The organism is Burkholderia lata (assembly GCF_000012945.1).
GTDB classification, from domain to species: Bacteria; Pseudomonadota; Gammaproteobacteria; order Burkholderiales; family Burkholderiaceae; genus Burkholderia; species Burkholderia lata.
On sequence record NC_007510.1, the window covers coordinates 1,131,685 to 1,361,157 of the forward strand.

Sequence of the window (229,473 nt, forward strand, 5' to 3'; positions counted from 1 at the left end):
GACCGTGCGAGACGTACGGCGCGTCGTACAGCATGGCGTCGCAACTGCCGGGCTGCTCGATTTTTCGCCGGGCTTCAAGCCCTCGGACCTGCGCGAACTCGAAACCTGTCTGAGCATTCAGCACATCGGCTGGATCGCGGCGACGCGCCGCGGCCAGTTGCAGGACGCTACGCTGCGCCATCTCATTCGCGACTACTGTTTCGACTACGTGACGATGCCGTACGAGACGTCGCGGATCGTCGAGACCGTCGGTCATGCACACGGGATGGTCGCGCTGACCGAACCCGTTGCACCGCCTGTCGGCGCCGGACGCAGCGAAGGCGAAATGGTCGGAACCTGCGATGCGATGCTCGGGCTCTTCAGGACGATTCGTCGCGTCGCGGCAACCGACGCGCCGGTGTTCATCTCCGGCGAATCGGGTACGGGCAAGGAACTGACGGCGGTTGCGATTCACGAGCGTTCGTCGCGTGCGCAAGCGCCGTTCATCGCGATCAATTGCGGCGCGATCCCGTCGACGCTGCTGCAGGCCGAACTGTTCGGCTATGAGCGCGGCGCATTCACCGGCGCGAACCAGCGCAAGATCGGCCGCGTCGAGGCCGCCAACGGCGGCACGCTGTTTCTCGATGAAATCGGCGATTTGCCGCTCGAAAGCCAGGCAAGCCTGCTGCGCTTCCTGCAGGAAGGCAAGATCGAGCGGCTGGGTGCCCATGTGTCGGTGCCGGTCGATGTGCGCGTGATCTGCGCGACCCACGTGGACATGGAAGCGGCGCTGCGCGAAGGGCGGTTCCGCGAGGACCTGTTCCACCGCCTGTGCGTGCTGAAGATCGAGGAGCCGCCGCTGCGCGCGCGCGGCAAGGACATCGAGGTGCTCGCGCGCCACATGCTCGAGCGTTTCAAGGGCGATGCGCATCGTCGCTTGCGCGGCTTTTCCCCTGACGCGGTCGCGTCGCTGTACGGCTATTCGTGGCCGGGCAACGTGCGCGAGCTGATCAATCGCGTGCGTCGCGCGATCGTCATGTCGGAGGGCCGGATGATCACCGCGGCCGATCTCGAGCTGAACGACTTTGCGACGCTCGCGCCCGTGTCGTTGCTGGAGGCGCGCGAGGCGGCCGAACGGCAGGCAATCGAGCAGGCGCTGTTGCGACATCGCGGCCGTTTCGCGGATGCCGCGCGCGAACTCGGCGTGTCGCGCGTCACGCTCTACCGGCTGATGTGCGCACACGGGATGCGCGACCGCGGCGACACGCTGGCAGGGTTTTCGGCGCCGTTACCGGAGCTTCCGCATCACGCTTGCTAAAATTGGCGGGTACGGCCGCCCTCGCGGCCGAAGGAACCCGCATGAAACAGTATCTCGACCTCGTTCGTACCATTCTCGATACCGGCACCTGGCAGGAGAACCGCACGGGAATCCGCACCATCAGCATGCCGGGCGCGATGCTGCGCTTCGACCTGCAGCAAGGCTTCCCGGCCGTGACGACCAAGAAGCTCGCGTTCAAGTCCGCGATCGGTGAACTGGTCGGCTTCCTGCGCGCGTCGCGCAGCGCGGCCGATTTCCGCGCTCTCGGCTGCAAGGTGTGGGACGCGAACGCGAACGAGAACGCGCAATGGCTCGCGAACCCGTATCGCCAGGGCGTCGACGATCTCGGTGACGTGTACGGCGTGCAATGGCGCCAGTGGCCGGGCTACAAGGTGCTCGACGCGGGTGCCGATGCGCAGATCGACGATGCGACGCGCCGCGGCTTCCGGATCGTCACGCGTTTCGACGAAGACGGCGCGCCGAAGGTGCTGCTTTACAAGGCGATCGACCAGTTGCGCCAGTGCCTGGATACGATCATGGAGAACCCGGCCGACCGTCGCATCCTGTTTCACGCGTGGAATCCGGCCGTGCTCGACCAGATCGCGCTGCCCGCATGCCATCTGCTGTACCAGTTCCTGCCGAATGCGACGAAGCGCGAAATCTCGCTGTGCCTGTACATCCGCAGCAACGACGTCGGCCTCGGCACGCCGTTCAACCTGACGGAAGGGGCCGCGCTGCTGGAACTCGTCGGCCGGCTGACGGGCTATACGCCGCGCTGGTTCACGTACTTCATCGGCGACGCCCATATCTACGAGAACCAGCTCGACATGCTGCAGCGCCAGCTCACGCGCGAGCCTTACGACAGCCCGCGGCTCGAGATTGCCGAGCGCGTGCCGGAATACGCGAAGACGGGCGTCTACGCGCCCGAGTGGCTGGAGCAGATCGAGCCGTCCGATTTCTCGCTCGTCGGCTACCGCCACCATGAGCCGCTGACCGCGCCGATGGCGGTCTGATCGCGCGACTCGGGCCGCGCGGATGCATCGATCCGCGCCCCGCAGGAACAAGGCCCGACCGGCTGATACCGGTCGGGCCTTTTTGTTTCACGTTTGCGGCACTTACTGGCGATGCCGCTCTTCGTGACCGCCTTGCGGCGGCGGGTTGCTCGGGTGTGGCGCCTCGACGTGCGGCGCCGGTTGCGGCCGCGGTTCCATGTGCGGTGCTGGCATCGACGGGCGTGGTTCCATGCGTGGCGCCGGTTGCGGTCGTGGCTCCATACGCGGCGCGGGTTGTGGCCGCGGCTCCATGCGCGGCGCCTGCGGTTGCGGGCGCGGCATGTCATGCACGGCGGGGGCCGGCGGACGGTACTCGTTCACACGTGGCGGCGCGACTTCGCGATGCGGCGCCGGTTGCGCGAATTCGGGGTGAGGTTGCGGCGCAGGGGCCGCCCGTTCCGATTGCGGTTGCCCATGCTGGGTCGGCGTCTGGAAATCGGGGCGCGGACGCGGCTGAGGAATCTGTGCCGTGTTGTCCAGCCGCGGTTGCGGCAGGGCGCGCGGCGCTTCGTTCCGGCTGCCGGGCTGCGCGCCCTGCGGTGTCGGCACGCCTTCCGGATGCGGCACCGCTGCGCTGCGCACCGGCGGCAGCGCATTCTGTCCCGCCGCGTGGAGCGCGGTCGGCGGAGCAGGGCGTTGACGTTCCATCGGTGTGTGCGGCTGCATCCACGCGGGCGATGGAGCCTCGGCTGCGTGCGCATTGCCGATGCCCGCCGCACCGATGGTCGTGACCGGCGGATGCGGGACGCCGTTGCCGGGCCCGGCTGCCGGGTGCGGCGTCGGGTTGCCGGGGGCCTGCGGCATGCCGCCGTTGGCGAAACGCGCTGCGTTGGGGTTTTCGCCGTTCGCCGGCCGCGCGACATTCGGCATGCCCGGCATCGGTGCGCCCGGCCGCCCGGCCTGTACGGCAGCCGGCTGGCCTTCGCGAGGAGCATGACCCGGCTGCACGACGGGGCCGTGCGGATTCACGAGCTGAACGTTGTGCATCGCCCATGCACCGCCGCCCGGCTCGCCCGGAACGCGGACCGGGCGAGCCGTATAGTCGCCCGGCACGTTCGTCTTCACGACAGGGACGCCGGCACCCGGTACACGCCCGCCTTGCTGCGCGAGGTGGGCCGCGGCCTGGTCGCGATACGCGGCCGGCACGGCAGGATTGCGCGTCGCGACGTACGGGTGCTGGGCGATCGCTGCAGGCGGACGGTAGCTCGCATTGCGCAGCCCGCCCGTGAAGCTCTGGCGCACCGGCGCAATGCCCGGTGTCCCCGGCGTGACGTGTGCGTTGCGCCATTGCTGCGGATCGACGTGCTGCGAGAAGTGCGCGACCGGCTGGCCGTGCACGAACGCAGATGCCGGTACGGCCGTGATCGCATGCGGCGCGCGGAAGTTCACGTACGTCTTGTTGATGTTGGTGATATTGGTGATGTTCGTCACGTTCACGGTCTTGTTCACGTTGACGTTGTTCACCACGAAGTTGCGGTTCACGCGGTCGTAGTAGTGCGGGCTCCAGCCGCCCCAGCCCGGATGCCACGGTTCGCCCGGGCCGAGCGCGAACCACGCGCAACCGGCCGCGGCGACGCCGCCCACCGTGAGCGCGACGCTCCAGTCGGGGCCGCCGCCACCGCCCACGAACGCGACGAGTGCCGGTGCATAGACCGGCGGCTGGCTGACGACCAGCGGGCCCGGTACCCAGGCCCAGCTATCGTCCACGTATGCCCAGCGGCCGTAGTGATACGGTGCGAAACCCCACGGCGCGTCGTCGACCCACGTCCAGCCCCACGGTGCCTGCCAGATCCAGTGGCCGTCGTGATACGGCGCCCAGTCGGCCGGCGTGTCGTTCGGTACCCATACCTGGCCGTAATTCGGGGTTTCGCGCCACGTGCCGTTCGCGTCGAGATCCTGGTAGCCGGGAATGTCGCGGGACACATAACGGGCCGACACCGAGCGCTCCTCGGCCGCGTCGCGGCTGGCGGCCCACTGGTCGAGCGGATCGGGGCCCGGGGCGGCCGATTGCTGCGCGACCTGCAGGTCAGTGCCCGTGAACACGACCTGCTGTCCGGGCGAAAGCGGGTACTGGCCGTTGCTGCCGTAGACGGTCGCACTGCCGCTACGCACCGTGACCGTCGTGCTCGCACCGTTCGGTGCGACGTCGACGCGATAGTCGCCGGGGCCCGTGATGCCGAGCGCGAGATTGGGCGTGTCGATTTCGTATGATCCGCCGGCCGGCAGATCGCGCACGTGCGTCGATACGGTGCCGAGCCCCACTTTCAGCTGGGTCGTCGTGTCGTCGAGATTCAGCACCGACAGGCTCGTCGACTCGCCGAGCCGCACCGCGCTCGAGCCAATGTGCAGTTCTGAGCGTGCACCGGCATCGTTCCAGAGCTGGTCGCCGGTCGTCAGCGGCCGGTTCACGGCGGCATACGACCACGTATCGGTGCCGGCCGGCTCTGTCGTCACGGCGCCCGACAGGTAATTGAGTCGCGCGACACGGCTGGGCGGATCGCCGCCCGCTTGCCGTGCCGCGGCCGCATAGGGCGGGGCGCCGGCCGATTGCGCGAATGCGGGGGGCAGTGCCGCAAGCGCGACGAACGCGAGCAGCGTGCAGCGAGCGGTTCGCTTGAGCGTGAACAGGGTGGCCATGGTGAGCGTCTTCGTCTTTATCGCGGCGCGTCGATTCGTGCCGTTGAGTTCACAATATCCGCTCGGCCTGTTTCAATGCTCGGTGTTTTGTAAGTCGAATGGCACGCGATGTAACAAAACCTGTCGATCGCGCGCCGTTGTCGTGCAGACGCAATCCGGGCGTCAAGCGGACGTAAGCCACCCGTCGAAAACCTGCTGTCCGGGCACGGTGACGCGCAGCACGCGCGGCCGTGCGGAGCGCTCGATCCAGCCGTGCGCGCAGAAGCTCTCGAGCAGCGCTGCGCCGAGTGCGCCGCCGAGATGCGAGCGCCGTTCGCTCCAGTCGAGGCAGCCGCACGCGAAGCGGCGCCGGCGCGTGCGCTGCTGCGCGACGTCGATGCCCCATTGCGCGAGCGCCTGGGTGCCGAGTTCGGTGGTCTCGATCGCATCGCCGTCGGCCAGCAGCCAGCCGCGCGCGGTGAGCCCGTCGAAGATGCGCACCGCGAGTTCGCCGGCCATGTGGTCGTAGCAGGTGCGCGCATAGCGCAATTCGGCCGGGACCGTGCGGGACGGCGCCGGAACCGGGCGATGCGGCGCGGCCGCGCGGGCGACGTTCGCGAGCGCCTCGAGCGAGGCCGCGATGTCGGCCGATGCGATCCGGTAGTAGCGGTGCCGGCCGCGCACGTCGAGCGCGAGCAGGCCGCCTTCGGTCAAGCGCGCGAGGTGGGCGCTTGCGGCGGACGGCGACAGCCCCGCGATCATTGTCAGTTCGCCTGCGGGTCGCGCGCTGCCGTCCATCAGCACCCACAGCATCGCGGCGCGCCCGGGGTCGGCGATCAGCGAGCCGATGCGGCTCAGGCCCGGGAAGTGGTGGTCGTCTTGGTCGGTCATCGTCGTGTCTCGTCAGGCGGGATGAGCTTCAGTGTAGTGGGCGCGCGCATTCGATGTTTCGCTTTTGGTTGAAATGTCGAATGCAGTGGCGCCGGCGTCGTCGATGCGGCGGAACCGGGCTGCGGCGGCTTGCCGGGCGCGCGTAGAATGGCCGAAAGCGGCCGCAGCGGGCGGCCGCACGTGACACGATGCAACGATGAAGACGATTTTCTGTTTGCTGGCGGCCGCGCTTGTTTGTGCGGCCTGCGCGCAGGGCGGTGCGGGTACGGCCGGCGAGCGCGGCGGCAGCATCGAGATGTACGGAACGATCGATCAGGGCATCACGGTGCGCCGCTGACCGGTGCCGGCCGTGCGCGCGCCGGCCGCAGCCCCGGCAGCCGCGCCACACGGGGCGCTCCGCGGCGCGTTGCCGCAGTGCAACGTATAATGGCCCGATTACAGCGCCCCTGCCGCCTGGAGCCAACAAGATGTCCCAACCGTCCCCCGTACCGGCCGCCCTCGACCGCACCGAAACCGTATTCCGCTTCCTCGCCGAGCCGTCCTCCGTGAACTTCGGCGGCAAGGTGCATGGCGGCGCGCTGATGAAGTGGATCGACGAGGTCGCGTATGCGTGCGCGGCCGTCTGGTCGAGCCGCTATTGCGTGACGGTCAGCGTCGGCAACATCCGTTTCCAGCGTCCGATCATGGTCGGCAACCTGGTCGAGCTGAAGGCGCGCGTCGTTGCGACGGGCCGTACCAGCATGCACATCCATGTGTCCGTGCATGCCGGCGATCCGAAGGGCGGCATGCTGCGCCAGACGACCGATTGCCTCGTCGTGTTCGTCGCGGTCGACGAGAACGGCAACCCGGTGCCGGTGCCGCCGTTCGTGCCCGAGACCGACGAGCAGAGGGTGCTCGCGAAATATGCGGCCGACGTGCGGGCCGCGCTCGACAAGATCGTCGAGATGAAACCGGAAGAGGTCGCGAAGGGCGCGGTCTGACCGCTGCGGGCGCCGCGCATCGCGCCGCGCCCGTCGTCCTGCCGTTACTGCGACCCGATCATCTGTTCGGGTCGTACCCACGCATCGAATTCCGCCTCGGTCAGGTAGCCGAGCGCGAGCGCGGCCGCCTTCAGCGTCGTGCCTTCCTTGTGCGCCTTCTTCGCGATCTGCGCCGACTTGTCGTAGCCGATGTGCGGATTGAGCGCCGTCACGAGCATCAGCGATTCGTTCAGCAGCAGGTCGATCCGCGAGCGGTTCGGCTCGATGCCCACCGCGCAGTGATCGTTGAAGCTCTGTGCGCCATCGGCGAGCAGCCGCACCGATTGCAGCACGTTGTGCGCGATCATCGGCCGGAACACGTTCAGCTCGAAATTGCCGCTCGCGCCGCCGACGTTGACCGCGACGTCGTTGCCGAACACCTGGCAGCACAGCATCGTCACGGCTTCGGACTGCGTCGGGTTCACCTTGCCCGGCATGATCGAGCTGCCCGGCTCGTTCTCGGGAATCGACAGCTCGCCGAGCCCGCAGCGCGGCCCGCTCGCGAGCCAGCGAACGTCGTTCGCGATCTTCATCAGGCCGGCTGCGACCGTCTTCAGCGCGCCGTGCGCGAACACCAGCGCGTCGGCGGCCGCCATCACCTCGAACTTGCTCGGCGCCGTCACGAACGGCAGCTTCGCGAGCCGGCCGATTTCATCGGCGACGCGCACCGCGAACTCCGGATGCGCGTTCAGCCCCGTGCCGACCGCCGTGCCGCCGAGCGCGAGTTCGTACAGGTGCGGCAGCGCAGATTCGACGTGACGGATGCTCTGGTCGAGCTGCGCGACGTAGCCGGAAAACTCCTGGCCGAGCGTGAGCGGCGTCGCGTCCTGCAGGTGCGTGCGGCCGATCTTCACGATGTCCGCGAACGCCTTCGACTTCGCGTCGAGTGTCGTGCGCAGCGTACGCAGCGCCGGCAGCAGGTGGTTGACGATCGCGTACGCGGCCGCGACGTGCATCGCGGTCGGGAACACGTCGTTCGACGACTGGCCGCGGTTGACGTCGTCGTTCGGATGAACCTTGCGCGCTTCGCCGCGCTCGCCGCCCATCAGTTCGCTCGCGCGATTCGCGATCACCTCGTTGAGGTTCATGTTGGTCTGCGTGCCGGAGCCCGTCTGCCACACGGCGAGCGGGAATTCACGCGGATGCTTGCCGGCGATGATCTCGTCGGCCGCGTCGATGATCGCGCGCGCCTTGTCGTCGGCCAGCACGCCGAGCGACTGGTTCACGGCCGCTGCGGCGCGCTTGACGATCGCGAGCGCGTGGATCAGCTCGGGCGACTGCTTCTCGGTCGAGATCCGGAAATTCTGCAGCGAGCGCTCGGTCTGCGCGCCCCAGAGCCGGTCGGCCGGCACGGCGATCTCGCCAAACGTATCGCGTTCCATCCGAACTGCTTCGTTCATGATCCACTCCTCCAGGAAAGGGGAAAGGCCGCGCGTGGTCGCGCGACATCAGACGTAATCAGACGTATCGTGAGGCAGTCGCGCCGCTCGCGCGGCGTCTTGATGTCTTCAGCCGACTAGCATAGCGCCGGCCCGGATTTCGCGTCTTGTCGCGCTCAGTGCGGCGACGTCACGAACGACGCGCTCTTCAGATGGAAGCGCCATGCCATCAGCACGGCCACGCTGGCGAGGCCGGCCGCGAGGCCCCACCAGAGGCCGCGGGCACCGAGGCCCACGTGGAACGCGAACCAGTAGCCGGTCGGAAAACCGATGCCCCAGTAGCCGAGGGTCGCCGCGAGCATCGGGATGCGCGTGTCCTTCAGGCCGCGCAGCGCACCCGACGCAACGGTCTGCGCGCCGTCGACGATCTGGAACACCGCGGCGATGCCGAGCAGCGACGCGGCGAGCGACACGGTGGCCGCGTTGGCCGGATCGTCGAGGTTCAGGTACAGGCCGACGATCGCATGCGGTGCGACGATCAGCACGATGCCCGACAGCGTCATGAACGCGACCCCGAGGCCGAGTGCGACGAAGCCCGCATGCCGCGCGGCGACCGGCGCCCCTGCGCCGACCCAGTAACCGACCCGCACGTTGGCGGCCTGGCCGATCGCGAGCGGCACCATGAACGCCACCGACGCGACGTTCAGCGCGATCTGGTGGGCGGCCAGCGACGTCGCGCCGAGCACGCCGATCGTCAGGCCGGTCGCGAGGAACAGCGTCGATTCGACGCCGTACGTGATCGCAACGGGCCAGCCGATGCCGATCAGTTCGCCCATCATCGGCAGCTTCGGGCGCGCGGCCGTGACGAAATGACGGAAGCGTTGCCGGCCGTGCAGCAGCCAGATCAGTGCGAGTGCGGTAAGCCAGATCGTGATCGTCGTTGCGACCGCCGAACCGAGGAAGCCGAGGCGCGGCAGCCCGAACGCGCCGTGGATCAGCCCGTAGTTCAGCACGCCGTTGACGCCGACGCCGCCGATCGACACCCACAGCAGCCGGCGCGCCGCGCCGATCGCCGGCAGGAATGCGCGCATCAGCCCGACGCCGATCAGGCTGCCGAGCGCGGCGAAGCGCAGGATGCCGGTGTATTCGCCGACGTGATGCGCGAGCAATGGCGGCTCGTGGAACATCAGCAGGATCGGTTCGGACAGCGACAGCGCGATGATGGCCGGAATCGCGAGCAGTACGGACAGCGCGAAACCGGTCCAGTAGATGTGGGGCACGCGCTCGTCGGCCTTGGCGCCGCGCGCGTGCGCGACGCTGACGCTGACGGACGACAGCACGCCTTGCAGCACGGTCACGATGACGAAGAAGAAGTTCGCGCCGAGCCCGCCCGCCGCGAGCGAATCGGGGCCGAGCGAGCCGAGCAGCACGGTATCGGTGACGCTCATCGCCATCTGCGAGAGCTGCGCGATCGCGAGCGGCGCGGCGAGGCGCGCGGTATCGGCGGCGTGACTGGACAGGGACGGCGGCGCGGCGGCCGTCCGCGTAAGACCGGAATGCGACATGGAATGGGCGCTCGCGCGGGTGCGGGCCCGCGCTATATGTATTTATTTTGAGAGACGGCTAGCTTACGGCTTTATTCGAACCGTGTCGAACGCGCGCGCCGATGGCCATGTCGCAGGCAGGGGGAACCGTCGGCCCTAGGCTTCGCGCACGGCAATGCGCGTGTCGCCGAGCAGGACGACCTGGCCCGCGCGGATCTTGCAGGTCTTGCGCAGCTCGACCGCGCCGTCGACTTTCACCGCGCCGGACGCGACGATCAGCTTCGCGGTGCCGCCGCTGTCCGCGAGGCCGGTGATCTTGAGAAGGTTGTGCAGCTCGACGTATTCGCCGGTCAGCGTGAAATCCAGGTTGGGCATGACGAAGAGGGTGCGCAATGCGCGGGAGGAATCGCCTCGCATCATACGGCACCGCGGGCCGGCGCGCGAGCGCGGCCGGCCGCCGGAGGCAGATGTTAGGGAGTGTGAGCCATTCGTCAGCAAATGAAACGGTGGGTAACAGTCTGAGAGATTCGCGAACCGGCCGTGCCGGCCGCGGGTCTTTTGTCGTACCTGCTGCGTGTTGCGGCGGGAACGCAACGGACCGCATCGCTGCGGTTCGGGCTCACAACTTCCTGAGGAGAATTGCCATGTCCAAGATTCGTACGATGCTGATCGGTGCCGCGCTGACGGCGTTCGCCACTTCGGCCGCATTTGCCCAGACGGGCACGGCGGTACAGGGCGCTGCCGGTGCCGGCGTACAGGCGCAGACGCCGGCTGCGGGCGCTGGTGCCGGCATGCAGGGCAGTGCGGGCGCGAATGCGTCGGGTAACGCGGCTGGCGGTGCAACCGATGCGGTCGGCGCGGCAGCCGACGGCGCGAAGGATACCGCGTCGTCGGCCGTCCATTCGGCCAAGAAGCACACGAAGCATGCCGCGAAGTCGGCCAAGAGCCATGTCGGCTCGGCCAAGGCGAAGGCCGGTGAAGCGACCGAAGGCGGCGCGTCGGTCGGCGCGGAAGGCGGTGCATCGGCCCAGGGCGCCACGCAGTAAGCGGTGCCCGACGCCGCGCGACGCTCGTCCCGGAGGGGGCGTCGCGACGGTGGCCATCCCACGGCCCGGTTCGCATTGCGCGAATCGGGCCGCTTTCATGTGTCGATGCGATCGGGCGTGCCGTTACGGTCGCCGTTGGCTTTGCCCTTGTCCCTGGCCCTGCGCCGGCCGCGCGGCAGCCGGGGTGAATACGCTGCGCAGCCACGCGGCGAGGCGGGCGAAGACGTCGTACGGTTCCTCGACGAAGATCTCCGGCTTCAGCAGCCGCAGGTACTCCATGATCTGCTGCGCTTCCTGCTTCTGGAACGAGCCGTGCGAGAGCCCGAGCCGCAGCAGTCCGCGCAGTTCGCCGAGCTTGTCGCGCGCGGTGCTGCCGACGCTCATCTCGCACGCGAGCTTGGCCTCGTAGACTCGTTGTCGCAGCGATTCCGCGAGCCGCCACGCAGGCGTCTGCATCAGTTCCTCGAGCGTCTGGATGTCTTGCGCCGCCCCCTTGATCTGCGAAGCGAGCGGATCGATCAGCGATGGGTCGCCCTGGGCTTCGGCGACGATCGCTTTTGCCCAATCGCGGCAAGCCTTCGCGAGTTCGTCGGGGGTCCATTCGGAGCGCGACGCGAAGCCGAAGCCGAATTCGCCGGCCTGTCGCATCAGGATCGCGACGACGTCCGGAAATTCCTTGTCGAGCGTGCGTTTTGCCCACGCGTACTGACCGCCCTGCAGCATCCGCTGCACTGCGTGCTCGGTCAGCGGCACCATGTTGTCGAGCAGTTTGGCGCGCAGGAAATCCTCGAACGACGGCGTCGCGAACTGCGGGTCGAGTTTCAGCGACACGCGGACGAACGCGTCGTAGTCCTTGCGCAGGGACTCGAGCGTGTCGTCCTTGAGGGAAAGGGTGATCTGGCCCATGAATCGTCTCGATGGCGGCCCGCGCAAGCCGATGGCCGGCACGGCGCACCGGGACGGGCGCAGCGTCGACTGACCGGTGCGCGCCGAGGCCGGTGGCGGGTCTTCATTCCCTATATCGGCGTACCGGGCGGAAACTTGAGCGCGCGCAACCGAGCGTGTACTCAGGCGGGCAGCCAGTGGGGCAGCACGACCCCTTGCCAGAAAAAGAACACCGCGAGCCCCGCCGCGATCGTCACGAGCGGGCGGCGGGTGGCGGCCGACACGAGCACGGCAGCGAGCGCGCCGACGAGCTGCGGATTGCGCCAGGTCAGCTCGGCCGTGCCGCCGTGCGGCGAGACGGCCATCGGCACGATGATCGCGGTCAGCACGGTGACGGGCACGAAGCCGAGCGCGGTCCGCACGAGGGGCGGGAAGGTCAGCCGTTCGCCGAACAGGAACAGCGTCGAGCGGATCGCGTAGGTGATGACGGCCATCCCGAGAATCAGCAGCGCGTAGCTCACGATGCAGCCTCCGTGCGTGAGCCGGCGCGCGTGCGTTCGTGCAGCAGCGTGAGCGCGACGCCGATCGCGACGCCGGCGGCGACTGCGCCGAGCAGCCCGAGCTTGTACGGCCAGCCCTGCCAGAAGTACGCGAGCGTGCCGGCCGTCACGGCCGCCGCGAAATAGCGCAGCGTGCCGAGTTGCGGGACGACGATCGCAATGAAGGTCGCCGCCATCGCGAAATCGAGACCGAGCGACTGCAGGCCCGGGAAGGCCGCGCCGAAGCCGATCCCCGCGAGCGTCCAGACCTGCCAGTTCAGGTACATCGCGAGCCCCGAGCCGAAGAAGTAGTGGGGGCCGATCGCGCCCGGCGGGAAATGCCGGTAGTGCGCATAGGCGACCGCGAACACCTCGTCGGTCATCAGTGCGCCGAGCGTCGCACGCCAGCGCAGCGGCAGGTGGGCGACATAGGGTGCGAGCGTTGCGCTGTACAGCAGGTGACGCAGGTTCACGATCAGCGTGGTCGCGAGCACGACGACGAAGCTCGCACTGCCCGCGATCAGGCCGAGCGCGATGAACTGCGCGGAGCCCGCGAACACGGCGAGCGACATCAGCGCACCATGCCACGCGGCGAGCGGGCCGCCGCCAACGAGCGTGCCGAAAATCACGCCGAACGGGGCGGCGCCGATCATCATCGGGATCGTGTCGCGTGCGCCGTCGAGCCATTCGTTCAATGGGCGGCGGGCAGGCGATGCGGGTGTCGGGTTCAAAGGGTGCTCCTCCATGAACTGGAGGATAGCGGGCAGGGGGTGTGCCGGCTTGTATGTTCTTGCGCTTGCGGGAGGCAGCGGTGCCGGCGGTATCGCGGCGATGGGCCGGACGCTGCGCGTCAGCTCGCCTGCCAGCGCCCGGGCGGCACGCCGAACATGCGTTTGAAATGCCGGGTGAAGTGGCTTTGGTCGACGAAACCGCTGGCCGCCGCGACGTCGGCGACGGGCACGCCCGCGCGCAGCGGCGCCAGCGCACGCTGCAAGCGCAACTGGTTGCGCCACGCGTGCGGCGGCATGCCGGTCGTGCGGGTGAACAGGCGCGCTGCATGGAACGGCGACAGGCCGGCCGCCTGTGCGACTTCGTCCAGCGTGACCGTGCACATGAGATCGGCGGCGAGGCACTCGCGCATCGCGTCGACGCGCGGTTCGTCCGCTGCGAGCGGCGCGGGTCGCGGCAGTGCGTCGGCATGGCGCACGATCAGCGTCGACAACGCATCCAGCATCGCCGTTTCGGCGGCGAGCGGATCGTAGATGCGCGGTACGCCCGTCATCGGATAGTCAGCCGGCTGCCCGTGCGGCTGCGACGGCAGGGAGTGCTCGCTGCCGGCCTCCATCATCCGGTGCGCCAGCGCGAGCCTGGCTGCGAGATCGGCATCGCGAATCACGTCGGGCGCAAACCACGGCGCGTCCTGCGGGCGGCCGGCGATCGCGCTGGTGAGTTCGCGGATGAATTCGACCGGCATGTAGCTGACGCGATAGCACCAGCCCTCGTCGGCCGCGCGCGAACCCGTATGCACCTCACCGGGATTGATGACGGGCACGGAGCCGGTTTCGGCGACATAGCCGCTGCCGCGATAGGTGAAGCGTTCCGCGCCTTCGAGAATCACGGGGATCGTGTACGCATCGTGCCAGTGGGGCGCGAACGTGTGGTCGCGATAGGTGGCCGTGACGAGATCCGCATCCGGCAGCAGCGGCGTGCGCCAGTAGCGTGCGGAGTCTGGAAGGCGGGTGGCGGACATGATCGGGCGCGGAAGCGGTCGAACCGACAGTGTATCGCTCGCGCGCCCGGCAGGCGCAGGCTTTACTTGACCGGAATCGTCGTGCCAGCCGGCATCGGTACGGCGGTGACGGCGTTCTTCGGGCTGCCGCTGACGATGCGGTCGCTGTAGGTCAGGTAGACGATCGTGTTGCGCTTCGCGTCGACCACGCGCACGACGTGCAGGGTCTTGAAGATGAACGACATGCGCTCGCTGAACACGTCGGTCTGCTGCTTGAGCGGCTCCTTGAAGCTGATCGGGCCGACCTGCCGGCATGCGATCGACGCTTCGCTCGGATCCTCGGCGACGCCGAGCGTGCCCTTGATCCCGCCGGTGCGGGCGCGCGACACGTAGCAGGTCACGCCGTTCACGACCGGATCGTCATACGCCTCGACGACCACGCGATCGGAGCCGGTGACGCGGAAATGGGTGTTGACGCTGCCGACTTCCTCCGCGTGCGCGAGCGGTGCCGCGGCGAATGCGGAAAGCAGGAGGGCGAAGGGGGCTGAGCGGAGGAGACGGTGCTTCATCGACGGAACCGGATGCGAATGCGGGACAGAGACTCTAGCATGCGCGCGACCGGACGATGAAAGCGTCAAGGCGGGCCGGAAAAACAAAAGGCCCGTCGATTGACGGGCCTTTCGCTATTTGGCTCCCCGACCTGGGCTCGAACCAGGGACCTACGGATTAACAGTCCGGCGCTCTACCGACTGAGCTATCGGGGAATAAATCGGTACATCTGCATGCTTGTTTGTCTACCAGCAAAAAGCCCGTCCACTTTCAACGGGCCTTTGCGTTTTTGGCTCCCCGACCTGGGCTCGAACCAGGGACCTACGGATTAACAGTCCGGCGCTCTACCGACTGAGCTATCGGGGAACAAACAACAACAGCAGAGAAACGAGATTATATGGGGCGTTGATCAGGTCGTCAACACTTTTGAGCCGCGGCGCACAAAAAATTTCTGCGGCCGCCGCGCGATCAGCGCTCGAGCAGGTGCAGCTTGTCCTGCACGTCCTTCCACTCGTCCGCGTCGGCCGGTGCCGGCTTGGTCTTCGTGATCGACGGCCAGTCCTTCGCCAGCTCGGCGTTCAGCGCGGTGAACTGCTGCTGGTCGCCCGGAACGTCTTCTTCGGCATAGATCGCATTGGTCGGGCACTCGGCGACGCACACGGCGCAGTCGATGCACTCGTCCGGATCGATGGCGAGAAAGTTGGGACCTTCACGGAAGCAATCCACCGGGCACACATCCACGCAGTCCGTGTATTTGCACTTGATGCAGCCTTCGGTCACAACGTGAGTCATTAAAACGCTCCTGCTTGGCGGTATATATGGGGTGGCGTTTGCGCCAAAACCGGCATTGTAACTGAAGCGCAAAACCCGCATGGCGTGGTCGGCTATCCGGCTTATATCGTTTCGTGATTAGTTTATGGGGCCCGCGCAGGGGGCCGCCGAGGGGATGCACCAACGGGCGCGCGTACCGAACGCCGGCAGGGCGGCGGGGCGGCCGGCGCCGGGCGGCCGGCGGTTTCACGATGGTCGGGCCCGCATTCGGGTAACATGGCCGACAGACCGGGCGGCGCGCGGTGCGCCGGGGCCCTGTCACGATATTGGCGGTGCCGTAAATCATGATCATCACTTCGCTGCTCGACACGGATCTCTACAAGTTCACGATGATGCAGGTCGTCCTGCATCACTTCCCCGCTGCAAGCGTCGAATACCGTTTCCGCTGCCGCACGCCCGGCGTCGATCTCGTGCCGTACATCGACGAGATCCGCGACGAGGTGCGCGGCCTGTGCGCGCTGCGTTTTTCCGACGTCGAACTCGACTACCTGCGGCGGATGCGCTTCATCAAAAGCGATTTCGTCGATTTCCTCGCGCTGTTCCACCTGAACGAGAAGTACATCTCGATCACGCCGTCGCCGAAGGGCAACGGCGAAATCGACATCGAGATCATCGGGCCGTGGCTGCACACGATCCTGTTCGAGATCCCGGTGCTCGCGATCGTCAACGAAGTGTATTTCCGCAACACGCAGCGCGAGCCCGACTATCGCGAAGGCCGCGAACGGCTGTGCGAGAAAATCAAGCTGCTCGGTGCGAAGCCCGAGTTCGCCGACTGCAAGATCGCCGACTACGGCACGCGCCGGCGCTTCTCGAAGGTCTGGCACGAGGAAGTCGCGCTCACCCTGCGCGACGGCCTCGGCCCGCAGTTCGCGGGCACGAGCAACGTGCTTTATGCGATGAAGCACGGCATCACGCCGCTCGGCACGATGGCGCACGAGTACCTGCAGGCGTGCCAGGCGCTCGGCCCGCGGCTGCGCGATTCGCAGATCTACGGCTTCGAGATGTGGGCGAAGGAATACCGCGGCGACCTCGGGATCGCGCTATCGGACGTCTACGGGATGGATGCATTCCTGAACGACTTCGACATGTACTTCTGCAAGCTGTTCGACGGCGCGCGCCACGATTCGGGCGATCCGTTCGAATGGGGCGAGCGGATGCTGCGCCATTACGAGTCGAACCGTTGCGACCCGCGGACCAAGGTGCTCGTGTTCTCGGACGCGCTCGACATCCCGAAGGTCATGCAGTTGTACGAACGGTTCCGCGGCCGCTGCAAGCTCGCGTTCGGTGTCGGCACGAACCTCACCAACGATCTCGGCTACGTGCCGCTGCAGATCGTGATCAAGATGGTCCGCTGCAACGGCCAGCCGGTCGCGAAACTGTCGGATTCGCCGGGCAAGAGCATGTGCGACGACAAGGCGTATCTCGCATACCTGCGCCAGGTGTTCGGCATCGCGCAGCCGGTCGAGGAAGACGCGTCGAAGTAAGCGTCGGCCGAACGGCCAAAACTGCGTGGCGGCGAGGTCGGCCGGTATAATCCGACGTATCGCCCGCCAACGTCACGAGGACCGTTCATGGACACTTCCGCTGCCCGTCGCCAGATCCTCGCGCGCATCCGCGCGGCGCAGGGGCGTGCGGCCGAACCCGATGCGGCTGAGCGCGAAGGCGTTGCCGACTATCTTGCCCGTCATCCGGAAGGCCCGCGCCCGCCGGCGCCGGCCGATCTCGTCGCGGCATTCGTCGACGAAGCGGCGCGCCTGTCGACAACCGTCGACGAAGTCGCGACACTTGCCGAGGTACCGGCCGCCGCGGCGCGCTACCTTTCCGCTCAGGGCCTGCCGACGCAGGCCGTTGCGTGGCGCACGCTCGCCGATTTCGACTGGGCGGGCGCAGGCCTGTCGGTCGAATGCCGCAAGCCGCGCGACGGCGATCTGGTCGGCCTCACCGGCTGTTTTTGCGCGACCGCCGAAACGGGCTCGCTGGTGCTGCTGTCCGGCCCCGACACCTATGCATCGGCCGGCCTGCTGCCGGAAACCCACATCGCAATCGTTCCCGCGTCGCGGATCGTCGCCGGTCATGAAGACGCATTTGCGCTGATCCGCTCGGAGCGCGGCGAATTGCCGCGCGCGGTCAATTTCGTGTCGGGCCCGTCGCGCACGGGCGATATCGAGCAGACCATCGTACTGGGCGCGCACGGCCCGTACCGCGTACACGTGATCGTCGTACGGGGCGCATGACGCGCCCGCTGCATCCACTACCACTCGAACAAGGAAGTTCTGCATGAAACGACATGCCGCCTGGGCGGGCATGGCGTCGGGGATCGCGCTTGGCGCCGTTCCCGCGCTTGCATCGGCCGCAACGCTCGACGGTGCCACGCTGTCTGCACTCTGGGGTATCCCGTTCGCCGGGATCCTGCTGTCCATCGCACTGTTCCCGCTCGTCGCCCCCGTGTTCTGGCATCACCACTTCGGCAAGATTGCGGCCGGGTGGGCGGCCCTGTTCCTGATCCCGTTCGCGTTCGCGTTCGGCGCGGGCACCGCGTTCGGCACGCTCGTGCATGCACTGCTCGAGGAATACATCCCCTTCATCGTGCTGCTCACCGCGCTCTATACGGTCGCGGGCGGCATCTGCGTGAACGGCAACCTGCACGGCACGCCGAAGCTGAACACCGCGATCCTCGCGCTCGGCACGCTGCTCGCGAGCGTGATGGGCACGACGGGCGCTGCGATGCTGCTGATCCGGCCGCTGCTGCGCGCCAACGACAACCGCAAGCATGTCGTGCACGTCGTGATCTTCTTCATCTTCCTCGTCGCGAACGCGGGCGGCTCGCTGTCGCCGCTCGGCGATCCGCCGCTGTTCCTCGGTTTCCTGAATGGCGTGAGCTTCTTCTGGACGACCACGCATCTTGCACTGCCGATGCTGTTCATCTGCGTCGTGCTGCTGACGCTGTTCTTCATGCTCGATACGTACTTCTACCGGAAGGGCGGCGAGGAGCGGCCGGCCGTGCTCGACCCGACGCCCGACAACGACAGGCTGTCGATCGACGGCAAGATCAATTTCGTGCTGCTCGTAGCCGTGATCGGCCTGGTGCTGATGAGCGGCGTATGGAAGCCGGGCATCACGTTCGACGTGTGGGGCACGCACGTCGCGCTGCAGAACCTCGTACGCGACGTCGCGCTCGTGGGCGTCACGCTCGCGTCGCTCGCGCTGACGCCGCGCTCCGCGCGCGAGGGCAACGCGTTCAACTGGGCGCCGATCGAGGAAGTCGCGAAGCTGTTCGCGGGGATCTTCGTGACGATCGCACCGGTGATCGTGATCCTGCGCGCCGGTGCCGACGGCGCATTCGCGCAGATCGTCCATCTCGTCACGGGGCCGGACGGCAAGCCGATCGACGCGATGTACTTCTGGGCGACGGGCATCCTGTCGTCGTTCCTCGACAACGCGCCGACCTATCTCGTGTTCTTCAACCTCGCGGGTGGCGATGCGCAGTCGCTGATGACGACCGGCGCGTCGACGCTCGCCGCGATTTCCGCGGGCGCGGTGTTCATGGGCGCGAACAGCTATATCGGCAACGCGCCGAACTTCATGGTGAAGGCGATCGCCGAATCGCGCGGCGTGAAGATGCCGAGCTTCTTCGCGTATCTCGGCTGGGCGCTGGTCGTGCTGATACCGGTATTCCTGCTGACGTCGTGGATCTTCTTCACGGCGTAAGCTGACGATTTTCAACCTAGAGCGGGCGGTCCCGGCGGCGCATGGCGTGCTGCGATCCGTCCGCGGCATGCGGAGATGGCGATGCAGAAGATCCTGGTCGCGCGTCCGATCTTTCCGGACGTGATCGAGCGGCTCAAGCAGTATTTCGATGTCGACTGGCACAACGGCGACGCACTCGCTCCCGACGCGCTCGCCGCGCGTCTGGCCGACAAGGACGGCGCGCTGACGGCAGGGGACCTGGTCGGCGCGGCCGAGCTCGCGGCGGCGCCGCGCCTGCGCGTCGTGGCGAACATGGCGGTCGGCTACAACAATTTCGACATGGCCGCGTTCAACGCGGCGAACGTGCTCGGCACCAACACGCCCGACGTACTGAACGAGTCGACTGCCGATTTCGGCTGGGCGCTGATGATGGCCGCAGCACGCCGGATCGCCGAATCCGAGCACTGGCTGCGGGCCGGCCACTGGCAAAAGTGGGCGTACGACGGTTTCCTCGGCAGCGACATTTACGGCTCGACGCTCGGCGTCATCGGGATGGGGCGCATCGGCCAGGCGCTCGCGCGTCGCGCGCGCGGCTTCGGGATGCAGGTGATCTATCACAACCGGTCGCGCGTCGCGCCCGAGATCGAGGCCGAGCTGAATGCCGAATACGTGTCGAAGGATGCGCTGCTTGCGCGTGCCGATCACGTCGTGCTCGTGCTGCCGTACACGAAGGAGAACCATCACACGATCGGCGCGGCCGAGCTCGCGAAGATGAAGCCCACCGCGACGCTCACCAACATCGCACGTGGCGGGATCGTCGACGACGCGGCGCTGGCCGTCGCGCTGCGCGACGGGACGATCGCCGCGGCCGGCCTCGACGTGTACGAAGGCGAGCCGACCGTCCATCCGGCGCTGCTCGAAGTGCCGAACGTCGTGCTGACGCCGCATATCGCGAGCGCGACCGAGAAAACGCGCCGCGCGATGGCGAACCTCGCCGCCGACAATCTGATTGCCGCGCTGGGCGAAGGGCCGCGCGCCGGGCAGCCGCCGAATCCGATCAACCCTGACGTGATCGGGAAGCCGCGCGCATGACAATGACGTTGTTGCTTGCGGCGGTCGTCGTGCTGGCCGTCGCGCTTGCGGTGGCGATCGTCGCGCTCGTGCGTGGCGGTGGCCGCCACGACGATGCGGCAGTACTGGGTGACCAGATCGAGGACGCCGCGCATGCGCAGGCGCGCGCGGTCGAGCGGCTCGAACGCGAATTGCGCGGCGAGATCGTCGAGAACGCGCGCGGCTCGCGCACCGAGCTGGCCGGCAGTTTCGCGCAGCTTCAACAGACGCTCGCCGCGCAGCTGACGAGCGTGGCGACCGTACAGAACAACCAGATCGAAGGTTTTGCGCAGCAGCTCGGCAAGCTCGTCGCCGGCAATGCGCAGCAGTTCGACGCGATGCGCGAGAGCGTGCAGCGCCAGGCGCAGCAGGCGCGCGAGGAGCAGACGGGCGCGCTCAGGCTGTTCGGCGACACGTTGAACCGCCAGCTCACGCAACTGACCGAGGCGAACGACCGCCGGATCGGCGAGGTGCGCGCGACGCTCGAACAGCGGCTGAAGGAAATCGAGACGAACAACGCGGCGAAGCTCGAGGAGATGCGCCGCACCGTCGACGAGAAACTGCACGCGACGCTCGAGCACCGGCTCGGCGAATCGTTCAAGCTCGTGTCGGACCGGCTCGAGCAGGTGCATCGCGGGCTCGGCGAGATGCAGACGCTCGCGGCGGGTGTCGGCGACTTGAAGAAAGTGCTGACCAACGTGAAGACGCGCGGCACCTGGGGTGAAGTGCAGCTCGAGGCGCTGCTCGAGCAGATGCTGACGCCCGAGCAGTACGCGAAGAACGTTGCGACCGTGCCGAAGAGCAGCGAGCGCGTCGAGTTCGCGATCCGGCTGCCGGGGCGCGAGGCCGGCACGCGCGACGCGCCGCCCGTGTGGCTGCCGATCGACGCAAAATTTCCGCGCGAAGACTACGAGCGGCTGATCGACGCGCAGGAGCGTGCCGATGCGGTGGCGGTCGAGGAAGCGGCCCGCGCGCTCGAAGCACGCGTGCGGCTGGAGGCGCGCACGATCGCCGAGAAGTACGTCGCGCCGCCGCACACGACCGATTTCGCGCTGCTGTTCCTGCCGACCGAAGGGCTCTATGCGGAGATCCTGCGTCGCCCGGGGCTGACCGACCTGCTGCAGCGCGACTATCGCGTGACGGTTGCCGGCCCGACGACGCTTACCGCACTGTTGAACAGCCTGCAGATGGGCTTCCGTACGCTCGCGATCGAGCAACGGTCGAGCGAGGTGTGGCAGGTGCTCGGCGCGGTGAAGACGGAGTTCGGCAAGTTCGGCGACGTGCTTGCGCGCACGAAGTCGCAGCTCGAAACGGTCACGCGTTCGATCGAGGCCGCCGAGCAGCGCACGCGCGTGATGAACCGCAAGCTGAAGCAGGTCGAGGCACTGCCGGGCGATACGGCGGCAGGGCTGCTCGGCGCGGAAGGGTCAGACGGTGCCGATGCGGACGACGCATGACGCACATGGCCGACATCGGCCGGAAAGCAAAAACGGGCGCTGCGGCGCCCGTTTTCTTTTGAAGCGCTTGCCGGCGTGGTCGGCCCGCGGTCAATGGCCGGCGAGCGTATCCAGTGCGTCGCCCGTGACGCGTACGATGCGCCAGTCGGGCAGCACGGTTGCGCCCATCTTTTCGTAGAAATCGATCGCCGGCTGGTTCCAGTCGAGGACCGACCATTCGAAGCGCCCGCAACGGCGCTCGACGGCCAGCGCCGCGAGGTGGCGCAGCATCGCGGTGCCGAGGCCCGTGCCGCGCTGCGACGGCTGCACGTACAGATCCTCGAGATAGAGGCCGCGACGGCCGAGGAACGTCGAATAATTGTGGAAGAACAGCGCATACGCGACGATCGCGCCGTCGTGCTCGGCCACTCGCGCCTCGGCGGCAGGCTGCTCGCCGAACAGCGCGTCGGCGAGATCGGCCTCGGTCGCGACGAACAGGTGCGTGAGCTTCTCGAACTCGGCCAGCTCGCGCATCAGCGCGAGGATCACGCCGACGTCGTGTGCTTGGGCCGCGCGGATCAGCGGTGCGCCGCTCACGCTTCCTCCGGCGGATCGGACAGCACGATCTCGATGCCGCCGAAGCGCGATGCGACCCAGTTGTACGCGTGGCATGCGATCCACAGCAGCACGAAGCCGAGGATCGCGTTCAGCAGCAGTGCGCTCAGGATCGTGCTCAGTTCGACCATGCCGTAACGAATGTACGCGACGAGAATGCCGAGCAGCACGATCGGCACGCTGAACGTCAGGTAGACCAGGATCAGCGCCTTTGCGGTCTGCCCCGCGGCGATCGACGAAATTTGCTTCTTCATGTGTGGATTGCCCCCGTAGAGATATACCGATAGTGGAATTCAGATCAGGCCGTCGAGCGGCAGGATGTCGACCGGGGTGCCCGCGTCGACTGCCGCGGTATCGTGGCCCAGGACGATGAAACAGTTGGCGGCCGACAGGCCGCTCAGCGATGCGGAACTCTGCGAGCCGGCCGGCGCGACGTGCCAGCGGCCGTCGGCGGCGCGTGTCGCGATGCCGCGCAGGTAGTCGGTGCGGCCCGGGCGCGTCTTCAGCGCATGCGTGCTGAGTGCTGTATGCATCGACGGCGGCTGGGCCTGTGCGCCGGCCAGCGTCAGCAGCGCGGGGCGCACGATCGCGTAGAACGTCACGGCAGACGCGACCGGGTTGCCGGGCAGCCCGAAAAACAGTGTGTGACCGGCGCCATCGGCCGCGCGTGCGAGCGTGCCGCACGCGAGCGGCCGGCCGGGACGCAGCGCGAGGCTCGCGAACGTCACGTCGCCGAGCCGGGCCATGACGTCGCGCGTGAAGTCGGCTTCGCCGACCGATACGCCGCCCGACGTGATCACCGCATCGGCCTGCGCGGCGACGGCACCGCGCAATGCGGCTTCGAGCGCGGCGGGATCGTCGCGGACGATCCCGAGATCGACCGCGTCGACATGCAGCCTTTCGAGCATCGCGATCAGCATCCCGCGATTGCTGTCGTACAGTGCGCCGGGGCCGAGCGGCTCGCCGGGCTCGCGCAGTTCGTCGCCGGTGGAGAACACGGCGACGCGCACGCGCCGGCGCACCGAAACCTCGGTGACACCGAACGACGCAAGCAGGCCGAGATCGGACGGCCGCAGGATGCGGCCCGCGGCAAGCGCGCACGCGCCGCGCGCGAGATCCTCGCCGGCCTTGCGGCAGTTCGCGCCGCGCGCGATGTCGTGCGAGGAGAAGTGGATCGTGTCGCCGTCGGCGCGCACGCGTTCCTGCGGAATCACCGTATCGCAGCCGGCCGGCATCGGCGCGCCCGTCATGATGCGCACGCATGATCCGGACGCCACGGCGCCGTCGAACGGATGGCCGGCGAGCGCGGTGCCGGCGACCGTCAGCGCGACCTCCGCTGGCTGCGATGCATGCGTGCCGGCGCTGCCGTCGAACGCATAGCCGTCCATCGCCGAGTTGTCGTATGCGGGAATGTCGAACGGTGCGTTCACGTTGGCCGCGAGCACGCGGTCGAGTGCATCGCGCAGCGTCACCGTGTCACACGCGTCGACCGGCACCGCGAAGCGGCACGCGAGCGCCTGCGCGTCGGCGAGCGACAGCGGGGCATCGGAATCGGGTGCGGTTCGGGGGGCGGGCGAGGATTGCGTGATCATCAGTCGGACTGCGCCGCAAGGCGTATCGGGTTCGTGGCCGGTGGCGCGAGGAGGGTGCCTGGGCGCGGGTTTCGCGTGCGGCGGGCGGGAACCGTACGGGTGCCGTCAGCGGCGGGCCAGCGCGGCGAGTTCCTGCCAGGAGTTGGCATTGTAAAACGCACGCTCGTCGTGAAACTCGACTTCGACCGTCTTGTGGCGTGCGTACCACGCACGCACCTTGCGGTCGCCGGCGGCGAGCCGGGCGGCGAGATCGTCGGCCAGCGACGTGCGCAGCAGCGCGAACGTCGGCTGTGGCGAGCGCACGTGTTGCGCGTCGACGGTCACCGCCATGGCGATGTCGGCCTGCTGCGCGTCGAGCGCCGCCTGCAAGCGTGCGACGAGGTCGGCGGGCAGATAGGGCGTGTCGCACGGCGAGCACGCGACGAGCGGCGCGCGTGCCGCTCGCATGCCGGCGAGCAGGCCCGCGAGCGGGCCGGGGAAGTCGGGCGTTTCGTCCGCGACGATGCGCGCATCGAACGGCGCACCGAGTTCGGCATAGCGATCGGCGTGGCGATTCGCGCTGATCAGCGTCTCGTCGACCTGCGGCGAGAGCCGGCTCAGCACGTGCAGCGCGAGCGGCGTGCCGTCGAGCAACTGCAGGCCCTTGTCGACACCATCCATGCGTGTGGCACGCCCGCCTGCGAGCAGCAGGCCGGCAATCGAGGGAGAGGCGGAAGCGGGCATGGTCGGCGGGCAGGAAGGGCGGCGTGCGTCAGCCGCCGATATATGACATTTCGACCCGCTTGCCGGCGCCGTCGGGCACGGCGTCGGCAGACGCGCTGCCGCGCAGCTGCGAATAACGGTCGGTGCGGGCCTGCCAGATGCGGGCGATCGCGGTCGCGATCTCGGCGTCGCTCGCGCCGCCGCGTACGAGCGCGCGCAGGTCGTGGCCCGTCGACGCGAACAGGCACAGGTACAGCTTGCCTTCGGTCGACAGCCGCGCGCGCGTGCAGTCGCCGCAGAACGCCTGCGTGACGCTCGAAATCACGCCGATCTCGCCGCTGCCGTCCGCATAGCCCCAGCGCTGCGCGGTTTCGGCCGCCGTGTGGGGATCGAGCGGCACGAGCGGGAAGTGTTCGGCGAGCCGGGCGATGACGTCCGCCGACGGCAGCACCTCGGTCATGTTCCAGCCGTTCGACGTGCCGACGTCCATGTATTCGATGAAGCGCAGGATCACGCCGGTCCCGCGGAAACGCTCGGCCATCGGCAGGATCTCGCTGTCGTTGGTGCCGCGCTTCACGACCATGTTGACCTTGACCGGCGCGAGGCCCACGGCCTGGGCCGCGAAGATGCCGTCGAGCACGTCGGCGCTCGCGAATTCGGCATCGTTCATGCGCTTGAACAACGTATCGTCGAGCGCGTCGAGGCTGACCGTCACGCGCGTGAGCCCGGCGTCCTTCAGCGCGCGCGCCTTGCGAGCGAGCAGCGAACCGTTGGTCGTGAGCGTCAGGTCGATCGGGCGGCCGTCATGCGTGGTCAGGCGTGCGAGGCGCTCGATCAGGAATTCGAGATTCTTGCGCAGCAGCGGCTCGCCACCGGTGATGCGGATCTTCTCGACGCCATGTGCGACAAAGAGTCGCGCCACGCGTTCGATTTCCTCGTGCGTGAGCAGGGCGCTGTGCGGCAGGAACGGGTAGTCCTTGTCGAAGACGGCGCGCGGCATGCAGTACACGCAGCGGAAGTTGCAGCGATCCGTCACCGAAATGCGCAGGTCGCGCAGCGGCCTGGCGAACGTGTCGGCCAGCGTGCCGTCCGGGGCGTGCGCGACGCCGGAGACGTCCGGCATCCCGCTGACGTCGGCGAGAGGAATGATGCGTCGGGACATGTTGAAAGAAGTGCGAACCAGACCTCTATTTTAGCCGCAAGCGGCGGGTCGGGCCGGTGGGCGGAAACCCGCAGCGCGGACGTGAAAAAGCCCGCCGGAGGCGGGCTTTTCCTGGTCGGACGATGCGTCGATCAGTGATGCGTCGTTTCGACCTGCTGCATCGGGGCCGTATCGACCGGCGGCAGCGCCTTGCGTTCGCGCTGCACGCGAGCCGGACGCGGGAGGCGCGACGCGGCTTCCTGCGCAGCGGCGAACTTGCCGGCGTCGGTGTTCACCCAGACGAGACCAGCCTGCTCCAGCACGGTATCCAGGCTCGCCGAAGCGGGCGCGGCTGCCGGTTGGGCCGGAGCGGGGGCCGGTGCCGGTGCGGGTGCCGGTGCCGGTGCTGCCACGGCTTCGACCGGTGCTGCTTCGACATGGACCGGCTCGACAGCCACCGGAGCGGCTTCGGTCGTCACGGCCGGTGCAGCTTGCTCGACGGGTGCCGGTTGCGGCGCCTCGACAGCGACAGGTGCTGCCGGCACTTCGAACGCGTCGGTCGGCGAAACCGCGACCGGCGCCGGGCCGGCTTCAGTCGCGACGGCCGGTGCGACCGGTGCCGGTTCTGCTGCCTGGGCGACAACGGCTGCTTCGACCGCCACTGCTTCGACGTGTACCGGCGCCGGCTGCGGCTCGACAGTGGCCGGTGCTGCCGGTTCGGCATGGTGCTCGACCACTGCTTCGACGACGACGGCACTTGCCGCGGCGGCTGCCACGGCGACTGCCGGTGCGGCCGTGTGGGCCGGTTCGGCAGCAGCCGGTGCTTCCGGCGTCACAGCGTGCACCGCAACTTCACCCTCTGCGCCTTGCTCGGCGTGGTCGACGACTGCGCCGTCTTCCTCGCGCTCACGACGACCGCCGCGGCGGCCGCGACGGCGACGGCGACGTTCCTCGCCATCACGCGCGCCGGCTTCCGCGTCGGCTGCCAGCTCGGCGTCGGGCAGGGCTTCTGCGAGGGCCTTGTCGGCTTCCGGTTCCGGATGCGCTTCGCCACGGTTGACGGTTTCCAGCGTTGCTGCATGCTGGGTCGGCTTGCGGCGCTCACCGCGCTCGCGACGTTCGCCGCGTTCCTGGCGCTCGCCACGACCGGCTGCTTCGACGCCTTCCGGCTGCTCGATACGCTCGCGCGGTTCGCGGTTCTCACGCGGTTCGCGCGGCTCACGGCCTTCACGCGGCTCGCGACCTTCACGCGGGCCACGGCCCTCGCGACCTTCGCGGTTCTCGCGCGGTTCGCGCGGCTCACGGCTTTCACGCGGTTCGCGGCCTTCACGCGGCTCACGAGCCTCACGCGGTTCGCGCACTTCCTTGCCTTCGCGTTCCTGGCGTTGCGGCTGGCCACGGCCTGCCACAGCCTGGTCGCGACCGCCCTGTGCCTGCTGGGCGCCGCCACGACGATTGCGGTTGCGATCGCCGCCGCGTTCGCCACGCTGCTCGGACTTCTCGGTGCGTTCGCCGCGCGCCGGACGGGCTGCCTGCTCCTTCGCCGGTGCCGGAGCAACCGGTGCGGGGGCGGGCGCCGGGGACACGCCGAACAGGCCCTTCAGCCAGCCGATGAAGCCGCCGCTGGCCGGCGCCACAGGCGTGGGCGCTGCAACGGGTTCGACCGGGCGCTGCGGTGCCGGGCTCGGGGCCGGACGCTCGGGCGTGATGCCCTTGACCGCGGCTTCCTGCTTCGGCTTCACTTCCGCCGCGCGCTTGCTGTAGCCGGTTTCCGACTCGAGTTCGCGGGCTGCTTCCTCGGCCATCTTCCAGGACGCGCGCGGGTCGTCGAGACGTGCGTCGTCGTGGCGCAGGCGCTCGAGCTTGTAGTGCGGCGTATCGAGGTGCTTGTTCGGGATCAGCACGATGCCGACCTTGAAGCGCGACTCGATCTTGTTGATTTCCTGACGCTTTTCGTTGAGCAGGAAGGCGGTCACCTCGACCGGCACCTGGCAGTGGATCGCCGCGGTGTTTTCCTTCATCGCTTCTTCCTGAATGATCCGCAGGACCTGCAGCGCGGACGATTCGGTATCGCGGATGTGGCCGGTGCCGTTACAACGCGGGCAGGTCACGTGGCTGCCTTCCGACAGGGCCGGACGCAGGCGCTGGCGCGACAGTTCCATCAGGCCGAAGCGGGAGATCTTGCCCATCTGGACGCGCGCGCGGTCATGCTTGAGCGCATCTTTCAGGCGCTGCTCGACTTCGCGCTGGCTCTTCGCCGATTCCATGTCGATGAAATCGATCACGATCAGTCCGCCGAGGTCGCGAAGGCGGAGCTGGCGGGCGACTTCGTCGGCTGCTTCGAGGTTCGTGCGGGTCGCCGTTTCCTCGATGTCCGCGCCCTTGGTGGCACGCGCCGAGTTCACGTCGATCGCGACGAGCGCTTCGGTATGGTCGATCACGATCGCGCCGCCCGACGGCAGCGGCACCGTGCGCGAGTACGCGGTCTCGATCTGGTGTTCGATCTGGAAGCGGGAGAACAGCGGCACGTCGTCGTGGTAGCGCTTCACCTTCGCGACGTTGTCCGGCATCACGATATCCATGAATGCGCGGGCCTGATCGTGGATTTCGTTCGTATCGATCAGGATTTCGCCGATATCGGGCTGGAAATAGTCCCGGATCGCGCGGATCACGAGGCTCGATTCCAGGTAGATCAGCATCGGCTGGCCGGCATTGCCGCTTTGCGACGCCGCTTCGATCGCGCGCCACAGTTGCAGCAGGTAGTTCAGGTCCCACTGCAGTTCCTCGGCGCTGCGGCCGATGCCCGCGGTACGGGCGATCATGCTCATGCCGTCCGGGATCTGCAGTTGCGCCATCGTCTCGCGCAGTTCCTGACGCTCGTCGCCTTCGATCCGGCGCGACACGCCGCCGCCGCGCGGATTGTTCGGCATCAGCACCAGATAGCGGCCGGCGAGCGAGATGAACGTGGTGAGGGCAGCGCCCTTGTTGCCGCGTTCTTCCTTCTCGACCTGGACGATCAGCTCCTGGCCTTCGCGCAGGGCATCCTGGATGCGCGCGGAGCGCATGTCGATGCCTTCCTTGAAGTACTGGCGGGCAACTTCCTTGAACGGCAGGAAGCCGTGGCGGTCTTCGCCGTAGTTGACGAAGCACGCTTCGAGCGACGGCTCGATACGGGTGATGACACCTTTGTAGATATTGCCTTTGCGCTGTTCGCGCCCGGCTGTCTCGATGTCGATGTCGATGAGCTTCTGCCCGTCGACGATGGCGACGCGCAGCTCCTCCTGCTGCGTCGCATTGAACAGCATGCGTTTCATGAACGACTCCAGGCGGCTCTGCTGGCGGCGCCTCGCGGTTGTCAGTCGCGAGGGCGGGAACGACGGCAGGCCGCGCCTTGTTGTGTTGTCACAAGCACGCTGGAGCGGGAACGATGGCGGGGAGAATTGCCTGAAGAGGCGCTTGGGCCCGAAAGACGGGGCCGGCGGCCATAGGGCACCTGCGAACACGGCTTCAAAGCACGGCGTCCACACACCGCACGCTGTCAAAGCGCGCTAAGCCTGAGGCCGGGCACTGCCGCGGGGCGCGTCGTCATGCGACGCGCGTGCCAACGGGCGGCAGATGCTGCGGCTTGGGCCGCAGCGGGGAGTATCGAATCCAGCCCGACTTTCCCGCCTGGGGTGTACTTCCCTGGTTTGACGTCGCCAGGCTCCGCACGCTTCGCGGAGCCAAATCGGGCGCAACGCCGTAATTTTCGCAACCGGCAGCCTGCGCGGACGCACTTCGCGCCGTCGGGCTGCCGATCAAATTCTTTTCAACCAACTTTCCGTTACCGCGGCGCCTTGCCGACCGAATCCGCCTGTGGGCGCGATCCTTGCCGACGGGCGGCGCCGTGCGTGCAACTTGCTGCATCTCTTTGATTAGGGGTGAGCAGCAGACCCCCGGCGCAAGTAAAATAACGGTTTGCGCTTGCGCCTTGCCCGGATGGTCCGGGCCGGCCGGTGAGGCCGCCCGCAACGTCAGGCTGGGCAAAATTATATTCAGTATGAACGAGTTAGGCAAAATATCCCAGAATTCGGTCGCAAGCGGCCAGGTATCGATGCTCGAGATCGACGAAAGCTCGGTCGGTCAGCGTATCGACAATTTCCTTTTGCGCGTCTGTAAAGGCGTGCCGAAAAGCCATATTTACCGGATCCTTCGCAGCGGCGAAGTGCGCGTGAATAAGGGTCGGGTCGACGCGCAGTACCGACTCGCGTTCGGCGACATCGTCCGCGTGCCACCCGTCCGCGTGGCCGCAGCCGACCTCGCGCGCGCCGAAGCCACCATCGTGCCGCCCGCGCACTTCGACGTGCTGTTCGAGGACGACGCGATGCTCGTCATCAACAAGCCGGCCGGGGTCGCGGTCCACGGCGGCAGCGGTGTCGCGTTCGGCGTGATCGAGCAGATGCGCCAGGCGCGCCCGCGCGCGAAATTCCTCGAACTCGTGCACCGGCTCGACCGCGAGACGTCCGGGGTCCTGATGCTCGCGAAGAAGCGCACGGCGCTGGTGGGCCTGCACGAACAGATCCGCGAGAACAAGATGGACAAGCGCTACTTCGCGTGCGTCCACGGTGAATGGCAGTCCGACTGGGGGCGTCGCCGCGCGGTGAAGGCGCCGCTGTTCAAGTATTCGACCCCGGAAGGGGAGCGCCGCGTGCGTGTGCAGGACGACGGGCTGCCGTCGCACACGGTGTTCAACCTCGTCGACCTTTGGCCCGAGTACGCGCTTCTCGAAGCGGAACTCAAAACGGGTCGGACCCATCAGATCCGTGTGCACCTCGCGCATCTCGGCCTGCCGATCGCCGGCGACGCCAAGTATGGCGATTTCGCACTGAACAAGGCGCTGGCGCGCGCGAATGCGCAGCCGTCGTTGAAACGGATGTTCCTGCATGCGTACCGGCTGCGGCTCGCTCACCCGTTGACCGGTGAGGCACTGCAGTTCGATGCGCCGCTGCCGGACGAATGCCGGCGCTTCCTCGACCAACTCAGCGCACTGCGCGATACCGCCTGAACCGCATGGCTCGACAGCAATTTGACCTGATCGTCTTCGACTGGGACGGCACGCTGATGGATTCGACTGCGCACATCGCGCACAGCATCCAGGCCGCATGCCGCGATCTCGGCCTGCCCACGCCGTCCGACGAGGCGTCGCGCTACGTGATCGGCCTCGGCCTGCGCGATGCGCTGCAGATTACGGCTCCGACCCTGGATCCGTCCGACTATTCGCGGCTCGCCGAGCGCTACCGCTATCACTATCTGCTCGACGACCAGCGCATCGAGCTGTTCGCCGGCGTGCGCGAACTGCTCGCCGAGCTGCGCGACACGGGCTATCTGCTCGCCGTTGCAACCGGCAAGGGGCGGGTCGGGCTGAATCGCGTGCTGGACCAGTCGAAGCTGACGAGCCAGTTCGATGCGACGCGCTGCGCCGACGAAACCTTCTCGAAACCGCATCCGGCGATGCTGCATGAGCTGTCCCGGGAATTGGGGCAGGACCTGTCGCGCACCGTGATGATCGGTGACACGACGCACGACCTGCAGATGGCCGCGAGTGCCGGGGCGGCCGGCGTCGGCGTCGCGTACGGCGCGCACACGGCCGATGCACTGGCTGCGCTCGCGCCGCGCTTCGTCGCGCCGGACGTCGGCGCGCTGGCCGCGTGGCTGCGGGAGCACGCATGAGCGCGGCGCCGGACGCCGTGCGTGTGTGCCCGTCGGATGCGCTGGCCGATGGCGGCGCCGGCGTGCGCGTCGACGCGACGTTGCGCGGCGAGCAGGCCGTCGTGTTCTTCGTGCGCTACGAGGGCCAGGCATACGGTTACCTGAATCGCTGCGCGCATGTGCCGATGGAGCTCGACTGGGCCGAAGGGCAGTTCTTCGAATCGTCGGGCCTCTACCTGATGTGCGCGACGCATGGCGCGATCTACGAGCCGAACACCGGCAAGTGCGTCGGCGGCCCGTGCCGTGGCGGCCGCCTGCGGCCGGTCGAGGTCGACGAGCGCGACACGTCCGACGGGCGTGCGGTATTCTGGGTGCCCGACGCCGACCTGCGTCCCGCCGTTCCCGCCACGACCGACTAACGACAACACTGCATGGCCGACCAACCGAATTCCCCGGATTCCTCCTCCCGTCCCGACAGCCGTGAACCGAGCTGGGAGCGTGCGGCGCTCGAGCGGATCGCGCTCGCGGCCGTGAAGGAGCAGCGCGCGGCGCGGCGCTGGAAGATCTTCTTCCGTTTCGCGTTCCTCGCCGTGTTCGTGCTGTTCGCGTTCGCGCTGATCGATTTCTCGAGCGATTCGAAGTTCTCGTCGAGCGGGCGGCATACGGCGCTCGTGACGATCGACGGCGAGATCGCGGCCGGCGTCAACGCAAACGCCGACGACATCAACACGGCGCTAGATGCCGCGTTCGACGACGACGGCACGGCCGGGGTCGTGCTGCGGATCAACAGCCCGGGCGGCAGCCCGGTGCAGGCCGGGATGGTGTACGACGAGATTCGCCGGCTGCGCGCGAAGTATCCGGACAAGCCGCTGTACGTCGTCGTGACCGACATGTGCGCATCGGGCGGCTATTACATCGCGTCCGCGGCCGACAAGATCTTCGTCGACAAGGCGAGCATCGTCGGCTCGATCGGCGTGCTGATGGACGGGTTTGGCTTTACTGGCCTGATGGGCAAGCTCGGTGTCGAGCGGCGCCTGCATACGTCGGGTGAAAACAAGGGCTTCTACGACCCGTTCTCGCCGGAAACGCCGAAGATGGACGCACATGCGCAGGCGTTGCTCGATCAGGTGCACGCGCAGTTCATCAAGGCCGTGAAGGATGGCCGCGGCAAGCGGCTGCACGAGACGCCCGACATGTTCTCGGGCCTGTTCTGGACTGGCGAGAAGAGCGTCGAGCTCGGGCTGGCAGACGGCTACGGCACGACTGACACGGTCGCGCGCGACGTGCTGAAGGCGCCTGATCTTGTCGACTATACGGTGAAGGAAAGCCTGACGAACCGCGTCGCGCGCAAGTTTGGCGCGGCCGTCGGCGGCGCCGCGATGAAGGCGCTGACGGCCGGCGGCGCGTCGGTCAGCTTGCGCTGATCAGCGCGGAGGCGGGCGGGCCGCGATGGCCCGCCGTTCACGTGGCGGATCGCCTGCTGCGTTCAGTTCGCCAGCAGCAGGAAGATCGCAGGGCGCTTGTGCAGGTTCGGTGCAGGCGCCTTTTTCCAGTCCGTGACGGTACGGCTCGCGATCGTCTCGGTCGGGAGGGTCAGGTCGGCCGCGACGCAGATCTGCGTCGACGGCGCGCAGGTCGCGACGAGCGTGTCGAGCATCGCGTGATTCCGGTACGGCGTTTCAATGAAGATCTGCGTCTGGCGCGCCTTGCGTGACAGTTGCTCGAGTTCGCGCAGGCGTTTCGCGCGCGCGGCCGCGTCGACCGGCAGATAGCCATTGAACGCGAAACTCTGGCCGTTCAGGCCCGATGCCATCAACGCGAGCAGGATTGAACTCGGCCCGACGAGCGGCACGACCTTCACGCCGCGCTCGTGCGCGCGGCGCACCAGCAATGCACCGGGATCGGCGACGGCCGGGCAGCCGGCCTCCGACACGAGGCCGGCGTCCGCACCGGCCAGGATGGGTGCGAGCAACCGGTCGATGGCGCCGGCCGGCGTATTGACGTTCAGTTCGCTGATCTCGATTTCCTGGATCGGGCGCGTCGTGCCGATCTTCTTCAGGAAAGCGCGGGTCGTTTTCGCGTTCTCGCCGATGTAATAGCCGAGCGTGCCGGCGCGGGCCTGAACGGCCGCGGGCAGGACGGCCGCGAGCATCGATTCGTCGCCTTCGCCGAGCGTGTTCGGGACGAGGTAAAGCGTGCCGGCGGTCATGCGCGGTCTCCACGGGTGGTTGCAAACAACGGATAGTCGGCGGCGCGCAGCATGCGCGTGAGTGCGATCAGCGGCAGGCCGACGAGGGCGGTCGGGTCGTTCGAGTCGATCGCGTCGAGCAGTGCGATGCCGAGCCCTTCGGACTTCGCGCTGCCGGCGACGTCGTACGGCGTTTCCGCGCGCAGGTACGCGTCGAGTTCGGCCTCGGGCAGCGAGCGGAAGCGCACGTGCGTGACGATGTCCTCGACCTGCGCTTCGCCCGTCCGGCTGTCGTACAGGCAGAGTGCGCTGTGGAATTCGACTTCGCGGCCCTGCATCGACACGAGTTGCGCGAGCGCACGCTCATGGGTGCCGGGCTTGCCGATCTGGAGGCCGTCGAAGGTCGCGACCTGGTCCGACCCGATCACGAGCACGCCGTCCGGCGCGTCGATCGTGGCTGCGACGGCGCGCGCTTTCGCGGCGGCGAGGCGCAGGGCGGTCGCGGCCGGCGTTTCGCCGTCGTGCGGGGTTTCGTCGAGGTCGGGCGACACGACGTCGAAGGGGATGCCGAGGCGCTCGAGGAGCGCGCGGCGGTAGCGTGAACTGGAGGCAAGAATCAGCCGCGGCGGGCGGCAAACGGTATCCGGCATGGTCGGTTGGATCGGTGAGTCGTCGGGTAATGCGCGGCGTTGCGCGGACGCAAGCTTAAGTGATTGACCGCAAAAGGTAAAACAGGTATGCTTTCCCGCTTTTCGTCGGCAGGCTTTCGTGTGGTGGCGCCTGCCGGGTCTTCGGAAGTAAAGTACGTCATCTGCGGATGAGCCGTACGCGAGCGGTACCAAGCCGGATTCGCAAGTCAGCCTGTAGGCAGGAGCGCACATGAACACTTCTTCTGGCAAACCGGCTGCGGCGCTTGATCCGCATGCGATCGACCTGTTCGAGTTCGCCCGCAGCGGGCGGCAGGCAGCAGGTGCGGTGCACCTCTCGCAACTGCCGCGCATGTTAAACGAAGTGCCTGCGGACGCGCCAGATCGCGACACGGTCTTCACATGGCAGGCGGAAGGGTTCACCCAGAAGGAGTTGCAGGACGACGGCGCCGATGGGCAGCAGCCGTATCTGCGGCTTGCGGTGCACGGCCATGCGTGGCTCACGTGCCAGCGCTGCATGACCCCGTACGACCAGACGTTCGGCGTCGACATGACGTACCGGGTGGTCGCGACCGAAGAAGAAGCTGAAGAATTTCCGCTCGACGACGATGAAGCCGATGTGATCGTGGGCTCACGCCAGTTCGATCTCGTCGACTTGATCGAAGAGGAATTGCTGCTTTCGTTGCCGCTCGTGCCCAAGCACGAGGTTTGCCCGGCAGTTCACGAAAGCCTCGTGTCGGGTGCGAGCGGTCCCGCGGAAGAGACGGACGAGGAGTCCGACGAAGCCGGGGACGAAGGCAAACGGCCGAATCCGTTCGCAGCGCTGGAAGCGCTGAAGAAGGACGGTGACGGCACCAAGAAACACTAAGCAGTTGTGGCGCGGGAAGGCGTAAAGGCTTTGGGCCAGGGTAGTTAAGCGCCGGATCGGGCTGTGTTAGAATCCGGAAAATCAATTAGGAGTTAGTCATGGCAGTCCAGCAAAACAAGAAGTCGCCGTCGAAGCGCGGCATGCATCGTTCGCACGATTTCCTGACGGCAGCGCCGCTGGCAGTCGAGCCGAGCACGGGTGAAGTGCATCTGCGTCACCACGTCAGCCCGAACGGCTACTATCGCGGCAAGAAAGTCGTCAAGACGAAGAACGACTAAGCGTCAAGTCACGCGTTGCGCGCTACGCTTGCCGTTCGCGTGACAACTGGTTCGCTTGACACTTTCCTGGCTCGACAAAAAGGCGGCATTCATCTGCCGCTTTTTTGTGCCTGAAATTCGTCGCATTCCATGACCGTAAAGCTCACAATCGATTGCATGGGAGGCGACCACGGCCCGTCCGTGACCGTTCCCGCGGCAGTCAAGTTCGTCCGCGCGCATCCCGATGCGCACCTGATGCTCGTCGGCATCGAAAGCGCGATCCGCGCTCAGCTGAAAAAGCTGAAAGCCCTCGACGATCCCGCGCTGACCATCGTTCCCGCCACCGAAGTCGTGGCGATGGACGACCCTGTCGAAGTGGCGCTGCGCAAGAAGAAGGATTCTTCGATGCGCGTCGCACTCAACCACGTCAAGGAAGGCGCGGCGCAGGCCTGCATCTCCGCCGGCAATACCGGCGCGCTGATGGCCGTTTCCCGTTACGTACTCAAGACGCTGCCCGGCATCGAGCGGCCCGCGATCGCGTTCGCATTGCCGAACCCGACCGGCTACACGATGATGCTGGACCTCGGCGCGAACGTCGACTGCGAACCGCAGCACCTGCTGCAGTTCGCGGAAATGGGGCATGCACTCGTGGCCGCGCTCGAAGGCAAGGAGCGTCCGACGATCGGCCTGCTGAACATCGGCGAAGAGGTGATCAAGGGTAACGAGACGATCAAGCGCGCAGGCGAACTGCTGCGCGCCAGCACGCTCAATTTCCGCGGCAACGTCGAAGGCAACGACATCTACAAGGGCACGGTCGACGTGATCGTGTGCGACGGCTTCGTCGGCAACGTCGCGCTGAAGACGTCCGAGGGGCTTGCGCAGATGCTGTCGGACATCATCCGCGAGGAGTTCGGCCGTTCGCTGATGTCGAAGCTGATGGCGCTGCTCGCACTGCCTGTCCTGATGCGTTTCAAGAAGCGCGTCGACCACCGCCAGTACAACGGCGCGGCGCTGCTGGGGCTGAAAAGCCTCGTGATCAAGAGCCACGGTTCGGCCGATGCCTACGCGTTTGAGTGGGCGATCAAACGCGGGTATGATGCCGTCAAAAACGGCGTGCTGGAGCGCCTCGCGCGCGCGATGGCGGATAATTCAGTGTCGCTCGGCGAAGGCGAACACAACGCGGGCGGCGCGGGCCATGCAAGCCCCGCCGCAGGCCATCACGCCGAACCTTCCGCTGCGCAATCCTCTAAAGCATAAATGGCCCAATCGACTCTCTATTCCCGCGTGCTCGGCACGGGCAGCTACCTGCCGCCTGACCGCGTCACGAACCAGCAGTTGACCGATCGCCTTGCGAAGGAAGGCATCGAGACGAGCGATGAATGGATCGTTGCGCGCACGGGTATCCATGCGCGCCATTTCGCCGCACCGGACGTCACGACCAGCGACCTCGCGCTCGAGGCGTCGCGCCGCGCGATTGAAGCCGCCGGCATCGATCCGCAGTCGATCGACCTGATCATCGTCGCGACTTCGACCCCCGATTTCGTGTTCCCGAGCACCGCGTGCCTGCTGCAGAACAAGCTCGGCATCAAGAACGGCGGCGCGGCATTCGACGTGCAGGCCGTGTGTTCGGGCTTCGCGTACGCGATGGCGACGGCCGACAGCTTCATCCGCAGCGGCCAGCACCGCACGGCGCTTGTCATCGGTGCGGAGACGTTCTCGCGCATTCTCGACTTCAAGGACCGCACGACCTGCGTGCTGTTCGGCGACGGTGCGGGCGCGGTGATCCTGTCCGCGTCGGAAGAGCCGGGCGTGCTCGGCAGCGCACTGCACGCGGACGGCAGCTATTCGCACATCCTCTGCACGCCGGGCAACGTCAACCGCGGCGTGATCGAAGGCAGCGCGTTCCTGTACATGGACGGGCAGGCCGTGTTCAAGCTCGCGGTCAACGTGCTCGAAAAGGTCGCGATCGAGGCGCTCGCGAAGGCGAATCTCGCGCCCGAGCAGATCGACTGGCTGATTCCGCACCAGGCCAACATCCGCATCATGACCAGCACCTGCCGCAAGCTCGGCCTGCCGCAGGAGCGCATGGTCGTGACGGTCGACCAGCACGGCAACACGTCGGCTGCGTCGATCCCGCTGGCATTCGACACCGCGGTGCGCGACGGTCGCATCCAGCGCGGCCAGCACGTGCTGATCGAAGGCGTCGGCGGCGGCTTCACCTGGGGCGCGTCGGTCTTCCGCTACTGATCTGATCCGCAGCGCGCGATTGCTGCGCGCGGATCCCATCGGCGCGCCGTTCGTGCGCGCCGTCCGAATCGATTCAATTGGGGACGATATGAAATTTGCATTCGTATTTCCGGGGCAGGGCTCGCAGGCGGTCGGCATGCTCAACGCATTCGCCGATCTGGCCATCGTGCGCGAGACGGTCCAGGAAGCGTCCGATGCACTCAATCAGGATCTCGGCAAGCTGATCGCCGAAGGCCCGGTCGAGGACCTGAACCTCACCACCAACACGCAGCCCGTGATGCTCACCGCAGCCTATGCGTGCTATCGCGCGTGGCAGCAGGCAGGCGGCCCGGCGCCGTCGATCGTCGCCGGCCACAGCCTCGGTGAATACACGGCGCTCGTCGCTGCCGGCGCGCTCGCGTTCAAGGACGCGGTGCCGCTCGTGCGCTTCCGCGCGCAGGCGATGCAGACGGCCGTGCCGGTCGGCCAGGGCGGCATGGCCGCGATCCTGGGCCTCGATGACGACACGGTGCGCGCGGTCTGCGCCGAAGCGGCGGAAGCGGGCGTTGTCGAAGCGGTGAACTTCAATGCCCCCGCGCAGGTCGTTATCGCAGGCAACAAGGCCGCGGTCGAAAAGGCCTGCGAGATCGCGAAGGCGAAGGGCGCGAAGCGCGCACTGCCGCTGCCGGTGTCGGCGCCGTTCCATTCGTCGCTGCTCAAGCCGGCGTCGGACCAGCTGCGCGACTATCTCGCGAACGTCGACGTCAAGGCGCCGCAGATTCCGGTCGTCAACAACATCGACGTCGCCGTGGTCGGCGATCCGGCTGCGATCAAGGATGCGCTGGTGCGCCAGGCCGCGGGCCCGGTGCGCTGGGTCGAATGCGTGCAGCACATCGCCGGCACGGGCGTCACGCACGTGATCGAATGCGGTCCGGGCAAGGTGCTCGCCGGCCTGACGAAGCGTATCGACAGCAACCTGACGGGCGCGTCGGTATTCGATCCGGCTTCGCTCGACGAAGCGCTCAAGCTGGTGACCGCCTGACGCGGCGCCTTTTCTCAAGAGACGGATATTCGATTCATGGACAAGACTCTCGATAAACAGGTTGCGATCGTCACCGGCGCATCGCGCGGCATCGGCCGTTCGATCGCGCTCGAGCTCGCGCGCCTGGGCGCGACGGTGATCGGCACGGCGACGAGCGAATCGGGCGCTGCTGCGATTACCGCGGCGTTCGCGGAAGCGGGCGTCACGGGCCGCGGTGCGGTGCTGAACGTCAACGATGCAGCCGCCGCCGAGGCGCTGATCGACGCGACCGTGAAGGAATTCGGCGCACTGAACGTGCTCGTGAACAACGCGGGCATCACGCAGGACCAGCTCGCGATGCGCATGAAGGACGAAGACTGGGACGCGGTGATCGACACCAACCTGAAGTCGGTGTTCCGCCTGTCGCGTGCGGTGCTGCGCCCGATGATGAAGGCGCGTGGCGGCCGCATCATCAACATCACGTCGGTGGTCGGCTCGGCCGGCAACCCGGGTCAGGTCAACTACGCGGCTGCAAAGGCCGGCGTGGCGGGCATGACGCGTGCGCTCGCGCGCGAAATCGGCAGCCGCGGCATCACCGTGAACTGCGTGGCGCCGGGCTTCATCGACACCGACATGACGAAGACGCTGCCGGAAGAGCAGCAGACCGCGCTCAAGACCCAGATTCCGCTCGGCCGCCTCGGCAGCCCGGAAGACATCGCCCATGCCGTCGCGTTCCTCGCATCGCCGCAAGCCGGTTACATCACCGGTACGACGCTGCACGTGAACGGCGGCATGTACATGTCGTAACGATTTTCGTTTACCATCCGCGCCGTATCCCGATTTTCAGGCGGATCGGCGCTTGATCGACCATCAAGCCAACGTGCGTTTTGGCGTCAGCAAACCTGATAAAATGCGCGCACTTGTAAATCTGAACTTTCCCTCGGAGGGGTAATGGACAACATCGAACAACGTGTCAAGAAGATCGTCGCTGAACAACTGGGCGTCGCAGAAGCCGAGATCAAGAACGAAGCTTCGTTCGTGAACGACCTGGGCGCCGACTCGCTCGACACGGTCGAACTGGTGATGGCTCTGGAAGACGAGTTCGGCATGGAAATCCCGGACGAAGAAGCAGAGAAGATCACGACCGTTCAGCAAGCGATCGACTACGCTCGCGCAAACGTCAAGGCGTAACGAGCGCCTTTCGCGCTTGTCCGCCACGTCGCCGCGATCTTCGCGATTGACGCGCCATCCTGCCGGCTTCGCGCCGGACGGACTAACAGCCACAGGGCTCGCAGGGCTGGTTCCTGTGGCCACTGTGGCTTTTGTTTTTGTCATCCAATAATGGAAAAGAGGTTACCGTGAGCCGCCGTCGTGTTGTTGTTACAGGCCTGGGGCTGATTTCGCCTGTTGGCAATAATGTTGCCGACGGCTGGGCCAATCTCGTCGCCGGCAAGTCCGGTATTGCCACCGTCACGAAGTTCGATCCGTCGAACCTCGCCGTCCACTTCGCAGGCGAAGTGAAGGGTTTCGTTCCCGAGGAGTACATCCCGGCGAAGGAAGCCCGGAACATGGATACGTTCATCCATTACGGCATCGCCGCCGGCGTCCAGGCTATCAAGGACAGCGGGCTGGAAGTGAACGAAGCCAATGCGGAACGCATCGGCGTGCTGGTCGGTTCCGGCATCGGCGGCCTGCCGATGATCGAAGATACGCACCAGACCTACGTCGATCGCGGCGCGCGCCGGATTTCGCCGTTCTTCGTGCCGGGTTCGATCATCAACATGATCTCGGGTCACCTGAGCATCATGTTCGGCCTGAAGGGCCCGAACCTCGCGGCCGTGACGGCCTGCACGACCGGCCTGCACAGCATCGGCCTCGCAGCGCGCCTGATCCAGGCCGGCGATGCCGACGTGATGGTCGCGGGCGGCGCCGAATCGACGGTGTCGCCGCTCGGCATCGGCGGCTTCGCGGCAGCGCGTGCGCTGTCGACCCGCAACGACGATCCGGCCAGCGCATCCCGTCCGTGGGACAAGGACCGCGACGGCTTCGTGCTGGGCGAGGGTGCCGGCGTGATGGTGCTCGAAGAGTACGAAGCGGCGAAGGCGCGCGGTGCGAAGATCTACGCGGAAGTCTCGGGCTTCGGCATGACGGGCGACGCGTACCACATGACCGCGCCGAACATGGACGGCCCGCGCCGTTGCATGGTCGCGGCACTGCGCGACGCCGGCGTGAACGCGGACGAGGTCCAGTACCTGAACGCGCACGGCACGTCGACGCCGCTGGGCGACAAGAACGAGTCGGACGCGGTGAAGGCGGCCTTCGGCGAACACGCGTACAAGATCGTCGTGAACTCGACGAAGTCGATGACGGGCCACCTGCTGGGCGGCGCGGGCGGCCTCGAATCGGTGTTCACGGTGCTGGCGCTGCACAACAACGTGTCGCCGCCGACCATCAACATCTTCAACCAGGACCCGGAGTGCGATCTCGATTACTGCGCGAATACCGCGCGTGACATGAAGATCGACGTTGCCGTGAAGAACAACTTCGGCTTCGGCGGTACCAACGGCACGCTGGTGTTCAAGCGCGTCTGACGCCGCAATCGCTTGACGAGTCCATTCGATGCTCCGGCCGGGCGTCCGCAGCGTTTTGCGTTGCGGACCTCGGTCGTGTCGTATTTCGTGCTGGCCGTGTTCGTCGCGTCGGCTACCGCGTCGGCGTACCTGTTCTGGGCGCCGCGCGCGGGCGCTGCCGCCGGCGCAGGCGTGTCGGCCGTGACCGCCGCGCTGCTGGCCGTGTGCGCTGCCCGGGCCTGTGCCCGCCGGCTGCCGGCCGAGTTGCAGATCGACGCATTCGGGGAAGTCGCGGCGTTTGGTCGCACCGGGCGCCTGCTGGCCCGCGGCCGCGTGACGGGGCATGCGCACTGGAGCAGCCTGCTGCTGGTGCTGTCGGTCGGGCAGGGCGCCCGGCGGGCCCGGCCGCTGCTGATTCCGGCCGATGCGCTCGATGCCGCGTCGTTCAGCGCACTTTCCGTGCTGGCGAGAACGGCGGGGGCGGCGGGGCGGGCATGACGGCGGCGCGGTTACCGACCGTAACCAGCGTCCGGCGCGGGAACGCTACAATGTTGCTCCGCGTTGCATCCCTAGTTAATGGATTTGTCAGGTGAGTGAAAAAGAAATCGATCAGGCTCTGGTCGAGCGCGTACAGAAGGGCGACAAGGCAGCGTTCGAACTCCTGGTCTCCAAATACCACCGCAAGATCATTCGGCTGATCTCGCGCCTCGTGCGGGATCCCGCCGAGGTCGAGGATGTGGCCCAGGACGCGTTCATCAAGGCGTATCGTGCGCTGCCGCAATTCCGCGGCGAATCGGCGTTCTATACGTGGTTGTACCGAATTGCCGTCAACACGGCGAAGAACTACCTTGCGACGCAAGGCCGCCGGGCGCCGACCTCCACCGAGGCCGATGCAGAGGAAGCGGAAACTTTCTCCGACGCAGACCAACTAAGGGATATCAACACGCCTGAGTCGATGTTGATGAGCAAGCAGATTGCCGAGACGGTCAACGCTGCAATGGCTCTGCTGCCCGAAGAACTGCGCCAGGCAATTACGCTGCGCGAGATCGAGGGCCTGAGCTACGAAGAGATCGCGGAAATGATGGGCTGTCCGATCGGGACGGTCCGGTCGCGGATCTTCCGCGCACGCGAGGCAATCGCTGCCAAATTGCGTCCGCTGCTCGATACGCCCGAAGGCAAGCGCTGGTAAGCGCGACAGGCGAAGCGACGCGGGTCGGGGTCTAGTTACGGATAGAGTCGTGAAGTCACGACGGGGTGTGCAAGATGGGGAGCATCATGGGGTCGGTCAATACGCAGTCGCAAGCGTGCTCGCGCGGCGAGCGCCTTTCCGCGCTGGTCGATGGCGAAATGTTCGATGGCCCGGACAACGGGCAGTTTCTGGCTGAGCTCAACCGCGCGGATCGCGCTGCGTGGGCCCATTACCACCTGATCGGCGATGCGCTGCGCTCGGACGAGCTCGCGCTGTCGCCCGCGCTGAGCGTCGCGTTCACCGCGCGCATGTCGGCTGCGCTCGAGAGCGAGCCGCACCTGCTCGCGCCGGCGGCCGCCCCCGTTGCGCGCAAGCTGCTGTCGCTGCGCCGGCGCGTCGTGCCCGCGTTCGCGGTCGCTGCCGCGGCGGCCACGCTGACGTGGATCGTCGTCCCGCAAATGCAGACGGCCGGTGCCCCGGGCGCCGTCCAGGTCGCGTCGGCCGGTGCGCCGCAAGGCGGCAACCTGCAGCGCGTGACGGTTGCGCAGGCATCGGCCCAGCCGGGCCTGCAGGACGTCAACATCATCCGCGACGCCAGCCTCGACCAATACCTTGAAGCGCACCAGCAATTCGCACAGCAGCCCGTCGTCACGGGTTCGATGCCGCTGATCCGCGCTGCCGTGACCACCACGCCAGGCCAATAAACCCGATGCGGACATTGCAGTTGAATCACGCCATCTCCGGATGGAAGCGGCTGCCGGCCCTCCTGCTTTGCGCAGCCGCCCTGTTGTCCGTTCAATCCCTTCCTGCCCGCGCCCAGCAACCGGACGATCCCGTCGCGACCCGCAAGGGTGCCGCCGACTGGCTCGACCGTGTCCAGCAAGCGGCGCAGCAGCAGAGCTACGAAGGCACGTTCGTCTACCAGCGCGGCGGGTATGTGCAGTCGTCGCGCATCGCGCACGTCGCGTCCCGCGACGGCGAGTTCGAGCGCATCGAGACGCTCGACGGCAAGCCGCGCAAGCTGCTGCGCCATAACGACGAGCTGTACACGTTTGTGCCCGAGCGCAAGCTGTGCGTGGTCGAGCGCCGTCAGACGCGCGACTCGTTCCCCGCGCTGCTCGGCGCGAGCGGCGAGCACGTGATGTCCGTCTACGACGCGAAGTCGCTCGGCAAGGACCGCGTGGCGGGGATCGACGCGCAGGTCGTCGAGCTCGTGCCGAAGGATGCGTACCGCTTCACGTACAAGCTGTGGGCTGACGCGCGCACGGGGCTGCTGCTGCGCTCGCAGACGCTCGATGCGAACGATCACGTGCTCGAGCAGATTGCGTTCTCGCAATTGCAGACGGGCGGCGCAAGCGGCGACAAGGCCGCGATCGCGGCCGGCATGCGCAACCTGAGCGGCTGGACGGTCGTGCGCCCGCCGGTCGCGACGGTCGACATGGAAGCGCAGGGCTGGCAGCTCGCCCCGAGCGTGGCCGGTTTCCAGAAGATTCGTGAAGTGCGCCGGCCGATGGCCGCGCGCGACGCGGGCGAGCCGCCGATCCCGGTCGATCAGGCCGTCTTCACCGACGGTCTCGCGACGATCTCGGTTTTCATCGAGCCGGCTGAAAAGAATACGCGCAAGGAAGGCGCGGGCAGCACCGGTGCAACGAACGTTCTCGTGAAGCGCCGCGGCGACTACTGGATCACCGTGCTCGGCGAAGTGCCGCCGGCTACGTTGCAGCAGTTCGCGTCTGCCATAGAATACAAGGCTTCCAAGTAACGCTACGGCTTCCGACATGATGAAACTCACGCTGCGCAAATGGCTCGCGGCGGCGGCGCTGTCTGCCTGCCTGCCGCTCGTGCCGCATACCGCGTTCGCGGTGACGGCTCCCGCTGCCAGCCTGCCCGACTTCGCCGACCTGGTCGAAAAGGTCGGGCCGGCCGTCGTGAACATCCGGACCACCGCCAACGTGCCGACGAGCAGCGGCCCGCGCGGGATGCTCCCGCCGGGCTTCGACAACGGCGACATGTCGGAATTCTTCCGGCGCTTCTTCGGCATTCCGCTGCCGCAGGCGCCCGGTAACGGTAGCGGCAACGGCGGCAACAACCCGAAGAACGCGCCCGCGCCGGACAACCCGCCCGATACCGAACAGAATCGCGGCGTCGGCTCGGGCTTCATCGTGTCGGCCGACGGTTACGTGATGACCAATGCGCACGTCGTCGACGACGCGGACACCATCTACGTGACGCTGACCGACAAGCGCGAATTCAAGGCGAAGCTGATCGGCGTCGACGATCGCACGGACGTCGCGGTCGTCAAGATCCAGGCGTCGAACCTGCCGGTCGTCGCGATCGGCGATTCGAACAAGGTGCGCGTCGGCGAGTGGGTTGTCGCGATCGGTTCGCCGTTCGGCCTCGACAACACGGTGACGGCCGGCATCGTCAGCTCGAAGAGCCGCAATACGGGCGACTACCTGCCGTTCATCCAGACCGACGTCGCCGTGAACCCCGGCAACTCGGGCGGCCCGCTGATCAACATGCAGGGCGAGGTGATCGGCATCAACTCGCAGATCTACAGCCGTACCGGCGGTTTCATGGGCATCTCGTTCGCGATTCCGATCGACGAGGCGATGCGCGTGGCCGACCAGCTGAAGGCGACGGGCAAGGTCACGCGCGGCCGGATCGCGGTCGCGATCGGCGAGGTGACGAAGGACGTGGCCGATTCGATCGGGTTGCCGAAGGCCGAGGGTGCGCTCGTCAGCAGCGTCGAGCCGGGCGGTCCGGCCGACAAGGCGGGCATCCAGCCGGGCGACATCATCCTGAAGTTCAATGGCCGTTCGGTCGATACGGCGTCGGACCTGCCGCGCATGGTCGGCGACACGAAGCCCGGCGCGAAGGCGACGGTCAGCGTATGGCGCAAGGGTCAGGCACGCGATCTGCCGATCACGATCGCGGAGACGCCGGCCGAAACGACGGCGAAGGCCGAGCAGCGCAAGAATGCGCCGCAGAAGCCGCGCCAGACCAATTCGCTCGGCCTGACGGTCAGTGATCTGACGGCGGAGCAGATGAAGACGCTGAAGCTGAAGAACGGCGTGCAGATCGACGGCGTAGACGGCCCGGCCGCCCGTGCGGGCCTGCAGCGCGGTGACATCGTGCTGCGCGTCGGCGACACCGACATCACGAACGCGAAGCAGTTTGCCGACGTGACCGCGCAGCTCGATCCGCAGAAGGCGGTCGCGGTGCTCGTGCGGCGTGGCGACAACACGCAGTTCGTGCCCGTGCGGCCGCGCCAGAAGTAACGCGCCGATGTTCACGCTCTACGGCCGCGGCTGGTGCCACCTGTGCGACGACATGCGCGACGCACTGGCGCCGGTGGCGGCCGAATTCGGTGTCGCGGTCGATTACATCGACATCGACACCGATGCGGCACTCGTTGCCCGCTACGACGAGGACGTGCCGGTGCTGCTGCTGGACGGGGCGGAGGTATGCCGCCACCGGTTCGACGACGCGCGGGTGCGCGACGCGCTGGCGGCCTGGCGACGAGCCTGACCTGCCGCTGGCGGGTGTCGTTTCGCACGGAGCTTGGCCCGGCGGCGGCTCCCAGCGGGCCACTGCGCGGCCCGGCGTTGGAAATACCGCCCGGCAAAGGCCTTTTCGGCTAAAATAAGCTGTTTTTTCACCGACTTACCAAGGCGTGCTCTGCAGTCGTCGAGCGCGCCTTTTTCGCTTGATCGGCACTGAATGGATCATATTCGCAATTTCTCGATCATCGCGCACATCGACCATGGCAAGTCGACGCTCGCGGATCGCATCATCCAGGTATGCGGCGGCCTCGCCGACCGTGAAATGGAAGCGCAGGTGCTCGACTCGATGGATATCGAGCGCGAGCGCGGCATCACGATCAAGGCGCAGACTGCCGCGCTGTCCTATCGCGCGCGCGACGGCAAGGTCTACAACCTGAACCTGATCGACACGCCGGGGCACGTCGACTTCTCGTACGAAGTCAGCCGTTCGCTGTCCGCATGCGAAGGCGCGCTGCTGGTCGTCGATGCGAGCCAGGGCGTCGAGGCGCAGACGGTCGCGAACTGCTACACGGCGATCGAGCTCGGCGTCGAGGTCGTGCCCGTGCTGAACAAGATCGACCTGCCCGCCGCGAACCCCGAAAACGCGATCGAGGAGATCGAGGACGTGATCGGCATCGACGCGACCGACGCGACGCGTTGCAGCGCGAAGACGGGTCTGGGCGTCGAGGACGTGCTCGAGTCGCTGATCGCGAAGGTGCCGCCGCCGAAGGGCGATCCGGCCGCGCCGCTGCAGGCGCTCATCATCGATTCGTGGTTCGACAACTACGTCGGCGTCGTGATGCTCGTACGCATCGTTAACGGCACGCTGCGCCCGAAGGACAAGATCAAGCTGATGGCGACCGGCGCGCAGTATCCGGTCGAGCACATCGGCGTGTTCACGCCGAAGTCGCGCAATCTCGAAACGCTGTCGGCCGGGCAGGTGGGTTTCATCATCGCTGGCATCAAGGAACTGACGGCAGCGAAGGTCGGCGACACCGTCACGCACGCGACCAAGGCGGCTGTCGAGCCGCTGCCGGGCTTCAAGGAAGTGAAGCCGCAGGTGTTCGCGGGGCTGTATCCGGTCGAGGCTAACCAGTACGACGCACTGCGCGAATCGCTCGAGAAGCTGAAGTTGAACGATGCGTCGCTGCAGTACGAGCCGGAAGTGTCGCAGGCGCTCGGCTTCGGTTTCCGCTGCGGCTTCCTTGGCCTGCTGCACATGGAAATCGTGCAGGAGCGGCTCGAGCGCGAGTTCGACATGGACCTCATCACGACCGCGCCGACGGTTGTCTACGAGGTCATGATGAGCGACGGCGCGATCATCAAGGTCGAGAATCCGGCGAAGATGCCGGAGCCGCCGAGGATCGAGGAGATCCGCGAGCCGATCGTCACGGTGAACCTGTACATGCCGCAGGACTACGTCGGCTCCGTGATCACGCTGTGCGAGCAGAAGCGCGGATCGCAGATCAACATGCAATATCACGGCCGTCAGGTGCAACTGACCTACGAGATCCCGATGGCCGAGATCGTGCTCGATTTCTTCGATCGCCTGAAGTCGGTGTCGCGCGGCTACGCGTCGATGGACTACGAGTTCAAGGAATACCGCGCGGCCGATGTCGTGAAGGTCGACATGCTGATCAACGGTGACAAGGTCGATGCGTTGTCGGTTATCGTCCACCGTTCGCAGTCGCAGTACCGCGGCCGCGAAGTGGCCGCGAAGATGCGCGAGATCATTCCACGCCAGATGTACGACGTGGCGATCCAGGCTACGATCGGCGCGCACATCATTGCCCGCGAGAACATCAAGGCGCTGCGCAAGAACGTGTTGGCGAAGTGCTATGGCGGCGACATCTCGCGAAAGAAGAAACTGCTCGAAAAGCAGAAAGCGGGTAAGAAACGAATGAAGCAGGTGGGCTCGGTCGAGATCCCGCAGGAAGCGTTCCTTGCCATCTTGCGCGTCGAAGACAAATAACAGGACTGATCCTTTTATGAATTTTGCGCTGATTCTTTTTGTGCTCGTCGTCTTGACGGGCGTAGCGTGGGTGTTGGACAAGCTGGTGTTCCTGCCGCAGCGACGCAAGGCGGCCGACTCGGCGATCGAGGAGTTCGATCGCCAGCAGTCGCGCATCGACAAGCGTTTCGCGGATGAAAACGCGGTGCAGACGCGTTCGAAGCTGCGCGACGAGAAGCTGCGCCAGCCGTGGTGGCTCGAGTACACGGCGAGCTTCTTCCCGGTGATCCTGGCGGTGTTCGTCGTGCGTTCGTTCGTCGTCGAGCCGTTCAAGATTCCGTCGGGCTCGATGGTGCCGACGTTGCTCGTCGGCGATTTCATCCTCGTCAACAAGTTCGAATACGGGCTGCGCCTGCCGGTCACGAACACGAAGATCACGCAGGGCAGCCCGCTGTCGCGCGGCGACGTCGTCGTGTTCCGCTATCCGAAGGACGAGTCGGTCGACTACATCAAGCGTGTGATCGGCCTGCCGGGCGATACGGTCGCGTACCAGGACAAGCAACTCACGATCAACGGCCAGCCGGTGCCCGAAACGCCGCTGCCCGATTTCTTCGACGACGAGCGCCAGAACTACGCGAAGCAGTTCGAGGAAACGATCGGCAACAAGAAGAACGCGATCCTCAACAACCCGGCCGTGCCGCCGTTCGTGATGGGCGCATACGACTATCCGTTTCGCGACAACTGCACGTACAACAGCCGCGGCGTGATCTGCAAGGTGCCGCCCGGTCACTACTTCATGATGGGCGACAACCGCGACAACAGCGCGGACAGCCGCTACTGGGGTTTCGTGCCGGACCAGAACATCGTTGGCCGCGCGTTCTTCATCTGGATGAACTTCAGCGACCTGAAGCGCATCGGTTCCTTCAACTGATCGCATTCGACCCAATCGCACTACGCGACGCACGGGCCGCGTCGCGTAGTGCCGAACTACTTTAAGAACCGGCGGTAACACCGCCTCGTCACGCCTTTTCGCGTCCGGCCGTGCCGTTTCGGCCCGACCGGCGCCCGCGTTATACTCCTGCACATGCCCCTATCCCAGTTGGAAAGCCGGCTGCGCTACGAATTTCGCAATGCGGAATTGTTGCGCCAGGCTTTGACCCATCGTAGTCACAGTGCCACGCACAACGAACGGCTCGAGTTTCTCGGCGACTCCGTTCTGAATTGCGCGGTGGCTGCCCTTTTGTTCCAGCGTTTCAGCAAGCTGGACGAAGGTGATCTGTCGCGCGTACGCGCCAACCTCGTCAAGCAGCAGTCGCTGTACGAAATTGCTCAGGCCCTGAATATCTCGGACGGCCTGCGACTCGGCGAGGGCGAGCTGCGCAGCGGTGGGTTCCGCCGCCCGTCGATCCTCGCGGACGCGTTCGAAGCCATCATCGGGGCAGTATTCCTCGATGGCGGCTTCGAAGCCGCCCAAGGGGTCATCAAGCGCCTCTATATCCCGATTCTCGACCACATCGATCCGCGCACGCTCGGCAAGGACGCGAAGACGCTGCTGCAGGAATACCTGCAGGGGCACAAGATCGCGCTGCCGACTTATACGGTGGTCGCGACGCATGGTGCGGCGCACAATCAGCAATTCGAAGTCGAATGCACGGTGCCGAAGCTCGACGTGAAGGTGTCGGGCTCCGGTGCGAGCCGGCGCGCGGCCGAGCAGGCCGCGGCGAAGAAGGCACTCGACGAGGTGATGGCGGCTGCGCCGATGCTGACCACGAAGCCGAAGCGCTCGAAAAACGCGCGTGGGTCGAAGCATGTCGAACCCGAAATCGTGCCGGGCGTGAAGGGTGTGCAGGAAGCGCTCGACCTGCGCTCGCCGGAGCGGAAGGAACGCGCGGCGGCCCGCGAGGCGAGGGCAGCCGGTGCGGCGCCCGCGGCAATCGCTGCAACCGGTACCGAGCCGGCCGCGGCGCCGATGGCCGCGATTCGTGCGGCGCATGTCGACGCGGCTGCGGAAAAGGGTGAGCGGGCGGTGAAGCCGGCGGCCGAGAAGGCTGCCGACAAGCCGGCCGAGCGAACCGACAAGGCCGCGGAGAAGCCCGCGGAAGCCGTGCCTGCTGCACGCGCAGCCGACAAGCCGACTGGCCAGGCAGCCGATCCGGCATCGTCGTCCGCCGACAAGTCTTCCGTCGGTACCGACCCCGCTTCGCGTGCGGCTGCGCGCACACGTGACGCCGCGGCACCGGATGCCGAGACGCCGCCGGGCGGCGCGAGCCTCGCTGCCGCGCAGGCGCGCGTGGCCGATGCCGACCACTGAATTGCCCATCGATCGTGCCGCGCGTCGCGCGGCCGTTTCCGAACCTGTCTCCCAAACGATATGAACACTCCCGCTCCTACCGGTTTCCGTTGCGGCATGATCGCGATCGTGGGCCGCCCGAACGTCGGCAAGTCGACGTTGATGAACGCACTCGTCGGCCAGAAGATCAGCATCACGTCGCGCAAGGCGCAGACGACCCGCCACCGCATCACCGGCATCAATACGTTCGACGACGCGCAATTTGTGTTCGTCGACACGCCGGGTTTCCAGACCCGTCACAGCACCGCGCTGAACCGTTCGCTGAACCGCGCGGTCACGTCGACGCTCACGTCGGTCGACGTGATCCTGTTCGTGATCGAGGCCGGCCGCTTCGGGCCCGACGACCAGAAGGTGCTCGACCTGATCCCGCCCGGCATGCCGACGCTGCTGATCGCGAACAAGATCGACCGTGTGAACGACAAGGCGTCGCTGTTCCCGTTCATGCAGCAGATGAGCACGCTGCGCGAATTCACCGAGTTGGTGCCGCTGTCGGCGCAGCGCCCGGAAGACATCAAGCGCCTGCTGGACACGATCAAGCCGTACCTGCCGGAAGGCGAGCCGATCTACGGCGAGGATGAGCTGACCGACCGCAGCTCGCGCTTCCTCGCAGCCGAAATCCTGCGCGAAAAGGTGTTCCGCTGGACCGGCGACGAACTGCCGTACACGAGCACCGTGCTGATCGACAAGTTCGAAGAGGAAGGGCGCCTGAAGCGCATCTTCGCGACGATCCTGGTCGAGCGCGATTCGCACAAGGCGATGGTGATCGGCAAGAAGGGCGAGAAGCTCAAGCAGATCAGCACCGAGGCGCGGATGGACATGGAGAAGCTGTTCGACGGCCCCGTGTACCTCGAGACCTTCGTGAAGGTGAAGAGCGGCTGGGCCGACAACGAGGCGGGGCTGCGCGCCTATGGGTACGAATGACGCGCTGACGTCGACTGAAGACGCGGTGACGGCCGGCGCGAACGACGCGCCGCTGCCGGCACCGCCTGAACCGCCGCGCAAGGCGCGGCGCGCGACGTCTCGCACGTCCGATTTCCGTGTCGCCGAGCAGCCGGCGTACGTGCTGCACAGTTATCCCTATCGGGAAACGAGCCTGATCATCGACGTGCTGACGCGTGATCATGGTCGACTCGCGCTCGTCGCGAAGGGCGCGAAGCGCCCGCACTCCGCGCTGCGTGGCGTACTGCAGACCTTCCAGCCGCTGCTGCTGTCCTGGTCGGGCAAATCCGAGGTGCGCACGCTGACGGGTGCCGAGTGGGTCGGCGGGATGCTGCCGCTCGGTGGCGACGGGCTGCTGTGCGGCTTCTACGCGAACGAGCTGCTCGTGAAATTCTGCGCGCGCGAAGATCCCCAGCCGCCGCTCTTCAATCATTACGTGCTGACCCTCACGCGCCTCGCGCACGGTGAGCCCGCGGTGCAGGTGCTGCGCTCGTTTGAGCGCGTGCTGCTGCGCGAGACCGGCTACGCGATGGCGCTGAACCGCACGGTCGCGCGCCGCGCGGTCGAGCCTGATCGTCGCTACGTGTTCGATCCCGAGCGCGGCGTGCGCAATGCGGACGATGAAGTCCCGTCGCACTGGCCGGTCATTTCCGGACAGACGTTGCTCGATATGGAGCAGGACGATTACCATCGAGCCCAGACGGTTGCGCAAAGCAAGACGCTGATGCGCTTCCTGCTGAACACCTATCTCGGCGGTACGCCGCTTGCCACGCGTCAGATCCTGATCGACCTGCAAAATCTATGAGCTTCTTCCTGACAACGCCCACCGCCATCGACCTCGGCGTGAACATCGACCACGTCGCGACGCTGCGCAATGTGCGCGGCACGACCTATCCCGATCCGATCCGCGCGGCGCTCGCTGCGGAAGAAGCCGGTGCGGATGCGATCACGCTGCACCTGCGCGAGGATCGCCGCCACATCGTCGACGCGGATGTGCGCAAGCTGCGTCCGCTGCTGAAGACGCGCATGAACCTCGAATGCGCGGTGACGACCGAGATGCTCGATATCGCATGCGAAGTGCGCCCGCACGACGCGTGCCTCGTGCCTGAGAAGCGCGAGGAACTGACGACCGAAGGCGGTCTCGATGTCGCCGGCCACTTCGAGGCCGTGCGTGCGGCATGCAAGCAGCTTGCCGACGTGGGCGTGCGCGTGTCGCTGTTCATCGACCCGGACGAGACGCAGATCCGTGCCGCGCACGAAGCAGGCGCGCCGGTGATCGAGCTGCATACGGGCCGTTACGCGGAAGCGCACGACGAAGCCGAGCAGCAGCGCGAATACGAGCGCATCGTCGCGGGCGTTCAGGCCGGCGCGCAGCTCGGCCTGAAGGTCAATGCCGGTCACGGCCTGCACTACACGAACGTGCAGCAGATCGCCGCGATCGACGGCATCGTCGAACTGAACATCGGCCACGCGATCGTCGCGCACGCGATTTTCGCGGGCTGGGACAACGCGGTGCGCGAAATGAAGGCGATCATGGTTGCCGCACGCGTAGCCGCGCTGCACGGCGGCGCGCGCTGAAGATGAAGTGCCGCCGCGCGTCGCGCGTCATGCCTGACCCGGCCCGGCCGGGTCGCACCGGCGCGTACTGACATGGCGATCTATGGCATCGGTACCGACATCGCCCAGGTGAGCCGCATCGCGGCCGTGCTCGAACGCACGGGCGGCCGGTTTGCCGAGAAAGTGCTGGGCCCCGACGAGCTGCGTGTGTTCCATGCGCGGCGCGCCCGCTCCGAGGCGCGCGGCATCGCGTTCCTCGCGACGCGCTTTTCCGCGAAGGAAGCGTTCTCGAAAGCGATCGGGCTCGGCATGCACTGGCCGATGACGTGGCGTGCGCTGCAGACCCTCAACCACCCGAGCGGCGAGCCGTACGTGGTCGCGTCGGGCGAGCTGGCCGACTGGCTTGCCGCCCGTGGCATCACGGCGCGCGTGACGGTCAGCGACGAACGCGACTACGCGGTGTCGTTCGTGGTCGCCGAGACGGACGCCGCGCCTGCACCTGTTTCCCGAACCTCCTCCTGACGGAATTCCCGATTCAATGAAAACGACTCCCGGCCCGGTCATGCTCGACGTCGTCGGCACGGCCCTGTCGCGCGACGATGCGCGGCGTCTCGCGCATCCGAATACCGGCGGCGTGATCCTGTTCGCGCGGCATTTCCAGAATCGTGCGCAACTGACCGCACTGACCGACTCGATCCGCGCGGTGCGCGAAGACATCCTGATCGCCGTCGATCACGAAGGCGGGCGCGTGCAGCGTTTCCGCACCGACGGCTTCACGGTGCTGCCCGCGATGCGCCGCCTCGGCGAGCTGTGGGATCGCGACGTGCTGCTCGCGACGAAGGTCGCCACGGCCGTCGGCTACATCCTGGCCGCCGAGCTGCGTGCATGCGGAATCGACATGAGCTTCACGCCCGTGCTCGATCTCGACTACGGGCACTCGAAAGTGATCGGCGATCGCGCGTTCCATCGCGATCCGCGCGTCGTCACGCTGCTCGCGAAGAGTCTGAACCACGGGCTGTCGCTCGCCGGGATGGCGAACTGCGGCAAGCATTTCCCGGGGCACGGCTTCGCGGAGGCCGACTCTCACGTCGCGCTGCCGACCGACGACCGCACGCTCGACTCGATTCTCAAGCAGGACGTCGCGCCGTACGACTGGCTCGGCTTGTCGTTGTCTGCAGTGATTCCCGCACACGTGATCTACACACAGGTCGACAAGCGGCCGGCCGGCTTCTCGCGCGTGTGGCTGCAGGACATCCTGCGCGGGCGGCTCGGCTTCACGGGTGCGATCTTCAGCGACGACCTGTCGATGGAGGCTGCGCGCGAAGGCGGCACGCTCACGCAGGCGGCCGACGCCGCACTCGCGGCCGGTTGCGACATGGTGCTCGTCTGCAACCAGCCGGATGCGGCCGAGGTCGTGCTGAACGGGCTGAAAGCGCGGGCAACGGACGAGTCGGTGCGACGCATCAAGCGGATGCGCGCGCGCGGCAAGGCGCTCAAGTGGGACAAGCTGATCGCGCAGCCCGAGTATCTGCAGGCGCAGGCGCTGTTGGGCAGCGCACTGGCCTGAGCGGGAGGGGGATGGTGCGGTCTGCGCCATTCCGGCCGCCGAAACAAAAAGCCGCGCAATTGCGCGGCTTTTTTATGGACTGCTGCCGGGGTGAACCGGACAGCTTCAGGAATCAGACAGGTCGACGAAGCGGATTTTGATGCAACTAACGGTCAAGCCCTGCCAGTGCCTGCGAACATCGCCGGGCGCTCAGTTCACCTTCATCCGCTGCAGCTTGTTGTACAGCGTCTTCGGGCTGATGCCGAGCAGCGTTGCCGCGCGGTGGCGCGTGCCGCCGACTGCGTCGAGCGTCGCGCGGATCAGCAGATCCTCGACGTCGGAAAGCGGTGTGCCGACCTTGATCTGTACGCTGCTGCCGTTCAGCGCGGTGCCGGCCGAGAAGCTCGGCTCGCCCGCGCGCAGCGTCTCGATGAAATCGCCCGATGCGTCGTACGCGAAGCGCACGCGCTCCTGCAGCTCGCGCACGTTGCCCGGCCATTCGTAGGACAGGCACTCGCGCACGAAGCCCGGTGCCGCGCGCTTGTCGGTCGTGCTGCGGCCGGTTGCGCGCGCGTCGCGGTTCAGTTCGTCGATCAGCGCGTCCGCGATCGCGAGCGCATCGCCGTCACGCTCGCGCAGCGGCGGCATCGTGATCGACGCCGCATCGAGGCGCAGCCACAGATCTTCGCGCAGCGTGCCGTTCGCGACCGCTTCGCGCGCCGGGCGGCGCGTGGTCGCGATCAGCCGGAAATCGCTCGTGATCGAACTCGTACCGCCGATCCGCATGAAGTTCTGCGAATCAAGCGCATGCAGCAGGGCTTCCTGCAGCACGAGCGGCAGTGTGGTGATTTCGTCGAGGAACAGTGTACCGCCGCCGGCCTGTTCGAACAGGCCCGATTCGCGGCGCTCGGCGCCGTCGAACGCGCCGCGCTCGTGGCCGAACAGCACGCTGTCGAGCGATGCGCCGTGCCGGCCGGCATGCGCGATCGTCCGGCAGTCGAACGACACGAACGGCCCCTTGCGGCGCCGGCTCAGGTCGTGCAGCGTGCGCGCGGCCAGCTTCTTGCCGGTACCGGCTTCGCCCGCGAACAGGACGGCCGTTTCGGTGCGCGCGTTGTGCTCGATCATGTCGTACACGTGCTGCATCGCGTCGCTGCGGCCGACCAGCGCGCCGAAGCGGCCCAGATGGCGCAGCGACGCGCGCAACGACTGCACTTCGTCGATCAGTTCGTAGGGGCGCGGGATCCGCGCGAGCAGGCTGCGCAGGCGTGGAATGTTGATCGGCTTCAGCAGGTAGTCCCAGATGCCGTGACGCAGGCCCTCGATGGCGCTCTCGACCGTCGCATTGCCCGTCAGCACGATGACGGGCAGCGAGCCGTTCGGCTGTTGCTGCGGCAGGTGCTGGAGCAGGTCGAACCCGCTGCCGTCCGGCAGGTTCAGGTCGACGAGGACGACGTCGGGAATCGAGCGGCCGAGCGCCGTGCGCGCTTCGGCGAGCGACGTGGCCGTGTCGACCGAGAAGCCGTCCGCGGCGAGCAGCGCGGTGAGGCCGGACAGACTGTTGGGATCGTCTTCGACAATCAGGGCGTGTGGCATGGTGGACGCGAGTCGAGTCAAGAGAGGCGGGCTGTCGGCCAACGGGGCCGCAGCCGCATGTCAGATTAAAAACTGATTTTATGCCCCGCTGAACGCGTAACGAGCATTATTTCTCCGGCGCTATAAAACAGTTACCGATGATACAAATTGAATATCTTTACCGGTGGATTTTGTGCTTTACATGAGCCTGACTCCCGCCCGGTTGTTGGCGCGGGACAAACAAAAAGCGCCCCGAAGGGCGCTTTGTTCGATGCGGGTATCGCTTGCGATTACGCGCGGCTGCGGTATTCGTTCGTACGCGTATCGATTTCGATCTTGTCGCCGGTGTTGCAGAACAGCGGCACTTGCAGTTCGAAGCCCGTTGCGAGCTTGGCGTTCTTCAGCACCTTGCCCGACGACGTGTCGCCCTTGACTGCCGGTTCCGTGTAGGTGATCTCGCGAACGAGGACCGTCGGCAGTTCGACCGAGATCGCCTTCTCGTTGTAGAACACGACTTCGCAAGCCATGCCGTCTTCGAGGTAGTTCAGCGCTTCGCCCATCATTTCCGCTTCGACTTCGAACTGGTTGTAGTCGGCGTCCATGAACACGTACATCGGATCGGCGAAGTACGAGTACGTCACTTCCTTGCGGTCGAGCACGACGACGTCGAACTTGTCGTCAGCCTTGTAGACCGCTTCCTGGCCTGCGTTCGTCAGCAGGTTCTTCATCTTCATCTTGACGACGGCGGAGTTACGGCCCGACTTGTTGTATTCAGCCTTGGCGATGACCCATGCGTCGCTGCCGATCTGCACGACGTTGCCTACGCGGAGTTCCTGTGCGGTTTTCATAAAAAACTGTCCTGATCAAATCAAATAAATAGGTGCCTGAGCGTTGCGCAACGGCTGACGGCGCAAGCGGTGCGTTCCGGTGGACGCCAAAAGCGAGCGCTTGCCTGGTCAGCCGTCGGATAACCGCTTATTTTAACTGAGATTTTGCGTATTCCGCCAGCTTTCCGGCGAGATCGCCGACGGACGCGAGCGCGTCGGCCCAGCGGGCCGCGTTGGCGTCCAGTGCGACGCGGTGCTGCCAGAAATCGGCCCAGTCGGGCGTGCCGACGCCGTTCCATGCGTGCCAGAACCGCTCGAGTGCCGCGCGCGGGGCATCGGCGAGGCCGGCCGACAGGTGCGCGAGCGCGGCGTCGAGCTTCGGCAGGTGCACGTCGTCGGCCTGCGGGTAGATGTGCCACACGAACGGCTTGCGGGCCCACTGCGCTCGCACGAACGAATCTTCGCCGCGCACGAAATTGAGGTCGGCCACCCACAGCAAGGGATCGTAGTCGGCCTGGGGAACGAACGCGAGCCCGTGGGCAGTCAGGTTGCCGCTGCGCGCATGCGTGCCCGCGCCGAACGACTCGACCCCGAAAAAGCGCGCGACGGCAGGCGACACGCGACCGGCCGGCACGAGTGCGACGACCGGCGACGGGCCGTCGCGCCATTGCGCGAGCAGCGCGTCGACGGCCGGATTCTCGTACGCGAACAGGCTGACGACCGTCGTGCCGGCGGCCGGCGGCGCGCCGCCGGTCGCGCGCTGCCACCAGGTGTCGCGCGCCGCCGCGTCGGCTGCGAAGGCCGTGCGGCGCGCATCGAGGTCGCGTTCTTTCAGGACGCCGCCGGTGCCGGCCGACAGGCCGGGGAAGAAAAACGTCTTCAGCAGCGGGTAGCGCGGATGCGGCGATGGCCGCAGATGGAAGTCGGCGACCCAGTCTTCGGCGCTCAGGTATTCGAGGTTGATCCACACGGGGCGACGCGCGCGGCGCGCCATCGCCGCGAGATACGCGCCGGGCAGCTCGCATGCGAACGCTTCGATCACGACATCGGCGATCTCCAGCGCGTCGCCGGCTTCCGCGTGCCAGTGCTCGATCACGATCGCGTCGACCGTTTGCCGCCCCGCGTCGGGATCGACCCCGGGCAGCAGGCGCGCGAACGTGCGCAGGTCGTCGACGAACAGGCGAACCTGCCAGCCGTGCTCGTGCGCGAGCTGGCGCGCGACGCGCCAGCAGACGCCGATGTCGCCGAAATTGTCGACGACGGTGCAGAAGAGGTCGCAGGCGATCGGTTCGCCCGGCGCGAGCGGCGCGGCGGGCGGGGGGGCAGCGGTGGTGCGGGGCATCGAAGCGGGCCGGTGAATGCTCTAAACTGGCGATTCTAATAGACCCGTTCCGCGTTACAAGGCGCCCGGATCACGCATGACATCCCCTGAAGCTTCCGATACCCCGTTCGAACCGAAGAAGATCCTTGCGCAGTTGCCGCACATGCCGGGCGTCTATCGCTATTACGACACGGCGGGTGCCGTGCTCTATGTCGGCAAGGCACGCGACCTGAAGAAGCGCGTATCGAGCTATTTCACGAAGACGCAGCTGTCGCCGCGCATCGCGATGATGGTCACGCGCATCGCGCGCATCGAGACGACCGTCACGCGCTCGGAGGCCGAGGCGCTGCTGCTCGAGAACAACCTGATCAAGGCGCTCGCGCCGCGCTACAACATCCTGTTTCGCGACGACAAGTCGTATCCGTACCTGAAGCTCACCGCACACCGTTTTCCGCGGATGGCCTACTACCGCGGCTCGGTCGACAAGCAGAACCAGTATTTCGGGCCGTTCCCGAGCGCCTGGGCCGTGCGCGAGAGCATCCAGATCCTGCAGCGCGTGTTCCAGTTGCGCACCTGCGAGGACTCGGTCTTCAACAACCGCACGCGGCCGTGCCTGCTGCACCAGATCGGGCGCTGCACGGCGCCGTGCGTCGGCGCGATCTCCGACGAGGATTACGCGATCGACGTATCGAACGCCGCGCGCTTCCTGCTCGGCCGGCAGTCCGAAGTGATGAAGGAGCTCGAGCAGAAGATGCACGCGTTCGCGGCCGAGCTGAAATTCGAGCAGGCGGCGGCCGTGCGCAACCAGATGAGCTCGCTCGCGACGGTGCTGCACCAGCAGGCGATCGAGGTCGGCAGCGACAGCGACGTCGATATCCTGGCCGTCGTTGCACAGGGCGGGCGCGTGTGCGTGAATCTCGCGATGGTGCGCGGCGGCCGGCATCTCGGCGACAAGGCGTATTTCCCGACGCACGTCGAAAGCGCGCTGACGCTCGCCGAGGGCGGTATCGGCGACGAGTCCGAACTGGCGGAGGCGGTGGATGCGCCCGCCGATGCCATGCCCGACCTGCCCGCGGAAGAACCCGGCCGTGCGCGCAGCGACGCGGCGGCGTCGGTCGAGGCGGAAGTGCTCGACGCGTTCATCGCGCAGCACTATCTCGGCAATCGCGTACCGCCCGTGCTGGTCGTGAGCCATGCACCCGCGAGCCGCGACCTGCTCGAGCTGCTGTCCGAGCAGGCCGGCCACAAGGTGTCGCTGGTGCGGCAGCCGCAGGGGCAGCGGCGAGCGTGGCTGTCGATGGCCGAACAGAATGCGCAGATCGCGCTCATGCGGCTGCTGTCCGAGCAGGGCTCGCAGCAGGCGCGCACGCGGGCGCTCGCAGAGACGCTCAGCTACGAATGCGACGATCTCACGACGCTGCGGATCGAATGCTTCGACATCAGCCATACGATGGGCGAGGCGACGCAGGCGTCGTGCGTGGTCTACCACCATCACAAGATGCAGTCGGGCGAATACCGCCGCTACAACATCACCGGGATCACGCCGGGCGACGACTACGCGGCGATGCGGCAGGTGCTCACGCGCCGCTACGAGAAGATGGTCGAGCAGGCCGCGCAGGCGGCTGCCGCCGACGATGCGGCCGGGATCGACGGCGAGTCGACGCGCCAGGCCGAGGCGTCGAGCCTGCTGCCGAACATCGTGCTGATCGACGGCGGCAAGGGTCAGGTCGAAATCGCGCGCCAGGTGTTCACCGAGCTCGGTCTCGACACGTCGATGCTGGTGGGCGTCGCGAAAGGCGAGGGGCGCAAGGTTGGCCTCGAGACGCTGGTGTTCGCGGACGGACGCACGCCGCTCGAACTCGGCAAGGAGAGCGCCGCGCTGATGGTCGTCGCGCAGATCCGCGACGAGGCGCACCGTTTCGCGATCACCGGCATGCGCGCCAAGCGGGCGAAGGCGCGCCAGACGTCGCGGCTCGAGGAGCTGGAGGGTGTCGGCGCGAAGCGCCGGCAGCGGCTGCTCGCGCGGTTCGGCGGGTTGCGCGGCGTCGTTGCCGCGAGTGTCGAGGAACTCGCGAGCGTCGAGGGCATCTCGCACGCGCTCGCCGAGCAGATCTACAAGCAGCTTCACTGACGCGGCCGTGCGGCCGGCTGCCTTGCCAGCGTTCTTGTGGCAGGCCGGTCGACACGGCACAATTGCGAATCCTTTACTGTCCCGCATGCCATGCCGTTCAATTTCCCGATTTTCCTGACGTGGGTACGGATCGTGCTGATTCCGCTCGTCGTCGGCGTGTTCTATCTGCCGGACACGGTGATGGGCGGCGCGCACCGCAATCTCGCGGCGGCGGCGATCTTCATACTCGCGGCGCTGACCGACTGGTTCGACGGCTATCTGGCACGCAAGTGGAACCAGACGTCGTCATTCGGCGCATTTCTCGACCCGGTGGCGGACAAGCTGATGGTGACGGCCGCGCTGCTGATCCTCGTGCAGATTTCGCGGGTCGATGCGGCGATCGCGCTCGTGATCGTCGGCCGCGAGATCGCGATTTCGGCGCTGCGTGAGTGGATGGCGCAGATCGGCGCGTCGAAGAGCGTCGCGGTGAACCAGCTCGGCAAGTTCAAGACCGCATGCCAGATGGTTGCGATTCCGATGCTGCTGTTCTACGGGCCGCTGCCGCTCGGTGTCGCGACGATCGACACGCGCGTGTGGGGCGAATGGCTGATGTATCTCGCGGCGGTGCTGACGATCTGGTCGATGCTGTACTACATGAAGCTCGCATGGCCGCAGATTCGCGAGCGCGGCGGCGCGTGACAGGTCCGGTCGAGCGGGTTTTTGGAAAAAGGGCTGGAAAAGCCCTTGACACATGAATGTGGCTTCGACATAATCTCGCTTCTCCGCTGCACGACGAAGTAAGTGTGTGACGGGGAAGCAGTAGCGCAGCAATACGCGGGAGTAGCTCAGTTGGTAGAGCGCAACCTTGCCAAGGTTGAGGTCGCGAGTTCGAGACTCGTCTCCCGCTCCAGATTTTTTCTGGCAGCGTGTTGTACGGCAAAGCGCTGCAGATGCAGGACACATGCGGGAGTAGCTCAGTTGGTAGAGCGCAACCTTGCCAAGGTTGAGGTCGCGAGTTCGAGACTCGTCTCCCGCTCCAGATTTTTCTGGCAGCGTGTTGTACGGCGAAGCGCTGCAGGTGCAGGACAATGCGGGAGTAGCTCAGTTGGTAGAGCGCAACCTTGCCAAGGTTGAGGTCGCGAGTTCGAGACTCGTCTCCCGCTCCAAGTAATGGGGAAGCCAAGCTTCCCTTTTTATTTGATGGACTTTCGGTCCTCGAATAAAGAATCTGTCGCTTGCCTCACGGCATTCGCACAGTCCGCTTTTGGCGCGATAGCAAAGCGGTTATGCAGCGGCCTGCAAAGCCGTTTAGGCCGGTTCGACTCCGGCTCGCGCCTCCAGGTAGAAAGAGAAAAAGCCCCGCTTCGGCGGGGCTTTTCTTTTTTCTGCGTCCGGTTCGGAGGCGGACCGTGAGGCGGGCGGGGCGGGGTGCGGTAGCATGGCGCGATCAGCGGGCATTCGAGTCCTGCGCGAGACGCCGAGGCGATCGATGGCGACACCAGGTGAAGCGAATTGACCACCCCCGGGCTCGACACGCGGGAGGCGCGGCTCTCCGATTGCGCCGCAATCGCGAGGCTGCTGTGCCAGCTTGGATACGAGGCGACGCCCGCGCTGATTCATGAAAAATTGCAGTCGTTCGCCGACAAGCCGGGTGATCTGGTATGCGTGACAACGTTGGATGGCGAGGTGGTCGGCAGTATCAGCCTGCACATCCTGCCGCTCTTTCATGCAGCCGGAAATCTCGGGCGCATCACGAGCATGGTCGTTGACGAGCGTCACCGGGGATGCGGGATTGGCGGTGCACTGATGGCGACTGCAGAACGTTGGTTCGAGAGCGGCCGATGCGTGAAGCTGGAGGTGACGAGCGGCGATCAACGCCCGGACGCTCACCGCTTTTATGCGCATCATGGTTTCGCGCGCGACGGGCAGCGGCTCTCCAGGAAAATGCATCCGTAGCGCATGTCCGAAAACAAAAGCCCGCTGCGTGCGGGCTTTTGTTTTCAGCGATTGAAGCGCGATTCGCGAACGGGCGCACCGGCTATGCGATGTCGCTCGTTCGTCGCGGCATCCGCTCAACCATCCACCGGCTGCGCCGGCGTGTCGAGCGTCAACTGATAGAACGCCGCGTCGAGCCACCGGCCGAACTTGAATCCCGCCTGCGTGATCGTGCCCGAGTGCACGAATCCGAGCTTCGTATGCAGTGCGATGCTTCCCGCATTGGTCGCATCGATGCAGCCGACCACCACGTGCACCTGCGCTTCGTGCGCGCGCCGGACCACTTCGCGCAGCAGCACCTCGCCAAGCCCGCGGCCGCGCTGGTCGCGATGCACGTACACGCTGTGTTCGACCGTGTACTTGTAGGCGGGAAACGCGCGGAACGTGCCCCAGCTCGCAAAGCCGAGCAGCGTGCCCGATGCGTCGACGGCGCCGATGACCGGGAACCCGCCCGCGCGCTTCGCCGCGAACCACGCGACCATCGCTTCCGGCGGACGCGGCTTGTAGTCGTACAGCGCGGTCGACGTCGCGATCGCGTCGTTCAGGATCTCGAGAATGGCCGGCGCATGCTCGGCCTCGCTGCAATCGATCAGGCGCACGTCGTCGCGCTGTTTCGGGGAATTCATACGGGCTCCTGTGGGCAGTAAGTAGGGCGCGCGCACGGCTGCTGCGACGACGCGTTCATCAGAGATTCCGCACGCCGGCGGCGGACGCATCGCAGATCGCGACGACATAGCGCGCGGCATGCGACGACGGATTGCTGAAAATCAGCGGCTGGTCGAGCCGCATGGCCAGGCAGTCGCCTTCGTGAAGTTCGTGAAGCGCGTCGCCGAACGTGACGTCGACGCGGCCGCTGATGACCCACACCTGCTGATGCAGCGCGCTTTCGCGTCCGCCACTGTCGTACGCGACGCGGGCACCGGGCGGGAAATCCACCTCGACGAGCTGGATCGGCGACGGCCAGCCGGCCGGGGAGAGATTGCGGCGTACATAGCCGGACGCAGGGTCTCGCCATTCGGCCTGCTGCGCGTGGCGCGCCAGCGGCTGCGTGGGCGTGTCGTCCTGGTCGCCGCCGAACAGCCCGGCCAGCGACACGCCGAGCCCGGCCGCGAGCTTGTCGAGCACGACGGCCGTCGGGCTGGCCGATGCGCGTTCGATGAGCGAGATCATCGAACGGCTGACGCCGGAGCGCGCGGCCAGCGCATCGAGCGTGTAGCCTCGCACGGTGCGCAGGTCGCGTACGCGCCGGGCGATGCGTTCGTTGATGCCGGTGTCGTCGGCAACGGCGGTAGCTGATTCTTTCATGATGGATTTATTTTCCAGCAAACTGGAATTCGATGTCAACGGGATTGACGTCCGATGGCTCGATGGAATCCGAACGGCTTGCCCGGCAGTCGCGCGCGGCGTAATATACGAATCGACTACGTTTCGTTTAATTGGGGATATATGGGCATCATCAAGATTTCCGAGCACATGCACGAGCGGCTGCGCTCGACCAGCACGGCGCTGAGCCGCTCGATCAACGCGCAGGCCGAACACTGGCTGCGCGTCGGGATGCTGGCGGAACTCAATCCGGCGCTGTCCTACGGGGACATCTGCCGGATGCTGATCGAGGCCGAAGCGCGGGGCGGTGAAGCGGGGCCGGCGGAATCGGTCGAGCACGGCATCGAGCAGGTGGCGTAATGGCGAAGCGAGAAATCCCGATCCGCGGCGCCGCGGAAATCGCCAAGTCGCGCGAAGCCGCGAAGCTCGCGTCGCAGGTGCTGACGATGATCACCGAGCACGTGAAGCCGGGTGTCACCACCGACGAGCTGGACGTGCTCTGCCGCAACTACATCGTCGACGTGCTCGGTGCGATCCCGGCGAACATCGGCTACCACGGTTATCCGAAGACGCTCTGCACGTCGGTCAATCACGTGGTGTGTCACGGCATTCCGACGTCGCGGCCGCTGCGCGACGGCGACATCGTGAACCTCGACATTGCGGTGATCAAGGACGGCTGGTTCGGCGATACGAGCCGCATGTATTTCGTCGGCGAACCGAACGAGCTCGCGCGTCGGCTTGTCGCGACGACCTATGAGGCGATGCACGCGGGCATTCGCGCGGTGCGTCCGGGCGCAACGCTCGGCGACGTCGGCTACGCGATCCAGCAGGTCGCGCATCGCGAAGGATTCAGCGTGGTTCGCGAGTACTGCGGGCACGGCATCGGCGATGTCTATCACGACGAGCCGCAGGTGCTTCACTACGGCCGCCCGGGCACCGGCGTGCCGCTCCGGCCGGGGATGATCTTCACGATCGAGCCGATGCTCAACGCAGGCAAGCGCGACACGCGCATGCTGGCGGACGGCTGGACGGTCGTCACGAAGGACCATTCGCTGTCGGCGCAATGGGAGCACATGGTCGTGGTGACCGAGACGGGCTTCGAGGTGCTGTCCGAGGACGTGAAGCCGCAGGCGTTTCCGGTGCTGTCCGGCACGCACGCCGCCTGATATCTGCAGTGCGCCGCGAACGGCGGTGCGGCGTCACAGTGAAACGGGCCCCTTTGCGGGGCCCGTTTCGTTTTCGTTCCAGGTTGCGCGGCGCGATTTACGCGCGAACGCGCCGACCGGCTGCTCGGTGGGGGAGCGCGGCTTGGCCGCCGCTCAACCGCGCGCCTTCTGCCATGCGGATTCGACGAACACGCGGCACAGCGCTTCCATCCCCTTGCGGTCTTCGTCGTCGAAGCGTGCGGCGACCGGGCTGTCGACGTCCCACACGCCGATCAGCGTGCCGTCGGCGGCCACCAGCGGCACGACGATTTCCGATTCCGATGCGGCGTCGCACGCGATATGGCCGGGGAAGTCATGCACGTCGCGCACGACCTGCGTCTCGCGCGTCTGCGCGGCCGTGCCGCACACGCCCTTGCCGAGCGCGATCCGCACGCAGGCGGGCTTGCCCTGGAACGGTCCGACCACGAGTTCCGTCCCGTCGAAGAAGTAGAAACCGGCCCAGTTGAGACGGTCGAGCGAGTGGTAGACCAGCGCGGAAAAATTGGCCGCGTTCGCGGTCAGGTCGCGTTCGGATTCGACGAGCGCGCGTGCCTGCTCGACGAGCGTCGCGTATTGATCGGCCTTGGAGGCGTTGGGGTCGTTGGACAGCGTGAACATGGCGGGAAAACGATCAGGGTTGTGGAATGCGCGATGCGCGTACCGCAGTCTACGGCACGCGTGCGTGGTTTGCAGCGCCCGGTTACGCGTGAAGCGGCGCGCTCAATCGGGTTCGAGTTCGGCAAACCGCTCCGCCAGGAAATCGAGCAGCGCGCGTACTGAGGGCAGCAGCCCCCGGCGCGACGCGAACACCGCATGCACGATCTCGCGGCGCGGCGCCCAGTCGGGCAGTACGGTCACCAGCTCGCCGCGCGCGACCTCATCGCGCACCATCATCGTCGGCAATTGCACGATGCCGACGCCCGCGACGGCCGCCGCGCGCAGCGCGAGCATGCCGCCCGTCACGAAGCGCGGCTGGTGATGAATTTCCGCGTGAGCGCCATCGGGCCCGCGCAGTCGCCACACGTGCGCGGACTGCGGGGCGCCGTGATCGAGACTCGGCAGGCGTGCGAGATCGGCGGGAACGGCCGGTGCGCCGTGCTCGCGCAGCAGCGAGGGGCTCGCGACGAGGCATTGGCCGCGCTCGGCCAGCATGCGCAGCGCGAGATCGCTGTCTTCGAGTGGCGGCGGGCGCACGCGGATCGCGACGTCGATCCCTTCGCCAACCACGTCGACGCGCCGGTTGGTCGCTTCCAGATGGATCTCGACGCGTGGGCACGCAACCATGAACGCGGCGATCATCGTGCCGACCAGCGAATCGAGCAGTACGATCGGGCAACTGACGCGCACGATGCCGCGCGGTTCCTCGTGCAGCAGCGCGATCGCCTCGTCGGCCGCATCGGCTTCGACGAGCATCGCGCGGCAATGCGCGTAATAGGTCTGGCCGACGTCGGTAACCGTGAAGCGCCGCGTCGAGCGCTGGATCAGCCGCATCCCGAGCCGCGCCTCGAGCAGCGCGATGCGGCGACTCAGCTTCGATTTCGGCATGTCCAGCGCACGCCCGGCCGGTGCGAAGCCGCCGTGTTCGACGACCTGCACGAAGTAATAGAGATCGTTCAGATCCCGCGCTTTATCGTTCATGAAATGGAACGCTGAGTGCGATTTTGGCAGTCTACCGGATCGATCGTTCCACCACTATATTTCTACCCAGGATGCGAAACACGTGTTTCGCCGCAATTCGGAGAAGGCAATGAAGAAGATCCAGGGTGTCTACAGTGCGCCGCGCGGCCATTGGGTCGGCGACGGTTTCCCGGTGCGTTCGATGTTCAGCTACCAGTCTCACGGCGCGCACCTGAGCCCGTTCCTGCTGCTCGATTACGCCGGCCCGGCCACGTTCGAGCCGGGTTCGGTCTCGGCACCGCGCGGTGTCGGCCAGCATCCGCATCGCGGGTTCGAAACGGTGACGATCGTCTATGACGGCGAGGTCGCGCACCGCGACTCGACCGGCGCGGGCGGCGTGATCGGCCCGGGCGACGTGCAGTGGATGACGGCCGCGAGCGGGATCCTCCATGAGGAATTCCACTCGGAAGGGTTCACGCAGCGGGGCGGCCCGCTCGAGATGGTGCAGCTGTGGGTGAACCTGCCCGCCGCGGACAAGATGGGTGCGCCCGGCTACCAGACGCTGCTGAACGCCGACATCCCCGTGGTCGAGCTGCCGGACGGCGCGGGGCATGCGCGGATCATCGCGGGTGAATTCGACGGGCGGCGCGGCCCGGCCCGCACGCATACGCCGATCGATGTGTGGGACGTGCGGCTCGTGGCCGGCGGCCATGTGCGGTTCCCGGTCGCCGACGGGCGCACGCTCGCGGTGGTCGTGCTGAGCGGTACCGTGCAGGTGAACGGTGAGACGGTCGCTCGCGAAGCGCAGTTCGTGCAACTCGGCCGCGACGGCAGCGACGTCGAGATCGAAGCGAACGGCGACGCGAAGCTGCTGATCCTGAGCGGCGAGCCGATCGACGAACCTGTCGTCGGTTACGGGCCGTTCGTGATGAACTCGCAAGAGGAGATCCGTACCGCGATCGAGGACTTCAACAGCGGCCGCTTCGGCCAGATGCCGGCATGACGGACAGGCCCCGCGCAATGCGGGGCCTTTTTTTGCGCGCGGACAGTCGATCGCGCGGCGAGTGCGCTTCGAGGCATAATCGTCGATTGCCGCGCGCCGGCCGGCGCGCCCGAATCAGGACCGACCATGAACGCATCCGCTGCATCCCCGAGCGCCGCCGATCTCGACTGGCGCTGGAAATCCTTCGACGCGCTGACGGCGCGCGAAGTCTATTCGATCCTCGAAGCACGCAGCGCGGTGTTCGTCGTCGAGCAGAACTGCGTGTATCGCGATATCGACGACGCGGACCAGACCGCATGGCACCTGGCCGCCTTCGATCCGGCAGGCCGCGTGGCCGGCTATCTTCGCGTGCTGCTGCCCGATGCGCAGAACACCGACGTACGCATCGGCCGCGTGCTGACGACCGCCGCGTTCCGCGGCGCGGGCCTAGGCAACGGGCTGCTGTCGCGCGCGCTCGAGCATATCCGCGCGCAGTGGCCGGATACGCCGGTGAGCCTGCATGCGCAGGCCCACTTGCAGCGTTTTTACGGGGCATTCGGCTTCACGCCGAGTTCGGACGTGCACGACGAGGACGGCATCCCGCACGTGTGGATGAGCAGCGCGCGCGCGTAATGCGCGACGCGCCGCGCAGCGGTCAGTGCGCGGCGTTTGCTACCGGCGGCCGGTCCGCGCGCTGCGCGGCCCGTTCATCGATCAGGCGGCCGCGCGCGGACAGCCGCAACCAGTGCCGCAGCGCGATCAGCGCGCCGATCACGCTCATCATCGAGCCGGGAATCCACAGCAGCAGGCCACCGATCTGCTGGTCGCGCAGCGGGCTCAGCCACGTGAACGCACGGCCGCAGATCGAATAGATCGGATACAGCTCGTGCGGCGTGAAGAAGATCAGCGCGCCGAGCGCGATCTGCGGCGGGATCGCCGCGACGACGATCAGGATCCGGCGGCCCGGCGACAACCGCGCGGGCGGCGCGGGACGCGGATCGACGACGAGCCACCAGAACAGCAGCCCGTCGATCACCATGCTCCAGTTCATCACGCGATAGAGACGCCAGTCGAGCATCGCGATGAAGTGGATCGGCGACAGCAGCCAGAAATAGATCAGCCCGACGAACAGCACGACCGCGACGACGGGATGGAACACCACGTCGAGCGTCGCGCGCACGGGCGCCCATGCGAGTGCAGGGCGCACGAAACGCTGCCGCCAGCGGAACGGGATGCCCGCGCGAATCGCCGCGCCCGGATAGGACAGCGCGATAAAGAACGGCCCGAGGTGGTGCAGCACCAGGTGCTGCGCGCGATGCAGGAAGAACTCGTGCTCGAAGAAATAGTCGAGCCGCGTATGCAGTGCGATGTAGAGCGCCGTCAGCCCGAACCAGAACGAGAACTGCCGCAGCGGCGACACCTTCGCCTTCTTCACGCCGCGCGCGAACAGCACGGCAGCGGTCAGCACCGCGATCACCACGGTGGGCGACGGTTCCCACGGATCGAGCCAGTACAGGAGGTTCATCGTGCGCGCATTACTTCGCCTGGGCCGGCGACTTCACGGCGAACGGCGCATCGACCGTTTCGCCGTCGGAGAACTTCAGGCGCAGGTGCACGGTGTCGCCCGGCTTGATCGCGTGCTTCGGCTCTTCGAGCATGAAGTGGTAGCCGCCCGGCGCGATGTCGACCTTGCCGCGCGCGGGGATCGTCAGCTTGTCGACCATTTCCATCTTCTGCGTCGAGCCGTTCGAGACGGTCTGGTGCAGCATGGCCATCCCGTAGTCGGGGCTGTCGACGTCGACGAGATCGACCGGCTTGTCGCTCGTGTTCACGAGCGTCACGTAGCCGCCGGCCGGCAGCTTGTTCGGCAGCCAGCGCACCCACGCGTTCTGCGCAGTGATCGCGCCGGCGGCATACGCGTGGGCGCCTGCGCACAGCGCGGCGAGGAGGGCGAGCGTCTTGAGGGTCGTTTTCGTTTTCATGTCGGGATGAATTCAGGTAGTGGAGGCGGTGTCGATGATCCGGCGCACATCGGCGGCGATGGCGTCGGGCGAGTCGCGGTCGGTCGCAAGCAGGCGGGCGCGGCCGCTCGCGTCGAAGATGTAGACGGCCGAGCTGTGCGTGACTTCGTAGCCGCCCGACGGATCGCGCTTTTCCATCTGGTACGCGACGCGATAGCGCTTCGCGAGCGATTCGATCTGGCGGTCGGTGCCGGTCAGGCCGCGCGCATGCGCGGCATCGAACGCGGCGACATACGATTGCATGGCCTGCGGCGTGTCGCGCGCAGGGTCGACCGACACGAACAGGATGCGCACGTTGTTTGCCTGCGGGCCGAGCTTCGTGAGCACTTCCATCAGCCGTGCCATCGTTTCGGGGCAGACATCGGGGCAGTGCGTGTAGCCGAAGTAGACGAGCGCAACCTGGCCGTGGAATGCATCGGCGTCAACGGGGTGGCCGTCGCCGCCCGTCAGCGTGAACGACAGGTCGGGCAGGTGGCCGGTCACGTTGGTGAGGTTCCAGCGTGGCTCGTCGTGCGTGCACGCGGCGAGTGCCACGGCGGCGGCGAGGGCCGCGGCCGTGCGGATGAGGCGGGAGAAGCGCCGGTGCGGCGCGGGACGGGCAGACGACATCCTGGGGCTCGATCGGACGAAATGGTAGCCGGGGCGCGGCGCCATGCGTCGCGCGGCAGGCGGTTGCGACTGTAGCGCAATTCGCGCACCGGCGTCCTTTCGAAACCCGTACGCGACGGGCGAGCGGGGCAATATGTCGCAGTTGACGCAGTGGGCGGCGCGATGCCGGCGCTGCGCCGGTTTCGCCCATCTCGATGCGCAGGCGCGGTAAGATGCGCACAATTCCATTCGCGCAGCGGCCGCCCGGCGTTTGCCGGCCGGCCCTCACACTATCGAATCGATGCAATCCGTTCCGGCTTCCCTGTCCCTGACCGATACCGCGTTCTTCTTCGACTTCGACGGCACGCTCGTCGAGTTGGCGCCGACGCCCGACAGCATTCATGTTCCGCCGTCGCTGCTGACGCTGCTCGACGAGCTGCAGCGCCGCTCGCACGGCGCGGTCGCGATCGTGTCCGGGCGCGGGATCGACAACATCGACACGTTCCTGAAGATGCCCGACATGCCGATCGCCGGCCTGCACGGCGCGGAGCGTCGCGATGCGAACGGCGACACGCAACGTATCGGCTTCAACGACGAACGCCTGCTGCGCATCGAGCGCGAGCTGGCGGCCGTCGTCGACCGTCATCCGGGCATGCTGCTCGAAATCAAGGGCGCGGCCGTCGCGCTGCACTACCGCAACGCGCCCGAGCGCGAGGCGGCGGCGCGCGCGGCCACCGAGCGCCTCGTCGCCGACTATGCCGATGCGTATGTGCTGCAGCCCGGCAAGATGGTGTTCGAGATCAAGCCGAAAGGCGTCGACAAGGGGCGCGCGCTCGCCGCGTTCCTCGACGAGCCGCCGTTTGCCGGCCGCGTGCCGGTGTTCGCGGGCGACGACCTGACCGACGAGAAGGGCTTCGCGGTGGTCAACGCGCGCGGCGGCCTGTCGATCAAGGTCGGCGCGGGCGAGACGTCCGCCCGCATGCGGCTCGATTCGGTCGACGCGCTGCATGAGCAGATCGCGTGCTGGCTTGGTGCGGGGCAGTCGGACGCATGAGTCGCCTCATCATTGTTTCAAACCGCGTTGCGCCGATTTCGGAAGGCGAACCGGCGGCGGGTGGTCTCGCGATCGGCGTCTACGATGCGCTGAAGGAGACGGGCGGCATGTGGTTCGGCTGGAGCGGCGAGGTCGTCGCGTCCGGCGCACCGCAAATTCGCGTCGAGGAGCACGGGCCGGTCACGTTCGCGACCATCGGCCTGTCGCGGCGCGACTACGACCAGTATTACCGCGGCTTCTCGAACGCGACGCTGTGGCCCGCGTTTCATTACCGCACCGACCTGATCCAGTACGACCGTCACGAGTTCGAAGGCTACAGCCGCGTGAACGTGTGGCTTGCCCAGCAGCTCGTGCCGCTGCTGCAGGACGACGACGTGATCTGGGTGCACGACTATCACCTGATCCCGTTCGCGCGCGCACTGCGCGCGGCCGGCGTGAAGAACCGCATCGGCTTCTTCCTGCATATCCCGTTTCCGGCTGCACAGGTGCTCGTCAACGTGCCGCCGCATCGCGATCTCGTCGAGTCACTGTGCGCGTTCGACCTGATCGGTTTCCAGACCGAACCCGACCTGCGCGCGTTCTGCGACTACGTCGAATCCGAAGCGGACGGCGTGATCGAGCGCGACGGCCACCTGGCGACGGTGCGCGCATTCGGCCGGACGCTGCGCGCGGCCGCCTATCCGATCGGCGTGCATCCGGACGAGATCGCGTCGCTCGCGCAGGCCGGCGAGCACGGCAAGGCGGTGCGCACGCTCGCGATCTCGCTGCGCGGCCGCAAGCTGATCATGAGCGTCGACCGGCTCGATTATTCGAAGGGGCTCGTCGAGCGCTTCCGTGCGTTCGAGAAGCTGCTCGAGCACGAGCCGTCGCATCGCAATCGCGTGTCGTTCCTGCAGATCGCGCCGTCGACCCGCGCGGAGCTGCGCGCGTACCAGGACATCCGGCTACAGCTCGAAGGGGAGTCGGGGCGCATCAACGGACGCTTCGCCGAGCTCGACTGGGCGCCGATCCTCTATATCCATCGTCAGTACGACCGCCAGCTGCTCGCTGCGCTGTACCGGCTCGCGCGGGTCGGCTACGTGACGCCGCTGCGCGACGGGATGAATCTCGTCGCGAAGGAATACGTGTCCGCGCAGAATCCGGAGGATCCGGGCGTGCTCGTACTGTCGCGCTTCGCGGGCGCCGCACGCGAGTTGACGGGGGCGCTGATCGTCAATCCGATCGATATCGACGGAATGGCCGACGCGTTGTCGCAGGCGCTGACGATGCCGCTCGCCGAGCGGCGCGCGCGTTATACGGACATGATTGCGCAGCTTCGCGAGAACAACGTGTCGGTGTGGCGCGACAACTTCCTGCGCGATCTTCAGCACGCGTAACCGGCGTCATCGAGCAATAAAAAAAGCCGCAGTGCGACGCGCACTGCGGCTTTTTTGTTGGGTGCGGGCCGGCGTGTCAGGCCGCGCGTTCGCCGGTCGGCGTGCTGCCGTCGGGGGCCGGGTGATGGCGGCCATGCTGTTTCGCGAGCAGGTCGCGGTACAGGCCCGGGCGGTTGCGCAGCACGTCGGGCGCGCCGTCGTCGATGACCTTGCCGTTGTTCATCACGATGATCCGGTCGAAGTTGCGCAGCGTCGACAGGCGGTGGGCGATCGCGATCACCGTGCGGCCGACCATCAGGCGGTCGAGCGCGCTCTGGATCGCTTCCTCGGATGCGCTGTCGAGCGCGGACGTCGCTTCGTCGAGCAGCAGGATCGGCGCATCCTTCAGGATCGCGCGCGCGATCGCGATGCGCTGGCGCTGGCCGCCCGACAGCTTGACGCCGCGGTCGCCGACGATCGTGTCATAGCCTTCCGGCATCGCTTCGATGAACTCCGCGCAGCGCGCGTCGCGCGCGGCGGCGAGCACTTCCTCGCGGGTCGCTTCGGGGCGGCCGTACGCGATGTTGTCGTAGATCGTCCGGTGCAGCAGCGAGATGTCCTGCGGCACGAGTGCGATCGCGTGGCGCAGGCTGTCCTGCGTGATCGTCTTCACGTCCTGGCCGTCGACCTGCACGGCGCCGTCCTGCGTATCGTAGAAGCGCTGCAGCAGCGCGAGCACGGTCGACTTGCCGGCGCCCGACTTGCCGATCAGGCCGACGCGCTGGCCCGGCTCGATATGGAGGTCGAAGTGGTCGAGGATCGCGCGGCGGTGCGGATACGCGAACGTCACGCGCTCGAAGTTGACGCGGCCGCCCTTGGCCGACAGCGGCTGCGCGTCGGAGCGGTCCGGCATCCCGTGCGGCTCGAGCAGCGTCTTGACCGCTTCGGACAGGCGCGCGATGTGCTGCGTGACGTCGACGAGCGCGACCGCGAGATCGCGCGTGCCGTGCAGGATCGTGAAGCCGAGCGAGCTGACGAGCACGATGTCGCCCGACGTCGCGCGGCCCTGGTCCCACAGCCACAGCGCCCAGCCGAGCAGGCCGGCGGACAGCATCGCGGTGATCACCGCGTGCAGCAGGCGCAGCTTCTCGAGATAGAGCAGGCTTTGCTGGCGCGCGTCCATCTCGGCCTTGACCGTCGCGCCGAAGCGTTTCTGTTCGCGCAGCGTCATCCCGAACGCACGCACGAGGCCCATGTTACCGATCACGTCGACGAGTTCGCCGTCGACCGCGGCGGCCTTCGCCGCGAATGCGTGGTGGCGTGCCGAGCCGCGACCGGCCAGCTTGAACAGCACGATGGAGAGCACCGCGGAGCAGCCGAGCAGGCCCGCCGCCATCATCGGATTGACGACGATGATCATCAGGATCGCGCCCATCACCGCGATGCACGGCGGCAGTACGTTCCACGCCATCGTGTTTTCAGACGTGTAGACCGCGTTCGACGTGGCCGTGATGCGGCTCGCGAGCGTGCCGGGCTGCTTCTCGGCGTAGTAGGTGGGCGAATGGCCGATCAGGTACTGGAACAGGTCGCGCCGCAGGTCGCCGGTGACGGCGACGAACGTGTGCGCGGCGAACCAGCCGCCGACGCGCCACAGCAGGTTGTCGGCGGCGATCAGCCCGACGAGCAGCGCGAATGCGCTCCACAGCGGGCCGGGGTGATGCCGCCCGGTCGCCAGCACGTCGATCAGGTGCTTGATCGCGTATTGCGAGCCGAGCGCGCAGCCGACGGCGGCCAGCACGCTGCAGAGCACGATCAGGTGGGCGACAGGATGCAGGCGAATGTAGCGGAACAGGAACGCGATCGGTCGATGCGCGTAGCTCGACAGCTTCGCGTTGTGGGCGTTGCGCTGGGCAGGGGTGAGAGATTCCAAAATATGCGTGCGGTGATTCGGTGATTGAGCGTGGCGGCTGGATCGCAGGCCGGCGTTCGCCCGGACTGAATAATCCGGCATTGTAAACAAGGCCGCGTGTCGCGCTGCGCGAATCTTGCCTTGGCCAGGGGCTCGCGATCGATTTTGAGATAAAATCCGGCATCCCGTCCTGCCTCATGTGCCAGAATCACGCTGCCGGCGGTCACGGGGTCAAGGAATGCCAAAAGGGCCTTCCACTCTAGAACGGACACCCAAGTCCGCGGGTTGCAAAGTGTTGCACCTTTGTAACAAAGTAAAGTGTTTGAAATGTTGTGCGCCGTATCAGGATTAACCCTAGATAATCGGCTCCGGGTTCGATTCCAGGTTTTTTACGAACCCCTGTCAACGGGTCTTCGTTTCAAACGTTCTATGCCTGTCGCGTCGCCGACGCTCCTTGAGCAGCGCGGGTTTGACGCCCCCGGCAGGCTGATTCGTCCGATTTTCGGACGAAATGCATCCAGCCCGGACCGCCGGCAGGTTGCCGACCCATACCTGGTTTTTAGCCGATTTTTTAGGAGTTACGCATGCGAATCGCCCAAATCGCTCCGTTGCACGAAGCGGTGCCCCCGAAACTGTACGGTGGTACCGAGCGAGTGGTGTCCTACCTCACCGAAGCACTTGTCGAGATGGGGCATGACGTCACGCTCTTCGCGAGCGGCGATTCGCAAACCTCCGCGAAGCTCGAAGCGTGCTGGCCGCAGGCGCTGCGCCTCGACCCGACGATCCGCGACGTGATGGCCCCGCACATGCTGCTCCTCGAGCAGGTGCGCCGCCGCGCGGAAGAGTTCGATGTCCTGCACTGCCACATCGACTACTACCCGTTCTCGCTGTTCTCGCGCCAGCCGGTCCCGCATCTGACGACGATGCACGGCCGTCTCGACCTGCCGGAACTGCAGCCGATCTTCAACGCATTCAACGACGTGCCGGTCGTGTCGATCTCCGACAACCAGCGCATCCCGCTGCCGCAAGCGAACTGGCTGTCGACCGTCTACCACGGCCTGCCAGAAAACCTGCTGACGCCGATCCCGAACGTGAAGCCGAGCTACCTCGCGTTCCTGGGCCGCATCTCGCCGGAAAAGCGCGTCGATACGGCGATCCGCATCGCCGAGCAGGCCGGCCTGCCGATCAAGATCGCCGCGAAGCTCGACAAGGCTGACCGCGCGTACTACGAAGAGAAGATCAAGCCGCTGTTCGCGCTGCCGCACGTCGAGTACATCGGCGAAATCAGCGAGTCCGAAAAGACCGAATTCCTCGGCAACGCGCACGCGCTGCTGTTCCCGATCGACTGGCCGGAGCCCTTCGGCCTGGTGATGATCGAGGCGATGGCTTGCGGCACGCCGGTGATCGCGTTCAAGCGCGGCTCGGTGCCGGAAGTGATCGACAACGGCGTGTCGGGCTTCGTCGTCGAAGACGAGCTGTCGGCTGTTGCCGCGCTCAAGCGCCTCGATACGCTGCCGCGCGAGAAGGTCCGCGCCGCGTTCGAAGCCCGCTTCTCGTCGAAGGTGATGGCAGAGAACTACGTGAAGGGCTACGAGGAACTGCTGCGCCAGAAGCGTCGCACGGTGCTCCGCGAAGTCAACGCAAGCTGATTGCGGGCCGCCGCCGCGCTGCGGCGTGCGGCTTGCCATCGACGCCCCGTCCGGGTTCCCGGCGGGGCGTTGTCACATCCGCGGCGCGGATCTGTTGTATTCTCGCCGCGCCCGACGCTGCGAACGGCCTCCGAAGCGGCCCGGCAGGGCATCCGTCCGTCTGTCCAGACGGTAATGTCCCTATAATGGCCGTGCCGTGAAATCCGGCCCCGCACGAATATCCAGAGGAGAGCAGTCTTGGCGAGAACGAAATCCACGCGCGCAGCGCCGGCCCCCGGCGCCGGTGTGATCTTCGCGTTGCGTGCGATCGGTCTCGTGCTGCTCGCGCGCTGGCTGTTCTCGATGTCCCAGATGGGTTATCGCTCGTCGCTGTCGGCGATGGTGTCGTCGCCCTGGGCGTTCGTCTACCTTCTCCTGATCTTCCTGCTGCTCGCACTGCCGGGCGCCGTCGCGCGTGCCGAACGGCCGTTTCATCCGCTGCCGCAGTGGCTGCGCCAGGCGCTGCGCGTCTTCGCGCTGATCGGTTTGCTGTTCGCGGTCTGGTCGATCGGCATGTTCGTCTGGGTGGACGGCTGGCGCCTCGCGCTGCAGGCGGTGACGGCGACCAACGGCTGGCTCGTCGCCGCACCGGCGCTTTATGCGGCGATCGTCTGGATCTGCCGCCCGCGGCCGCTGTGGCGGACCAACGTGGCCGCCCGCCGCTTTGCGGTCGGTCGTTATGCGATTTCGCTCGACGTGCTGACGCGCACCACGATCGTCTGGATGGAAAGCCGCAAGGTCGGCCAGTACGACGCGCGCGAACTGTCGGTGCGCTGGCCCGGCCGGGCGGTACCTGCCGCAGGCGAGGGCGCATCGGACGCGCAGCCGGCCGTCGTGCCGCCGCGCCGCGGCAGCCTCTTCAATCGGCCGAAGGTCGAACTGCTGTGGGATTCGCCGGCGGCCGTCGGGCATAACCGGCAGATCGTCATGCGTGCGCCGCTCGCGACCGAAGGCGACCGCGTCGCGGTGCTCGCGCTCGACGCCGCGCTCAAACAGATCGTCTGACAAGTCCCGCGCACGGCGTGCGGGCGACAGGGAGGCGTGATGATCGTCCGCTGGTTACTGGCTGCCATTCACCTGAGTGCGTTCGGCGTCGCGTTTGCCGCGATCGCGGGGCGTAACCGCGCGTTGCGCCGGCTTATTGCGTCGGCGCAGGCGGTCGACTTGCCCGGCGTATTCAAGGCGGATGCCGCGTGGGGGCTGTCGGCGCTCGTGCTGATCGTGACGGGCCTGATGCGCGCGTTCGGCGGTTTCGAGAAAGGCTCGGCGTACTACCTGCACGAGCCGCTCTTTCACCTGAAGATGACCGCGCTCGTGTTGATCCTGCTGCTCGAAATCGTGCCGATGCTCGGCCTGATCCGGTGGCGCGTCGCCGCGCGGCAGCAGCAGATGCCCGATCTCGGCCGTGCTCGCACCTATGTGAGGATCGGCCATTGGCAGGCGGTGCTGGTGATCGTCATCGTGTTCGCCGCGTCGGGGATGGCGCGGGGGATTGGGCTGGCCGGGTAGGTGCGGCCGGCTAGGTCTGGTCGGGTAGAGGTTTGGCCGGGTAGGTGCGGCCTGCTCTAGCTCTGGCCGCGTAGGCGCGGCCTGATAGGTATGGCCTGGGCGAGGCAGGGCAGGCGAGGCCAAGGCAGGCTAGGCGAGGCCGGCCAGGCCAGCCATCGCTGCCACCACCATCATCGCGATCCCGTTCGACCTACGCAGCGTTTCCGCCCGATACCCACCAGCCCGGCCGCAGGCCGCATCGCTTCTTTCGATTCCGGCTCGACCGGGCGATCCTGCCGCCCGGTCCGTCCCGTGCTCAGCGCACGAGGCAAGGGCGCTTGTTGTTGAAGGTCCAACCCGGAATCAGGTACTGCATCGCCGCCGCGTCGTCGCGGGCACCGAGCCCGTGCTGCTTGTACAGTTCGTGCGCGACCGCGACGGCATCCATGTCGATATCGATGCCGAGCCCCGGCCGCTTCGGCACCTCTACCAGCCCGTTCTCGATCTTCAGCGGTTCGCGCGTCAGCCGCTCGCCGTCCTGCCAGATCCAGTGCGTGTCGATCGCGGTGACCTGGCCCGGCGCGGCGGCCGCGACGTGCGTGAACATCGCGAGCGACACGTCGAAGTGGTTGTTCGAGTGCGAGCCCCACGTGAGGCCCCAGTCGCGGCACATCTGCGCGACGCGCACCGAACCCTGCATCGTCCAGAAGTGCGGATCGGCGAGCGGGATGTCGACGGCCTGCAGCTGCACCGCGTGACCCATTTGCCGCCAGTCTGTCGCAATCATGTTGGTGGCCGTCGGCAGCCCCGTCGCGCGGCGGAATTCGGCCATCACCTCGCGGCCCGAGTAGCCGTTCTCCGCGCCGCACGGATCTTCCGCGTAGGCGAGCACGTGATGCTGATCACGGCACAGCCGCACGGCCTCGTCGAGCGACCACGCGCCGTTCGGGTCGAGCGTCACGCGCGCGTCGGGGAAGCGCTCGGCGAGTGCCGTCACGGCCTCGATCTCGCTCGCGCCTTCGAACACGCCGCCCTTCAGCTTGAAGTCGTTGAAGCCGTAGCGCGCATGCGCGGCCTCGGCGAGCCGTACGACGGCCTCGGGTGTCAGTGCGGCTTCGTCGCGCACGCGCGTCCAGTCGTCGGTCGCGCCGCTGCCGTCGCGGTAGGCGAGCGCGGTCCTGGTGCGGTCGCCGATGTAGAACAGGTAGCCGAGCATTTCGACGCGCTCGCGCTGCTGGCCCTCGCCGAGCAACGCGGCGACCGGCACGCCGAGATGCTGGCCGAGCAGGTCGAGCAGCGCGGCTTCGAGTGCGGTGACCGCGTGGATCGTCGTGCGCAGGTCGAAGGTCTGCAGCCCGCGGCCGCTCGCGTCGCGGTCGGCGAAGGTGCGCCGCACGTCGTTGAGCACCGCGTGGTAATTGCCGACCGGCTGGCCGACGACGAGCGCGCGCGCATCGTCGAGCGTGCGGCGGATGCTTTCGCCGCCCGGTACTTCACCGACGCCGGTCCGGCCCGCGCTGTCCTTCAGGATCACGAGGTTGCGGGTGAAGAACGGGCCGTGTGCGCCGCTCAGGTTGAGCAGCATGCTGTCGTGGCCGGCGACCGGAATCGCTTGCAGGTCGACGATACGCGGCGTGTCGTGGGAGGGCGAGGCAGTGACGGCGTTCATGGGCGGCGATGGCGAAAGGGTGGGCAATGCCGTGCGGCAAAAGCTTTGCCGCGCGCGGCGGGAGGTGCGATCATTCGACAACCGACGTGCGCGGCGCGCAAGCCCCGCAAGTCGACGCAACCCGGAACGGGGTGGGAGCGGCAACCGATCCAGCGGAGCGCGGAACGCGAACGCTGGCTGATCGTAAAGCATGGGACCAGGCGGCGCTGGAATGCTCGCTTGAGTCGACAGGAGATCCATGTTTCGATCATCAGTCGTCGGATGACTTGTGACGCAGTATAATGAATCATCGGCTTTCGCTCAAACCCCGCGTAAACCCTCGGCTCACATTACGATCATTCAAAAAGGAACCGGCCTCATGTCCGTGCCTACGCTTCCCGCAGCGCCGCGCCGTCGCGCACGCAGCCTCGCACAAGATGTCGTCGACGCGCTGACCGCGCAGATCGAAAACGGCACGCTGCGTCCCGGCGACAAGCTGCCGACCGAAACCGAAGTCATGGCGGCGCAGGGCGTAAGCCGGACGGTCGTGCGCGAAGCGATCTCGCGGATGCAGGCGAGCGGCCTCGTCGAGACGCGCCACGGCATCGGCAGCTTCGTGCTGGAGCTGTCGCGCCGCCAGACGCTCGGCATCGACCCGGCGACGATCACGACGCTGCGCGACGTGCTCGCGGTGCTGGAACTGCGCATCAGCCTCGAAAGCGAATGTGCGAGCCTTGCCGCGCAGCGCGCGAACGATACTGACCTGGCCGCGCTGCGGCGCGCGCTCGATGCGATCGCATCGGGGGCGGGCGGCGGCCGCGACACCGCGCAGCTCGACTTCCAGTTCCACCTGCAGATCGCGCAGTCCACCGGCAACCGCTATTTCGTCGACATCATGACGCAGCTCGGCACGTCGATCATCCCGCGCACGCGCGTGAATTCGGCCCGCTTTGCCGGCGACGATCTGGAGCGCTACGTCGGCCGCCTGAACCACGAGCACGAGGACATCTACGAGGCGATCGCACGCCACGACCCGGAGGCCGCCCGTGCCGCGATGCGCACGCACCTCACCAACAGCCGTGAACGGCTGCGCCGCGCGCACGAAGCGGCTGAGGCCGAGCGCGACACGCAGGCCGGCTGACGCACCGGGCGACGTGGCCGGCGTTGTCGCCGGCCCGGTCGAATCGCTTCAACATCAGTCGTCATACGAGATCGATATCCCTTCATCGATCACCGGGGCCGGGCGGCTTTTCCGCCGCCGGCCGCCGGCACCGCCGATCAGCCTCCCTTCGTCGTGATCGTCTTCCACGCGCCGCTCTTCACCTGGTACAGCGTCGACATCCCGCTCTTCAGCGAGCCGTCGTTCGCGAACGAGATGCGGCCGGTGACCCCTTCGAAGTCGATCTTCTTCAGCGCCGGGCGATAGACCTTCGGGTCGGTCGAGCCGGCCGCCTGCATCGCCTTGATCGCCGCCCACGCCGCGTCGTAGCCGAATTGCGCGTACGACAGCACATCGACGCCGAAGCGCTTCTTGAAGCGCTGCTCGAAATCCTTCCCTTGCGGCAGCTCGTCGAGCGGCCGGCCGTATTCCCACGCCATCGCGCCTTCGGCGGCCGGGCCCGCGATCTTGATGAACTCGTTGTCCTTCACGCCGCCGCCGCCGACGAATTGCGCGTTCAGCCCGAGCTGGCGCATCTGCTTGATGAAGTTCGCGGCGAGCGAGTCGAGGCCGCCGAAGAAGATCAGGTCGGGGTTCTTCGCCTTCAGGCTCGTGATCTGCGCGCGGAAGTCGACCGCCTGGTTGCTGGTGAATTCGCGGCCGACGAGGTTCCCGCCCGCGGCCTTCACGGCCTTCTCGAACTCGTCGGCCTCGCCCTGGCCGAACGCGGTGCGGTCGTCGATGATCGCGATGCGCTTCGCCTTCGTCACGTCGACCGCGTACTTGCCCGCGTTGCCGGCGTTCTGGCCGTCGGTCGCGATCACCATGAACATGTTCGCGAGCCCGCGCGCGGTGAGCGTCGGGTTGGTCGCGGCCGGATCGATCACCGGGATGCCGGCCTTGTCGTAGACGACGGAAGCCGGAATCGTCGTCCCCGAGTTGAAGTGGCCGACCACGACCGACACGTTCTGGTCGACGAGCGCCTGCGCGGCCTGCACGCCGATGCGCGGGTCGGCCTGGTCGTCCTGCACGATGAGGTTGAAGTGCGCGGGCTTGCCGGCGATCTGCACCTTCTGCGCGGCGGCATCGTCGAGCGCGAGCTGCACGCCGTTCTGCAGGTCCTTGCCGTAACCGGCGTTCACGCCCGTGAGCGGCGCGGCGAAGCCGACCTTCACGTCGGTCGAATCGGCGGCCTGGGCGGCCTGTTGCGAGAGGAGGGCAAGCGCGGATGCAATCGACACCGACAGCAGGGAATGACGGAATTTCATGTTGTTCCTCTTGTTCGACACCTGCGAGTAAGTACCGCATGCGCTCGGGTGGGCCGAACGCGTGCGACGGGCGGGCGGTTCGACCGCTTCTCTGAATCGGGCGGGGAGGTCGGCATCGTTATCCTCGGAAGAATCTCCCGTCAGGCTCCGCGAAGAAGAGCCCCGATCGCCTCGATATATAGGTCGCCGATATGCCCGGGTCTTGGCAATTCGCCGCGCATTCGGTGCGGATTTGCGCATAGCTTCCGCGCGTGCGGCGGCAGCCGGTATCGGGAGTTTCCCGTCGCGAACGGAACGGGGGGAGAGGGAGGAGGTGCAGGGAGGCGGCGCGGCCCGCCGGGGCCGCGCCGCGCACGGGACGCCGTCAGTCGGACAGGGCGTCCGATGCGGCTTCGGCATCGTCGTGCGATGCGTGCGTGCGGATCAGCGGATCGCTGATGCTCGGGCGGCCCGTCTCGACGTGGCCCGCGAAGCGGCGCAGGAAGCCGAGCAGCCGGCCGTCACTGACGGTCAGGTCATACCAGCCGTGGCTGCCGCGCAGATCCCAGTAGTCGTCGATCTGCTGGCCCGGTGCGAGGTCGAACGTGCGCGCGCGGCCGTGGCCGTACGCGTTCGTGACCTTGAGCCGCACGGCCTTGTGGCCGCGGTTCATCAGGCGCAGCGTGATGTTGCCGTTCGCGACGTCGTAGCCGTAGATCACCTCGGGGTTCACGTTCGCGCTGCCGACACCGGTCGCGAACGGGCCGCGGAAATGGCAGTAGAAGCCGTTCGGGCCGTACACGTCGAGGTCGTACAGGCCGAGCGATGCCGCGGCGCTCCACGTGTCATCGATCCGCTTGCCGGCTTCGACCGTGTAAGCCCACGGGCCGTCGAGACGGTTGCGTGACTGCACCTGGAACGACGCGCCCGCGCGGCCCGTGTTCGCGAAGGTCAGCCGGAACAGGCCGTTCACCGATTCGACGCGGCCGTGCGCGAACAGCTCGTACGGCAGCGCACGCGCCGGACGCAGCCCGGCCTCCTGCTTCGGCAGCTTCTGAAACACCGGCGGCACGGGGATGTAGTCGGGATGGCGCAGGCGGTCGGGCGGCGCGTAGCCGCTCGTGTCCGGCAGCTTCGGCCAGCCGGCGTCGGCCGTCGCGAAATCGAACGCGGCGGTCAGGTCGCCGCACACCGTGCGACGCCACGGCGAGATGTTGCCGGCCTTGACCGGGTATTGCGCGCCGAAACGTGCCTCGATGAATTGCAGCAGCGACGTGTGATCGTAGGTCTGCGAGCAGACCCAGCCGCCCTTCGTCCACGGCGACACGACGAGCATCGGCACGCGCGGCCCGAGCCCGTACGGGCCTGCCATGTGCGATGCGTCGCCGGGGAACACCTCGTTGGTCGTCGCGACCGTCGACAGCCCGTTGTCGCGCGACTGCGGCGCGAACGGCGGCTGCACGTGGTCGAAGAAGCCGTCGTTTTCGTCGTACGTGATGAAGAGCGCGGTCTTGCTCCATACCTCCGGATTCGACACGAGCGCCTGCAGCACCTGCTCGATGTACCACGCGCCGTAGTTCGCCGGCCAGTTCGGATGCTCCGAATACGCTTCCGGCGCGCAGATCCACGACACCTGCGGCAGCGTGCCGTTCTTCACGTCCTGCTGCAGCACGTCGAACAGCGTGCCGCCCGCGCTGATGTTGGTGCCGGTGCGCGCCTTGTCGTACAGCGGCGTGCCGGGCAGCGCGTTGCGGTACTGGTTGAAGTAGAGCAGCGAGTTGTCGCCGTAGTTGCCGATGTACGGGTTCTGCGTCCAGCCCCACGACCCGGCGGCGTTCAGGCCGGTGCCGACGTCCTGGTAGATCTTCCACGACACGCCGGCGTTCTCCAGCACTTCCGGATAGGTCGTCCAGCCGTAGCCCGCTTCCTCGTTGCCGAGCACCGGGCCGCCGCCCGTGCCGTCGTTGCCGACGTAGCCCGTCCACATGTAGTAGCGGTTCGGATCGGTCGAGCTCGGGATCGCGCAGTGGTACGCGTCGCAGATCGTGAACGCATCGGCGAGCTGGTAGTGGAACGGGATGTCGTCGCGCTTCAGGTACGCCATCGTCGTGGTGCCCTTGTTCGGCACCCACTGGTCGTAGCGGCCCTTGTTCCAGGCGGCGTGCATGTCCTGCCAGCCGTGCGGCAGGTCCTGCAGGAACTGCAGGCCGAGCTTGTCCGCGCCCGGATGGAACGGCAGCAGCTCGGCCGGGCCGACCGGCTGGTGGAACACCGACTTGCCGTTCGCGAGGCGCAGCGGGCGCGGGTCACCAAAGCCGCGGACACCACGCATCGTGCCGAAGTAGTGGTCGAACGAGCGGTTCTCCTGCATCAGGATCACGATGTGTTCGATATCGCGGATGGTGCCGGTGCGGCGGTTCGCGGGAATCGCAAGCGCATCGCGAATCACGGGCGGAAACAGGTTCAGCGCGGCGGCGCCGGCGGTGCCGGCAGCGACGCGCAGGAAGTCACGACGGTTCGATCGGGTCATGGTCGTTATCGTGCGGTAAAGGAGGGAGCCGATTGGCAGGACCTGCTGGAAGAGCGCGCCCGGGTCGCAGGATGCGGCTGCGCCGGGTCGTGCCGCCGCGAGCATAGCGAGGAATCGGTGTCATTCATGTGAAGTCCGGAAACGTTTGCATCCGCATCGAAGCGATCTCGAAGCAGCGTCGGGACAACTATCGCCGGCAGTCGCGGTGCGGCAGGGATGAGGCGGGAAAGCGGTGCGGCGCGGGAGGTGCGCCGGGGAAGCGGAGGGCGACGCCGGCGTGTCAGGCGTCCGTGACCCACGCGCCGAACCATTCGCTCGGGCGCGCGATTTCGTCCTGCGCGGCGACGAGTTCGAGCTCGTAGCGGCGCGCATCGTAGGTGGCCTTCACGACCGCATGCACGGCCGCGAGCGTGTGCTCGAACGCCGCGCGCACGGAGTCGCCGCGCAGCCGGCAGGCGACGAAGATCGCACTGGTCAGGTCGCCGACGCCGACCGGATGGCGCGGAAACGCGTACAGCGGGCGCTGGCCGATCCACGCTTCGGTTTCGGTGACGGCGAGCATGTTGAAACGATCGGCCGGGCTGTTGCGGTCGTGCAGGTGCTTGACGAGGATGATCTGCGGGCCGCGACGGATCAGCGCGCGGCAGGCTTCGACGGCTTCGGCGACGGTTTCGATGCGCCGCCCGGCGAGCTTCTGCAGTTCGGTGTGGTTCGGCGACATGCCGTCTGCGAGCGCCGGCATCTCCTGGACCATGAATTCCTCGACGCCGGGCTCGGGCCGGATGCCGCCCGTCTGCCCCATCGCCGGATCGCAGAAGTACCACGCGTTCGGGTTCATCGCCTTCACCGAGCGGACGATCTCGACGGCCGCACGCGCTTGCGGCGGCGAGCCGAGGAAGCCGGACAGCACGGCGTCGCAGCGCTTGAGTGCGCCGATCGCGGCGATGCCGTCGACGAGCTGTTCCATCTTCGCGGCATCGATCGCGCTGCCGGCCCAGTGACCGTACTGCATGTGATTCGACAACTGGACGGTATTGAGCGGCCAGACGTTGATGCCGAGGCGCTGCATCGGGAATACGGCCGCACTGTTGCCGGCATGGCCGTAGATGACGTGCGACTGAATGCTGAGGACGTTTTTCATGGGAATCGCCTGCACGCGTTTCAGGGTCACGTCACACGATACCCGAGTTCGTCGCGCGCGCGGAAGTCGCGCGGCCCCGGAGTGTTGCGCGCCGTCGTCAGCGCGACCGCGTAGAATCGCGGGGCGCGAGGCGGCCCGGCCGCCCGCGTGCGTCTCCAATCACCGTGATCGCCATGCTTTCGATTCGCAAGATGTTGTTTGCCGCGCGCGCCGCCGTGCTCGGCGCGGGTGTCGCCGTCGCGTGCGCCATGCCCGCCATGGCGGCCGCCGTTTCGCCCGCTGGTAACGACGGGCCCGTGTATGGCCCGCGCCTCGAAGGGTTCACTTATCCGGCGCCCGTTCATCTGTACACGTTCGTGTCGCAGCGCGAAACGCTCGAGATGGCGTACCTCGACGTGCAGCCGGCACACCCGAACGGCCGCACCGTCGTGCTGCTGCACGGGAAGAACTTCTGCGCGGCGACCTGGGAGGACACGATCGGCGTGCTGAGCCGTGCCGGCTATCGCGTGATCGCACCGGACCAGATCGGCTTCTGCAAGTCGTCGAAGCCCGATCGTTATCAGTACAGCTTCCAGCAGCTGGCGCGCAACACGCACGCGCTGCTCGAATCGATGGGGGTGAAGTCGGCGACGATCGTCGGCCACTCGACGGGCGGGATGCTCGCGATGCGCTACGCGCTGATGTATCCGAAGGCGACCGACCAGCTCGTGCTCGTGAACCCGATCGGCCTCGAGGACTGGAAGGCGCTCGGCGTGCCGCCGCTGTCGGTCGACTACTGGTATGCACGCGAACTGAAGACCACGGCAGACGGCATCCGCCGCTACGAGCAGGGCACGTACTACGCGGGCAAGTGGTCGCCGTCGTACGAGCGCTGGGTGCAGATGCTGGCCGGGATGTACCGTGGCGCCGGTCGCGACGCGGTCGCGTGGAACTCCGCGCTGATCTACGACATGATCCTCACGCAGCCGGTGGTCTATGAACTCGGTGCGATCCGCGTGCCGACGCTGCTGATGATCGGCGACAAGGACACGACCGCGATCGGCAAGGACGTCTCGCCGCCCGACGTGCATGCGAAGCTCGGCCACTATCCGGAGCTCGCGAAGCGCACGCAGGCCGCGATTCCCGGCGCCCAGCTCGTCGAGTTCCCGGCGCTCGGGCACGCGCCGCAGATCCAGGACCCGGACGCGTTCCACAAGGCGCTGCTCGACGGGCTGGAGGCCGTGCACCCGCAGTGATGCGGGGCCGGCCGCAGGCGGCCCGGGCGCGCGCCGTCAGCGCGTTTCGCTCGCGAGCTCGTCGCGGATCTGCGCAGTCAATTCGAACGAGCGCAGCCGTGCCGCGTGATCGTAGATCTGTGCGGTGACGATCAGCTCGTCGGCCCCCGTCTGCGCGATGCGGTCGCGCAGCTTGTCGCGCACCGTGTCGCGCGAGCCGACCGCCGCGAACGACAGCGAATGCGCAACCGTCGCGAGTTCGAGCTCGTTCGCCTCGAGCACGTCGACCGGCGGCGGCAGCTTGCCCGGCGTGCCGCGCCGCAGATTGATGAACTGCTGCTGCAGCGACGTGAACAGGCGCCGCGCGTCGTCGTCGGTATCGGCGACGAACACGTTGACGCCGACCATCGCATGCGGCTTCGGCCACGCGGCCGACGGCCGGTACTGTGCTCGATAGATCTCGAGCGCGCGCATCAGGTAATCCGGCGCGAAGTGCGACGCGAACGCGAACGGCAACCCGAGCATCGCGGCGAGCTGGGCGCTGAACAGGCTCGAGCCGAGCAGCCACACGGGCACGTCGAGCCCTGCGCCGGGCACCGCGCGCACGCGCTGGCCGGGCACCGGCTCCGCGAAGTAGCGCTGCAGCTCGGCGACATCATCTGGAAACGAGTCGGCACTGCCGATCAGGTCGCGGCGCAGCGCGCGCGACGTGGTCTGGTCGGTGCCGGGCGCACGGCCGAGGCCGAGGTCGATGCGCCCCGGGTACAGCGACGCAAGCGTGCCGAACTGTTCGGCGATCACGAGCGGCGCGTGGTTCGGCAGCATGATGCCGCCCGAACCGACCCGGATCGTCTGCGTGGCGCCCGCGACGTGGCCGATCACGACGGCCGTTGCCGCGCTCGCGATGCCGGGCATGTTGTGATGCTCGGCGAGCCAGTAGCGCTGGTAACCCCAACGTTCCGCATGCTGCGCGAGATCGACGGTGTTGCGGAATGCCTGGGAGGCGTCAGCGCCGGCCGGAATGGGGGCGAGATCGAGTACGGAAAACGGAGTCATCGGTTGGCCTTCGAACGGGGTAGCAGGGTGATGCACTTACGCAACAAATGCCAAGGATTTTGCCAAAGGGCTCCGGATCGTGCTGGGGGCGGCTCGATACCCATGCGCCTTTCAGGGATGCAGGGTCGAATTCTTCGATCGTTGCAAAAATCAATCTAATCGCTGATTAATTACCAATCTTTACGGCGATTGGATGTGAATCCGCATCGACGTACAAATTTGCACGAAACGTTTGATTTTCAAGACTGCAATACGCCTGCAAACCGCTTACGCTAACGTGAACGCGGGTGCACTGAAATGGTTCGCCGACTGCGCAGCTTTGCCGGAATTGCACCAGTCCGTTTCTCGTAGTGCCGAGCGCGGGGTGCCGCAGACTGCTAAAATCCGGCGCCTGCCCATGTTGTGCCGAAGGTAGCCATACGAATCTTCCCGTATCCCGTCCGGGTGTCGCGCGGAGATGCACCACGCGAAGCCGGGCATGGCCATACCCGAAGGATGGGGCGAGCCTCCCTCATACACAGACGCTGCTGGAACAAGGAGTCGGGTCGTGCCCGCGTTCGTCGTTGTCGGAATACCGAATCACGCTCAATCACGCACAAGCGTTCTCCATGGCGTTCAGGTCGCCGGGAGGCGTCGCGCATGACGGCAACCGCAACGATGCTCGACTGGCTCCTGATCGTCTTCACGCTGGCCGCGGCCGGCTATGCGCTCGTCGCCGCGTTCGCCCCGCGGCCGCGTACGCCGCGCACGGCCGTGCGCGACGGCTTCGAGCCGGTCAGCGTGCTCAAGCCGCTGTGCGGCGCGGAGCCGCACCTGTACGAAAACCTCGCGACGTTCTGCGAGCAGCGCCATCCGCGGTATGAAGTGCTGTTCGGCGTCGCGTCGGCGGTCGATCCGGCCATCGCCGTGGTCGAACGGCTGCGCGCCGATTATCCCGAGTGCGACATCACGCTCGTGATCGATGCGCGCGTGCACGGCAAGAACCTGAAGGTCAGCAACCTGATCAACCTCGCCGAGCGTGCGAAGTACGGCCGCATCGTGATCGCGGACAGCGACATCGCGGTGAAGCCCGACTATCTGGAGCGCGTGACGGCGCCGCTCGCCGACGTGTCGGTGGGTGTCGTCACGTGCCTGTATCATGCGCGCAGCGTCGGCGGGTTCTGGACGCGGATCGGCGCGCAGTTCGTCGACGCATGGTTCGCGCCGTCGGTCCGGATCACGCACCTCGGCCGTTCGACCCGCTTCGGCTTCGGCGCGACGCTTGCGCTGACGCGCGACACGCTCGACCGGATCGGCGGCTTTCCCGCGCTGAAGGACGAACTGGCCGACGATTTCTGGCTGGCCGAGCTGCCGCGCCGCCTCGGGCGACGCACCGTGCTGTCGGAGGTCGAGGTCGCGACCGACGTGATCGAGCCGTCGTTCGGGCCGCTGTGGCACCGCGAGACGCGCTGGCTGCGCACGATCCGTTCGCTGAACCCGGCTGGCTTCGCGTTCCTGTTCATTACGTTTACCGTGCCGTGGCTCGCGATCGGCGCGGCGCTCGCGCTGCGCCTCGACGGCACCTTCGCGGGCTCGCTGGCGGGCTGGGCGGCCGTGGTGGGCGCGTTCGGGCGGCTCGTGCTGCACGCCCGCGGCGAGGACGGCTGGCGCGCGTTCTGGCGCGACCTGCCGCTCGTCGCGGTGCGCGACACACTGCTCGCGCTCGAGTGGCTCGCCGCGGTGTTCGGCACGCACGTCGTGTGGCGCGGCGCGAGGATGACGGTCGTCGGCGGCGAGCGCGCGACGGCGGCAGTGGAAGCAGTGGACGGCCGCTAGGGCCGTTCCGACCGAACCCGGCCCGAGGGCCGAGACGCGCTGCACGGCGAGGCCGTGCGGCGCGACATGACAGAGAGGCGGGCGCCGACAGGGCGGCCCGCGGTTTTTTGACTGAATCGTTGTGACGAATCGAACTATGCAGGCTACCGGAGCATTCATGAAAACGCTGTTCTTGCAGGCCCCTTCGTATGACGGCTTCGACGGCGGAGCCGGCTCGCGCTATCAGGCGAAGCGCGAAATCCGTTCCTTCTGGTATCCGACGTGGCTCGCGCAGCCGGCCGCGCTTGTGCCGGGCAGCCGCGTCGTCGACGCACCGGCCGACGGCCTGTCGGTCGAGGAAACACTGAAGATCGCCAACGACTACGACCTCGTGATCATCCACACGAGCACGCCGTCGTTCCCGACCGACGCGATGTTCGCGCAGGACCTGAAGAAGATGAAGCCGTCGATGCTGGTCGGCATGGTCGGCGCGAAGGTGATGGTCGATCCGCACAACTCGCTCACGGCGAGCGAGTCGATCGACTTCGTGTGCCGCGAGGAATTCGACTACACCTGCAAGGAAATCGCCGAAGGCAAGCCGTTCCCGGAGATCAAGGGCTTGAGCTGGCGCGCGAAGGACGGCTCGATCGAGCACAACGAAGCGCGTCCGATCCTCGAGAACATGGACGAGCTGCCGTTCGTCGCGCCCGTCTACAAGCGCGACCTGAAAATCGACAACTACTTCATCGGCTACCTCAACTATCCGTACGTATCGATCTACACGGGCCGCGGCTGCAAGTCGCGCTGCACCTTCTGCCTGTGGCCGCAGACGGTCAGCGGCCATCGCTACCGCACGCGCTCGGTCGAGAACGTGCTCGCGGAAGCGAAGTGGATCCGCGACAACATGCCGGAAGTGAAGGAACTGATGTTCGACGACGACACCTTCACCGACGACCTGCCGCGCGCTGAAGCCATCGCCATCGGCCTGGGCAAGCTCGGAATGACGTGGTCGTGCAATGCGAAGGCGAACGTGCCGTACAAGACGCTGAAGGTCATGAAGGAAAACGGCCTGCGCCTGCTGCTGGTCGGCTTCGAATCCGGCGACGACCAGATCCTCGTGAACATCAAGAAGGGCGTGCGCACCGATTTCGCGCGCCGCTTCAGCGCGGACTGCAAGAAGCTCGGCATCAAGATCCACGGCACCTTCATCCTCGGCCTGCCGGGCGAGACGCAGGAGACCATCAAGAAGACGATCGAGTACGCGAAGGAAATCAATCCGCACACGATCCAGGTGTCGCTCGCCGCGCCGTATCCGGGCACGACGCTCTACAAGCAGGCCGTGGAAAACGGCTGGATGGAAGAGAACAAGACCATCAACCTGGTGAGCAAGGAAGGCGTGCAGCTCGCGGCGATCGGCTATGCGCACCTGTCGCGCGACGAGATCTATCACCATCTCGAGCAGTTCTATCGCCAGTTCTACTTCCGTCCGTCGAAGATCTGGGAAATCGTCCGCGAAATGCTGACGAGCTGGGACATGATGAAGCGCCGTCTGCGCGAAGGCGTCGAGTTCTTCCGCTTCCTGCGCGCACACGAGGCCTGATTCGTGGCGACGCAGCCGGCGGCGCGGGCGCTGATCTTCACCGCGGACGACTTCGGGCTGCACCCGCGCGTCAACGCGGCGGTCGAGCGCGCGCACCGCGACGGCGTGCTGAACGCCGCCAGCCTGATGGTCGGCGCGCCCGCCGCGGCCGATGCGATCGAGCGCGCGCGGCGACTGCCGTCGCTCGCGGTCGGTCTGCATCTCGTCCTCGCGGACGGGCCGGCCACGCTGCCCGCGCATGAGATTCCCGCGCTCGTCGGCCCCGACGGGCGGTTCGGCGATGCGATGGCGAAGGACGGCTGTCGCTTCTTTTTCCTGCCGCACGTGCGGGCGCAGCTGCGCCGCGAGATTCGCGCGCAGTTCGACGCGTTCGCGGCGAGCGGGCTGCCGCTCGACCACGTGAACGCGCACAAGCATTTCCACCTGCATCCGACCGTGCTGTCGCTGATCATCGAGATCGGCCGCGACTACGGGCTGCGCGCGGTGCGGCTGCCGTACGAGACGAGCGCGCCCGCGCTGCTCAAGCCGTGGATCGCGCTCGTGCGCGCGCGGCTCGACCGCGCGGGGCTCGCGCACAACGACTACGTGGTCGGGATCGAGCATACGGGCGCGATGGACGAGGCCGTGCTGCTCGACGCGCTGGTCACGCTGCCGCCGGGCGTCGGCGAGATCTACTGCCATCCGGCCGAGGCCGGCGACGGCCCGATCACGCCGACGATGGCCGGCTATCGTCCGGTGGACGAACTCGATGCGCTGCTGTCGCCGCGCGTCGCGGCCGCGCTGAAAGCTGCGGGCGTCGCGACCGGCGGCTTTGCCGACGTGTTCGGCCAGCCTGCCGCACCGCGCGGTGCACGGGCGTCGCGCGCACCGGGAGCGCAGCCGTCATGACCAGGTGGATCAAATGGCTCGGCTGGCCGCTCGGCATCGGCATCCTGCTCGCGCTGGGGCTGCACGAAGGCATCGGCGACGTGTCGCAGATGCTCGCGCGCGCCGGTTACGCGCTGCTGTGGCTGGTGCCGTTCCATGCGCTGCCGCTGCTGCTCGACGCGTACGCGTGGCACCTGCTGCTCGACAAGCGCTCGTCGCTGCCGTTCCTGTGGTGGATCGCGACGGTCCGCGAGGCGGTGAACCGGCTGCTGCCGGTGGTCGGGATCGGCGGCGAGCTGGTCGGCATCCGGCTCGCGCGCTGGCAGGTGCCCGACGCGAGCCGCGTGACCGCGTCGGTGATCGTCGAGGTGCTCGTGACGATCGTCGTCCAGTATGCGTTCGCGGCGCTCGGCCTCGTGCTGCTGCTTGCGACGACGGACAACATGGGCGGCGGCACGATCGGCCTTGCGCTGTTGCTGACACTGCCGCTGCCGGTACTCGGCGTCGTGCTGATGCGTCGCGGCGGCATCTTCCATGCGATCGAGCGTTTCGCGGGCCGCCTGCTCGGCGATTCGCACCGGCTGCTGCAGGGCGTCGACGGCAAGCGGCTCGATGCCGACATCGACGGGCTGATGTCGCGCACGGGCCTGCTGTTCAGCGCATTCTTCTGGCAACTGGCCGGCTACATGCTCGGCGCGCTCGAGATCTACTGGGCGCTCGCGCTGCTCGGCCATCCGGTGTCGATCGGCGGCGCGATCGCGATCGAGGCGATGACGCAGGCCGTGCGCCATGCGGCGTTCATGGTGCCGGGCGGCCTCGGCGTGCAGGAGGCGACCGTCGTGCTGCTCGCGCAGATGTTCGGCGTCGATCGCGAGACGGCGCTGTCGCTCGCGCTGGTCAAGCGCGGCCGCGAGGTGCTGTTCGGCTGCCTGGCGCTCGGTTCGTGGCAGCTGGCCGAACTCGTGCGCACGCGGCGCCGCATCGACGCGCCGCCGGCCGTGCCGCGCGCGCCGGAAGCGACGAGCCGCGTGGCCGAGACTGAAACCGAAACGATGCATTGATTACGAGACGGGCCGCGCGCCCGTCTCGCGCTTTTGGCGTCGCACGGGTATCCTTGCCGCGTGTTTTCTCGACGCGCATTTCTTCCGATGAATTTCCGTTTCCGGCTGCTTCCCGTCACGATGCTGGCCGCCGCGCTGGCGCTGACCGGCTGCGACGACAAGCAAGGCAACCTCGACGTGCAACGTATCAGGGACTTCTTCAACGCGATCAAGCCCGCGCCGCTGCTGCTGAAGGGGCTGAAGGTCGGCGAATCGACCGAGGCCGACGTGCGCGGCACGATGGGCAAGCCCGAGACCGAGCGCGACTTCACCGACGGCTCGAAGCGGCTCGAATACCCGCGCGGCCCGATGGGCAACCAGACGTGGTTCGTCGATCTCGATGCGAACGGCCGCTACACGGGCGCGACCCAGGTGCTGACCGCCGAGAATTTCGCGAAGGTGCGCCCGGGAATGAACGAGGACGAGGTGCGGCGCCTGCTGGGCAAGCCCGGCGATATCGCGCAGTACCCGCTCAAGCCCGAGATCGTCTGGAGCTGGCGCTGGCTCGAGGACGGCGTCAACACCGACGCGTTCTTCAACGTCCATTTCGGCCCGGACGGGCTTGTCTATACGACTTCGCGCTCCGACATCCTGAAGGGGCGGTAAGCGCAGCCTCAGCCGTCTTCGGCGCTATATCGAAAAAGCGACCGGAAAATTGCAAAAAGTCCGCTTCCCTGCCGGTTGTCCGGTTGTCAGGGAGCGGCTTTTTTCCTTTTGAAACAGCGGCGTAGGCCGCAGTTGCAAATGATGGGACGGATTGTTGCGACGCAGCAATCACGTGCAAGGTGGTTTGAGGCAATCAATTTCGCTTGCGACTATCCGCGTCAGCCCGGCGCGGGACAGGCATACGCGTCGGCAACCATTCCAACTCTGGAGACGCGCGTGTTCCTTTACGGCTTTGGTCCTGTCCTCTGGGCCGGCACCGTGCAGACCATCGAGCTGTCGGTGCTGTCGCTCGCCACTGCGGTGGCGCTGGGGCTGATCGGCGCGGTGGCGAAGCTGTCGCACAACCGGGTGCTGCGAGCGATCGCGACCGGTTATACGACGCTGATCCGCTCGGTGCCCGATCTCGTCCTGATGCTGCTGTTGTTCTACAGCATCCAGATCTGGCTGAACCAGTTCACCGACTTCGTCGGCTGGGACCAGATCGACATCGACCCGTTCGTGGCCGGCGTGCTGACGCTCGGCTTCATCTACGGCGCGTACTTCACCGAGACGTTCCGCGGCGCGTTCCTGTCGGTGCCGCGCGGCCAGCTCGAAGCCGGTGCGGCTTACGGGATGAGCGGCGCACGCGTGTTCGCGCGGATCATGTTTCCGCAGATGATGCGCTTCGCGCTGCCCGGGATCGGGAACAACTGGCAGGTGCTCGTGAAGGCGACCGCGCTGGTGTCGATCATCGGCCTCGCGGACGTCGTGAAGGCCGCGCAGGACGCCGGCAAGAGCACGTTCAACATGTTCTTCTTCATCCTCGTCGCGGCGCTGATCTATCTCGCGATCACGACCGTTTCCAACCTCGTGCTGATCCAGCTCGAGAAGCGTTATTCCATGGGCGTGCGGCACGCAGATCTATGATCGAGATTCTCCAGGAATTCGGCCAGGCGTTCCTTTACTGGGACGGCCAGCGCCTCTCCGGCCTCGCGGTGACGCTGTGGCTGCTCGTCGCGTCGATTTCGCTCGGCTTCGTGTGCGCGGTGCCGCTCGCGGTGGCGCGCGTGTCGAAGAACAAGTGGGTGTCGACGCCGGTGCGGTTCTACACGTACGTGTTCCGCGGCACGCCGCTCTACGTGCAGTTGCTGCTGCTGTACACGGGTATGTACAGCCTCGAGTTCGTGCGTTCGCACTCGCTGCTCGACGCGTTCTTCCGCAGCGGTTTCAACTGCGCGATTCTCGCGTTCGCGCTGAACACCTGCGCGTACACGACCGAGATCTTCGCGGGGGCGATCCGCGCGATTCCGCACGGTGAGGTCGAGGCTGCGCGTGCGTACGGGATGTCGCCGTTCACGATGTATCGCCGCGTGATCCTGCCGTCGGCGTTGCGCCGCGCGCTGCCGCTGTACAGCAACGAGGTGATCCTGATGCTGCACGCGACGACCGTCGCGTTCACCGCGACCGTGCCGGACATCCTGAAGGTCGCGCGCGATGCGAATTCCGCGACCTACATGGCGTTCCAGTCGTTCGGAATCGCCGCGCTGATCTATCTTGCGGTATCGTTCGCACTCGTCGCGGCGTTTCGCCGCGCGGAGCGCCACTGGCTTGCGTATCTCGCGGCCGCCCGTCATTGAATCACTTCGAGGAGAGCCAGTTGGCCGAGATCACTCAAACGAGCGCTGCCGCTTCCACCAAGCTTGCCGCGGTCGACATTCACAAGCGCTACGGTGACAACGAAGTGCTCAAGGGCGTATCGCTGAACGCGAAGGCCGGCGACGTCATCAGCATCATCGGCGCGAGCGGCTCGGGCAAGAGCACGTTCCTGCGCTGCATCAATTTTCTCGAGCGACCGAATGCGGGGCAGATCGTCGTCGACGGCGAAGCCGTGCGCACGAAGACCGACCGCGCCGGCGCACTCGAAGTTGCCGATCACAAGCAGTTGCAGCGCATTCGCACGAAGCTCGCGATGGTGTTCCAGCACTTCAACCTCTGGGCGCACATGAACGTGCTCGAGAACGTGATGGAAGCGCCGCTGCACGTGCTTGGCGTTTCGAAGAAGGAAGCCGAGGAGCGTGCGCGCGAGTATCTGGAAAAGGTCGGCTTGCCGCCGCGCGTCGAGAAGCAGTATCCGTCGCATCTGTCGGGTGGCCAGCAGCAGCGCGTGGCGATTGCACGTGCGCTGGCGATGCATCCGGACGTGATGTTGTTCGACGAGCCGACGTCGGCACTGGACCCGGAGCTGGTGGGCGAAGTGCTGAAGGTGATGCAGAAGCTGGCCGAGGAAGGCCGTACGATGATCGTCGTCACGCACGAGATGGGTTTCGCTCGTAACGTGTCGAACCATGTGATGTTCCTGCATCAGGGGCGGACCGAGGAAGAGGGCGATCCGAAGGAAGTGCTGGTACGCCCGCAGAGCGAGCGGCTGAAGCAGTTCCTGTCGGGCAGTCTCAAGTAACGCGACAAGGCAGGTTTCAACCGTGGTACCGGTGTCTCGTCCCGCAGGCGCCACCCGCACGACGCAGGTGGCAATCGTTGCATTGCCGCCCGTGTCGATGTCGGGCGTGGGTCCGATCGTCGATGCGCTGAACCTCGCGAACGAGATCGACGGGCGGCTGCTGTATCGCTGGCAGGTGTGTTCGTGGGACGGGCGGCCCGTGCCGCTCGCCGGCGGCGCGCAGTGGCATGCCGATGCGGCGTTCAACGATGCGATTGCGTGTGACTGGGTCATCGTCGTGTCGGAGCGGTTTCAGCAGTTTGCCGACTATCGGTTGTTTCTCGCGAGTCTCGCGAGGGTGGGGCAGCGGACGCCGATCGTCACCGGCATTCACCACGGCGTGTGGTGGCTCGCGATGGCCGGGCAGCTTTCCGGGTATCGCGTGAGCGTGAACTGGGAGACGTATCAGCAGTTCGCCGAACAGTTCGAGCGGTCGATCGTCACGCAGCAGATTTTCGAGATCGATCGCGATCGAGCCACCTGTGCCGGTGGGCAGGCTACTGTTGACTTCATGCTGGCCATGATTGGCCGGGAACATGGCCCGGACCTCGCGGAGAGGATCGCCGATGCGCTTGGCGCCGGGACTTTGCGCAGTGGTGAGGAGCGGCAGCGGATTCCTTTTGTTACTGCGCCGGGCGAGCGGCATCCTCGGTTGAATGATGCTTTGCTGTTGATGGAAGCCAATGTCGAAGATCCTTTGACGACCGATGAGATCGCCGAGCTCGTTGGCGTTTCACGCCGACAACTGGAGCGGCTCTTTCGGCAGTATCTTGGGGCGATGCCCTCCAAGTATTACCTCAATCTTCGGTTGCTCAAGGCACGGACTCAGTTGCAGCGGACCAGCAAGTCTGTCGTGCAGGTTAGCCTCGCCTGTGGGTTTTCTTCTGCTGCGCACTTTTCTAATGCGTACCGGGAGAGGTTTGGTGTCACTCCGCGGGAAGATCGGAGAGCCTGGCTCGAGAAGCAGACCGGCGGTGGTAGTGAGCCTCGCGGGGGCGCGCTTGTCGAGCGCGGTGCGAAGGATTGAATTTGTTTTGGGTGGTTCGCTTTTGTTTTTCGTGAAGCACCTGTTGTCTTGTCGGTCTATTAGTGTCGCCCCTGCGCGGGGCGGCGGTTACTTTTCTTTGTCTTGCCAAAGAAAAGTAACCAAAAGAAAGGCGCTGTGAGAACGCAAGACTTCCCGGTGCCGTAGCGCTCGGAGTGGACCGCGCCTAAGTGTCCGCGCCAGTCACGAGTGCGGAGTGGTTCGAGCAATGGTTCTGACACCTCCCACTACCCAACAGACCGGTATACCGCCCGCTAGCTCCATCCTCGCTACGCTCGGCTGCAAGGTACTTCACGTCGCATTGCATGCGCTCGCATGCCTCTACCTGCAATTCAGCAGCAGGCCAAGCTCCCCCTTTACTCACATCATTCGTACCTATCGGACTGCTTGCCATCGGTGAGTCTTTGATTACGTCGAGAGCAAGAGAGCAAGAGAGCACATGAGCACATGAGCACATGAGCACATGAGTGCGAGAGTGCGAGAGTGCGAGAGTGCGAGAGTGCGTGCTGCGTCCCTTTTTCTTTGCGGATGAGGGCAGGTCTAGATTCGCGGGATTCGGGGAGTTCGCCGGTGATTGCTGGAGCTGATTGATCGCAAGCGTTACTTGAGGGGGTGTCCCTGTCGGCCGAGCGAAGCGAGGGCGGAGCTAGCGGGCGGTATACCGCTCTGTTGGGTAGTGGAGGGTGTCGGAACCATTGCTCGAACCACTCCGCACTCGTGACTGGCGCGGACACTTAGGCGCGGTCCACTCCGAGCGCTACGGCACCGGGAAGTCTTGCGTTCTCACAGCGCCTTTCTTTTGGTTACTTTTCTTTGGCAAGACAAAGAAAAGTAACCGCCGCCCCGCGCAGGGGCGACGCTAATAGACCGACAAGACCACAGGTGCTTCACGCCAAACAAGAGCGCACCACCCAAAAAGCCTCAAAATACCGACACCCAAACCCAAGACCCCCCGCCCGGAAGGGCAAAAACAAAGCGCACTATCCGCTTCCGATAGAACCCGTCGCAATTCCGCAAGACGCTTGCGTCACCCGTACCTAAACTTGATCCTGTTGAACCCTCTTACGAAACCGAAAGGAACGACCATGACGACCTCGACCGTGAACCGCCAGACATTCGATGAAGTGATGGTGCCGGTATTTTCCCCCGCGCCGTTCGTGCCGGATCGCGCAGAGGGCTCCCGCGTGTGGGACACGGCCGGCCGCGAATACATCGATTTCGCGTGCGGCATCGCCGTGACGTCGCTCGGCCACGGCCACCCGGAACTGCTGAAAGTCCTGGACGAACAAAGCCGCAAGCTCTGGCACATCGGCAACGGCTACACGAACGAGCCGGTGCTGCGCCTCGCGCAGCGCCTCGAATCGCTGACCTTCGCCGATCGCGCATTCTTCGCGAACTCGGGCGCGGAAGCGAACGAAGCCGCACTGAAGCTCGCGCGCCGCGTCGCGTTCGATCGCCACGGCGCGGATAAAGCCGAAATCATCTCGTTCGTGCAGTCGTTCCACGGCCGCACGTTCTTCACGGTCAGCGTCGGTGGCCAGCCGAAGTACTCGGAAGGCTTCGGCCCCGTGCCGGCTGGCATCAAGCACCTGCCGTACAACGACATCGACGCCGCGAAGGCCGCGATCGGCCCGCAAACCTGCGCCGTGATCGTCGAGCCCGTGCAAGGCGAAGGCGGCGTGATCCCGGCCGATCCGGCCTTCCTGAAGGCGCTGCGCGAAGCCTGCGACGCACACGGCGCACTGCTGATTTTCGACGAAGTGCAAACGGGCGTCGGCCGCACGGGCCAGTTCTACGCTTACATGGATACCGGCGTCACGCCGGACATCCTGACGACCGCCAAGGCGCTCGGCAACGGCTTCCCGATCGGCGCGATGCTGACGACGAACGAACTGGCCGCGCACTTCAAGGTCGGTGTGCACGGCACGACGTACGGCGGTAACCCGCTCGCATCGGCCATCGCCGACAAGGTCGTCGAACTGATCGGCGACCCGGCGCTGCTCGAAGGCGTGCGCGAACGCAGTGTGCGCCTGAAAGGCGCGCTCGAACGCATCAACGCGCGCTTCGGCATCTTCAAGGACGTGCGCGGCAAGGGCCTGCTCGTCGGCGCCGAACTCACCGCCGCATTCGACGGCCGCGCGAAGGACTTCGTCACCGCAGCAGCAGAAAACGGCCTGATCATGCTGATCGCCGGCCCGAACGTGCTGCGCTTCGTGCCGTCGCTGGTGATCCCGTTCGACCTGCTCGACGAAGGCATGAAACGCTTCGAGAAGGCAGTCGAACAAGTGCTCGCCGCTCAGGAAGCCACCGCGCGCTGATCGGCGCACCCATCGCAGACAGGAACGACGATGCTATTTGTTCGCCCCGGCAAACTCACGGATCTCGATGCGCTCGCGCACATGGCGCGCACCGCGCAGCCGGTCCTGCACTCGCTGCCGCACGACCGCGCGGCGCTCGAAGCGCGCGTGGCGCTCTCCGAGGATTCGTTTCGCGCGGACGTCGACTTCGCCGGCGAGGAGTTCTACCTCTTCGTGCTCGAGGATTCGTCGACCGGCAAGCTGCTCGGCACGGCGAGCATCGTGGCCGCGGCCGGCTACTCGGAACCGTTCTACGCGTTCCGCAACGACGCACTGATCCACGCGTCGCGCGAGTTGCACGTGAACCGCAAGATCCACGCGCTCACGATGTCGCACGAGCTGACCGGCAAGAGCCGGCTGGCGGGCTTCTACGTCGATCCGTCGCTGCGCGGCGACGCGGCCGCGCACCTGATCTCGCGTGCGCGGATGATGTACATCGCCGCGAACCGCCGCCGCTTCACGCCGGAAGTGTTCACGCTGCTGCTCGGCGTGAGCGACGGCAACGGCGCATCGCCGTTCTGGGAAGCGGTGGGCCGCAAGTTCTTCGGCCGCAACTTCACCGACGTCGACATCGCGTCGGGCGGCCGCAGCCGTACCTTCATCGCGGAAGTGATGCCGGCGTATCCGCTCTACGTGCCGCTGCTGCCGGAAGCCGCGCAGCGCGTGCTCGGCGAGCCGAACGAATCGGCGCTGCTCGCGTACGACATCCATCTCGAGGAAGGCTTCGAGCCCGACCGCTTCGTCGACATCTTCGACGCGGGCCCGGTGCTGACCGCGCAGGTCGACCGCACCGCGTGCGTGAAGCACGGCGCCGAGCGCATCGTGCGCGAGGCCGCGCACCAGCAGGGCGATGTCGCATACATGGTGTCGACGGGCAGCGGCGAATCGTTCCGCTGCGTGCTGGCCGACCTGCCGGGCGATGCGGCCGATGCGCCGCTCGCGAGCGACGTGCGCGCGGCGCTCGATGTGAAGGATGGCGATGTCGTGCGCTGCGTGCCGCTGCACCGCCGCGACGATGAAGATTTGAAGGGAGACGCAGCATGATCGTCGTTCGGGTCGTACAAACGGGCGACGTCGATTCGCTCGTGTCGCTCGCGAAGGAAACCGGGCCGGGCCTGACCACGTTCAAGCCGGACCGCGACGCGCTCGCCGCGCGCATCGAGCGTACGCGCCGCACGCTCGCGGGCGAGGCCGCGGCCGGCGAGGCCGGCTACTTCTTCGTGATGGAAGAATCGAAGACGGGCGACATCGCGGGCGTGTGCGGGATCGAGACGCAGGTCGGCCTCGAACAGCCGTTCTACAACTATCGCGTAAGCACGGTCGTGCACGCGAGCCAGGAGCTCGGCGTGTGGACGCGGATGTCCGCGCTGAACATCTCGCACGACCTGACCGGCTATGCGGAAGTGTGCTCGCTGTTCCTGAGCCCGCGCTATCGCACGGGCGGCGTGGGCGGCCTGCTGTCGCGCTCGCGCTTCATGTTCATCGCGCAGTTCCGCGAGCGCTTTCCGGAACGCATCTGCGCGGAATTGCGCGGCCACTTCGACGAGGACGGCACGTCGCCGTTCTGGCGCGCAGTCGGTTCGCACTTCTACCAGATCGATTTCAACGCGGCCGACTATCTCAGCTCGCACGGCCGCAAGTCGTTCCTCGCGGAACTGATGCCGCGCTATCCGGTGTACGTCGACCTGCTGCCGCAGGACGCACAGGACGCGGTCGGCCTCACGCACCGCGATACGCTGCCGGCCCGCAAGATGCTCGAAGCGGAAGGGCTGCGTTACCAGAATCACGTCGACATCTTCGACGCGGGCCCCGTGCTCGAATGCCACGTCAACGACCTGCGCACGGTGCGCGAGAGCGTCGTCGTGCCGGTCGCGATCGGCGTGCCCGATGCACGGGACGACGCGCCGAAGTCGCTCGTGTCGAACACGTCGCTCACCGACTTCCGCGTCGGCGTCGCGCCGGGCGTGGTCGCGAACGGCTCGTTCGTGCTGTCGGCGGACGATGCCGTCGCGCTCGACGTGAAGGCCGGCGATCCGGTGCGCGTGCTGCCGCTCAAAGTCAAACAGGGATAAACGAATCATGACGGAACTCTTCATCGACGGCGCCTGGGTCGCAGGCTCGGGCCCCGTGTTCGCTTCGCGCAACCCCGGCACCGACGAGATCGCATGGCAGGGTGAAAGCGCGTCGGCGGCCGACGTCGATCGTGCGGTCGCAAGCGCGCGCCGCGCATTCGCCGGCTGGTCGGCGCTCGACTTCGAATCGCGCTGCGCGATCGTCAAGCGTTTCGCCGCGTTGCTCAACGAACGCAAGGAAGCCATCGCGGCCGCGATCGGCCGCGAGACGGGCAAGCCGCTGTGGGAAGCGCGCACCGAAGTCGCGTCGATGGCCGCGAAGGTCGGCATCTCGATCCAGGCCTACCAGGAACGCACCGGCGAGAAGCGCCAGGACATGGCAGACGGCGTCGCGGTGCTGCGTCACCGCCCGCACGGTGTCGTCGCGGTGTTCGGCCCGTACAACTTCCCCGGCCACTTGCCGAACGGCCACATCGTGCCCGCGCTGATCGCCGGCAATGCGGTCGTGTTCAAGCCGTCGGAGCTTGCACCGGGCGTCGCGCGCGCGACGGTCGAAGTGTGGAAGGAAGCCGGCCTGCCGGACGGCGTGCTGAACCTGGTGCAGGGCGAGAAGGACACGGGCATCGCGCTCGCCAACCATCGGCAGATCGACGGGCTGTTCTTCACCGGCAGCTCGGATACCGGCACGCTGCTGCACAAGCAGTTCGGCGGTCGTCCGGAAATCGTGCTCGCGCTCGAGATGGGCGGCAACAACCCGCTCGTGATCGGCGAAGTCGAGGATATCGACGCGGCCGTGCATCACACGATTCAGTCGGCGTTCCTGTCGGCCGGCCAGCGCTGCACGTGCGCGCGCCGCATCTTCGTGCCGCAGGGCGCGTTCGGCGACCGCTTCCTCGCGCGTCTCACCGACGTCACGTCGAAGATCACGGCCGACGTGTTCGACGCCGATCCGCAGCCGTTCATGGGCGCGGTGATCTCGGCGCGTGCCGCGGCGAAGCTCGTCGACGCGCAGTCGCGCCTGATCGAGCAGGGCGCGAAGCCGATCATCGCGATGACGCAGCGCGATCCGCGCCTCGGCTTCGTGAACGCGGCGATCGTCGACGTGACGGGCGTCGCGAACCTGCCGGACGAAGAACATTTCGGCCCGCTCGCGCAGATCGTCCGCTACGCGACGTTCGACGACGCGATCGAGCGCGCGAACGACACGGCGTTCGGCTTGTCCGCCGGCCTGCTGGCCGACGACGCGAAGACATGGGAACACTTCCGCCGCACGATTCGCGCGGGGATCGTCAACTGGAACCGGCCGACCAACGGTGCATCGTCCGCGGCGCCGTTCGGCGGCACCGGCCGCTCGGGCAACCATCGTCCGAGCGCGTACTACGCGGCCGACTATTGCGCGTATCCGATGGCGTCGGTGGAAAGCACGCAACTGACCTTGCCCGCGAGCCTGTCGCCGGGCCTGCATTTCTGATCGAGGGAACGACGATGAACGCACAAGAAGCCAATTTCGACGGGCTCGTCGGCCCGACCCACAACTACGCCGGGCTGTCGTTCGGCAACGTGGCGTCGCTCAACAACGAAAAGTCGGCCGCGAACCCGAAGGCCGCCGCGAAGCAGGGGCTGCGCAAGATGAAGCAGCTCGCGGATCTCGGCTTCGCGCAAGGCGTGCTGCCGCCGCAGGAGCGGCCGTCGCTGCGCTTGCTGCGCGAGCTCGGCTTCTCAGGCAAGGACGCGGACGTGATCGCGAAGGCCGCGAAGCAGGCGCCCGAATTGCTCGCCGCGGCGAGCTCGGCATCGGCGATGTGGACCGCGAACGCGGCTACCGTGAGCCCGTCGGCCGACACGAGCGACGGCCGCGTGCACTTCACGCCGGCGAACCTGTGCAGCAAGCTGCATCGTGCGATCGAACACGAAGCGACGCGCCGCACGCTGTCGACGCTGTTCGCCGATCCCGCGCATTTCGCGGTGCATGAAGCGCTGACCGGTACGCCGGCACTCGGCGACGAAGGCGCGGCGAACCACACGCGCTTCTGCGCCGAATACGGCAAGCCTGGCATCGAGTTCTTCGTGTACGGCCGCGCGGAATACCGCCGCGGGCCCGAGCCGAAGCGCTTCCCGGCACGCCAGACCTTCGAGGCGAGCCGCGCGGTCGCGCATCGCCACGGGCTCGCCGAAGAAGCGACGGTCTATGCGCAGCAGGATCCGGACGTGATCGACGCGGGCGTGTTCCACAACGACGTGATCTCGGTCGGCAACCGCGACACGCTGTTCACGCACGAGCGCGCGTTCGTCAACAAGCAGGCGATCTACGACACGCTGACCGCCGCGCTCGACGCACGCGGTGCGCGCCTGAACGTGATCGAGGTGCCCGAGGCAGCCGTGAGCGTGAACGACGCGGTGACGTCGTATCTGTTCAACAGCCAGCTGCTGTCGCGCGCGGACGGCTCGCAGGTGCTCGTCGTGCCGCAGGAGTGCCGCGAGAACGGCAACGTCGCGGCCTATCTCGACGAACTCGCGGCCGGCAACGGCCCGATTCACGACGTGCTCGTGTTCGACCTGCGCGAAAGCATGAAGAACGGCGGCGGCCCTGCGTGCCTGCGCCTGCGCGTGGTGCTGAACGAAGCGGAACGCGCGGCCGTCACGTCGAACGTGTGGATCAACGACACGCTGTTCACGTCGCTCGATACGTGGATCGACCGGCACTATCGCGATCGCCTCGCACCGGAAGACCTCGCCGATCCGGCGCTGCTCGAGGAATCGCGCACGGCGCTCGACGAGCTCACGCAGATCCTGCGCGTCGGTTCGCTGTATGACTTCCAGCGTTGATTCGCGCATGGCCGACGCGCTGCTCGACGACTTCCTCGCGTTCACGCTGACCGGCAGCGCACCGTCCGCCACGGACGGCGCCTGCGCCGCCGGCGCCGTGCGCTGGCAATGGCTCGGCGACGGGCTGCTCGCCCTCGAACCGGCTGCGGCCGAGGCCGCCGATACGGCGCGCGCGAGCGTGCTGGTGTCGGCCGGCGTGCACGGTGACGAGACGGCGCCGATCGAGCTGCTGTCGATGCTGGTGCGCGATCTTGCATCGGGGGCGCTGCCGCTCGCGTGCCGGCTGCTCGTCGTGCTCGGCAACGTGCCGGCGATGCGCGCCGGTGAACGCTATCTCGACGACGACCTGAACCGCCTGTTCAGCGGCCGTCACGCGCAGGTGCCCGACAGTCGCGAAGCGCCGCGTGCCACGCAGCTCGAAGCCGCTGCCGCCGCGTTCTTCGCGGCCGCGCCGGCCGGCGCCGCGCGCTGGCACATCGACATGCATACGGCGATCCGCGCATCGGTGTTCGAGCAGTTCGCCCTGCTGCCGCATACGGGCATGCCGCCGACGCGCACGATGTTCGAATGGCTCGGCGACGCGCAGATCGCGGCCGTGCTGCTGCATACCGCGAAGGGCAACACGTACTCGCATTTCACGGCCGAGCACTGCGGCGCGCTCGCGTGCACGCTGGAACTCGGCAAGGTGCGTCCGTTCGGCCAGAACGACCTGACGCGCTTCGCGCCGGCCGACCGCGCGGTGCGCAAGCTCGTGTCGGGCGCGACTGGTGAGGCCGACGTCCCGTTGCCGCGCGTCTTCACGGTGATCGACCAGATCACGAAGCAGAGCGACGCGCTCGAGTTGTTCGTCGCGGCCGACGTCGCGAACTTCACCGCGTTCGCACGCGGCACGGTGCTCGCGCAGGACGGCGACTACCGCTACACGGTGACGCACGACGAGGAGCGCATCGTGTTCCCGAATCCGTCGGTGAAGCCGGGTTTGCGCGCGGGTCTGCTCGTCATCGACACGACTCGCGAGACGGTCGCGGCGCTCGTCTGACGGTGGCCGATTGCGCGTGGCCGCGGCGACCTGCGGCCCGCGCATCACCCGGCCACCATTCCGTTTTCGAGATTAAGCCCGCACGCCGCGCAGATGGCCCACGCGGCGCGCTTGCGTATTTGCGACATCGTCTTGCAAGTTCGACGGCCAGCCCGGCTGACGTCGGCGCCCGCAGTGCAGCATCCCGTACCGGCGGCTGCTTTGCCATATCGGGCCGCGCGGATTGGTACAATCGCGGCCTTGCGGCTGTTGCGCCGCATCACGGCGCGGCGGCGGCATTGCCGTGGTCATCCGACCCTGCAATGATGCATGCGCCCGTAGTTCCGGAACATTCGAGTATCGAGGAGAACACCTGATGAAGTTGGATTGGCGTAAAGTGGCCGCGCATGCGGTGGTGGCGGCATCGGCCGTGGCGGCAGGCAGCGCGATGGCAGCGGATCTGAAAGAGATCCGTTTCGGCGTCGAAGCCTCGTACGCGCCGTTCGAATACAAGACGCCCGACGGCAAGCTGACCGGCTTCGATATCGACATCGGCAACGCGGTGTGCGCGAAGCTGAAGACGAAGTGCGTGTGGGTCGAGAACGACTTCGACGGTCTGATCCCGGCGCTGCAGGCACGCAAGTTCGACGCGATCAACTCGGACATGACGATCACCGACCAGCGCAAGCACGCGGTCGCGTTCACCGACGCGATCTACACGATCCCGAACCAGCTGATCGCGAAGCAGGGCAGCGGCCTGCTGCCGACCCCGCAATCGCTGAAGGGCAAGCGCGTCGGCGTGCTGCAGGGCACGATCCAGGAAGCGTACGCGAAGAAGAAGTGGGCGCCGGCAGGCGTCGAAGTCGTGCCGTACCAGACGCAGGACCTGGCCTACGCCGACCTGAAGTCGGGCCGTCTCGACGCGACGTTCCAGGACGCGGAAGCCGGTTCGAAGGGCTTCCTGACGAAGCCGCAAGGCCAGGGCTTCGCGTTCGCGGGCGGTACCGTGAGCGACGCCGAGATCCTCGGCTCGGGCGTCGGTTTCGGCCTGCGCAAGAACGACGCGGCGCTGAAGACCGCGCTCGATCAGGCGCTGAAGGAACTGAAGGCCGACGGCACGATCGACAACCTCGCGAAGAAGTACTTCAGCGTGCCCGTGACGCTCAAGTAAGCGTTGCGTTCGATCGCACGATGCAAGCAAACCGGCCGCTGATGCGGCCGGTTTGTTTTTGGGGGCGGGAAAGGACGGGAAGCGGTGCGGCCGCGCCCGGCGGCCGGGTCAGGCCGGAAAGAACCGGCCCAGTTCGCGCGCGAGCTCGTTGAGCACGGCCATCTCCTGCTGCGTGATCTTGCGCGCGGGCTGTGCGCCGGCCCAGTCGCCGTACAGCAGCGCGACGGTCGTCGTGCCGACGCGCACGGGCAGCAGCACGAACGCGCGCGTGTCGTCGAATGCGTCGAGATACCACGCGGGCAGGCGCTTGAGCATCTTCGGCTCCTGCGCCTGCTCGATGAAGATGCCGACCGAGTTCGAGATCGCGAGATGAAACACGTCCGGCTCGAAGCGCTCGTCGAAGCGCAGCCGGTAGAGCGTCGTATCGACGCCGGGGCCGAAGCCGAGGCGCGCGGCGAACATGCCGTCGTCGTGGCGCACGAACATCACGGTGCGCGTGAACGCGAGGCCGGCCAGCAGGCTTTCCGACGCGAGTGCGAGCACCGGTGTCAGCACGTGCTCGGACGGCAGCGCGCGCAGATCCGCGAGGCCGGCTTCGAGGCACGCCTCGGGCTCGGCCTGCGCGCGCGCGATCGCATCGGCGTTCGCGCGCAGCTCGACGATCTCGCGCATCACGGTGTCGCTTGCTTCCTCGCGCGCGAGCCGCTCGGCGATCTCGACGAGCGCGTCGGATTCCATGTCGAGTTCCACGCCGTAGTGCTGCGCGAGCGCCGCGATGCGCGCGTCGCGCTGCGGGCTCGCGGGCATCACGAGCGCGCCCGCGACGTCGGTCGAGCAGCGGCTGATCGTGCGCAGCCAGCGGACGCGGGCGGCCGGGCCGTCATCGGACGCATGGCCCGCATCGTGGTCGTCGTCATCGTTGCCGAACGCGTCGGCGTGGACCACGTGGTCGTGGTCGGCCATCCCCGCGCGGATCACGTCGGGCAAGCGCCAGCGCGCGGCCGCCTCGAGCCCGATCTCGTCGAAGCCGACACCGAGCACATCGATGCAGGCGGCTGCTTCGTCGCCGTTCAGCTCGGCCGCGCGGCGGCGGATCCGGTCCCATTCGCTGTCGAGATAGCAGACCACGAGCAGCTTGCCGACCTGGCGCATCAGCGTGCAGACGACGGCTTCCTCGCCCGCGCGCAGTTCGGCGCGTTCGGTGAGCTTGCGCGCGACGCAGCCGGACAGCAGCGCGCGGTTCAGTTCGAGCTTCGCGTCGATGCGTCGCGGCGTACTGTGGTGGAAATGGTCGACGAGCTTGAGCCCGACGACCAGATGGCCGACGGCGTCCATGCCGAGCACCATCAAGGCGCGGGTCACGGTCGTGATGTTGCCGCCGAACGCCATGTACATCGCGGAGTTCGCGAGCCGCAGCACTTTCTGCGTGAGCGCGAAGTCCGACAGCACGACGCGCACGAGCGCGGTGAAGTCGAGGTCGTCGTTCTTCATCGCGGCCATCGTCGCGCGCAGCGATTCCGACAGCAACGGGAAATCGCCCCGTTCGTTCATCCGGGCCCACAGCTTGTCGAGCAATGCGGTGCGGGGCAGGTGTTCGGTGATTGACATACGGATCTGTCCGGTTCGCCGCGCGCGTCAGGCGGCGGCGTGCAGGTGCAGTTGCTGCGCCTCGAAGCGCCGCGCGAGCTCCTCGGACGGCAGCGCCTGGCAGACGAGCCAGCCCTGGATATGGTTGCAGCCCATCTCGGTCAGCAATTCGCGCTGCGCCTCGGTCTCGACGCCTTCCGCGACGAGCTCGAGATCGAGCGTCTGCGCGAGGCCGACCACCGCCGACACGATCGCGCGGTCGTTGCGCGAGGTCAGCAGGTTCTCGACGAAACTGCGGTCGATCTTCAGCTTCGCGAGCGGGAAGCGCTGCAGATACGCGAGGCTCGAATAGCCGGTGCCGAAATCGTCGATCGCGAAGCGGATGCCGAGATCGGTCAGTTCCTCGAGCAGCCCCTTCGCCTGCGCCGGATCGTGCATCAGCAGGCTTTCGGTGATCTCGAGCACGATGCGGCGCGGGTCGATGCCCGTCAGCGTGATCGCCTCGCGCACGCTCTGCGTGAAGCGCGGGTCGCGGAACTGCTGCGGCGACACGTTGACCGCCACGTACTGCAGCGCAAGCCCCTGGCGGTCCCAGGCGACGAGCTGCATGCACGCGGCCTTGAGCACCCAGTTGCCGAGATAGTTGATCAGGCCGATCGATTCGGCGAGCGGAATGAACGTCGCCGGCGGCACGAGGCCGTGCACCGGATGGCGCCAGCGGATCAGGGCCTCGACACCGACCACCGCGCCCGACTGGCTGCGCGTGATCGGCTGGAAATGGAGCGAAAACTCGCCGTTGCGCACGCCGTCGTACAGGTCGGCCTCGAGCTTCAGCCGTTCGGCGTCGGCCGGATCGTCGACGGGCGCGTGGAACGCGAGCGCATTGCCGCCCGACGCCTTCGCCTGCGAGAGCGCGTGGTCGGCGCGGCGCAGCAGCGGGCTGTGGTGCTGTGCGCGATGGGGCAGTGCACGTTCGTCCGGATAGAGCGCGATGCCGATGCTCGCGGACAGGTGCACGGTCTGCCCCTGGTACACGTAGGGCTCGCGCACCGCGGCCTGCAGCCGGCGCGCGAGTGCGTCCGCCGCATTGCTGGCCTGCGTGCGGTCCGGTGCGCCGAGCACGACCGCGAACTTGTCGCTCGCGACGCGCGCGAGCTGCTCGTTCGGCGTGACGAGCGCCTTCAGCCGCTGCGCGGTCTCGCGCAGCAGCGTGTCGCCCGCGTCGTAGCCGAGCGCGCGGTTGATCCGCTGGTAGTCGTCGAGGTCGAGCAGCAGCAGCGCCGCGCAGGTGCCTTCCCCGTCGGCGGCCTGCTGCGCGCGCATCAGCGCGGGCACGAGCGCGGACAGGTTGCCGAGCCCCGTCATCGGGTCGTGATGCATTTCGTACGTCAGGCGTGCCTCGAGCGCGCGCCATGACGACACGTCGAACGCCGCGATCGCGAACCCGTCGACCCCGTGGTGGCGGCTCTTGAACGCGCGGATCTCGACGTCCAGCGGGTAGGTGAGCGACTTGACGATGCACATCGTCGCCTTCTCGACCTGGCCGGAACGCGCGGCGCGTGCAAGCAGGCCTTCGAGTGCCGCGGTATCCTGTTCGGCGATCAGGTCGCGCAGCGTCAGCGTGTGCAGGTAGTCGCGGTGGTAGCCGATGAAGCGCAGGCTCGCGTCGGACACGTACAGAAAGCGCAGTTCGCGGTCGACATGGGCGAGGAAATCCACCGTGCCGACCGTCTGTTCCAGCCAGTTGCGCACGGAGTCGTCGCGTCGCGGCGCGCCGGCGCGCGCGGGCATCAGCGCGCCGCCCGACCAGGCGAAGCGGCGCAGCGTATGCAAGGCGCTGCGCCAGGAGCCCTTGCGTGACGTCTGTTTCCTGTTGGCTTCCATGTTTCTCGCTGACGTGAAGGGCTGGAACCGGTTGTCCGGAAGGAATAACGGCAGACTGTGCGGAATCTTTAACGGACTGGCCGCGGATGGCATGGCCGCTGGACCGGATCGGTCACGCAGGTGTTCGACAGGCGAACGCCGGCGGGGCCTACATCGAGGCTGACTTTATAAGAAATGAGGACGCAGATGAAGCGAAAACTGTTGCTGGGCGCCGCCGTGGCGGCGCTGGTGGCCGGCCATGCGCTGATGGCGCAGGCGGAATTGAAGCCGGGTGCCGCGGCGCCCGATTTCACGACGCAGGCGTCGCTGGGCGGCAAGACTTACACGTACTCGCTCGCGGACGCGCTGAAGCAGGGGCCGGTCGTGCTGTATTTCTACCCGGCCGCGTTCACGAAGGGCTGCACGATCGAGGCGCACGCGTTCGCGGACGCGGTCGACCGTTACAAGGCTTACGGCGCGACGGTGATCGGCGTATCGGCTGACAAGATCGACACGCTGACGAAGTTCTCGGTGAGCGAGTGCCGGAGCAAGTTCCCGGTCGCGGCCGATCCGGACGCGAAGATCATCCGGGAATACGACGCGAAGCTGCCGGCGATCGACAAGGCGAACCGCGTGTCCTACGTGATTTCGCCGGAAGGGAAGATTCTCTACGAATACACGAGCATGTCGCCCGACAAGCACGTCGAGAACACGCTCGCCGCCGTGAAGGCGTGGGCGGACGCGCATCCGAAGCAGTAAGCGGATGCCCGTACGTCAAGGCGGCCCGTCGTGCGGGCCGCCGGTACGAAGCAGCGCGCCGCCCGCGCGGCGGCGCGCGTGAGCCTGCTAGGCGCGCAATGCCTGCTCGATCGGCACGCTGCCGCCGACGAAGCCGACGATCTTGCGCGAGATGCCGAGCTTGATCGCCTCGATCGCGGCCCAGGCCACATCCTGGCGCGACACGGGCGGGGCGCCTTCGAACCACGCGTCGGTCAGCGCGATCTTGCCGACGCCCGGATCGTCCGTGAGCGGGCCGGGGCGCAGGATCGCGTAGTCGACGCCCGACGCGATCACGCGATCGTCGCCTTCGCGCTTCATCTGCGAATAGTGGCGCAGCGCGTCCGGGCCGAGTTCCGGCCGGTACGCGGACAGCGAGCTGATCACCACGAGCTTCTGCGCGTTGTAAGCCAGCGCGTATTCGGCTGCGCGGGCGACCGCGTCGCGGTCGACCTGCTCCTCTTCGGCCGCGCCTTCCGATTCGGCCGAGCCGGCCGCATAGATCACGTGCGAGATGCCCTGGAATGCGTGCGAGAAATCGTTCGTCAGATCGGCCTCGACCACCCGTGCGCCCGCCAGCGCATAACCGTGGCGGCGCACGAGCGCCGTGACCTCGAACTCCGGCTGCTTGAGCAGCAGATCCGCGCAGGCCTGGCCCGTTCGGCCGGTCGCGCCAATCAGCAGTACCTTCGTCGTCATGAAACCGCTCCTTGCTCGATGCGTCATCCTTCCAGATAGGGACGGACGACCGATAACTCAAGTGTAATGTCGATTTGCCGCCGCGGCGGGGGTGTATTAAGGGGCGTACCGGCATCGGGCGTACCGGCTGCGCCCACCCGGGCTGCCCGGCGCGGGCACGCGATCCGCGGCGGCACGGCCGACACCGGCATTCCGGCCGCCATTCATTCACACGGATGCGGGAATGACGCGCCGACCGGCTATCATGTGCGCGATGCATTTTTCGCCGTTACGTCATACAACGCATCGGCCCACTGGTTGGAGTACACATGGCATTACCCCTGGACAACGTCAGCATGGCCGTGTTCTGCGACTTCGAGAACGTCGCGCTCGGCGTGCGCGACGCGAAGTACGAGAAGTTCGACATCAAGCCCGTGCTGGAGCGCCTGCTGCTGAAGGGCAGCATCGTCGTGAAGAAGGCCTATTGCGACTGGGATCGCTACAAGGGCTTCAAGGCGTCGATGCACGAGGCGAGCTTCGAGCTGATCGAGATTCCGCACGTGCGCCAGTCGGGCAAGAACTCGGCCGACATCCGGCTCGTGGTCGATGCGCTCGACCTCTGCTACACGAAGTCGCACGTCGATACGTTCGTGATCATCAGCGGCGACTCGGATTTTTCGCCGCTGGTGTCGAAGCTGCGCGAGAACGCGAAGAAGGTGATCGGCGTCGGCGTGAAGAAATCGACGTCGGACCTGCTGGTCGCGAACTGCGACGAATTCATTTTCTACGACGACCTGGTGCGCGAGCAGCAGCGCGCGCTCGCGAAGCGCGAACAGCAGCAGCGCGCGGGCAACGGCGGCGCGAAGCGGCCGGACGAACCGTCGTCGCGCAAGCACGACCTGGACGCGCGCAAGGCCGAGGCGATCGCGCTGGCGGTCGAGACGTTCGACGCACTCGCGTCGGAGCGGGACGACGTCGGGAAGATCTGGGCGTCGGTGCTCAAGAGCGCGATCAAGCGTCGCAAGCCGGATTTCAACGAGTCGTACTACGGGTTCCGCGCGTTCGGCAACCTGCTCGACGAGGCGCAGGCGCGCGGCCTGCTCGAAGTGGGGCGCGACGACAAGTCGGGCGCGTTCGTGTCACGGGCACGCCAGTCGGCGGCCGCGGAGCACGTCACGGCGGGCGGTGAGGGCGGGCACGGCGGCGCGCACCACGGTACGCGTGCGGCCGAGCCGGCGCGGGCCGGGCGCAATGCGCAACGTCGCGGGCAGCGGGCGGAAGCGGTCATGCACGAAAGCGTGCAGGTCGAAGCGGACGACGCGGAAGTGGCCGAGGTTGCCGAGGTGGCCGAGGCGGCACCGATGATGTCGCCGGCGGAAACGGCCGAAGTAACCGACGCGGCCGACGCGCATGGCGAAGTGAAGGATGGCCGCAAGCGCGCACGCAAGACCGCGGCGAAGAAGGCAGGTGCGAAGAAGGGCGCTGCCGCGAAGAGCGCAGGCCGTCAGGCAGCCGGGAAGCCGGACGACACCGGGCATGGCGCGCCGAAGCACGGTGGCGACAAGCACACGCACGGCAAGCATGCCGACGACGCGCATCGCGACGCGGAGCAGGGCGACGAGCGGCACGTCACGGTGACGCACGCGGGGCCGGCGGCAGGCGATGCCGGTGCCGAGCGTGCCGCCGCCCAGCCGTCGCACGACGCGGCGCCGGTCGAAGCGGTTGCGGAAACGCCGGCCGCTGCCAAGCCGAAGAAGCCGGCCCGCAAGGCCGCACCGCGCGCGCGTCGTCCGCGCAAGGCGGCGGACGCTGCCGAGTAACGTCGGCCGGCCGGATGCCGTCCCGAGCGGGGCGGCGTCCGCGCCACGATACCGGCCGGTGCAACGCCGGCCCGTCGAACTAGCCGTTCAGCACATAAGGCTGCGTCATCACTTCTAGGAAGTGGCCGTCCGGATCGTCGAAATACACACCGCGGCCGCCGTTGTGGCGGTAGATGTCATCGGGTTGCCGCTTCGCCGGATCGGCCCAGTGCGGCAGCCCGCGCTCGCGAATGCGCGCGAGCACGCGATCGAAGCCTGCTTCGTCGAGCAGGAACGCGTAATGCTGCGACGCGATCTCTCCCGACTGTTCATAAAAATCGAGCGACACGCCGTTCCCGAGCGGGACGACCAGCATCGCGCCGAACGGCGTCGGCGGCGGCAATTCCAGCAACTCGGTGAGGAAGCGGCTCGACGCGCGTTTGTCGCGACACCAGACGATCGTGTGGTTGAGCTGGACGTTCATGGTGTGTCCCCGTGAAGGGCGCAGCGGTGGGCATGGACTCACGATAGCCGATCGTCGCCGCTGTTCAAGCGCGAAAAAAACGGCCGCCCGAGGGCGGCCGCTTTCATCACTCCCCGGCGACGGCCGGCCCGCCGGTATTCCCGCGGCGGTTGCGGCGTTTCTCGCCCCACACACGGAAGCGGTCCATGTACAGGTAGACGACCGGCGTCGTATAGAGCGTCAGCACCTGCGACACGATCAGGCCGCCGGCGATCGCGATCCCGAGCGGCGCACGCAGCTCGGCGCCGTCGCCGTTGCCGAACGCGAGCGGCAGCGCACCGAGCAGCGCGGCCATCGTCGTCATCATGATCGGGCGGAAGCGCAACAGGCACGCCTCGTGGATCGCGTCGAACGACGATTTCTGGTTGTTGCGCGTCTGGTCGATCGCGAAGTCGACCATCATGATCGCGTTCTTCTTCACGATACCGATCAGCAGGATCACGCCGATCAAGGCGATGATGCTGAACTCGGTCTTGAACAGCAGCAGCGCGAGCAGCGCGCCGACGCCGGCCGACGGGAGCGTCGACAGGATCGTGATCGGGTGGATGTAGCTCTCGTACAGGATCCCGAGCACGATATAGACGGCCAGCAGCGCCGCGAGGATCAGGATCGGCTGGTCGTTCATCGACTGCTGGAACGCCTGCGCGGTGCCCTGGAAGCTGCCGACGATGGTCGGCGGGACGCCGACCTGCGCCATCGTCTGGTAGATCACCTGCGTCGCCTGCGACAGCGACACGCCGGGCGGCAGGTTGAACGAGATCGTCGTCGCGACGAACAGCCCCTGGTGGTTGACCGACAGCGGCGTCGTGCTCGGCCCGAACGTCGCGATCGCCGACAGCGGGATCATCGTCGACTTCGACGTCGACACCGACGCACCCGACGACGCGCTCGACTTGCCGCTCGCCGCGATCGAGTTGAGCGCCTGGTTGCGCGCGGAGTCGGACGCGATTGCCGCGGCGCTCTGCGTGGCCGTGCCGGCGCTCGACGTGCCGGCGGAGGTCGCAACGTAGGTGCCGGCGGCCGCGTTGGTGGTCTGCGAGCCGTTCGCGCTGCCGCCCGACGTGCTGACCCACACCTGGTTCAGCATCTCGGGGCTCTGCCAGTATTTCGGCGCGACTTCCATCACGACGTGGTACTGGTTCAGCGGGTTGTAGATCGTCGAGACCTGGCGCTGGCCGAACGCGTCATACAGCGTGTTGTCGATCTGCGCGGGCTTGATGCCGAACCGCGCGGCCGTCGCACGGTCGATCGTCACCATCGCCTCGAGGCCGCCTTGCTGCTGGTCCGAGTTCACGTCGGTCAGCTCCGGGCGCTTCTGCAGCGCCTCGGTCAGGATCGGCCCCCACTTGTACAGGTCGGCGCTCGAATCGCCGAGCAGCGTGAACTGGTATTGCGCGTTGCTCTGCCGGCCGCCGACGCGGATGTCCTGCGCCGCCTGCAGGAACGTGCGCGCGCCGGCGACGTCCGCCAGCGGCGGGCGCAGCTGCTGGATCACCTGGTCGGCCGACAGCTTGCGCTCGGTGCGATCCTTCAACGTGACGAACATGAAACCCGAGTTGGTCTGCGTGCCGCCGGTGAAGCCCGCGACGCTTTTCACGTTCGGGTTGCTCTGCACGATCCGCATCATCTCGGAGAACTTCAGCTTCATCGCCTGGAACGACGTCGACTGGTCGGCCTGGATGCCGCCGATCATCAGCCCGGTGTCCTGCTGCGGGAAGAAGCCCTTCGGCACGACGATGTACAGGTAGACGTTCAGCCCGATCGTCGCGAACAGCGTCAGCAGGATCAGCAGCGGCCGGCGCAGCGCCCACGACAGCGAGCGCTCGTAGCCGCGCTGCATGCGGGTGAAACAGTGTTCCAGGAAGCGCCCGAAGCGGCCTTCGCTTTGCGGGTCGTGCGACTCGGGCAGCAGGCGCGCGCACATCATCGGCGTGACCGTGAGCGATACCGCGAGCGACACGGCGATCGCGAGCGACAGCGTCAGCGCGAACTCGCGGAACAGCCGCCCGACGATGCCGCCCATCAGCAGGATCGGCAGGAACACCGCGACGAGCGAAATGCTCATCGACAGCACCGTGAAGCCGACCTCGCGCGCGCCGTCGAACGCGGCCTGCATGCGCGACTTGCCGTTCTCGATATGCCGCGAGATGTTCTCGAGCACGACGATCGCATCGTCGACGACGAAGCCGGTCGCGACGATCAGCGCCATCAGCGACAGGTTGTCGATCGAGAAGCCGAGCAGGTACATCGCGCCGAACGTGCCGATGATCGAGATCGGCACCGCCACGCTCGGGATCAGCGTCGCGCGCCAGTTGCGCAGGAACAGGAACACGACCATCACGACGAGGCTGACCGCGATCAGCAGCGTGTGCTCGGTGTCCTTCAGCGATGCGCGAATCGTGGTCGAGCGGTCGAGAACCGGCGTGACCGTGATGTCGGCCGGCAGCGACGCGGTGAGCTGCGGCAGCGCCGCGCGCACGCGGTCGATCGTGTCGATGATGTTCGCGCCGGGCGAGCGGTAGAGGATCACGAGCACCGCGCGCTTGCCGTTCGACAGGCCGAGGTTGCGGAGATCCTCGACCGAATCGACGACGTCGGACAGGTCGGACAGCCGCACGGCCGCGCCGTTGCGGTACGCGACGACGAGGTCGCGGTATTGCGACGCCTCGGATGCCTGGTCGTTCGTATAGAGCTGGTAGCGCTGCGGGCCGAACTCGATCGCACCCTTCGGCGCATTGGCGTTCGCGGACGCGAGCGCCGCGCGCACGTCCTCGAGGCCGATCCCGTAGTGGAACAGCGCCTGTGGCTCGAGTTCGACCCGCACGGCCGGGTTCGCGGAGCCGCTGACCGACACCTGGCCGATCCCGTCGATCTGCGACAGCGACTGCTGCAGCACCGTCGACGCGGCGTCGTACAGCTTCGCGGGCGACGAGGTCTCCGACGTCAGCGACACGATCATGATCGGCGAGTCGGCCGGGTTGACCTTGCGGTAGGTCGGGTTGCTCTTCAGCGCGGCGGGCAGATCGGCGCGCGCCGCGTTGATCGCGGCCTGCACGTCGCGCGCGGCGCCGTCGATGTCGCGGTTCAGGCCGAACTGCAGGATGATCCGTGCGTTGCCGACCGTACTCGTCGACGTCATTTCCGACACGTCGGCAATCGAGCCGAGGTGCCGTTCGAGCGGGCTCGTCACGCTGGTCGCGACGGTCTCGGGGCTCGCGCCGGGCAGCGACGCCTGCACCGAGATGGTCGGGAAGTCGACCTGCGGCAGCGGCGACACCGGCAGCTTGACGAACGCGAACAGGCCCGCGAGCGCGACGCCGATCGCGAGCAGCGTCGTCGCGACGGGGCGGGTGATGAAGGGGCGCGACAGGTTCATCGCTTACGCATCCGTGCGCGGGCCGGCTTGCGGGCCGTGGCGTTCGAACCAGCCGCGCACGCGGCGCGCGAGCGAGTCGAAGCCGAGGTAGATCACGGGCGTCGTGAACAGCGTCAGCACCTGCGACACGATCAGGCCGCCGGCGATCGCGATCCCGAGCGGCTGGCGCAGCTCGGAGCCCGCGCCGGAGCCGACGATCAGCGGCACCGCGCCGAGCAGCGCGGCGAGCGTCGTCATCAGGATCGGCCGGAAGCGCAGCAGGCACGCCTGGTAGATCGCTTCGCGCGGCGGCTTGCCTTCGACGCGCTCGGCCTCGAGCGCGAAGTCGATCATCATGATCGCGTTCTTCTTTACGATACCGATCAGCAGCACGATGCCGATGATCCCGATGATGTCGAGGTCGTGCCCGGTGATCATCAGCGCGAGCAGCGCGCCGACGCCGGCCGACGGCAGCGTCGACAGGATCGTGATCGGGTGGATGTAGCTCTCGTACAGCACGCCGAGCACGATGTACATCGTGACGACCGCCGCGAGGATCAGGAACAGCTGGTTCGACAGCGAGGCCTGGAACGCGAGCGCCGCGCCCTGGAAGCGCGTCTGGAACGACGCGGGCAGCCCGATGTCCTTCTCGGCGGCGTCGATCGCCTTGACCGCCTCGCCGAGCGAGGCGCCCGCCGCGAGGTTGAACGAGATGGTGGTCGACGGGAACTGCGACAGGTGCGCGACCAGCAGCGGCGACGGCCGCTCGTGGAACGACGCGATCGACGACAGCGGCACCTGGCCGCCGCCCGCCGACGGCAGGTAGATGTCGTTCAGCGATTGCGCGTAGTGCTGCTCCTTCGGCTCGGACTCGAGAATCACGCGGTACTGGTTCGACTGCGTGAAGATCGTCGACACGATGCGCTGGCCGAACGCGTCGTACAGCGCGTTGTCGACGGTCGCCGGCGTGATGCCGAAGCGCGCGGCGCTCGGACGGTCGATCTCGATGTAGACCGACTGGCCGTTGCTCTGCAGATCGGTCGCGACGTCGGCGAGCGACGGCTCCTGCTGCAGCCGCGCGACGAGCTTCGGCACCCAGGTCGCGAATTCTTCGGAATTCGGGCTCGTCAGCATGAACTGGTACTGCGTCGGGCTGACGGTCGAGTCGATCGTCAGATCCTGCACCGACTGCATGAACAGCGAGATGCCGGTGATGTTCGCGACGCGGTGCTGCAGATCGCGGATGATCTGCGCGGCCGTCTCGGAACGATCGTCGCGCGCCTTCAGGTTGATCAGCATCCGGCCGCTGTTCAGCGTGATGTTGCTGCCGTCGACGCCGATGAACGACGTCAGGCTCTCGACGTTCGGATCCTTCAGGATCTCGGCCGCGAGCGCCTGCTGGCGCTCGGCCATCGCGCCGTACGAGATCGACTGCGGCGCCTGCGTGATCGCCTGGATCACGCCGGTATCCTGCGCGGGGAAGAAGCCCTTCGGCACGTAGACGTACAGCAGGCCCGTCAGCGCGAGCGTCAGCAGCGCGACGACGAGCGTCGAGCGCTGGCGGTTCAGCACCCATTCGAGCGCGACCGCGTAGCGCGCGATCACCCAGTCGATCGCCTGGTGCACGCGCGCCTCGAAGCGATGGCTCTCGGGCGGCGGCGAATGGCGCAGCAGCTTCGCGCACATCATCGGCACGAGCGTGAGCGACACGATCGCCGAGATCACGATCGTCACCGCGAGCGTGATCGCGAATTCGTGGAACAGGCGCCCGACCACGTCGCCCATGAACAGCAGCGGGATCAGCACCGCGATCAGCGACACCGTCAGCGAGATGATCGTGAAGCCGATCTGCTTCGAACCCTTCAGCGCGGCCTCGAGCCCTGTTTCGCCTTCCTCGACGTAGCGCGCGATGTTCTCGATCATCACGATCGCGTCGTCGACCACGAAGCCGGTCGCGATGGTGAGCGCCATCAATGACAGGTTGTTCAGCGAGAAGCCGGCCATGTACATCACCGCGAGCGTGCCGATCAGCGACAGCGGCACCGACAGGCTCGGGATGATCGTCGCGTAGATGTTCGCGAGGAACAGGTACATCACGAGCACGACCAGCCCGACCGCGAGCAGCAGCTCGAACTGCACGTCGCGCACGGCGGCGCGGATCATCGTCGTGCGGTCGGTGACGATCTGCACGTCGAGCGCGCCCGGCAGCGTTTCCTGCAGCTTCGGCAGCTGCGCCTTGATCGCGTCGACCGTCTGGATCACGTTCGCGCCCGGCTGGCGCTGCACGTTCAGGATGATCGCGGGCTCCTTGTTCACCCACGCGCCGAGCTTGGTGTTTTCCGAGCCGGCGACGACCGTCGCGACGTCGGTGAGCATCACCGGGCGGCCGTTCTTGTATGCGACGACCGCGCTGTTGTATTGATCGGCGCTCGTGAGCTGGTCGTTCGCGTTGATCGTGTACGCGCGCGTCGGGCCGTCGAAGTTGCCCTTCGGCGTGTTGACGTTCAGGTTCGAGATCGTCGTGCGCAGGTCGTCGAGGTTCATCCCGTACTGCGCGAGCGCGGTCGGGTTCGCCTGGATGCGCACGGCCGGGCGGTTGCCGCCCGACAGGCTGACGAGGCCGACGCCCGCGACCTGCGAGATCTTCATCGCGAGGCGCGTGTCGGCGAGATCCTGCACCTGCGTGAGCGGCAGTGTTTTCGACGTGACGGCGAGCGTCAGCACCGGCGCGTCGGCCGGGTTGACCTTCGCGTAGATCGGCGGGGCAGGGAGGTCGGACGGCAGCAGGTTGCCGGCCGCGTTGATCGCGGCCTGCACTTCCTGTTCGGCGATGTCGAGCGGCAGGTCGAGCGAGAACTGCAGCGTGATCACGGACGAGCCGGCCGAGCTTTGCGACGACATCTGGTTCAGCGACGGCATCTGCCCGAACTGCCGTTCGAGCGGCGCGGTGACCGACGAGGTCATTACCTCCGGGCTCGCGCCCGGGTAGAAGGTCTGGACCTGGATCGTCGGATAGTCGACTTCCGGCAGCGCGGCGAGCGGCAGGAAGCGCAGCGCGACGAGACCGGCCAGCATGATCGCCGCCATCAGGAGGGCGGTGCCGACCGGCCGGAGAATGAATAGGCGGGATGGATTCATCGAGCGGCCCGCGCGTTACTGGGCCGCGGAGGCCGCTGCCTGCGACGCGCCGTGCTTGTGTCCGCCGCGATGGCCGCCGGCACCCGATGCCCCCGACGCCGCAGCGGCGCCGTGCGCGCCCGACGCGCCTTTCGGCTTGTCGGCCGGGATCGAGATCTTCGCGCCTTCGCGCAAGCGGTCGGAGCCGTCGGTCACCACGCGCTCGCCGAGCGACACGCCGCTGACGATGCTCGTGCGTTCGCCGTCGACCGGGCCGATCGTGACCTTGCGCACCGTCACCGTGTTGTCGGGTTTCACGACATAGACGAACTGGCCGATCGAGCCGGTCAGCACGGCCGCCGTCGGCACGATCGTCGCGTTGCGCAGTACGTCGACGAGCAGGCGCGTGTTCACGAACTGATTCGGGAACAGCATGCCTTCCTTGTTATCGAAGTTTGCACGCAGCTTGACCGTACCCGTGCTCGTGTCGATCTGGTTGTCGAGCGTCGCGAGCGAGCCGGTTTCGAGCGGCACCGTGTTGTTGCGGTTGTATGCGGTGACCGACAGTTTCTGGCCTGCGTTCACCTGCTTGAGGATCTGCGGCAGGTTGTCTTCCGACGTCGTGAAGATCACGCTCATCGGCTGCAGCTGCGTGATCACGACGAGGCCGTTGGTATCGCCCGGCGTCACGTAGTTGCCGGGGTCGACCTGGCGCAGGCCGACGCGGCCCGACACCGGCGCGGTGATGCGCGCATACGTGAGGTTCAGCTTCGCGGAATCGATCGCGGCCTGGTCGGTCTTCACCGCGCCTTCGTATTGCTTGACGAGCGACGCTTGGGTATCGACGGTCTGCGACGCGATCGAATCCTGCGACAGCAGCGTCTGGTAGCGCTTCAGGTCGAGGCGGGCCGTTGTGAGCAGTGCCGAGTCGCGCGCGTGCGTGCCTTCGGCATTCTCGAGCGACACCTGGTACGGGCGCGGGTCGATCTGCGCGAGCACGTCGCCCTTCTTGACGATCTGGCCTTCCTGGAACGCTACCGACTGCAGGTAGCCGGACAACTGCGTCTTGACCGTTACGTTCGCGAGCGGCGTGACGGTGCCGAGCGCGGACAGCACGATCGGCATTTCGCCCTGCGTCGCGGTCGCGACCTGAACGGGCTGCGGAATGTTCGCCATCGCGGCGGGGCCGCCACGGCCGCGGTGGCCGCCGGTACCGCCGGCCGCGCTTGCGCCCGCGCCGCTCGCCGCAGTGCCGGTTGCCGGCGTGCGGTTCCACGGATGCCACCACAGCAGGCCGCCGATGACGACGACCGCGAGCGCGCCGGCCATCAGCGTGCGGCGCGGGCGCCGCGCGGCGGGAGACGCGGGGTCTTTCGAAGGAGGCGTGGGCTTTTGTTCGTTATCCATCGTGATCTGTCAGGAAGACGGCGCGGCGTGCCGGAAATCGGACTGCTGGGCTGCGCGTGGGCGAGCGGTGCCGGGAGGGGGCGTCCGGCTCGGTCCGGGCCCCCGCCGGTCTGCGCGGGAAAAGAGCGGTGCGCACCGCGAGTGCGGCGCGACGATGGGCATGATCCTACGTCCCGTCCCCGTTACAGTCCAGTGGTCTATCTTTCAACGGGTTACGGTCGTTACAGAACGCGACAGGACGATGACGAAACGATTACACGCTGATGCGACGGGCCGGTGCGCCGCCGATCTCGCGGGTGATTTTCGCGATGCATTCGTGCAGCGCGGGCACCACGTGTTCGTGCAGCCATTCGGGCGGGCACTGGTGCGACGCGCCACCGCAATTCACCGAATAGCGCTGCCCCGACGGGCCGACGAAACCGGCCGCGACGGCATTCAGGCCCTCGCGCCATTCGCCGATCGCGATCGCGTGGCCGTCGCGCATCGCGTCGTCCAGCGCGGGGGCGCGGACACATGCGGCCAGTCGTCGCCCGCCGTGGTGCGCAGCGACTCGAGCAACAGGCGGCGTTCGTCTTCCTCGAGTGCGGCGAGATACGCGCGGCCCACTGCGGTGCGCGCGATGTCCATCCGCGAGCCGATTTCGAGGCGCGTGACGAGCACGGCCGAGCGCGGCCGGATCACGTCGATCGCGACCATGTCGAGCCGGTCGCGCACCGCGAGGTGCACGGACAGCGACGTGCGTTCGGCCAGTTCGATCATGAACGGCCGCGAACGCGCGCGGATGTCGAAGTTGCGCAGGAAGCCGTGGCTCAGTTCGAGCACCGACGCGGTGAGCACGAAGCGCTCGCTGTCGGGCAACTGGAACAGGAAGCCGGCGCTGACGAGCGTCGCGGTGATGCGCGAGACGGTCGGCTTCGGGATGCCGGTCAGTTCGGTCAGCTCGCGGTTGCTGACAGGCGCGTCGGCCGCCGCGATGCGGCGCAGCACGGCGAGGCCGCGGGCGAGGGCGGTGATCTCGTCGGGCGACGATTCACGGTCCCGCGACGCGGGATGGGTTACAGTTGTCGACACGAGGGATTCTCTCTAATTCCGAAACTCGATTTCAATTTTGTTGGTATTGTAGGACTATTGTCAAAGGATGCATGTTCTGCTGGCGAACCGGTCATTGGATGAGATTTTACGGGTTCACCCTTGGTTTATTAGGAAAACGCTCAAATGAGCGTTGCCAGAAAGTGCATGAACCGGTGCAAATACCGCTTGACTTGTCGGGCGGAAACGGAAAGAATGTCTCACGTTTTCGAAACATCGTTTCAAGAGTTTAACCGGCAACGATGTTTCGCGCAGTCTCTCAGGTTCTAGCACGGCCCTCGGAATGGCTAGAACTTTTTTAGCGCCACGGTCTCCGTGGCGCTTTTTTTTGCCCGTCTTTCTGCTCGTCCGCCCGGACGCGTCAGGCCCGTATTATCCCCCGATCGTCGAACCCCCCTGTTTGAACGCAGGCGGCCGCTGTTTGCGCGCGCGCTTTGCGTGTGCGCCGGCGAAAAAAAAGCGCGATGCCCGCACTGGGCATCGCGCATCAAACGGCGTGGAGCGCCGACGAATGAACGGTGATGAAGAAAGGGGCCTGGCCGGGACGCAGGCCCGCCTCGCGTGGTCCGGTCAGGCCTTCGCGAGCTTGATGCTGGTCTGCTCGGCCGTCAGGTAGCCGACGCTGGCGCCGAAGCGGTCCTTGAAGTTCGCGCGCACGAGCGGATCGAGCGTCGGCTTGACCTTGTCGTGCAGCGGCGATTCCCAGTCGCCCGCGTGCTGGAAGTTGCTCATGATGTACGTCCAGCCGTTGATCTCGTCGACCGCGTGCAGGCCCGTCGATTCGGCGCCGGCCGGGCACGACAGCACGCGCGTGAGCGATTTCGTGTCGACGTTGTAGGCCCACAGGAAGTTGTTCACGTGCATGCCCGAGTCTTCGCCGATGAAGAGCGTGCGCAGCTTTTCGGAAAACTTCAGGTTGTCCGGGTTCGCGATCTTGTCCGGGTTCGCGAGGTTGCCGAGCCCGTCGGCGGCGGCGAGATCCTCGCCGACCAGCGCGGCCGGCGCGCCCATGTCGACCGGCACCCATTCACTGTCGATCGCGCTGCCCGTCGTGTCGCGCTGGCTGCCCTTCAGGTTCAGTGCATAGACGGCGCCCGCGGTGATCTTCTTGTCGACCGCGACGTCGCGCGACACCGCATTGCCCTTGACCATCGACGTTTCGATCCGCGACATCGCCGTATAGACGATCTTGTCCTTCGCGTTCACGGTCGTGCCTTCGAGCTTCGTGAAGCCCATGCTGCCGCCGAGCAGCGCCGCGTAGCGGTGCGTCTCGAGGAACGCGGCCGCCTTTTCCATCCCCGGCTTCACGCGCATCCAGTTGAACTTGCCGCCGAAGTGGATCTTCGTGTAGCTCGCATCGTTCGGGTCGGTGGTCGTCAGGTCCATGATGTCCGACGCCTTCAGCGTGTTCGCGAGCGCTTCGATCTCGCTGCTCGTCGCGTGGCCGATCTTGATCCACGTGAGCGTCGCGGTGCCCGCACCGGCGGACGACGTCTGCGTCCACTTCGCGACGTACAGCGTGCCGGCCGACAGGTCGGCCGCCTTGTCGGCGACGAACATGAACAGGCCGCCGTTGGTTGCGTCGTCACCCATCATCACGGTGCGCTGGTCCGGCATCACCTGGATCAGCTCGTGCGAGATGCGGCCGAGGCAGTAGTGCTTCTTCACGGTGCCCGTGCCGTCCGGATTCACGGTGATCTCGGGCAGGTGGCCGTAGTGGTAGGGGTTCGCCTTCGTCTCGTCGCCGAACGTGTTCTTGCTGAACGCCTTGAACTGCGCGTCGGTCGCGACCTTCGTCGCGTCCGGTTCGTACTCCTCGCTCGACAGGTGCGTGCCCCACGGCGACAGGCTCGCGCCGCACGTGATCCACAGGCCGTGCGCCTTCGACGTGTCGACGTTGTGGTACTTGACGACCTTCAGCGCGCCGTTGGCCGGATCCTGGTCGAGCGTGAGCACCGCGATCGGCGACGGCAGCTGGCCGTACTGCGATGCGCTGGCCTGGTCGCGGGTCGTGTATTCGAACTGCACGACGGCGAACACCGTGTTGCCCTTCACGCCGGGCACGTTTGCGTTCTTCAGCGTCAGCAGCGAGCTGCCGTCCGGGCAGTCGGAATAGAACTGGCGCTCCTTGCCGGCCACCGAGCGATCGATGATCGGCTGGTTGTTGATGTCGTAGTAGCCGCCCGCGAGCGTCGTGCCGCCCTTGCCGTCCGGCACCAGGTCGCCCGTCACGAAGAACGGCCGGTACGCCAGCTTGAAGTTGCGTGCCGAGCCGTCCGAGAACGACACCGACAGCGTCGAGCCGACCGTCGTCGTGGCCATCGCGGCCGCGTTGTCGAGCGAGGGCGCGGCCATCGCCGAGAACGTCGCCGACGTGTACGCGGCGGCGACCGGGGCCGGCGTCGACGCGGGATTGTCGTCGCCGCCGCAACCCGTCAGCAGGGCCGGCAGCGCGAGGCCGGAAAGCGGAAGCATCGGCGCGCCGGCGAGGATCTTCAGGGCCTGACGACGGGAAGTATTGGGCAACGCGGGCATGTGGTGTCCAGTTTCAGTTGTTGGAAGAATGGCCTTCGCGAGGCAGGCGGTCAGCAAGCTCGGCGAAGGCGAATTGAAAACTGGACGGAAGTGTAAGGACGCTAGATGAAAGTTTTTTGAATTGAAAACGTAATGATACGTCGGGCGTTCGTCAGGCGCTCAATCGCGTTCGGGCGTTGCCGAGATGCGGTGGATCGACAGGTCCGCGCCGTCGAACTCGGCTTCGCGATCGAGGCGCAGCCCGACGGTCGCTTTCAGCGCGCCGTAGACGAGCGTGCCGCCCGCGGTCGCGATCGCGATGCCGCCGAGCGTGCCGACGAGCTGCGACATGAACGACACGCCGCCGAGACCGCCGAGCGCCGGCAGGCCGAACACGCCGGCAGCAAGGCCGCCGAGCGCGCCGCACATGCCGTGCAGCGGCCACACGCCGAGCACGTCGTCGATGCGCCACTTGTTCTGCACGCAGGTGAACATCGCGACGAACAGTGCGCCGGCCGCGGCACCCGTGACCAGTGCGCCGATCGGGTGCATCACGTCGGAGCCCGCGCACACCGCGACGAGGCCCGCGAGCGGCCCGTTGTACGTGAAGCCCGGGTCGTTGCGGCCGGCCATCCACGCGGCGAGCGTGCCGCCGACCATCGCCATCAGCGAGTTCACGGCGACGAGGCCGCTGATCTTGTCGAGCGTCTGCGCACTCATCACGTTGAAGCCGAACCAGCCGACCGCGAGTACCCACGCGCCGAGCGCGAGGAACGGGATGTTCGACGGCGGGTGCGCGGCGATCCGGCCGTCCTTCGCATAGCGGCCGTGGCGCGCGCCGAGCAGCAGCACGGCCGGCAGCGCGACCCAGCCGCCGAACGCGTGCACGACGACGGAGCCCGCGAAATCATGGAACGGCGCACCGAACGCGTGCGTGAGCCAGGCCTGCACGCCGAAGCGGTTGTTCCAGGCGATTCCTTCGAAGAACGGATAGATGAAGCCGACGATGATCAGCGTCGCGACGAGCTGCGGATTGAACTTCGCGCGCTCGGCGATGCCGCCGGACACGATCGCGGGAATCGCCGCCGCGAAGGTCAGCAGGAAGAAGAAGCGCACGAGCGCGTAGCCGCTGTGCTGCGACAGCGTGCCGATGTCGTCGAAGAACTCGACGCCGTACGCGATCGTGTACCCGATGAAGAAGTACGCGAGTGTCGACACCGAGAAGTCGACCAGGATCTTCACGAGCGCGTTGACCTGGTTCTTCTTGCGGACCGTGCCGAGTTCGAGAAATGCAAAGCCCGCGTGCATCGCGAGCACCATGACGGCGCCGATCAACAGGAACAGTGTGTCGACGCCGGATTTCAGACCATCCATGCCGTGGCTTCCTTGCGCCAAAAACGGGCAAGGAACGCAAGTATCGAGCCAACTTGGTGAACGGCTGCGTGGAGTTGGTGCTTCGACACCGTGTGGTGCGGCAATCCGGTGAATCGTGCACGGGAAGGGGGCGCGGCCGCTGCGGGTGCGACGCGATGCCGGTTGCACGCGTGTGGTGCGGCGCGTGCGGAACTGGTGCGTGCGATGTGCCGATTGGTGCGGTGTGGTGCGTCGTGGTGCGCGACGGTGCGTCGCTGCGCACCGTTCCGGCGCGTCAGTGGCGCGGGAACAGCAGCGGCGTCCGGCGCAGCCGCAGCGCGCACGCCGACCAGTATGCGGCGACGGTTGTCAGACCGAGCGCGGCAAATGCGAGCGCAGCGAAGCCCACAAGCGACTGGCCGTCGGCGGTGGGGCCGAGGATGCCTTCCGCGACGATCAGCGCGGCCGTCCAGAAGCCGATCACGGCCTGCGTGAGCAGGCGTGCGGACGCGACGCGGCGCGGGCGGCCGGATTCGGCCAGGCGGCGCGCCGACGGCGAGCGCAGGCACAGGAACAGGGTGGCGGCGAGTACGGCGGCCAGGGCGATGAACCAGTCGATGAGGAAATCCATGAGAAAAAGTGGGCACGTCCAGAGCGGATTGAAGCGTGCCCACTTTAGTGTCCTCGCGTGTGCGATTGAATCAGACGAGTCCGAAATTGAAAGCCATTTTTAATGACGGTGCGTGATTGGCCCTGTTCCACAGGCGGTATCATCGACGTCGGTCCAACCACGAGGCCGTGCGACGCGCGGCCGGAGATTGCTGATGAACATGAAGACAACGCGGGCGCGTCGCGTGCCCGGGTCCGTACTGGTGGCCGTGGCCGCCGGTGTGCTGCTGTTGCTCGCGGGCTGCGAGAAGTCCGGTACACCGGTCACGCAACCCGATACGGCCGCGAGCGCGGCCGCCGATGCCGCGAACAACGCGGCCAAGGCGCTCGACCAGGTGGCGAGCACCGTCAACCAGCAGCTCAATGCCGCGAAGGCCGGCATCGCGTCCGCGGCGTCGGCCGTGCCGCCGCTGTCCGCGAGCGGCCTCGCGTCCGCCGCGCAGGCGCAGATCGACGCGGCCGCGTCCGCGGTCGTCGCGCATGCGGCTTCCGAAGCCGGCGCGAAGATCGCCGAAGCCGGCAAGAAGCTCCAGCAGTGGAGCCAGCAGAACGCGTCGGGCGCCAAGCCCGCAAGCGGAGAGTGACGCGGGCTTGCATGATCCGCGAAATGTAATTATAGTGGTTACACATGTCGCCGGCCGCAGGATGGGCCGGCGTCGTCAAGTGAGTCAGGAATGAATACCAGCAGCCGGTTCGCGTTTGCCGTCCACGTGCTTGCCTTGCTGTCGATGCAGGAAGGCGTGCCGCTGTCGTCCGACATCATCGCGGGCAGCGTGAACACGAATCCGGCGCTGATCCGCCGATTGCTGTCGATGCTGGCGGCCGCAGGTCTGACCACGTCGCAACTGGGCGCGGGCGGCGGTGCGCTGCTGGCGCGCGAGCCCGGCGCGATCACGCTGCTCGACGTGTATCGTGCGGTCGACGATGCGCAACTGTTTGCGCTGCACCGTGAGGCGCCGAATCCCGCGTGTCTCGTCGGGCGGCACATCCAGGGCGCGCTGATCGACTACATCGGCGACGCGCAGCGTGCGATGGAAGCATCGCTTGGCACGCGCACGCTGGCCGACGTCACGGCCGACGTGCTGAATCTGGAGCAGCGCACGCAACAGGCGGCACGCGCCGGCGGATGACCGGCGGCAGGGCAGGAAGCCGGACGGCGCGAGAGGCGCGGCGACCGGCGCAACGGGGGCTTTGCCCCGTTTTTTTCGGTCTTATATGTAATTAAATGTGTTACATATTTTTCTTACTGGAGAATCGATATGACGCAACGTACTTTGAATATCGCGCTGTTCGGCGCCACCGGCACGATCGGTTCGCGCATCGCAGCAGAAGCCGCACGACGCGGCCATCGCGTGACCGCGCTGTCGCGCAATCCGGGTGCAGCCGGCGAGGGCATCACCGCGAAGGCGGCCGACCTGTTCGACGCGGCCAGCATCGCGGCCGCGCTGCCGGGCCATGACGTCGTCGCAAGCGCGTACGGTCCGAAGCAGGACGATGCAGCGAAGGTTGTCGCGGCGGCGAAGGCGCTGGTTGCCGGCACGCGCCAGGCCGGGCTGAAGCGGCTCGTGGTGGTGGGCGGTGCCGGTTCGCTCGAAGTCGCACCGGGCAAGCAGCTCGTCGACAGCGAAGGTTTCCCGGAAGCGTACAAGGCGGTCGCACTCGCGCATCGCGACGCGCTCGACTACCTGAAGACGGTCGGCGATCTCGACTGGACGTTTTTTGCGCCGGCCGCGCTGATCGCCCCGGGCGAGCGCACGGGTACGTTCCGCACGGGCGTCGGCAAGCTGATCGTGGACGCACAAGGCAACAGCAAGATCTCGGCGGAAGACTACGCGATCGCGTTCGTCGACGCGCTCGAGCAAGACAGCTTCGTGCGCGAGATCGCGACGGTCGCGTATTGAGCGGTGCGCCGGCCGGTGGCGCGCAGGCGCCGGGCCGGCTGCGACGTGCAGGAACCACGGGCGATTCCACCTTCACGGGCGGGATCGCCTGTTTCATTTGGTGCGTGCCGCGTACCGGCAGCATCGTTCGTTTCGGGCGGGTGCCGGATCGGTATTTATACCGGTCGACGCGGTGAAGCCGTTTCCATATTGTTCCCCGTTGTGCAGGATGAATAGAATAAATTTCTATCTACGAGGGACTGGAGAAATGGACGCCATCGATCGCAAGCTGCTGGAGCTGTTGCAGGCGGATGCCACGCTGCCGATCGCGGAACTGGCACAGCGCGTGAACCTGTCGCAGACGCCGTGCTGGAAGCGCGTGCAGCGGCTCAAGGAAACCGGCGCGATTCGCGCGCAGGTTGCGCTGTGCGATCCGCGCAAGCTCGGGGTCGGCACGACCGTGTTCGTCGCGATCCGCACGAACCAGCACACCGAGGAATGGGCGCAGCGTTTCACGCAGGCCGTGCGCGACATGCCGGAAGTGGTCGAGGTGTACCGGATGAGCGGCGAGACCGATTACCTGCTGCGCGTCGTGGTGGCTGGCATCGACGATTACGACCGCGTCTACAAGCAGCTGATTCGCGCGGTGCCGCTGTTCGACGTCAGCTCGTCGTTCGCGATGGAGCAGATCAAGTATTCGACCGCGCTGCCCGTGCGCGATCTTGCGGAGCCGGCCTGACGCGGCAATGAAACGCGGCAATGAAACGCGGCAATGAAACGCGGCAATGGAAGGCGGCAATGGAAGGCGGTAACGAAGCGCGGCAATGAAACGACGCGGGCGCGCATCGCGCCCGCGGGTTCAGCGGCCGCGCGCCAGTGCACGCGCGCGTTCGTCGGCCAGCGCGTCGCGCCGCACGAAATCCGCGACGAACGGGCTGGCCGGATGGTGATGTAGCGCGTACGGCGTATCCCATTGCGCGAGCTGGCCGTCCTTCATCACGCCGATCCGGTCGGCGATCGCAAATGCTTCGGCCTGGTTGTGCGTGACGAGGATCGCGGTGTGGCCGGTGCGTTTCAGGATGTCGCGCAGCTCGAACGCGAGCCGCTCGCGCGTATCGACGTCGAGATTCGAGAACGGCTCGTCGAGCAGCAGTAGCTCCGGCGACGGCGCGAGCGCACGCGCGAGTGCAACGCGCTGCTGCTGGCCGCCCGACAGTTCGTGCGGATAGGCGTTGCCGGAATCGGCGAGGCCGACGAGGTCGAGCATCTCCGCGACGCGCATGCGCCGTTCGGCTTTCGGCATGCGCCGCAGGCCGAACGCGACGTTGTCCGCCGCGCTCAGGTGCGGGAACAGCGCGTAGTCCTGGAACATCATGCCGATGCGGCGCCGCTCGGGCGGCACGTCGAGCGACGGCGCCGCGACGGGCGCGCCGTCCAGCACGATGCGTCCCATGCGTACCGGTTCGAAGCCGGCGATCGCGCGCAGCACGGTGGTCTTGCCGCAGCCGGACGCGCCGAGCAGGCAGCCGATGTCGCCGCGCGGCAGTGCAAGGCTCAGCCCGTCGACCACCGTGCGGCGGCCGTGCGGCGTGTCGTACGCGAGGCAGAGGTCATCGAGTTCGAGCAGGTTCACGGTGTCAGGCTCCGATCTTGTGGCGGGTGCGGGCGAGCAGGATCACGGGCACCAGCCCGGCCAGCACGATCGCGAGCGCGGCGACCGCGCCTTCCTCGTAGGTGCCGCGCGCGGCTTCCGCATACAGCCAGGTCGCGAGCGTGTCGAAGTTCAGCGGACGCAGCAGCAGCGTCGCCGGCAGTTCCTTCATCGCGTCGACGAACACCAGCAGCGCGCTGGTCGTGAGCGCGGGCCGCAGCAGCGGCAGGTGCACGCGGCGCAGCGTGCCGCCGGCCGTCTCGCCGAGCGAGCGCGACGCCTGTTCGAGCGACGGCGGGATGCGCGCGAGGCCGGCTTCGATGCTGCCGGCCGGGATCGCGAGAAAGCGCACGGTATAGGCGATCACGAGCGCGGCGGTCGACCCCATCAGCAGCAGCCCGTCGCGGCCGAGCACCGCGCTGAACAGCCGGTCGGCCGCCGCGAACGGGATCAGCAGGCCGATCGCGAGCACGGTGCCCGGCACCGCATAGCCGAGGCTCGCGATTCTCGCGCCCACGCGGGCCGGACCCGCGCGGGCGCTGTCGCGTTGCGCGCGTGCGGCCCATGCGACGACGAGCCCGCACGCGAGCGTCGCGACGGTGGCGGCGGTGGCGATCGTCAGCGTGTTCGCGAGCCCCGTCATCAGTTGTTCGGATACGCCGCCGACCAGATGCAGCCGCTTGGCCGTCTCGACCGCGAGGTACGCGGCCGGCGCGCCGAAGCCGAGCAGCACGGGCAGCCAGCCGAGCACGGCGGCGCCGAATGCGGCCGTGCCCGTCAGGCGGCGCGGCGCGATCGGCCGCATGCGTCGGCCATGCGCGTAGCGTTGGCGGCGGCGGCCGTAGCGTTCGAGGACGATCATGCCGACGACGATCGCGAGCATCGCGAGCGCGATCTGCGCGGCGCCGGCGAGTTCGGAGCGCGTGATCCATGTCGTGTAGACGGACACGGTCAGCGTCTGCACGCCGAGGAATTCCGACGCGCCGATGTCGTTCAGCGTTTCGAGCAGCGCGAGGCTCACGCCGACCGCGATCGCGGGCCGCGCGAGCGGCACGACGACGCGCCAGAACGTGGCGATGCGTCCCGCGCCGAGCGTGCGCGCGGCTTCGAGCAGGCTCGCGGACTGCGTGACGAACATCGCGCGCGTGCTCAGGTAAACATACGGATACAGCACGAAGCCGAGCACGAAGATCGCACCGGGCAGCGAGCGCAGGTCGGGCAGGCGGAACTGGCGCGGGCTGTCGAAGCCGAGCATCCAGCGGACCGCGCCCTGCACGGGGCCGATCGGGTGCAGCAGGTCGAGATACGCGAATGCGACGATGTAGGTGGGAACCGCGAGCGGCAGCAGCAGCGCCCACGTCAGCATCCGGCGGCCTGGAAAGTCGTATGCGGTGACGAGCCAGGCGCAGCCCGTGCCGACGATCGACACGATCGCGCCGACGCCCGCGAGCAGCAGCATCGTATTGACGAGCGCCTGCGGCAGCACGAATTCGGCGAGATGCCGCCAGTGCGCGAGATCGGCGTCGAACGCGGCGGCCACGAGCACCGCAAGCGGCGCCGCGACCGCCGCGGCGATCGCCAGCGCCGCGAGCAGCCACAGGCTGCCCGCGCGCGGCAGCAGGCGCGGCCGGCACGGCGGCCGGCGCGCGCCGGCGGTGGATGCGTCAGTTGTCAAAGCCGACCTTGTCGACCAGCTGGCTCGCCTGCTTGCGATGCTTCGCGATGTCCGCCAGCGGCAGCGGGTCGATCTTCAGCGTGCCGAAGCTGGCGATCACCGGGTCGAGCTTCACGTTCGCGCGCACCGGGTATTCGTAGTTCGCCTGCGCATACAGCGCCTGCGCTTCCGGCGACACGAGGTATTCGAGCAGCTTTACCGCGTTGGCCTTGTGCGGCGCGTGTTTCGCGACCGTCGCGCCGCTGATGTTCACGTGCGTGCCGCCGCTCTTCGCGTTCGCGAACGTCGGGCGCACGACCTTGATCGCGTCGCCCCACTTGCGCGCGTCGCTGCCGGCCTCCGCATTCTTCATGTGACCGACGTAGTAAGCGTTCGCGAGGCCGACGTCGCAGATGCCGCCGAGGATGTCGCGCGCGACGTCGCGGTCGCCGCCCGTCGCCTTGCGCGCGAGGTTCGCCTTCACGCCGCGCAGCCACTTCTCCGTCGCCGCTTCGCCATCGTGCGCGATCATCGCCGCGACGAGCGCCGTGTTGTACGGATGCTGGCCCGAGCGGATGCAGACCTTGCCCTTCCATTTCGGATCGGCGAGATCCTCGTAGCGGAACGCGTCGACCTTCAGGTCCTTCTCGACGTACAGCACGCGGTCGCGCAGCGACAGCGCGTACCAGTCGCCGTTCGCGCCGCGCAGGTTCGCGGGAATCGCGTCGTCGAGCGCCTTCGAGCGCACCGGCTGCGTGAGCCCTCCGTCGACGAGATCGAGCAGGTTGCCGACGTCGACCGTCATCAGCACGTCGGCCGGCGATTGCGCGCCTTCCGCCTTCACGCGCTCGAGCAGGCCGTCCTTCACGAACACCGTGTTGACCTTGACGCCGCTCTGCTTGGTGAACGCGTCGATGAGCGGCTGGATCAGCTTCGGTTCGCGGGTGGTGTACAGGCTCACTTCCTCGGCCGCGTGGGCCAGCGGCGCGAATGCGGCGGCGGCAAGGGCGAGGGCGCCGGCAAGCGGCAGCAGGCGGGTGCGCGGATTCGACATGAAGACTCCGGAAGGGGCAGGTGGACGAAGGGAGCGTTCCGGGGCGCGCCTGCCGCCCGAGCGACCCGAAACATTACAAAATGAAAGACTCGAGATTCTAGATCGAAATAGGAACGATTATCAAATGAAAGCTTGAGGAGGGCGGGAGTAGGCGGGGGATGAGGATCGGAACCGGCGCGTCGCAGCGGACGCGCAAGCGCGTAGAATGCCCGCTTCGATGAATTTGACGGAGTCGCCCCGACCATGAACGATCAGCGCAAGAAGAACCCTGTCCGCAACGTGAGCATCCTGATCGTCGTGGCCGTGCTGCTCGTGATCGGGACGATCCTGTACAACGCGATTTCACAGAAGCACGCGTACGACGAGGCCCATCCGGCCGAAGCCGCGAGCGCGGCGTCGCACTGACGTGCCGATGCGCGGCCCGGCGGGCCGCGCACGTAGGAGGCAGGCGAAGGGGATGAATCTCCGGCTATTGGCGCGCGGGATGCCGCGCGGAGCCGGGAGAGAAGCGGGCGCCGGAGCCGGCGCGCCGCGTATGCGGGTCAGTCGTGCGTCAACGTGACGCAGGTGCGAATTTCGGGCGGATCCGTGCGTAGAACACGAGCGCGAGCAGCGCGAGCCAGGCCGCGCCGACATACAGCGCGACGCGCGTGTCCTCGAACCAGCCGAGCATCACGATCACGAAGCCCATGAACGCGATCGTCAGTGCCGGCGCGACCGGCCACAACGGCACCTTGAACTTCAGCGCCGCGACTTCGGTGCTCGACAGCCGGCGGCGCATCGCGACCTGCGACAGCAGGATCATCAGCCACACCCACACGGTGGCGAACGTCGCGATCGCCGCGACCATCAGGAACACGTCCTTCGGCATCAGGTAGTTGAGCAGCACGCCGACGAGCAGCGCGGCTGCCATCACGACCACCGTGACCCACGGCACACCGTGCCGCGACGTCGTCATCAGCACGCGCGGCGCCTGGCCCTGGCGCGCCATCCCGAACATCATCCGGCCCGCGCCGAAGATGTCGCTGTTGATCGCGGAGATCGCCGCGCTGATCACCACCAGGTTGAGGATCGTCGCGGCCGACTTCACGCCGAGCGCCGAGAAGATCTGCACGAACGGGCTGCCTTCGTTGCCGACACCCGTCCACGGGCTGATCGACATCAATACGACCATCGTCAGCACGTAGAACAGCAGGATGCGTGCGGGCACCGCGTTGATCGCGCGCGGAATCACGCGTTCCGGATCCTTCGCCTCGCCGGCGCTCATGCCGATCACCTCGATCCCGCCGTACGCGAAGATCACGACCGACAGCGACGCGATCAGCCCGCCGACGCCGTTCGGCAGGAAGCCGCCGTGGTTCCACAGGTTCGCGAACGTCGGCACGTCGGCCGAGTGGCCGAAGTGCATGCCGGTCAGCAGGATCGCGACGCCGCCGCCGATCATCGCGACGATCGCGCCGACCTTGATGATCGACAGCCAGAATTCGAGCTCGCCGAACACCTTCACATGGCACAGGTTCAGCCCGCAGATGATCGCGACGACGCCGAGCACCCAGATCCATTGCGGGACATCCGGAAACCAGAAGCCCATGTAGATGCCGAACGCGGTGATGTCGGCGATCGCGACGATCACCATTTCGAGCGTGTAGGTCCAGCCGGTGACGAACCCGGCGAACGGGCCGAGGTTCTCGGTCGCGTAGTGGCCGAACGAGCCGGCGACCGGGTCGCGCACGGCCATCTCGCCGAGCGCGCGCATCACCATGTAGACGGCCGCGCCGCCGAGGATGTACGCCAGGATCACGGCCGGGCCCGCGAGCTGGATCGCGGACGCCGAACCGTAGAACAGGCCCGTGCCGATCGCCGAACCCAGCGCGAGAAAGCGGATGTGCCGCGCACTCAGGTGGCGCTGCAAGTTTTTCATCGTGTCTCCGATATCGTTATGCGACGGACCGGGCGAGCGGGGCCGGTCCGATTGGTTCAAGTTGTATAGACAACTTAAATGTGAACGAATGATAACAAGCCGGGCCGGGTGACCGGAATCGGGTATTCCCTGACTGGCGCGATGGGCGCAATAGGGGGAGGGGCGGTCGTGCGCCGAGGGCGCAGGCCGTGTGGAACGGGCGGGTCATGCTTCGGGGATCGCTGAATCGGGGGGCGCCGGGGCCGATCCGCGGCATGCGCGGGCCGGCCACCGGCGGGGTAGAGCCTGGGTCAGGCGGGCAGGCGGATCACGCTCGCATCCTTGCGGATCAGCAGCGACGACGCGAGCATCTGCTTGCACTGGTGCGCGAGCACCTTCAGGTCGTGCGTGAGTTCGGCGCCCACCGCATCGGATTTCTCCGCGGACACGACCATCGCGTCGAGGTCGCGCGTGATCTGCTTCGACGCGTCGAGCTGATCGGCGGGCGGCGGCTCGCCGGCCTCGGCCTTCTCGAGATTGTCGAGCACCGCGGCAAGGCCGCGATGCAGCGCGTCGTCATGGAGGATGCTGCCGTCGGCCGCGCAGGCGGTGCGGATCAGCGGCGCGGCGGCCGTGATCTGCGCGCCGAGCACGTGCGTCTGCACGAGCAGGTCGTTCAGTTCGGGCACGAAGCGCTGGTGGGCCTTCGGCTCGATCATCATCCGCTGGAACGCCTGCCCGAGATTCGCGAACGCGATGTGCACGTCCTTGCGCGCGAGGCGGTAGCGGTAGTCGTCGTCGAGGGTCGTGGCCGGCGTCTCGATGGCCGCGGCGATGACCGGCACGACGGCTGCGCCGTCGGCGGCCGGCACCGGCGGCGGCGACATGCCGCGCCCGGCGCGCCACACGGCCTCGAAATACTTGCGGGTGGCGGTGAGCATGTCGGCGACCTGCTTGCCCATCAGCCGGTATTCCCAGTACGGGAACAGCCGGCTCGCGGCGATCGCGATCATGCACCCGACCACCGTGTCGATCGCGCGCTCGCCGATGATCCGCATGCTGCCCGGCGCGAGCAGGTGGAACATCAGCAGCACGTACGACGACGTGAACACGACGCTCGCCGCGTAGTTGAACAGCAGCAGGCTGTAGCTCATCACCATCGACCCGAACATGATCGCGATCAGCAGGTGCGGCTCCTTCACCGTGTAGATCAGCGCGATGCTCGCCGCGCAGCCGATCAGCGTGCCGATGATCCGCTGCGCGTTGCGCTGCTTGGTGAGCGAGTAACCGGGTTTCAGGATGATGATGGTCGTCATCACGATCCAGTACGCGTTCGTGAGCGGCAGCAGCCGGCCGAGCCAGAACCCGACCGCCACCGCGATCGTCACGCGCAGCGCGTGGCGGAAGCTCGGCGAGCGCATGTTCAGATTCGAGAAGATCAGCAGCGGCGACATCCGGCGGCGTTGCAGGAAGCGCGTGAGCGCCTTGTCGATCTTCAGTTCGGTTTGCTGCGGATCGGCGTGGCCCGACAGGTTGCGGCGCATCCGGTCGATCAGGCGCGTCGCGCTCCAGATGCGCCGGAACGTGGCGAGCACGGCCGCATACGCTTCCGCGTTGGTGGCCGGGAAGTTCTTCTTGCGCATCAGCTCGATCTCGTACTCGATCGCGCGCAACTCGGCCTTCACGCTGACGCGTGAGTGCGGTGCGCGGTTCTCGAGCACCGCGAGGCCGATTTCCTCGAGATCGGCGGCCGCCTTGCGGATCAGGTCGCGGTAGAAAATGATCAGATCGGAGCCGCCGAACGTATTGCGCACCAGCGGATAGTCGGTGTGCGCGCCGACGAACAGCTCGTGCAGGTCGACGCTGTTGATGAACAGGTTGTACATTGTCGTGCGGCCGGGATCGAGCTTGCCGCGGCGCAGCTTCGGCAGGTTGCGCAGCACGATGTCGCGCGCGGTTTCCTGGGTTTCGACCGCAGTAATCTGCTTGGCGACGAGATTGCGGTAGCACTCGTCGAGATCGGCATCGAGGTCGTAGAACTGCGCACGCGCGAGCAGGTAGTCGGCGCACGCGAACAGGCTCTCGGCGAGCGCCTGCTGCTCGATCCGGCGCGCTTGCCATTGCGACACGAGCGTGGCCCAGTACGTGTACCAGAGGCCGCCCGCGAGAATCCAGCCGGCATTGATGAACGCCTCCAGCGGCGTGAACTTCTCCTCGAGCGTCATCACCATCATGAACAGCGTCGCGAAGCTGATCTGCGGCCAGCGGTTGCCGTAGACCACGATCAGCGACAGCACGAAGGTGAGCGGCACGATGGTGAGCCACAGCACGAAGATGTTCGGTGTCGCGAGGCCGGTGGCGAGCGCGGCCAGAAAACCGATCACGCTGCAAGCGAGCATTTCGTTGTGCTTGTACTTGAGCGGGCCCGGCATGTCGACGACGCAGGCGCCGAGCGCGCCCGTCGAGATCGTGAAGCCGAGCTCCCGGTTGTGAAACACGATCAGGCACAGCACGGCCGGCAGCGAAACGCCGACCGCGATCCGCAGGCCGCCGAAAAAGTACTGGCTGTAGAAAAACTTTCTGATTTCGACCGAATAGCGCATCGATGGGCTGAATGGCAGACGAAGACACCCGGGGGCGGCATCTTGACTGGCGACGAGTCTATCGTATTTCGCGGTCCGCAAAACCTGGCTTTCCGGACGAGGTCCGCGACGGCGGTCCATTTGCTATCCTTGGTGATCCTGTTCGCCCGGCCCGGCCGGCGCGAGGTTCCGACGCCTGCTTCATGCTCCATCTCTTCTATTCGAACCATCACGAAACGCTAGCCGACGCGCTGCTCGAGGATCTGGCCGCGTTCCCGGCCCGCAACGGCCCGTGGGCGCAGCAGCAGGTCATCGTGCCGAGCGCGGCGTTGCGCCGCCGTCTCGAACTCGACATCGCCGCGCGCAACGGCGTGTGCGCGAACGTCGAGTTCACGTATCTCGCGCAATGGCTGTGGGCGCAGATCGGCCGCGTGATGGACGTACCCAAGCGTTCGCCGTTTGCGCCCGACCGCCTCGTGTGGCGCTGCTACCGGCTGTTTGCGCAGGCGCCCGACGGGACGCCGTGGCTGGCGTCGCCGCGGCTGGCCGCGTATCTGTCCGCGTCCGACGATGCGATGCGCTACGAGCTTGCACACCGCGTCGCGGCCGTGCTCGATCATTACCTGACCTATCGCCCCGAATGGCTGTCCGCATGGCAGGCCGGCGAGTCCGTGCTCGCGGGCGACGGCGCGCCGCGCGGGATCAGCGACGCCGCACGCGACGACGAGCGCTGGCAGGCCGCGCTGTGGCGCGCGCTGCTCGCCGAGCTGAGCGACAGCGGCACGCCGCCGGCGCACCGTTTTCTCGTCGAGGCGCGGCATCTCGATGCCGAAACCATCGCGCACGCGGACTGGCCGGAATCGGTCAGCGTGTTCGCACTGCCGACGATGCCGCCGCTGCACGTCGCGTTGCTGCGCGAGCTGTCGCGCTGGATCGACGTGCGCGTCTATGCGCTGAACCCGTGCCGCGAATTCTGGTTCGACATCGTGACCGCCGCGCATGCCGATGCGCTCGATGCGGCCGGGCGGCTCGACTACCAGGAAGTCGGCCATCCGCTGCTCGCCGAATGGGGCAGGCAGACGCAGGCGCAGCTGCACATGCTGCACGAACTGACTGAAAGCGCCGCGTCGGGCGACGCGTCGCGTTTCGTCGAGAATCCCGCGTCGACCTGGCTCGCGCGCGTGCAGAACGCGATTCTCGAACTGCAGCCGGAGGCTGACGTAGGCGACACGCCGGCCGAGCGCGGGATCGAGGTGCACGTGTGCCACAGCCTCGCGCGCCAGCTCGAGGTACTGCACGACCGGCTGCTCGCGTGGTTCGACGCCGACGCGAGCCTGCAGCCGTCCGACGTGCTCGTCGCGGTGGCCGATCTCGCGGCGGCCGGGCCGCTGATCGACGCCGTGTTCGGCACGGCCGGCGCCGGCGGCTCGCGCGTGCCTTACCGGATCACCGGCCTGCCGCCGTCGCAGGCGAATCCGGTCGCGCGCGTGCTGCTCGACTGGCTCGCGTTGCCGGAGCGGCAGGTCGGCGCGCCCGAGCTGGTCGAATGGCTGCGCGTCGACGCGGTGGCGGCGCGCTACGGCATCGATGCGGCGGCGCTGGAGACGGTGCAGACCTGGCTCGCGGCCGCCGGCGCGCGGCGCGGGCTGTCGCCGCTCGCGAGCGACGACGCGGCGGTGCCGTCGCCACGCCATACGTTCTCCGATGCGCTCGCGCGGCTCTTTCTCGGTTATGCGATGCCGGAAGGCGCGGCGCCGGTCGGCGCGTGGCTGCCGATCGAGGCGGCCACCGGCAGCGAGGCCGAACTGCTCGGCCGGCTCGCGCGCTTCACCGACGATCTCGACGGCTTCGCGCGGCGGCTGGCCGAATCGCATACGCCGCAAGGCTGGAGCGAGCTGTTCGCCGATACGCTCGCGCGTTTCTTCGATTCGGGCGCCGCGTATGCGGACGCGCTCGCGGGGGTGCGCGACGCGCTCGACGCGATGCTGGCGGCGATGACGGAGGGCGCGCCCGACGAAGCGTTGCCGGCGGCCGTCGTCCGGGCGGGGCTGGCCGCTGCGCTCGACGATCCGGCGCGCGGCGGTGTGCCGTGGGGCGGGGTCACGTTCTCGTCGCTGACGAGCCTGCGCGGCCTGCCGTATCGCGTCGTCTGCCTGCTCGGGATGGACGATGGCGTGCTGCCGAGCCTCGCGCGTGCCGATGAATTCGACCTGATGGCCGTGTTGCCGAAACTCGGCGACCGGCAGCGCCGCGACGACGAGCGCAACCTGTTTCTCGACCTGCTGCTCGCCGCGCGCGACCGGCTGATGATTGCGTACACGGGCCGCAGCATTCGCGACAACGCGCCGTTGCCGCCCGCCGCACTCGTCGACGAACTGCTCGACCACCTCGCACTCGTCACGGCCGGGCCCGACGCGCCGCCGGACGCGGTCGATGCCGCGCGGCGCGCATTCGTCGTCGAGCATCCGCTGCAACCGTTCGCGGCCGCGTATTTCCAGCCCGGCAGCGAACTCGTTTCCTACGACGCCGAGCGTGCGACGCTCGCGACGCTGCTGGCGGCCGAGGCATCGCACGACGGGCCGCGCGAGCTACCGTTCTTCGCGCAGCCGCTGCCGGCCGAACCGGTCGAGCCGGTCGCATTCAGCGAATTCGAGCGCTTCTGGCGGCATCCCGCGCGTGCGCTGCTGCGCGCGCGGCTCGGCATCGTGCTCGCCGACGCGCAGGCCGAACTGCTCGACACCGAGCCGTTCGCGCTCGATTTCGCCGGCAGCGATGCGCTCGCCGAGCGCGTGCTGCCGTTGCTGATCGAATCGGACGAGGGCGGCGTGCACGATCACGCGCTGCGCATTGCGGACGCGAGCCCCGAACTGCCGGGCGGCGCGACGGGCGCCGTGTGGCGCGACCAGGCGCTTGGCTCGATGACGCAGCTCGCATCGAACGTGCGCCGCGCGCTGGCCGACGGGATGGAGCGGCGGCCGTTCTCGCTCACTGTCGTGCCCGCCTGGCCCGACACGGAACAGGCGCTGTTCGGCGCCGACGACGCGCTGCTGTCGGGCGACGCGGTGAGCGCGCCGCTCGAACTGCACGGCACGCTGAACCGGCTCACGCCAGCCGGGCAGATCATCTACCGCTATGCGCGGCCGAGTGCGCGCGACTACCTGTCCGCGTGGCTCGAGCATCTCGTCTACTGTGCGGTGGATCCTGGCGGCCCGCGCCGCACGCTGTGGTTCGGCAGCGGCGGTGCATTCGAGCTGACGCCCGTCGCGGCGCCGCTCGAGCAGCTCGCCCCGCTGGCCGCGCTGTTTCGCGCGGGGCGGCGCATGCCGCTGCGGTTTTTCCCGCGCAGCGCGTGGGCGCGGGTGTCCGACGGCGAAGCCAAGGCCGCAAGCGTCTGGATCAACGAGCGGGTCGTGAGCGAGGCTGACGATCCGGCCATCGCGATCGCGTGGCGCGGGGCGCATGCATCGCTCGACGAGCCGTTCGGCACACTCGCGCGGCTCGTGTTCGATCCGCTCGTCGAGCATCTGAAGGAGGTTGCATGAGTGCCGTGTCGCAGCCGCAGCAGGCGCTCGAACTCGACGTGTTCGCGTGCCCGCTCGACGGCGTCAACCAGATCGAGGCGTCGGCCGGTACCGGCAAGACCTGGAATATCTGCGCGCTTTATGTGCGTTTGTTGCTCGAGAAGGATCTCGGCGCTGACGAAATCCTCGTCGTGACCTTCACGAAGGCGGCGACCGCCGAACTCCACGAGCGGATTCGCGGCCGGCTCGCGCAGCTTGCACATGCGCTCGACACGGGTGACGACGGCGGCGATCCGTTCATCGAGCGCCTGCTCGAAACCACGCTCGGCGAAGACGGCACGCTCGATCCCGAAACGGCCGCGAAGCGGATCCGGCGCGCGCTGCGTGCGTTCGACCAGGCCGCGATCCATACGATTCACGCGTTTTGCCAGCGTGCGCTGCAGGAAGCGCCGTTCGCGGCGGCGATGCCGTTCGCGTTCGACATGGAGGCCGACGACGCATCGCTGCGCTTCGAGCTCGCAGCGGATTTCTGGCGCACGCGCGTCGAACCGGCGGCTGCGCGCTGGCCGGGCTTTGCGACCTGGCTCGTCGAATCGGGCGCCGGCCCGGCTGCGCTCGATGCGCAGCTTGCGCGCCGGCTCAAGAAACCGCTTGCCGCGCTGCGCTGGGACGGCGTGACCGAGCCGGACGAATCGGCCGAGGCGGCGGCTGCCGAATGCTTCGCCGAGGCCGAGCGGATGTGGGCGGCCGAGCGCGAAGCGATCGAAGCGTTGTTGCGCACCGCGCAGCCCGCGCTCAACCAGCGCTCGCACAAACCCGAAGCGGTCGCCGATGCGTTGGCCGCATGGACCGCGCATTTCGCGCAGGGCGACGCGACGGCTGCGCTGCCGAAGGCTGCGCTGAAGCTCACGCGCACCGCGCTCGTGAAGGCCACGAAAAAAGGCGGCACGACGCCCGAGCACGCGTTCTTCGACGTGGCCAACGCGCTCGAAGCGGCCGTGGCCGCGGCCGAGGCCGCGCAGCGTGCGCGCTGGCTCGCGCTGATCGCCGAATGGCTCGACATGGCGCCGGGCGAGCTGGCCGAGCGCAAGCGCACGCGGCGCGTCGTCTCGTTCGACGATCTGCTCGCGAACCTGTACCACGCGCTGCATGCGCATCCGTGGCTCGCCGAGACGCTGCGCGCGCGTTATCCGGCCGCGCTGATCGACGAGTTCCAGGATACCGACCCGCTGCAGTTCGCGATCTTCGACCGGATCTTCGCACCGGGTGGCCCGCTGTTTCTGGTCGGCGATCCGAAGCAGGCGATCTACAGCTTCCGCGCGGCCGATCTGCATACCTATCTTGCCGCGCGCGCACGGGCAAGCGAGCGCTACACGCTCGCGGTCAACCAGCGTTCGACGCCCGCGATCGTCGATGCGTGCAACCGCTTCTTCATGTCGAATCCACGCGCATTCGTGCTCGACGGGCTCGACTATTACGCAGTGCGCGCCGGCACGCGCGTGCGTGCGCCGTTCGTCGACGCAACCGATCCGGGCCCGGCCGGCGACTTCCGGGTGTGGGCATTACCGGGCGGCGAAGGCACGTTGCTCAAGCGCGATGCGCAGGCACAGGCCGCGCAGGCCTGTGCCGCCGAGATCGCGCGGCTGATGCGCGGCGCGCGAGAAGGGCGCGTGCGGCTCGGCGATACGCCGCTGTCGCCGGGTGACATCGCGGTGCTGGTGCAGACGCACCGGCAGGGCAGTCTCGTGAAGCGCGCGCTGTCCACGTGGGGCATCGGCAGCGTCGAACTGGCGCAGGCTTCGGTGTTCTCGACCCATGACGCCGAGCAGCTCGAACGCGTGCTGGCGGCGATCGATGCGCCGGGCGACCTGCGGCGTTTGCGTGCGGCGCTCGCGTCCGACTGGTTCGGCCTCGATGCCGGCGCGCTGTGGCGGATGGAGCAGGGCGACGGCGATGCGCAACGTGACGCATCGGCGGCGGATAGCGCCGACGCGATGAGCTGGGTCGAGCGCTTCTCGCGGTATCGGCTGTTGTGGCGCGAACGCGGCTTCGCGGTGATGTGGCGCACGTTCACGCGTGAGCTGCGGATTGCCGAGCGGCTGATGGCCGGCGCGGACGGCGAACGCCGCGTGACCGACATCAACCATCTGGCGGAACTGACGCAGGCACGCGCGTCCGCGCAACCGGGCATCGCACCGACGCTGCGCTGGCTCGCCGCGCAACGGCTCGACGGCGGCGGCGAGGAAGCGCAGCTGCGTCTCGAATCCGATCGCAACCTCGTGCAGATCGTCACCGTGCACAAGTCGAAAGGTCTCGAATACGCGATCGTGTTCTGTCCGTTCCTGAACGACGGCGGGTTGCGCGAGCCGCCCGCGTCCGCGCTGCCCGATGCGCGCGAATATCACGACGATGCGGGCGACGCGGTGCTGCATTACGGGTGCGACGACGAGGCCGCCGAGCATGCGGCGCGGCAGGCGCTGCGCGAGCAGGCCGCGGAGCGCGCGCGGCTCGTCTACGTGGCGCTCACGCGTGCGGTCTATCGTTGCTACGTCGTCGCCGGGCCGTACCTGTCGTCGCGCTCGACGCGCGAAGCGCGGCGCAGCGTGCTCAACTGGCTCGTGGCCGGCGCCGGCCAGTCATTCGATGCATGGCTCGACGAGCCGCCCGACGAAGCCGCGCTCGATACGGCGTGGCAGGCGCTTGCGGGCGGCCCCGTGAGCGTCGCGCCGCTGCCTGCGCCGGTGCGCCCCGAGCGTCTCGCGGCCGGGCACGACGCATCGCAGACGCTCGCGGCGCGCCATGCGACGCGCATGCTGCGCGATGCGTGGCGGATGGCGAGCTTCAGTTCGCTGACCGCGACGATGGCGCGCGAAGAGGCGGGCGTCGCGGCCGTGCCCGATGACGAACTGCGGCCCGATCACGATGCGCTTGCCGCGGTGACGCCGGATGGCGAGTGGCTATTGGCCGATCCGGTCGCACCCGAACCGCCGGACGACGATATCCTCGTATTCCCGCGCGGCGCGGCGGCCGGCGAGTGCCTGCACCGCCTGTTCGAACTCAGCCGGTTCACCGAGCCCGAGTCATGGCCCAGGGCTGCGCTCGGTGCGCTGCACGACCGGCCGGTCGAGGCCGAGCCCGAGCTGGCCACGCGCCTGCCGGCGATGATGGTGCAACTGGTCGACGATGTCGTGCGCACCGAACTCGTGCCGGGCATGCGGCTCGCCGATCTCGATCCTGCGAAGCGGCTCGACGAAATGGGTTTCCTGTTCCCGGCGCCCGCGCTGGACCTGATGGCGCTGCGCCGCCTGCTGGTCGCGCACGGCTACCCGGACGTTGCACTGGAGGCGGGCATGCTCGCCGGTTTCATCAAGGGTTTCATCGACATGATCGTCGAACACGACGGCCGCTTCTGGATCGTCGACTGGAAGTCGAACCATCTCGGCACGACGCCGGATGCCTACGGCCCGCGCGCGCTCGACGTCGCGATGGCCGATCACGCGTATCACCTGCAGGCGCTGCTCTATACGGTCGCACTGCATCGCTACCTGCGCGGGCGCCTGCCCGACTACGACTACGACACGCATATCGCGGGCTACCTGTACCTGTTCGTGCGTGGCGTGCGGCCCGACTGGCGCAGCGGCGGCGAACCGGCCGGCGTACATGCGCGGCGGCCCGAGCGCGCGCTCGTCGACGCACTCGACCGGATGATGGAAGGGGGCCGCGCATGAACATGAACGTGCAGGACGACACGCTCGAATTCACCGGCGGCCTCGTCGCGCGGCTGCCCGAACCGGCCGATTTCGGCATCGCGCTCGCGGAAGGGTTTGCACGCCGCATCGGCGATCTCGCTCGCCGCGCCGGCGCACCGGCTGCGGCCGCGCGGTGGGCGGCGCGCGCCGCGTTCGCGACGAGTCGTGCGACTGCGGGCGGCCATGTGTGCGTCGCGCTCGGCGCGCTCGCGCAGCGCTACGAAGCACCGCTCGACGAAGTCCGCTCGGCGCTTGCCGCGAGCGGCGTGGTCGCGTTCGGCACGCTCGCGCGAGGCGACGAGCGGCCGCTGATCGTCGACCGCCACGACCACCTGTACCTGTCGCGCTATTTCGACTACGAGCGGCGGCTTGCCGATGCGCTCGTCGCGCAGGCCGGTGTGGCCGCGCCCGACGAAGGTCTCGCGCCCGCCCGGTTGCGCGACAGCCTCGCGCGTTACTTCGGGCCGGCAACCGGCGAAGTCGACTGGCAACGCGTCGCGGCGATCGTCGCGCTGACGGGCCGCGTGACGATCGTCAGCGGCGGCCCGGGCACGGGCAAGACGACGACCGTCGTCGGCGTGCTGGCCTGTCTGCTCGACGCACACCCGGGGCTGCGCGTCGCGCTGGCCGCACCGACCGGCAAGGCCGCGCAGCGGATGCAGGAAGCGCTGCATGCGCGGGCCGGCGACCTGCCGCCCGAACTCGCGGCGCGCCTGCCCGATACGTCATACACGCTGCACCGGCTGCTGGGCGGCGGCGGGGCGGCCGGGTTCCGGCATCATCGCGACAATCCGTTGCCGTACGACCTAATCGTCGTCGACGAGGCGTCGATGATCGACGTCGCGCTCGCCGCGCATCTGCTCGATGCGCTCGCGCCGGGTGCGCGACTCGTGCTGCTCGGTGACAAGGACCAACTGGCCGCGGTTGAAGCGGGCGCCGTATTCGCGGAACTGAGCGCGCGGCCGGCGTTTACCGCCGCGGCGCGCACGCGCATCGCGCAGGCGCTCGGCATCGACGAGGCGGCCTTCGTCGCGGCATTGCCGGTGCAGGACGAAGCCGTTCCCGCCGCGCCCCCGGTTTCCGCCGTCGCCCGCGCCCCGGCAGCTCTCTCGGCATCCGCTGTCGCCGCGACACGCAAACCGGCGTCGCGACGCAAAGTCGATGAACGACAGGCATCGCTCTTCGACGACGAACCGCAGGATGACGAAGTGTCGCCGACCAGCGCCGCGCCGCCGTCGGCCGCAGGTCCGATGCTGACCGAAGCCGGTGACGCTGGAGTGGCAGGCGAGGCCCCCGCGTGGATCGAGGTCGACGAACTTGAGTGGCTCGACGCCGTCGAGCTGCCGCCGTTCGACGCAAGCGACAGTGCGCTTGCGTCGGTCACATCGATACTGTCGGGCGAATCCGAAGCCGCGTCTGCAACGTCTACGCCCGCGCCCGCACCGCTCGCCGACTGCGTGGTCTGGCTCGAACGCAATTACCGCTTCGGTCTCGATTCGCCGATCGGGCGGCTGTCGCTCGCGATCCGCAGCGGCGACGTGCAGGCCGCGCTCGACGCGCTGCCCGCCGACGATTCCGCCGCCGCGTCGTTCCACGACGACGCGGGCGAGTCGCTCGCGGCGTCGACGGTCGAGCGGCTCGCGCGGCGCTTCGGTGCCTATCTCGACGCGTTGCGCGACACGCTGGCCGCGCCGGTGCCCGATCCGCTGCCGCTGTTCGACGCGCTCAACCGGTTCCGGATCCTGTGTGCAACCCGCAGCGGCTTGCGCGGCGCGGAGCACGTCAATGCGCTCGTGGCCGCGCACGTGCGCCACGCGGCGCGTGTGCCGCTCGCGGTCGGCGCGCACTGGTTCACGGGGCGGCCGATCATGGTGACGCGCAACGACTATGCGCTCGGGCTGTTCAACGGCGATATCGGCATCGCGCTGCCCGACGCGCACGGCGTGTTGCGCGTGTGGTTCAGGCGTGCGGACGGCACCGCGCGCGCTGTGTCGCCGGCCGCGTTGCCGCCGCACGAAACCGCGTTCGCGTTGACGGTCCACAAGTCGCAGGGCTCGGAATTCGACGAAGCCGCGCTCGTGCTGCCGGCGTCGTTCGGCCGCGTGCTCACGCGCGAACTGGTCTATACGGCCGTCACGCGTGCCCGCACGCGCGTGCAGGTGATCGGGCCGCGGCGTGTGCTGGCGCAGGCGGTCGCGACGCGCACGCAGCGCGACTCGGGGCTCGCGGCACGCGTCGACGAGGCGCTTGCACGGCGCCGCATGGAGGCGTCGCGATGATGATCCGCTATACGCTCGATCCGGCCGAAGTCGAATGGACGGCCGTGCGCGCGCAGGGCGCGGGCGGGCAGAACGTGAACAAGGTGTCGAGCGCGATCCACCTGCGCTTCGATATCCGTGCGTCGTCGTTGCCGCCCGTCATCAAGGAGCGGCTCCTCGCGTTGTCCGACCAGCGCATCACGCGCGACGGCATCGTCGTGATCAAGTCGCAGGAATATCGCACCCAGGAGAAGAACCGCGAAGCCGCGCTGGCGCGACTCGATGCGTTGATCAGCGGCGTTGCATTCACGCCGCGCGCACGGGTCGCCACGCGGCCGACGCGTGCGTCGAAGGAACGGCGGCTCGAGCACAAGTCGCGTCGCAGCGTGGTGAAGTCAGGAAGAGGGAAGGTGACCGACTGACGAATGGACGGGAGACGAACGACTGGCGCGAGCGTCAGTCGCCCGCCGTTGCGCCGGTTAGCGCATCACGGTCCCGGCGCTGTCCAGTACGAAGTCGACGCAGAACACGACGAGCCGGCTCTGCGCGCGGATCGCGACGGCGGCCGTATAGCAGTCGCGGCCTTCCGTCAGCGAGAAGTGCGGGCCCATCAGCGCGACGCGTCCGGGCGCGGCGATCGCGCGCTGGAAATACGGGCGTCGCGACCAGTTGCTGTGGGTTTCCGGGAAGAGCGGTGAGAGGCGGGTAACGCCCGCCTGACCGTCTTCGGCGCGCGCGCCGATCGACGGCAGGAACTGCTCGCCGGTTTCGTCGGTGACGAACACGCGGCGCGCGGCCGGTACCGCGAACACGCGTTGCGCGGCGTCCTGCAGGTTGCCGCTGGCGGAAAACGCGGCCGCGCCGGTCAGCACGAGCCGCTCGATCGCGTCGAAGCCCGGCTGCTCGGCGACGACCGGCGTGTGCCGGCGCGCGATGAAGCGCTGCCACGCGGCGTCGAGCATCGCGGGTACCGCGGCGCTGGCATGCGCGATCGATGCATCGGGCTGGCCGAACTGGAAACCCTGCACGAAATCGATGTCGGCTTCCATCAGCGCCTGCAGCGAGTCGTCGCTCTCGACGCCCTCGGCGAGCACCATCGCACCGGCCTGATGCAGCATCGACACGAGGTGATGCATGATGCGGCGATCCTCGGCCGAACCGGTCGAGCGTACGACGAGCGAGCGATCGAGCTTGACGATGTCGGGTCGCGCGCGCCACACGCGGTCGAAGTTCGAGAACCCCGTGCCGAAATCGTCGATCGCGATCAGGAAGTCGCGATGCTGGATCATGTCGATCGTGCGGGCGAGCGCGGCTTCGTCGCGCGCGGGCTGTTCGACGACTTCCAGCACGATGCGGTTCGGCGGCAGCGCGTAATGCCGGCACAGCGCCTCGACGAATTCGCGCTGCACGAGGCCCGAGTCGAGCACGCGCGGCGTGACGTTCAGGAACAGCCAACCGTCGCCGATGCCCTGCGCGACGAAGTTGGCCGTGTGCAGGCAGCGCGCGAGCCGGTCGAGCAGCAGCGCGTCGGCGTCGGCGCGCGTCTTGTCGAACAGGGCAGCGGGGGAGATCAGCGCGCCATTCGAATCGACGACCCGCAGCAGCGCCTCGTAACCGACGACCCGCTTGTGCGTGATCGACAGCACGGGCTGGAACACGCTGCGCAATGTCGTGGTGCGATAGGTGGCGATCCAGCCGCCGGGCGTCGGCGTGAGGCGTTCGAGCAGGGAGTCGAGCGAGAGGTCGCGGGCGGGCTTCATGTCAACGGTGCCCGGTGTCGAGCGGCGGAACGGCAACGCGCCGCCACACTGAAGCAGCCGCACGCGCCGGCGGACGCGAAAGGACGTGGGACATCGAGGCCGCCTTCTGCGGGTAAGTGTTCGGAGTGTAACGGGAACGCGGCCGCTCGCGTATCAGGGAAACTCCAGACGCACGCGGGAATGCGGTTGCGGCCGGCGCCGCTCGCATGCGCGCCGCGCATGATCGCCGCTTGGCGTTGGGCGTCGCCGCGGCAACATGACAACCCGGCGGCATGGCGTGGCATGCGGGGTGACGCGGGAAATCCTGGCGGCCGGCAGGCGGTCAGCGAAGGCCGCCGTCAGAGGAATACCGGTCGCGCTGCGGCACCCTCCACGGTGCGGCGATGAACGGCCGGCGCCGGGCCGTCAGGCCGCACGGCCCGACCGATGGCGGCGCGTGCGCCCGGACGAATCGTCAGGTGGCTTCGCCGCTGCGCGGCCGGATCCCGGGAATCCGCTTGATCACGCCGGTGGCGAGCGCGGTGCCGACGAGCACGATCGCGCAGCCTTCGATCATCACGGCCGACACGTGTTCGCCGAGGAACAGCGCGCCCCACAGCAGGCCGAACACGGGGATCACGAACGTCACGGTAATCGCGCGGGCGGGGCCGATGTGCGCGATCAGGTAGAAGTAGATGAAATACGCGATGCCCGTGCAGGCGACGCCGAGGGCGAGCACCGAGCCCCACGCGTGCGCGCTGACCGGCGCGGCCGGCCAGGTGGCGATCGCGAACGGCAGCAGCAGGATGGTCGAGCCGATCATGCTGCCGGTCGCGTTGACGAGCGGATCGACGCCGGTCAGCTTGCGCTTCGTGTAATTGGCCGCGATGCCGTACAGCAGCGTCGCGCCGAGGGCGGCTGCGGCGGCGAGTGCGGTCGCGGTGGCGCCCGTCTCGCCGTGCGCATTCGCGATCTGGTTCCACACGAGCGTGAGCACGCCGGCGAAACCGATCACGAGGCCGAGCGCGCGCGGCAGCGACAGCTTGTCCTTCAGCCATACGTAGGCCACGAGCGCGCCCCAGAGCGGCGTCGTCGCGTTGATCACCGACGTCACGCCGGCCGACAGCGTCAGTTCGGCGAACGCGAACAGGCAGAACGGGATGCCCGAGTTCAGCGCGCCGACGACGAACAACGGCCACGCATGGCGACGCAGCCGGGCGCCGAGATCGGCGGGTTTGAAGCGCGTCAGCGCGAAGCCGGCGAGAAACAGCGCGCCGATGCCCACCCGCAACGCCATCAGCGGCGCGACGCCGAGATCGACGACGCCGATCCGGATAAACAGGAACGACGCGCCCCACAGGGCAGCGAGCACGGTCAGCAGAAGGGCGTTCTTGGCGGACATCGATCGTGAAGGGCAGGGACGGGATGCGATGAATCTTACACCCCGTTACCACGCCGTCGTTTCACGTTTCGATGAAATGGCAAGAAACGGGAGGGGCGCCGGTGACCGGCGCGAGGCGGCCGCCTGCCGGCGGTCGTGCCCGATCAGTGATGGTGCCAGCCCCCGCGTCCGCCGAAACCGAAATTGAGCGAGAGCGCCGGTCCCCAATAGCCGCCCCAAGCGGGGGCATAGGCCGGCGCCGGATAGTAATAGGCGGGGCCCGGATCGACGTAGACGGGGGCCGGCTGCACCGGTGCAGCCGTGTAATAGCCGCCAGGATAATAGCCGTACGGGTAGTAGCAGCCCGCGAGCGTCACGCAGGCGAGCGCCGCGGCGACGAAGGTCCTGTTCATGATGTCTCTCCGGCGGAGCCGGCAATCGGCAGATGCTTAAGCTTAGGCCGCGCGCCGATGACACGGTGTGCAAAACGGTAACGGATCATTTCCGCGCGGGCGGCTGGCACGTTGCGGCGCCGCATGCGAAAACGGCGCTTCCGCACCGCGAAAACGCCGTCTGGTTGACCGTCGCGGCGCGCTGCGCCGCTTACTTGCCGACCTGGTTACCGATGATGCCGCCGGCCGCTGCGCCGCCCAGCGTCGACAGCGCGCTGCCGCCGATTGCCGCGCCGGCGACACCGCCGACACCCGCACCGATTGCCGTGTCACGCTGGCGTCTCGACATCGAGTCACAGGCCGACAGGCTGGCCACGGTCGCGACGAGCAGCGCGCAAATCCCAATACGCCGTATCGAATTCATGATCGTTGTCCTTGCGGTTGTGAACGGAGGACACGCGACCGGCCGGCGGCCGCGCATGAACCCAATCTACGCGCCGCCTCCCGACGCTGCTGTAAGGACTTGTTAAGGCTCGCGCGGTTTCGTAATGATTTGTTTCCGGTGGTTTTCCCGTGCACCGGCAGGCACGCGACATGCGTAAAAAAGCCCGCTCGAAAGCGGGCTTCGTGCATCGCGACGCGATCCGGCGGGGATCGCCGGGCCGCGCGTTTGCTTATTGACGGTGATAGATTTCGGCGCCGGTCTTGACGAACTCGACCGCTTTCACTTCCATCCCCTTCTTCAGCGCTTCGGTTTCCGACACGCCCTGCTGCGCCGCGAACTCGCGCACGTCCTGCGTGATCTTCATCGAGCAGAAGTGCGGGCCGCACATCGAGCAGAAGTGCGCGACCTTCGCCGAATCCTTCGGCAGCGTTTCGTCGTGGAATTCGCGCGCCTTGTCCGGATCGAGACCGATGTTGAACTGGTCTTCCCAGCGGAACTCGAAGCGCGCCTTCGACAGCGCGTTGTCGCGCACCTGCGCGCCCGGGTGACCCTTCGCGAGGTCGGCGGCGTGCGCGGCGAGCTTGTACGTGATGATGCCTTCCTTCACGTCGTCCTTGTTTGGCAGGCCGAGGTGTTCCTTCGGCGTCACGTAGCACAGCATCGCGGTGCCGAACCAGCCGATCATCGCGGCGCCGATGCCGGACGTGATGTGGTCGTAGCCCGGTGCGATGTCGGTGGTCAGCGGCCCGAGCGTGTAGAACGGCGCTTCCTTGCACCAGTCGAGCTGGAGATCCATGTTCTCCTTGATCAGCTGCATCGGCACGTGGCCGGGGCCTTCGATCATCACCTGCACGTCGTGCTTCCACGCGATCTGCGTGAGTTCGCCGAGCGTCTTCAGCTCGCCGAGCTGCGCTTCGTCGTTCGCGTCGTAGATCGATCCGGGGCGCAGGCCGTCGCCGAGCGAGAAGCTCACGTCGTACGCCTTCATGATCTCGCAGATCTCTTCGAAGTGTTCGTACAGGAAGCTTTCCTTGTGATGCGCGAGGCACCACTTCGCCATGATCGAGCCGCCGCGCGACACGATGCCGGTCATCCGGTTCGCGGTGAGCGGCACGTACTGCAGGCGCACGCCCGCGTGGATCGTGAAATAGTCGACGCCTTGCTCGGCCTGTTCGATCAGCGTGTCGCGGAAGATTTCCCAGGTGAGATCCTCGGCCTTGCCGTTGACCTTTTCCAGCGCCTGGTAGATCGGCACCGTGCCGATCGGCACCGGGCTGTTGCGGATGATCCACTCGCGCGTTTCATGGATGTGCTTGCCGGTCGACAGGTCCATCACCGTGTCGCCGCCCCAGCGGATCGCCCACGTCATCTTGTCGACTTCCTCGCCGATCGACGACGTGACGGCCGAGTTGCCGATGTTCGCGTTGATCTTCACGAGGAAGTTGCGGCCGATGATCATCGGCTCGGATTCCGGGTGGTTGATGTTCGCGGGGATGATCGCGCGGCCGCACGCCACTTCCGAGCGCACGAATTCCGGCGTGATCTCGGCCGGCGCGTTCGCGCCGAAAGCCGCTGCGCCGAACGCCTGGCCCGGGTGCTGGCGGCCCATCATCGCGGCGAGCTTCGCGCCGTTCGGGCCGCTGGCCTTCAGGCTCTCGAGGTACTCGGCGCGGCGCTGGTTCTCGCGGATCGCGATGTATTCCATTTCCGGCGTGATGATGCCCTGGCGCGCGTAGTGCATCTGCGAGACGTTCTTGCCGGCCTGGGCGCGGCGCGGGTTGCGGTGCAGGCCCGGGAACCGCAGGTCGGCGGTGGCCGGGTCGGCCGCGCGCTCGAGGCCGTACTCGCTCGACAGGCCGCCGAGCACTTCGGTGTCGCCGCGTGCGTCGATCCAGCCCTGACGCAGCGCGGCCAGGCCTGCGCGGATGTCGATCTTCGCTTCCGGATCGGTGTAGGGGCCCGACGTGTCGTACACGTAGATCGGCGGATTCTTTTCGCCGCCGAAGCCGGTCGGCGTGTCGGCCTGCGTGATTTCACGCATCGGCACGCGGATGTCGGGCTGGGAGCCGGTTACATAAACCTTGCGGGAATTCGGCAGCGGGGCGACGGCCGCGGCATCGACATGAGCGTCGGCGGACAGAAACTTCGGATTGGCGTTCATGCAATCTCCTGTGTGAGCGCCGGACAGGCGCTTCGGCGCTTGCCCGGAGCCCTTGACGTATGTGGGGCTCGAGCTAAGCAGGAGACGAGGCTTGGTGAGGCGGCGGATTTCGTCAGAAGGATGGCGGCGAAATCCGTACGCTTCCCTGCGCTGGCATTATCCAGATCAGGTTCAAAGGGTATTTCTCACCCGCAATGCCGGTTGTTTGACCGAACGCATTGCAGGACCCCCGCGTTAGCAGGGCACACGATACACTGGCTTGGCGGCGGTTTCAACCGGGAGAGGATCGGCTGCCCCGGTGCGGCCGCAGCATGGCGGGCATTACGATGGCCCGTCGAAATGGCAGCGCGCGTCGCCGCCGCATGGCCTCCCGGCTTGGCCGGCAGTGGCGAAGCGGTGCAACATGACGCGCTTTCGCGCAACTTCAAAAAAAATTTTCGCAGCGGCTGTCATTTCCCGCGACGTCGTCCGTCTATTCGGCTCCTTAAACCCATGTTTTGGAGAGATGTCATGAAAAAAGTACTGATTGCCGCTTGCGTCGCCGCCTTCGCCACGATCGCCACGGGCGCGTATGCGCAGAACGACGCGATGTCGCAGCCGGGCTCGTCGATGTCGAAGGACGCGATGGGTCACGACGCGATGGCCAAGGATGCAATGGGCCATGACGCGATGAAGAAGGACGGCATGAAGAAGCATGCGATGAAGAAAGACGCGATGAAGAAGGACGCGATGTCGCACGACGAGATGGGCAAGCCGTCGGGCGACAAGATGGCGCCGTCGAACTGACGGAGGCGGACGCGGCGCGGCCGGCGCGTGCGTCGCACGGCGGCCGCCCGCATTTCGTCCCGTCCCGTCGACTCATTCCGGGAGTCTTCATCATGCAAACCGTTCCCGCCACCGGCCGCGCGGCCGCCACGCCGCCCGCGCGCCCGATCCATCCGCTGTGGGTGCGCGCGAGCCACTGGCTCAACGCGCTCGCGGCGATCCTGATGGTGCTGTCCGGCTGGCGCATCTACGACGCGTCGCCGATCTATCCGCCGTTCACGTTTCCGCATGGCATCACGATCGGCGGCTGGCTCGGCGGCGCGCTGCAATGGCATTTCGCGGCGATGTGGTTGCTCGTCTTCAACGGGTTGTTCTACCTGACGATGTCGATCGCAACGGGGCGCCTTGCGCGCAAGATGCTGCCCGTCACGCCGGCGTCGATCTGGCGCGACGTCCGTGCCGCGCTGGGCGGGCGGCTGTCGCACGCCGACCTGAGCGTCTACAACGCGGTGCAGCGTGCTGCGTACCTGACCGCGATCGTCGATCTCGTCGTGCTGGTGCTGTCGGGACTCACGATCTGGAAATCCGTGCAATTCCCACTGCTGCGCGAATTGTTCGGCGGTTACGACAACGCGCGTGTCGTGCATTTCTGGGCGATGTCGATGCTCGTCGCATTCATTGTCGTTCACGTCGCGATGGCGCTGCTGGTGCCGCGCTCGCTGCTCGCGATGCTGCGCGGGCGCTGACCCGTCAACTTCGGGTGAAGGAAATCATCATGTCGGAATCCGAAAACAAGCGCGACGGTTCGCGCTGGACGCTCGACCGGAAGTCGCTCGAACTCGACGTGCGCCGCGAGCTCGAGATGCCGTCGAGGCGGCTGTTCAACCGGCGCGTGCTGACGCTCGGCGGCCTGACGATGCTGACCGGTTGCACGCTGAAGGACGATGCATCGGTCAACACGTTCCTCGAGAAGGTGTCGCGCATGAACGACCGCGTGCAGGCCTGGCTGTTCAGTGGTGAGCGGCTCGCGCCGACCTACACCGAAGCCGACATTACGCGACCGTTCCCGTTCAACGCGTACTACGGGATCGACGACGTGCCGCACGTCGATGCGTCGACGTACCGGCTCGTGCTGTCCGGCCGCGTGACGGGCAAGCGCGTGTGGACGCTCGACGAACTGTATGCGCTGCCGCACGCGGAGCAGATCACGCGGCATATCTGCGTGGAAGGGTGGAGCGCGATCGGCCGCTGGGGCGGCACGCCGTTCGGCGCGTTTCTCGCACGCGCCGGCGCCGATACGCGGGCGAAGTACGTCGGCTTCAAATGCGCGGACGATTACTACGAGAGCATCGACATGCCGACCGCGCTGCATCCGCAGACGCTGCTCGCGTTCGAGTACGACGGCCATCGGTTGCCGCCGGAATTCGGCTTCCCGATGAAGCTGCGGATGCCGACCAAGCTCGGCTACAAGAATCCGAAGCACATCATGGAGATCTTCGTGACCGATACGTTCCCGGGCGGCTACTGGGTCGACCAGGGGTACAACTGGTTCGGCGGATCGTGAGCGATGCGCGGCGTGCGGTGGCGGCGCGTGCGCGTGCCGCGATGCATCGGGCATCGCGGGCGTCGCACGTGACGCGTCACGCGGAGTCGCGCACCTGGAGGTCGACGCGCAGGCCGACGGCCGCCGCCATGTTCACCAGCGCGTCGAGCCCGAACAGGTTGATCTTGCCGCGCATCAGGTCGGAGACGCGCGGCTGCGTGACACCCAGCTGTTTCGCGGCCTGGGCCTGACTGAGCTCGAGCTGTGCGATGCGCTGCTTGAGCGCGATCATCAGCTCGGATCGCAGCTTCATGTTCCCGGCTTCGGCCGGCTGGCCCTCGATTGCGTCCCAGACGCTTGAATAACGTTCGTTGGTCATCCTTTCCTCTCCATCGTCAGCGCGCGATAGCGCCGGGTGGCCAGTTCGATATCGGCCCTGGTCGTGCGCGCCGATTGCTTCCGGAAGCAATGAAGCACGTAGACTGCGTCGGCGAATGTCGCGACGTAAATGATCCGGAACGCACCGCTCGCATCGCGCAGGCGAATTTCCCGCACGCCGACGCCGACGGTACGCATCGGCTTCCAGTCGTCGGGCGCCAGGCCGCGTTGCACCTGATCGATCTGGTGACCGGCTTCGCGTCGCGCGGGCAACGGAAAGCCGCGAAGATCGGCTAGCGCGCTGCCGACGAAAACAACCGGCTTCGGCGGAAGAATGGTTGGATTATACAAAATTTTGTATGGATGGTGCGGGTTGTGAAAGGGGGCCGCGCAGGGCAGGAGGCGCGTGGGCCGACCGTCACGATAAGGGGGAAGCGCCGGCCGGCGTGCAGGACTGGCCGTTCGGCCGATGGCTGACTCGATCGTGACGGATGGGCGTGGATGGCGGGTCGGATTGACACCCCGGCAACGCATGCGGGTCGCGTATCCGGCCCCCGATTTCATCCGCCTGCCGGCCGAAAAATGTCGCGCGGAAACATCATTCGTGATCCTTTCAGACTCGTCCGACGATGCTTTCGAATCCTTGATGCCATAATGCCGAGCGTGCGCAGCCGAAACGGTTGCGCGCGTTTTTTTGTCCCTCTGCCGCCGCTTGCCGGTTCTCTTTCGTCGCCGTTCGCACTGCCATGTCGTTCCGCACGTTCGCTCTGCCTTCCCGGTCCCGCCAGGGCCGTTTGCCGGCATCGCCGGCGTCTTTCAGCGGAGCACGCGGCGTGACGTGCGGGCAGGCTGCACGATGACGCCGCTCGACCGTCTCCTCGATTTCTTCGCCCGCTTCTCGTTCCGGATCTGCCTCCCGCAAAGCCGCAGCGGCCGCGTGGCGCTGGCGCTCGTCTTCATCTATTTCGTCTGGGGTTCGACCTACAGCGGCCTGCATTTCGCGCTGCAGTCGTTCCCACCGCTGCTGCTGTCGGGGCTGCGCAACCTGCTCGGCGGGATCGGCCTGTTCATCTTCGCGCTGCGGCGCAAGCCCGAATGGCCGACGCTGCTCGAAATCCGCAATGCGGGGATCGTCGGCACGATGCTCGTCGCGCTGTCGTCCGGCACGATCGCGCTCGGGATCAGTCTGGTCAGCAGCGGCTCGGCCGCGGTGATGGTGGCCACGGTGCCGCTGTTCGCGACCGTGATCGCGGCGGTCGCCGGGCGGCCGGTCACGAAAGGCGAGTGGTCGGCCGTCGGGCTCGGGATGGTCGGCATCGTCGTGCTGAACTCGGGCGGCGCGGCCGCGCAGAATTCGGCGCTCGGCACGATCTGCGTGCTGGCCGGCGCCCTGTTCTGGGCCGGCGGTGCGCATCTCGCGACGCGGCTCAAGCTGCCGTCCGACCTGTTTCTGTCGACGTCGCTGCAGATCGGCCTCGGCGGCATGATCTCGACGCTCGTTGCGTGGCTGGTCGGCGAGCGCGTCGAGCACCTGATGGTGGGGCCGGTGTTCGCGTTCCTGTACCTGATGGTGTTCTGCACGATGGCCGCGTACGTCGCGTACGGCTACCTGATCCGCCACACGAGCCCGATCATCGCGAGCAGCTGCATGTATGTGAACCCGATCGTCGCGGTTGCGCTCGGTGCGCTGCTGCTTGGCGAGCCGGTGACGATGGCGACCGTGGTTGCGACCGTCGCGATCCTTGGCAGCGTCGGGCTGTCGTTCGTGTTCGATCCGGCGCGCCGGCCCGCGGCGCGCGCGGCCGCCGCCAGCTCTGCGGCCGCGGCCGCCGCGTCGACGGTGGAGGTTGCATCGGCGGCCGAACAGATCGCGGTGCCGGATGCGGCGCCGATCCTGGCGCCTTCGGCCGTTCCGCTGGCCGTGCCGACGCCGGCTGCCGTGATGGATCCTGCCGCGGTCATCGATCCGGCACCGGCGTTCGCCATGCCGCCCAGCGCCGAACCGGAACCGGCGTTCGCGCCGCCGCCCGTCGCTGAACCGGTACCCGCGTTCGCCCCGCCGCCTGCCGCCGAACCGGCAGCGCCCCGCGCCGACGCGTGACGCCGCCGTGGCCGGTCGCGCTCAGTCGCGCCGGCCGCCGCGATGGTGGAACCAGCCGCCGAGCGCGGTGAACACCAGCCCGGTTGCGCACATCCCGATCCAGCCGAACGCGTGCCATGCGGCGACGCCGGCCGACGAGCCGAGTGCGCCGCCGATGAAATAGCACACCATGTACACCGTGTTGACGCGGCTGCGCGCCTCGGGCTTCAGCGCATAGATGCGCGACTGGTTCGAGATCTGCGCGGCCTGCACGCCGACGTCCAGCACGATCACGCCGATCACGAGCCCGACGAGGCTCGAGCCCGATAGCGCGAAGATCACGAACGACAGCGCGAGCAGCGCGATCGCGAGCGAGATGATCGCGCGCGGGCCGCGCTTGTCCGCGAAGCGGCCCGCGTACGGCGCCGCGAGCGCGCCTGCCGCACCGACGATCCCGAACAGGCCGGCTGCCTGCGGGCCGAGATGGAACGGCGCGCCGGCGAGCAGCAGCGTGAGCACGGGCCAGAACGCGCTGAATGCCGCGAACAGCGCGGCACCCGTCAGCGATGCCTCGCGCAGCCCGCGCAATTCGACCGCCAGATGCCACATCGAGCCGAGCAGTTTGCCGTACGACAGCGTCGACGTCGGCGAGCTGCGCGGCAGCCGCAGCACGATCACCGCGGCGAGCGCGACGAGCGCCGCAACCGACGCGGCGAACACCGCGCGCCAGCCGAAATACTCGGCGACGAAGCCGGCGGCCGTCCGCGCGAGCAGGATGCCGAGCAGCAGGCCGCTCATCACGGTGCCGACCGCATGCCCGCGTTCGGCCGGCGGCGCGATTTCGGCGGCGAACGGCACGGCCTGTTGCGCGATGGTCGCGAGTACGCCGATCGCGAGACTCGCGACGGCGAGCACAGCCAGCGACGGCGCGGTGGCCGCGACGATCAGCGCGACCGACAGGCCGGCGATCTGCATCAGGATCAGACCGCGGCGGTCGAAGCGGTCGCCGAGCGGCGCGAGCAGGAACATGCCGGCCGCATAGCCGAGCTGCGTCGCGGTCGGCACCGCGCCGATCCACGACGCGCCGTCGGGAAACGCGGAGCGGAAGCTGTCGAGCAGCGGCTGGTTGTAATAGATGTTCGCGACGGACACGCCCGCGATCGTCGCGAGCAGCAACAGCAGGCTGCGCGAATAGTGGGGCGAGGCGGCGTCGGTCGGACGGTCGGTGGAGGCGGTGGACATGGCTGCGCGGACGGAAGTGGGGCGGCGCAGCGCGCGGCGCACGCGTCGGGTGCGCAGGCGGGCGGGGCGCCGTCGAGGCTGCCGATCATACCGGAGCGACGTGAATCCTGCCGGACGGGGGGCAGAACGGCCAAACAGGCATAACCGGTGTAACCGGCCGGCCGCCGCCCGTCATCGTGCGTGCTTCATCCCGTCAGTCGACCAGCTCACCCGTCGGTTCATAAAACGGATAAGGCCCGGCCCCTTCATCGACATACACGTGATGCGACGTCATTCCCGCATCGGGCACATAACGATGGACCGCGAACGCCGGCGGTTCGAGCCGGAACGCGGAGGGCGCATCGGTGCGCAGGTCGAATGCGACCTGATGCGCGGGCGACGGCACCGCGGCTGCGAGCGTGCCGCCGAAGCGCGTGAACATCGTGCGATGCACGTGGCCGCACAGCACGCGCTCGACGTTCGGATATCCGCGCAGCAGCGCGTCGAGCTTCGCGGACGCGGCGGGCGCAAGGCGCAGCTTGTCCATGTGGCCAATCCCCGCCACGAACGGCGGGTGATGCAGCGCGACGATCACGGGCCGGTCGCGTGCGGCGTCGAGCTGCGCGGCGAGCCACGCAAGCCGTGCATCGCACAGATCGCCGTAGCTTGCACCCGGTACCTGTGAGTCGAGCGCCAGCACGCGCACCGCGCCGACGTCGAGCGCGTACTGGACGAATTCGCCGTCCTGCAGCTCGGCGCGATCGGCGAACGCGCGGCGCAGCCCGGCGCGGTCGTCGTGATTGCCGATCATCAGGTAGTACGGAATCTCGAGCGCCGCGAGTAGCCCGCGCAGGTTGCCGTACTCTTCGTCGTGGCCGAAATCGGTCAGGTCGCCGGTGACGAGCACGGCGTCGGGGCGCGGCACGAGCGCGTTCAGTTTTTCGATGCAGCGCGTGAGCGCGGCCGCGGTGTCGACGCGCCGGTACGCGAGCTGTCCCGGACGCTTGATGTGGAGATCGCTGATTTGAGCAAGCAGCATCGTCGTTCCTCGGAATTGTCTGATTGTTGTCGCGGCGTCGCGCGCCGCGGTGGGGTGCTGCATGAATGATGCCGGAATGACGGATTACGCGCCGAGTGCGATCAGGCCTTCCGGCGCGATCGTGAGCCCGACCGCCGTACCGCGTGCGAGCGCGATGCGACCCGGCACGTCGATCACGAGCGCGTCGGGGGCCGCGTGCTCGATCGTGAGGCGCGTGCGCTCGCCGAGGAACGCGCACGCACTGACCGCGCCGCGCAGCGGTGCATGACCGGGATCGGCGAGTTGCGCATCCTCGGGGCGGAAGAACCACTCGTCGGCGGCGTGCGGCGTCGCGATCGCGCCGCCCGTGGTCACCAGCGTGCCATCGCGCCACTGCCCGGCGAGCCGGTTCAGCGTGCCGATGAACTGCGCGACCGTGCGATTCGCCGGGTGGTAGTAGATGTCGCGCGGCGTGCCGATCTGCTCGATGCGGCCCGCGCCCATCACGACGATCCGGTCGCCGAGTTCCATCGCTTCGGCCTGGTCGTGCGTCACGTAGACCGTCGTCACGCCGAGTTCGCGCAGCAGCGTATTCATCTCGCGACGCAGCGTGTCGCGCAGCTTCGCGTCGAGCGCGGTCAGCGGCTCGTCGAGCAGCAGCACGCGCGGCCGCACCGCCAGCGCGCGGGCCAGCGCGACGCGCTGGCGCTGGCCGCCCGACAGCTGGTCGACCGGCTTGTCCGCATGCGCGTCGAGCCGCATCATCGCGAGCAGTTCGTCGACGCGCTCGCGCAGCGCGCGCGGCTCGGTCTTGCGGATCTTCAGCCCATAGCCGACGTTGCCGCGCACCGTCAGGTTCGGAAACAGCGCGTAGTTCTGGAACACCATGCCGACCTGCCGGCGCTCGATCGGCAGCGCGGTCACGTCGTCATTGCCGAACGCGATCGTGCCGCCGGCGTCCGGCGTGTCGAGGCCCGCGATCAGGCGCAGCGTCGTGGTCTTGCCGCAGCCCGACGGCCCGAGCAGCACGAGCGTTTCGCCCGCACCGATCGACAGGTCGAGCGGTTCGAGCACGCGGGTGCCGCGGAACGTCTTTGCACCGCGGGTCAGGGTGATGGGGGTGGAATCGAGTTTCATGTCTGCGAGATATTCAGCGCGGGCGCTTCTTGAGCGCGCGCGTGCCGGACGGATCGACGCCGAGCCACTGCATCGCGACGAGCAGCGGCAGCGTCATCAGCAGGAACAGGATCGTGTACGCGCTGCCGACTTCGAGGCGCAGCGACGCATACGTATCGGCCAGCCCGACGGGCAGCGTCTTGGTGTCGGGCGTATGCAGCATCCACGTGAGGTTGAATTCGCCGATCGACAGCGTGAGCACCGCGAGCGCACCCGCGACGATGCCGGGGCGAAGGTTCGGCAGCACGATCGTGACGAAGCGCGTGACGAACGATGCGCCGAGGCTGGCCGCGCCTTCCTCGAGCGTGCGCAGGTCGGCACCGGCCGCGACGGCCGCGACCGCGCGCACCATGAACGGCAGCGTGAACACGACGTGGCCGACGACGATGAACCACAGGCTCATCCGGAACGCGGTGAAGCCGCCGTAGACGACCAGCAGCGCGAGTGCCGACGCGAGGCCGGGCAGTGCGACCGGCAGCACCAGTGCCTCTTCGATCGCACGCGCGACACGGCTCTTGCTGCGCGCAAGCGCATAGCCGGCCGGCACGCCGACGACGAGCACGATCGCGAGCGTCGCGAACGCGACGTACAGCGACAGCGCGACCGAGCCGTGATACTGCTGCCACACCTGTTCGAGCCAGCGCAGCGTGAGGCCGCTCGACAGGCCGCGGAAGTAGTTGACGGTGAGGCCCGCGAGCACCGACATCACGACGGGCACGATCAGGAACGCACACAGCAGCAGCGTGACGCCCCATTGCAGCGCGGCGATCGCGCGCGCGCCGGTGACGCGCGGCGCGCGGCGGGCGACGCCGTTCGCCTGCGCGGGAGCGGGGGCCGGCGACGGCGCGGAAGAGCCGGAAAGCGATTGCATGCAGGAATCCTCAGGCCGCGGCGGCGGCGGTGTGGCCGGTGAAGCGGCGCGCGAGCGCGAGCACGGCCCAGGTGACGATGCCGAGCACGATCGACAGGCCGGCCGCCGTCGCGATGTTCGCGTTCAGCGTGAACTCGGTATAGATCGTCATCGGCAGCACGTTCAGGTCGGTGGCGAGCGTGAACGCTGTGCCGAACGCGCCCATCGCGGTTGCGAAGCAGATCGCGCCGGCCGCGATCAGGCCCGGCGCGAGCGCGGGCAGTACGATGTCGACGAAGATGCGCCACGGCGATGCGCCGAGCGAACGCGCGGCTTCCTCGAGCGACGCGTCGAGCTTCGACGCCGCGGCGATCACGGTGACGATCACGCGCGGGATCGAGAAGTACAGGTAGCCGATGAACAGCCCCGCGACCGAGTACGCGAATACCCACTTGTCGCCGGTGAGCTTCGCGGACAGCATGCCGATCAGCCCCTGCCGGCCGGCAAGCATGATCACCATGAAGCCGACGACGACGCCGGGGAACGCGAGCGGGAACGTGAGCAGCGCGAGCAGCACGCGCTTGCCCGCGAATTCGCGGCGTGCGAGCAGGAGGCCCGAGATCGTCGACAGCACGAGTGTCGCGAGCGTGACGCCCGCGGACAGCGCGACGGTCTCGCCCAGGCTCCTCATGTAGCGCGCATTGCCGAGCAGCGCCGCGTAGTGCGAGAAGAACGCGCCGTCGGCGGACACCTGCACGAGCGCCGCCATCGGCAGCAGCCAGAACGCGGCGAACACCGCAAGCGCCGGCGCGACGAGCGCGACGCGCCAGCGCAGCGGGAAAGTCAGGTCGAGCATCGATGGCGTCCGGCTGCTTACTGCATCACCTGCAGGTATTGCTGGCCGAATGCCTGCTGGCCGGCCGCCATCTTGCCGAAGTCGACCGATTTCGCGCGGGCATATTCGCTCGCCGGCAGGAACTTCGATGCGATGTCGGCGCTGAGCGTCTGCGCGCGCACCGGTCGCAGGTACGCATTGGCCCACAACTTCTGGCCTTCGTCCGACAGCACGAAGTCGAGCACCTTCTTGCCGTTCGCGTCGTGCGGCGCGCCCTTCACGAGACTCATCACGTACGGCACCGCGATCGTGCCTTCCTTCGGAATCACGAACTCGACGTTCGCGCTGTCCTTGTACTTCGCGCGATACGCGTCGAAGTCGTAGTCGAGCAGGATCGGAATCTCGCCCGACAGCACGCGCGCATACGCGGTCTGCTTCGGCACGATCGGCGCGTTCGCCTTCAGCTTCCTGAACCAGTCGAGCGCCGGCTTGAAGTTGTCGAGACTGCCGCCAAGTGCCTGGTTCACGGCGACCGCGCCCGCATAGCCGACGAACGCACTCGATGGATCGAGATAGCCGACCATGCCCTTGTATTCCGGCTTCAGCAGATCGGCCCACGAGCGCGGCACCGGCTTGCCGTCGAGCGCGTCCTTGTTCACGAAGAAGCCGAGCGTGCCCGAGTGGATCGCAAACCAGTAGCCCTGCGGGTCCTTCAGGTTCGCGGGGATGTCGTTCCAGTGCGCGGGCTTGTACGGCGCGATCACACCCTTGTCCTTCGCCTGGAACGCCGACGACACGCCGAGGTAGACGACGTCGGCGACCGGGCTCTTCTGCTCGGCGATCAACTGCGCGATCGACTGGCCCGAGTTCTTGTTGTCGAACGGCACGCGGATGCCGGTCTTCTGCTTGATCGCCGCAATCTGCGCGGCCCAGTCGGCCCATTCGGGCGGGCAGTTGTAGCAGATCGCCGTTTCGTCGGCGTGGGCGGCGGGCGCGCCGGCGATGAGCGCGGCGCAGGCTACGGGAGCTGCAAGCACGCGCAGCAGCGAGGTCAGGCGAAAGGACACGGTGGGTCTCCGGGCGAGTGTGAGGCGCTGGGGTGGTGTGGTTGTGTGCTTGTGTACGTGTGTGGCGGCGCGGCGCGCGTTCAAGCCTTGCGCAATTGCAGGTCGGTGGCCGGCGGGGCGACCGTCGCACCGTCGCGCACCACGTGCGGCAGGATCAGCGACGTGCGTTCGATCGCTGCGCCGCCGATGCATTCGACGAGACGCTGCCATGCGTGGCGGCCGATGTCGCGGTTCGGCGTCGCGACGCTCGCGAGCGGCGGCGCGAGCAGTTCGCCGATCGCGATTCCGTCGAAGCCGAGCACCGACAGGTCGTCCGGGATCGAGAAACCCGCGCGGCGCAGGCCGCGCATCACGACCATCGCGAGCAGGTCGTTGCTGCAGAAGAGGGCGGTCGGGCGCGTCGCGTGCGCGGTGAGATGCGCGAGCACCGCGTCGGGCAACTCGGGCGCGTTGAAGTCGACTTCGACCGGCGGCAGCGTCGCGACGCCGCTTTCCTCGAGGGCCTGCGCATAGCCGAGATGACGCTGGCGCGCACGATCCGACGCGGCGAGCGAGCCGGCCAGCATCAGCACGCGGCGGTGGCCACGCGCGGTCAGCAAGCGCACGCCGTCGTACGCGGCGCTGCGGTTGTCGACCGATACCGACGGGCGGCGCTGCGTGTCGTTGTGCATCAGCACGTAGTGCGGGCCGTCGTGGTCGAGCATGTCGAGCAGCGGGTGCGTGTCCGCATCGGCGACGGTGAGGATCAGCCCTTCGACGCGCTGCTCGCGCAGCGTCTCGATCGCGTGACGCTCGCGCGCCGCGTCGTATTCGGTCGTCATCAGGATCAGCTTGAAGCCGGCCGCGGTCGCGAGTTCGTCGATGCCTTGCAGGCAGTCGGCGAACACGGGGTTCGACAACGTCGGCACGACGACGCCGACGAGGCGGGTGCGCTCGCCGCGCAATTGCCGGCCGAGCGGGCTCGGGCGAAATTGCAGCGTGTCGATCGCGGTGCGGATCGTTTGCAGCGTGGCGGGGCTGACGGTATGCGGGGCGTTGATCGCACGCGAGACAGTGGCGATCGAGAAGCCCGCGAGGGCAGCGACGTCCTTGATGGTCGAGGTCATGAAATCTTGCGATGTAAACGTTTTCGGCCAGAAAATTATCGAAAACGTTTGTGACTTCGCGATGACGCAAGCGACGCTTGTTTCGCAAAAAGCACGACACAAACGTCTGACGGATAGGGCCGTCGGACGACGCGGACTCGATTGTATCGGGGATGTTGCGACGCGGGAGGAAATCGTTGGCGGCGGTGTGGCGGCGTCGATTACAAAGGATGAATTCGTATGACGGTAACGCGTGTCGTGATGCAGCGCCGCAGAATAAGGGAACGCATGGGCAAGCAATGGTAGAATCGCGTCCGCCCTCTTGCCGGGGTGATGAAATTGGTAAACATAGCGGACTTAAACGATTGAGTGCCCGGTCGGAAACGGTCGGTGCAGAACCCTTCAAATTCGGTGAAACCCCTGATGCGCGCATCGAGGCAACGCCGAGCCAAGCCTCGCGGCATCCGCGAGGAAGGTGTAGAGACTAGACGGGGGGCGCCTAAGGCGCACGGGCAGCAGTTGAGCCCGCGCGCGACGGTGAAGGCATAGTCCAGCGCACGAACGGCAGCGCGCACGCGACGCCGGCTTTGAAAGAAGCAGTGTGACGAAAATCCGCCGCCTTAATTGGCTTGCCGGTTCAAGTCCGGTCCCCGGCACCACGATCGCTTTCAGCGCGATTCGATGAAGGCACGAAAGCCCGCGAGAAGCCCAGCGCTCGCGGGTTTTTTGTTTCTGGCGTTGCATCGGTCGCGATTACCGACGACCGAACGACGAAGCCGCCGTCATCGGCGGATCATCGAATGGACCGGCAGGGCGATCTCCGGCGGCGTCACGGCGAGTCATCACAGGCACATGGTGGAACTCGCGTCTCTTGACGAAGCCGCAAGCTCCACCACGCAAACGTCACACCATGAAGTGACGCGATGCCTACGAATCACACCGCTCGCGCACGAAGGTCAGGTTGCGCGTGCGCGACGTGTCGATGCGAAAGCGCGTCACCTCGTTACCCGAGCGTTCCACCGTCAGGACGCCACGCATGACGGCCATCTGACCGACAGGGTCGAACGTGAAAATGTCGTCGGCTACGGGTTCCAGCCGGTAGCCGACACTGCCCGCGACGCCGTGCATGGTCAGCGTGAGTTCACCGTTCGTCACGGCGATCGTCGCACGTGCCGCGGCATCGTGACCGTGATACGTGCCTGTCAGACCGGCCGACGCATCGGAGAGCGATGGGGCGTGATCGGGCAAGCGCTCGAGCGTCTCGGCGTGACCGCAGTCCACCAGCTCGATCGCCGTCACACGTGACGCGGCCGTCGACGTTCGAGGCTTGATCAGCAGCGTTCCGCCTGCCCCTTCTTCGACCCGCAATCCGGCCTCCGTCTCGATGAGCGGCTGCGGCATCTGTCTGGCGTTGTGCAAGCTCACGTTGACTTGCCCGTCGTGATCGTCGATCACGCAATACGTCCCGGATACACGCGAGTGGTACTTGCCGAGCAAGGTTTCGTGCCCGGCGGTTTGCAGCGGCGCGGCAGGCTTCGCGCCAAGGATGGCATCGCCCAGAACGATATCGACGATCTGCGTAGCCAGTTCAATCGGATTGGCCGCGGCGCCGTTGGTGAGAATGATGACGTCCAGTGCGTGCCTGGCCACGGTCAACATCTGACATGAGCCGCCGAACACACCGCCGGCATGATGCAGCGTCTCCACGTCGCGATGGGGTGTGAGCATCAGCCCGAGGGCGTAGACGCCTTCCGCGCCGCTCGAGTAGTGTGGTTTGGTCAGCATCTGGCGCCAGCTTGCTTCGCTGCCGACCCGCTTGGGGCCGCGCAGATGCGCGAGCCAGCGCAGCATGTCGTCGACCGTCGACACGATCCCGCCTTCACCGAGCACTTCCCACGACGGAAACAGGCCGCGCATGAATCCGCCTTTTCCATCCGGCACATGCTGGGTCGCCATGCGCGGGCGGATGCGCATGTCGTCGGCGACCGACTCCGTGTCGACCATGCCCATCACGTCGAAGATGCGTTCCTTCAGGAAGGTCTCGAAGGGGATGCCGCTGACCCGCTCGATCGCGAGCGACAGCAGGTTATATCCGCCGTTGCAGTAGATCATCCGCTCGCCCGGCGGGAAGTTGACGTCGCGTTGCCGGACTTCGGCCGCGAGTACGCCGCCACGCGGCAGCGTCGCGACGCCTTGCGCGAGCAGCGTGACATCGAGATAGCAGCGATAGCCGCCCGTGTGCGTCATCAGCTGGCGCAAGCTGGGGTCGCCTGCCAGCAGCGGCAGCTCGGGCAGGTACGTGCGAATCCCGGCGTCGACGTCGAGCTTGCCGTCTTCGGCGAGCAGGAGTGCGGCGAGGCAGGTGAAGTGTTTGCTCGTCGAGCCGATGCGCAAGCGGGTGGCCGGCGTATTGGCGACGCCGTGTTCCAGGCTTGCCATGCCGAAGCCGCGTCGGTAGAGGACTTCGCCTTGATGCGCCACGGCCACGACGAGGCCGGGTTCATCGCATTTGTTGAAGCGTTCGAACAGGGTATCCAGTTGGTTGACGATGTCGTGCGATTCTTGTGTCATTTTCAGTTATCCCTATGATTTAGAACGGAACGGTAAGTGCCGCGCCGATCGTGCGCGGCTGAATCACGCTGACGAGCGCCGGGCCGCCCATCGGTATCAGCGACGTGCCGGCCGCGATCAACGCGCGACGGTCGAACAGGTTGCGAACATAGAACGCCAGACTGAACTTCTTGAAGTCCACGCCCGCTTGCAGATCCGTGATCGCGTAGCCCGGCAACGGGTAATCGGGCCGGCCCGAACTGGCGTCGAATCCGCTATGACGTCGGCCGACAAATCGTTGGGTCACACCCGCATACGACGGATACCCTTGCGCGGTGAACAGATAGGTGCCCGAGAGCGTCGCGGCGAACTTGGCCGAGTTCGGCAATGGCTGGCCCGCTGTCGTACCCGCGCTCGCATTGCCGCTCGTCAGGCTGGCGTCGATGAGCGACAGGTTCGCACTGAAGTTCCAGTGCGGGGTGGGGCGGAACGTGCCGGAGAACTCCAGGCCCTTGATTCGCGCGTTGCCGGCGTTGATGACCTGGTTGACGCCATCGACCGTGCCGAGCTGCTGGATGTTCTTCCACTCGATGTCGTAGACCGACGTTTCCAGCGACAGCCGCTTGTCGAGCAGGTCGGCCTTGTAGCCGGCCTCATAGCTCCACAGCGTGTCGGGTGCGAAGGTCGGGCTACCCGCCGCGCGCATGCCTGTGAGCGGATCGATCAGCAGCGCATTCGGGCCGCCGGGCCGGTATCCGCTGGCGATGCGGACATACGCATTGCTGTTGGAGGTCAGCGCATAGCGCGCGGTGAACATGTAGGTCTTGCTGGTGTCCGACGACGGTGCCGAGATGGTCTGGGTCGGGCCGGCGAGCGTACCGTAGGTCGTCTGTTCGTAGGTCTGGCTGTTGTGGGCGATCCGGACGCCGCCGGTCAGCGAAAGGCGCGACGTAAGGTGATACGTCAGGTCGCCGTATGCCGCGTACTCGTTGTATGTGCTGGGCGCCTGGAGTTCCGACAGGTCCGGGCCGGGCGTGCCATCGGGCAACGTCGTCAGAAAGCCTTCGCTCGAATTGCTGCGCTCGTGTGTATAGAAGAGGCCGGCCAGCCACTCGAGTCGCTGGTTGCCCGGCGAAGTCAGGCGAAACTCCTGGGTCACCTTGTTCGTCGTGGCCACATCCTTGGCGACCACCGAGCCCAGGTTCAGCCCCTGGGCGGCAAATAGCGGCCCATAGACGCCGGTCAGGTCCTGCGGCGCGCTCGTGTTGATTCGTTGATACGACGTGATCGAGTTCAGGCGTGCCCAGCCGAGTTCGTATTCGATCCCGGCCGAATAAAGCTGGATGTTTTGGTGAAAGGGCTGCTGGGCGAACTGTCGCGTGGTCAGGTCACCCCAGACCGGCTTGCCGTCGGCGCCGTATTCAACGTAGTTCGGATCGTTGCGATTGATGTTTTGCGAGAGCGCGGTCAGCCGGACCGTCAAATCCCGGGTCGGCGTCAGCAGCAACGACGCGCGGGCACCGTAGGTGTCGCCGCGATCGATGTGGGAGTCCGCCTTGGGGCCCACGGCGTCGACATACCCGCCATCGTGCTGGCCGAATACGGAGACGCGCAGCGCGGCAACGTCGGTCTTCAACGGGATATTCAACGTTGCGTTGGCCGTTCCGCTCACACCGCCATGCGCCGTTCCCGATACGCCGGTGCCGACCTGCCCGGAAAACTGACTCGGGTCCGGTTCGTTGGTCACGTTTTTGAGCAAGCCGCCCATCGCACCCGCGCCATACAACGTGCCCTGCGGACCTCGCAGGATTTCGACGTGATTGAGGTCGAGCAGGCTCATGTCGAGCGAGAACGTCGCGCTTTGGGAGAACACGGTGCTGCCGCCGAACGCGACGTCGTCGACATACATGCCGACCGTCGGCCCCGTCTGAACACCCGTCGTCACGCCGCGAATACTGACCTGACCGGCCCCGCTGCCGCCACTGGCGTTCAAGTCGACACCCGGCTCCGACGACAGGAAGTCGGACATCGTTTTCGCGCCGCTCTTCTGCAGTTCGTCGGCCGACAAGACATTGACCTGCATCGGCACTTCGCGAGCCGGTTCACGTCGACGCGTCGCGGTCACCACGACGGTATTGAGCGTCGCGCCACCCTTGCCTTGCGCTTTCGACGTCTCCGCCGGAGGGGCATTCGGCACCGCGGTGCCGGATGCGGCGGCAGGCGTCGCAGCGGACGCCGCCGAGGCCGCATCCGGCGCGGCGACCTGCTGAGTCTGCACGGGCGTTTGCGCCTGTTCCTGCGCATGCACGCCCAACGATGCCAACCCGAATACCGGTCCGACGAAGAGCGGGGCGTAACGCCCGCCGTGTCGCAGCGGTAGCGTTGCCGAAACCGCCGGGTGCTTCGTCCGGTTCTTCACCTTCATCATTGTCTCCTCCTGATTGTGCGATCGACTGAACGCGATGCCGTGTAGCGCAACTCAGGGGGAACGGTAAGTGCCGGTTATTTCTGGTTCATGTGGCGTTTGTATCGTCGGTGATACAAACGATCGGTGAGGGTGAAGGGCGGCCACGCGGGCAGACGAGATGGACGCGGGCCGCAGACATGTTTCGGGTTTGCAATAAACGGCTCACATAGCTCCTACATTCGCGGGCGATAATCGCAGCCATTGTTCGCTGTCGGCCAGAACCATGCACAAACCCCGCTTCGATTCGGCTTTCTATCGCCTGTTCTTCGTGATGATCTCGATCATCCTCGTGATGCAGATCAGTGCCGGCCTGCTGCTCTACAAGCTCTACAGTTCCGAGCCCTTCAAACCGCCGCCCGGGATGAGCGCAGCGTTGCAGTGGGCCGCCGCGGTGATGATCCAGGTGATGCCGGCACTGATCTCGTCCTGGATCGGCGCGCGCATGCTGGCCGCCCCGTTCCGCACGCTGGCCGTCGGGGCCGCTGAACTGTCGAGGAATATCGATGCGCCGCCCATCAAGGAAATCGGCCCTGTCGAGGCGCGTCAGGCCGCCAGCGTGTTCAACACGATGCAGGCGTCGCTGCGGCGGCAAATGAGTGAGCGCAACCGTTTTCTCGCCGCCGTATCGCACGATCTGCGCACGCCGCTGACGCGCATGAAGCTGCGCCTTCGATCCGCTCAGGATGTCGAATTGAGTGAACGGCTCAGAGACGATATCGACGAGATGACGCAGCTTCTGGAGGCCACGCTGTCGTTCCTGCGCAATGAAGAGGTGGTCGAGGAATTCAGTCCGGTCGATATCAATGCACTGGTGGATGCCATCGCGGAAGACGCGGCCGAACACGGTCAGAAGGTGACGATCAGCGGCGAGGTGCCGCCGATCTCGGCGCAACCTCTCGGCCTCAAACGCTGCCTGACGAACCTGGTTGCCAACGCGATTCGATACGGTGAAGACGCACACATCCGCCTGATCGATGCGCCGTCGTGTGTGCGGATCCAGATTGCCGATCACGGTCCGGGCATCCCGGAGGCGCAACTGGAGCGGGCGCTGGAGCCGTTCTACCGGGTGGAAAGTTCTCGCAACAGGAACACGGGCGGGACGGGCCTTGGCCTTGCCATTGCGAACGACGTCGTGAAGCGTCACGGTGGGGAGCTGGTGTTGCGCAACGGTCCGGAAGGCGGGCTGGTGGCGCAGGTCACGTTACCGCGTCGATAGGGTGATGGGCTCGGAGCGATCGTTTGCACTGCTCTGTTTCACGCTTGATACAGATTGCTCACAAAGCGGAAACAGCGCGTGCTTATAGTCGTTTCACACCCCTCAACCCTATTCGGCAGACCTCGTCATGAAAATATTCACGGCTCAGCTTTCGACGGAAACCAATACCTTTGCCCCGTGCCCGACCGGATGGGGCGGCTTCGAAGAGTTCACGATTTTTCATGGCGACGCGAGTGTGCGCGAGCCCGACGGCGTGGGGCACGTGCTCGCGGAAGTGCGGCGCCTCGCGGAGGGTGACGGTCACGAGATCGTCGAAGGCCTGTGTGCCGAAGCCCAGCCGTCCGGCCGCACGATTCGTGCGGTCTACGAGTTCCTGAGGGACGAGATCCTCGATGGCGTCAAGGCCGCATTGCCGCTGGATGCCGTGATTCTGCTGCTGCACGGCGCGATGGTGGCTGAGGGTTACGACGATTGCGAAGGCGATCTGCTCGCCGGCGTTCGCGCCATTGTCGGCCCCGACGTTCCGATCTCGGTCACGCTCGACCCGCACTGCCATTTCACGCAATTGATGAAGGCGTCGGCCGATGTCCTGATCGCTTACAAGGAGTATCCGCATGTCGACGCCGTCGATCGGGCACGCGACGCCTATCGGCTGACGCTCGATATGGCTGCCGGACGCATCCGCCCGACGACCGGCGTGTTCGACTGCCGGATGGTCGGTGCGTGGCACACCACCAGCGAACCGATGGCGGGGTTCGTCCGGCGCATGCAGTCGTTCGAGGGGCGCGACGGCGTGCTGTCGGTGTCGCTCGGCCACGGGTTCCCGTGGGGCGACGTGCCGGAAGCCGGCGCGAAACTCTGGGTGGTGACGGACAGCGATCCCGCCAAGGCCGACGCGCTGGCGGCGCAACTGGCACGCGAGTTCTGGGATCTGCGCGACGCGACACGCCCTGCATGGCTCGATATCGATGCGGGTCTGGATCGTGCGCTGGCGGTCGAGGGTGGCCCGGTCGTCCTGGCGGATGTCGCGGACAATCCTGGCGGCGGCGCGCCGTGCGACAGCACGTTCATTTTGCGTCGCGTGGTCGAGCGACGGATTGCCAATGTGGCGATCGGGTGCTTCTGGGATCTCGGTGCGATCCAGATCTGCAAGGATGCGGGTGTCGGGGCTACGCTGGATCTGCGCATCGGCGGCAAGTGCAGTGTGTACTCGGGAGAACCGGTGGACCTGCGCGTCACCGTGCGCAACGTGGTCGAGCGGCATACGCAAAGCATCATGGGTCTCGAGCAACCGCTTGGCCGGGCCGTGTGGGTGGAAGCGGACAACGGGCTCGACATCGCGCTGATATCCGTTCGCACCCAGGTGCTTGGCGTGGACGTGTTTACCGGGCTTGGGATCGACTTCACCGGCAAGAAGCTGGTGGTCGTGAAATCGACGCAGCATTTTCAGACCGAATTCGCACCGCGTTCGAAGGCCGTCTTTCATGTCGCCGCACCCGGTGCGCTCACGATGAACTTTGCCGAACTGGATTATCGTCATCGTGACCTCAACTACTGGCCGCGCGTGTCGAATCCGTTTGCGTCTTCGAGGTGAATACGTGCCGGCGTCATCCGACGCCGGCCAGCGTCAGGCGTTGGCATGCACCCGTGTGAACGCCAGATGCCGGGTACGCGCGGTATCGACGCGAAAGCCGGTGATGTCGTTGCGCGTTGCGTCGCGCGTCAACGCAAGGATCCCGGTCGTGATGTTCACTGGATCGATCGGCACCAGTTCGAAAGCATCGTGGGCCAGCGGCGTGAGGCGGTAGTCGCAATGGCCCACCGCACCGTGCAGGCGAAGCACGAGCGCTTCGTTGTCGAGCCGAATGGTCGCGTGGGCATCGGCGTCGTGGCTGGCGAATGTGCCGGACATCGCGGCGGCGAGATGGGGTGTCATCGCGGGTGCTTCGCCGACGCGTTCGAACGTGTCGACATGGCCGCAATGCACGATGCGCAGGCTGGAGAGATCGTCCGGCGTGCAAGACGATCCCCACCGCAGCGCCAACAAACCGTCGCCGCTCGCTTCGAGCTCGACGTCATTCAGATCATCCGCGCTGTCGTAGAGCGTCATCGAGCGTCTGGGGCAAAGGGGGCCAGCCAACACCAGCGCACCGTCGTGATCTTCCAGCGCATACACGGCGCCGGTGCCGGGCGACCGGTACCGGCCTAGGCGCGCCGCATGATCGGCGGCGCGCGCCGCGGCAGGCGGGCCATCGCCACGCAGCTCGCCCGCCAGTACGATGTCGACCACACGCCTCGACAGTTCTAACGGTGCGTCGAGCGCGCCGTTGCTGAGCAATACGACGTCAAGCCCGTGCGGAATCGACACCAGCATCTGGCAAGTCCCGCCGACGACGCCACCGGAATGCTGGATCAGTTCGACGCCGCGATAGCTGCCCTGCGTGAGACCGAGCGAGTACTGGCTGCGCAGACCGCTGGAGAATACGGGCAACGCCAGCATCTGGCGCCAGGTGTCGGCGTTGCCGACGATCTTGTTGCTGCATCGCAGGTGCGCGGTCCATCGCAGCATGTCGTCGACGGTCGAGACGATCGAGCCTTCGCCCAACAGTTCCCACGTCGGAAAGATCCCGCGCCGGTATTCGCCCGTGGTGTCAGGAATATGCATCGTCGCGATGCCGCGCTCGATCGTCATGTCGTTGCGTACGCACGCGGTGTCGTGCATGCGCAGGGGAGCGAAGATACGGGTTGCGAGCAATGCTTCGAACGGCATCCCGCTCGCACTTTCGACGGCGAGCGACAGCAGGTGATAGCCGCCGTTCGAATACATCATGCGTTCGCCCGGCGGAAAATTTTCGTCGCGTTGACGTTGCTGCGCGGCCAGGAACGCGCCAGGCGGTGACATCGCGAGCCCCTGCGTCAGTAGCGCAAGGTCCAGCGCGCATCGCTGCCCGCCGCGATGCGACATCAGCTGCCGCAGCGTCGGTCGGCCCGCGGCCGGCGGGAGTTCCGGCAGATACGTGCCGATGGGGGCGTCGGCGTCGAGCGCGCCGTGCTCGCACAGGAGCAGCACGGCGAGGCAAGTGACATGCTTGCTGACCGAGCCGATGCGCATGCGGGTGGCCGGCGTGTTGGCGATGCCGTGTTCGAGGCTGGCCATGCCGAAACCGCGCCGATACAGCAGCTGGCCGTGATGGACGATGCCGGCGATCAATCCGGGGGCATCGGCGTGGTGATAACGCGCGAACAGCGCGTCGAGCTGCGTCGTCGTGGCGGATGAGTCGAATGTCATGTCGATAACTCAGCGAGAGAAGGCAGGGAAGCCCGCGTGGTCCCAGAGGTCGGGCGGGCAGTGCAGCAGGCCGTCGATGTAGGCGACGCCCGGCTCACGATCGCGTGCTAGGAAGATCGGTCCGTCGAGATCGACGTGATCGCACTGTTGCCCGAGCAGAAACGCGGGAGCGATCGCCAGCGAGGTGCCTGCCATGCAACCGACCATCACGGACAAGCCGGCTTCGCGTACACGGGTGGCAAGATCGAACGCGCGCGTCAGGCCACCGCATTTGTCGAGCTTGAGATTGACGATGTCGTAGCGGCGCGTGACGGCGGGCAGATCGCCGAGATCCTGAAACGATTCGTCGGCCGCGAGCGGGATCGGACAGTCGATATGTTCGAGACAGGCATCCGCACCGATCGCAAACGGCTGTTCGAGCATGCAGACATCGAGCTGTTGCAGCACGGGGAGCATCGCGTCGAAGTGCGCGCGTGACCAGCCCTGATTCGCGTCGACAGAGAGTGGTATTTCCGGGCATACCTCGCGGATTTCGAAGAGGCGTGCGGCGTCGGCGGCGCTGCCGTCCAGCTTGACCTTCAGCGCCCTGGCGTGGGGCAGTCTTCGTGCGGCCCCGGCCATTGCGTTCGGCGTACCCACGCCGATCGTCATCGTGGTCCGCAACGGGCGCGGCTCGGAGAGGCCCGCGATGTGCCAGACGGGCATGGCCTGCTGTCGTGATTCGAGTGCCCACAACGCCGCATCGACCGCATTGCGCGCGCCGCCGGGTGGCAATACGTCGAGCAACTGCGCGCGCGTGACCCCCGCTTCTATCGATGGTCGGGCGCGGTCGATTTGCGCGACGATGGATTCGGGTGTCTCACCCAGGTAGAAGACCCCGGATGCTTCGCCGTTGCCGGCGTGGTGCCCGTCGTCGACGGTCACGCACACGAGGCGAGCGGCGTCGATGACGTGGCCGGTGATATGGAACGGAGCGGCCAACGGCCAGCGTTCGATACGCAGCGAGAGTGAGAGCGTGCGGGGTGACATGGAAGAGTGAGGAAGAAGGGAATTACGCATAGCGTTCGATTGCCTCGCGGACACCACGGCCCGCCGCGCGCATCAGCAGGCAGGCGGCAAAGAAGCCGAACGCCGCCACGCAGACGATCGACCACAGCAAGCCCTCGCTGAACGCGTGCAGGCGATCCGACATGAAGCCGATGAACACGGGGCTGCCGGACTGCACGACGATCGACGTCAGCGCGCCGATCGCCGCCACGCGCGAGCGCAGGTGGGCAGGGCAGATGTTCTGCATGATGGTGGGAAACAGCACCATGCCTGCGACCATGCAGGCGAGCTGGGCGCCGAAGAGCGCGTAGACGGGCGTCAGCGAGCCCACTGCCAGATAGAGGAACGACAGCCCTCCGGCGACCAGCGCGCCGCATTCACAGACGCGCAGCGGCGCGAGCACGCCGAAGCGCGCTCGCATGCGGCCGGCCACGAGTCCGCTGAGCACGCAACCCGCGATACCACCGGCCATCGCTGCCACACCCATGCCGCCGCCGGCTTCGGCCGGCGTCGCGCCGAAGGTTCGCACCGCCACGACCGGCATCCATGTCGCGACACCGCCGAACGACAGATTGACCAGTCCGATGGCACCGAAGAACTTGAGCATCATGATGGCTTCGCGCCGGAAGTAGACCGGTGCGGACGGCAGCGGCGCGGCAGTCCGGTGACGCGCGGCGGACGCGTTCGTGTCGCGGTGCTTGCCGGGTCGAATGAGTAGAACCAGTACGGCCAGCACGGGGGCCGGCAGGGCAACGGCAAAAAACGCGAGCCGCCACGGCGCGAGATCGGCAAGTCCGGCGGGCAACGCACCGTGCACGGCCGCGATGCCCTGCATCAGTGCGCCGCCGAGCGCCATTCCCGCCCCTGCGCCCAGCAGGTTGGCGAGCGCGAAGATCGCATTGGCGAGCACGCGCTGGCGCGCGGGGAAGAGGTCGGGAATCAGGCCGTAGATCACCGGCACCAGCCCGGCTTCGCCGATCCCCAGCCCGACGGTGGCGATGAACAATTGCCAGAAGTGGGTGGTTACGCCGCAGATCGCGGTGGCAGCGCTCCACACGAGGACACACGCGACCAGCACCACACGGCGATCCACGCGATCGGCGACCCAGCCGATCGGCAACGAGGCCACGCCCGCGAATAGCGCGATGCCTGCGCCTTGCATCAGGCCGATCTGCGTGTCGGTCAGCCCGAAATCGTGGCGGATGGGCTCGGTCAGCAGGATCAGCATCTGACGGTCGACGAAGGCGAAGAACGCCACGATCACGAGAATCGCGAGACCGAACCACGCGAGTGGTCCGGCGGGTGATTCCGATGGCGGGCTTTGTGCCGCCACGGGGGCGAGCACGTCGGGGTTGGAGTCGAACATGAGGGCTCCGTGATGAGAAGGCGGTTACTGCATGAACTGCTCGTTGCCCACGAGCCCGATGCGGTTCGCGCCGAGCCGCTGCGCGGACGCCATGACCATCGCGACGGCGCGGTAAGGCGCCGCCTTGTCGGGCCGCAAATGCAGTTCCGTCGGCGCGGGGTTGACGGCGACGTCGTGCAAGCGCGTTTCCAGTTGCTCGCGCGAACCCAGCGTCTCGCCATTCCACGCGATGGTGCCGTCGGCCGCGATATCGATCTGCACCACCGGCGGTGCCTGCGGTTGCGACGGCGGCGCGCCGGTCGGCATGTCCAGCTTCACCGCGTTCGTCTGGATGGGAATGGTGAGGATCAGCATGATGAGCAGGACCAGCATCACGTCGATGAGCGGTGTGGTGTTGATCTCGATCATCACGTCGGGTTCGTCGGCGTTGCCGGTGGGCATCGTCATGGCCATCTCGGGTCTCCTTGTCGGTGTGGACGAATCATTGGCGCGGCGGCGGTTCGGTGATGAAGTCGACCTTGACGATGCCCGCCCGCTGGCAGGCAAACACGACCCGGCCGATCGCGGCGTAGTGCGCGTCGAGATCGCCGCGGATATGGACTTCCGGTTGCGGCGATTGCACGGCCACCGCCTTGAGTTTCTCGACGAGCGTGGCCGCGTCCGGTACGCGCCGTTCGTCCCAGAACACGTCGCCTTCTTTCGTCACGGCGAGAATCACGTTCTGCGGGGTCGTTTGCAGCGGCTGCACGGCTTCCTTGGGCAGCGTGACCGGCACGGTGTGCGAGACCACCGGAATCGTGATGAGGAAGATGATCAGCAGCACCAGCATCACGTCGACCAGTGGCGTCGTGTTGATGGACGACATGGTCTCGTCGTGCTCGGCGCCCTCGCGCGGGCCTACGGTCATGGCCATGGCTTACCCCACGCGGGTGAGGGCGGCGGCCTTGGTCGCGGCGGCGGCGGCGGCCGTGGTCGTGCCGGTCAGGAGGACGATGTGCAATTCCGTCGAAAACCCGCGCACGCGCTCCATCACCGCCTTGTTGCGGCGCACGAGCCAGTTGTAGCCGAGCACGGCGGGCACCGCGACGGCCAGGCCGATCGCGGTCATGATCAGCGCTTCGCCGACCGGCCCCGCGACCTTGTCGATGGAGGCCTGGCCCGCGATGCCGATCGCAGTCAGCGCGTGATAGATGCCCCACACCGTGCCGAACAGTCCGATGAACGGCGCGGTCGAGCCGACGGTGCCGAGAAACGCGAGGCCGTCCTGCAGGCGGCTCGAGACGGACGTGGTCGCCCGCTCGATGGCCGCCGCGACCCACTGGTTGAGGTCGACCTGTTCGACCAGCGCGCCTTCGTGATGGTCGAATGCCGCGAGACCTGTTTCGGCGATGAAGCGGAACGGGCTGCCGGTGTCCAGTTTCTTCGTGCCTTCGCTGAGACTGCCCGCTTTCCAGAAACCCGTTTCCGCTGCCTTCGCGCGGCGCAGGACACGCGCTTGCTCGAGCAGTTTCGCGACGATGATGTACCAGCTGCCCATCGACATGACGACCAGGATGAGCAGCGTGCCTCGTGCGATGAAATCCCCGCCTTTCCAGAGCGCGTCGAGGCCGTAGGGATTCGTCACCGTATCGGTGGCGGCGTGGGCGGCGCTGGCCGCGAGGAACAGTGCCGTCACCAGGGCGGCCTTGCGGGTACGGTTGATCATGAACGTCTCCTGAAATGCGTTGGCAAGTAGAAAGGGAACGGCTGTCGAGCGCAGCCTCAATCGAGCTTGAAAGAGAAGGGCACCTGCACGCGGACTTCCTCGCCCTGTGCGACGCAGTGGAACTGCCGCACGGCGTTTTCCGCGGCCCGGTCGAGCACGGGCGCGGCCGACTGGGTCACGCTCAGGTCCTTGACGTTGCCGTCGGTGCCGACCACGAATGTCACGACGACGTCGCCGGTCAGGTTGTCCTTGAGCGCTTCACGCGGATAGCGAATGGCGGCGCGCACCTGCGTCGAGTTGGGACACACCACGCCGACGCTCGTCGACACCGGCGCTGCAGCGGCGGGCGGTGCAGGCGGCGCGACGGGGGCCGACGGCGCGGGCGTGGTCGACTGCGTAGTGATCGCGTTCGCCGACGGAGGTGCCGCGACGCGCACTTCCGGAGGCGGCACGAATGGCGGCGGTGGCGCGACGTGCTTCGGCGGCGGCGGGGCGATCTGCTTCGGTGGCGGTGGTGGAGGGGGCGGCGGCTTGATCTCTTCGATGATGCGCGTCTCGATCGGCTGACGAATCACGTCCACGACTTTCGTCGCGAGACCGGTGAGCAATGCGTAGACGATCACCGCATGCAATCCGACCACGAAGGCGATGCCGCCAATGCGCCGGACAGGTGGCTTGGGTTGTGCGTAGTTCATGGCCCGCGTGTCTCCTGCCTCGATATGACCTGGGAGCCACGTTAAGACCCGGGCATTTCTGGTTCATATCGGCTTTGTATCGGCGCTGATACAAAGTCTTTCCGGATGGGCAGGGTTGCGGCGGGAGTCGGGAAACCAGACGGGGCGGTGAAGGCGGACGATGCTCGGCGGCGTCTGTTCGGGAAAATACCGGGCGGGTTATCCATGACGTGAATGCTCGTCAGGCATCCCGATTTTTCCCGATGACCTTGTAGGGCAAGGTGCCGGGGCAATTATTTCAACGCTGCAACAATTCGTGCAAAAAGCCCTTATATTGGCGGGCAATAATGAGTGCGGGGGACATCTCACCGCCGCAACATCGGAGACAAGACGCCGTGAACAAAGCGATTCGTATTCTCGTCGTCGACGACGACTCGCAGATTCGCAGCCTGTTGTGCGACTGCCTTGCAGACTTCGGCATGACGACCGCGCAAGCCGGCACCGGTGCGGAAATGCATCTCGCGCTCGGGGAGGGCGGCTTCGATCTCGTGGTGCTCGACCTGATGCTGCCGGACGACGACGGCCTCAATCTCTGCCGCGAGATTCGTGCGACCTCCGAGATTCCGTTGATCATCCTGACCGCGCGCGGCGAGATGACCGACCGGATCGTCGGACTGGAACTCGGCGCCGACGACTATATCGTCAAGCCGTTCGAACCGCGTGAACTGGTCGCGCGCATCCAGACGATCCTGCGCCGCGTGCGCGCGCAAACGCAAGGCCGCACGAGGGCGCAGGAGGAAAGCCGCTTCGCCGGATGGCGGCTTCACCAGATCGGCCGCCACCTGATTGCGGCCGACAACACGGTCATTCCATTGTCGAACGCGGAATTTCGCCTGCTCAATGCGTTCCTCGCCGCGCCGGGGCGAGTACTGAGCCGCGAGTACCTGATGGATACCGCGCGCGGCAAGTCGATCGACACGTTCGACCGCAGCATCGACGTGCAGATCTCACGCTTGCGTCAGAAGCTGCGCGAGGACATCAAGGAGCCGCGCCTGATTCGCACGATTCGCGGGGAAGGCTACATGCTGGATGTCGGGCATCGTTAGGTGTGCGTGCTGATCGTTGCAGCCGATCGTCGGCATGCGATGCAAGCAGCGCGGTGGGCTGTGTGCCGGCACCGCCATCATCGACCCGATCAATCGCTCGCGGGTTTCCTGCCTTTGCGGCGCCGTGCCGGTTGCGAAGGCGCTCGATTGGCATCGGGCGACGGAATCCGAACCCTGTCGATCAGCGCCCGCAGCCCTCCGGAAACATGGCGATGACCGGGGTAATACAGGCACAGCCCCGGCATGACCGGACACCAGTCGGCCAGCACGCGTTCGAGACGCCCATCGGCCAGCGCATCGTGAACGAGATGATCGGGCACGAACGCAATTCCGATGCCGTCGATCGCGGCATCGACCATCAGCGGCTGGTCGGTCAGCGTGAGCGGGCCGCTGACGTTCACCGTTTCGACGACACCGCGGCGCTCGAACTCCCAGCGGTAGATCGCACCGCTATCGAAGCGAAAGCGGATGCAGGCGTGCCGCTCCAGATCCTGCGGTACGTCGGGGCGGCCATGCGCGGCGAAATAAGCGGGCGACGCGACGGCGGCGAACCGCACCGGATCGGACACGCGCACCGCGATCATGTCCTGCGGCACGGCTTCGGCCAGCCGGATCCCCGCGTCGAATCCACCGGCGACGATGTCGCCGAGCCTGCCGTCCGTCACGATGTCGAGGTGGACCTGCGGGTAGTCGCGCAGGAAGCGCGCGAGCACCGGCTTCAGCACGAGGCGGATCGCCCCTTCGCTCGCGTTGATGCGCACGGTGCCGCTGGGCGTGTCGCGCATCCCGTCGACCGCGAGCATCGCCTCCGCAACCGACGAGATCGCCGGGCGGAGCTTGTCGACGAGCCGCTCGCCGGCGTCCGTCAACGACACGCTGCGCGTGGTGCGATTGAACAGGCGAACGCCCAGGCGCTGCTCGAGGCTCTTGATCGAATGACTGATTGCCGACGGCGTGACGTCGAGCTCGATCGATGCCGCGCGAAAGCTGAGGTGCGTGGCCGCGGCGAGGAACACGTTGAGCGAGAAGAGATCGCCGGTTTTCAATTGATGAGCAGAGTTCATCTTCACGTAAAGATTGGCGAGATTGTCATGATAATGCGCCTTTTCTAGACTAGGCCCTGCGTACGGTTGAACAAGGAGCAGGCAATGAAGATGAAGGCGATCGTGATGACCGGGGCCAATCGGCCCTGGGAAGTGCAGGAAGTGGCGGTACCGGTAGCCGGGCCGGGGCAGGTGCTGGTGAAGGTGCACGCGTCCGGGATGTGCTACACGGACGTCTGGGCCACGCAGGGGTTCGGTGGCGACATTTACCCGCAGACACCCGGCCACGAGGTGGTCGGCGAAATCGTCGAAGTGGGCGCGGGCGTGCATGCGCGCCGGGTGGGCGACCGGATCGGCACGACGTGGGTGCAGTCCGCGTGCGGGCGCTGCCCGTACTGTCGCGAGCATCGTCCGCTGTCCGGCCAGACGGCCGTGAATTGCGATGCGCCGCGGACCACCGGGTTCGCGTCGCAAGGCGGGCACGCGGAGTACATTGCCGTCGCGGCCGAGGGCACGGTGCTGCTGCCCGATGCACTGGCCTATGTCGATGCCGCGCCGATGATGTGCGCGGGCTACACGACGTGGAGCGGCTTGCGCGACGCGGCGCCGCAACCGCACGAGAAGGTCGCCGTGCTCGGCATCGGCGGACTGGGGCACGTGGCGCTGCAACTGTCCCGCGCGTGCGGCTTCGAAACCATCGCGATCACGCATTCGGCCGACAAGCGCGACCTCGCCATCGGGCTGGGCGCGGACCGGGTCGTCGAAAACGGCGCGGCGCTGCGCGACCTGGGCGGCGCGGATGTCCTGCTGGTCACGACCAACGAGTTCAGTACTGCAGAGGAGGCCATGACGGGCGTGCGGGTCGACGGCCGGGTGATCCTCTGCGGGCTCGACTTCAGCAAGCCGTTCTCGATCGCGTCGCAGCGCAAGCCGTTCCACATGATGCGCCAGCAGGTCATCGGCTCCACGCATGGCGGCTTGCGCTACCTGAGCGAAGTGCTGGACCTCGCCGCCAAAGGCAAGGTCAAACCGATCGTCGAGACGTTCTCGCTGGACCAGGCGACTGAAGCCTATGACCGCCTCGCGTCCGGGAAGATGCGCTTTCGCGGCGTATTCACGCCCGCGCAGAGCCACTGACGCTCAAAGGTGCCCGGGGGAGGCGGGGACGCCTCTCCCGGCAAGCGCGCGTGGCCGACTCGCCGCGCGCCGCATCCGCATCCGCCTCCGCACGGTGATCGGAGTGGTCACATCGATCGGCCAGGCTCGCTCACGATCGACATCCCCCTGATATCGACTGCCGCCCGATCGGGCGCGGCACGCCGGCGTCGACCGGCGCGGCTGGCCCTCGCCCGGCCGCGGCCGCGACGGGCTCCGTGAATTCCCGTCAGGCCCCGGTTCGCCCCCGGCACGGCCACGCCGGGCCCCCGGCTGGCGCCCGCGCGGCGGGCTCCGGCCCCCGACATGGCAAATCTGCTCACCGCGGTCGAGCGGGTTGGTCATCGACGGCTGGCCCCATATTGCCTAAATTTAAAAGATTGACGTGCCTATCCGCACGCCAGTCAGCGCGCAGGCCGGCAACCGGTCGCGCGTTCCTAATCAGCGTGAGACACAATCGAGCGTGGAGACGACACGATGAGCCTGTCAGAGCCATTGCGTCTGCATGTGCCGGAGCCCACCGGGCGCCCGGGCTGCAAGACGGACTTTTCCTATCTGCATCTATCGCCGGCCGGTGCCGTTCGCCGCCCGCCGATCGACGTAGCCGCGGCGGACACCGCCGATCTCGCCCGCAGCCTCGTGCGCGTGCTCGACGACAGCGGCAAGGCCGTCGGCCCGTGGGCACCGGATCTCGACGATGCGCGGCTGATCGCCGGCCTGCGCGCGATGCTCAAGACCCGCATTTTCGACGCGCGCATGATGATCGCGCAGCGTCAGAAGAAAATCTCCTTCTACATGTTGAGCCTCGGCGAAGAGGCGATCGGCACCGCGCACGCGATGGCGCTGCGCGACGGTGACATGTGCTTCCCGACCTACCGCCAGCAGAGCATCCTGATCGCGCGCGACGTATCGCTCGAGCGAATGATCTGCCAGCTGATGTCGAACGAAGGCGACCCGCTGAAAGGCCGCCAGCTCCCCGTGATGTACTCGGACCGCGAAGCCGGCTTTTTCTCCATTTCCGGCAACCTCGCGACGCAGTTCATCCAGGCGGTCGGCTGGGCGATGGCGTCGGCGATCAAGGGCGACACGAAGATCGCGTCCGCGTGGATCGGCGACGGCGCGACGGCCGAATCCGACTTCCACACCGCGCTCACGTTCGCGCACGTGTACCGCGCGCCGGTCGTGCTGAACGTCGTCAACAACCAGTGGGCGATCTCGACGTTCCAGGCGATCGCGGGCGGCGAAGGCACGACCTTCGCCGGTCGCGGCGTCGGCTGCGGGATCGCGTCGCTGCGCGTCGACGGCAACGACTTCCTCGCGATCTACGCGGCGTCGAGCTGGGCGGCCGAACGCGCGCGCCGCAACCTTGGCCCGACGCTGATCGAGTGGGTGACCTACCGTGCGGGCGCGCACTCGACGTCGGACGATCCGACCAAGTACCGGCCGAGCGACGACTGGTCCCATTTCCCGCTCGGCGATCCGATCGAGCGCTTCAAGCGCCACCTGATCGTCAAGGGCATCTGGTCCGACGGCGCGCACGAAGCGTTGACGGCCGAGCTCGAGGCCGAGGTGATCGCCGCGCAGAAGGAAGCGGAGAAATACGGCACGCTGGCCGACGACCGGATTCCGTCGCCGGCGTCGATGTTCGACGACGTGTACAAGGAGCTGCCCGCGCACCTGCGCCGTCAGCGCCAGGAACTGGGAGCGTGATCATGGCGCAACAAGAGACAGGCACTGCAACGCAGCCGATGACGATGATCCAGGCGCTGCGCTCGGCGATGGACGTGATGCTCGGGCGCGACAGCGACGTGGTCGTGTTCGGGCAGGACGTCGGTTATTTCGGCGGGGTATTCCGCTGTACCGAAGGACTGCAGAACAAATACGGCAAGTCGCGCGTGTTCGATGCGCCGATCTCGGAAAGCGGGATCGTCGGCGCGGCGGTGGGGATGGGCGCATACGGGCTGCGCCCGGTGTGCGAGATCCAGTTCGCCGACTATTTCTATCCGGCATCCGACCAGATCGTGTCGGAAGGCGCGCGGCTGCGCTATCGCTCGGCCGGCCAGTTCATCGCGCCGATGACGATCCGCATGCCCTGCGGCGGCGGCATCTACGGCGGCCAGACGCACAGCCAGAGCCCGGAGGCGATGTTCACGCAGGTGTGCGGGCTGCGCACGGTGATGCCGTCGAATCCGTACGACGCGAAGGGGTTGCTGATTGCATCGATCGAGAACGACGATCCGGTGATCTTCCTCGAACCGAAACGGCTGTACAACGGGCCGTTCGACGGCCATCACGACCGGCCGGTCACGTCGTGGCTCAAGCATCCGGCCAGCGCGGTGCCCGAGGGCTACTACACGGTGCCGCTCGATACGGCCGCCGTGGTGCGGCCCGGCAACGACGTGACGGTGCTGACCTACGGCACGACGGTACACGTGTCGCTCGCCGCGGCCGAGGAGACGGGCATCGATGCGGAGGTGATCGACCTGCGCACGCTGTGGCCGCTCGACCTCGACACGATCGTCGCGTCGGTGCGCAAGACCGGCCGCTGCGTCGTGGTGCACGAGGCGACGCGCACCTGCGGTTATGGTGCGGAACTGGTAGCGCTGGTCCAGGAACATTGCTTCTACCACCTCGAGGCGCCGGTCGAGCGCACGACGGGCTGGGATACGCCGTATCCGCATGCGCAGGAGTGGGCGTACTTTCCGGGCCCGGCCCGGGTCGGTGAAGCGTTGCGACGCGTGATGGAGGCGTGAGATGGGGATTCATGTCATCAAGATGCCGGATATCGGCGAAGGGATTGCCGAGGTCGAGCTGGTGGCCTGGCACGTGGAAGTCGGGCAGACGATCAAGGAAGACCAGCCGCTCGCCGATGTGATGACCGACAAGGCGGCGGTCGAGATTCCGTCGCCGGTGACGGGCAAGGTGATCGAACTCGGCGGCCGGATCGGCGAGATGATGGCGGTCGGCAGCGAGCTGATTCGCCTTGAGGTCGAAGGCGACGGCAACCTGAAGGCCGGCGCACCGGTGCGGGAATCAAAGGTAGCAACCGCACCGGTCGCGGCAGCGCCGTCGAAGGCGGTGGCCGACGCGGCGGCGGAATCGTCCGCCAAGCCGGCGCCGAAGCACGCACCGGCGGAGCCGCGTCGCGCGAAGCATGCCGAGCACGCGGAGCGCGTCGAGCCGCCGCGCGCGGCGCTCGCGCCGGGTGAACGGCCGCTCGCGTCGCCGGCCGTGCGCCAGCGCGCGTGGGACATGGGCGTCGAGCTGCGCTACGTGCGCGGCACCGGTGAAGCAGGGCGGATCCTGCACGCGGATCTCGATGCGTATGCAGGATCCGGCAGCGGGGCGGCGCGCGGATCGCGTGGCGCGCATGCGCACGGCTACGGCGAACGCAACGATGAAACCGAAGTGCCGGTGATCGGCTTGCGGCGAGCGATCGCACGCAAGATGCAGGAAGCGAAGCGCCGCATTCCGCACTTCAGCTACGTCGAGGAGATCGACGTCACCGAGCTCGAATCGCTGCGTACGGATCTGAACCGCCGCTACGGCGACACGCGCGGCAAGCTCACGCCGCTGCCGTTGCTGATCCGCGCGATGGTGATCGCGTTGCGCGACTTTCCGCAGATCAACGCGCGTTTCGACGACGAAGCGGGTGTCGTCACGCGCTACGGCGCGGTGCACATGGGCGTCGCGACGCAGACGGACGGCGGCCTCACGGTGCCCGTGCTGCGTCATGCCGAAGCGCGCGACGTGTGGTCGATTTCCGCCGAAATCGCGCGGCTCGCCGACGCAGTGCGCGCGAACCGTGCGCAGCGCGACGAGCTGAGCGGCTCGACGATCACGATCTCGAGCCTCGGCGCGCTCGGCGGCATCGTGTCGACACCGGTCATCAATCATCCTGAAGTCGGCATCGTCGGCGTGAACCGCATCGTCGAGCGGCCGATGATCCGCGACGGCGCGGTCGTCGCACGCAAGATGATGAACCTGTCGTCGTCGTTCGACCATCGCGTCGTCGATGGCGCGGACGCAGCCGAATTCATCCAGGCCGTGCGCGCGGTGCTCGAGCGCCCGGCACTGCTGTTCGTGGAGTGAGCGCGATGAAGAATGAACATACCACGCTGCTCGTGATTGGCGGCGGCCCGGGCGGCTACGTCGCCGCGATTCGCGCCGGCCAGCTCGGCATTCCGACCGTGCTCGTCGAGCGCGACCGGCTCGGCGGCACGTGCCTGAACATCGGCTGCATTCCGTCGAAGGCGCTGATCCACGTGGCCGACGCATTCGAACAGGCCCGCGGCCACGCGGGCGAGGGCGCGCTCGGAATCCGCGTGCGCACGCCCGAGATCGACATCGGGAAAAGCGTCGCCTGGAAGGACGGCATCGTCGACCGGCTGACGCGCGGGGTCGGCGCGCTGCTCAAGAAGAACGGCGTGCGCGTGCTGCACGGCGACGCGCAGGTGGTCGACGGCAAGACCGTCGACGTCGTCGCCGGCGGCCACACGACGCGAATCAGCTGCGAGCACCTGTTGCTCGCGACCGGCTCCGAACCGGTCGCGCTGCCGTCGATGCCGTTCGGCGGGCATGTCGTGTCGTCCACCGAGGCGCTGTCGCCCGAGACGTTGCCGAAGCGGCTGGTCGTCGTCGGGGCCGGGTATATCGGGCTCGAACTCGGGATCGTCTATCGCAAGCTCGGCGTCGACGTCAGCGTCGTCGAAGCGGCGGAGCGCGTGTTGCCCGCGTACGATGCCGAACTCGTGCGGCCGGTCGCCGATTCGCTCGCGCGGCTCGGCGTGCGGCTGTTGCTCGGCCACAAGGTGCTCGGGCCCGCGGAACACGGCGCGGTGCGCGTGCAGGCCGCGGATGGCGCGGAGCAGACGCTGCAGGCCGATCGCGTGCTGGTTGCGGTCGGCCGCCGGCCGCGGGTCGACGGCTTCGGGCTCGAGTCGCTGCCGCTCGATCGCAACGGTCGCGCGCTGTGGATCGACGACGAATGCCGGACGTCGATGCGCAACGTCTGGGCGATCGGCGACGTGGCCGGCGAGCCGATGCTCGCGCATCGCGCGATGGCGCAGGGCGAGATGGTGGCCGAGCTGATCGCCGGCAAGCGCCGCAAGTTCATGCCCGCGTCGATCCCGGCCGTGTGCTTCACCGACCCGGAGATCGTCACGGCCGGCTGGTCGCCGGATGACGCGCGTGCGGCCGATGTCGATTGCGTGAGCGCGTCGTTCCCGTTCGCGGCGAACGGGCGCGCGATGACGCTGCAGGCGACCGACGGCTTCGTGCGCGTCGTCGCGCGACGCGACAACCACCTGATCGTCGGCTGGCAGGCGGTCGGGCGCGGCGTGTCGGAGCTGGCCGCGGCGTTCTCGCAGTCGCTGGAGATGGGCGCGCGACTGGAGGACATCGGCGGCACGATCCATGCGCACCCGACGCTCGGCGAAGCACTGCAGGAAGCCGCGCTGCGTGCGCTCGGGCACGCGTTGCACGTCTGACGTGCAGCACGCGTGACACAACGGGCCGCACCGATAGGCGATGCGGGTATCGGTGCGGCTCCGTGCATTTCCCGCCTGACAGGTGGCGGGAGATGCCGTTCAACCCTTGACCTCGGTCGGCGCGACGCCGTCCGACGCGTCTCTAGAAGTCGACACACGCTACAGCCGTCGACCGACTTTCATCCGATGATTGGCGACGCCCGGCGTCGCGCAAGCCGGTCACGCCGATGCGGCGACGTTCGGCAATCGGATTGTTAGTGAATCGTGGATAGTTCATCTCCGCGGCACCCGTTTCTTCCATCGCGGCCGCTCGGCTACACTCGATCGACATCCCTATCTGCATAGCTATCCGAAGCGTTGCTTCGAAGCCGATTGCCGCTTCCTGGTCGTCGGAATGACGCGGTGCATTGTGGCGCTCGGCTGGGCATTGCCGAAACCGCGTGAGCACGCGGCCGGACCTGCTGCAGCCGGGCATGCACACGGAGCGCACCGGGAAACGCAACAGCCCGGAACGGCACCGCCGTTTTCTTCTTCCTTCAAAGTCATCGAGGATCTGCAACATGAAGACCGACTCGCTTCATCATCCTGTCGTGCGGCGTGCGATCGACGCGTTGCAGCAAGGCGACGGTGCCGGCTGGGCCGCGCTGTTCGCACCCGGCGCGACGCTGTACGACGACGGCCGGCCACGCGACCTGCACGCGTTCAACCGCGATGCGATCGGTTCCGAGCGCTTCACGTCGATCGATCGCGTCGAGAACGACGGCCTCGACATCTACGGCCAGTTTCATTCGGACCGCTGGGGCACGTTCCGCACGTACTTCAAGTTTCACATCGACGGCGAAGGCCGGATTGCGCGACTCGACATCGGACAGGCGTGAGCCGTTCGCGTGACAGGAGAACATGATGCATACGCTCTGGACGATCGTCGCCGGTGTTCTGTTGCTGGCCGTGTTCGTGTTGTTCGGGCAGTTGTGGGGCACGCAGGCGGCCTCGCTCGCGTTCGCCGCGAAGGCGTTCGTGCCGGTCTGGCTCGGCCTGTCGCTGGTCAATCTGTGGATCGGCGTGCAGCGGGCCGGCTACGGCGTACGTGAGGAACTGCCGATCCTCGTGATCGTATTCGGTGTGCCGGCCGCGATTGCCGTGGCTGCCGCGCTGCTGCTTCAGCGCGCCTGAACCGAACGGCGACGACGCGCCGCGCACGATCGCGCGTCCGTCGTCGTCGACCGGTTTCTTTCCGCCCGTCACTGATCCATTTCCCATGAAGCGCGATACGCCTTTGCTTGCTGCGCCGCCGGCCCGGGATGTCGTTGCGTTCTGGCGCGATGCGGGGCCTGCGCAATGGTTTGCCAAGCATCCCGATTTCGATTGCCGCTTTCGAGAGCGTTTTCTCGACACGCATCTGGCCGCTGCAAGGCGCGAATTCGACGACTGGCTGTCGACGCCGTACGGAACGCTCGCGCTGCTGTTGCTTACCGACCAGTTTCCGCGCAATGCGTTTCGCGGCACCGCGCAGATGTACGCGACCGACGCGCTGGCGCGGCAGTTCGCGACGCATGCATACGAGCACGGCCAGATGGCGCATGTCGAGCGGCCGCTGCGCCTGTTCTTCTGCCTGCCGTTCGCGCATTCGGAAAACCTCGACGACCAGCGGATTTCGGTCGAACTGAACGGCAGGCTCGGCCAGCCGTGGCTGTCGCACGCGAGGCGACACCGGGACATCGTCGCGCGCTTCGGCCGCTTTCCGCATCGCAACCCGCTGCTCGGCCGCGAGACGACGCGCGACGAGGCGCGCTTTCTCGCGGAAGGCGGGTTCGCCGGATGAGCACACCGGTTCGCGCAGCATGGCCGCCGCGGCGGCCATGCGTGCGTCAGCGCAGGAACTCGATGCCGAACGAGCCGGCCGTGTCGACGATATGCCCCGCATGCGGCGCCTCGAAATGACCGGGCAGCAGCAGTGCGCCGTGCTCGACGCAATGCGCGAGCAATTCGAAGCGACTCTTCGCGGCGAGCTGGCGGTCGTCGCAGACCTTGCTGCTCCATTGCCAGAACGGGATCTGGATCGGCGAGTGCAGCATGTCGCCGCTGAACACGCCGCGCGAGCCCTGCGACGTCAGCTCGATGCGCACGTGGCCGGGAGAATGGCCCGGTGCGTGGCGGATCAGGAACGTGTCGTCGAGCTCGTAGGTATCGTCGAACATCGTGGCCTGGCCGGCCTCGATCACGGGCAGCACGCTGTCGTTGTACATCGGGCTGAACCACGCGGGGCCGGCGGGGCCTTCGCCCCGGATCGCACGGACCAGGTGATCGTGCTCGACCTGCGAGATCACGTAGCGCGCGTTCGGAAAGGTCGGCACCCAGACACCGTTGATGAGTTGCGTGTTCCAGCCGACGTGATCGGCGTGAAGGTGGCTGCACATCACGTAGTCGATTTCCTCGGGCTGGATGCCGAGCGCGCGCATCCGGTCGAGATAGCGCGTCGACAGCCGGTGCATTTCCGGCAGCCCGGGCCGCTCCTTGTGGTTGCCGATACAACTGTCGATCAAAACCGTATGCCGGCCGGTGCGCACGATCCAGCTGTGCACGGGCATCGGGATGCGGCCGCTTTCGGGATCGTAGTGCGTCGGCGCGAGCCAATGCTCGTGCTCCGCCACGCGTGCGCGGTCGAAGTCCGGCAGCCAGCTCTGCGCGGTTTCGCCGAGCAGCGTCGTGTCGTACAGCCGGATGATTTCGACGTTGCCCAGCGCGAGGGAGAAGGCATGCGGCTCGGCATTCGTGATGTGTGCATGGCAGTGCGCATGCCCGCAGGAATGGGTCATCGGTGTCTCCTGAATGAATTGGAATGAATCGAAGCGGGGCGTGGTGTGCTGCCCCGCGCACGACGGTCTACATCGGTGCGGTGGCGCGAACCTGCGCCTGCGGCACGGGCATGGCTTTCCCGGTCATGAAATCGGCTGCGCGTTCGGCCATCGTCATGATCAGCGCGTTGGTCGGCCCGCGGATGATGCGCGGGATCGACGAGCCGTCGACCACCCGCAATCCGGCGACGCCGCGCACGCGCATCTGCGTATCGACCACGGCCGCCGGATCGTCGTCGCGACCCATGCGGCACGTGCCGACCGGGTGATGAAGGGTGATCGCGACACGACGAATGAAGGCGTCGACGTCTGCGTCGCTCTGGACCTGCGGGCCCGGTGCGATCTCTGCGTCGATGAACGGGCGCAGCCCGGCCTGCGCGCCGATTTCCCGCATGCGCCGGAACATCTCGCGCGCTGCGACGCGATCGTGCTCGGTGGCGAGGAAGTTTTGCTCGATCCGCGCGTGCTGGGCCGGATCGGCCGACTTCAGCGACACGCGGCCGCGGCTTTCGGGCGTGAGGAAAATGCCCTTGATCGCGAACGAATCGGCATACGCGTGCTTGAACGGCTCGAAGTACGGCGCGGCGTTCATCGCGCCGGCCGCGAGGATCAGCTGCACGTCCGGCAGCGGCAGGTGAGGCTGGCTGCGGACCAGCCCGAGCGCGGCGGCGGGGATCGCACTCGAGAAGCCGTTGCCGCCTGCCAGCGTGCGCGCGACGTCGAACGCGATACGGTCGGCACGCATCATCCGGTGCAGCGGCCCCGGTTCCTTGCGGCTCCAGCGCAGGTCGAACACGATGTGGTCATGCAGGTTGGCGCCCACGCCGGGCAATTCGACTTTCGACGCGATGCCGTGCGTGCGCAGGCTGTCGGCCGCGCCGATGCCGGAGAGCATCAGCAGCTGCGGCGAATTGATCACGCCGCCGCAGAGGATGACTTCGCGGCGTGCATCGGCGCGGTAGTCGGACTCGCCACGGCGATACTCGATCGCGATGGCGCGCGGCGTACCGCTGTCGGTATCGAGCACGATCCGTTTCGCGAGGGCCCCGGTCACCAGCGTGACGTTGCCGCGCGCGAGCGCCGGGCGCAGATAGGCGACCGCGGCGCTGCAGCGCAGGCCGTTGCGGATGGTGGCCTGCATCGGCCCGAAGCCTTCGACGGATGCGCCGTTGTAGTCGTCGTTTTCCGGATAGCCGCACGCACGCGTCGCGTCGAGAAAGCCGCCGACCAGCGGGTCGCGATAGTCGAGCTTGATCACGGTCAGCGGGCCGCGACCGCCGCGCAACGCCGATTCGCCGCGCTCCCACGATTCGGAGCGCTTGAAGTACGGCAGCACCGCGTCGTAGGACCAGTCGGTCAGGCCGAACTCGTCGGCCCAGCCTTCGTAGTCTTCCCGCGCGCCGCGTGCGTAGGCCATGCCGTTGATCGACGACGAGCCGCCCACCACCTTGCCGCGCGCGCACTCGATCCGGCGACCGTCCATGCCGGCTTCCGGCTCGGTGAAATAGCCCCAGTCGAACAGCCGGTTCTTCAGAATCTGGCCCCACGTCAGCGGCACCTTGATGTACGGCGAGCGATCCTGTTCGCCGGCCTCGATCACGAGGATGCGGACGTTCGGATCCTCGCCGAGCCGGTAGGCGAGTGCGCAACCGGCCGAGCCGGCGCCGACGATCACGTAGTCGTACGAATCGGTTTTCATTGCCGCACCTCGCGGTGCCGGGCAGCAGGGCAGGCCGGCGCAACCCGCGAACGCGGGGCGCGGCGACCGGCCGGAACAGGCGTCGAACGAACCATGATGTCTCCAGGTGGGCCTGAACGCAGGCCTCTCGGTTGTGGGTTCATTCGATTGTGCGTAACCTGAAACATATCTTCCAATACGTATTGCGGTGCCATCCGATACCCGGATGGCTATGGGCGAGGGGACTGTGCGCGGATTCGATTCATATCTCACTTTTCAGAAGCTCGAGGTGTTCTGCACGGTGGTCGAGCTCGGCAGCGTCACGCGCGCGGCCGACCGGCTGTGCATCGCGCAGCCGGTCGTGACCGCGCATGTGCGTAGCATGGAGAAGCGGCTCGGCTATGCGCTCGTGAAGCGCGCCGGCCGCAACATCGCGCTCACGGAAGCGGGCGAGCGCATCTATCGATGGGCAACCGAGGTCATCACGCGCACGCGCGAGGTCGAGCGCGAACTCGCCGGTCTCGAGCAGGGTGAAATGGGCAACGCGGCGGTCGCGACGTCGATGTCGATCGGCTCGTACGCGTTGCCGCCGCTGTTCGCCGAGTTCCACCGGCGGCAGCCCGACGGGCTCGTGACCGTGCAGATCCTGACGCCGCAGGCGGCCGTCGATGCGATCCGCGTCGGCGGGTGCGATTTCGCGGTCATCCTGATCGCGGCCAATCAGGATCTCGACGGGCTGACGACCATTCCCGTGTGGGAGGACGAACTGCTGCTCGTGTGCGGCGCATCGAGCCCGTGGGCCGCGCAGCCGGCCCGCGAGCTCGACCTGCGCGGCGTGCCGTTCGTCAGCACGCCGCGCCACCAGCCGCGCCGCGAGCTCGAAGAGGCGCTGCTGCGCGAGCGCGGCCTCGAGCAGCGCAAGGTCGTGATGGAACTCGGGCATCCGGAAGCGATGAAGCACGTGGTGCGCGAGAACCTCGGCGTGAGCTTCATGTTCGCGTCGGCGGTGCGCGCGGAGGTCGAGCGGCGCGAGCTGGTCGTGCTCGATCGCCCCGAGCTGTCGATGAAGGTGCCGATCTATCTCGTGCATCGCGACGACAAGCGCTTCTCGGCGTTCCAGGCCGAGCTCGTGCAATTCATCGTCGATTCCGCGTCGCCCGGCGCGGCAGCGGGCATCCCGAATTCATAGTCAATGGGCTATCTGTTTGGCGATCAATAGCTAATAGACCTATGGTCGGCCCGGTTCTAAGCTGGCCGGGTGCTTGACGGTCCGCATCGAGACGCGATGCGGGCGTGCGCACTGCCAGTCAACCCGAAAACAGGCCGACCCATGTGTACTCTTCATCTTCAGTCCGGCGGCGCCGCCGCGTATGCGGACGATGCCGGGCGTCCCGCCGATGCGCCGGACCCCGCGCTCGTCGAGGATCTCGTCTGCGCGAACCGCATCCTGTTCGACCAGGGCATCGTCGATGCCTTCGGCCATGCCAGCGTCCGTCATGACAAGGATCCGCAACGCTTCCTGCTGGCGCGCAACATGGCGCCGGGTACCGTCGGCATCGACGACATCGTCGAATTCACGCTGGACGGCGTGCCGGTCAATGCCGGCGGGCGCGCCGTCTATCTGGAGCGCTTCATTCACGGCGAGATCTACAAGGCGCGTCCGGACGTGCAGGCGATCGTGCACAGCCATTCGCCGACCGTGCTGCCGTTCAGCGTGACGAAACGCACGCCGCTGCGGCCGGTGTGCCACATGAGCGGATTTCTCGGCGCGGGTACGCCCGTGTTCGAGATTCGCGATACCGCCGGCGACGCGACCGACCTGCTCGTGCGAGACAACGCGCTCGGCGCGGCACTGGCGCAGCGGCTCGGCCGTGCGGCGTTCGTGCTGATGCGCGGCCACGGTTCGACCGTGGTGGCGCCGACGCTCAAGCAGGCCGTGTATCGCGCGGTCTATGCGGAAGTCAATGCGCGCATGCAGATCGAGGCGCTGCAACTGGGCGACGTGGTCTATCTCAGCGAGCAGGAAGCCGCGACCGCGTGTGCCAACATCGAAACGCAGGTCGAGCGCCCGTGGGCGCTGTGGAAGCAGCGCGTGCAGCGCGGCGACATGCGCTGACCGGCGCCCGAATCATCGAGGAGACGAGTATGGACGAGCAGTTGATAACCGGCCGTTTGCTGATCGACGGCGAACTGGTCGACAGCGAGACCGGTGAGTGGGCGGCGTCGATCAACCCGGCCACCGAGGCCGTGATCGGCCGCGCGCCGGCCGGTTCGCGCCGGGACGTCGCGCGAGCCGTGGATGCGGCGCAGCGCGCGTGGCCGGCGTGGGCCGAGCGGACCGGCGAGGAGCGCGGCGAGCTGCTGCGCGGGTTTGGCGAGCGCTTGCTCGAACGCGCGGAGGAACTGTCGCGCATCGAGGTGCTCGATTCGGGCAACACCTATGTGCCGACGCTCGCGAGCATGCACGAGACGGTGCGCAGCCTGCGCTACTACGCGGGGCTCGTGCACGGGCTGCACGGCGAGACGATCCCGGCCACCGGCCGGAACCTGCACATGACCGTGTACGAGCCGTATGGCGTCGTCGGCCGGATCGCCGCGTTCAATCATCCGGCGATGTTCTCCGCGGCGCGTACCGCATCCGCGCTCGTGACCGGCAACACGGTGGTGGTGAAGCCGCCCGAAACGTCGCCGCTATCCGTGCTCGTGCTCGGCGAGGTCGCGCGCGACACGTTGCCGGCCGGCGTATTCAACATCGTCAACGGCACGGGTGCGGAAGTCGGCGATGCGCTGGTGCGCCATCCGGACGTGAAGCGTCTCGCGCTGATCGGGTCCGTGGCGACCGGGCAGGCGATCCAGCGCAGCGCGGCGGAAGTGGGCGTGAAGCACGTGACGCTCGAGCTCGGCGGCAAGAATCCGATGATCGTGTTTCCGGACGCGGATCCGGATGCGGCGGCCGACAGCGCGGTGCGCGGGATGAATTTCTCGTGGCAGGGCCAGTCGTGCGGATCCAATTCGCGGCTGCTGGTGCACGACGACATTTATGACGACGTGCTCGCGCGTGTCGTCGAGCGCGTGGCCGCGATCCGCGTCGGCGATCCGATGTCGCCCGATACGGGCATGGGCCCGATCAATTCGCGCAAGAGCTACGACCACGTGATGAGCTTTCTCGATCCGGCGCAGACGCACGGTGCGCGGCTGATGACGGGGGGCCGCCGCCCGCCCGGGCATGCTTTCGAAAAAGGCTTCTGGGTCGAGCCGACCGTCTATGCCGATGTCACGCCCGGGATGCGGCTGTGGCGCGAGGAAGTCTTCGGCCCGATTCTGTCGGTGGCGCGATGGCGCGATGTCGATGAAGTGGTCGCGATGGCCAACGACACGGAATACGGGCTCTCGGCCGCGATCTGGACCAATGACATCCGGCAGGCGCTCAACACCGCGCGTCGCATCCGTGCGGGCAGCGTGTTCGTCAACGGCAGCAACACGCACTTCCTCGGCGTGCCCTGGGGCGGCTTCAAGAACAGCGGCGTCGACCGGGAAGAGGGGATCGAGGAGATGTATAGCTACGTCGAGAAGAAGGTCATCAACGTGATGTTGTGACACGCATGACTGGCCGCCGGTCGTTCCCGTCATCGACGGTTTCGGCCGGCGATGACGGGCGCGATCCATCAATGGAAGTCGGGTAACGCAGCCCGCGACAGCGTATCAAGTCGGGAATACACCTCCCGCACGCATGAATTAGATAGTTTTACTAATAAAAATGACGCGCTGGCGCACGGGAAATCCGCATGCGACCGGTGCGTCGAACCTTGACGGTCTGGAGACAGTATTCGTGAGAATGAAGGCAATGGCCGTCGCGCTGGCGACGGTGTCGTGCCACGTGCACGCGCAGAGTTCGGTGACGCTGTTCGGTCTGGTCGACAACGGCATCTCGTACGTGAGCAATTCGGGCGGCAAGTCGCTGGTTCAGGCGATGTCCGGCATCCAGGCACCCAACCTGCTCGGGATCCGCACGGTCGAGGATCTCGGCGGCGGGTTCCAGGCGCTCGTCTTCATGGCGTCGCAGCCCGATATCAACAGCGGCACGGTGCGCGGCGGCGCGCTGTCCGGGCGCGAATCCTATGTCGGCATCGTCACGCCCTACGGCACCGTGACGCTCGGCAGGCAGTTCGACTACATGTTCGACAACCTGTCGCTGCATCGCTGGGGGCACGAGATTTCCTATGTCAGCCTGTACCAGCTGCCGGGCGGCCCGTTCTCGAAACTGGGCGCGGCGCTCGGCACCTTCGACTACACGCGCATCGCGGGCGGAGGTGCGACGCCGAACGCGGTCAAGTTCACGTCCGCGTATTACGGCGGGTTCCGGTTCGGCGCGTTGTATGGCTTCAGCAACATCGCCGGGCAGACCGGCAGCAACAACCTGTCGAGCTTCGGCGTTTCTTACGACAACGGGCCGTTGCGGCTGGATGCGGCGTACACGTATTCGAAAGAGGAAGGGATCGACAACGGGCACCTCGGCATCCGCAATGCCGGCGCGGGCGGACGCTATACATTCGGCGACTTCGCGCTCGACGCGCTGTACGTGAATACGCGCAACACGCTGACGGGCGCACACGTCGACACCTACGAAATCGGCGGACTGTACCGGTTCGCGCCGGATTTCTTCGCGTATGCAAACTATCTTTACGCGAAGGGCAACCGGCAACTGACCGGCAATCATTCGAACCAGGCCGGCATCACGCTCGACTACCTGCTGTCGAAGAAAACCGACGTCTACATGAGCGCCGTGTATCAGCAGGCGAGCGGCGGCGAGGACGTGATCGCGTCGGTGTGCGGCACGTTCACCGCATCGTCGGGCGCGCGGCAGGGCGTGTTGCGGGTCGGCGTTCGAACGGTGTTCTAGGCGATCCGCGCGCGGCACCATGCGGGTGGACGGCATTCATTTCGCCGTCACCTCGCGATAGAACGCATCGATCGCATCGACCATCTGCGACAGCCCCGGCTGTTCGAGCGGATAGTGGCCCGCGTTGTCCAGCATGACGACCTTCACCGGCACTTTGCGCACGCGCTGCAGGAACGGTTCGCTCAGGTGCAGCGGCGTCCAGCGATCCGCAGCCGGTTGCGTGAGCAGGATCGGGCACACGGCGAAATCCTCCGGCTCGACCGCCGGCCGGTACGACATGTAGGAATCGAGGAACGCGATCGTCATCGCATTGCCGGCGGAGGTGCGATCCGACAGCCACACCTTCAGCGCATCCGGGTCGTTGACGAGCGCGGACATCTTGCTGGCGAGCGTCATCGGTACCCGCATCGATTTCAGCGGAGTCATCGCGGTGAGATGCATCATCGGGCTGCCGACGCGGCTCATGAACACGCTGCGCGCGGTTTCGTCGCGCACCTGCTGAAGGCGCTGGTCGAGGAAGGTCATGCCGACGATGCCCTTGACCTTGCCGTTCAGCGCGGCCACGTGATACGTGAGCATCCCGCCCGCGCTCAGTCCGTAGAGCACGATCGGCCGGTCGTCCTTTGCGCGCTCCGCGTCGATCAGATCGCTGCCCGCGCGCACCCAGTCGTCATAGCGGACCAGCGCACCCCTGGCGACTTCGGTCATCCCGTATTCGGGCATGTCGACCGCGACCGTTTCGTAGCCGCGGCGCGCGAGCTGCTCGCCGAGGATCATCGACATCTGCCGGCCGTTGGTGCCTACGCCATGAAACAGGATCACCTTCACCCGCGCTTGCGGGTTGCGGTACGTGTCGAGATGCATGCGATGGCCGTGCCAGGACCACCATTCTTCCGTCGGTTGCTGGCCGTCCTTCCACTGGAAGTCGGTCGGAAGGAATTTCTGCATGTCGCGCCAGACGGGCTGGTCGGCGTAGGTCTTGGGCATGGTGGCGGACTCCGGTGGATTGGGCGAAACGGCATCGTCGGCCAGTGCCGGTGCGAGCGGTGCACTCGACAGGCCGGCAGCCAGCAGCAGCGTGCGGGCCGGACGAAAGAGCGAGGTGAGCTTCATGGTGAGCGACGCCGTGCGGGTTGCGATGGCATCCATCATCGGCGCGCAGGCTCGCGCGATCCATGCTGGGGCAGGCCAACCGCTTTAGAATCTAGGCCAACCCACGTCGCGAGGCGTCTGATGAATGTCTGGAACTTTGCCCGCAGCCCGGCTTCCGTCCTGCTGATGATCGACTTCGGTCGCGACCGCAAGATCGCGCCGCCGGCGTTGCTCAAGGGGTCGCAGCTCACGCTGAAGCAGCTCGCCGACCCGGATTTCACAGTGCTGGCCGCGCAGGAGCTGGCGGTGGCGTCGAACCTGCTCGACCTGACCGCCGGCGAGGCCGGCGTCGGCCTCAAGGTCGGGCTGTCGTACCAGCTGTCGGCTTACGGGCTGCTCGGGTACGGGCTGCTGAGCAGCGCGACCGGCATGGACGCGATCGCGCTCGCGGGCCGCTACCTGGCGCTGACCTATACGTTCGTCGGGATGACGTTCCACCGCGCCGGGCAGCGCGACGTGATTCAGTTCGACGCGTCGCCGGAGCTTGCCGCGAACGTGCAGCGCTTCTTCGTCGAACGCGCGATGGGCGCGACGTGCCGGGTGCTGCGCGACGTGATCGGCAGTGCGTTCGAACTCGCGACGTTCGATCTCGCGTATGGCGCCGGCCCCGGCGCTGACGCTGACGCTGACGCGAAGCAGCCGGTGCTCGGCGCGATGATCCGGCACGGGCAGCCGGCCAGCACGCTCACGTTCGAGCATGCGCATCTCGAGCGGCCGTTGCCGCAGGCGAATGCCGCGACCGCGGCGATGTGCGAGCGCATGTGTGCCGAGCTGATCACGCGCAGGCGGACGCGCGTCGATCTCGTTTCGTTCCTGAACGAATACCTGGCCACGCGCCCGTTCGACCGGCCGCCGCAGCTGAAGGACATCGCGACGCTGCTCAACACCAGCGAGCGCACGTTGAAGCGCCGGCTGCAGGAAGAGGGCGCGTGCTTTCGGGACATTTCGAGCGCGGTGCGCAAGACTCGCGCGCAGGCGCTGATCGCCGAAGGGCGGCTGTCGATCAAGGAAATCGCGCAGGAACTGGGATTCAGCGACATGTCGTCGTTCTCGCAGGCGTACAAGCGCTGGACGGGTGTCGCGCCGAGCGTATCGCGACAGGAGACGGCCGGTTCGTAGCGCGCGTTCCGGCGGCCCGGCATCGCAGATACAGAAAAGCCCGTGAGCAAGCTGATGCTCACGGGCTTTTTCGTCGTCGCGGCGGGGTGGGCCGGCACCGCGTACTGCGCCGGCCCGCATCGCATCACCACGAATGGCCGATGCCGCCGTTGACCATCATGCGCGAGCCGTTGACCGTGCCGACCCCCAGCTTGATCACGGTGTTCTGCGCGATCCGCGCGCTGCCGCCGACCGCGATCGCCGTGTAGCCGCCGTAGTTGCCGAACCCGGCGCCGACCGAGATCACCTTGCCCGGATCGACCTGAGGCATGCCCGCGAGTGCGCCGGCGATCGCGATGCCCGAATATGCATTGCGCGCGAGGTCGTTCACGCCTTGCTGAATCGCGCCGACCCGCTGGTCGGTGTAGCGGTTCGCCGATTCGGTCGCCAGCGTGAGCTGATTCACGTTGACCGCGTCGGTGCCCTGCGTGCCCGGTGCGACGTTGACGATCTGGCGCTGCTGCTCCGCACTGCCGACCGACACCACGTTCGAGCGGCCGCCGTCGTCCGATTTCGCGCCGATCGCGACCGAGTTGGAGCCGGCCGTGACGGTCGGCGCATCGGTGCCCGAGCCGTTCATGTCCGCGGTGATGCCGGTGTTGCGCGATGCCGACGTCGACAGGTTGTTGATCTGCGTGTTGATGTTGGTCACGCTGGTCGACAGCGACGACACGCGGTCGTTGGTCGTCGACAGGCCGGTGGACAGCGACGTCACGCTCGTCGACGTGGAAGTCGACAGCGAGCCCAGCGCTTCGTTGGTCGATGACAGGCCGGTCGACAGCGAGCCGATGCTCGTCGACGTCGACGTGGACAGCGATGCGAGGTTGCTGTTCGTCGAGCTGAGCCCGGTCGACAGCGATGCGACGTTCAGGTTGGTCGCGTGCAGCTGGCTGCCGTTGATTGCGTCGGTGCTGTCGGCGCTCACGCGGCCGGCCGCGACGTTCTGGATCTGGCGTTCCTGGCCGGGTGCGCCGACGCTGAACACGCCGAACGGGTTGGCGCCCGCATAGCCGCCGAAATGCAGGTCGCCGATGGTCGACGACGATACGCCGACGGCGGCACCGGTGACCGAGCGATGGCCGATCGCCACCGAGTTGTCGATATTGGCGATCGCGTTCGGGCCGATTGCGACGCTGTTCGCGCCGGTGGCCTGACTGTCGGCTTCGGTCGAGTTCGCGTGGAAGTACTTCGCGCCCTTCGCATTGAGGTTGTCGATGGCGTCGCCCACGTTGCCGTTGGTCGTCGTCGTGCCGTCGTTGTTGTACGTCACGTACGATGGCGCGGTGATCTTGCCGGTCGCCGGATCGTACGTCGCGCCGCCGCCGAGCGCATCGGCGGTGCTGGTGCCGAGGTTCGTCGTGTTGACGGTGACCGAGCTGATGCTGGTCGACAGCGAGCCGAGGCCCGACGACGTCGACGTGGACAGCGACGTCATCGCGCTGTCCGTCGCGCTGAGGCTGGTCGACAGCGAGTTGATGCCCGTCGATGCGGACGTCGACAACGACGCGAGCGTGCTGTTCGTCGTCGACAGCCCCGTCGACGTGGAGGTCGACAACGACGTGACAGTGTCGTTGGTCGTGCTCAGGCCGGTCGACAGCGACACGAATCCGGTCGACGTCGAGGTCGACAGCGAGACGAGATTGTCATTCGTTGTACTGATCGTGGTGGACAAGGAACCGGCGGTGGTCGATGTTGCGGTCGACAACGACGTCAGGTTCTGGCCGAGCGTGTCGATGCCGGTCGATGCGGACGTGGATAGCGAAACCAGTGTGTTGTTGGTCGTCGACAAACCGGCCGACGTCGCGGTCGACAGCGACGCGACGGTGTTGTCGGTCGTGCTCAGGCCGGTCGATAGCGACGCCATGTTGCTGTCGACGACGCGCAGGCTGTCGGCGGTCGACGTCGACAACGACACGAGCGTGTCGTTTGTGGTGGAGAGGCCCGTCGATGTCGACGTCGACAGGCTCGTGACGCTGGAGCCGACCGCCGCGACTGCCTGGTTGGTTGCGTTCAACTGGGAGCCGTTGACGGCATCGGTGCTTTTTTCCGCAAGTCGGCCGGCCGCGACGTTGGTGATCGTGCGTTCACGACCTGCCGCGCCGACGCTGACGGTCGAGGCGGGCGCAATGCCGGCGAAGTCGTAGGCGGTGCCGTTGATCGTCGCACCGCTCGTACCGACGGCTGCGTCAGTCACGGCGCCGGAGCCCAGCGCGACCGAACCCGCGTGGGCGGCCGTTGCGCTCGCGCCGAGCGCGACCGCGCCGGCGCCCGATGCGACGGCACGCGGCCCGATCGCACTCGCGGCCTGCGCGCTGGCGGTGGCCTGCGCGCCGACCGACACGCTGGTGTTGGCCGAACTCGTCGCCCGGTCGCCCAGTGCGATCGCGCTCGTCGCGGTCGCGGCGGCGGACGATCCGGCGCCGAGCGCGCCGCGCCCGGTCGCTTCCGCGGCGCGGCCGAGCGCCGTGCCGGTCTGGCTCGAGATCGCGCTCGCGCCGATTGCCGTGCTGTTTTCGGTGGCCGTGCTGTTGTAGCCGACTGCAGTGGCACCGGTATAGCCGCCGGTGCCGGCCTTCGCGCCCGCGCCGAGCGCGGTTGCGCCATAGCCGCCGCCAGGCGTCAGGGCCTGCGCATCCTGGCCGATCGCGATGTTGCCGGCGCCCGTCGAGCCGCTGCTGCTGGTCGCACCCGAACCGATCGCAATGTCGGCATCGCCCGCTGCCGCCGCGTTGACGCCGGCTGCGAGTGCGTTCAGGCCCGTTGCGCCGTCGTTGTTGACGTTCGCGCCGGCGGTGCCGCCGTCGTTCACGCTGTAGTAGGACGTCGTGCCGGGTTGCGCCGCTTGCGCCGCGGCGTCGAGCGGTGCGACGGCGGCGGCGACGACGGAGAGGGTGGCGGCCACCCGAGCGGACGCCGACACCTTGCTCGAGGTCTTCTTGCCGTTGGCGCGGGTGGTTTCGGAGGCGGCGACCCAGGCGCCCAGTGCGTCGTTCCAGATCGTACGGAAAGTGCGGTTCATAGTCTGTCTCGGAAAAAAGAGGGCGCCGCACCGCGATACGATGACTTGAGGAATTAAGACAGCTGGATGGGCGTTCCCGGGTGAATTAAGAGATAACGAATGAGATGAATCTTACAGAATGAAATGTTTTTGTAATGTAAAACAACGAAAAATGAACGCACTTTCTTTCATTGTTTGACATTATTTGTCGTACAAATGTCGAGAAAATTGATGCTTGTGAAGATAGGGTTCGATGAAAATTGCGAAAATCAGTAGAAAGTGCGACGAATTGAAGCGTGGGCGAACTGTGGCCGATGGCGTGCCACATCCATTTAGAGATATGGATTGAGCGTGGTCTGTAACTTTTCGAGATGTTGGAAGGTTGTCGGCGCCGAGTCGGCCGACGATCATGTGGGAAGCCGGAAACCGGGCCGTTCCCGGCTCGCCAACGCAGGCTCCACACGGAAGAACCGGACATGAAATTGCTGCTCGTCGGCGCGACCGGACTTGTCGGGCGTCACGTCCTCGAAGTCGCGCTCGCCGATGCGCGGGTCGATCAGGTGATCGTCCTCGCGCGCCGCCCGTTGTCGCCGCACCCGAAGATGCGCGCGCTCGAGGTCGATTTCGATCATCTGCCCGACGCGGCCGACTGGTGGCATGCCGATGCCGTGATCTGCGCGCTTGGCACCACGATGCGGGCCGCAGGCTCTCAGGCGGCATTCCGGCGTGTCGACCACGACTATCCGCTCGCGGTCGCGCGGCTCGCGCACCGCTACGGCACGCCGGCTTACGTGCTGAATTCCGCACTCGGCGCGGATCCGGCGTCGCGCATCTTCTACAACCGCGTGAAGGGTGAGGTCGAGCAGGCGCTCGCCGGTGTCGGGTTTGCGTCGCTCACTTGTGTGCGGCCCGGCCTGATCGGCGGCAGCCGCGACGAATTCAGGTTCGGCGAGCGGCTGCTGGTGTCCGCGTTGAACGTGGCCGGCCCCGTGTTGCCGGCGAAGTGGCGCGTGAATCCCGCGTCGCGGATCGCCCGCGCGATGCTCGACGCGGCAATCGACGCGCGGCCGGGTATGCAGGTCATCGCGTCGGACCAGCTCGTCTGACGCGAACCGGGGCGGCGCGCGCCGGTCACTGATCTGCGAAACCGTCGAGCCCGCCGAACTGTTCGGCGAGCGCCGCCGTGAACGCCTCCAGCGCTTCGCTGCCGTCGCAGTTCCGCGGTGTCGCCAGCTGGAATTCGATCGTATGGCTTAGCTTGCTCGCGAGCAGCCGGCGCATCTTGCCCGCGGCAACCCAGGGCGCCGCGACGTGGTCGGGCAGGAAACCGACATGCGCGCCGGACAGGATGAAGATCACGTCGGCGTCGACGTTTTCGGAGAACGCGGTCGGTTGCGCGTTGCGCATCGCCGCACCCGACGTATTCGTCTTGTAGAGCCGAGCGACGTTGCTCGCGTTCGCAATGTCGTTGACCGACACGGTCTTTTTCGCAAACAGCGGATGCCGGGCGCCGCAGTGCAGCGACTGGTGTTCGACGAACAGCGGTGCGTAGTGCAGGCCGGCCTGGTGGCCGGAAAAGTAGCCGATCGCGAGCTGCAGTTCACCTTTCAGCAGCCGGCGTTCCAGTTCGTCGGGCGGCACCGCGATCATCTCGATCAGCACGTCCGGCGCCCGTTCGCGGAAGCCGCCGACGGCCGCCGCGATCGATTCGACGACGTCCGGCGCGAGCCGCTCGGACAGCCCGATGCGCAGCTCGCCGAGCAACGTGCCCGACACGTGCTGCGTATCGCGCGTGAATACGTCCATCGCGTGCAGGAGCCGCCGCGTCGACTGCAGCACGCGTTCGCCCTTCGGTGTCAGCCGGAAGCCGCTCTTGCCGCGATCGCACAGCCGGAATCCGAGACGCGTCTCGAGCTTCGCCATCTGCGTGCTGATCGTCGACGGCGCCATCCCGAGCGTGCCCTGCGCGGCGCTGAAGCCGCCACTTTCGACGATCGTCAGAAAGAGCCGCAGCAACTGCAAATCCATGTCTCTCAATCGGGTCAGCATGGCGATACATCGCGTTTTGTGAAGTCGGCTTATGTTAGTTCATATTTTTCGTCGGATGTCGTGACGGCAGAATCGGGCACGAGGTCGCCAGCCGCGCGGCCGTCCCCCACCCGACAGGAATCCGACGATGAGCCAGAACGATTTCGCATTCACGCGCGACAGCCTCTACGGCACGCAGGCCGAGCCGACCTTCGCGGGCGCGACGAGCTTCATGCGCCGGCGCTTCAGCCGCGACCTCGACGGCGTCGATCTCGCGATCACCGGCGTGCCGTTCGATTCCGCCGCATCGCACCGGCCCGGCACGCGCTTCGGCCCGCGCGGGTTGCGGATCGCGTCGACGGGCATCGCGTGGGAGCGCCCGTGGCCGTGGTCGTTCGATCCGTTCGACGTGCTGGCCGCGGTCGACTACGGCGATTGCGCATTCGATCTCGGGCAGCCCGAATCGGTGCCGGGCGCGATCGAGCGGCATGCCGATGCGATCCTCGCGCGCGGCTGCGCGATGCTGACGCTCGGCGGCGATCACTTCATCACGTATCCGCTGCTGAAAGCGCATGCGAAGGTGCACGGGCCGCTGTCGCTCGTGCATTTCGATGCGCATACCGACACGTGGCCCGATCGCGACGTGAAGCGCATCGATCACGGCACGATGTTCTATCACGCGGCGCGAGAAGGGTGGGTCGTGCCCGAACGATCCGCGCAGATCGGCATCCGGACGACCAACGACGAGCCGATGGGCTTCGATATCCAGGATGCGCGCCAGGTGCATGCATCGACGCCCGCTGCGATCGCCTCACGTATTCGCGAGCGGGTCGGCGATCATCCCGTGTATCTGACGTTCGACATCGACTGCCTCGATCCGGCGTTCGCGCCGGGCACGGGCACGCCGGTCTCGGGTGGGCTGTCGAGCCATCAGGCATTCGAGATCCTGCGTCACCTCGAAGGCATCAACCTGGTCGGCATGGATGTGGTCGAAGTGTCGCCGCCGTATGATCATGCGGAAATCACGTCGCTGGCCGGCGCGACGATCGCGCTGGAGCTGATCTGCCTGTATGCATCGCGCCGGCGGCAGACCATGGAAAAATCGAACGATGACTGAACTCACCTGGCGCAAGGCCGTTCCCGACGATGCGGCCGCGTGCATCGCACTGCGCGGCAGGACGCGCGAGAACGCATTCACCGAGGCACAGTTGCGCGACCTCGGCATTACCGTCGAAAGCTGGGGAGACGGGATCCGCGGCGGCCTGTTCTCGGGCTACGTCTGCTGTGCGAACGGGCGCATGGCCGGCTACTGCTTCGGCGACACCGCTTCGGGCGAGATCGTCGTGCTCGCGATCCTGCCCGCGCATGAAGGGGCGGGGATCGGCAAGCGACTGCTGGGGCAGGTGATCGACGAGTTCGCGGCGAACGGTTTCACGTCGCTGTTTCTCGGGTGCTCGACCGATCCCGCGTCGCGCTCGCATGGCTTCTACCGGCATCTGGGCTGGACGCCGACCGGGACGCTCGACGACGCGGGCGACGAAATCCTGACGTTGCAGATCGGACAGCACGCATGACGGCACGCGTTGGGCAACGCCCGGCGTATCGTCGATTCGTAAAACTGTTGAGTCATACAAAACGATAGTGCGACTGATGCGCCTGCGCTGACCTACGATGAAAACATTGCTTCCATTGTCCGCCGAGCCGTGTGCACCCACTACCGCGCCCCTGACGAAGACCCGGGCATCAGCGAACTGAAGATCGGCATCGGCGATCTGTATCGCCGCGACCCGTGGGCACCCGACGTGTATCCCGACTACGCGGCGCCGATCGCGTGCGCCGCTGGCGACGGCCTCGAAGTCGTCGCGGCCGTGTTCGGCTTCTGGCCGAAATTCATGCAGCCCGAGCGGCTCGACGAGAACGGCCGGAAAAAGAAGAAGCTCGACACGGTGAACGCACGGGCGGAAACGGTCGGCTCGTCGCGGCTCTACGGCAATGCCTGGCGCAACGGCCAGCGCTGCCTGATTCCGGTGCGCTGGATCTTCGAACCCTGCTACGAAACCGGCCGCAACGTATGGCAGCGGATCGGCATCGACGGCTGGCAACCGTGCTGCGTCGCCGGCATCTGGCGGCGCTACGAAGGCGACGACGGCCGCGGACGCGTGGGCATGGCGATGCTCACGGTCAACGCCGACACGCATCCGCTGTTCGCGCGGATGCATCGGCCCGGCGAAGAGAAGCGGGGCGTCGTGATGCTGCGCCGCGACGACTACGACGAATGGCTGCATGTGCGTGATGTCGAGGCAGCCCGGCGCATGCTGAACCTGCTTCCCGCCGCCGACATGACGGCCGAACCCGATCAGGCATCGCCCGCGCGCACCTGAGCTTTCATTATTCATACGTTCAACTTTCGACAAAACACGGTCGAACGTTTCCCGATTTGTTCGGACAATTTCGGAAATGAACCGATACCGGGTAATCACCGATACCTCGCAAGTTGTATATACAAGATCATCCGCTGGCAATGTCGGCACACGTCGTGCCGCGTGCGCGCCAGTGCGCAGACCGTGCGTGCGTGGCGCATGCCGGCGATCCACGGCGCCCCGCACCCGCCGAGCCGAAAGGGCGGCTCGCAGCTTCCCGTCTCGTTCAAACCATTTGTGATCCTGAGTATTTTGGAGATTTCCCCGTGTCAACGAATCCCAGTGGAAAAGCCGGCGGCCTGATCGAAGTCCGTTCGATCGACTTCATTCCCGACGCCGAGCGCCACGGCGGCTTGCTGAGCCAGTTCACGCTGTGGCTGTCGGCGAACATGCAGATCACGGCCATCGTCACGGGCGCACTCGCCGTGGTGCTTGGCGGCGACGTGTTCTGGTCGCTGGTCGCGCTGCTGCTCGGCCAGTTCATCGGCGGCACGGTGATGGCGCTGCACGGCGCGCAGGGGCCGCAGCTCGGGCTGCCGCAGATGATCTCGAGCCGCGTGCAGTTCGGCGTCTACGGCGCGATGATCCCGATCGTGCTCGTGTGCCTGATGTACATCGGCTTCTCCGCAAGCGGCTCGGTGCTGGCCGGGCAGGCCGTCGCGCAACTGCTGCACATCGACGACGCGGCCGGCATCCTGCTGTTCGCGGCCGTGATCGTCGTGCTGACCGTGTTCGGCTATCGCGCGATCCATGCCGTCGGCCGGATCGCGAGCGTGGTCGGCATCGCCGCGTTCGTCTACATGTTCACGCAGCTGTTCGCGAACCACGACATCGGCGCGCTGCTGGCGAACAAGCATTTCTCGCTCGCGAGCTTCCTGCTGTCGATGTCGCTGTCTGCGTCGTGGCAAATTGCGTTCGGCCCGTACGTCGCCGACTATTCGCGCTACCTGCCGCGCTCGACGTCGTCGGTCGCGACGTTCGTCGCAGTCGGCCTGGGCTCGGTGATCGGCGCGCAGGCGGCGATGGTGTTCGGCGTGTTTGCGGCGGCACTGGCCGGCAGCCAGTTCGCGCACCATGAAGTGTCGTATATCGTCGGCCTCGGCTCGACGGGCGCCGTGGCTGCGCTGCTGTACTTCAGCATCGCGTTCGGCAAGGTGACGGTGACGGCGCTCAACGCCTACGGCAGCTTCATGTCGATGGCGACGATCGTTAGCGGCTTCCGCGGCAAGGGTGCCGTGTCGTCGCGCAGCCGCCTCGTCTACATCTTCGGGATGATCTGCGTATCGACGCTCATCGCGCTCGCGGGCCGTCATTCGTTCCTGAAGGAATTCACCGCGTTCATCCTGTTCCTGCTCGCGTTCTTCACGCCGTGGAGCGCGATCAACCTGGTCGACTACTACTGCTTCACGCGCTCGCGCTACGACGTGCCGGCACTGTCCGATCCGGACGGCCGTTACGGCCGCTGGAACGTGATGGCGATCACGATCTACGTGGTCGGCATCCTCGTGCAGTTGCCGTTCATGTCGACGCACATCTACACGGGGCCGCTCGTCGACGCGCTCGGCGGCACCGACATCTCGTGGATTCTCGGCCTGCTCGTGCCGGCGGTGCTGTATTACATCGGCGCGCGCGCGTCGCGCCGCAGCATTCCCGAACGCCTGATCCTGCCGCTCGAACGCGGCGAAGTTCACCACTGACGACACGTCACGCGCATCGGGCCGGCCGGCTGCCGGCCTGACTGTCGCGCGAGCCGGGCGCTGCCTGCGCCGGGCTCCTCCCCACGTTTCCTTTCCTGCGATGCCGGTGCGGCGCGACTGCCGCGCACGGTGTCGTTTCATTCTCTGACCATTGAATAGTATGACTAAACAAATGACGGCCCGCGGGAGCGATTCCCGGGCGTGGATGGCGCACGCCGGTCTTCGCGTGACGGTCGCGGTGGCGTGCGTCGCTGGACCGGGCGCCGCATTCGCGCAGGACGGCGTCACGCTGTACGGCGTGATCGACGAATTCGCGCAGTACGTGAATACGGGCAACGGCTATACGGCGGCGATCAATTCGGGTGGCCAGTGGGGCAGCCGGTTCGGGCTGAAGGGCGGCGAGGATATCGGCGGCGGGCAGAAGATCGAGTTCGCGCTGGAGAACGGCTTCAACCCGAACGACGGTTCGCTGGCGAGTTCGGGCAGCCTGTTCAACCGGCAGGCATGGGTCGGCATCGCGGGGCAGTGGGGCAAGGTGCGCGCGGGCCGCCAGAATTCGCCGCTGTTCAACGACCAGGGCGGACAGGATGCGTTCGGCGGCGTCACGCAGGCGTCCGGCATGGACAACCTGACCGTGTTCGCGTTCCGCACCAGCAATACGCTGTCGTACCAGAGCCCGGAGATCGCGGGCTTCCAGGGCGGGCTGTACTTCGGGTTCGGCGATGCGGGCGGCGTGCGCTCGGCAGGCTCCAGCCAGCAGTTCGACCTGACCTACGAACACGGGCCGTTCGGTGCGTTCGTCGCGGGCCAGTGGCTGAAGAACGCGACGGCGACCACCACCGATCGCACGATCATGGCCGGCGCGTCGTACGAGATCGGCAAGGCCACCGTGTACGGCGGCTTCTCCGCGGTGAAGTGGGCCGATCTCGGCATCGATTCGCGCGTGTACGGGCTGTCGGTCAAATACCAGTTCAATCCGGCGAACTACGTGGCGCTCGGCTACGCGTATCTGCACGACCAGTCGTCGCAGGGCAACCATGCGGACCAGCTCGGGCTGATGTACGAGTACGACCTGTCGAAGCGCACGAGCTTCTACGGCGCGCTGTCGTACCTGCGCAACCGCAACCAGGCCGGCTATACGCTCGCCGGTGCGGCGAACCCCGGCCTGCCGCTCGCGTATCCGGGTGCGAATGCACGCGGTGTGCAGCTGGGTATCGTTCACCGGTTCTGAAGGATGTGTGGTGCCGCGGTCACGCCGGGTCAGCGGACGGCATGACCGCGGCACGCATCGCGACACGCGCGCGTCGCCATCGTTCGGACGCGCGCGTGTCGCGATGCCGGCGCTCAGAATCGATGCCGGATGCCCAGGCCGACCAACGCCTGCGTGTTGCCGGACGCAGGTGAGAGCGTATTGATCTGGGCTTGCGAAAACGGCGTGTCGTCGCCGTGTACGCGCTGGTAGACGGCGTCCAGGTACACCTGCGTGCGCTTGGACAGTGCGTACTCGGCGAGCAGGCCGAACTGGTTCCAGTGCGGATGCTTGCCGTCCACGCTGGCCGTCGTATAGGTGTACGCGCCTTTCACGTCGACCGCGGCCGTTGCATGGAACGTCGCATTCAGTTCGTAGTTGTTGAAGCTCAGCCCGCTCGCGCCGGTGAAGGCCGGGTTCTGCCATTCTCCCGTTGGCATCTCCAGCACCGTGCGCGTCACGTTCGAGCCGATCTCGAACCGGTCGAATGCGTAGTGTGCGCCCAGCCCGAAGATGCGCTGGCGCGCGGCGGTGAAATTCGCATCGAGCACGTCCACGGCGCCCAGCGAACCCGGTGCATCGTCACCGGGATGGTCGAGCTGCTCGTAGACGGCGGCAAGCTTCAGGCGGCCGATTTCGTAGGCGAGGCCGGCCGCCCACAGCCGGTTGTCGGCGAAGCCGGAGCCGCTGCCCGAGGCGGCGCCCGCCTTGTTGCTGAACGCGTACATGCCGCCGAACGTGACGCCCGCCAGTTCGATGCTCTGATACTTGACGGCGTTGTTGACCATGTAGGTCGCCCACAGATTGTCGTTGTCGTACGGATGCGCATAGAGCGCGCCACCCCAACTGCCGGTTGCGGCGAAGTCGCCGAGGTAGTCGCCTACGCTGTCGAGCATGCGGCCGAGCTTGAGCGTGCCCGCGCTCGTGCTGCTCAGGCCGATCCATGCATAGTCGCCGAAGATGCGGCCGCTCGGCCAGGCCGTGCCGTTGGCCATCGAGAACGCGGAGCCGAGCTTGAAGATGACCTTGTTGCCGCCACCGAGATCTTCCGAGCCGCGCAGGCCCCAGACGCTCGTTTCGGTCGGCGACGACAGGAACTGCACTGCATGCTTGCCGCCCTGGTTGGTCGAATAGAACAGGCCGTTGTCGATCACGCCATAGAGCGTGACGCTGCTCTGTGCGTGGGCATTCAGCGTGCAAAGCGCGAGTGCGCACGACAGGATGATTTTATTTTCCATATGAATCGGAATCCTGATTATATTGCGTGGGGAGTGGAATGCGATCGAAGCCGCTTCTATCGCGTCATGCGCGGTCGATCTGTGCGTGCCGCGAAGCGCGCGGGCTGCGGTGGCGGGTCAGCGCGTAGTAGAGCGCGCCGGGCAAGACCATGCCGACGATCCACGACACGTCGATGCCGCCGAGCAGGTTAAACAGCGGGCCCGTATAGAGTTCGGTCGACATGAACGGAATCTGCGCAAGCACGCCGACCACGTAGCACGTGATACCGATCGCGTTCCACTTGCCGTAGCGGCCGTTGACGTCCGACAGCGCCGACACGTCGATCGGCTCGTGCGACACCCAGTAGTAGTCGACGAGATTGATCGCGCTCCACGGCGTGAAGAACGCCAGCAGGAACAGGATGAAGTGGCTGAAGGTGCGCAGGAACGCGTGATCGGCGACGAGCGCGAGGATCGTGTAGGTCGCGACGACGCCGATGGTCAGCACGATCCGCGCGCCAAGCCCGATCGACGGCTTGCCGCGCAGCGCGGCGGAGATCGTGGCAACCGACATGAAGCCGCCGTACACGCACAGTGTCGACGCGATCAGCTTGCCGAACATGATGGTCAGGTACAGCGTCGTCGCCACCAGCGCGATGCCGCCCGAACCGATGCCGACCATATAGGCGACTTCGTGTCCGGCGAACTGCTTGCCGGCCAGCGCTGCGGCGAACACGCCGAACGTCATCGCGATCTGGGAACCGAGCACGGAGCCGGCGCCGATCGTCAGGAAAGTCCGGAGTGGCGACGTCGCGCGCGGCAGGTAGCGCGAGTAATCGGCGACGTACGGGCCGTACGTGATCTGCCACGACGCCGACAGCGATACCGCGAACAGGAAGGTCGGCCACGTGAAGTGCCGGTTGTCGAACAGCAGCGTCGCGTTGTGGCCGCGCGTCAGGCTGAACAACAGATAGACGAACATCAGCCCGCCGACCACGCTGTAGATGCGCCCGACCGCATGAATGGCGCGATAGCCGAACAGCGCGAGCAAGGTTACGACCACGCCGAGCATCACGATGGCCTGGGCGGGGCTCACGTGCATCAACTGGCCGAGCGCCTGGCTCATCAGCACCGTGCCGCTCGTCAGGAAGCCGATGTACATCACGCAGACGAGCGCGAGCGGAATGATCGCGCCGTAGATGCCGAACTGTACGCGGCTGAGGATCATCTGCGGCAGCCCGGTTTGCGGCCCCTGCGCGCCATGCAGCGCCATGATCGTGCCGCCGGCGATCTGGCCGACGAACAGCCCGACGATCGACCAGAAGACGTCGCCGCCGAGCACGACGGTCAGCGCGCCGGTGACCGCGCAGACGACGGTCAGGTTGGCGCTGACCCACAGCGTGAACTGGCTCAGCAGGCCGCCGTGGCGCTCGCTGTCGGGAACGGGTTCGATCGAGCGGTGCTCGATCAGGGTGTCCTTGTCGGACGCGGTGGTGCTCATGACGCTGTCTCCGTGGACGGATGATCCGTCGTGTCGTTATGTGCGGCGTGGAACGCCGGATGGGGCGATGAGGGTTCGGGCGGTGCTCGTCAGCGCGCGGCGGCCGCCGCCAGCGCACTGCGTTCGTCGAGGCCGGTCGGTATCGGTTCGGCGCCGGCGCCCAGCCGCGCGCGCAGGATCGATGCGAACATCGCGACGCCGATCGGCGCGACGTCGTCGTTGAAGTCGTATTCGGGGTGATGGCACATGTGGCCGCCCTGGCCGAGCAGAAAGTGGCAGCCGGGGCGTGCATCGAGGAAGTTCGCGATGTCGTCGCCGGCCATCAGCGGCGTGACGTTGCCGATCACGTTTTCCGCCCCGACGACCTCGCGCGCGGCGTCCATCACGCACTGCACCGCGTCGGCGTGGTTGACGATCGCCGGCGTGCCGTCCAGCAATTCGAATTCGATGCGCGTGCGATTGGCGAGCGCGACGCCGTCGCAGATCGCACGCATCCGCTCGAGCGCGAAGGTGCGCGTGTCGTTCGACAGCGCGCGCACGGTGCCGCCGAGCACGGCTTCGTGCGGAATCACGTTGAATGCGTCGCCGGCGTGAAAGCGCGCGATCGAGATCACGACGCTTTCCAGCGGATCGACCGACCGGCTCGCGACGGTTTGCAGCATCGCAACCAGGTGCGCGCCGATCGCGACCGGATCGATGCCGAGGTGCGGCATGCCGGCGTGGGTGCCGATGCCGTGGATCCGGATCTGAAACCGGTCGGACGATGCCTGTTGCGCGCCGGCGCGCACGCCGATCCTCGACGGCGGCAGCATCGGGTCGTTGTGGAGGCTGTAGATTTCGTCGAACGGGAAGCGCTCGAGCAACCCGTCGTCGAGCATCGCGCGGCTGCCGCAGACGATTTCCTCGGCCGGCTGGAAGATCAGCACGACGCGGCCGCGGAAGTGGCGATGCTCGGCGAGATGGCGTGCGGTGCCGAGCAGGATCGCGACGTGGCCATCGTGGCCGCAGCCGTGAAAGATGCCTTCGAACACCGACCGGTAGACCGGGCGGCCCAGTTCCCGCATCGGCAGCGCATCCATGTCGGCGCGCAAGGCGACGGTGCGGCCGGCGCCGAGCGTTCCGTCGACGATGCCGACCACGCCGGTCTGGCCGACGCCGGTATGAACGTCGATGCCGAATTCGCGCAACCGCGTCGCGATGAAGTCGGCCGTGCCGCGTTCCTGGAATGCGATTTCCGGTTTGCTGTGAATGAGCCGGCGCCAGTCGCGCATGTCGGCTGCCAGCGCCTGGATCGGTGGAGAAATGGGCATGATCGGGTGTCGCCTTTGCAAAATGGGTAGCGAAGCACGCTGCTGCTTCGGGGCGGGAAACGGGGTTCCCTTGAAACCGATGCTATGTGGAGAAATTCGCGCCGGCCAATGCGAATAACCACACGGGCGATGCAGACCTTGCATGGGCCCGCCGGGCCGCTGCCTGCGGTCAATGCGGATGTCTCGCGTGCGGGGATGGTGGTATATACGGCCGATTGCCCCGGCTTCGTCGAAGCGGTGCAGCGGCATGCGAGGCACGGCCGTTGCGGGGGCTCGCCATCCGCCGCGGCCCGTTCGACGGCAGGTCGACTCATTGCCGTCATCCGTTCGAGGACCGTCGTGAACATCCGGAAACTTCGCCATGCGCTTGGCCTCGCCCAGCACCTGACGTTCAGCCGCGCGAGCGTCGACGTCAACCTCAGCCAGCCCGCGCTGTCCCGCAGCATCCAGTCGATCGAAGCCGAGCTCGGCGTCGCGCTGTTCGACCGCCATCCGAACGGCGTGTCGCTGACGCCTTACGGCAAGGTATTTGCCGAACGCGCGCGGCGCATCGTGATGGAAGCGACGGAATTGCAGCGCGACCTCGCGCTGATGCAGCATGGCGAATTCGGCGAGTTGTCGATCGGGCTCGGCGCGACGCCGGCGATCCTGCTGACCGGGCCGCTGATGGACCATTTCCTGCGCGAGGCGCCGCAGGTGCGCGTGAGCATCAAACGCGGCCGTCGCGATACGCTGCTGCGACGGCTGCTCGAGGAGCACGTCGACCTGTTCATCGGCGACATCGCGCAACTCGAGGATCACGCCGACCTGCAGCTGACCCGGTTGCCGCGCTGGCCCAGCGGCTTCTTCTGTACGCCGGACCATCCGCTCGCGCGCCGGGACGCGGTGACGCGCGACGAACTGCTGCAGCACCGGCTCGGTTCGATCGAATTGTCGCCGTGGGCGCTGTCCGACCTGTGCGAGTACTTCGAGTGCTCGTTCGATGCGTCGATCTCGTTCCGCAGCGACGATTTTCGCGACGTGGAGGCGGCGGCGTCGGTGGGCGGGATGGTCGTGTTCGGCAATGCGGCGGCGTTTCGCGACGCGCTGCGGTGCGGGACGCTGGTCGAGCTGCCGCTCGATCCGCCGTTTCGCCGCGAAGCGCGGCTGGGGCTCGTGACGCTGGCCGCGCGGACGCTGTCGCCGGCCGCGATGCGCGCGAAGGCGCTGGCCGAATCGGTCTTCGCGGATTGCGCGGCGACGGCGCTCGGCGCGGCGCCGCGATGAACGACCGGCCGACGCGCAACCGGCGTCGTCGTGCCTGCTACTTCCCCAACCGCTCCGCCAGCGAGTAGCGCTGCATGCAGCGCTCCATCGCGTCGAGAAACGCATGCTCGGCCGCGTTCATCTTGCGATCGCGATGCCACAGCAGGAACACGTCGACATCGACGAGCCCGTCGTCGGGCGGCAGCCGCCACAGCCGCTGCTGCGCGATGTCGTCGCGCACGATGTGCTCGGGCAGGCAGCCGATCCCGTAGCCGGCGAAGATCAGCCGCCGCACTTCCTCGAGGCTCGGCGACGACGCGACGATGCGCCCCGTGAAGCCCTTCTGGTCGCGAAACACGGTGAGCGGCGACAGGCTGTCGCCGATCTGGTCGCTCGTGAACGACACGAAATTCTCCGCGAGCAGATCGTCCATCCGCAGTTGCGTCTGCCCGAACAGCCGGTGATGGCGGCCGCAGTAGATCGCATAGCGCTGGCGCAGGAAGCAGCGCATCTCCAGCTTGTCGTGCGGCGTGCGGCACAGGCCGAGCCCGGCCGTGGCCGTCTTCTGCAGCAGCGACGACAAAATGTCCGACGAACGCATCACTTCGATCTGCAGGTCGATGCGCGGATACGCGCGATGGAATTCCGCGAGGAATTCGTCGTAGACGGGCGACTCGATGCGACTCACGGTCAGCAGCCGGATCGAACCGGTCAGGTCGGCCGTGCTGTCGTCGATTTCGGTTTCGAGGCGCGAGATGCCGCCGTAGATGTCGCTCGCGATCCGGTAGACGGCTTCGCCGGCCGGTGTCGGCGCGAAGTGCGTGCCGCGCCGCTCGATCAGCTTGCGTTCGAGCGTGTCCTCGAGGCGCCGCAATGCCTGGCTCACGGCCGGCTGCGTGACGTGCAGGCGTGCGGCCGCGCGGCTCACGCTGCGCTCCTGGATGATCACCAGATAGGTGCGCAACAGGTTCCAGTCGAGGCGGTCGTTCAGGAACGGGGCGAGGTCGGGGCGCATCGGGTCTCCGGGCGAGGCGTCGGGGTCAGCATTAGTTGAATTTATACGGCGAATAATAACTTGAAATTTGACTAATGATTCGCGGTCGCCGATAAAGGAGGGGTGCCGCAGCGTGCGGCACAAGGCCGCGACAGACGGCCGTCACACGATATTGCGCGTCGCTCCGCTGCGGCGCGCGTCAGGAGCCCGCATGACCCAGTCCCTTCCTTCCGCCCGCCAGCCGGCGCGCGCCGCGACGGCCGCGTTCATCGGCACGATGATCGAGTGGTACGACTTCTACATCTACGCAACCGCCGCCGCGCTCGTGTTCGGCGAGCTCTATTTCCCGTCGCATGACCGCTTCGTCAGCACGATGGCGTCGTTCGCGACGTTCGCGGTCGGCTTCTTCGCGCGGCCGCTCGGCGGCGTGATCTTCGGCCATCTTGGGGACCGCATCGGCCGCAAGAAGGCGTTGATGACCACGCTGATGATGATGGGCGTCGCAACCGTCTGCGTCGGGCTGCTGCCCGATTATTCGAAGGTCGGCATGCTCGCGCCGGTGCTGCTCGTCGCGCTGCGCGTGGTGCAGGGGATCGCGGTCGGCGGCGAATGGGGCGGCGCGGTGCTGATGGCGGGCGAGCATGCGCCGCAGGGGCGCCGCACGTTCTTCGCGTCGTTCGCGCAGCTCGGCAGCCCGGCCGGGCTGATCCTGTCGCTGATCGCGTTTCGCGCGGTCACGTCGATGGACAAGGCCGATTTCCTCGCATGGGGCTGGCGCCTGCCGTTTCTCGCGAGTTCGGTGCTGCTCGTGGTCGGCATCCTGATCCGGCTCGGCGTGAACGAGTCGCCGGAATTCGCGCGCGTGAAGGAAACCAACCGCACGGTGAAGCTGCCGGTCGCGGAAGTGTTCCGCTCCGCGTCGGGGCTCGTGGCGCTCTGCATCGGCGCGAACACGATCGGCATCGCGGGCGTCTATTTCACGAACACGTTCATGATCGCGTACACGACGCAGTACGTCGGCGTGTCGCGCTCGCTGATCCTCGACAGCCTGTTCGCGGTCGCGATCATCCAGTTCATCGCGCAGCCGATCGCCGCGTGGATCGCCGAGCGCATCGGCGGCGCGCGTTTCCTGAAGCTCGCGGCGTTGCTCGCGATGCTGTCGCCGTACCCGATGTTCATGCTCGTGCAGGGCGGCACGTCCGCCTCGCTGATCGCAGGCATCGCGCTCGCGGTGGTCTGCATGGCCGGCTTCTATTCGGTGATCGCGGGTTTCGTCAGCGACGTGTTCCCCGCGCACGTGCGCTATTCGGCGATCTCGCTCGCTTACCAGATCTGCGGCGCGATCGCGGGCGGGCTGACGCCGCTCGTCGGCACGTGGCTCGCCCACCGCTTCGCGGGCCAGTGGTGGCCGCTCGCGGTGTTCTACACGTGTCTGGCCGGCATCTCGCTGCTTTGCATCGTCGCGCTCGACGCACGGCGCGCGGCACGGCCGGCTGCTGCCGAAGCGCTCGGCTCGCAGTGACCCTCAACGAACGAATTCATCCGGAGTGCACATGAAAGACCTGCTTGAAATCGACGGTGCCCGTTTGTGGCAGAGCCTGGCTGACATGGCGCGGGTCGGTGCGACACCGCGCGGCGGCGTGCGGCGCCTCGCGCTCACCGACGACGACCGTCGCGGGCGCGACCTGTTCGCGCAGTGGTGCCGCGACGCGGGGATGACGGTGAGCGTCGACGCAGTCGGCAACCTGTTTGCGCGGCGCGACGGCACCGATGCGCAGGCCGCGCCGGTGCTGATCGGCAGCCATCTCGACACGCAGCCCGAAGGCGGCCGCTTCGACGGCGTCTATGGCGTGCTCGCCGCGCTCGAACTCGTGCGCACGCTGAACGACGCCGGCATCGCGACCGGCAAGCCGCTGGAAATCGTGTCGTGGACCAACGAGGAGGGCGCGCGTTTCGCGCCGGCGATGCTCGGCTCGGCCGTGTTCACGGGCGCGTTGCCGCTCGACGATGCGCTCGCGAAGCAGGACGCCGACGGCGTCACGCTCGGCGCGGCACTGGACGCATGCGGCTATCGCGGCACGCGCACGATGGGCGGCGCGGTCGATGCGTACTTCGAAGCGCATATCGAACAGGGGCCCGTGCTCGAGGCGAACGGCACGACGATCGGTATCGTCACCGGCGGGCAGGCGATCCGCTGGCTCGACGTGACGGTGACGGGCGTGGCCGCGCATGCGGGCACGACGCCGATGCCGTATCGCAAGGATGCGTATTTCGCGAGTGCGCAGATGGCGATCGAACTCGAACGGATCGTCGCCGGTCATGCGCCGCGCGGGCTCGCGACGATCGGGCAGGTCGGCATCCGCAATGCGTCGCGCAACACCATTGCCGGCGAGACGACGTTCACGGTCGACCTTCGCCATCACGACGATGCGCAAGTCGATGCGATGGAGCGCGACTTGCGCGATGCGTGCACACGTGTCGCCGCCGCGCGTGGCGTGCAGGTCACGATCGACACCTGCTGGCGCAGCCCGGCGACGCCGTTCGATCGCGACTGCGTCCAGCGGGTCGCGCAGGCGGCCGCCGCGTTCGGCTATACGAACGAGCGGATCGTCAGCGGCGCCGGGCACGACGCGATCCTGCTCGCGCGTTGCGTCCCGACCGCGATGGTGTTCATCCCGTGTGTCGACGGCCTGTCGCACAACGAAGCCGAGGATGCGTTGCCTGCCGACGTGACGCGCGGCACGAACGTGCTGCTTCATGCGGTGCTCGCGCGCGCCGGCGTTGAAGCGGGTATTGCAGCGGGCGTTGCCGCGGCGGCCACCACGCAGGATGCGTGACGCGGAAAACCGATCAATCGGCATAACGAAAAACCGACGAGGGCGAACGATGAAAACCTATTTCCATCCCGAGCAGTTGCTGCACCATCCGCGCAGCTACCTGTCGCGTGGCCAGATGCGTGAGCCGCAGGAAGTGCCCGAGCGCGCGGCGCGACTCGTCGCGGCCGTCCGGTCGCTCGACTTCGACGTGCGCGAGCCGGCCGACCGCGGCACCGCGCCGATCGCGGCCGTGCACGACATGAACTACCTGCGCTTCCTGGAAGAAGCGCACCGCGACTGGAAGCAGATGCCCGACGACTGGGGCGACGAAGTAATGTCGAACGTGTTCGTGCGCGACCCGAACCCGCTGCGCGGCGTGCTTGCGAAAGCCGCGCGCTACCTTGCCGACGGCAGTTGCCCGGTCGATGCGAACACGTGGCGTGCCGCGTACTGGTCCGCGCAGGGCGCGCTGGCGGCCGCGGCCGACGTCAACGACGGCGCACGCGAGGCGTACGCGCTGTGCCGGCCGCCCGGCCATCACGCACGCCGTGACGCGGCCGGCGGCTTCTGCTACCTGAACAATGCGGCGATCGCCGCGCAGTCGCTGCTCGGCCGCCACCGCCGGGTCGCGATCCTCGACACCGACATGCATCACGGGCAGGGCGTGCAGGAGATCTTCTACGGCCGCGACGACGTGCTGTACGTGTCGATCCACGGCGATCCGACCAACTTCTACCCGGTCGTCGCGGGCTACGAGGAAGAGACGGGCACCGGGGCCGGCGACGGGTTCAACCTCAACCTGCCGATGCCGCACGGCGCGCCGGAGTCGGCGTTCTTCGAGCGGCTCGACGGTGCACTGCGCGCGCTCGCGCGGTTCCAGCCCGACGCACTCGTGCTCGCGCTCGGCTTCGATATCTACAAGGACGATCCGCAATCGCAGGTGGCCGTCACGACCGACGGCTTCGGGCGGCTCGGCGGCGCGATCGGCGCACTCGGGTTGCCGACGGTGATCGTGCAAGAAGGCGGCTATCACCTCGACAGCCTCGACGCGAACGCGCGTGCGTTTTTCGGCGGATTCGCCGCCGCGCGCTGACCGGCGCGGCGGGGCCCGATCGCATGCGTGCGGACTCAAGATTTCCGCGCGCATGCCGATAATTCGCGCATATGCTGGATGGATGCACGAAGGAGGGCCGAACGATGACAGCCGGCCAAATCAGACGCAGTGCGATTGCGCTCGCGGCGCTGGGCGTGGTGTCGTTCGCCAGCGCGGCCGATCCGTCGATTCCGCTGCGCGTCAGTCTCACCATTCCCGAAACCTGCACGATCGGCCCCGGCGTGCCGCCGGCCGTCGATGCCGAAATGCCGAGCGTCAATTGCGCGCACGGTACGCCGTTCGTGCTCAGTCACGCACCGCTGCCCGATGTACGGTCGGCGCCGCGCAGCATCGGCGCGGGTGTGCTGCCCACCTGGACCGTCACGTTCTGAACGGCGCGCGCGGCGCGCGCGGCGTGCGCGCCTGCTGATGCTGCGGATCGGAACGCTAGAAACTGATCGTCGCGGTGATCGTGTCGCTGTAGTTGCCGGGCGCGGGCGTCGTTTGCGCCGGCACCGCGCCATACACGGTCACGACCTGCGACGTACCCGTACCGACACCCGTGACCGTCGAACTGCCGCCCGTGCCGTCGCCCCACGCGATCGAGCGCGCGGCATCCGTGTAAAGCCCGTAGCCGATCGTGCCGCCTCCGCCGCTGCGCTGCATGTGGCGCGCGGTCACGCTGCCGCTGCTACCGCCGTTCAGCGCGATCTTCCACGCGTCGCCGTTGGTGCACTGCGCGGTGATCGAACCGGTCGCCGCGAGTGCGCCCGACAGCACGCTCGCCGTGCCGAAGCTGACGTTGGTCGCGCTGATGTTGCAGTTGTTGATGACGTTGGCGGTCGCGCTGAACGGGAAGGTGCCGTTCGACGCCGTCAGCGACGCGCAGCTTGGCGCACCGAGCAGGTAGAACCCCGCGTTGATCGATGTCGTGTTGCCCCCGAACGTCTGCGAGTAGGTGGTCGTGCTGTTGCCGGTCGTCGGCACGGTCGGCTGGTTCGACGTGATCTGTCCGTAGATCGTGACCGTGGCGCTTGCGCTCGTGCCGAGCGCGGGTTTGACGAGCGTCACCGATGCCGGCGTCGTGCCGGAGTAAATCGAGCCCCACGCGACCGAGTGTCCGCCATCGAGAAAGAGGTCGTACTGCATCGCGTTGGTGCCGTTGACGAGGCTGCGCGGGCTCGTGCCGCCGAGACTCAGGCATACGAGCACGTTCGGCGTCAGCGTGATGGCCGACCACGTGCAGGTGATGCTGACGGTGCCGGTCGCGGCGACCGACGCGCGCGAGATCGGGCTGACCGAGCCGAAGCTCACCGTCGACGCGGTGGCCGTGCACGACTCGGCCCGCGCATCGTGCGGCACGCCGCACCACATGGCGAAGGCGACAACGAGGAGCAGGGCGAACCTCATGGCGCAGCCCGGCAGGTGAGCGGGCCGATGGTCGGCAGCGTGCCGTTGCCGGGCGCCGTGAACGCGAATTCCGCTGCGCAGCGCTGCGTGCCGTAATCGATCACGAGGTGGTTGTCCTCCTTCAGTCCGTCGATGAACGTGAGCCCGTCGTACCCGACGATCGTGTTCGCGCCGCTTTCCGCGTGATGCACGTGCGCGCCGGCCGGCAGCGGGCGGCCGTCGGCGTCGCGCAGGATCACCGACGCCGCGCGATAGCGCGACACGCCGAAATGCGCGACGACGCCCGATTGCGCCTGCGGCACGACCGTCATCGACGTGCGGGCGATCCGCGCATCGGCGGGCAGCTTCATCGAGTCGATGGCGATCTGGTTGTTCTGGTATGCGTTCAGGTCGGGCACGAGCAGGTGCCCCGCGCGATCGGTCGTGCCGATCACGCGGTTCTCGTGCAGCACCGGAATGCCCGCGACGCCGTCGGTCGACACGAGCGCGAAGCCGTCGTCGATGCGGCGCGACACCTGCAGGCTGCGGTCCATGAAGACGAGCGCGCCGCTGACGTCCAGCGACGCGCCGGTCTGGCGGTCGATGTTCTGCGCGGCCGCGATGACTTCGCCGGCATGGCCGAGATAGCGCAGTTGCGCCTGCCGGTATGGCACCGCGCCCGTGCCGCCGGTCTGCACGCCCCAGCCCCAGCCGCCGTCGTAGTCGGGCGGGCGGCTCGCATCGACGGTGTAGTTCGACTGGCCGCGCTGCCGGCCGACGGTCGCATTGATCGACGTGTTGCGGCCGAGCCCGATGTTCAGCGACACGAACGCGCCGTTCGCCCCCTGCTGCGCGAAGTCGCGGTACGCGCTCACGCTTACCGACGCGAGATCGCCGAAGCTCAGCGTGTAGGACACCGTACCGATCCGAGCGCTCGGGCCTTGCGGCAGCCGGAAGCCGATATAGCTGAGCGACAGCGTCTGGCGGTGCATGAACGGCAGCGCGAGCGTGGCCTGGTCGGTCGCCGACGGGACCGGCGAGCCGTCGCGCGACGCGAGGTCGCCGTAGCGGCCGAATGCGCGGATCGTCTGCGCGTTGATCGAGAAGCGCGGTTCGATCACCTGGTAGCCGACGCTCACCTGCGTGCCCGGATAGCGGCCGGCGCTGCCCGCGACCGCGCCGCTCACGACGCCCGCGTAGCCGAGACGCAGCAGCGCGCCGACGCCGGCGTTGACCACGCCGCCGGTCGCTTCCGCATGCCCCTCGACGGTCAGCGCATCGGTGATGCCGCGCCGCATCGAGCCGCTGACGGCCGGCCGCGCGTCGTAGTCGAACGACTGCACGCCGTAGTTGCGGCGCAGGAAGCCGGCTTCGAACGAATAGCTCGACAACCCGGCGGACAGCATGCGCGTATCGACGTAGAGCGGCACCGACGTCGCGACGGTGCGCCCGAGCGCATCGCGCGTGATGACGGTCGCCTGGCCGGCACCGGTGATGCCCGGCACGTCGTGGATGATGAACGGGCCGCTCGGCACGTTGCCGGTGTACTGGCGCACGTTGTTGATGTACAGGTCGACCGCCGACGGCACGGCCGCAGAACCGGCGAGCGACGGAATCGGGAACGTCACGAGATCGGGCCGCAGCGCGAAGTTGCTGCGCCACTGGAAGCCGCCGAGGCGCACCGAGCGCGTCCATGCGAGCGATCCCGAGATCGCGTCGCCGATCTGCGTCGTACTCGGCCGTGCCGGGTCCGAGCGGCTCCACGACGTATCGAAGCGCGTATAGCGCCGCTGGCCGTTGTAGAAATACGCGGTGCCCGTCGTGTTGAACACGCCGTTCGGGTCGAAGTAGCGCACGCCGGTGTAGAGCGAGAACTGCCGGTCGCCGATCGTCTGCGCGTACGCCTCGTAGTTGATCGCGACGCCGCGCGACGCGCTGGCCTCTTGCGTGGCCGGCAACGCGCGGCTGTCGACCGCGTACGGCCGGCGCAGCGTGTCGGGCATCTGCAGGTCGACGCTCTGATGTGCCGCGTCGTAGCGGTAGTGCAGGCCGGGAATCGTGTCGAGGTCGACGGTCGCCGCGTCGGCGATGCCGAGCCGGTCGGTGGCGAAGCCGATCGTGCGCAGGTCGGCGCCGCTTGCCGACAGATGGCCGTCGCGTTCGCGGAAGTGTGCGAGCAGCGCGGTGCTTTCGCCGTTGACGCTGACTTCGAGGATCACGTCGTGCGTGCTGTCGGTCATCACAAGTGCAGCCGGTTCGTCCGCGCGGGCCGAGCCGAGCACGAGCAGGCTGCCGGCCACGATGGCCGCAAGCGCAGCGCGCGGCGAGCGGCGCGGTGTTTTGCGTCCGTTGGCCGGGAACCTGCCGGCGCGTGGCGAAGGGGGCGAGGCCGGGCGGCGCACCGGCGGTCTAGCCCGGCGGCTCCACCGCGACGACCGCGCTGGCCGGCTGCGAATTGACGGCTGCCCGCACCGTGACCTTGCCGCCGAGCGTGACGCCGGCCGGCAGCGGCACGCTCCACTGGCCCGTGCGGCCCGCGAGCGCGTAGCCGAGCAGCCCGTGCGTGAGCGGGTACGCGTGGCCGTCGCCGGTCACGAGCTCGACCGAGGCCAGCTGCGCGCGCCGCGCGCCGCCGTTGCGCACCCGCAGCACCCAGCCGCCGTTGCTGTGCAGCAGCGCCCAGTCGAGTTGCGGCGCGCCGTTGGTCGCGGGCTCGACGAACACCGGAATCGAATAGCGTAGCCGGATCGACACGCCGTTGGTCGGCGCTTCGCCGGGCTGCGGCAGCTCGTCGATCAGCAGCCGGTAGCTCTGCTCGATGCCGGCGGGCGCGCGCGACGCACGCACGACGCGGATCAGTTGCTCGGACTGCGTGCCGACTTCGATCAGCGGCGGGCTCGCGACCAGATCCTGGGTGGGCGTCAGCGTGTCCTGGCCGTCGGCCTGGTCCCAGCGGAACACGCGCACCTGCCCGTACACGGGGCGCTCGCCCGGATTGTGCAGCGTGATGCCGGCGGCCGTGTCGTCGGAGCCGAATTCGATCGTGACGGGGGAGATCTGCAGCGACGCGGCGTGCGCGGTGCCGGCCGCGCACAGCAGCGCGGCGAGCATTCGACGTAATGCGGTCATGCGTTGCGGTGCCGGTCAGAAGTAGACGGTTGCGGTGACGGTCGTCTGATACGTGTCCGGTTTCGGCGTTGCCTGCGCGGGCACCTGGCCGTAGACGGTCAACGCCTGCGCGGCGCCCGAGCCGGTGCCGGCCACGGTGTTCGTGCCTTGCGTGTTGCCCCAGATCGTCGTGCGCCCGGCGTCCTGGTAGAGCTGGAAGCCGACGGTCGTCGTCGTGTTGCCGGTCGACGTGCCGGCCATCAGGCGGCTCGCGACGCTCGAACCCGTGACCGAGCCCGCATCGAGGCCGACGTTGTACGGCGTCGTATTGGTACAGGTGACGCTGACGGTCGTCTGCTGGTTGATTGCAGTGGCCAGCACCCCGTTGGTGCCGAAGGCCAGCGGGTTCGCGGCGATCGTGCAGTTCGGCTGCAGCGTCAGCGTGACGTTGAAGGTGGCGGTTGCAGTGCCGTTCGAATAAGTGGCGGCGTCGGCGGCAGGTGTCGACAGGCCGATTAACAGCGCGAGCGACATTGTCGTGGAAGCGATGGCAACTTTCACACTGATCCCTCATCGAGCGGTTTTTCATTGGATTTATGCCGCGCTTCGCATGCCGCGGCATTGCAAATGCTGATACGAATCGGCGAGTCTTTCAATCGCAATGATCGGGCTGTTTCATTTTGTTACAGTAAAACCGGGAATCGATTGAATAAAGCCGGAAAACATTACGGCTCTCGATTTTCTTTGGTGCGAGGCGAGCGAAAGATTTTCCAGTGATGCGGCAATTAATTCGCGAATATTGCAGGGTGCGATTCGATTTTTCCGATTGGTGTGACGGGTTGAAACGGTCGGTGCGGAATGAATGATTAATGTATCCGGTGAAGTGAAATATGCAGGTGTTGAATCGTTCGGATGGATTGAATCGATTTCAGTTTTCCATTAGCGAACCGGATTTGCCGTGACGCATGATGTGCCGATATTCCTGATTTTCTGATTGTGGAATCGGTGAATCGGAATTGCCGATTGAAACGAAGACGGCCGCTTTGCGCGGCCGTGAACGTGTTTGCCTGAGGGGAGGTGGGCCGTCGCGCATCACCGGCGCGACGTGTCGCGATTACGAATTCGTGGCGGCCGGTGCGCGGCGCTGCTGCGCGATCTGCAGGAACACGAGTGCGAGTCCGGCTGCGGCGATCAGCCCGCCGACGAGCGGCACGGCCGCATAACCGAAGCCTGCCGAGATCGCCGCACCGCCGGCGGCTGCGCCGAGCGCATTGCCGAGGTTGAACGCGCCGATGTTGACGGCCGACGCGAGGCCCGGCGCTTCGTGGGCCGCCCGCATCACGCGCATCTGCAGCGGCGGCACGACCGCGAACGTTGCGACACCCCACACGAGCAGCGTGACGGCTGCGCCGACGTGCGTGCTGGCGAGCACCGGGAACGCCGCCATCGTGGCGATCAGCAACAGCAGGAAACCGATCAGCGTGCCGTCGAGCGAGCGGTCGGCGAGGCGCCCGCCCGCGATGTTGCCGATCGAGAAGCCGACGCCGATCAGCACCAGCATCGCGGTCACGAAGCCGGGCGTCGCGCCGGTCACGTGTTCGAGCGTCGGCGCGACATACGTATAGAGCGTGAACATCGCACCGGCGCCGAGCACGGTCGTCCCGAGCGCGCCGAGCACGACGGGGCGCGTCAGCACCGAGAGTTCCGCGCGCAGGTCGGGCATCTTGCCGGCTTCGCCCTTCGGCAGTGCCGCGAACAGCCCGGCGATCGCCACCAGGCCGAGGCCCGCGGTCGCCGCGAACGACATGCGCCAGCCGATGATCTGGCCGAGCCAGGTCGCGGCCGGCACGCCGCCGACGTTCGCGATCGTGAGACCCATGAACATCGTCGCGACCGCGCTGGCCTGCTTTTCGCGCGGCACGAGGCTGGCCGCGACCACCGAGCCGAGTCCGAAGAACGCGCCGTGGTTGAGGCTCGTCACGAGGCGGGCGAGCAGCAGCGTCGTGTAGCCCGGCGCGAACGCCGACAGCAGGTTGCCGATCGTGAAGATCGACATCAGCGCGATCAGCGCCGAGCGGCGCGACCAGCGTGCGAGCAGCAGCGTCATCAGCGGCGCGCCGACCATCACGCCGATCGCATACGCGCTGATCAGCATGCCGGCCTGCGGAATCGACACGTGCACGCCGTCGGCGATCACGGGCAGCAGGCCCATCGGCGAGAACTCGGTCGTGCCGATGCCGAACGCACCGGCGGCGAGTGCCAGCAGCGGCAGCGCTGCGCTGCCGCCCGGGCGGGAAGGAGAGGAAGTCGTGGTGTTCACGCGATGAGCTCCTGTAGTCGAGGGACAACGGCACAGGCCGTTGAGGACAGGGCGAAGTGTGCCTGCATGACTTTTGCGGAAAAAGCCGTATACGAACGAAATTATCTTGATTTCATGTCAATAATGCAGCGAGCGCTCGAAGCCCGCTGGAGGGTCGGGCGAAAGCGGGATTTTTGTGAAAGCGTCGTGTAATGAAGGGGATGTGGCTTTCGGCCTGGAGACCGTGAGCCATCGACGCTTCGAAGTGGGCTGACGGTCGTTCCGCCCGATGATCCGGAGGCCGTCCGCGGACCGTCCGGCGATCCGCCGCCGCGCGGATCGGGCGGGCCGGCCAGGTAGCGGGCATTGCCCCGAACGACCGTCGCGCCGTCGCCGAAAACCCTTTGCAGACAAGGCACAAGGGCAAAAAAAGCCCCGATCACAGGGGGACCGTGACCGGGGCGGAAACGCATCCTCTCTTTGGCACGAGGGTTGGATGCGCGCGCAGTATATTTCGAACCATGACAATTCGAACCGACGTTAAACGGCCGTTTTTGGTGTCAATTTAAAAACACCGGTGCTGCGGCGTCCGGTGTCGTCGTTTTGTAAGAATTTTCGCGAAAAAGATGCGGCTGTTTAGCCTGTTTCGGCAGCCAAGCCGACGGTTTGACGGAAGGGGGTTCCGCCCGTCATTCGGCACCGCGAATCGTGTCGCTCAAGCGCCGGGCGAAGTCGTGGAATCTGCTGTCACTCAGCCCGCTTGGCGCGCTTCACCGGCCGCGTCGCGCACGGCCTCGAGAAACCGCGCGACGACGGGCGACGGCGGCATTGCCGCACCGTCGAACACGAACTCGATGTCGAAGCGGCTCGCGAGTTCGTCGAGCGCGACGAGCCGGACCGTGTGCGGGCAGGTCGGCGACGAGCTTTCCGGCACGAATGCACAGCCCATCCCGGCTGCGACGAGGCCGATCAACGTCGGAATGTCGCTGCCGACCTGCGCGATGCGCGGCGTGAAGCCGGCCTGCTGGCACTGCGCCATCAGGAACCGGTGGTGCGCGGCGGAGCGCTGCGCATCGAACCAGACGAACGGCTCGTTCGCGACGTCGGCCAGCGTGCGCGGCGCGGTGAAGCGTCCGCCCGGCGGCGCGGGCATCGCGAGCACGAAGCGGTCGCTCAGCAGCCGTACGCCCGACAGGTGAGGCGCCTCGTCCCGGCGCCACGCCATGATCCCGCCGTCGAGCTGGCCGCGCATCAGCGCGCCCGCCTGTTCGGCCGACAGCATCGGTGCGATCGACAGCTTCACGTCCGGGCACGCATCGCGAAAGGACTTGAGGACGTTTGCGACGACGGGCAACGGCAGGCAGTTCGGCAACGCACCGAGCCGCAGCTCGCCCAGCTGGCCGGCCGCGCTGCGCAGTGCGCGCTCACGGCTGTCCTGCAGCGTCGCGAGCAGGCCGGTCGCGTCCTGCAGGAAGCTGGCGCCGGCCGCCGTGAGCGTGACGCCCGTTGCGCGGCGCACCAGCAGCGGCGTGCCGATCGCGTCCTCGAGTTCGCGGATCTGTCGCGACAGCGCGGGCTGGACGATGCCGGCCGCGCGGGCGCCGGCCATCACGCTGCCGGCTTGCGCGACGGCCACGAAGTAGCGCAGGTGACGCAATTCGATCTGACGCATGCGGGTTCCGTTCCGGTTCATCGATATACCTGTGAAGCATAGCAAACGCCATCCGATGGTATTGGAAAGCATGGGAAGCGTGCCGTACGATAACCGTCGTTGCCGCGCGCAGTGGCGCGTCGCGTGCGTTCCTTCAGTTCCCTCCGTTCCCATTGGTCCCGTCCCATGCCGCTTCATATCCCGACCCCTTATATCCGCTCGCAAATTGCGTCCCGCCGGCTCGG

At 67.0% G+C, this 229,473-nt stretch carries 199 protein-coding genes, 6 tRNA genes, 1 pseudogene and 1 riboswitch (2 of these 207 cut by a window edge); of the genes and pseudogenes, 113 read left to right on the plus strand and 93 right to left on the minus strand.

Going from position 1 to position 229,473, the window contains the following annotated elements; all coding sequences use genetic code 11:
- Positions 1–1,297, plus strand: the 3' portion of a protein-coding gene (locus BCEP18194_RS11095) for a sigma-54 dependent transcriptional regulator (RefSeq protein WP_011351371.1). The gene continues 101 nt to the left of window position 1, outside the view; only the last 1,297 of its 1,398 coding nucleotides appear in the window; its start codon lies off the left edge, out of view; it ends in the stop codon at positions 1,295–1,297.
- 41 nt (positions 1,298–1,338) lie between these two features.
- Positions 1,339–2,310 carry a thymidylate synthase gene (locus BCEP18194_RS11100; protein WP_011351372.1) on the plus strand — a complete coding sequence of 324 codons (972 nt, stop codon included), beginning with the start codon at positions 1,339–1,341 and terminating at the stop codon, positions 2,308–2,310.
- Between the two features lie 102 nt (positions 2,311–2,412).
- Here the strand turns inward: BCEP18194_RS11100 and BCEP18194_RS11105 are convergent, their stop codons facing one another.
- Both BCEP18194_RS11105 and BCEP18194_RS11110 read right to left on the minus strand, forming a co-directional pair.
- Entirely contained in the window at positions 2,413–4,986 is a 2,574-nt protein-coding gene (locus BCEP18194_RS11105; protein WP_011351373.1) for a DUF6600 domain-containing protein, read from the minus strand.
- A gap of 162 nt (positions 4,987–5,148) precedes the next feature.
- Positions 5,149–5,856: an ArsR/SmtB family transcription factor gene (locus tag BCEP18194_RS11110; protein WP_011351374.1), complete on the minus strand. Its 708-nt coding sequence runs from the start codon at positions 5,854–5,856 to the stop codon at positions 5,149–5,151.
- A gap of 196 nt (positions 5,857–6,052) precedes the next feature.
- Between BCEP18194_RS11110 and BCEP18194_RS41640 the strand changes: the two genes are divergently transcribed.
- A complete protein-coding gene (locus BCEP18194_RS41640; protein WP_167316016.1) occupies positions 6,053–6,193 on the plus strand; it encodes a hypothetical protein in 141 nt (46 codons plus the stop codon).
- Positions 6,194–6,323: 130 nt separating this feature from the next.
- Positions 6,324–6,836 carry an acyl-CoA thioesterase gene (locus tag BCEP18194_RS11115; RefSeq protein WP_011351375.1) on the plus strand — a complete coding sequence of 171 codons (513 nt, stop codon included), beginning with the start codon at positions 6,324–6,326 and terminating at the stop codon, positions 6,834–6,836.
- Between the two features lie 44 nt (positions 6,837–6,880).
- Here the strand turns inward: BCEP18194_RS11115 and fumC are convergent, their stop codons facing one another.
- The 3 genes from fumC to BCEP18194_RS11130 all read right to left on the minus strand — a co-directional run bounded on the left by fumC (position 6,881) and on the right by BCEP18194_RS11130 (position 10,173).
- A complete protein-coding gene (fumC, locus tag BCEP18194_RS11120) occupies positions 6,881–8,275 on the minus strand; it encodes a class II fumarate hydratase (RefSeq protein ID WP_011351376.1) in 1,395 nt (464 codons plus the stop codon).
- A 155-nt stretch (positions 8,276–8,430) separates the two neighbouring features.
- Positions 8,431–9,819: a multidrug efflux MATE transporter NorM gene (norM, locus tag BCEP18194_RS11125; protein ID WP_011351377.1), complete on the minus strand. Its 1,389-nt coding sequence runs from the start codon at positions 9,817–9,819 to the stop codon at positions 8,431–8,433.
- A gap of 135 nt (positions 9,820–9,954) precedes the next feature.
- Complete coding sequence (locus tag BCEP18194_RS11130; protein WP_006486208.1) at positions 9,955–10,173, minus strand: RNA-binding S4 domain-containing protein; 219 nt, start codon at positions 10,171–10,173, stop codon at positions 9,955–9,957.
- Positions 10,174–10,442: 269 nt separating this feature from the next.
- Here BCEP18194_RS11130 and BCEP18194_RS11135 point away from each other — a divergent pair, with 269 nt between their 5' ends.
- A complete protein-coding gene (locus BCEP18194_RS11135) occupies positions 10,443–10,844 on the plus strand; it encodes a hypothetical protein (RefSeq protein WP_041492780.1) in 402 nt (133 codons plus the stop codon).
- Between the two features lie 123 nt (positions 10,845–10,967).
- On the opposite strand, the gene BCEP18194_RS11140 is transcribed toward BCEP18194_RS11135, so the two are convergent.
- From BCEP18194_RS11140 to fdxA, 8 genes are all read right to left on the minus strand, one after another.
- Positions 10,968–11,750, minus strand: a complete 783-nt coding sequence (locus BCEP18194_RS11140; RefSeq protein ID WP_011351379.1) for a DUF4088 family protein — start codon at positions 11,748–11,750, stop codon at positions 10,968–10,970.
- A 161-nt stretch (positions 11,751–11,911) separates the two neighbouring features.
- A complete protein-coding gene (locus tag BCEP18194_RS11145; RefSeq protein WP_011351380.1) occupies positions 11,912–12,250 on the minus strand; it encodes an AzlD domain-containing protein in 339 nt (112 codons plus the stop codon).
- Positions 12,247–13,014, minus strand: coding sequence for an AzlC family ABC transporter permease (locus BCEP18194_RS11150; RefSeq protein ID WP_011351381.1), 768 nt, complete (start codon positions 13,012–13,014; stop codon positions 12,247–12,249). Before BCEP18194_RS11150 ends, BCEP18194_RS11145 begins: the two co-directional genes overlap by 4 nt.
- A gap of 104 nt (positions 13,015–13,118) precedes the next feature.
- The gene (locus BCEP18194_RS11155; protein ID WP_011351382.1) at positions 13,119–14,018 is read right to left on the minus strand and encodes an AraC family transcriptional regulator; all 900 of its coding nucleotides are present in this window, start codon (positions 14,016–14,018) and stop codon (positions 13,119–13,121) included.
- Between the two features lie 62 nt (positions 14,019–14,080).
- Entirely contained in the window at positions 14,081–14,566 is a 486-nt protein-coding gene (locus BCEP18194_RS11160; RefSeq protein WP_011351383.1) for a CreA family protein, read from the minus strand.
- Positions 14,567–14,685: 119 nt separating this feature from the next.
- Positions 14,686–14,761 (minus strand) — tRNA-Asn (locus BCEP18194_RS11165).
- Positions 14,762–14,836: 75 nt separating this feature from the next.
- Positions 14,837–14,912 (minus strand) — tRNA-Asn (locus tag BCEP18194_RS11170).
- Between the two features lie 102 nt (positions 14,913–15,014).
- A complete protein-coding gene (gene fdxA, locus BCEP18194_RS11175; RefSeq protein WP_011351384.1) occupies positions 15,015–15,338 on the minus strand; it encodes a ferredoxin FdxA in 324 nt (107 codons plus the stop codon).
- Between the two features lie 323 nt (positions 15,339–15,661).
- Between fdxA and pncB the strand changes: the two genes are divergently transcribed.
- The 5 genes from pncB (at position 15,662) to rmuC (ending at position 21,631) form a co-directional block, all read left to right on the plus strand.
- Positions 15,662–16,861: a nicotinate phosphoribosyltransferase gene (gene pncB / locus BCEP18194_RS11180; RefSeq protein ID WP_011351385.1), complete on the plus strand. Its 1,200-nt coding sequence runs from the start codon at positions 15,662–15,664 to the stop codon at positions 16,859–16,861.
- An 87-nt stretch (positions 16,862–16,948) separates the two neighbouring features.
- Entirely contained in the window at positions 16,949–17,611 is a 663-nt protein-coding gene (locus tag BCEP18194_RS11185) for a LutC/YkgG family protein (RefSeq protein ID WP_011351386.1), read from the plus strand.
- Positions 17,612–17,654: 43 nt separating this feature from the next.
- The gene (locus BCEP18194_RS11190) at positions 17,655–19,085 is read left to right on the plus strand and encodes a sodium:proton antiporter (protein ID WP_011351387.1); all 1,431 of its coding nucleotides are present in this window, start codon (positions 17,655–17,657) and stop codon (positions 19,083–19,085) included.
- Between the two features lie 81 nt (positions 19,086–19,166).
- Entirely contained in the window at positions 19,167–20,156 is a 990-nt protein-coding gene (locus tag BCEP18194_RS11195) for a 2-hydroxyacid dehydrogenase (protein ID WP_011351388.1), read from the plus strand.
- Positions 20,153–21,631 carry a DNA recombination protein RmuC gene (gene rmuC / locus BCEP18194_RS11200; RefSeq protein ID WP_011351389.1) on the plus strand — a complete coding sequence of 493 codons (1,479 nt, stop codon included), beginning with the start codon at positions 20,153–20,155 and terminating at the stop codon, positions 21,629–21,631. The genes BCEP18194_RS11195 and rmuC overlap by 4 nt, the downstream gene beginning before the upstream one ends.
- A gap of 90 nt (positions 21,632–21,721) precedes the next feature.
- On the opposite strand, the gene BCEP18194_RS11205 is transcribed toward rmuC, so the two are convergent.
- The 6 genes from BCEP18194_RS11205 to BCEP18194_RS11230 all read right to left on the minus strand — a co-directional run bounded on the left by BCEP18194_RS11205 (position 21,722) and on the right by BCEP18194_RS11230 (position 28,974).
- Positions 21,722–22,207, minus strand: a complete 486-nt coding sequence (locus BCEP18194_RS11205; RefSeq protein ID WP_011351390.1) for a GNAT family N-acetyltransferase — start codon at positions 22,205–22,207, stop codon at positions 21,722–21,724.
- Positions 22,204–22,479 carry a hypothetical protein gene (locus BCEP18194_RS11210; RefSeq protein WP_006476519.1) on the minus strand — a complete coding sequence of 92 codons (276 nt, stop codon included), beginning with the start codon at positions 22,477–22,479 and terminating at the stop codon, positions 22,204–22,206. Before BCEP18194_RS11210 ends, BCEP18194_RS11205 begins: the two co-directional genes overlap by 4 nt.
- Before the next feature lie 39 nt (positions 22,480–22,518).
- Positions 22,519–23,817 (minus strand): molybdopterin molybdotransferase MoeA, encoded by a 1,299-nt coding sequence (gene glp / locus BCEP18194_RS11215; protein ID WP_011351391.1) that lies wholly within the window; start codon positions 23,815–23,817, stop codon positions 22,519–22,521.
- Positions 23,818–23,922: 105 nt separating this feature from the next.
- On the minus strand, positions 23,923–24,540 hold the full coding sequence (gene mobA, locus BCEP18194_RS11220; protein ID WP_011351392.1) for a molybdenum cofactor guanylyltransferase MobA: 618 nt from the start codon (positions 24,538–24,540) through the stop codon (positions 23,923–23,925).
- 28 nt (positions 24,541–24,568) lie between these two features.
- Positions 24,569–25,681, minus strand: a complete 1,113-nt coding sequence (gene moaA, locus BCEP18194_RS11225) for a GTP 3',8-cyclase MoaA (protein WP_011351393.1) — start codon at positions 25,679–25,681, stop codon at positions 24,569–24,571.
- Between the two features lie 131 nt (positions 25,682–25,812).
- Positions 25,813–28,974: an Rne/Rng family ribonuclease gene (locus tag BCEP18194_RS11230; RefSeq protein WP_011351394.1), complete on the minus strand. Its 3,162-nt coding sequence runs from the start codon at positions 28,972–28,974 to the stop codon at positions 25,813–25,815.
- A gap of 725 nt (positions 28,975–29,699) precedes the next feature.
- On the opposite strand from BCEP18194_RS11230, the gene BCEP18194_RS11235 reads away from it, so the two are divergent.
- From BCEP18194_RS11235 to BCEP18194_RS11250, 4 genes are read left to right on the plus strand one after another with little or no spacing between them, the layout of a single operon-like run.
- Entirely contained in the window at positions 29,700–30,704 is a 1,005-nt protein-coding gene (locus BCEP18194_RS11235) for an RluA family pseudouridine synthase (protein WP_011351395.1), read from the plus strand.
- 5 nt (positions 30,705–30,709) lie between these two features.
- Entirely contained in the window at positions 30,710–31,369 is a 660-nt protein-coding gene (locus BCEP18194_RS11240; protein WP_011351396.1) for an HAD-IA family hydrolase, read from the plus strand.
- A complete protein-coding gene (locus BCEP18194_RS11245; protein ID WP_011351397.1) occupies positions 31,366–31,767 on the plus strand; it encodes a Rieske (2Fe-2S) protein in 402 nt (133 codons plus the stop codon). The genes BCEP18194_RS11240 and BCEP18194_RS11245 overlap by 4 nt, the downstream gene beginning before the upstream one ends.
- A gap of 12 nt (positions 31,768–31,779) precedes the next feature.
- Complete coding sequence (locus BCEP18194_RS11250) at positions 31,780–32,772, plus strand: S49 family peptidase (RefSeq protein ID WP_011351398.1); 993 nt, start codon at positions 31,780–31,782, stop codon at positions 32,770–32,772.
- A gap of 62 nt (positions 32,773–32,834) precedes the next feature.
- On the opposite strand, the gene BCEP18194_RS11255 is transcribed toward BCEP18194_RS11250, so the two are convergent.
- Both BCEP18194_RS11255 and BCEP18194_RS11260 read right to left on the minus strand, forming a co-directional pair.
- Positions 32,835–33,557: an SAM-dependent methyltransferase gene (locus BCEP18194_RS11255; RefSeq protein ID WP_011351399.1), complete on the minus strand. Its 723-nt coding sequence runs from the start codon at positions 33,555–33,557 to the stop codon at positions 32,835–32,837.
- A complete protein-coding gene (locus BCEP18194_RS11260) occupies positions 33,554–34,186 on the minus strand; it encodes a Maf-like protein (RefSeq protein ID WP_011351400.1) in 633 nt (210 codons plus the stop codon). The genes BCEP18194_RS11255 and BCEP18194_RS11260 overlap by 4 nt, the downstream gene beginning before the upstream one ends.
- A 229-nt stretch (positions 34,187–34,415) precedes the next feature.
- Here BCEP18194_RS11260 and BCEP18194_RS11265 point away from each other — a divergent pair, with 229 nt between their 5' ends.
- The 22 genes from BCEP18194_RS11265 to nagZ all read left to right on the plus strand — a co-directional run bounded on the left by BCEP18194_RS11265 (position 34,416) and on the right by nagZ (position 54,223).
- On the plus strand, positions 34,416–35,051 hold the full coding sequence (locus BCEP18194_RS11265) for a DUF177 domain-containing protein (RefSeq protein WP_011351401.1): 636 nt from the start codon (positions 34,416–34,418) through the stop codon (positions 35,049–35,051).
- Between the two features lie 98 nt (positions 35,052–35,149).
- On the plus strand, positions 35,150–35,329 hold the full coding sequence (rpmF, locus tag BCEP18194_RS11270; protein ID WP_006051932.1) for a 50S ribosomal protein L32: 180 nt from the start codon (positions 35,150–35,152) through the stop codon (positions 35,327–35,329).
- A gap of 129 nt (positions 35,330–35,458) precedes the next feature.
- Complete coding sequence (gene plsX / locus BCEP18194_RS11275; RefSeq protein ID WP_011351402.1) at positions 35,459–36,565, plus strand: phosphate acyltransferase PlsX; 1,107 nt, start codon at positions 35,459–35,461, stop codon at positions 36,563–36,565.
- Positions 36,566–37,555 (plus strand): beta-ketoacyl-ACP synthase III, encoded by a 990-nt coding sequence (locus BCEP18194_RS11280; protein ID WP_011351403.1) that lies wholly within the window; start codon positions 36,566–36,568, stop codon positions 37,553–37,555.
- An 88-nt stretch (positions 37,556–37,643) separates the two neighbouring features.
- Positions 37,644–38,576 (plus strand): ACP S-malonyltransferase, encoded by a 933-nt coding sequence (fabD, locus tag BCEP18194_RS11285; protein ID WP_011351404.1) that lies wholly within the window; start codon positions 37,644–37,646, stop codon positions 38,574–38,576.
- Positions 38,577–38,612: 36 nt separating this feature from the next.
- The gene (fabG, locus tag BCEP18194_RS11290) at positions 38,613–39,362 is read left to right on the plus strand and encodes a 3-oxoacyl-ACP reductase FabG (protein WP_011351405.1); all 750 of its coding nucleotides are present in this window, start codon (positions 38,613–38,615) and stop codon (positions 39,360–39,362) included.
- Positions 39,363–39,506: 144 nt separating this feature from the next.
- Positions 39,507–39,746, plus strand: coding sequence for an acyl carrier protein (acpP, locus tag BCEP18194_RS11295; RefSeq protein ID WP_004197638.1), 240 nt, complete (start codon positions 39,507–39,509; stop codon positions 39,744–39,746).
- Between the two features lie 167 nt (positions 39,747–39,913).
- Positions 39,914–41,146 carry a beta-ketoacyl-ACP synthase II gene (gene fabF / locus BCEP18194_RS11300; protein ID WP_011351406.1) on the plus strand — a complete coding sequence of 411 codons (1,233 nt, stop codon included), beginning with the start codon at positions 39,914–39,916 and terminating at the stop codon, positions 41,144–41,146.
- A 12-nt stretch (positions 41,147–41,158) separates the two neighbouring features.
- Complete coding sequence (locus BCEP18194_RS11305; protein ID WP_011351407.1) at positions 41,159–41,623, plus strand: hypothetical protein; 465 nt, start codon at positions 41,159–41,161, stop codon at positions 41,621–41,623.
- 91 nt (positions 41,624–41,714) lie between these two features.
- Positions 41,715–42,314 (plus strand): RNA polymerase sigma factor RpoE, encoded by a 600-nt coding sequence (gene rpoE / locus BCEP18194_RS11310; protein ID WP_006490873.1) that lies wholly within the window; start codon positions 41,715–41,717, stop codon positions 42,312–42,314.
- Positions 42,315–42,400: 86 nt separating this feature from the next.
- Positions 42,401–43,018, plus strand: coding sequence for a sigma-E factor negative regulatory protein (locus tag BCEP18194_RS11315; protein WP_027788009.1), 618 nt, complete (start codon positions 42,401–42,403; stop codon positions 43,016–43,018).
- A 5-nt stretch (positions 43,019–43,023) separates the two neighbouring features.
- Positions 43,024–44,076: a MucB/RseB C-terminal domain-containing protein gene (locus BCEP18194_RS11320; RefSeq protein WP_011351409.1), complete on the plus strand. Its 1,053-nt coding sequence runs from the start codon at positions 43,024–43,026 to the stop codon at positions 44,074–44,076.
- 16 nt (positions 44,077–44,092) lie between these two features.
- On the plus strand, positions 44,093–45,595 hold the full coding sequence (locus tag BCEP18194_RS11325) for a DegQ family serine endoprotease (protein WP_011351410.1): 1,503 nt from the start codon (positions 44,093–44,095) through the stop codon (positions 45,593–45,595).
- Between the two features lie 7 nt (positions 45,596–45,602).
- Entirely contained in the window at positions 45,603–45,845 is a 243-nt protein-coding gene (locus BCEP18194_RS11330) for a glutaredoxin family protein (RefSeq protein WP_011351411.1), read from the plus strand.
- 192 nt (positions 45,846–46,037) lie between these two features.
- On the plus strand, positions 46,038–47,831 hold the full coding sequence (lepA, locus tag BCEP18194_RS11335; protein WP_011351412.1) for a translation elongation factor 4: 1,794 nt from the start codon (positions 46,038–46,040) through the stop codon (positions 47,829–47,831).
- Positions 47,832–47,847: 16 nt separating this feature from the next.
- Entirely contained in the window at positions 47,848–48,741 is an 894-nt protein-coding gene (gene lepB / locus BCEP18194_RS11340; protein WP_011351413.1) for a signal peptidase I, read from the plus strand.
- A gap of 153 nt (positions 48,742–48,894) precedes the next feature.
- Positions 48,895–50,121: a ribonuclease III gene (gene rnc / locus BCEP18194_RS11345; protein ID WP_011351414.1), complete on the plus strand. Its 1,227-nt coding sequence runs from the start codon at positions 48,895–48,897 to the stop codon at positions 50,119–50,121.
- A gap of 60 nt (positions 50,122–50,181) precedes the next feature.
- Positions 50,182–51,081, plus strand: coding sequence for a GTPase Era (gene era / locus BCEP18194_RS11350; RefSeq protein WP_011351415.1), 900 nt, complete (start codon positions 50,182–50,184; stop codon positions 51,079–51,081).
- The gene (gene recO / locus BCEP18194_RS11355; protein WP_011351416.1) at positions 51,068–51,904 is read left to right on the plus strand and encodes a DNA repair protein RecO; all 837 of its coding nucleotides are present in this window, start codon (positions 51,068–51,070) and stop codon (positions 51,902–51,904) included. The genes era and recO overlap by 14 nt, the downstream gene beginning before the upstream one ends.
- Positions 51,901–52,677, plus strand: coding sequence for a pyridoxine 5'-phosphate synthase (gene pdxJ, locus BCEP18194_RS11360; protein ID WP_011351417.1), 777 nt, complete (start codon positions 51,901–51,903; stop codon positions 52,675–52,677). Before recO ends, pdxJ begins: the two co-directional genes overlap by 4 nt.
- Positions 52,678–52,749: 72 nt before the next feature.
- A complete protein-coding gene (gene acpS / locus BCEP18194_RS11365) occupies positions 52,750–53,178 on the plus strand; it encodes a holo-ACP synthase (protein WP_011351418.1) in 429 nt (142 codons plus the stop codon).
- A 16-nt stretch (positions 53,179–53,194) separates the two neighbouring features.
- Positions 53,195–54,223, plus strand: coding sequence for a beta-N-acetylhexosaminidase (gene nagZ / locus BCEP18194_RS11370; protein ID WP_011351419.1), 1,029 nt, complete (start codon positions 53,195–53,197; stop codon positions 54,221–54,223).
- Between the two features lie 189 nt (positions 54,224–54,412).
- On the opposite strand, the gene BCEP18194_RS11375 is transcribed toward nagZ, so the two are convergent.
- From BCEP18194_RS11375 to earP, 3 genes are all read right to left on the minus strand, one after another.
- A complete protein-coding gene (locus tag BCEP18194_RS11375; protein ID WP_011351420.1) occupies positions 54,413–55,798 on the minus strand; it encodes a sigma-54-dependent transcriptional regulator in 1,386 nt (461 codons plus the stop codon).
- 269 nt (positions 55,799–56,067) lie between these two features.
- Complete coding sequence (gene efp, locus BCEP18194_RS11380; RefSeq protein WP_011351421.1) at positions 56,068–56,625, minus strand: elongation factor P; 558 nt, start codon at positions 56,623–56,625, stop codon at positions 56,068–56,070.
- Positions 56,626–56,752: 127 nt separating this feature from the next.
- Complete coding sequence (gene earP, locus BCEP18194_RS11385; RefSeq protein WP_011351422.1) at positions 56,753–57,946, minus strand: elongation factor P maturation arginine rhamnosyltransferase EarP; 1,194 nt, start codon at positions 57,944–57,946, stop codon at positions 56,753–56,755.
- Between the two features lie 76 nt (positions 57,947–58,022).
- Between earP and uvrC the strand changes: the two genes are divergently transcribed.
- From uvrC to BCEP18194_RS11420, 7 genes are all read left to right on the plus strand, one after another.
- Positions 58,023–60,056, plus strand: coding sequence for an excinuclease ABC subunit UvrC (gene uvrC, locus BCEP18194_RS11390; RefSeq protein ID WP_011351423.1), 2,034 nt, complete (start codon positions 58,023–58,025; stop codon positions 60,054–60,056).
- A gap of 90 nt (positions 60,057–60,146) precedes the next feature.
- Positions 60,147–60,734, plus strand: coding sequence for a CDP-diacylglycerol--glycerol-3-phosphate 3-phosphatidyltransferase (gene pgsA / locus BCEP18194_RS11395; protein ID WP_011351424.1), 588 nt, complete (start codon positions 60,147–60,149; stop codon positions 60,732–60,734).
- A 135-nt stretch (positions 60,735–60,869) separates the two neighbouring features.
- Positions 60,870–60,945: transfer RNA gene (locus BCEP18194_RS11400), tRNA-Gly, on the plus strand.
- 53 nt (positions 60,946–60,998) lie between these two features.
- Positions 60,999–61,074, plus strand: a tRNA-Gly gene (locus BCEP18194_RS11405).
- Positions 61,075–61,125: 51 nt separating this feature from the next.
- Positions 61,126–61,201 (plus strand) — tRNA-Gly (locus BCEP18194_RS11410).
- Positions 61,202–61,301: 100 nt separating this feature from the next.
- A tRNA-Cys gene (locus BCEP18194_RS11415) sits at positions 61,302–61,375 on the plus strand.
- 172 nt (positions 61,376–61,547) lie between these two features.
- Positions 61,548–61,991 (plus strand): GNAT family N-acetyltransferase, encoded by a 444-nt coding sequence (locus BCEP18194_RS11420; RefSeq protein ID WP_011351425.1) that lies wholly within the window; start codon positions 61,548–61,550, stop codon positions 61,989–61,991.
- A gap of 116 nt (positions 61,992–62,107) precedes the next feature.
- Here BCEP18194_RS11420 and BCEP18194_RS11425 read toward each other — a convergent pair whose 3' ends face one another.
- Positions 62,108–62,656 carry a GNAT family N-acetyltransferase gene (locus BCEP18194_RS11425; RefSeq protein ID WP_011351426.1) on the minus strand — a complete coding sequence of 183 codons (549 nt, stop codon included), beginning with the start codon at positions 62,654–62,656 and terminating at the stop codon, positions 62,108–62,110.
- A gap of 58 nt (positions 62,657–62,714) precedes the next feature.
- Entirely contained in the window at positions 62,715–63,335 is a 621-nt protein-coding gene (locus BCEP18194_RS11430; RefSeq protein ID WP_011351427.1) for a helix-turn-helix domain-containing protein, read from the minus strand.
- Between the two features lie 141 nt (positions 63,336–63,476).
- Here BCEP18194_RS11430 and BCEP18194_RS11435 point away from each other — a divergent pair, with 141 nt between their 5' ends.
- Both BCEP18194_RS11435 and map read left to right on the plus strand, forming a co-directional pair.
- Positions 63,477–63,713, plus strand: a complete 237-nt coding sequence (locus BCEP18194_RS11435; protein ID WP_041492781.1) for a ParD-like family protein — start codon at positions 63,477–63,479, stop codon at positions 63,711–63,713.
- Positions 63,713–64,519, plus strand: coding sequence for a type I methionyl aminopeptidase (map, locus tag BCEP18194_RS11440; protein ID WP_011351429.1), 807 nt, complete (start codon positions 63,713–63,715; stop codon positions 64,517–64,519). The genes BCEP18194_RS11435 and map overlap by 1 nt, the downstream gene beginning before the upstream one ends.
- Positions 64,520–64,672: 153 nt before the next feature.
- Here map and BCEP18194_RS11445 read toward each other — a convergent pair whose 3' ends face one another.
- Positions 64,673–65,176 (minus strand): GAF domain-containing protein, encoded by a 504-nt coding sequence (locus BCEP18194_RS11445; RefSeq protein WP_011351430.1) that lies wholly within the window; start codon positions 65,174–65,176, stop codon positions 64,673–64,675.
- Positions 65,177–65,278: 102 nt separating this feature from the next.
- A complete protein-coding gene (locus BCEP18194_RS11450; RefSeq protein WP_011351431.1) occupies positions 65,279–66,196 on the minus strand; it encodes a LysR family transcriptional regulator in 918 nt (305 codons plus the stop codon).
- 109 nt (positions 66,197–66,305) lie between these two features.
- Between BCEP18194_RS11450 and BCEP18194_RS11455 the strand changes: the two genes are divergently transcribed.
- Complete coding sequence (locus BCEP18194_RS11455; RefSeq protein WP_011351432.1) at positions 66,306–67,178, plus strand: pirin family protein; 873 nt, start codon at positions 66,306–66,308, stop codon at positions 67,176–67,178.
- A gap of 126 nt (positions 67,179–67,304) precedes the next feature.
- Positions 67,305–67,790: a GNAT family N-acetyltransferase gene (locus BCEP18194_RS11460; RefSeq protein ID WP_011351433.1), complete on the plus strand. Its 486-nt coding sequence runs from the start codon at positions 67,305–67,307 to the stop codon at positions 67,788–67,790.
- Positions 67,791–67,812: 22 nt separating this feature from the next.
- Here BCEP18194_RS11460 and BCEP18194_RS11465 read toward each other — a convergent pair whose 3' ends face one another.
- Genes BCEP18194_RS11465 through BCEP18194_RS11475 form a run of 3 tightly spaced genes read right to left on the minus strand, consistent with a single transcriptional unit; the run spans position 67,813 to position 69,787 of the window.
- A complete protein-coding gene (locus tag BCEP18194_RS11465) occupies positions 67,813–68,682 on the minus strand; it encodes a cytochrome c oxidase assembly protein (RefSeq protein WP_011351434.1) in 870 nt (289 codons plus the stop codon).
- A 10-nt stretch (positions 68,683–68,692) separates the two neighbouring features.
- Positions 68,693–69,139: a copper chaperone PCu(A)C gene (locus BCEP18194_RS11470; RefSeq protein ID WP_011351435.1), complete on the minus strand. Its 447-nt coding sequence runs from the start codon at positions 69,137–69,139 to the stop codon at positions 68,693–68,695.
- A gap of 12 nt (positions 69,140–69,151) precedes the next feature.
- Positions 69,152–69,787 carry an SCO family protein gene (locus BCEP18194_RS11475; protein WP_041492782.1) on the minus strand — a complete coding sequence of 212 codons (636 nt, stop codon included), beginning with the start codon at positions 69,785–69,787 and terminating at the stop codon, positions 69,152–69,154.
- Positions 69,788–70,067: 280 nt separating this feature from the next.
- Here BCEP18194_RS11475 and otsB point away from each other — a divergent pair, with 280 nt between their 5' ends.
- Both otsB and otsA read left to right on the plus strand, forming a co-directional pair.
- Positions 70,068–70,820, plus strand: a complete 753-nt coding sequence (gene otsB, locus BCEP18194_RS11480) for a trehalose-phosphatase (protein ID WP_011351437.1) — start codon at positions 70,068–70,070, stop codon at positions 70,818–70,820.
- Positions 70,817–72,196 carry an alpha,alpha-trehalose-phosphate synthase (UDP-forming) gene (gene otsA, locus BCEP18194_RS11485; protein WP_011351438.1) on the plus strand — a complete coding sequence of 460 codons (1,380 nt, stop codon included), beginning with the start codon at positions 70,817–70,819 and terminating at the stop codon, positions 72,194–72,196. Before otsB ends, otsA begins: the two co-directional genes overlap by 4 nt.
- A gap of 76 nt (positions 72,197–72,272) precedes the next feature.
- On the opposite strand, the gene BCEP18194_RS11490 is transcribed toward otsA, so the two are convergent.
- Positions 72,273–74,105 (minus strand): ABC transporter ATP-binding protein, encoded by a 1,833-nt coding sequence (locus BCEP18194_RS11490; RefSeq protein ID WP_041492783.1) that lies wholly within the window; start codon positions 74,103–74,105, stop codon positions 72,273–72,275.
- 563 nt (positions 74,106–74,668) lie between these two features.
- Between BCEP18194_RS11490 and BCEP18194_RS11495 the strand changes: the two genes are divergently transcribed.
- From BCEP18194_RS11495 to BCEP18194_RS11505, 3 genes are all read left to right on the plus strand, one after another.
- Positions 74,669–75,733, plus strand: a complete 1,065-nt coding sequence (locus BCEP18194_RS11495; RefSeq protein WP_011351440.1) for a glycosyltransferase family 4 protein — start codon at positions 74,669–74,671, stop codon at positions 75,731–75,733.
- Between the two features lie 237 nt (positions 75,734–75,970).
- Positions 75,971–76,777 (plus strand): hypothetical protein, encoded by an 807-nt coding sequence (locus BCEP18194_RS11500; RefSeq protein WP_011351441.1) that lies wholly within the window; start codon positions 75,971–75,973, stop codon positions 76,775–76,777.
- Between the two features lie 39 nt (positions 76,778–76,816).
- Positions 76,817–77,281 carry a DUF2214 family protein gene (locus BCEP18194_RS11505; RefSeq protein WP_011351442.1) on the plus strand — a complete coding sequence of 155 codons (465 nt, stop codon included), beginning with the start codon at positions 76,817–76,819 and terminating at the stop codon, positions 77,279–77,281.
- 295 nt (positions 77,282–77,576) lie between these two features.
- On the opposite strand, the gene gudD is transcribed toward BCEP18194_RS11505, so the two are convergent.
- Entirely contained in the window at positions 77,577–78,929 is a 1,353-nt protein-coding gene (gudD, locus tag BCEP18194_RS11510; protein WP_011351443.1) for a glucarate dehydratase, read from the minus strand.
- A gap of 358 nt (positions 78,930–79,287) precedes the next feature.
- Here gudD and BCEP18194_RS11515 point away from each other — a divergent pair, with 358 nt between their 5' ends.
- Entirely contained in the window at positions 79,288–80,049 is a 762-nt protein-coding gene (locus BCEP18194_RS11515) for a FadR/GntR family transcriptional regulator (protein ID WP_011351444.1), read from the plus strand.
- A 137-nt stretch (positions 80,050–80,186) separates the two neighbouring features.
- Here BCEP18194_RS11515 and BCEP18194_RS11520 read toward each other — a convergent pair whose 3' ends face one another.
- The 3 genes from BCEP18194_RS11520 to pdxY form a co-directional block, all read right to left on the minus strand.
- Positions 80,187–81,335 (minus strand): branched-chain amino acid ABC transporter substrate-binding protein, encoded by a 1,149-nt coding sequence (locus tag BCEP18194_RS11520; protein WP_041493033.1) that lies wholly within the window; start codon positions 81,333–81,335, stop codon positions 80,187–80,189.
- A 364-nt stretch (positions 81,336–81,699) separates the two neighbouring features.
- Complete coding sequence (locus tag BCEP18194_RS11525) at positions 81,700–83,844, minus strand: phosphocholine-specific phospholipase C (protein WP_041492784.1); 2,145 nt, start codon at positions 83,842–83,844, stop codon at positions 81,700–81,702.
- A gap of 280 nt (positions 83,845–84,124) precedes the next feature.
- Positions 84,125–84,985, minus strand: a complete 861-nt coding sequence (gene pdxY / locus BCEP18194_RS11530; RefSeq protein ID WP_041492785.1) for a pyridoxal kinase PdxY — start codon at positions 84,983–84,985, stop codon at positions 84,125–84,127.
- 173 nt (positions 84,986–85,158) lie between these two features.
- Between pdxY and BCEP18194_RS11535 the strand changes: the two genes are divergently transcribed.
- Complete coding sequence (locus BCEP18194_RS11535) at positions 85,159–86,220, plus strand: alpha/beta fold hydrolase (RefSeq protein WP_011351448.1); 1,062 nt, start codon at positions 85,159–85,161, stop codon at positions 86,218–86,220.
- Between the two features lie 36 nt (positions 86,221–86,256).
- Here the strand turns inward: BCEP18194_RS11535 and BCEP18194_RS11540 are convergent, their stop codons facing one another.
- Entirely contained in the window at positions 86,257–87,255 is a 999-nt protein-coding gene (locus tag BCEP18194_RS11540; RefSeq protein WP_011351449.1) for an LLM class flavin-dependent oxidoreductase, read from the minus strand.
- Positions 87,256–87,894: 639 nt separating this feature from the next.
- Here BCEP18194_RS11540 and hpnI point away from each other — a divergent pair.
- From hpnI to BCEP18194_RS11620, 16 genes are all read left to right on the plus strand, one after another.
- Positions 87,895–89,070 (plus strand): bacteriohopanetetrol glucosamine biosynthesis glycosyltransferase HpnI, encoded by a 1,176-nt coding sequence (gene hpnI, locus BCEP18194_RS11545; protein ID WP_011351450.1) that lies wholly within the window; start codon positions 87,895–87,897, stop codon positions 89,068–89,070.
- Between the two features lie 136 nt (positions 89,071–89,206).
- Positions 89,207–90,649, plus strand: coding sequence for a hopanoid biosynthesis associated radical SAM protein HpnJ (hpnJ, locus tag BCEP18194_RS11550; protein WP_011351451.1), 1,443 nt, complete (start codon positions 89,207–89,209; stop codon positions 90,647–90,649).
- 3 nt (positions 90,650–90,652) lie between these two features.
- Positions 90,653–91,537, plus strand: coding sequence for a hopanoid biosynthesis-associated protein HpnK (hpnK, locus tag BCEP18194_RS11555; RefSeq protein ID WP_011351452.1), 885 nt, complete (start codon positions 90,653–90,655; stop codon positions 91,535–91,537).
- On the plus strand, positions 91,534–92,577 hold the full coding sequence (locus BCEP18194_RS11560) for a lysylphosphatidylglycerol synthase domain-containing protein (protein WP_011351453.1): 1,044 nt from the start codon (positions 91,534–91,536) through the stop codon (positions 92,575–92,577). Before hpnK ends, BCEP18194_RS11560 begins: the two co-directional genes overlap by 4 nt.
- An 87-nt stretch (positions 92,578–92,664) precedes the next feature.
- Complete coding sequence (locus tag BCEP18194_RS11565) at positions 92,665–93,222, plus strand: hypothetical protein (RefSeq protein ID WP_011351454.1); 558 nt, start codon at positions 92,665–92,667, stop codon at positions 93,220–93,222.
- Positions 93,223–93,498: 276 nt separating this feature from the next.
- A complete protein-coding gene (locus BCEP18194_RS11570; protein WP_011351455.1) occupies positions 93,499–94,188 on the plus strand; it encodes an ABC transporter permease in 690 nt (229 codons plus the stop codon).
- The gene (locus BCEP18194_RS11575) at positions 94,185–94,898 is read left to right on the plus strand and encodes an ABC transporter permease (RefSeq protein WP_011351456.1); all 714 of its coding nucleotides are present in this window, start codon (positions 94,185–94,187) and stop codon (positions 94,896–94,898) included. Before BCEP18194_RS11570 ends, BCEP18194_RS11575 begins: the two co-directional genes overlap by 4 nt.
- 20 nt (positions 94,899–94,918) lie before the next feature.
- Entirely contained in the window at positions 94,919–95,719 is an 801-nt protein-coding gene (locus BCEP18194_RS11580; protein ID WP_011351457.1) for an ABC transporter ATP-binding protein, read from the plus strand.
- A gap of 22 nt (positions 95,720–95,741) precedes the next feature.
- Positions 95,742–96,785, plus strand: a complete 1,044-nt coding sequence (locus BCEP18194_RS11585) for a GlxA family transcriptional regulator (RefSeq protein ID WP_011351458.1) — start codon at positions 95,742–95,744, stop codon at positions 96,783–96,785.
- A gap of 1,103 nt (positions 96,786–97,888) precedes the next feature.
- Positions 97,889–99,121, plus strand: a complete 1,233-nt coding sequence (locus tag BCEP18194_RS11590) for an aspartate aminotransferase family protein (RefSeq protein WP_011351459.1) — start codon at positions 97,889–97,891, stop codon at positions 99,119–99,121.
- A 30-nt stretch (positions 99,122–99,151) separates the two neighbouring features.
- Positions 99,152–100,204 carry an arginine/ornithine succinyltransferase subunit alpha gene (aruF, locus tag BCEP18194_RS11595; protein ID WP_011351460.1) on the plus strand — a complete coding sequence of 351 codons (1,053 nt, stop codon included), beginning with the start codon at positions 99,152–99,154 and terminating at the stop codon, positions 100,202–100,204.
- Positions 100,201–101,232, plus strand: coding sequence for an arginine N-succinyltransferase (gene astA / locus BCEP18194_RS11600; protein WP_011351461.1), 1,032 nt, complete (start codon positions 100,201–100,203; stop codon positions 101,230–101,232). Before aruF ends, astA begins: the two co-directional genes overlap by 4 nt.
- Positions 101,233–101,239: 7 nt before the next feature.
- A complete protein-coding gene (gene astD / locus BCEP18194_RS11605; protein WP_011351462.1) occupies positions 101,240–102,703 on the plus strand; it encodes a succinylglutamate-semialdehyde dehydrogenase in 1,464 nt (487 codons plus the stop codon).
- Between the two features lie 14 nt (positions 102,704–102,717).
- Positions 102,718–104,058 carry an N-succinylarginine dihydrolase gene (gene astB / locus BCEP18194_RS11610; protein ID WP_011351463.1) on the plus strand — a complete coding sequence of 447 codons (1,341 nt, stop codon included), beginning with the start codon at positions 102,718–102,720 and terminating at the stop codon, positions 104,056–104,058.
- Positions 104,042–105,097: a succinylglutamate desuccinylase gene (gene astE, locus BCEP18194_RS11615; protein ID WP_011351464.1), complete on the plus strand. Its 1,056-nt coding sequence runs from the start codon at positions 104,042–104,044 to the stop codon at positions 105,095–105,097. Before astB ends, astE begins: the two co-directional genes overlap by 17 nt.
- Positions 105,098–105,452: 355 nt before the next feature.
- Entirely contained in the window at positions 105,453–106,247 is a 795-nt protein-coding gene (locus BCEP18194_RS11620) for an ABC transporter substrate-binding protein (protein WP_011351465.1), read from the plus strand.
- Positions 106,248–106,355: 108 nt separating this feature from the next.
- Here the strand turns inward: BCEP18194_RS11620 and BCEP18194_RS11625 are convergent, their stop codons facing one another.
- Positions 106,356–107,855, minus strand: a complete 1,500-nt coding sequence (locus tag BCEP18194_RS11625; protein WP_011351466.1) for an HDOD domain-containing protein — start codon at positions 107,853–107,855, stop codon at positions 106,356–106,358.
- A 27-nt stretch (positions 107,856–107,882) separates the two neighbouring features.
- Positions 107,883–109,625: a putative bifunctional diguanylate cyclase/phosphodiesterase gene (cdpA, locus tag BCEP18194_RS11630; RefSeq protein WP_206144581.1), complete on the minus strand. Its 1,743-nt coding sequence runs from the start codon at positions 109,623–109,625 to the stop codon at positions 107,883–107,885.
- 279 nt (positions 109,626–109,904) lie between these two features.
- Between cdpA and BCEP18194_RS11635 the strand changes: the two genes are divergently transcribed.
- Positions 109,905–110,456, plus strand: a complete 552-nt coding sequence (locus BCEP18194_RS11635) for a peroxiredoxin (protein WP_011351468.1) — start codon at positions 109,905–109,907, stop codon at positions 110,454–110,456.
- Between the two features lie 87 nt (positions 110,457–110,543).
- Here the strand turns inward: BCEP18194_RS11635 and BCEP18194_RS11640 are convergent, their stop codons facing one another.
- Positions 110,544–111,173, minus strand: coding sequence for an NAD(P)H-binding protein (locus BCEP18194_RS11640; protein WP_011351469.1), 630 nt, complete (start codon positions 111,171–111,173; stop codon positions 110,544–110,546).
- A 308-nt stretch (positions 111,174–111,481) separates the two neighbouring features.
- On the opposite strand from BCEP18194_RS11640, the gene BCEP18194_RS11645 reads away from it, so the two are divergent.
- Entirely contained in the window at positions 111,482–112,972 is a 1,491-nt protein-coding gene (locus BCEP18194_RS11645) for an NYN domain-containing protein (RefSeq protein WP_011351470.1), read from the plus strand.
- Positions 112,973–113,051: 79 nt separating this feature from the next.
- Here the strand turns inward: BCEP18194_RS11645 and BCEP18194_RS11650 are convergent, their stop codons facing one another.
- The 8 genes and pseudogenes from BCEP18194_RS11650 to BCEP18194_RS11685 form a co-directional block, all read right to left on the minus strand.
- Positions 113,052–113,435 carry a VOC family protein gene (locus tag BCEP18194_RS11650; protein ID WP_011351471.1) on the minus strand — a complete coding sequence of 128 codons (384 nt, stop codon included), beginning with the start codon at positions 113,433–113,435 and terminating at the stop codon, positions 113,052–113,054.
- Positions 113,436–113,541: 106 nt separating this feature from the next.
- The gene (locus BCEP18194_RS11655; protein WP_011351472.1) at positions 113,542–116,850 is read right to left on the minus strand and encodes an efflux RND transporter permease subunit; all 3,309 of its coding nucleotides are present in this window, start codon (positions 116,848–116,850) and stop codon (positions 113,542–113,544) included.
- 3 nt (positions 116,851–116,853) lie between these two features.
- Positions 116,854–119,967, minus strand: a complete 3,114-nt coding sequence (locus BCEP18194_RS11660) for an MdtB/MuxB family multidrug efflux RND transporter permease subunit (RefSeq protein WP_011351473.1) — start codon at positions 119,965–119,967, stop codon at positions 116,854–116,856.
- Positions 119,968–119,982: 15 nt separating this feature from the next.
- Entirely contained in the window at positions 119,983–121,353 is a 1,371-nt protein-coding gene (locus BCEP18194_RS11665) for an MdtA/MuxA family multidrug efflux RND transporter periplasmic adaptor subunit (RefSeq protein ID WP_011351474.1), read from the minus strand.
- A gap of 253 nt (positions 121,354–121,606) precedes the next feature.
- A pseudogene (locus BCEP18194_RS11670) lies at positions 121,607–122,424 on the minus strand (IclR family transcriptional regulator).
- Positions 122,425–123,012: 588 nt separating this feature from the next.
- Positions 123,013–124,977 carry a PhoX family protein gene (locus BCEP18194_RS11675; RefSeq protein ID WP_011351476.1) on the minus strand — a complete coding sequence of 655 codons (1,965 nt, stop codon included), beginning with the start codon at positions 124,975–124,977 and terminating at the stop codon, positions 123,013–123,015.
- Positions 124,978–125,136: 159 nt separating this feature from the next.
- On the minus strand, positions 125,137–126,330 hold the full coding sequence (locus BCEP18194_RS11680; protein ID WP_011351477.1) for an ammonium transporter: 1,194 nt from the start codon (positions 126,328–126,330) through the stop codon (positions 125,137–125,139).
- 274 nt (positions 126,331–126,604) lie between these two features.
- Entirely contained in the window at positions 126,605–126,940 is a 336-nt protein-coding gene (locus BCEP18194_RS11685) for a hypothetical protein (protein ID WP_011351478.1), read from the minus strand.
- A 193-nt stretch (positions 126,941–127,133) separates the two neighbouring features.
- Between BCEP18194_RS11685 and BCEP18194_RS11690 the strand changes: the two genes are divergently transcribed.
- The 4 genes from BCEP18194_RS11690 to BCEP18194_RS11705 all read left to right on the plus strand — a co-directional run bounded on the left by BCEP18194_RS11690 (position 127,134) and on the right by BCEP18194_RS11705 (position 129,597).
- Positions 127,134–127,562 (plus strand): hypothetical protein, encoded by a 429-nt coding sequence (locus BCEP18194_RS11690; protein WP_011351479.1) that lies wholly within the window; start codon positions 127,134–127,136, stop codon positions 127,560–127,562.
- A 90-nt stretch (positions 127,563–127,652) separates the two neighbouring features.
- Positions 127,653–128,108 carry an Rrf2 family transcriptional regulator gene (locus tag BCEP18194_RS11695; protein WP_011351480.1) on the plus strand — a complete coding sequence of 152 codons (456 nt, stop codon included), beginning with the start codon at positions 127,653–127,655 and terminating at the stop codon, positions 128,106–128,108.
- Positions 128,109–128,237: 129 nt separating this feature from the next.
- Positions 128,238–128,879, plus strand: coding sequence for an NAD(P)-dependent oxidoreductase (locus tag BCEP18194_RS11700; protein ID WP_011351481.1), 642 nt, complete (start codon positions 128,238–128,240; stop codon positions 128,877–128,879).
- Between the two features lie 247 nt (positions 128,880–129,126).
- Complete coding sequence (locus BCEP18194_RS11705; RefSeq protein WP_011351482.1) at positions 129,127–129,597, plus strand: Lrp/AsnC family transcriptional regulator; 471 nt, start codon at positions 129,127–129,129, stop codon at positions 129,595–129,597.
- Positions 129,598–129,717: 120 nt separating this feature from the next.
- Here the strand turns inward: BCEP18194_RS11705 and BCEP18194_RS11710 are convergent, their stop codons facing one another.
- Genes BCEP18194_RS11710 through BCEP18194_RS11720 form a run of 3 tightly spaced genes read right to left on the minus strand, consistent with a single transcriptional unit; the run spans position 129,718 to position 133,217 of the window.
- Positions 129,718–130,491: an ABC transporter ATP-binding protein gene (locus BCEP18194_RS11710; RefSeq protein WP_011351483.1), complete on the minus strand. Its 774-nt coding sequence runs from the start codon at positions 130,489–130,491 to the stop codon at positions 129,718–129,720.
- A gap of 4 nt (positions 130,492–130,495) precedes the next feature.
- Positions 130,496–132,184 carry an ABC transporter permease gene (locus BCEP18194_RS11715; RefSeq protein ID WP_011351484.1) on the minus strand — a complete coding sequence of 563 codons (1,689 nt, stop codon included), beginning with the start codon at positions 132,182–132,184 and terminating at the stop codon, positions 130,496–130,498.
- Positions 132,174–133,217, minus strand: coding sequence for a Fe(3+) ABC transporter substrate-binding protein (locus tag BCEP18194_RS11720; protein WP_011351485.1), 1,044 nt, complete (start codon positions 133,215–133,217; stop codon positions 132,174–132,176). Before BCEP18194_RS11720 ends, BCEP18194_RS11715 begins: the two co-directional genes overlap by 11 nt.
- A gap of 243 nt (positions 133,218–133,460) precedes the next feature.
- Between BCEP18194_RS11720 and BCEP18194_RS40745 the strand changes: the two genes are divergently transcribed.
- On the plus strand, positions 133,461–133,622 hold the full coding sequence (locus tag BCEP18194_RS40745) for a hypothetical protein (protein WP_006476417.1): 162 nt from the start codon (positions 133,461–133,463) through the stop codon (positions 133,620–133,622).
- 148 nt (positions 133,623–133,770) lie between these two features.
- On the opposite strand, the gene BCEP18194_RS11725 is transcribed toward BCEP18194_RS40745, so the two are convergent.
- A complete protein-coding gene (locus BCEP18194_RS11725; protein WP_011351486.1) occupies positions 133,771–135,138 on the minus strand; it encodes an amino acid permease in 1,368 nt (455 codons plus the stop codon).
- 290 nt (positions 135,139–135,428) lie between these two features.
- Positions 135,429–137,720 (minus strand): FUSC family protein, encoded by a 2,292-nt coding sequence (locus BCEP18194_RS11730; RefSeq protein WP_011351487.1) that lies wholly within the window; start codon positions 137,718–137,720, stop codon positions 135,429–135,431.
- A 182-nt stretch (positions 137,721–137,902) separates the two neighbouring features.
- Between BCEP18194_RS11730 and recC the strand changes: the two genes are divergently transcribed.
- From recC to arfB, 4 genes are read left to right on the plus strand one after another with little or no spacing between them, the layout of a single operon-like run.
- Positions 137,903–141,241, plus strand: coding sequence for an exodeoxyribonuclease V subunit gamma (gene recC, locus BCEP18194_RS11735; RefSeq protein ID WP_011351488.1), 3,339 nt, complete (start codon positions 137,903–137,905; stop codon positions 141,239–141,241).
- The gene (recB, locus tag BCEP18194_RS11740) at positions 141,238–144,948 is read left to right on the plus strand and encodes an exodeoxyribonuclease V subunit beta (RefSeq protein ID WP_011351489.1); all 3,711 of its coding nucleotides are present in this window, start codon (positions 141,238–141,240) and stop codon (positions 144,946–144,948) included. The genes recC and recB overlap by 4 nt, the downstream gene beginning before the upstream one ends.
- Before the next feature lie 2 nt (positions 144,949–144,950).
- Positions 144,951–147,248 carry an AAA family ATPase gene (locus tag BCEP18194_RS11745; protein WP_041492787.1) on the plus strand — a complete coding sequence of 766 codons (2,298 nt, stop codon included), beginning with the start codon at positions 144,951–144,953 and terminating at the stop codon, positions 147,246–147,248.
- Positions 147,245–147,649, plus strand: a complete 405-nt coding sequence (gene arfB, locus BCEP18194_RS11750) for an alternative ribosome rescue aminoacyl-tRNA hydrolase ArfB (protein WP_011351491.1) — start codon at positions 147,245–147,247, stop codon at positions 147,647–147,649. Before BCEP18194_RS11745 ends, arfB begins: the two co-directional genes overlap by 4 nt.
- Before the next feature lie 57 nt (positions 147,650–147,706).
- On the opposite strand, the gene BCEP18194_RS11755 is transcribed toward arfB, so the two are convergent.
- From BCEP18194_RS11755 to thiC, 5 genes are all read right to left on the minus strand, one after another.
- A complete protein-coding gene (locus BCEP18194_RS11755; protein ID WP_011351492.1) occupies positions 147,707–148,987 on the minus strand; it encodes a sensor domain-containing phosphodiesterase in 1,281 nt (426 codons plus the stop codon).
- Between the two features lie 454 nt (positions 148,988–149,441).
- On the minus strand, positions 149,442–150,368 hold the full coding sequence (locus BCEP18194_RS11760; protein ID WP_011351494.1) for a DMT family transporter: 927 nt from the start codon (positions 150,366–150,368) through the stop codon (positions 149,442–149,444).
- A gap of 143 nt (positions 150,369–150,511) precedes the next feature.
- A complete protein-coding gene (locus BCEP18194_RS11765; RefSeq protein WP_011351495.1) occupies positions 150,512–150,760 on the minus strand; it encodes a hypothetical protein in 249 nt (82 codons plus the stop codon).
- A gap of 190 nt (positions 150,761–150,950) precedes the next feature.
- Complete coding sequence (locus BCEP18194_RS11770; RefSeq protein WP_011351496.1) at positions 150,951–151,163, minus strand: glycine zipper 2TM domain-containing protein; 213 nt, start codon at positions 151,161–151,163, stop codon at positions 150,951–150,953.
- A 250-nt stretch (positions 151,164–151,413) separates the two neighbouring features.
- A complete protein-coding gene (gene thiC, locus BCEP18194_RS11775) occupies positions 151,414–153,345 on the minus strand; it encodes a phosphomethylpyrimidine synthase ThiC (protein WP_011351497.1) in 1,932 nt (643 codons plus the stop codon).
- A gap of 124 nt (positions 153,346–153,469) precedes the next feature.
- Positions 153,470–153,586, minus strand: a riboswitch (TPP riboswitch).
- A gap of 269 nt (positions 153,587–153,855) precedes the next feature.
- On the opposite strand from thiC, the gene BCEP18194_RS11780 reads away from it, so the two are divergent.
- From BCEP18194_RS11780 to BCEP18194_RS11790, 3 genes are all read left to right on the plus strand, one after another.
- On the plus strand, positions 153,856–154,131 hold the full coding sequence (locus BCEP18194_RS11780) for a pentapeptide MXKDX repeat protein (RefSeq protein WP_011351498.1): 276 nt from the start codon (positions 153,856–153,858) through the stop codon (positions 154,129–154,131).
- A 92-nt stretch (positions 154,132–154,223) separates the two neighbouring features.
- Positions 154,224–154,856, plus strand: coding sequence for a cytochrome b/b6 domain-containing protein (locus tag BCEP18194_RS11785; RefSeq protein WP_011351499.1), 633 nt, complete (start codon positions 154,224–154,226; stop codon positions 154,854–154,856).
- A 29-nt stretch (positions 154,857–154,885) separates the two neighbouring features.
- Complete coding sequence (locus tag BCEP18194_RS11790) at positions 154,886–155,674, plus strand: molybdopterin-dependent oxidoreductase (protein WP_011351500.1); 789 nt, start codon at positions 154,886–154,888, stop codon at positions 155,672–155,674.
- Between the two features lie 76 nt (positions 155,675–155,750).
- Here the strand turns inward: BCEP18194_RS11790 and BCEP18194_RS11795 are convergent, their stop codons facing one another.
- Entirely contained in the window at positions 155,751–156,032 is a 282-nt protein-coding gene (locus BCEP18194_RS11795) for a helix-turn-helix domain-containing protein (protein ID WP_011351501.1), read from the minus strand.
- On the minus strand, positions 156,029–156,382 hold the full coding sequence (locus BCEP18194_RS11800; protein WP_041492788.1) for a type II toxin-antitoxin system RelE/ParE family toxin: 354 nt from the start codon (positions 156,380–156,382) through the stop codon (positions 156,029–156,031). Before BCEP18194_RS11800 ends, BCEP18194_RS11795 begins: the two co-directional genes overlap by 4 nt.
- A gap of 505 nt (positions 156,383–156,887) precedes the next feature.
- Here BCEP18194_RS11800 and BCEP18194_RS11805 point away from each other — a divergent pair.
- On the plus strand, positions 156,888–158,132 hold the full coding sequence (locus BCEP18194_RS11805) for an EamA family transporter (RefSeq protein WP_011351503.1): 1,245 nt from the start codon (positions 156,888–156,890) through the stop codon (positions 158,130–158,132).
- A 21-nt stretch (positions 158,133–158,153) separates the two neighbouring features.
- Here the strand turns inward: BCEP18194_RS11805 and BCEP18194_RS11810 are convergent, their stop codons facing one another.
- The 9 genes from BCEP18194_RS11810 to BCEP18194_RS11850 form a co-directional block, all read right to left on the minus strand.
- Entirely contained in the window at positions 158,154–159,353 is a 1,200-nt protein-coding gene (locus tag BCEP18194_RS11810) for an MFS transporter (protein WP_011351504.1), read from the minus strand.
- Positions 159,354–159,546: 193 nt separating this feature from the next.
- Positions 159,547–160,371, minus strand: a complete 825-nt coding sequence (locus BCEP18194_RS11815; RefSeq protein WP_011351505.1) for a phosphodiesterase — start codon at positions 160,369–160,371, stop codon at positions 159,547–159,549.
- An 84-nt stretch (positions 160,372–160,455) separates the two neighbouring features.
- The gene (locus BCEP18194_RS11820) at positions 160,456–161,487 is read right to left on the minus strand and encodes an ABC transporter ATP-binding protein (RefSeq protein ID WP_011351506.1); all 1,032 of its coding nucleotides are present in this window, start codon (positions 161,485–161,487) and stop codon (positions 160,456–160,458) included.
- A gap of 13 nt (positions 161,488–161,500) precedes the next feature.
- Positions 161,501–162,397 carry an ABC transporter permease gene (locus BCEP18194_RS11825; RefSeq protein ID WP_011351507.1) on the minus strand — a complete coding sequence of 299 codons (897 nt, stop codon included), beginning with the start codon at positions 162,395–162,397 and terminating at the stop codon, positions 161,501–161,503.
- A 10-nt stretch (positions 162,398–162,407) separates the two neighbouring features.
- Positions 162,408–163,232 (minus strand): ABC transporter permease, encoded by an 825-nt coding sequence (locus BCEP18194_RS11830; RefSeq protein WP_011351508.1) that lies wholly within the window; start codon positions 163,230–163,232, stop codon positions 162,408–162,410.
- A gap of 17 nt (positions 163,233–163,249) precedes the next feature.
- Positions 163,250–164,278, minus strand: a complete 1,029-nt coding sequence (locus BCEP18194_RS11835; protein WP_041492789.1) for an ABC transporter substrate-binding protein — start codon at positions 164,276–164,278, stop codon at positions 163,250–163,252.
- Positions 164,279–164,358: 80 nt separating this feature from the next.
- The gene (locus BCEP18194_RS11840) at positions 164,359–165,384 is read right to left on the minus strand and encodes a LacI family DNA-binding transcriptional regulator (RefSeq protein WP_011351510.1); all 1,026 of its coding nucleotides are present in this window, start codon (positions 165,382–165,384) and stop codon (positions 164,359–164,361) included.
- 906 nt (positions 165,385–166,290) lie between these two features.
- The gene (locus tag BCEP18194_RS11845) at positions 166,291–167,934 is read right to left on the minus strand and encodes a serine hydrolase domain-containing protein (RefSeq protein ID WP_011351512.1); all 1,644 of its coding nucleotides are present in this window, start codon (positions 167,932–167,934) and stop codon (positions 166,291–166,293) included.
- Between the two features lie 19 nt (positions 167,935–167,953).
- Positions 167,954–170,338: a TonB-dependent receptor gene (locus BCEP18194_RS11850; RefSeq protein WP_244272936.1), complete on the minus strand. Its 2,385-nt coding sequence runs from the start codon at positions 170,336–170,338 to the stop codon at positions 167,954–167,956.
- 265 nt (positions 170,339–170,603) lie between these two features.
- Between BCEP18194_RS11850 and BCEP18194_RS11855 the strand changes: the two genes are divergently transcribed.
- Together BCEP18194_RS11855 and BCEP18194_RS11860 are read left to right on the plus strand one after the other, a co-directional pair.
- Complete coding sequence (locus BCEP18194_RS11855) at positions 170,604–171,596, plus strand: ATP-binding protein (protein ID WP_011351514.1); 993 nt, start codon at positions 170,604–170,606, stop codon at positions 171,594–171,596.
- 127 nt (positions 171,597–171,723) lie between these two features.
- The gene (locus BCEP18194_RS11860; RefSeq protein ID WP_011351515.1) at positions 171,724–173,190 is read left to right on the plus strand and encodes a M81 family metallopeptidase; all 1,467 of its coding nucleotides are present in this window, start codon (positions 171,724–171,726) and stop codon (positions 173,188–173,190) included.
- A gap of 33 nt (positions 173,191–173,223) precedes the next feature.
- Here BCEP18194_RS11860 and BCEP18194_RS11865 read toward each other — a convergent pair whose 3' ends face one another.
- The 7 genes from BCEP18194_RS11865 to BCEP18194_RS11895 form a co-directional block, all read right to left on the minus strand.
- Positions 173,224–174,807, minus strand: coding sequence for a serine hydrolase domain-containing protein (locus BCEP18194_RS11865; RefSeq protein WP_244272938.1), 1,584 nt, complete (start codon positions 174,805–174,807; stop codon positions 173,224–173,226).
- 87 nt (positions 174,808–174,894) lie between these two features.
- Positions 174,895–175,944 (minus strand): dipeptide epimerase, encoded by a 1,050-nt coding sequence (locus BCEP18194_RS11870; protein WP_011351517.1) that lies wholly within the window; start codon positions 175,942–175,944, stop codon positions 174,895–174,897.
- Positions 175,937–177,298: an MFS transporter gene (locus BCEP18194_RS11875; protein WP_011351518.1), complete on the minus strand. Its 1,362-nt coding sequence runs from the start codon at positions 177,296–177,298 to the stop codon at positions 175,937–175,939. The genes BCEP18194_RS11870 and BCEP18194_RS11875 overlap by 8 nt, the downstream gene beginning before the upstream one ends.
- A gap of 24 nt (positions 177,299–177,322) precedes the next feature.
- Complete coding sequence (locus tag BCEP18194_RS11880; RefSeq protein WP_011351519.1) at positions 177,323–177,751, minus strand: ExbD/TolR family protein; 429 nt, start codon at positions 177,749–177,751, stop codon at positions 177,323–177,325.
- 28 nt (positions 177,752–177,779) lie between these two features.
- Positions 177,780–178,211: an ExbD/TolR family protein gene (locus BCEP18194_RS11885; RefSeq protein ID WP_011351520.1), complete on the minus strand. Its 432-nt coding sequence runs from the start codon at positions 178,209–178,211 to the stop codon at positions 177,780–177,782.
- Positions 178,212–178,214: 3 nt separating this feature from the next.
- Positions 178,215–179,003 carry a MotA/TolQ/ExbB proton channel family protein gene (locus tag BCEP18194_RS11890; RefSeq protein ID WP_011351521.1) on the minus strand — a complete coding sequence of 263 codons (789 nt, stop codon included), beginning with the start codon at positions 179,001–179,003 and terminating at the stop codon, positions 178,215–178,217.
- A 56-nt stretch (positions 179,004–179,059) separates the two neighbouring features.
- Positions 179,060–179,698: an energy transducer TonB gene (locus BCEP18194_RS11895; protein ID WP_011351522.1), complete on the minus strand. Its 639-nt coding sequence runs from the start codon at positions 179,696–179,698 to the stop codon at positions 179,060–179,062.
- Positions 179,699–180,072: 374 nt separating this feature from the next.
- On the opposite strand from BCEP18194_RS11895, the gene BCEP18194_RS11900 reads away from it, so the two are divergent.
- Entirely contained in the window at positions 180,073–180,783 is a 711-nt protein-coding gene (locus tag BCEP18194_RS11900) for a response regulator (RefSeq protein WP_174934982.1), read from the plus strand.
- Between the two features lie 89 nt (positions 180,784–180,872).
- On the opposite strand, the gene BCEP18194_RS11905 is transcribed toward BCEP18194_RS11900, so the two are convergent.
- Positions 180,873–181,847 (minus strand): LysR family transcriptional regulator, encoded by a 975-nt coding sequence (locus tag BCEP18194_RS11905; RefSeq protein ID WP_011351524.1) that lies wholly within the window; start codon positions 181,845–181,847, stop codon positions 180,873–180,875.
- A 198-nt stretch (positions 181,848–182,045) separates the two neighbouring features.
- Here BCEP18194_RS11905 and BCEP18194_RS11910 point away from each other — a divergent pair, with 198 nt between their 5' ends.
- From BCEP18194_RS11910 to lpdA, 5 genes are all read left to right on the plus strand, one after another.
- The gene (locus BCEP18194_RS11910; protein WP_208860710.1) at positions 182,046–182,963 is read left to right on the plus strand and encodes an alcohol dehydrogenase catalytic domain-containing protein; all 918 of its coding nucleotides are present in this window, start codon (positions 182,046–182,048) and stop codon (positions 182,961–182,963) included.
- Positions 182,964–183,458: 495 nt separating this feature from the next.
- Complete coding sequence (locus BCEP18194_RS11915; RefSeq protein ID WP_011351526.1) at positions 183,459–184,691, plus strand: 3-methyl-2-oxobutanoate dehydrogenase (2-methylpropanoyl-transferring) subunit alpha; 1,233 nt, start codon at positions 183,459–183,461, stop codon at positions 184,689–184,691.
- A gap of 2 nt (positions 184,692–184,693) precedes the next feature.
- Positions 184,694–185,734 carry an alpha-ketoacid dehydrogenase subunit beta gene (locus BCEP18194_RS11920; RefSeq protein WP_011351527.1) on the plus strand — a complete coding sequence of 347 codons (1,041 nt, stop codon included), beginning with the start codon at positions 184,694–184,696 and terminating at the stop codon, positions 185,732–185,734.
- A 1-nt stretch (position 185,735) separates the two neighbouring features.
- Positions 185,736–187,073, plus strand: coding sequence for a dihydrolipoamide acetyltransferase family protein (locus BCEP18194_RS11925; RefSeq protein ID WP_011351528.1), 1,338 nt, complete (start codon positions 185,736–185,738; stop codon positions 187,071–187,073).
- Positions 187,074–187,078: 5 nt separating this feature from the next.
- Positions 187,079–188,470, plus strand: coding sequence for a dihydrolipoyl dehydrogenase (gene lpdA / locus BCEP18194_RS11930; RefSeq protein WP_011351529.1), 1,392 nt, complete (start codon positions 187,079–187,081; stop codon positions 188,468–188,470).
- 142 nt (positions 188,471–188,612) lie between these two features.
- On the opposite strand, the gene BCEP18194_RS41155 is transcribed toward lpdA, so the two are convergent.
- Entirely contained in the window at positions 188,613–189,032 is a 420-nt protein-coding gene (locus BCEP18194_RS41155; protein ID WP_157687165.1) for a hypothetical protein, read from the minus strand.
- Here BCEP18194_RS41155 and BCEP18194_RS11935 point away from each other — a divergent pair.
- From BCEP18194_RS11935 to BCEP18194_RS11945, 3 genes are all read left to right on the plus strand, one after another.
- A complete protein-coding gene (locus tag BCEP18194_RS11935) occupies positions 189,031–189,348 on the plus strand; it encodes a hypothetical protein (protein ID WP_011351531.1) in 318 nt (105 codons plus the stop codon). The genes BCEP18194_RS41155 and BCEP18194_RS11935 overlap by 2 nt on opposite strands.
- 25 nt (positions 189,349–189,373) lie before the next feature.
- Positions 189,374–189,643 carry a hypothetical protein gene (locus BCEP18194_RS11940; RefSeq protein WP_011351532.1) on the plus strand — a complete coding sequence of 90 codons (270 nt, stop codon included), beginning with the start codon at positions 189,374–189,376 and terminating at the stop codon, positions 189,641–189,643.
- 85 nt (positions 189,644–189,728) lie between these two features.
- Complete coding sequence (locus BCEP18194_RS11945) at positions 189,729–190,292, plus strand: DUF924 family protein (RefSeq protein WP_011351533.1); 564 nt, start codon at positions 189,729–189,731, stop codon at positions 190,290–190,292.
- 46 nt (positions 190,293–190,338) lie between these two features.
- Here the strand turns inward: BCEP18194_RS11945 and BCEP18194_RS11950 are convergent, their stop codons facing one another.
- Positions 190,339–191,286, minus strand: a complete 948-nt coding sequence (locus BCEP18194_RS11950; protein WP_011351534.1) for an MBL fold metallo-hydrolase — start codon at positions 191,284–191,286, stop codon at positions 190,339–190,341.
- Positions 191,287–191,353: 67 nt separating this feature from the next.
- Positions 191,354–193,024 carry a GMC family oxidoreductase gene (locus BCEP18194_RS11955; RefSeq protein ID WP_011351535.1) on the minus strand — a complete coding sequence of 557 codons (1,671 nt, stop codon included), beginning with the start codon at positions 193,022–193,024 and terminating at the stop codon, positions 191,354–191,356.
- A gap of 211 nt (positions 193,025–193,235) precedes the next feature.
- Here BCEP18194_RS11955 and BCEP18194_RS11960 point away from each other — a divergent pair, with 211 nt between their 5' ends.
- The 4 genes from BCEP18194_RS11960 (at position 193,236) to BCEP18194_RS11975 (ending at position 197,903) form a co-directional block, all read left to right on the plus strand.
- On the plus strand, positions 193,236–194,192 hold the full coding sequence (locus BCEP18194_RS11960) for a LysR family transcriptional regulator (protein ID WP_244272940.1): 957 nt from the start codon (positions 193,236–193,238) through the stop codon (positions 194,190–194,192).
- Between the two features lie 141 nt (positions 194,193–194,333).
- A complete protein-coding gene (locus BCEP18194_RS11965; protein ID WP_041492790.1) occupies positions 194,334–195,119 on the plus strand; it encodes a class II aldolase/adducin family protein in 786 nt (261 codons plus the stop codon).
- 29 nt (positions 195,120–195,148) lie between these two features.
- Positions 195,149–196,600: an aldehyde dehydrogenase family protein gene (locus BCEP18194_RS11970; protein ID WP_011351538.1), complete on the plus strand. Its 1,452-nt coding sequence runs from the start codon at positions 195,149–195,151 to the stop codon at positions 196,598–196,600.
- A gap of 238 nt (positions 196,601–196,838) precedes the next feature.
- On the plus strand, positions 196,839–197,903 hold the full coding sequence (locus BCEP18194_RS11975) for a porin (protein ID WP_041493042.1): 1,065 nt from the start codon (positions 196,839–196,841) through the stop codon (positions 197,901–197,903).
- 36 nt (positions 197,904–197,939) lie between these two features.
- Here the strand turns inward: BCEP18194_RS11975 and BCEP18194_RS11980 are convergent, their stop codons facing one another.
- Positions 197,940–199,016 carry an alpha/beta hydrolase gene (locus tag BCEP18194_RS11980; RefSeq protein ID WP_063712428.1) on the minus strand — a complete coding sequence of 359 codons (1,077 nt, stop codon included), beginning with the start codon at positions 199,014–199,016 and terminating at the stop codon, positions 197,940–197,942.
- 120 nt (positions 199,017–199,136) lie between these two features.
- Here BCEP18194_RS11980 and BCEP18194_RS11985 point away from each other — a divergent pair, with 120 nt between their 5' ends.
- Entirely contained in the window at positions 199,137–200,174 is a 1,038-nt protein-coding gene (locus tag BCEP18194_RS11985) for an AraC family transcriptional regulator (protein WP_011351541.1), read from the plus strand.
- Between the two features lie 124 nt (positions 200,175–200,298).
- On the opposite strand, the gene BCEP18194_RS39560 is transcribed toward BCEP18194_RS11985, so the two are convergent.
- Complete coding sequence (locus BCEP18194_RS39560; protein ID WP_011351542.1) at positions 200,299–203,232, minus strand: ESPR-type extended signal peptide-containing protein; 2,934 nt, start codon at positions 203,230–203,232, stop codon at positions 200,299–200,301.
- Between the two features lie 455 nt (positions 203,233–203,687).
- On the opposite strand from BCEP18194_RS39560, the gene BCEP18194_RS11995 reads away from it, so the two are divergent.
- Positions 203,688–204,317 carry an NAD(P)H-binding protein gene (locus BCEP18194_RS11995; RefSeq protein WP_041492791.1) on the plus strand — a complete coding sequence of 210 codons (630 nt, stop codon included), beginning with the start codon at positions 203,688–203,690 and terminating at the stop codon, positions 204,315–204,317.
- Positions 204,318–204,342: 25 nt separating this feature from the next.
- Here the strand turns inward: BCEP18194_RS11995 and BCEP18194_RS12000 are convergent, their stop codons facing one another.
- Positions 204,343–205,260 carry a LysR family transcriptional regulator gene (locus BCEP18194_RS12000; protein ID WP_011351544.1) on the minus strand — a complete coding sequence of 306 codons (918 nt, stop codon included), beginning with the start codon at positions 205,258–205,260 and terminating at the stop codon, positions 204,343–204,345.
- 127 nt (positions 205,261–205,387) lie between these two features.
- Here BCEP18194_RS12000 and speB point away from each other — a divergent pair, with 127 nt between their 5' ends.
- From speB to BCEP18194_RS12025, 5 genes are all read left to right on the plus strand, one after another.
- Complete coding sequence (gene speB / locus BCEP18194_RS12005; protein ID WP_011351545.1) at positions 205,388–206,356, plus strand: agmatinase; 969 nt, start codon at positions 205,388–205,390, stop codon at positions 206,354–206,356.
- A complete protein-coding gene (locus BCEP18194_RS12010) occupies positions 206,349–206,813 on the plus strand; it encodes a GNAT family N-acetyltransferase (protein WP_041492792.1) in 465 nt (154 codons plus the stop codon). Before speB ends, BCEP18194_RS12010 begins: the two co-directional genes overlap by 8 nt.
- Before the next feature lie 129 nt (positions 206,814–206,942).
- Entirely contained in the window at positions 206,943–207,620 is a 678-nt protein-coding gene (locus BCEP18194_RS12015) for an SOS response-associated peptidase family protein (RefSeq protein WP_011351547.1), read from the plus strand.
- Between the two features lie 305 nt (positions 207,621–207,925).
- The gene (locus BCEP18194_RS12020; RefSeq protein WP_011351549.1) at positions 207,926–209,356 is read left to right on the plus strand and encodes a purine-cytosine permease family protein; all 1,431 of its coding nucleotides are present in this window, start codon (positions 207,926–207,928) and stop codon (positions 209,354–209,356) included.
- A 160-nt stretch (positions 209,357–209,516) separates the two neighbouring features.
- Entirely contained in the window at positions 209,517–210,587 is a 1,071-nt protein-coding gene (locus tag BCEP18194_RS12025; protein ID WP_011351550.1) for a porin, read from the plus strand.
- A 113-nt stretch (positions 210,588–210,700) separates the two neighbouring features.
- Here the strand turns inward: BCEP18194_RS12025 and BCEP18194_RS12030 are convergent, their stop codons facing one another.
- The 3 genes from BCEP18194_RS12030 to BCEP18194_RS12040 form a co-directional block, all read right to left on the minus strand.
- Positions 210,701–211,843, minus strand: coding sequence for a porin (locus tag BCEP18194_RS12030; RefSeq protein WP_011351551.1), 1,143 nt, complete (start codon positions 211,841–211,843; stop codon positions 210,701–210,703).
- Positions 211,844–211,907: 64 nt separating this feature from the next.
- Positions 211,908–213,323, minus strand: coding sequence for a purine-cytosine permease family protein (locus tag BCEP18194_RS12035; RefSeq protein ID WP_011351552.1), 1,416 nt, complete (start codon positions 213,321–213,323; stop codon positions 211,908–211,910).
- 89 nt (positions 213,324–213,412) lie between these two features.
- The gene (locus tag BCEP18194_RS12040) at positions 213,413–214,882 is read right to left on the minus strand and encodes an amidohydrolase (protein ID WP_244272944.1); all 1,470 of its coding nucleotides are present in this window, start codon (positions 214,880–214,882) and stop codon (positions 213,413–213,415) included.
- A 90-nt stretch (positions 214,883–214,972) separates the two neighbouring features.
- Between BCEP18194_RS12040 and BCEP18194_RS12045 the strand changes: the two genes are divergently transcribed.
- Positions 214,973–215,899: a LysR family transcriptional regulator gene (locus tag BCEP18194_RS12045; RefSeq protein WP_011351554.1), complete on the plus strand. Its 927-nt coding sequence runs from the start codon at positions 214,973–214,975 to the stop codon at positions 215,897–215,899.
- A 37-nt stretch (positions 215,900–215,936) separates the two neighbouring features.
- On the opposite strand, the gene BCEP18194_RS12050 is transcribed toward BCEP18194_RS12045, so the two are convergent.
- A complete protein-coding gene (locus BCEP18194_RS12050; protein WP_011351555.1) occupies positions 215,937–216,893 on the minus strand; it encodes a LysR family transcriptional regulator in 957 nt (318 codons plus the stop codon).
- Between the two features lie 190 nt (positions 216,894–217,083).
- Here BCEP18194_RS12050 and BCEP18194_RS12055 point away from each other — a divergent pair, with 190 nt between their 5' ends.
- The 4 genes from BCEP18194_RS12055 (at position 217,084) to BCEP18194_RS12070 (ending at position 221,173) form a co-directional block, all read left to right on the plus strand.
- Positions 217,084–218,394, plus strand: a complete 1,311-nt coding sequence (locus BCEP18194_RS12055) for an MFS transporter (RefSeq protein WP_011351556.1) — start codon at positions 217,084–217,086, stop codon at positions 218,392–218,394.
- A 31-nt stretch (positions 218,395–218,425) separates the two neighbouring features.
- Entirely contained in the window at positions 218,426–219,709 is a 1,284-nt protein-coding gene (locus BCEP18194_RS12060) for a Zn-dependent hydrolase (RefSeq protein WP_011351557.1), read from the plus strand.
- A gap of 49 nt (positions 219,710–219,758) precedes the next feature.
- Positions 219,759–220,781 (plus strand): histone deacetylase family protein, encoded by a 1,023-nt coding sequence (locus BCEP18194_RS12065; RefSeq protein WP_011351558.1) that lies wholly within the window; start codon positions 219,759–219,761, stop codon positions 220,779–220,781.
- A gap of 104 nt (positions 220,782–220,885) precedes the next feature.
- Positions 220,886–221,173 carry a hypothetical protein gene (locus BCEP18194_RS12070; protein WP_011351559.1) on the plus strand — a complete coding sequence of 96 codons (288 nt, stop codon included), beginning with the start codon at positions 220,886–220,888 and terminating at the stop codon, positions 221,171–221,173.
- 55 nt (positions 221,174–221,228) lie between these two features.
- Here the strand turns inward: BCEP18194_RS12070 and BCEP18194_RS12075 are convergent, their stop codons facing one another.
- The 6 genes from BCEP18194_RS12075 to BCEP18194_RS12100 all read right to left on the minus strand — a co-directional run bounded on the left by BCEP18194_RS12075 (position 221,229) and on the right by BCEP18194_RS12100 (position 229,249).
- The gene (locus tag BCEP18194_RS12075; protein ID WP_011351560.1) at positions 221,229–222,191 is read right to left on the minus strand and encodes a Csu type fimbrial protein; all 963 of its coding nucleotides are present in this window, start codon (positions 222,189–222,191) and stop codon (positions 221,229–221,231) included.
- Positions 222,188–224,572 carry a fimbria/pilus outer membrane usher protein gene (locus BCEP18194_RS12080; RefSeq protein WP_011351561.1) on the minus strand — a complete coding sequence of 795 codons (2,385 nt, stop codon included), beginning with the start codon at positions 224,570–224,572 and terminating at the stop codon, positions 222,188–222,190. The genes BCEP18194_RS12075 and BCEP18194_RS12080 overlap by 4 nt, the downstream gene beginning before the upstream one ends.
- A gap of 7 nt (positions 224,573–224,579) precedes the next feature.
- Positions 224,580–225,299, minus strand: a complete 720-nt coding sequence (locus BCEP18194_RS12085; protein WP_011351562.1) for a fimbrial biogenesis chaperone — start codon at positions 225,297–225,299, stop codon at positions 224,580–224,582.
- Between the two features lie 15 nt (positions 225,300–225,314).
- Positions 225,315–225,812, minus strand: coding sequence for a Csu type fimbrial protein (locus tag BCEP18194_RS12090; protein WP_011351563.1), 498 nt, complete (start codon positions 225,810–225,812; stop codon positions 225,315–225,317).
- Positions 225,813–226,392: 580 nt separating this feature from the next.
- Complete coding sequence (locus BCEP18194_RS12095) at positions 226,393–227,598, minus strand: MFS transporter (protein WP_011351564.1); 1,206 nt, start codon at positions 227,596–227,598, stop codon at positions 226,393–226,395.
- A 730-nt stretch (positions 227,599–228,328) separates the two neighbouring features.
- Positions 228,329–229,249 carry a LysR family transcriptional regulator gene (locus BCEP18194_RS12100; RefSeq protein ID WP_011351565.1) on the minus strand — a complete coding sequence of 307 codons (921 nt, stop codon included), beginning with the start codon at positions 229,247–229,249 and terminating at the stop codon, positions 228,329–228,331.
- Positions 229,250–229,414: 165 nt separating this feature from the next.
- Here BCEP18194_RS12100 and BCEP18194_RS12105 point away from each other — a divergent pair, with 165 nt between their 5' ends.
- Positions 229,415–229,473 carry the 5' end (the start) of a pyridoxal-phosphate dependent enzyme gene (locus tag BCEP18194_RS12105; protein ID WP_011351566.1) on the plus strand. 862 nt of this gene lie beyond the right edge of the window, so the window shows 59 of its 921 coding nt (coding positions 1–59); it begins with the start codon at positions 229,415–229,417; its stop codon lies beyond the right edge, outside the window.

Bases quoted from the DNA above. Each gene is read 5' to 3' on its own strand.
- BCEP18194_RS11450 (WP_011351431.1), bottom strand. From the start codon at position 66,196: ATGAACGATAAAGCGCGGGATCTGAACGATCTCTATTACTTCGTGCAG.
- BCEP18194_RS11695 (WP_011351480.1), top strand. From the start codon at position 127,653: ATGAATACCAGCAGCCGGTTCGCGTTTGCCGTCCACGTGCTTGCCTTG.
- BCEP18194_RS11185 (WP_011351386.1), top strand. From the start codon at position 16,949: ATGGACACTTCCGCTGCCCGTCGCCAGATCCTCGCGCGCATCCGCGCG.
- BCEP18194_RS11675 (WP_011351476.1), bottom strand. From the start codon at position 124,977: ATGCCCGCGTTGCCCAATACTTCCCGTCGTCAGGCCCTGAAGATCCTC.
- efp (WP_011351421.1), bottom strand. From the start codon at position 56,625: ATGAAAACCGCACAGGAACTCCGCGTAGGCAACGTCGTGCAGATCGGC.
- BCEP18194_RS11525 (WP_041492784.1), bottom strand. From the start codon at position 83,844: ATGACCCGATCGAACCGTCGTGACTTCCTGCGCGTCGCTGCCGGCACC.
- BCEP18194_RS11105 (WP_011351373.1), bottom strand. From the start codon at position 4,986: ATGGCCACCCTGTTCACGCTCAAGCGAACCGCTCGCTGCACGCTGCTC.
- map (WP_011351429.1), top strand. From the start codon at position 63,713: ATGGCGAAGCGAGAAATCCCGATCCGCGGCGCCGCGGAAATCGCCAAG.
- thiC (WP_011351497.1), bottom strand. From the start codon at position 153,345: ATGAACGCCAATCCGAAGTTTCTGTCCGCCGACGCTCATGTCGATGCC.
- BCEP18194_RS11645 (WP_011351470.1), top strand. From the start codon at position 111,482: ATGGCATTACCCCTGGACAACGTCAGCATGGCCGTGTTCTGCGACTTC.
- BCEP18194_RS11730 (WP_011351487.1), bottom strand. From the start codon at position 137,720: ATGCGCTATTCGGTCGAAATCAGAAAGTTTTTCTACAGCCAGTACTTT.
- BCEP18194_RS11685 (WP_011351478.1), bottom strand. From the start codon at position 126,940: ATGGATTTCCTCATCGACTGGTTCATCGCCCTGGCCGCCGTACTCGCC.
- BCEP18194_RS11760 (WP_011351494.1), bottom strand. From the start codon at position 150,368: ATGTCCGCCAAGAACGCCCTTCTGCTGACCGTGCTCGCTGCCCTGTGG.
- BCEP18194_RS12040 (WP_244272944.1), bottom strand. From the start codon at position 214,882: ATGCCGCTGCACCGCTTCGACGAAGCCGGGGCAATCGGCCGTATATAC.
- BCEP18194_RS11690 (WP_011351479.1), top strand. From the start codon at position 127,134: ATGAACATGAAGACAACGCGGGCGCGTCGCGTGCCCGGGTCCGTACTG.
- BCEP18194_RS11665 (WP_011351474.1), bottom strand. From the start codon at position 121,353: ATGGATAACGAACAAAAGCCCACGCCTCCTTCGAAAGACCCCGCGTCT.
- BCEP18194_RS11160 (WP_011351383.1), bottom strand. From the start codon at position 14,566: ATGAAGCACCGTCTCCTCCGCTCAGCCCCCTTCGCCCTCCTGCTTTCC.
- BCEP18194_RS11680 (WP_011351477.1), bottom strand. From the start codon at position 126,330: ATGGATGGTCTGAAATCCGGCGTCGACACACTGTTCCTGTTGATCGGC.
- BCEP18194_RS39560 (WP_011351542.1), bottom strand. From the start codon at position 203,232: ATGAACCGCACTTTCCGTACGATCTGGAACGACGCACTGGGCGCCTGG.
- BCEP18194_RS11250 (WP_011351398.1), top strand. From the start codon at position 31,780: ATGGCCGACCAACCGAATTCCCCGGATTCCTCCTCCCGTCCCGACAGC.
- aruF (WP_011351460.1), top strand. From the start codon at position 99,152: ATGCTATTTGTTCGCCCCGGCAAACTCACGGATCTCGATGCGCTCGCG.
- acpS (WP_011351418.1), top strand. From the start codon at position 52,750: ATGGCGATCTATGGCATCGGTACCGACATCGCCCAGGTGAGCCGCATC.
- uvrC (WP_011351423.1), top strand. From the start codon at position 58,023: ATGACATCCCCTGAAGCTTCCGATACCCCGTTCGAACCGAAGAAGATC.
- BCEP18194_RS11790 (WP_011351500.1), top strand. From the start codon at position 154,886: ATGTCGGAATCCGAAAACAAGCGCGACGGTTCGCGCTGGACGCTCGAC.
- BCEP18194_RS11315 (WP_027788009.1), top strand. From the start codon at position 42,401: ATGGGGTCGGTCAATACGCAGTCGCAAGCGTGCTCGCGCGGCGAGCGC.
- BCEP18194_RS11330 (WP_011351411.1), top strand. From the start codon at position 45,603: ATGTTCACGCTCTACGGCCGCGGCTGGTGCCACCTGTGCGACGACATG.
- moaA (WP_011351393.1), bottom strand. From the start codon at position 25,681: ATGTCCCGACGCATCATTCCTCTCGCCGACGTCAGCGGGATGCCGGAC.
- BCEP18194_RS11620 (WP_011351465.1), top strand. From the start codon at position 105,453: ATGAAGTTGGATTGGCGTAAAGTGGCCGCGCATGCGGTGGTGGCGGCA.
- fabD (WP_011351404.1), top strand. From the start codon at position 37,644: ATGAAATTTGCATTCGTATTTCCGGGGCAGGGCTCGCAGGCGGTCGGC.
- rmuC (WP_011351389.1), top strand. From the start codon at position 20,153: ATGACAATGACGTTGTTGCTTGCGGCGGTCGTCGTGCTGGCCGTCGCG.
- BCEP18194_RS11560 (WP_011351453.1), top strand. From the start codon at position 91,534: ATGACCAGGTGGATCAAATGGCTCGGCTGGCCGCTCGGCATCGGCATC.
- cdpA (WP_206144581.1), bottom strand. From the start codon at position 109,625: ATGCCCGCGCGCGCCGGCGCGCCGCGACGCGACGACTCCGTGCGCAAC.
- BCEP18194_RS11590 (WP_011351459.1), top strand. From the start codon at position 97,889: ATGACGACCTCGACCGTGAACCGCCAGACATTCGATGAAGTGATGGTG.
- BCEP18194_RS11150 (WP_011351381.1), bottom strand. From the start codon at position 13,014: ATGGAGGAGCACCCTTTGAACCCGACACCCGCATCGCCTGCCCGCCGC.
- BCEP18194_RS11755 (WP_011351492.1), bottom strand. From the start codon at position 148,987: ATGAAGCCCGCCCGCGACCTCTCGCTCGACTCCCTGCTCGAACGCCTC.
- BCEP18194_RS11825 (WP_011351507.1), bottom strand. From the start codon at position 162,397: ATGCAATCGCTTTCCGGCTCTTCCGCGCCGTCGCCGGCCCCCGCTCCC.
- BCEP18194_RS11460 (WP_011351433.1), top strand. From the start codon at position 67,305: ATGAACGCATCCGCTGCATCCCCGAGCGCCGCCGATCTCGACTGGCGC.
- BCEP18194_RS11135 (WP_041492780.1), top strand. From the start codon at position 10,443: ATGTCCAAGATTCGTACGATGCTGATCGGTGCCGCGCTGACGGCGTTC.
- BCEP18194_RS11425 (WP_011351426.1), bottom strand. From the start codon at position 62,656: ATGAATTCCCCGAAACAGCGCGACGACGTGCGCCTGATCGATTGCAGC.
- BCEP18194_RS11520 (WP_041493033.1), bottom strand. From the start codon at position 81,335: ATGAAATTCCGTCATTCCCTGCTGTCGGTGTCGATTGCATCCGCGCTT.
- BCEP18194_RS12055 (WP_011351556.1), top strand. From the start codon at position 217,084: ATGACCCAGTCCCTTCCTTCCGCCCGCCAGCCGGCGCGCGCCGCGACG.
- BCEP18194_RS11890 (WP_011351521.1), bottom strand. From the start codon at position 179,003: ATGATCAACCGTACCCGCAAGGCCGCCCTGGTGACGGCACTGTTCCTC.
- lpdA (WP_011351529.1), top strand. From the start codon at position 187,079: ATGAAGAATGAACATACCACGCTGCTCGTGATTGGCGGCGGCCCGGGC.
- BCEP18194_RS12085 (WP_011351562.1), bottom strand. From the start codon at position 225,299: ATGACCGCATTACGTCGAATGCTCGCCGCGCTGCTGTGCGCGGCCGGC.
- BCEP18194_RS11770 (WP_011351496.1), bottom strand. From the start codon at position 151,163: ATGAATTCGATACGGCGTATTGGGATTTGCGCGCTGCTCGTCGCGACC.
- BCEP18194_RS12090 (WP_011351563.1), bottom strand. From the start codon at position 225,812: ATGTCGCTCGCGCTGTTAATCGGCCTGTCGACACCTGCCGCCGACGCC.
- BCEP18194_RS11635 (WP_011351468.1), top strand. From the start codon at position 109,905: ATGAAGCGAAAACTGTTGCTGGGCGCCGCCGTGGCGGCGCTGGTGGCC.
- BCEP18194_RS11950 (WP_011351534.1), bottom strand. From the start codon at position 191,286: ATGACCCATTCCTGCGGGCATGCGCACTGCCATGCACACATCACGAAT.
- BCEP18194_RS11945 (WP_011351533.1), top strand. From the start codon at position 189,729: ATGAAGCGCGATACGCCTTTGCTTGCTGCGCCGCCGGCCCGGGATGTC.
- earP (WP_011351422.1), bottom strand. From the start codon at position 57,946: ATGCCCCGCACCACCGCTGCCCCCCCGCCCGCCGCGCCGCTCGCGCCG.
- BCEP18194_RS11505 (WP_011351442.1), top strand. From the start codon at position 76,817: ATGATCGTCCGCTGGTTACTGGCTGCCATTCACCTGAGTGCGTTCGGC.
- BCEP18194_RS11155 (WP_011351382.1), bottom strand. From the start codon at position 14,018: ATGTCCGCCACCCGCCTTCCAGACTCCGCACGCTACTGGCGCACGCCG.
- BCEP18194_RS11430 (WP_011351427.1), bottom strand. From the start codon at position 63,335: ATGAAAGAATCAGCTACCGCCGTTGCCGACGACACCGGCATCAACGAA.
- BCEP18194_RS12065 (WP_011351558.1), top strand. From the start codon at position 219,759: ATGAAAACCTATTTCCATCCCGAGCAGTTGCTGCACCATCCGCGCAGC.
- BCEP18194_RS11920 (WP_011351527.1), top strand. From the start codon at position 184,694: ATGGCGCAACAAGAGACAGGCACTGCAACGCAGCCGATGACGATGATC.
- BCEP18194_RS11725 (WP_011351486.1), bottom strand. From the start codon at position 135,138: ATGAAAAACTTGCAGCGCCACCTGAGTGCGCGGCACATCCGCTTTCTC.
- BCEP18194_RS11995 (WP_041492791.1), top strand. From the start codon at position 203,688: ATGAAATTGCTGCTCGTCGGCGCGACCGGACTTGTCGGGCGTCACGTC.
- BCEP18194_RS41640 (WP_167316016.1), top strand. From the start codon at position 6,053: ATGAAGACGATTTTCTGTTTGCTGGCGGCCGCGCTTGTTTGTGCGGCC.
- BCEP18194_RS11660 (WP_011351473.1), bottom strand. From the start codon at position 119,967: ATGAATCCATCCCGCCTATTCATTCTCCGGCCGGTCGGCACCGCCCTC.
- BCEP18194_RS11100 (WP_011351372.1), top strand. From the start codon at position 1,339: ATGAAACAGTATCTCGACCTCGTTCGTACCATTCTCGATACCGGCACC.
- BCEP18194_RS11975 (WP_041493042.1), top strand. From the start codon at position 196,839: ATGAAGGCAATGGCCGTCGCGCTGGCGACGGTGTCGTGCCACGTGCAC.
- glp (WP_011351391.1), bottom strand. From the start codon at position 23,817: ATGATCACGCAATCCTCGCCCGCCCCCCGAACCGCACCCGATTCCGAT.
- otsB (WP_011351437.1), top strand. From the start codon at position 70,068: ATGCAATCCGTTCCGGCTTCCCTGTCCCTGACCGATACCGCGTTCTTC.
- BCEP18194_RS11855 (WP_011351514.1), top strand. From the start codon at position 170,604: ATGCACAAACCCCGCTTCGATTCGGCTTTCTATCGCCTGTTCTTCGTG.
- astA (WP_011351461.1), top strand. From the start codon at position 100,201: ATGATCGTCGTTCGGGTCGTACAAACGGGCGACGTCGATTCGCTCGTG.
- BCEP18194_RS11915 (WP_011351526.1), top strand. From the start codon at position 183,459: ATGAGCCTGTCAGAGCCATTGCGTCTGCATGTGCCGGAGCCCACCGGG.
- pdxJ (WP_011351417.1), top strand. From the start codon at position 51,901: ATGAGCTTCTTCCTGACAACGCCCACCGCCATCGACCTCGGCGTGAAC.
- lepA (WP_011351412.1), top strand. From the start codon at position 46,038: ATGGATCATATTCGCAATTTCTCGATCATCGCGCACATCGACCATGGC.
- BCEP18194_RS11820 (WP_011351506.1), bottom strand. From the start codon at position 161,487: ATGAAACTCGATTCCACCCCCATCACCCTGACCCGCGGTGCAAAGACG.
- BCEP18194_RS11255 (WP_011351399.1), bottom strand. From the start codon at position 33,557: ATGACCGCCGGCACGCTTTACCTCGTCCCGAACACGCTCGGCGAAGGC.
- BCEP18194_RS11240 (WP_011351396.1), top strand. From the start codon at position 30,710: ATGGCTCGACAGCAATTTGACCTGATCGTCTTCGACTGGGACGGCACG.
- astE (WP_011351464.1), top strand. From the start codon at position 104,042: ATGACTTCCAGCGTTGATTCGCGCATGGCCGACGCGCTGCTCGACGAC.
- BCEP18194_RS12035 (WP_011351552.1), bottom strand. From the start codon at position 213,323: ATGAGCACCACCGCGTCCGACAAGGACACCCTGATCGAGCACCGCTCG.
- BCEP18194_RS11325 (WP_011351410.1), top strand. From the start codon at position 44,093: ATGATGAAACTCACGCTGCGCAAATGGCTCGCGGCGGCGGCGCTGTCT.
- BCEP18194_RS11195 (WP_011351388.1), top strand. From the start codon at position 19,167: ATGCAGAAGATCCTGGTCGCGCGTCCGATCTTTCCGGACGTGATCGAG.
- BCEP18194_RS11705 (WP_011351482.1), top strand. From the start codon at position 129,127: ATGGACGCCATCGATCGCAAGCTGCTGGAGCTGTTGCAGGCGGATGCC.
- BCEP18194_RS11785 (WP_011351499.1), top strand. From the start codon at position 154,224: ATGCAAACCGTTCCCGCCACCGGCCGCGCGGCCGCCACGCCGCCCGCG.
- gudD (WP_011351443.1), bottom strand. From the start codon at position 78,929: ATGAACGCCGTCACTGCCTCGCCCTCCCACGACACGCCGCGTATCGTC.
- BCEP18194_RS11870 (WP_011351517.1), bottom strand. From the start codon at position 175,944: ATGCGTAATTCCCTTCTTCCTCACTCTTCCATGTCACCCCGCACGCTC.
- BCEP18194_RS11860 (WP_011351515.1), top strand. From the start codon at position 171,724: ATGAAAATATTCACGGCTCAGCTTTCGACGGAAACCAATACCTTTGCC.
- lepB (WP_011351413.1), top strand. From the start codon at position 47,848: ATGAATTTTGCGCTGATTCTTTTTGTGCTCGTCGTCTTGACGGGCGTA.
- BCEP18194_RS11810 (WP_011351504.1), bottom strand. From the start codon at position 159,353: ATGTCCACCGCCTCCACCGACCGTCCGACCGACGCCGCCTCGCCCCAC.
- acpP (WP_004197638.1), top strand. From the start codon at position 39,507: ATGGACAACATCGAACAACGTGTCAAGAAGATCGTCGCTGAACAACTG.
- BCEP18194_RS12100 (WP_011351565.1), bottom strand. From the start codon at position 229,249: ATGCGTCAGATCGAATTGCGTCACCTGCGCTACTTCGTGGCCGTCGCG.
- BCEP18194_RS11795 (WP_011351501.1), bottom strand. From the start codon at position 156,032: ATGACCAACGAACGTTATTCAAGCGTCTGGGACGCAATCGAGGGCCAG.
- BCEP18194_RS11320 (WP_011351409.1), top strand. From the start codon at position 43,024: ATGCGGACATTGCAGTTGAATCACGCCATCTCCGGATGGAAGCGGCTG.
- BCEP18194_RS11375 (WP_011351420.1), bottom strand. From the start codon at position 55,798: ATGCCACACGCCCTGATTGTCGAAGACGATCCCAACAGTCTGTCCGGC.
- astB (WP_011351463.1), top strand. From the start codon at position 102,718: ATGAACGCACAAGAAGCCAATTTCGACGGGCTCGTCGGCCCGACCCAC.
- BCEP18194_RS11880 (WP_011351519.1), bottom strand. From the start codon at position 177,751: ATGGCCATGACGATGCCCACCGGCAACGCCGACGAACCCGACGTGATG.
- BCEP18194_RS11875 (WP_011351518.1), bottom strand. From the start codon at position 177,298: ATGTTCGACTCCAACCCCGACGTGCTCGCCCCCGTGGCGGCACAAAGC.
- BCEP18194_RS11960 (WP_244272940.1), top strand. From the start codon at position 193,236: ATGGGCGAGGGGACTGTGCGCGGATTCGATTCATATCTCACTTTTCAG.
- BCEP18194_RS11805 (WP_011351503.1), top strand. From the start codon at position 156,888: ATGACGCCGCTCGACCGTCTCCTCGATTTCTTCGCCCGCTTCTCGTTC.
- BCEP18194_RS41155 (WP_157687165.1), bottom strand. From the start codon at position 189,032: ATGTTGCAGATCCTCGATGACTTTGAAGGAAGAAGAAAACGGCGGTGC.
- BCEP18194_RS11845 (WP_011351512.1), bottom strand. From the start codon at position 167,934: ATGACACAAGAATCGCACGACATCGTCAACCAACTGGATACCCTGTTC.
- BCEP18194_RS11650 (WP_011351471.1), bottom strand. From the start codon at position 113,435: ATGAACGTCCAGCTCAACCACACGATCGTCTGGTGTCGCGACAAACGC.
- BCEP18194_RS11260 (WP_011351400.1), bottom strand. From the start codon at position 34,186: ATGCCGGATACCGTTTGCCGCCCGCCGCGGCTGATTCTTGCCTCCAGT.
- BCEP18194_RS11745 (WP_041492787.1), top strand. From the start codon at position 144,951: ATGAACGTGCAGGACGACACGCTCGAATTCACCGGCGGCCTCGTCGCG.
- BCEP18194_RS12050 (WP_011351555.1), bottom strand. From the start codon at position 216,893: ATGCGCCCCGACCTCGCCCCGTTCCTGAACGACCGCCTCGACTGGAAC.
- BCEP18194_RS11905 (WP_011351524.1), bottom strand. From the start codon at position 181,847: ATGAACTCTGCTCATCAATTGAAAACCGGCGATCTCTTCTCGCTCAAC.
- BCEP18194_RS11435 (WP_041492781.1), top strand. From the start codon at position 63,477: ATGGGCATCATCAAGATTTCCGAGCACATGCACGAGCGGCTGCGCTCG.
- recC (WP_011351488.1), top strand. From the start codon at position 137,903: ATGCTCCATCTCTTCTATTCGAACCATCACGAAACGCTAGCCGACGCG.
- BCEP18194_RS11850 (WP_244272936.1), bottom strand. From the start codon at position 170,338: ATGAAGGTGAAGAACCGGACGAAGCACCCGGCGGTTTCGGCAACGCTA.
- otsA (WP_011351438.1), top strand. From the start codon at position 70,817: ATGAGTCGCCTCATCATTGTTTCAAACCGCGTTGCGCCGATTTCGGAA.
- hpnJ (WP_011351451.1), top strand. From the start codon at position 89,207: ATGCAGGCTACCGGAGCATTCATGAAAACGCTGTTCTTGCAGGCCCCT.
- BCEP18194_RS11540 (WP_011351449.1), bottom strand. From the start codon at position 87,255: ATGACTCCGTTTTCCGTACTCGATCTCGCCCCCATTCCGGCCGGCGCT.
- BCEP18194_RS11940 (WP_011351532.1), top strand. From the start codon at position 189,374: ATGCATACGCTCTGGACGATCGTCGCCGGTGTTCTGTTGCTGGCCGTG.
- mobA (WP_011351392.1), bottom strand. From the start codon at position 24,540: ATGCCCGCTTCCGCCTCTCCCTCGATTGCCGGCCTGCTGCTCGCAGGC.
- BCEP18194_RS11655 (WP_011351472.1), bottom strand. From the start codon at position 116,850: ATGAACCTGTCGCGCCCCTTCATCACCCGCCCCGTCGCGACGACGCTG.
- BCEP18194_RS11210 (WP_006476519.1), bottom strand. From the start codon at position 22,479: ATGAAGAAGCAAATTTCGTCGATCGCCGCGGGGCAGACCGCAAAGGCG.
- BCEP18194_RS12075 (WP_011351560.1), bottom strand. From the start codon at position 222,191: ATGAGGTTCGCCCTGCTCCTCGTTGTCGCCTTCGCCATGTGGTGCGGC.
- BCEP18194_RS11815 (WP_011351505.1), bottom strand. From the start codon at position 160,371: ATGCTGCTTGCTCAAATCAGCGATCTCCACATCAAGCGTCCGGGACAG.
- BCEP18194_RS11130 (WP_006486208.1), bottom strand. From the start codon at position 10,173: ATGCCCAACCTGGATTTCACGCTGACCGGCGAATACGTCGAGCTGCAC.
- BCEP18194_RS11245 (WP_011351397.1), top strand. From the start codon at position 31,366: ATGAGCGCGGCGCCGGACGCCGTGCGTGTGTGCCCGTCGGATGCGCTG.
- BCEP18194_RS11495 (WP_011351440.1), top strand. From the start codon at position 74,669: ATGCGAATCGCCCAAATCGCTCCGTTGCACGAAGCGGTGCCCCCGAAA.
- BCEP18194_RS12030 (WP_011351551.1), bottom strand. From the start codon at position 211,843: ATGGAAAATAAAATCATCCTGTCGTGCGCACTCGCGCTTTGCACGCTG.
- BCEP18194_RS11955 (WP_011351535.1), bottom strand. From the start codon at position 193,024: ATGAAAACCGATTCGTACGACTACGTGATCGTCGGCGCCGGCTCGGCC.
- speB (WP_011351545.1), top strand. From the start codon at position 205,388: ATGAGCCAGAACGATTTCGCATTCACGCGCGACAGCCTCTACGGCACG.
- BCEP18194_RS11970 (WP_011351538.1), top strand. From the start codon at position 195,149: ATGGACGAGCAGTTGATAACCGGCCGTTTGCTGATCGACGGCGAACTG.
- BCEP18194_RS40745 (WP_006476417.1), top strand. From the start codon at position 133,461: ATGAACGATCAGCGCAAGAAGAACCCTGTCCGCAACGTGAGCATCCTG.
- BCEP18194_RS12060 (WP_011351557.1), top strand. From the start codon at position 218,426: ATGAAAGACCTGCTTGAAATCGACGGTGCCCGTTTGTGGCAGAGCCTG.
- BCEP18194_RS11910 (WP_208860710.1), top strand. From the start codon at position 182,046: ATGTGCTACACGGACGTCTGGGCCACGCAGGGGTTCGGTGGCGACATT.
- BCEP18194_RS11465 (WP_011351434.1), bottom strand. From the start codon at position 68,682: ATGAACCTCCTGTACTGGCTCGATCCGTGGGAACCGTCGCCCACCGTG.
- BCEP18194_RS11265 (WP_011351401.1), top strand. From the start codon at position 34,416: ATGAACACTTCTTCTGGCAAACCGGCTGCGGCGCTTGATCCGCATGCG.
- norM (WP_011351377.1), bottom strand. From the start codon at position 9,819: ATGTCGCATTCCGGTCTTACGCGGACGGCCGCCGCGCCGCCGTCCCTG.
- BCEP18194_RS11140 (WP_011351379.1), bottom strand. From the start codon at position 11,750: ATGGGCCAGATCACCCTTTCCCTCAAGGACGACACGCTCGAGTCCCTG.
- BCEP18194_RS11895 (WP_011351522.1), bottom strand. From the start codon at position 179,698: ATGAACTACGCACAACCCAAGCCACCTGTCCGGCGCATTGGCGGCATC.
- nagZ (WP_011351419.1), top strand. From the start codon at position 53,195: ATGAAAACGACTCCCGGCCCGGTCATGCTCGACGTCGTCGGCACGGCC.
- BCEP18194_RS11640 (WP_011351469.1), bottom strand. From the start codon at position 111,173: ATGACGACGAAGGTACTGCTGATTGGCGCGACCGGCCGAACGGGCCAG.
- BCEP18194_RS11535 (WP_011351448.1), top strand. From the start codon at position 85,159: ATGCTTTCGATTCGCAAGATGTTGTTTGCCGCGCGCGCCGCCGTGCTC.
- BCEP18194_RS11980 (WP_063712428.1), bottom strand. From the start codon at position 199,016: ATGAAGCTCACCTCGCTCTTTCGTCCGGCCCGCACGCTGCTGCTGGCT.
- pgsA (WP_011351424.1), top strand. From the start codon at position 60,147: ATGCCGTTCAATTTCCCGATTTTCCTGACGTGGGTACGGATCGTGCTG.
- BCEP18194_RS12010 (WP_041492792.1), top strand. From the start codon at position 206,349: ATGACTGAACTCACCTGGCGCAAGGCCGTTCCCGACGATGCGGCCGCG.
- BCEP18194_RS11885 (WP_011351520.1), bottom strand. From the start codon at position 178,211: ATGGCCATGACCGTAGGCCCGCGCGAGGGCGCCGAGCACGACGAGACC.
- recB (WP_011351489.1), top strand. From the start codon at position 141,238: ATGAGTGCCGTGTCGCAGCCGCAGCAGGCGCTCGAACTCGACGTGTTC.
- BCEP18194_RS11575 (WP_011351456.1), top strand. From the start codon at position 94,185: ATGATCGAGATTCTCCAGGAATTCGGCCAGGCGTTCCTTTACTGGGAC.
- rpmF (WP_006051932.1), top strand. From the start codon at position 35,150: ATGGCAGTCCAGCAAAACAAGAAGTCGCCGTCGAAGCGCGGCATGCAT.
- fabG (WP_011351405.1), top strand. From the start codon at position 38,613: ATGGACAAGACTCTCGATAAACAGGTTGCGATCGTCACCGGCGCATCG.
- BCEP18194_RS11830 (WP_011351508.1), bottom strand. From the start codon at position 163,232: ATGCTCGACCTGACTTTCCCGCTGCGCTGGCGCGTCGCGCTCGTCGCG.
- BCEP18194_RS11115 (WP_011351375.1), top strand. From the start codon at position 6,324: ATGTCCCAACCGTCCCCCGTACCGGCCGCCCTCGACCGCACCGAAACC.
- pncB (WP_011351385.1), top strand. From the start codon at position 15,662: ATGATCATCACTTCGCTGCTCGACACGGATCTCTACAAGTTCACGATG.
- BCEP18194_RS11700 (WP_011351481.1), top strand. From the start codon at position 128,238: ATGACGCAACGTACTTTGAATATCGCGCTGTTCGGCGCCACCGGCACG.
- fumC (WP_011351376.1), bottom strand. From the start codon at position 8,275: ATGAACGAAGCAGTTCGGATGGAACGCGATACGTTTGGCGAGATCGCC.
- BCEP18194_RS11475 (WP_041492782.1), bottom strand. From the start codon at position 69,787: ATGTCGTCTGCCCGTCCCGCGCCGCACCGGCGCTTCTCCCGCCTCATC.
- BCEP18194_RS11840 (WP_011351510.1), bottom strand. From the start codon at position 165,384: ATGACCTCGACCATCAAGGACGTCGCTGCCCTCGCGGGCTTCTCGATC.
- BCEP18194_RS11625 (WP_011351466.1), bottom strand. From the start codon at position 107,855: ATGTCAATCACCGAACACCTGCCCCGCACCGCATTGCTCGACAAGCTG.
- fdxA (WP_011351384.1), bottom strand. From the start codon at position 15,338: ATGACTCACGTTGTGACCGAAGGCTGCATCAAGTGCAAATACACGGAC.
- BCEP18194_RS11470 (WP_011351435.1), bottom strand. From the start codon at position 69,139: ATGAAAACGAAAACGACCCTCAAGACGCTCGCCCTCCTCGCCGCGCTG.
- BCEP18194_RS11780 (WP_011351498.1), top strand. From the start codon at position 153,856: ATGAAAAAAGTACTGATTGCCGCTTGCGTCGCCGCCTTCGCCACGATC.
- astD (WP_011351462.1), top strand. From the start codon at position 101,240: ATGACGGAACTCTTCATCGACGGCGCCTGGGTCGCAGGCTCGGGCCCC.
- BCEP18194_RS11515 (WP_011351444.1), top strand. From the start codon at position 79,288: ATGTCCGTGCCTACGCTTCCCGCAGCGCCGCGCCGTCGCGCACGCAGC.
- arfB (WP_011351491.1), top strand. From the start codon at position 147,245: ATGATGATCCGCTATACGCTCGATCCGGCCGAAGTCGAATGGACGGCC.
- BCEP18194_RS11280 (WP_011351403.1), top strand. From the start codon at position 36,566: ATGGCCCAATCGACTCTCTATTCCCGCGTGCTCGGCACGGGCAGCTAC.
- recO (WP_011351416.1), top strand. From the start codon at position 51,068: ATGGGTACGAATGACGCGCTGACGTCGACTGAAGACGCGGTGACGGCC.
- BCEP18194_RS11565 (WP_011351454.1), top strand. From the start codon at position 92,665: ATGAATTTCCGTTTCCGGCTGCTTCCCGTCACGATGCTGGCCGCCGCG.
- BCEP18194_RS12000 (WP_011351544.1), bottom strand. From the start codon at position 205,260: ATGCTGACCCGATTGAGAGACATGGATTTGCAGTTGCTGCGGCTCTTT.
- BCEP18194_RS11455 (WP_011351432.1), top strand. From the start codon at position 66,306: ATGAAGAAGATCCAGGGTGTCTACAGTGCGCCGCGCGGCCATTGGGTC.
- BCEP18194_RS11445 (WP_011351430.1), bottom strand. From the start codon at position 65,176: ATGTTCACGCTGTCCAACGACCCCAACGCCTCCAAGGCCGATCAATAC.
- rnc (WP_011351414.1), top strand. From the start codon at position 48,895: ATGCCCCTATCCCAGTTGGAAAGCCGGCTGCGCTACGAATTTCGCAAT.
- pdxY (WP_041492785.1), bottom strand. From the start codon at position 84,985: ATGAAAAACGTCCTCAGCATTCAGTCGCACGTCATCTACGGCCATGCC.
- BCEP18194_RS11935 (WP_011351531.1), top strand. From the start codon at position 189,031: ATGAAGACCGACTCGCTTCATCATCCTGTCGTGCGGCGTGCGATCGAC.
- BCEP18194_RS12070 (WP_011351559.1), top strand. From the start codon at position 220,886: ATGACAGCCGGCCAAATCAGACGCAGTGCGATTGCGCTCGCGGCGCTG.
- BCEP18194_RS12025 (WP_011351550.1), top strand. From the start codon at position 209,517: ATGACTAAACAAATGACGGCCCGCGGGAGCGATTCCCGGGCGTGGATG.
- BCEP18194_RS11235 (WP_011351395.1), top strand. From the start codon at position 29,700: ATGAACGAGTTAGGCAAAATATCCCAGAATTCGGTCGCAAGCGGCCAG.
- BCEP18194_RS11985 (WP_011351541.1), top strand. From the start codon at position 199,137: ATGAATGTCTGGAACTTTGCCCGCAGCCCGGCTTCCGTCCTGCTGATG.
- BCEP18194_RS11720 (WP_011351485.1), bottom strand. From the start codon at position 133,217: ATGTCGAATCCGCGCACCCGCCTGCTGCCGCTTGCCGGCGCCCTCGCC.
- BCEP18194_RS11230 (WP_011351394.1), bottom strand. From the start codon at position 28,974: ATGAAACGCATGCTGTTCAATGCGACGCAGCAGGAGGAGCTGCGCGTC.
- hpnI (WP_011351450.1), top strand. From the start codon at position 87,895: ATGACGGCAACCGCAACGATGCTCGACTGGCTCCTGATCGTCTTCACG.
- BCEP18194_RS11965 (WP_041492790.1), top strand. From the start codon at position 194,334: ATGTGTACTCTTCATCTTCAGTCCGGCGGCGCCGCCGCGTATGCGGAC.
- plsX (WP_011351402.1), top strand. From the start codon at position 35,459: ATGACCGTAAAGCTCACAATCGATTGCATGGGAGGCGACCACGGCCCG.
- era (WP_011351415.1), top strand. From the start codon at position 50,182: ATGAACACTCCCGCTCCTACCGGTTTCCGTTGCGGCATGATCGCGATC.
- BCEP18194_RS11110 (WP_011351374.1), bottom strand. From the start codon at position 5,856: ATGACCGACCAAGACGACCACCACTTCCCGGGCCTGAGCCGCATCGGC.
- BCEP18194_RS11765 (WP_011351495.1), bottom strand. From the start codon at position 150,760: ATGAACAGGACCTTCGTCGCCGCGGCGCTCGCCTGCGTGACGCTCGCG.
- BCEP18194_RS11925 (WP_011351528.1), top strand. From the start codon at position 185,736: ATGGGGATTCATGTCATCAAGATGCCGGATATCGGCGAAGGGATTGCC.
- BCEP18194_RS11190 (WP_011351387.1), top strand. From the start codon at position 17,655: ATGAAACGACATGCCGCCTGGGCGGGCATGGCGTCGGGGATCGCGCTT.